The organism is Paraburkholderia sp. BL25I1N1, assembly GCF_003002025.1.
Classification (GTDB): domain Bacteria; phylum Pseudomonadota; class Gammaproteobacteria; order Burkholderiales; family Burkholderiaceae; genus Paraburkholderia.
The window spans coordinates 1-228,014 of record NZ_PVZB01000002.1 but is presented as its reverse complement, the minus strand read 5'-3'; the positions used below and the strand labels follow the sequence as shown (position 1 = coordinate 228,014).

200 protein-coding genes, 6 pseudogenes and 4 riboswitches (1 of these 210 running past the window's edge) are annotated in these 228,014 nt (G+C 62.8%); of the genes and pseudogenes, 132 read left to right on the top strand and 74 right to left on the bottom strand.

The window, feature by feature from the left end; genetic code table 11:
* A protein-coding gene (locus B0G73_RS03870; protein WP_106278062.1) for an HAD family hydrolase crosses the window boundary here: on the top strand, window positions 1–295 show its 3' portion. It extends 398 nt beyond the left edge of the window; the window shows 295 of its 693 coding nt (coding positions 399–693); its start codon lies beyond the left edge, outside the window; the stop codon is at window positions 293–295.
* Window positions 296–377: 82 nt separating this feature from the next.
* Here the strand turns inward: B0G73_RS03870 and B0G73_RS03865 are convergent, their stop codons facing one another.
* Window positions 378–914, bottom strand: coding sequence for an ankyrin repeat domain-containing protein (locus tag B0G73_RS03865; protein ID WP_106278060.1), 537 nt, complete (start codon window positions 912–914; stop codon window positions 378–380).
* A 124-nt stretch (window positions 915–1,038) separates the two neighbouring features.
* Window positions 1,039–1,164, bottom strand: a complete 126-nt coding sequence (locus tag B0G73_RS41080; protein ID WP_012427141.1) for a hypothetical protein — start codon at window positions 1,162–1,164, stop codon at window positions 1,039–1,041.
* 399 nt (window positions 1,165–1,563) lie between these two features.
* On the opposite strand from B0G73_RS41080, the gene B0G73_RS03860 reads away from it, so the two are divergent.
* Entirely contained in the window at window positions 1,564–3,957 is a 2,394-nt protein-coding gene (locus B0G73_RS03860) for a phosphoketolase (RefSeq protein WP_106278058.1), read from the top strand.
* Between the two features lie 13 nt (window positions 3,958–3,970).
* Window positions 3,971–5,131 carry an acetate/propionate family kinase gene (locus tag B0G73_RS03855; RefSeq protein ID WP_106278395.1) on the top strand — a complete coding sequence of 387 codons (1,161 nt, stop codon included), beginning with the start codon at window positions 3,971–3,973 and terminating at the stop codon, window positions 5,129–5,131.
* Between the two features lie 3 nt (window positions 5,132–5,134).
* Here the strand turns inward: B0G73_RS03855 and B0G73_RS03850 are convergent, their stop codons facing one another.
* Window positions 5,135–5,392, bottom strand: a complete 258-nt coding sequence (locus tag B0G73_RS03850) for a BON domain-containing protein (RefSeq protein WP_106278056.1) — start codon at window positions 5,390–5,392, stop codon at window positions 5,135–5,137.
* A gap of 153 nt (window positions 5,393–5,545) precedes the next feature.
* On the opposite strand from B0G73_RS03850, the gene B0G73_RS03845 reads away from it, so the two are divergent.
* Window positions 5,546–6,178 (top strand): LysE family translocator, encoded by a 633-nt coding sequence (locus B0G73_RS03845; protein WP_106278393.1) that lies wholly within the window; start codon window positions 5,546–5,548, stop codon window positions 6,176–6,178.
* Window positions 6,179–6,194: 16 nt separating this feature from the next.
* On the opposite strand, the gene B0G73_RS03840 is transcribed toward B0G73_RS03845, so the two are convergent.
* The gene (locus B0G73_RS03840; protein ID WP_106278055.1) at window positions 6,195–7,415 is read right to left on the bottom strand and encodes an MFS transporter; all 1,221 of its coding nucleotides are present in this window, start codon (window positions 7,413–7,415) and stop codon (window positions 6,195–6,197) included.
* A gap of 283 nt (window positions 7,416–7,698) precedes the next feature.
* Between B0G73_RS03840 and B0G73_RS03835 the strand changes: the two genes are divergently transcribed.
* Window positions 7,699–8,094, top strand: a complete 396-nt coding sequence (locus B0G73_RS03835; protein ID WP_106278392.1) for a PaaI family thioesterase — start codon at window positions 7,699–7,701, stop codon at window positions 8,092–8,094.
* Window positions 8,095–8,105: 11 nt separating this feature from the next.
* On the opposite strand, the gene B0G73_RS03830 is transcribed toward B0G73_RS03835, so the two are convergent.
* The 3 genes from B0G73_RS03830 to B0G73_RS03820 all read right to left on the bottom strand — a co-directional run bounded on the left by B0G73_RS03830 (window position 8,106) and on the right by B0G73_RS03820 (window position 9,876).
* Complete coding sequence (locus B0G73_RS03830; protein ID WP_106278053.1) at window positions 8,106–8,639, bottom strand: GNAT family N-acetyltransferase; 534 nt, start codon at window positions 8,637–8,639, stop codon at window positions 8,106–8,108.
* A gap of 8 nt (window positions 8,640–8,647) precedes the next feature.
* Complete coding sequence (locus tag B0G73_RS03825; RefSeq protein WP_106278051.1) at window positions 8,648–9,226, bottom strand: helix-turn-helix domain-containing protein; 579 nt, start codon at window positions 9,224–9,226, stop codon at window positions 8,648–8,650.
* 77 nt (window positions 9,227–9,303) lie between these two features.
* A complete protein-coding gene (locus B0G73_RS03820) occupies window positions 9,304–9,876 on the bottom strand; it encodes a lipocalin family protein (protein WP_106278049.1) in 573 nt (190 codons plus the stop codon).
* A 207-nt stretch (window positions 9,877–10,083) separates the two neighbouring features.
* Here B0G73_RS03820 and B0G73_RS03815 point away from each other — a divergent pair, with 207 nt between their 5' ends.
* Window positions 10,084–10,788: a YceH family protein gene (locus tag B0G73_RS03815; protein WP_106278047.1), complete on the top strand. Its 705-nt coding sequence runs from the start codon at window positions 10,084–10,086 to the stop codon at window positions 10,786–10,788.
* Window positions 10,789–10,854: 66 nt separating this feature from the next.
* Here B0G73_RS03815 and B0G73_RS03810 read toward each other — a convergent pair whose 3' ends face one another.
* The 6 genes from B0G73_RS03810 to B0G73_RS03785 form a co-directional block, all read right to left on the bottom strand.
* Window positions 10,855–11,373 (bottom strand): SLATT domain-containing protein, encoded by a 519-nt coding sequence (locus tag B0G73_RS03810; RefSeq protein WP_106278045.1) that lies wholly within the window; start codon window positions 11,371–11,373, stop codon window positions 10,855–10,857.
* 93 nt (window positions 11,374–11,466) lie between these two features.
* Entirely contained in the window at window positions 11,467–12,744 is a 1,278-nt protein-coding gene (locus B0G73_RS03805; RefSeq protein ID WP_106278043.1) for an acyl-CoA dehydrogenase family protein, read from the bottom strand.
* 140 nt (window positions 12,745–12,884) lie between these two features.
* Window positions 12,885–13,790, bottom strand: a complete 906-nt coding sequence (locus B0G73_RS03800; RefSeq protein ID WP_106278041.1) for an ABC transporter permease — start codon at window positions 13,788–13,790, stop codon at window positions 12,885–12,887.
* A 2-nt stretch (window positions 13,791–13,792) separates the two neighbouring features.
* Window positions 13,793–14,707 (bottom strand): ABC transporter permease, encoded by a 915-nt coding sequence (locus B0G73_RS03795; protein ID WP_106278039.1) that lies wholly within the window; start codon window positions 14,705–14,707, stop codon window positions 13,793–13,795.
* A 96-nt stretch (window positions 14,708–14,803) separates the two neighbouring features.
* Entirely contained in the window at window positions 14,804–16,099 is a 1,296-nt protein-coding gene (locus B0G73_RS03790) for a PotD/PotF family extracellular solute-binding protein (RefSeq protein WP_106278037.1), read from the bottom strand.
* Window positions 16,100–16,196: 97 nt separating this feature from the next.
* A complete protein-coding gene (locus tag B0G73_RS03785) occupies window positions 16,197–17,255 on the bottom strand; it encodes an ABC transporter ATP-binding protein (protein ID WP_106278036.1) in 1,059 nt (352 codons plus the stop codon).
* 317 nt (window positions 17,256–17,572) lie between these two features.
* On the opposite strand from B0G73_RS03785, the gene B0G73_RS03780 reads away from it, so the two are divergent.
* Genes B0G73_RS03780 through B0G73_RS03770 form a run of 3 tightly spaced genes read left to right on the top strand, consistent with a single transcriptional unit; the run spans window position 17,573 to window position 19,868 of the window.
* On the top strand, window positions 17,573–18,538 hold the full coding sequence (locus B0G73_RS03780) for a polysaccharide deacetylase family protein (protein WP_106278034.1): 966 nt from the start codon (window positions 17,573–17,575) through the stop codon (window positions 18,536–18,538).
* Window positions 18,535–19,287, top strand: a complete 753-nt coding sequence (locus tag B0G73_RS03775) for a GntR family transcriptional regulator (RefSeq protein WP_106278032.1) — start codon at window positions 18,535–18,537, stop codon at window positions 19,285–19,287. Before B0G73_RS03780 ends, B0G73_RS03775 begins: the two co-directional genes overlap by 4 nt.
* Window positions 19,278–19,868, top strand: coding sequence for a flavin reductase family protein (locus B0G73_RS03770; protein WP_106278030.1), 591 nt, complete (start codon window positions 19,278–19,280; stop codon window positions 19,866–19,868). The genes B0G73_RS03775 and B0G73_RS03770 overlap by 10 nt, the downstream gene beginning before the upstream one ends.
* A 54-nt stretch (window positions 19,869–19,922) precedes the next feature.
* Here the strand turns inward: B0G73_RS03770 and B0G73_RS03765 are convergent, their stop codons facing one another.
* Window positions 19,923–21,509 (bottom strand): gamma-glutamyltransferase family protein, encoded by a 1,587-nt coding sequence (locus tag B0G73_RS03765; RefSeq protein ID WP_106278028.1) that lies wholly within the window; start codon window positions 21,507–21,509, stop codon window positions 19,923–19,925.
* Window positions 21,510–21,926: 417 nt separating this feature from the next.
* Between B0G73_RS03765 and atzF (B0G73_RS03755) the strand changes: the two genes are divergently transcribed.
* The 9 genes from atzF (B0G73_RS03755) to B0G73_RS03715 all read left to right on the top strand — a co-directional run bounded on the left by atzF (B0G73_RS03755) (window position 21,927) and on the right by B0G73_RS03715 (window position 31,206).
* On the top strand, window positions 21,927–23,771 hold the full coding sequence (atzF, locus tag B0G73_RS03755) for an allophanate hydrolase (protein ID WP_106278026.1): 1,845 nt from the start codon (window positions 21,927–21,929) through the stop codon (window positions 23,769–23,771).
* 23 nt (window positions 23,772–23,794) lie between these two features.
* A complete protein-coding gene (locus B0G73_RS03750) occupies window positions 23,795–24,892 on the top strand; it encodes a BMP family ABC transporter substrate-binding protein (RefSeq protein WP_106278024.1) in 1,098 nt (365 codons plus the stop codon).
* Between the two features lie 40 nt (window positions 24,893–24,932).
* A complete protein-coding gene (locus tag B0G73_RS03745) occupies window positions 24,933–26,048 on the top strand; it encodes an ABC transporter permease (RefSeq protein WP_106278022.1) in 1,116 nt (371 codons plus the stop codon).
* Window positions 26,041–26,967 carry an ABC transporter permease gene (locus tag B0G73_RS03740; protein WP_106278020.1) on the top strand — a complete coding sequence of 309 codons (927 nt, stop codon included), beginning with the start codon at window positions 26,041–26,043 and terminating at the stop codon, window positions 26,965–26,967. Before B0G73_RS03745 ends, B0G73_RS03740 begins: the two co-directional genes overlap by 8 nt.
* 61 nt (window positions 26,968–27,028) lie before the next feature.
* Window positions 27,029–27,721: a cysteine hydrolase family protein gene (locus tag B0G73_RS03735; protein ID WP_106278019.1), complete on the top strand. Its 693-nt coding sequence runs from the start codon at window positions 27,029–27,031 to the stop codon at window positions 27,719–27,721.
* Between the two features lie 2 nt (window positions 27,722–27,723).
* Window positions 27,724–29,334, top strand: a complete 1,611-nt coding sequence (locus tag B0G73_RS03730) for an ABC transporter ATP-binding protein (protein ID WP_181196485.1) — start codon at window positions 27,724–27,726, stop codon at window positions 29,332–29,334.
* The gene (locus tag B0G73_RS03725; protein WP_106278017.1) at window positions 29,331–30,026 is read left to right on the top strand and encodes a cysteine hydrolase family protein; all 696 of its coding nucleotides are present in this window, start codon (window positions 29,331–29,333) and stop codon (window positions 30,024–30,026) included. Before B0G73_RS03730 ends, B0G73_RS03725 begins: the two co-directional genes overlap by 4 nt.
* Window positions 30,017–30,412 (top strand): oxalurate catabolism protein HpxZ, encoded by a 396-nt coding sequence (gene hpxZ, locus B0G73_RS03720; RefSeq protein WP_106278015.1) that lies wholly within the window; start codon window positions 30,017–30,019, stop codon window positions 30,410–30,412. The genes B0G73_RS03725 and hpxZ overlap by 10 nt, the downstream gene beginning before the upstream one ends.
* Before the next feature lie 35 nt (window positions 30,413–30,447).
* Window positions 30,448–31,206, top strand: a complete 759-nt coding sequence (locus tag B0G73_RS03715) for a GntR family transcriptional regulator (RefSeq protein ID WP_106278013.1) — start codon at window positions 30,448–30,450, stop codon at window positions 31,204–31,206.
* A 36-nt stretch (window positions 31,207–31,242) separates the two neighbouring features.
* Here the strand turns inward: B0G73_RS03715 and B0G73_RS03710 are convergent, their stop codons facing one another.
* The 3 genes from B0G73_RS03710 to B0G73_RS03700 all read right to left on the bottom strand — a co-directional run bounded on the left by B0G73_RS03710 (window position 31,243) and on the right by B0G73_RS03700 (window position 34,295).
* Window positions 31,243–32,286, bottom strand: coding sequence for a rod shape-determining protein (locus B0G73_RS03710; RefSeq protein WP_106278011.1), 1,044 nt, complete (start codon window positions 32,284–32,286; stop codon window positions 31,243–31,245).
* 157 nt (window positions 32,287–32,443) lie between these two features.
* Window positions 32,444–33,520: an ABC transporter substrate-binding protein gene (locus B0G73_RS03705; protein WP_106278009.1), complete on the bottom strand. Its 1,077-nt coding sequence runs from the start codon at window positions 33,518–33,520 to the stop codon at window positions 32,444–32,446.
* Window positions 33,521–33,681: 161 nt separating this feature from the next.
* Window positions 33,682–33,819, bottom strand: a riboswitch (guanidine-I (ykkC/yxkD leader).
* 107 nt (window positions 33,820–33,926) lie between these two features.
* Entirely contained in the window at window positions 33,927–34,295 is a 369-nt protein-coding gene (locus B0G73_RS03700; protein ID WP_106278007.1) for a MarR family transcriptional regulator, read from the bottom strand.
* A 156-nt stretch (window positions 34,296–34,451) separates the two neighbouring features.
* Here B0G73_RS03700 and B0G73_RS03695 point away from each other — a divergent pair, with 156 nt between their 5' ends.
* The 10 genes from B0G73_RS03695 to B0G73_RS03645 all read left to right on the top strand — a co-directional run bounded on the left by B0G73_RS03695 (window position 34,452) and on the right by B0G73_RS03645 (window position 47,699).
* Complete coding sequence (locus B0G73_RS03695; protein ID WP_106278005.1) at window positions 34,452–35,354, top strand: sugar phosphate isomerase/epimerase; 903 nt, start codon at window positions 34,452–34,454, stop codon at window positions 35,352–35,354.
* 9 nt (window positions 35,355–35,363) lie between these two features.
* The gene (locus B0G73_RS03690; protein ID WP_106278003.1) at window positions 35,364–36,419 is read left to right on the top strand and encodes an isopenicillin N synthase family oxygenase; all 1,056 of its coding nucleotides are present in this window, start codon (window positions 35,364–35,366) and stop codon (window positions 36,417–36,419) included.
* A 461-nt stretch (window positions 36,420–36,880) separates the two neighbouring features.
* A riboswitch (guanidine-I (ykkC/yxkD leader) is annotated at window positions 36,881–37,015 on the top strand.
* A 57-nt stretch (window positions 37,016–37,072) separates the two neighbouring features.
* Window positions 37,073–37,828 (top strand): urea amidolyase associated protein UAAP1, encoded by a 756-nt coding sequence (locus B0G73_RS03680; protein ID WP_106278000.1) that lies wholly within the window; start codon window positions 37,073–37,075, stop codon window positions 37,826–37,828.
* Between the two features lie 11 nt (window positions 37,829–37,839).
* Window positions 37,840–38,496 (top strand): urea amidolyase associated protein UAAP2, encoded by a 657-nt coding sequence (locus tag B0G73_RS03675; protein WP_106277998.1) that lies wholly within the window; start codon window positions 37,840–37,842, stop codon window positions 38,494–38,496.
* Window positions 38,493–42,089: an urea carboxylase gene (gene uca, locus B0G73_RS03670; RefSeq protein ID WP_106277997.1), complete on the top strand. Its 3,597-nt coding sequence runs from the start codon at window positions 38,493–38,495 to the stop codon at window positions 42,087–42,089. Before B0G73_RS03675 ends, uca begins: the two co-directional genes overlap by 4 nt.
* A complete protein-coding gene (atzF, locus tag B0G73_RS03665) occupies window positions 42,086–43,540 on the top strand; it encodes an allophanate hydrolase (protein WP_106277995.1) in 1,455 nt (484 codons plus the stop codon). The genes uca and atzF (B0G73_RS03665) overlap by 4 nt, the downstream gene beginning before the upstream one ends.
* Window positions 43,527–44,498, top strand: coding sequence for an ABC transporter permease (locus B0G73_RS03660; RefSeq protein WP_106277993.1), 972 nt, complete (start codon window positions 43,527–43,529; stop codon window positions 44,496–44,498). The genes atzF (B0G73_RS03665) and B0G73_RS03660 overlap by 14 nt, the downstream gene beginning before the upstream one ends.
* Window positions 44,499–44,557: 59 nt before the next feature.
* Window positions 44,558–45,472, top strand: a complete 915-nt coding sequence (locus tag B0G73_RS03655) for an ABC transporter ATP-binding protein (RefSeq protein WP_106277992.1) — start codon at window positions 44,558–44,560, stop codon at window positions 45,470–45,472.
* Window positions 45,473–45,561: 89 nt separating this feature from the next.
* Entirely contained in the window at window positions 45,562–46,239 is a 678-nt protein-coding gene (locus B0G73_RS03650) for a heavy metal response regulator transcription factor (RefSeq protein ID WP_106277990.1), read from the top strand.
* Complete coding sequence (locus B0G73_RS03645; protein WP_106277989.1) at window positions 46,239–47,699, top strand: heavy metal sensor histidine kinase; 1,461 nt, start codon at window positions 46,239–46,241, stop codon at window positions 47,697–47,699. Before B0G73_RS03650 ends, B0G73_RS03645 begins: the two co-directional genes overlap by 1 nt.
* Before the next feature lie 88 nt (window positions 47,700–47,787).
* On the opposite strand, the gene B0G73_RS03640 is transcribed toward B0G73_RS03645, so the two are convergent.
* Genes B0G73_RS03640 through B0G73_RS03630 form a run of 3 tightly spaced genes read right to left on the bottom strand, consistent with a single transcriptional unit; the run spans window position 47,788 to window position 53,956 of the window.
* On the bottom strand, window positions 47,788–49,275 hold the full coding sequence (locus B0G73_RS03640; RefSeq protein ID WP_106277987.1) for an efflux transporter outer membrane subunit: 1,488 nt from the start codon (window positions 49,273–49,275) through the stop codon (window positions 47,788–47,790).
* Between the two features lie 27 nt (window positions 49,276–49,302).
* A complete protein-coding gene (locus tag B0G73_RS03635) occupies window positions 49,303–50,688 on the bottom strand; it encodes an efflux RND transporter periplasmic adaptor subunit (protein WP_106278388.1) in 1,386 nt (461 codons plus the stop codon).
* Between the two features lie 19 nt (window positions 50,689–50,707).
* On the bottom strand, window positions 50,708–53,956 hold the full coding sequence (locus B0G73_RS03630; RefSeq protein ID WP_106277985.1) for an efflux RND transporter permease subunit: 3,249 nt from the start codon (window positions 53,954–53,956) through the stop codon (window positions 50,708–50,710).
* Window positions 53,957–54,265: 309 nt separating this feature from the next.
* Between B0G73_RS03630 and B0G73_RS03625 the strand changes: the two genes are divergently transcribed.
* Window positions 54,266–54,553, top strand: coding sequence for a DUF4148 domain-containing protein (locus tag B0G73_RS03625; RefSeq protein ID WP_106277983.1), 288 nt, complete (start codon window positions 54,266–54,268; stop codon window positions 54,551–54,553).
* A gap of 56 nt (window positions 54,554–54,609) precedes the next feature.
* Here the strand turns inward: B0G73_RS03625 and B0G73_RS40370 are convergent, their stop codons facing one another.
* The 4 genes from B0G73_RS40370 to B0G73_RS03610 all read right to left on the bottom strand — a co-directional run bounded on the left by B0G73_RS40370 (window position 54,610) and on the right by B0G73_RS03610 (window position 58,736).
* The gene (locus tag B0G73_RS40370) at window positions 54,610–54,780 is read right to left on the bottom strand and encodes a hypothetical protein (protein ID WP_166678947.1); all 171 of its coding nucleotides are present in this window, start codon (window positions 54,778–54,780) and stop codon (window positions 54,610–54,612) included.
* A 130-nt stretch (window positions 54,781–54,910) separates the two neighbouring features.
* Entirely contained in the window at window positions 54,911–56,056 is a 1,146-nt protein-coding gene (locus B0G73_RS03620; RefSeq protein WP_106277981.1) for a substrate-binding domain-containing protein, read from the bottom strand.
* Window positions 56,057–56,121: 65 nt separating this feature from the next.
* Window positions 56,122–57,123, bottom strand: coding sequence for an ABC transporter permease (locus B0G73_RS03615; RefSeq protein ID WP_106277979.1), 1,002 nt, complete (start codon window positions 57,121–57,123; stop codon window positions 56,122–56,124).
* Complete coding sequence (locus B0G73_RS03610) at window positions 57,120–58,736, bottom strand: sugar ABC transporter ATP-binding protein (RefSeq protein WP_106277977.1); 1,617 nt, start codon at window positions 58,734–58,736, stop codon at window positions 57,120–57,122. The genes B0G73_RS03615 and B0G73_RS03610 overlap by 4 nt, the downstream gene beginning before the upstream one ends.
* A gap of 251 nt (window positions 58,737–58,987) precedes the next feature.
* On the opposite strand from B0G73_RS03610, the gene deoC reads away from it, so the two are divergent.
* The 7 genes from deoC (at window position 58,988) to B0G73_RS03575 (ending at window position 68,465) form a co-directional block, all read left to right on the top strand.
* On the top strand, window positions 58,988–59,998 hold the full coding sequence (deoC, locus tag B0G73_RS03605; protein ID WP_106277976.1) for a deoxyribose-phosphate aldolase: 1,011 nt from the start codon (window positions 58,988–58,990) through the stop codon (window positions 59,996–59,998).
* Window positions 59,999–60,014: 16 nt separating this feature from the next.
* Window positions 60,015–62,405, top strand: coding sequence for an aldehyde dehydrogenase family protein (locus tag B0G73_RS03600; RefSeq protein WP_106277975.1), 2,391 nt, complete (start codon window positions 60,015–60,017; stop codon window positions 62,403–62,405).
* A 182-nt stretch (window positions 62,406–62,587) separates the two neighbouring features.
* Window positions 62,588–63,556, top strand: a complete 969-nt coding sequence (rbsK, locus tag B0G73_RS03595) for a ribokinase (RefSeq protein WP_106277973.1) — start codon at window positions 62,588–62,590, stop codon at window positions 63,554–63,556.
* A gap of 39 nt (window positions 63,557–63,595) precedes the next feature.
* Window positions 63,596–64,654, top strand: coding sequence for an ABC transporter permease (locus B0G73_RS03590; protein ID WP_106277972.1), 1,059 nt, complete (start codon window positions 63,596–63,598; stop codon window positions 64,652–64,654).
* Between the two features lie 95 nt (window positions 64,655–64,749).
* Window positions 64,750–65,754 carry an autoinducer 2 ABC transporter substrate-binding protein gene (locus tag B0G73_RS03585; protein WP_012427059.1) on the top strand — a complete coding sequence of 335 codons (1,005 nt, stop codon included), beginning with the start codon at window positions 64,750–64,752 and terminating at the stop codon, window positions 65,752–65,754.
* A 77-nt stretch (window positions 65,755–65,831) separates the two neighbouring features.
* Window positions 65,832–67,391, top strand: a complete 1,560-nt coding sequence (locus B0G73_RS03580) for a sugar ABC transporter ATP-binding protein (protein ID WP_106277970.1) — start codon at window positions 65,832–65,834, stop codon at window positions 67,389–67,391.
* Window positions 67,392–67,406: 15 nt separating this feature from the next.
* Window positions 67,407–68,465 (top strand): ABC transporter permease, encoded by a 1,059-nt coding sequence (locus tag B0G73_RS03575; RefSeq protein WP_106277968.1) that lies wholly within the window; start codon window positions 67,407–67,409, stop codon window positions 68,463–68,465.
* Between the two features lie 63 nt (window positions 68,466–68,528).
* On the opposite strand, the gene B0G73_RS03570 is transcribed toward B0G73_RS03575, so the two are convergent.
* The gene (locus B0G73_RS03570) at window positions 68,529–69,254 is read right to left on the bottom strand and encodes a DeoR/GlpR family DNA-binding transcription regulator (RefSeq protein ID WP_106277967.1); all 726 of its coding nucleotides are present in this window, start codon (window positions 69,252–69,254) and stop codon (window positions 68,529–68,531) included.
* A gap of 443 nt (window positions 69,255–69,697) precedes the next feature.
* Here B0G73_RS03570 and B0G73_RS03565 point away from each other — a divergent pair, with 443 nt between their 5' ends.
* Together B0G73_RS03565 and B0G73_RS03560 are read left to right on the top strand one after the other, a co-directional pair.
* Complete coding sequence (locus tag B0G73_RS03565; protein ID WP_219907268.1) at window positions 69,698–70,099, top strand: hypothetical protein; 402 nt, start codon at window positions 69,698–69,700, stop codon at window positions 70,097–70,099.
* Window positions 70,096–70,548: a hypothetical protein gene (locus B0G73_RS03560; RefSeq protein WP_106277965.1), complete on the top strand. Its 453-nt coding sequence runs from the start codon at window positions 70,096–70,098 to the stop codon at window positions 70,546–70,548. The genes B0G73_RS03565 and B0G73_RS03560 overlap by 4 nt, the downstream gene beginning before the upstream one ends.
* A 54-nt stretch (window positions 70,549–70,602) precedes the next feature.
* On the opposite strand, the gene B0G73_RS03555 is transcribed toward B0G73_RS03560, so the two are convergent.
* Window positions 70,603–71,406, bottom strand: a complete 804-nt coding sequence (locus B0G73_RS03555) for a helix-turn-helix domain-containing protein (RefSeq protein ID WP_106277964.1) — start codon at window positions 71,404–71,406, stop codon at window positions 70,603–70,605.
* A 98-nt stretch (window positions 71,407–71,504) separates the two neighbouring features.
* Between B0G73_RS03555 and B0G73_RS03550 the strand changes: the two are divergent.
* The 3 genes and pseudogenes from B0G73_RS03550 (at window position 71,505) to B0G73_RS03540 (ending at window position 74,341) form a co-directional block, all read left to right on the top strand.
* Window positions 71,505–71,754, top strand: a pseudogene (locus B0G73_RS03550) (hypothetical protein).
* Window positions 71,755–71,791: 37 nt separating this feature from the next.
* The gene (locus B0G73_RS03545; RefSeq protein WP_106277962.1) at window positions 71,792–72,751 is read left to right on the top strand and encodes a zinc-binding alcohol dehydrogenase family protein; all 960 of its coding nucleotides are present in this window, start codon (window positions 71,792–71,794) and stop codon (window positions 72,749–72,751) included.
* A 216-nt stretch (window positions 72,752–72,967) separates the two neighbouring features.
* Window positions 72,968–74,341 (top strand): alkaline phosphatase family protein, encoded by a 1,374-nt coding sequence (locus tag B0G73_RS03540; RefSeq protein ID WP_106277960.1) that lies wholly within the window; start codon window positions 72,968–72,970, stop codon window positions 74,339–74,341.
* A gap of 33 nt (window positions 74,342–74,374) precedes the next feature.
* Here the strand turns inward: B0G73_RS03540 and B0G73_RS03535 are convergent, their stop codons facing one another.
* Both B0G73_RS03535 and B0G73_RS03530 read right to left on the bottom strand, forming a co-directional pair.
* Entirely contained in the window at window positions 74,375–75,703 is a 1,329-nt protein-coding gene (locus tag B0G73_RS03535) for a type II toxin-antitoxin system HipA family toxin (protein WP_106277958.1), read from the bottom strand.
* 2 nt (window positions 75,704–75,705) lie between these two features.
* The gene (locus tag B0G73_RS03530) at window positions 75,706–76,158 is read right to left on the bottom strand and encodes a helix-turn-helix transcriptional regulator (protein WP_106277956.1); all 453 of its coding nucleotides are present in this window, start codon (window positions 76,156–76,158) and stop codon (window positions 75,706–75,708) included.
* Window positions 76,159–76,255: 97 nt separating this feature from the next.
* On the opposite strand from B0G73_RS03530, the gene B0G73_RS03525 reads away from it, so the two are divergent.
* The 7 genes from B0G73_RS03525 to B0G73_RS03495 all read left to right on the top strand — a co-directional run bounded on the left by B0G73_RS03525 (window position 76,256) and on the right by B0G73_RS03495 (window position 83,000).
* The gene (locus B0G73_RS03525) at window positions 76,256–76,504 is read left to right on the top strand and encodes a hypothetical protein (RefSeq protein ID WP_146144148.1); all 249 of its coding nucleotides are present in this window, start codon (window positions 76,256–76,258) and stop codon (window positions 76,502–76,504) included.
* A 457-nt stretch (window positions 76,505–76,961) separates the two neighbouring features.
* Window positions 76,962–77,846, top strand: a complete 885-nt coding sequence (locus B0G73_RS03520) for a manganese catalase family protein (RefSeq protein WP_106277952.1) — start codon at window positions 76,962–76,964, stop codon at window positions 77,844–77,846.
* A 253-nt stretch (window positions 77,847–78,099) separates the two neighbouring features.
* On the top strand, window positions 78,100–78,669 hold the full coding sequence (locus tag B0G73_RS03515) for a ferritin-like domain-containing protein (protein WP_106277950.1): 570 nt from the start codon (window positions 78,100–78,102) through the stop codon (window positions 78,667–78,669).
* A 145-nt stretch (window positions 78,670–78,814) separates the two neighbouring features.
* Complete coding sequence (locus B0G73_RS03510) at window positions 78,815–79,720, top strand: formate/nitrite transporter family protein (RefSeq protein ID WP_106277948.1); 906 nt, start codon at window positions 78,815–78,817, stop codon at window positions 79,718–79,720.
* A 95-nt stretch (window positions 79,721–79,815) separates the two neighbouring features.
* The gene (locus tag B0G73_RS03505; protein WP_106277946.1) at window positions 79,816–80,985 is read left to right on the top strand and encodes a zinc-dependent alcohol dehydrogenase; all 1,170 of its coding nucleotides are present in this window, start codon (window positions 79,816–79,818) and stop codon (window positions 80,983–80,985) included.
* 202 nt (window positions 80,986–81,187) lie between these two features.
* Entirely contained in the window at window positions 81,188–81,607 is a 420-nt protein-coding gene (locus tag B0G73_RS03500; RefSeq protein ID WP_106277944.1) for a MarR family winged helix-turn-helix transcriptional regulator, read from the top strand.
* 85 nt (window positions 81,608–81,692) lie between these two features.
* On the top strand, window positions 81,693–83,000 hold the full coding sequence (locus tag B0G73_RS03495; protein ID WP_106277942.1) for a chloride channel protein: 1,308 nt from the start codon (window positions 81,693–81,695) through the stop codon (window positions 82,998–83,000).
* A 94-nt stretch (window positions 83,001–83,094) separates the two neighbouring features.
* Here the strand turns inward: B0G73_RS03495 and B0G73_RS03490 are convergent, their stop codons facing one another.
* The gene (locus tag B0G73_RS03490; RefSeq protein WP_258193166.1) at window positions 83,095–83,910 is read right to left on the bottom strand and encodes a helix-turn-helix domain-containing protein; all 816 of its coding nucleotides are present in this window, start codon (window positions 83,908–83,910) and stop codon (window positions 83,095–83,097) included.
* Window positions 83,911–84,003: 93 nt separating this feature from the next.
* On the opposite strand from B0G73_RS03490, the pseudogene B0G73_RS41075 reads away from it, so the two are divergent.
* The 3 genes and pseudogenes from B0G73_RS41075 to B0G73_RS03480 form a co-directional block, all read left to right on the top strand.
* A pseudogene (locus tag B0G73_RS41075) lies at window positions 84,004–84,158 on the top strand (iron-containing alcohol dehydrogenase); the annotation flags it as partial.
* A complete protein-coding gene (locus tag B0G73_RS03485) occupies window positions 84,135–84,596 on the top strand; it encodes an HdeD family acid-resistance protein (RefSeq protein ID WP_258193172.1) in 462 nt (153 codons plus the stop codon). The pseudogene B0G73_RS41075 and the gene B0G73_RS03485, both read left to right, overlap by 24 nt.
* Window positions 84,597–84,613: 17 nt before the next feature.
* Complete coding sequence (locus tag B0G73_RS03480; RefSeq protein WP_258193165.1) at window positions 84,614–84,856, top strand: hypothetical protein; 243 nt, start codon at window positions 84,614–84,616, stop codon at window positions 84,854–84,856.
* Between the two features lie 53 nt (window positions 84,857–84,909).
* On the opposite strand, the gene B0G73_RS03475 is transcribed toward B0G73_RS03480, so the two are convergent.
* From B0G73_RS03475 to B0G73_RS03465, 3 genes are all read right to left on the bottom strand, one after another.
* Window positions 84,910–85,182: a UBP-type zinc finger domain-containing protein gene (locus B0G73_RS03475; protein WP_106277940.1), complete on the bottom strand. Its 273-nt coding sequence runs from the start codon at window positions 85,180–85,182 to the stop codon at window positions 84,910–84,912.
* Between the two features lie 59 nt (window positions 85,183–85,241).
* Window positions 85,242–86,483, bottom strand: a complete 1,242-nt coding sequence (locus B0G73_RS03470) for an NAD(P)/FAD-dependent oxidoreductase (RefSeq protein WP_106277939.1) — start codon at window positions 86,481–86,483, stop codon at window positions 85,242–85,244.
* A gap of 279 nt (window positions 86,484–86,762) precedes the next feature.
* On the bottom strand, window positions 86,763–87,005 hold the full coding sequence (locus B0G73_RS03465) for a hypothetical protein (protein ID WP_106277937.1): 243 nt from the start codon (window positions 87,003–87,005) through the stop codon (window positions 86,763–86,765).
* A gap of 638 nt (window positions 87,006–87,643) precedes the next feature.
* On the opposite strand from B0G73_RS03465, the gene B0G73_RS03460 reads away from it, so the two are divergent.
* Window positions 87,644–88,210 carry a phosphate-starvation-inducible PsiE family protein gene (locus tag B0G73_RS03460; RefSeq protein ID WP_106278383.1) on the top strand — a complete coding sequence of 189 codons (567 nt, stop codon included), beginning with the start codon at window positions 87,644–87,646 and terminating at the stop codon, window positions 88,208–88,210.
* A gap of 82 nt (window positions 88,211–88,292) precedes the next feature.
* On the opposite strand, the pseudogene B0G73_RS41070 reads toward B0G73_RS03460, so the two are convergent.
* Window positions 88,293–88,482, bottom strand: a pseudogene (locus tag B0G73_RS41070) (DSD1 family PLP-dependent enzyme); the annotation flags it as partial.
* Here B0G73_RS41070 and B0G73_RS41835 point away from each other — a divergent pair.
* The 11 genes from B0G73_RS41835 (at window position 88,412) to B0G73_RS03400 (ending at window position 102,781) form a co-directional block, all read left to right on the top strand.
* A complete protein-coding gene (locus tag B0G73_RS41835) occupies window positions 88,412–88,711 on the top strand; it encodes a hypothetical protein (protein WP_374956995.1) in 300 nt (99 codons plus the stop codon). The pseudogene B0G73_RS41070 and the gene B0G73_RS41835 overlap by 71 nt on opposite strands.
* A 319-nt stretch (window positions 88,712–89,030) precedes the next feature.
* Window positions 89,031–90,608 (top strand): ABC transporter substrate-binding protein, encoded by a 1,578-nt coding sequence (locus B0G73_RS03445; RefSeq protein WP_106277933.1) that lies wholly within the window; start codon window positions 89,031–89,033, stop codon window positions 90,606–90,608.
* A 222-nt stretch (window positions 90,609–90,830) separates the two neighbouring features.
* Window positions 90,831–91,139, top strand: coding sequence for a (2Fe-2S)-binding protein (locus tag B0G73_RS03440; RefSeq protein WP_106277931.1), 309 nt, complete (start codon window positions 90,831–90,833; stop codon window positions 91,137–91,139).
* A complete protein-coding gene (locus tag B0G73_RS03435) occupies window positions 91,121–92,551 on the top strand; it encodes an NAD(P)/FAD-dependent oxidoreductase (protein WP_106277929.1) in 1,431 nt (476 codons plus the stop codon). The genes B0G73_RS03440 and B0G73_RS03435 overlap by 19 nt, the downstream gene beginning before the upstream one ends.
* Window positions 92,548–93,702 (top strand): FAD-binding oxidoreductase, encoded by a 1,155-nt coding sequence (locus B0G73_RS03430; RefSeq protein ID WP_106277927.1) that lies wholly within the window; start codon window positions 92,548–92,550, stop codon window positions 93,700–93,702. The genes B0G73_RS03435 and B0G73_RS03430 overlap by 4 nt, the downstream gene beginning before the upstream one ends.
* Before the next feature lie 221 nt (window positions 93,703–93,923).
* Entirely contained in the window at window positions 93,924–95,384 is a 1,461-nt protein-coding gene (locus B0G73_RS03425) for an aldehyde dehydrogenase family protein (RefSeq protein WP_106277925.1), read from the top strand.
* A 96-nt stretch (window positions 95,385–95,480) separates the two neighbouring features.
* Entirely contained in the window at window positions 95,481–95,954 is a 474-nt protein-coding gene (locus tag B0G73_RS03420) for a GNAT family N-acetyltransferase (protein WP_106277923.1), read from the top strand.
* A gap of 54 nt (window positions 95,955–96,008) precedes the next feature.
* Complete coding sequence (locus B0G73_RS03415) at window positions 96,009–98,048, top strand: hydantoinase/oxoprolinase family protein (protein WP_106277921.1); 2,040 nt, start codon at window positions 96,009–96,011, stop codon at window positions 98,046–98,048.
* Between the two features lie 71 nt (window positions 98,049–98,119).
* Complete coding sequence (locus B0G73_RS03410) at window positions 98,120–100,123, top strand: hydantoinase B/oxoprolinase family protein (RefSeq protein WP_106277919.1); 2,004 nt, start codon at window positions 98,120–98,122, stop codon at window positions 100,121–100,123.
* 496 nt (window positions 100,124–100,619) lie between these two features.
* A complete protein-coding gene (locus B0G73_RS03405) occupies window positions 100,620–101,246 on the top strand; it encodes an SDR family oxidoreductase (protein ID WP_258193164.1) in 627 nt (208 codons plus the stop codon).
* A gap of 320 nt (window positions 101,247–101,566) precedes the next feature.
* Window positions 101,567–102,781 carry an alkene reductase gene (locus B0G73_RS03400; RefSeq protein ID WP_106277915.1) on the top strand — a complete coding sequence of 405 codons (1,215 nt, stop codon included), beginning with the start codon at window positions 101,567–101,569 and terminating at the stop codon, window positions 102,779–102,781.
* Window positions 102,782–102,899: 118 nt separating this feature from the next.
* Here B0G73_RS03400 and B0G73_RS41065 read toward each other — a convergent pair.
* Window positions 102,900–103,088: pseudogene (locus B0G73_RS41065) on the bottom strand (fumarylacetoacetate hydrolase); the annotation flags it as partial.
* A 687-nt stretch (window positions 103,089–103,775) separates the two neighbouring features.
* Between B0G73_RS41065 and B0G73_RS03390 the strand changes: the two are divergent.
* The gene (locus B0G73_RS03390) at window positions 103,776–105,542 is read left to right on the top strand and encodes an MOSC and FAD-binding oxidoreductase domain-containing protein (protein ID WP_106277913.1); all 1,767 of its coding nucleotides are present in this window, start codon (window positions 103,776–103,778) and stop codon (window positions 105,540–105,542) included.
* 231 nt (window positions 105,543–105,773) lie between these two features.
* On the opposite strand, the gene B0G73_RS03385 is transcribed toward B0G73_RS03390, so the two are convergent.
* The 4 genes from B0G73_RS03385 to B0G73_RS03370 all read right to left on the bottom strand — a co-directional run bounded on the left by B0G73_RS03385 (window position 105,774) and on the right by B0G73_RS03370 (window position 108,345).
* A complete protein-coding gene (locus B0G73_RS03385) occupies window positions 105,774–105,959 on the bottom strand; it encodes a hypothetical protein (protein WP_106277911.1) in 186 nt (61 codons plus the stop codon).
* 416 nt (window positions 105,960–106,375) lie between these two features.
* Window positions 106,376–106,759 carry a hypothetical protein gene (locus B0G73_RS03380; protein WP_106278381.1) on the bottom strand — a complete coding sequence of 128 codons (384 nt, stop codon included), beginning with the start codon at window positions 106,757–106,759 and terminating at the stop codon, window positions 106,376–106,378.
* 143 nt (window positions 106,760–106,902) lie between these two features.
* Complete coding sequence (locus B0G73_RS03375; protein ID WP_258193163.1) at window positions 106,903–107,277, bottom strand: BON domain-containing protein; 375 nt, start codon at window positions 107,275–107,277, stop codon at window positions 106,903–106,905.
* Between the two features lie 126 nt (window positions 107,278–107,403).
* Window positions 107,404–108,345 carry a hemerythrin domain-containing protein gene (locus B0G73_RS03370; RefSeq protein WP_258193162.1) on the bottom strand — a complete coding sequence of 314 codons (942 nt, stop codon included), beginning with the start codon at window positions 108,343–108,345 and terminating at the stop codon, window positions 107,404–107,406.
* A gap of 235 nt (window positions 108,346–108,580) precedes the next feature.
* Between B0G73_RS03370 and B0G73_RS03365 the strand changes: the two genes are divergently transcribed.
* On the top strand, window positions 108,581–111,280 hold the full coding sequence (locus B0G73_RS03365) for a LuxR C-terminal-related transcriptional regulator (RefSeq protein WP_106277907.1): 2,700 nt from the start codon (window positions 108,581–108,583) through the stop codon (window positions 111,278–111,280).
* 202 nt (window positions 111,281–111,482) lie between these two features.
* Entirely contained in the window at window positions 111,483–112,607 is a 1,125-nt protein-coding gene (locus tag B0G73_RS03360) for a porin (RefSeq protein WP_106277905.1), read from the top strand.
* 77 nt (window positions 112,608–112,684) lie between these two features.
* Here the strand turns inward: B0G73_RS03360 and B0G73_RS03355 are convergent, their stop codons facing one another.
* A complete protein-coding gene (locus B0G73_RS03355; RefSeq protein ID WP_106277903.1) occupies window positions 112,685–113,686 on the bottom strand; it encodes an AraC family transcriptional regulator in 1,002 nt (333 codons plus the stop codon).
* A 206-nt stretch (window positions 113,687–113,892) separates the two neighbouring features.
* On the opposite strand from B0G73_RS03355, the gene B0G73_RS03350 reads away from it, so the two are divergent.
* From B0G73_RS03350 to B0G73_RS03320, 7 genes are all read left to right on the top strand, one after another.
* Window positions 113,893–114,948 carry a 3-keto-5-aminohexanoate cleavage protein gene (locus B0G73_RS03350; RefSeq protein WP_106277901.1) on the top strand — a complete coding sequence of 352 codons (1,056 nt, stop codon included), beginning with the start codon at window positions 113,893–113,895 and terminating at the stop codon, window positions 114,946–114,948.
* Window positions 114,949–115,103: 155 nt separating this feature from the next.
* Window positions 115,104–116,423, top strand: coding sequence for an MFS transporter (locus B0G73_RS03345; RefSeq protein ID WP_106277899.1), 1,320 nt, complete (start codon window positions 115,104–115,106; stop codon window positions 116,421–116,423).
* Between the two features lie 180 nt (window positions 116,424–116,603).
* Complete coding sequence (locus B0G73_RS03340) at window positions 116,604–117,584, top strand: quinone oxidoreductase (protein WP_106277897.1); 981 nt, start codon at window positions 116,604–116,606, stop codon at window positions 117,582–117,584.
* Between the two features lie 10 nt (window positions 117,585–117,594).
* Complete coding sequence (locus tag B0G73_RS03335) at window positions 117,595–118,443, top strand: TauD/TfdA family dioxygenase (RefSeq protein ID WP_106277895.1); 849 nt, start codon at window positions 117,595–117,597, stop codon at window positions 118,441–118,443.
* Window positions 118,444–118,461: 18 nt separating this feature from the next.
* Window positions 118,462–119,022, top strand: coding sequence for an alpha/beta hydrolase (locus B0G73_RS03330; RefSeq protein ID WP_106277893.1), 561 nt, complete (start codon window positions 118,462–118,464; stop codon window positions 119,020–119,022).
* 45 nt (window positions 119,023–119,067) lie between these two features.
* A complete protein-coding gene (locus B0G73_RS03325; RefSeq protein WP_106277892.1) occupies window positions 119,068–119,412 on the top strand; it encodes a Rieske 2Fe-2S domain-containing protein in 345 nt (114 codons plus the stop codon).
* Window positions 119,413–119,437: 25 nt separating this feature from the next.
* A complete protein-coding gene (locus tag B0G73_RS03320; protein ID WP_106277890.1) occupies window positions 119,438–121,066 on the top strand; it encodes a 3-(methylthio)propionyl-CoA ligase in 1,629 nt (542 codons plus the stop codon).
* 83 nt (window positions 121,067–121,149) lie between these two features.
* On the opposite strand, the gene ppk2 is transcribed toward B0G73_RS03320, so the two are convergent.
* The gene (gene ppk2 / locus B0G73_RS03315; protein WP_106277888.1) at window positions 121,150–121,965 is read right to left on the bottom strand and encodes a polyphosphate kinase 2; all 816 of its coding nucleotides are present in this window, start codon (window positions 121,963–121,965) and stop codon (window positions 121,150–121,152) included.
* Between the two features lie 385 nt (window positions 121,966–122,350).
* On the opposite strand from ppk2, the gene B0G73_RS03310 reads away from it, so the two are divergent.
* From B0G73_RS03310 to B0G73_RS03250, 13 genes are all read left to right on the top strand, one after another.
* Window positions 122,351–123,031, top strand: coding sequence for a hypothetical protein (locus B0G73_RS03310; protein WP_106278377.1), 681 nt, complete (start codon window positions 122,351–122,353; stop codon window positions 123,029–123,031).
* Window positions 123,032–123,437: 406 nt separating this feature from the next.
* A complete protein-coding gene (locus B0G73_RS03305; protein WP_106277886.1) occupies window positions 123,438–124,025 on the top strand; it encodes a YSC84-related protein in 588 nt (195 codons plus the stop codon).
* 694 nt (window positions 124,026–124,719) lie between these two features.
* Window positions 124,720–126,177: a nitrogen regulation protein NR(II) gene (locus B0G73_RS03300; protein WP_106277884.1), complete on the top strand. Its 1,458-nt coding sequence runs from the start codon at window positions 124,720–124,722 to the stop codon at window positions 126,175–126,177.
* On the top strand, window positions 126,174–126,797 hold the full coding sequence (locus tag B0G73_RS03295; RefSeq protein WP_258193171.1) for a response regulator: 624 nt from the start codon (window positions 126,174–126,176) through the stop codon (window positions 126,795–126,797). The genes B0G73_RS03300 and B0G73_RS03295 overlap by 4 nt, the downstream gene beginning before the upstream one ends.
* A 167-nt stretch (window positions 126,798–126,964) precedes the next feature.
* Window positions 126,965–127,351: a response regulator transcription factor gene (locus tag B0G73_RS03290; RefSeq protein WP_106277880.1), complete on the top strand. Its 387-nt coding sequence runs from the start codon at window positions 126,965–126,967 to the stop codon at window positions 127,349–127,351.
* 41 nt (window positions 127,352–127,392) lie between these two features.
* Complete coding sequence (locus B0G73_RS03285; protein ID WP_258193161.1) at window positions 127,393–127,917, top strand: hypothetical protein; 525 nt, start codon at window positions 127,393–127,395, stop codon at window positions 127,915–127,917.
* Between the two features lie 117 nt (window positions 127,918–128,034).
* A complete protein-coding gene (locus B0G73_RS03280; RefSeq protein ID WP_258193170.1) occupies window positions 128,035–129,252 on the top strand; it encodes an efflux RND transporter periplasmic adaptor subunit in 1,218 nt (405 codons plus the stop codon).
* 13 nt (window positions 129,253–129,265) lie between these two features.
* On the top strand, window positions 129,266–132,484 hold the full coding sequence (locus B0G73_RS03275) for an efflux RND transporter permease subunit (RefSeq protein WP_106277877.1): 3,219 nt from the start codon (window positions 129,266–129,268) through the stop codon (window positions 132,482–132,484).
* Window position 132,485: 1 nt separating this feature from the next.
* Window positions 132,486–134,021, top strand: coding sequence for an efflux transporter outer membrane subunit (locus tag B0G73_RS03270; protein WP_106277875.1), 1,536 nt, complete (start codon window positions 132,486–132,488; stop codon window positions 134,019–134,021).
* The gene (locus B0G73_RS03265; protein WP_106277874.1) at window positions 134,018–135,301 is read left to right on the top strand and encodes a paraquat-inducible protein A; all 1,284 of its coding nucleotides are present in this window, start codon (window positions 134,018–134,020) and stop codon (window positions 135,299–135,301) included. The genes B0G73_RS03270 and B0G73_RS03265 overlap by 4 nt, the downstream gene beginning before the upstream one ends.
* On the top strand, window positions 135,285–136,904 hold the full coding sequence (locus B0G73_RS03260) for an intermembrane transport protein PqiB (protein WP_106277872.1): 1,620 nt from the start codon (window positions 135,285–135,287) through the stop codon (window positions 136,902–136,904). Before B0G73_RS03265 ends, B0G73_RS03260 begins: the two co-directional genes overlap by 17 nt.
* Entirely contained in the window at window positions 136,901–137,488 is a 588-nt protein-coding gene (locus B0G73_RS03255; protein ID WP_106277870.1) for a membrane integrity-associated transporter subunit PqiC, read from the top strand. The genes B0G73_RS03260 and B0G73_RS03255 overlap by 4 nt, the downstream gene beginning before the upstream one ends.
* 73 nt (window positions 137,489–137,561) lie before the next feature.
* The gene (locus tag B0G73_RS03250) at window positions 137,562–137,819 is read left to right on the top strand and encodes an RNA-binding protein (protein ID WP_106277869.1); all 258 of its coding nucleotides are present in this window, start codon (window positions 137,562–137,564) and stop codon (window positions 137,817–137,819) included.
* A 285-nt stretch (window positions 137,820–138,104) separates the two neighbouring features.
* On the opposite strand, the gene ydiK is transcribed toward B0G73_RS03250, so the two are convergent.
* The 3 genes from ydiK to B0G73_RS03235 all read right to left on the bottom strand — a co-directional run bounded on the left by ydiK (window position 138,105) and on the right by B0G73_RS03235 (window position 140,413).
* Complete coding sequence (gene ydiK, locus B0G73_RS03245) at window positions 138,105–139,253, bottom strand: AI-2E family transporter YdiK (protein WP_106277867.1); 1,149 nt, start codon at window positions 139,251–139,253, stop codon at window positions 138,105–138,107.
* Between the two features lie 52 nt (window positions 139,254–139,305).
* Window positions 139,306–139,890 (bottom strand): hypothetical protein, encoded by a 585-nt coding sequence (locus tag B0G73_RS03240; protein ID WP_106277865.1) that lies wholly within the window; start codon window positions 139,888–139,890, stop codon window positions 139,306–139,308.
* A gap of 97 nt (window positions 139,891–139,987) precedes the next feature.
* Window positions 139,988–140,413: a glycine zipper family protein gene (locus B0G73_RS03235; RefSeq protein ID WP_106278373.1), complete on the bottom strand. Its 426-nt coding sequence runs from the start codon at window positions 140,411–140,413 to the stop codon at window positions 139,988–139,990.
* A 389-nt stretch (window positions 140,414–140,802) separates the two neighbouring features.
* Here B0G73_RS03235 and B0G73_RS03230 point away from each other — a divergent pair, with 389 nt between their 5' ends.
* From B0G73_RS03230 to B0G73_RS03215, 4 genes are all read left to right on the top strand, one after another.
* A complete protein-coding gene (locus tag B0G73_RS03230) occupies window positions 140,803–142,179 on the top strand; it encodes a DUF3300 domain-containing protein (RefSeq protein WP_258193160.1) in 1,377 nt (458 codons plus the stop codon).
* A 9-nt stretch (window positions 142,180–142,188) separates the two neighbouring features.
* Window positions 142,189–143,148 carry a DUF2950 domain-containing protein gene (locus tag B0G73_RS03225; RefSeq protein ID WP_106278371.1) on the top strand — a complete coding sequence of 320 codons (960 nt, stop codon included), beginning with the start codon at window positions 142,189–142,191 and terminating at the stop codon, window positions 143,146–143,148.
* Between the two features lie 277 nt (window positions 143,149–143,425).
* Window positions 143,426–145,150 carry a SulP family inorganic anion transporter gene (locus tag B0G73_RS03220; protein ID WP_106278369.1) on the top strand — a complete coding sequence of 575 codons (1,725 nt, stop codon included), beginning with the start codon at window positions 143,426–143,428 and terminating at the stop codon, window positions 145,148–145,150.
* Window positions 145,151–145,184: 34 nt separating this feature from the next.
* On the top strand, window positions 145,185–145,583 hold the full coding sequence (locus B0G73_RS03215) for an RT0821/Lpp0805 family surface protein (RefSeq protein ID WP_116144712.1): 399 nt from the start codon (window positions 145,185–145,187) through the stop codon (window positions 145,581–145,583).
* Between the two features lie 181 nt (window positions 145,584–145,764).
* Here the strand turns inward: B0G73_RS03215 and B0G73_RS03210 are convergent, their stop codons facing one another.
* Window positions 145,765–145,977, bottom strand: coding sequence for a DUF2964 family protein (locus B0G73_RS03210; protein WP_106277859.1), 213 nt, complete (start codon window positions 145,975–145,977; stop codon window positions 145,765–145,767).
* Window positions 145,978–146,217: 240 nt separating this feature from the next.
* Here B0G73_RS03210 and B0G73_RS03205 point away from each other — a divergent pair, with 240 nt between their 5' ends.
* From B0G73_RS03205 to fabI, 4 genes are read left to right on the top strand one after another with little or no spacing between them, the layout of a single operon-like run.
* Window positions 146,218–148,560, top strand: a complete 2,343-nt coding sequence (locus B0G73_RS03205) for a DUF3141 domain-containing protein (RefSeq protein ID WP_106278367.1) — start codon at window positions 146,218–146,220, stop codon at window positions 148,558–148,560.
* 51 nt (window positions 148,561–148,611) lie between these two features.
* The gene (locus B0G73_RS03200) at window positions 148,612–149,550 is read left to right on the top strand and encodes a phosphate acetyltransferase (protein WP_106277858.1); all 939 of its coding nucleotides are present in this window, start codon (window positions 148,612–148,614) and stop codon (window positions 149,548–149,550) included.
* A 4-nt stretch (window positions 149,551–149,554) separates the two neighbouring features.
* A complete protein-coding gene (locus B0G73_RS03195; protein ID WP_106277856.1) occupies window positions 149,555–150,739 on the top strand; it encodes an acetate/propionate family kinase in 1,185 nt (394 codons plus the stop codon).
* A gap of 30 nt (window positions 150,740–150,769) precedes the next feature.
* A complete protein-coding gene (gene fabI, locus B0G73_RS03190; protein ID WP_106277854.1) occupies window positions 150,770–151,552 on the top strand; it encodes an enoyl-ACP reductase FabI in 783 nt (260 codons plus the stop codon).
* A 57-nt stretch (window positions 151,553–151,609) separates the two neighbouring features.
* Here fabI and B0G73_RS03185 read toward each other — a convergent pair whose 3' ends face one another.
* Window positions 151,610–152,113: a hypothetical protein gene (locus tag B0G73_RS03185; protein WP_106277853.1), complete on the bottom strand. Its 504-nt coding sequence runs from the start codon at window positions 152,111–152,113 to the stop codon at window positions 151,610–151,612.
* 177 nt (window positions 152,114–152,290) lie between these two features.
* Window positions 152,291–152,548: a hypothetical protein gene (locus B0G73_RS03180; protein WP_106277851.1), complete on the bottom strand. Its 258-nt coding sequence runs from the start codon at window positions 152,546–152,548 to the stop codon at window positions 152,291–152,293.
* 500 nt (window positions 152,549–153,048) lie between these two features.
* Between B0G73_RS03180 and B0G73_RS03170 the strand changes: the two genes are divergently transcribed.
* From B0G73_RS03170 to B0G73_RS03160, 3 genes are read left to right on the top strand one after another with little or no spacing between them, the layout of a single operon-like run.
* On the top strand, window positions 153,049–154,641 hold the full coding sequence (locus B0G73_RS03170; protein ID WP_106277849.1) for an aspartate:alanine exchanger family transporter: 1,593 nt from the start codon (window positions 153,049–153,051) through the stop codon (window positions 154,639–154,641).
* Window positions 154,642–154,687: 46 nt separating this feature from the next.
* Window positions 154,688–155,683, top strand: coding sequence for a 2-hydroxyacid dehydrogenase (locus B0G73_RS03165; protein WP_106277847.1), 996 nt, complete (start codon window positions 154,688–154,690; stop codon window positions 155,681–155,683).
* Window positions 155,684–158,155, top strand: a complete 2,472-nt coding sequence (locus tag B0G73_RS03160; RefSeq protein WP_106277846.1) for a mechanosensitive ion channel family protein — start codon at window positions 155,684–155,686, stop codon at window positions 158,153–158,155.
* A 38-nt stretch (window positions 158,156–158,193) separates the two neighbouring features.
* Here B0G73_RS03160 and B0G73_RS03155 read toward each other — a convergent pair whose 3' ends face one another.
* Together B0G73_RS03155 and B0G73_RS03150 are read right to left on the bottom strand one after the other, a co-directional pair.
* On the bottom strand, window positions 158,194–158,466 hold the full coding sequence (locus B0G73_RS03155; protein ID WP_106277844.1) for a hypothetical protein: 273 nt from the start codon (window positions 158,464–158,466) through the stop codon (window positions 158,194–158,196).
* A gap of 180 nt (window positions 158,467–158,646) precedes the next feature.
* Window positions 158,647–159,633 (bottom strand): hypothetical protein, encoded by a 987-nt coding sequence (locus B0G73_RS03150; protein ID WP_258193169.1) that lies wholly within the window; start codon window positions 159,631–159,633, stop codon window positions 158,647–158,649.
* 384 nt (window positions 159,634–160,017) lie between these two features.
* Between B0G73_RS03150 and B0G73_RS03145 the strand changes: the two genes are divergently transcribed.
* From B0G73_RS03145 to hpnI, 4 genes are all read left to right on the top strand, one after another.
* Window positions 160,018–161,406, top strand: coding sequence for a DUF2254 domain-containing protein (locus B0G73_RS03145; RefSeq protein WP_258193159.1), 1,389 nt, complete (start codon window positions 160,018–160,020; stop codon window positions 161,404–161,406).
* A 17-nt stretch (window positions 161,407–161,423) separates the two neighbouring features.
* Window positions 161,424–162,101, top strand: coding sequence for a carbonic anhydrase (locus B0G73_RS03140; protein ID WP_106277838.1), 678 nt, complete (start codon window positions 161,424–161,426; stop codon window positions 162,099–162,101).
* A 512-nt stretch (window positions 162,102–162,613) separates the two neighbouring features.
* Window positions 162,614–162,862, top strand: coding sequence for a hypothetical protein (locus tag B0G73_RS03135; protein ID WP_106277837.1), 249 nt, complete (start codon window positions 162,614–162,616; stop codon window positions 162,860–162,862).
* Window positions 162,859–164,031 carry a bacteriohopanetetrol glucosamine biosynthesis glycosyltransferase HpnI gene (gene hpnI, locus B0G73_RS03130; RefSeq protein WP_106277835.1) on the top strand — a complete coding sequence of 391 codons (1,173 nt, stop codon included), beginning with the start codon at window positions 162,859–162,861 and terminating at the stop codon, window positions 164,029–164,031. The genes B0G73_RS03135 and hpnI overlap by 4 nt, the downstream gene beginning before the upstream one ends.
* A gap of 178 nt (window positions 164,032–164,209) precedes the next feature.
* On the opposite strand, the gene B0G73_RS03125 is transcribed toward hpnI, so the two are convergent.
* The gene (locus B0G73_RS03125) at window positions 164,210–164,551 is read right to left on the bottom strand and encodes a hypothetical protein (RefSeq protein WP_106277833.1); all 342 of its coding nucleotides are present in this window, start codon (window positions 164,549–164,551) and stop codon (window positions 164,210–164,212) included.
* A gap of 621 nt (window positions 164,552–165,172) precedes the next feature.
* Between B0G73_RS03125 and hpnJ the strand changes: the two genes are divergently transcribed.
* Complete coding sequence (gene hpnJ / locus B0G73_RS03115) at window positions 165,173–166,594, top strand: hopanoid biosynthesis associated radical SAM protein HpnJ (protein ID WP_106277829.1); 1,422 nt, start codon at window positions 165,173–165,175, stop codon at window positions 166,592–166,594.
* Between the two features lie 182 nt (window positions 166,595–166,776).
* Here the strand turns inward: hpnJ and B0G73_RS03110 are convergent, their stop codons facing one another.
* The 7 genes from B0G73_RS03110 to B0G73_RS03080 all read right to left on the bottom strand — a co-directional run bounded on the left by B0G73_RS03110 (window position 166,777) and on the right by B0G73_RS03080 (window position 173,187).
* Complete coding sequence (locus B0G73_RS03110) at window positions 166,777–167,433, bottom strand: amino acid ABC transporter permease (RefSeq protein WP_106277827.1); 657 nt, start codon at window positions 167,431–167,433, stop codon at window positions 166,777–166,779.
* A 2-nt stretch (window positions 167,434–167,435) separates the two neighbouring features.
* On the bottom strand, window positions 167,436–168,182 hold the full coding sequence (locus B0G73_RS03105) for an amino acid ABC transporter permease (protein ID WP_106277825.1): 747 nt from the start codon (window positions 168,180–168,182) through the stop codon (window positions 167,436–167,438).
* A gap of 66 nt (window positions 168,183–168,248) precedes the next feature.
* On the bottom strand, window positions 168,249–169,073 hold the full coding sequence (locus B0G73_RS03100; protein WP_106277823.1) for a transporter substrate-binding domain-containing protein: 825 nt from the start codon (window positions 169,071–169,073) through the stop codon (window positions 168,249–168,251).
* A 67-nt stretch (window positions 169,074–169,140) separates the two neighbouring features.
* Window positions 169,141–170,214, bottom strand: a complete 1,074-nt coding sequence (locus B0G73_RS03095) for an ABC transporter ATP-binding protein (RefSeq protein ID WP_106277822.1) — start codon at window positions 170,212–170,214, stop codon at window positions 169,141–169,143.
* A gap of 38 nt (window positions 170,215–170,252) precedes the next feature.
* Window positions 170,253–171,140, bottom strand: a complete 888-nt coding sequence (locus B0G73_RS03090) for an ABC transporter permease (RefSeq protein WP_106277820.1) — start codon at window positions 171,138–171,140, stop codon at window positions 170,253–170,255.
* The gene (locus tag B0G73_RS03085) at window positions 171,137–172,096 is read right to left on the bottom strand and encodes an ABC transporter permease (protein WP_106277818.1); all 960 of its coding nucleotides are present in this window, start codon (window positions 172,094–172,096) and stop codon (window positions 171,137–171,139) included. The genes B0G73_RS03090 and B0G73_RS03085 overlap by 4 nt, the downstream gene beginning before the upstream one ends.
* Entirely contained in the window at window positions 172,093–173,187 is a 1,095-nt protein-coding gene (locus tag B0G73_RS03080; protein ID WP_106277816.1) for a PotD/PotF family extracellular solute-binding protein, read from the bottom strand. Before B0G73_RS03080 ends, B0G73_RS03085 begins: the two co-directional genes overlap by 4 nt.
* Window positions 173,188–173,720: 533 nt before the next feature.
* On the opposite strand from B0G73_RS03080, the gene B0G73_RS03075 reads away from it, so the two are divergent.
* Complete coding sequence (locus tag B0G73_RS03075) at window positions 173,721–174,614, top strand: LysR substrate-binding domain-containing protein (RefSeq protein ID WP_106277814.1); 894 nt, start codon at window positions 173,721–173,723, stop codon at window positions 174,612–174,614.
* 56 nt (window positions 174,615–174,670) lie between these two features.
* Here the strand turns inward: B0G73_RS03075 and B0G73_RS03070 are convergent, their stop codons facing one another.
* A complete protein-coding gene (locus B0G73_RS03070; protein WP_106277812.1) occupies window positions 174,671–175,753 on the bottom strand; it encodes a calcium:proton antiporter in 1,083 nt (360 codons plus the stop codon).
* Window positions 175,754–176,236: 483 nt separating this feature from the next.
* Window positions 176,237–176,587, bottom strand: coding sequence for a BON domain-containing protein (locus B0G73_RS03065; protein WP_106277811.1), 351 nt, complete (start codon window positions 176,585–176,587; stop codon window positions 176,237–176,239).
* A gap of 411 nt (window positions 176,588–176,998) precedes the next feature.
* Here B0G73_RS03065 and B0G73_RS03060 point away from each other — a divergent pair, with 411 nt between their 5' ends.
* Both B0G73_RS03060 and B0G73_RS03055 read left to right on the top strand, forming a co-directional pair.
* Complete coding sequence (locus B0G73_RS03060; RefSeq protein WP_106277809.1) at window positions 176,999–177,640, top strand: DNA-3-methyladenine glycosylase; 642 nt, start codon at window positions 176,999–177,001, stop codon at window positions 177,638–177,640.
* 282 nt (window positions 177,641–177,922) lie between these two features.
* Window positions 177,923–178,267: a DUF4148 domain-containing protein gene (locus B0G73_RS03055; RefSeq protein ID WP_106277807.1), complete on the top strand. Its 345-nt coding sequence runs from the start codon at window positions 177,923–177,925 to the stop codon at window positions 178,265–178,267.
* A gap of 391 nt (window positions 178,268–178,658) precedes the next feature.
* On the opposite strand, the gene B0G73_RS03050 is transcribed toward B0G73_RS03055, so the two are convergent.
* Window positions 178,659–179,102 carry a CBS domain-containing protein gene (locus B0G73_RS03050; RefSeq protein ID WP_012426849.1) on the bottom strand — a complete coding sequence of 148 codons (444 nt, stop codon included), beginning with the start codon at window positions 179,100–179,102 and terminating at the stop codon, window positions 178,659–178,661.
* Between the two features lie 270 nt (window positions 179,103–179,372).
* Between B0G73_RS03050 and ribA the strand changes: the two genes are divergently transcribed.
* A complete protein-coding gene (gene ribA / locus B0G73_RS03045) occupies window positions 179,373–180,023 on the top strand; it encodes a GTP cyclohydrolase II (RefSeq protein WP_106277805.1) in 651 nt (216 codons plus the stop codon).
* Window positions 180,024–180,645: 622 nt separating this feature from the next.
* Window positions 180,646–180,963 (top strand): annotated as a pseudogene (locus B0G73_RS03035) (IS256 family transposase); the annotation flags it as partial.
* A gap of 274 nt (window positions 180,964–181,237) precedes the next feature.
* Here the strand turns inward: B0G73_RS03035 and B0G73_RS03030 are convergent.
* Window positions 181,238–181,480, bottom strand: coding sequence for a hypothetical protein (locus B0G73_RS03030; RefSeq protein ID WP_106277803.1), 243 nt, complete (start codon window positions 181,478–181,480; stop codon window positions 181,238–181,240).
* 30 nt (window positions 181,481–181,510) lie between these two features.
* Between B0G73_RS03030 and B0G73_RS03025 the strand changes: the two are divergent.
* The 6 genes and pseudogenes from B0G73_RS03025 to iolB all read left to right on the top strand — a co-directional run bounded on the left by B0G73_RS03025 (window position 181,511) and on the right by iolB (window position 188,615).
* A pseudogene (locus B0G73_RS03025) lies at window positions 181,511–182,717 on the top strand (alcohol dehydrogenase catalytic domain-containing protein).
* 305 nt (window positions 182,718–183,022) lie between these two features.
* Entirely contained in the window at window positions 183,023–183,589 is a 567-nt protein-coding gene (locus B0G73_RS03020) for a type 1 glutamine amidotransferase domain-containing protein (RefSeq protein ID WP_106277802.1), read from the top strand.
* A gap of 123 nt (window positions 183,590–183,712) precedes the next feature.
* A complete protein-coding gene (locus B0G73_RS03015; RefSeq protein ID WP_106277800.1) occupies window positions 183,713–184,756 on the top strand; it encodes an SDR family oxidoreductase in 1,044 nt (347 codons plus the stop codon).
* A gap of 442 nt (window positions 184,757–185,198) precedes the next feature.
* The gene (gene uxuA / locus B0G73_RS03010; RefSeq protein ID WP_106277798.1) at window positions 185,199–186,251 is read left to right on the top strand and encodes a mannonate dehydratase; all 1,053 of its coding nucleotides are present in this window, start codon (window positions 185,199–185,201) and stop codon (window positions 186,249–186,251) included.
* Window positions 186,238–187,752, top strand: a complete 1,515-nt coding sequence (locus B0G73_RS03005) for a mannitol dehydrogenase family protein (RefSeq protein ID WP_106277796.1) — start codon at window positions 186,238–186,240, stop codon at window positions 187,750–187,752. Before uxuA ends, B0G73_RS03005 begins: the two co-directional genes overlap by 14 nt.
* 32 nt (window positions 187,753–187,784) lie before the next feature.
* Window positions 187,785–188,615: a 5-deoxy-glucuronate isomerase gene (gene iolB, locus B0G73_RS03000; RefSeq protein ID WP_106277794.1), complete on the top strand. Its 831-nt coding sequence runs from the start codon at window positions 187,785–187,787 to the stop codon at window positions 188,613–188,615.
* 16 nt (window positions 188,616–188,631) lie between these two features.
* On the opposite strand, the gene B0G73_RS02995 is transcribed toward iolB, so the two are convergent.
* Complete coding sequence (locus B0G73_RS02995; protein ID WP_106277792.1) at window positions 188,632–189,627, bottom strand: LysR substrate-binding domain-containing protein; 996 nt, start codon at window positions 189,625–189,627, stop codon at window positions 188,632–188,634.
* Window positions 189,628–189,813: 186 nt separating this feature from the next.
* Between B0G73_RS02995 and B0G73_RS02990 the strand changes: the two genes are divergently transcribed.
* Both B0G73_RS02990 and B0G73_RS02985 read left to right on the top strand, forming a co-directional pair.
* Window positions 189,814–190,980, top strand: coding sequence for a Xaa-Pro peptidase family protein (locus B0G73_RS02990; RefSeq protein WP_106277790.1), 1,167 nt, complete (start codon window positions 189,814–189,816; stop codon window positions 190,978–190,980).
* 89 nt (window positions 190,981–191,069) lie between these two features.
* Window positions 191,070–192,455 (top strand): MFS transporter, encoded by a 1,386-nt coding sequence (locus B0G73_RS02985; protein ID WP_106277788.1) that lies wholly within the window; start codon window positions 191,070–191,072, stop codon window positions 192,453–192,455.
* Between the two features lie 203 nt (window positions 192,456–192,658).
* On the opposite strand, the gene B0G73_RS02980 is transcribed toward B0G73_RS02985, so the two are convergent.
* Together B0G73_RS02980 and B0G73_RS02975 are read right to left on the bottom strand one after the other, a co-directional pair.
* On the bottom strand, window positions 192,659–192,862 hold the full coding sequence (locus B0G73_RS02980) for a hypothetical protein (RefSeq protein WP_106277786.1): 204 nt from the start codon (window positions 192,860–192,862) through the stop codon (window positions 192,659–192,661).
* 14 nt (window positions 192,863–192,876) lie between these two features.
* Window positions 192,877–193,788 carry an NAD(P)H-binding protein gene (locus B0G73_RS02975; RefSeq protein WP_106277785.1) on the bottom strand — a complete coding sequence of 304 codons (912 nt, stop codon included), beginning with the start codon at window positions 193,786–193,788 and terminating at the stop codon, window positions 192,877–192,879.
* 207 nt (window positions 193,789–193,995) lie between these two features.
* Between B0G73_RS02975 and B0G73_RS02970 the strand changes: the two genes are divergently transcribed.
* On the top strand, window positions 193,996–194,934 hold the full coding sequence (locus tag B0G73_RS02970) for an AraC family transcriptional regulator (protein ID WP_106277783.1): 939 nt from the start codon (window positions 193,996–193,998) through the stop codon (window positions 194,932–194,934).
* Between the two features lie 90 nt (window positions 194,935–195,024).
* Here B0G73_RS02970 and B0G73_RS02965 read toward each other — a convergent pair whose 3' ends face one another.
* From B0G73_RS02965 to B0G73_RS02955, 3 genes are all read right to left on the bottom strand, one after another.
* The gene (locus tag B0G73_RS02965; RefSeq protein WP_106277781.1) at window positions 195,025–195,852 is read right to left on the bottom strand and encodes an anti-sigma factor; all 828 of its coding nucleotides are present in this window, start codon (window positions 195,850–195,852) and stop codon (window positions 195,025–195,027) included.
* Window positions 195,849–196,367: a sigma-70 family RNA polymerase sigma factor gene (locus B0G73_RS02960; RefSeq protein WP_012426855.1), complete on the bottom strand. Its 519-nt coding sequence runs from the start codon at window positions 196,365–196,367 to the stop codon at window positions 195,849–195,851. The genes B0G73_RS02965 and B0G73_RS02960 overlap by 4 nt, the downstream gene beginning before the upstream one ends.
* A 160-nt stretch (window positions 196,368–196,527) precedes the next feature.
* Entirely contained in the window at window positions 196,528–197,250 is a 723-nt protein-coding gene (locus B0G73_RS02955; RefSeq protein ID WP_106277779.1) for an anti-sigma factor, read from the bottom strand.
* Between the two features lie 280 nt (window positions 197,251–197,530).
* Between B0G73_RS02955 and B0G73_RS02950 the strand changes: the two genes are divergently transcribed.
* The 3 genes from B0G73_RS02950 (at window position 197,531) to B0G73_RS02940 (ending at window position 199,539) form a co-directional block, all read left to right on the top strand.
* A complete protein-coding gene (locus B0G73_RS02950; RefSeq protein WP_106277777.1) occupies window positions 197,531–197,800 on the top strand; it encodes a DUF4148 domain-containing protein in 270 nt (89 codons plus the stop codon).
* A gap of 111 nt (window positions 197,801–197,911) precedes the next feature.
* A complete protein-coding gene (locus tag B0G73_RS02945) occupies window positions 197,912–199,003 on the top strand; it encodes a catalase family peroxidase (protein WP_106277776.1) in 1,092 nt (363 codons plus the stop codon).
* Window positions 199,000–199,539, top strand: coding sequence for a cytochrome b (locus B0G73_RS02940; protein WP_106277774.1), 540 nt, complete (start codon window positions 199,000–199,002; stop codon window positions 199,537–199,539). Before B0G73_RS02945 ends, B0G73_RS02940 begins: the two co-directional genes overlap by 4 nt.
* A 7-nt stretch (window positions 199,540–199,546) precedes the next feature.
* Here B0G73_RS02940 and B0G73_RS02935 read toward each other — a convergent pair whose 3' ends face one another.
* A complete protein-coding gene (locus B0G73_RS02935; protein WP_106277772.1) occupies window positions 199,547–202,042 on the bottom strand; it encodes an FAD-dependent oxidoreductase in 2,496 nt (831 codons plus the stop codon).
* Between the two features lie 273 nt (window positions 202,043–202,315).
* On the opposite strand from B0G73_RS02935, the gene B0G73_RS02930 reads away from it, so the two are divergent.
* The 9 genes from B0G73_RS02930 to B0G73_RS02890 all read left to right on the top strand — a co-directional run bounded on the left by B0G73_RS02930 (window position 202,316) and on the right by B0G73_RS02890 (window position 214,999).
* The gene (locus tag B0G73_RS02930; protein ID WP_106277770.1) at window positions 202,316–203,098 is read left to right on the top strand and encodes a DeoR/GlpR family DNA-binding transcription regulator; all 783 of its coding nucleotides are present in this window, start codon (window positions 202,316–202,318) and stop codon (window positions 203,096–203,098) included.
* Window positions 203,099–203,222: 124 nt separating this feature from the next.
* Window positions 203,223–206,690: a DEAD/DEAH box helicase gene (locus B0G73_RS02925; protein WP_106277768.1), complete on the top strand. Its 3,468-nt coding sequence runs from the start codon at window positions 203,223–203,225 to the stop codon at window positions 206,688–206,690.
* A gap of 240 nt (window positions 206,691–206,930) precedes the next feature.
* Window positions 206,931–207,179, top strand: a complete 249-nt coding sequence (locus B0G73_RS02920; protein ID WP_106277766.1) for a hypothetical protein — start codon at window positions 206,931–206,933, stop codon at window positions 207,177–207,179.
* A gap of 73 nt (window positions 207,180–207,252) precedes the next feature.
* On the top strand, window positions 207,253–208,050 hold the full coding sequence (locus tag B0G73_RS02915) for a peptidoglycan DD-metalloendopeptidase family protein (protein WP_106277764.1): 798 nt from the start codon (window positions 207,253–207,255) through the stop codon (window positions 208,048–208,050).
* A gap of 99 nt (window positions 208,051–208,149) precedes the next feature.
* A complete protein-coding gene (locus tag B0G73_RS02910) occupies window positions 208,150–208,761 on the top strand; it encodes a septal ring lytic transglycosylase RlpA family protein (RefSeq protein ID WP_106278365.1) in 612 nt (203 codons plus the stop codon).
* Between the two features lie 846 nt (window positions 208,762–209,607).
* A complete protein-coding gene (locus tag B0G73_RS02905) occupies window positions 209,608–210,345 on the top strand; it encodes a response regulator transcription factor (protein WP_106277762.1) in 738 nt (245 codons plus the stop codon).
* Window positions 210,342–211,805: a FecR domain-containing protein gene (locus tag B0G73_RS02900; protein ID WP_106277760.1), complete on the top strand. Its 1,464-nt coding sequence runs from the start codon at window positions 210,342–210,344 to the stop codon at window positions 211,803–211,805. The genes B0G73_RS02905 and B0G73_RS02900 overlap by 4 nt, the downstream gene beginning before the upstream one ends.
* Window positions 211,806–211,871: 66 nt before the next feature.
* Window positions 211,872–214,358, top strand: a complete 2,487-nt coding sequence (locus B0G73_RS02895; RefSeq protein ID WP_106277758.1) for a CHASE2 domain-containing protein — start codon at window positions 211,872–211,874, stop codon at window positions 214,356–214,358.
* Entirely contained in the window at window positions 214,355–214,999 is a 645-nt protein-coding gene (locus B0G73_RS02890) for a DUF4136 domain-containing protein (RefSeq protein WP_106277756.1), read from the top strand. Before B0G73_RS02895 ends, B0G73_RS02890 begins: the two co-directional genes overlap by 4 nt.
* A 21-nt stretch (window positions 215,000–215,020) precedes the next feature.
* On the opposite strand, the gene bluB is transcribed toward B0G73_RS02890, so the two are convergent.
* The 5 genes from bluB to cobA are packed head-to-tail and all read right to left on the bottom strand — an operon-like array spanning window position 215,021 to window position 218,811.
* A complete protein-coding gene (gene bluB, locus B0G73_RS02885; protein WP_106277754.1) occupies window positions 215,021–215,680 on the bottom strand; it encodes a 5,6-dimethylbenzimidazole synthase in 660 nt (219 codons plus the stop codon).
* Window positions 215,664–216,962, bottom strand: coding sequence for a cobyrinate a,c-diamide synthase (locus B0G73_RS02880; protein WP_106277752.1), 1,299 nt, complete (start codon window positions 216,960–216,962; stop codon window positions 215,664–215,666). The genes bluB and B0G73_RS02880 overlap by 17 nt, the downstream gene beginning before the upstream one ends.
* Before the next feature lie 3 nt (window positions 216,963–216,965).
* On the bottom strand, window positions 216,966–217,568 hold the full coding sequence (gene cobO / locus B0G73_RS02875; protein ID WP_106277750.1) for a cob(I)yrinic acid a,c-diamide adenosyltransferase: 603 nt from the start codon (window positions 217,566–217,568) through the stop codon (window positions 216,966–216,968).
* Window positions 217,565–218,038, bottom strand: coding sequence for a cobalamin biosynthesis protein (locus tag B0G73_RS02870; RefSeq protein WP_106277748.1), 474 nt, complete (start codon window positions 218,036–218,038; stop codon window positions 217,565–217,567). The genes cobO and B0G73_RS02870 overlap by 4 nt, the downstream gene beginning before the upstream one ends.
* The gene (cobA, locus tag B0G73_RS02865; RefSeq protein WP_106278364.1) at window positions 218,035–218,811 is read right to left on the bottom strand and encodes a uroporphyrinogen-III C-methyltransferase; all 777 of its coding nucleotides are present in this window, start codon (window positions 218,809–218,811) and stop codon (window positions 218,035–218,037) included. The genes B0G73_RS02870 and cobA overlap by 4 nt, the downstream gene beginning before the upstream one ends.
* A 238-nt stretch (window positions 218,812–219,049) precedes the next feature.
* Window positions 219,050–219,300: riboswitch (cobalamin riboswitch) on the bottom strand.
* 68 nt (window positions 219,301–219,368) lie between these two features.
* Window positions 219,369–219,662, top strand: a riboswitch (cobalamin riboswitch).
* 187 nt (window positions 219,663–219,849) lie between these two features.
* Between cobA and cobW the strand changes: the two genes are divergently transcribed.
* The 4 genes from cobW (at window position 219,850) to B0G73_RS02845 (ending at window position 226,495) form a co-directional block, all read left to right on the top strand.
* Window positions 219,850–220,941, top strand: a complete 1,092-nt coding sequence (cobW, locus tag B0G73_RS02860; RefSeq protein WP_308706110.1) for a cobalamin biosynthesis protein CobW — start codon at window positions 219,850–219,852, stop codon at window positions 220,939–220,941.
* Between the two features lie 6 nt (window positions 220,942–220,947).
* Window positions 220,948–224,751 carry a cobaltochelatase subunit CobN gene (gene cobN, locus B0G73_RS02855; RefSeq protein ID WP_106277743.1) on the top strand — a complete coding sequence of 1,268 codons (3,804 nt, stop codon included), beginning with the start codon at window positions 220,948–220,950 and terminating at the stop codon, window positions 224,749–224,751.
* Window positions 224,748–225,818 carry an ATP-binding protein gene (locus tag B0G73_RS02850; protein WP_106277741.1) on the top strand — a complete coding sequence of 357 codons (1,071 nt, stop codon included), beginning with the start codon at window positions 224,748–224,750 and terminating at the stop codon, window positions 225,816–225,818. Before cobN ends, B0G73_RS02850 begins: the two co-directional genes overlap by 4 nt.
* A gap of 80 nt (window positions 225,819–225,898) precedes the next feature.
* Complete coding sequence (locus tag B0G73_RS02845; protein WP_106278362.1) at window positions 225,899–226,495, top strand: VWA domain-containing protein; 597 nt, start codon at window positions 225,899–225,901, stop codon at window positions 226,493–226,495.
* Between the two features lie 33 nt (window positions 226,496–226,528).
* Here the strand turns inward: B0G73_RS02845 and B0G73_RS02840 are convergent, their stop codons facing one another.
* Window positions 226,529–227,473 (bottom strand): flagellar brake protein, encoded by a 945-nt coding sequence (locus tag B0G73_RS02840; RefSeq protein ID WP_106277739.1) that lies wholly within the window; start codon window positions 227,471–227,473, stop codon window positions 226,529–226,531.
* 287 nt (window positions 227,474–227,760) lie between these two features.
* A partial coding sequence (locus tag B0G73_RS40895) for a hypothetical protein (protein WP_219907267.1) occupies window positions 227,761–228,014 on the bottom strand: 254 nt, incomplete at its 5' end.

Here is a 228,014-nt window from a genome sequence, read left to right as displayed (position 1 = left end):
ATGGGACGAGGTCGAAGGACGCGTGCTGATCTACATCCACAAAGAGTTGATGCTGGATCAGGTGATGGAGTGCTATCCCGCGCGCCACTATGTGATGGTGGACGACAAGCTGCGCATTCTCACGGCCATGAAAAAGGCCTGGGGCGCGAAGCTGACGACGGTGTTTCCCCGCCAGGGGCACTATGCGCTCGATCCGAAAGAGATCGCTAGTAATCCCCCGGCGGACGTGACGGTGGAGAGGATCGGCGAGTTGGCGGAGATCGATCTCGAGTCTTTGTTGGCGGAGAAAGGCTAGCGGTTCGTGGCGCTCGCGCGTCTCCATGTGAAGGTCATGCATAGGGAGACGCGCGAGCGCCGCGCGCCAATGACGGTTCGCTTTATGAGCCGAGTTCCTTCAGCCGCGCTTGCGCATCGCCGGCGCCCATGCGGCCGGCCGCATCCATGGCCGTCACACCGTTTGCGTCGCGGGCCTTCGGGTCCGCGCCATGCGCAATCAGCAACTCCATGATCGCCGTGCGATTGAACATCGCCGCGATCATCAACGCGGTGCGTCCGTCCGGCGACGCGCCTTCCACATCCGCGCCATGCGCGAGCAAGCTTTCGATCACCTTGTCGAAGCCCTTGAAGGCCGCGCCCGCAATCGGCGTCTGTCCATTGTCGTTACGCAAATTCGGATCGGCACCGCGTTCGAGCAGCGTGCGCACGGCGTCCGCATGACCGTGGTAGCTGGCGAGCATGACGAGGCTATCGCCTTTGTCGTTGCGCAGATTCGGCGGCACGCCTTTTTCGATCACCGCCGCGAGCATGGCGGCGTCGCCGCTGCGCGCGAGGTCGAAAACCTGATGCGCCAGTTCGAGCAATTCCGGGTCGATAGGCTGGCCGGGCGGCGGGGAAGTATCAACGTGGTCCGTCAAATGAAGCTCCTTGCAATGAAGCCGGGCGCCCCGGGTCTGGGCAAGGCAGGAGACCCTGCATGAAGGCGCCGGGAAGATTGCTCAGGATACACATTTTGCGCCGGCGACGCCCACGCGGCGGCGCTCAGGCGTGGCCGAACAGCTTGACCAGCAAGCCGAACACGCCGATCAGGATGGCGACGCCCGCGAACAGGAACACGCATGTGAGAACGAGGATCAACGGCGCTTTGAGGCGGCTGGGTGTCGGCATGATCGAGTGTTCACGTAAGAGGCGAGCAAGGCGGGATGCGCCCGATGCGGTCCGCCGTCGCGCATGCGGCACCGGAAGCTTAACGGCATTCACTTAATATGCGCTTAAAGTCTAGCGCATGCGGCGTGAGGTCGACGCTTGCCACCGTCGCGAAGTCGCAGTTGGATCAAGGTTTGACGATCGAGTCGAACCATGCGGCGCGCTTCCTGTCACACTGGGGCTCGCTGAACAAGGGCGCTCAAGCCCGCCGCCAACACGGGTCGCTACCCGTACGCTTCTCTTGTGTCGTTCGCATGACAGGACGAGCGCCGCCGCTGATTTCTTTCGCGCCTCTTCCCCACGAACCACCGTTGCCGCATTCGCCAACCTGCCTGACAGTCCTTTTCGAGGAGTGACACCATGGCTGAAGCAACCTCCCAACCCACACCGCCGCAAACCTTAGACGCCGACACGTTGCGCAACATGGATCGCTACTGGCGGGCCTGCAACTATCTCTCTGCCGGCATGATCTATCTGCGCGACAATCCGCTGCTGCGCGAGCCGCTGAAACCCGAACACATCAAGAACCGCTTGCTGGGCCACTGGGGTTCCGACCCAGGGCAGAGCTTCCTGCTCGTGCATCTAAACCGGCTGATCAAAAAGCTCGATCTGAACATGATCTACGTAGCCGGTCCCGGTCATGGCGCACCGGCCACGCTGGCCAATTGTTATCTGGAAGGCCACTACTCGGAAATCTATCCCGACCGCAGTGAAGACGAAGCCGGCATGCAGCGCTTTTTCCGGCAGTTTTCATTTCCCGGCGGCATCGGTTCGCATTGCACACCGGAGACACCCGGCTCGATTCACGAAGGCGGTGAACTCGGCTATAGCCTTTCGCACGGTTACGGCGCCGCGTTCGACAATCCCGACCTGATCGTCGCCGTGATGATCGGCGACGGCGAAGCGGAGACGGGCCCGCTTGCCACCTCGTGGCATTCGAACAAATTTCTCAACCCGATCCGCGACGGCGCGGTGTTGCCGGTACTGCATCTGAACGGCTACAAGATCGCCAACCCGACCATTCTCGCGCGCATCCCCCGCGACGAACTCGAAGCCTTGCTGACCGGCTACGGCCACAAACCTTATTTCGTCGAAGGCGACGATCCGGCCGTCATGCATCAGCAGATGGCCGCGACTCTGGAGCAGTGCATCGGCGAAATCCGCGCGATCCAGCAGCATGCGCGTGAGAACAACGACACGTCGCGGCCGCGCTGGCCGATGATCGTGCTGCGTTCGCCCAAAGGCTGGACCGGTCCGAAGGAAGTCGACGGACACAAGGTGGAAGGCTCATGGCGCGCGCATCAGGTGCCCGTGCTCGACCCGGTGACCAATAGCAAGAGTCTGAAGCTGGTCGAGAACTGGCTGCGCAGCTACGAGCCCGAAACGCTGTTCGACGATGCAGGGCGGCTCGTGAACGAACTGCGCGAGCTCGCGCCCGAAGGCGCGCGCCGCATCAGCGCCAATCCGCATGCGAACGGCGGTCTGCTTTGCAAGACGCTCGACATGCCGCCGTTTCGCGACTACGCGGTGGCGGTGAAAAAGCCAGGCGGCTCGTACACGTCGCCGACCGAGGTGCTCGGCAAGTTCCTGCGCGACGTGATGCGCAACAACATGACGAACTTCCGCGTGTTCGGCCCCGATGAGACTTCGAGCAACAAGCTGACCGCGATCTATGAGGCGTCGGAAAAAACCTGGCTCGCGCAAACCGTGCCGAGCGACGCCGACGGCGGCGAACTCGCGGTGGACGGCCGCGTGATGGAAATGTTGAGCGAACACACGCTCGAAGGCTGGTTCGAAGGCTATGTGCTGACCGGCCGCCACGGGTTGTTCGCCACGTACGAGGCGTTCGTCCACGTGATCGATTCGATGTTCAATCAGCACGCCAAGTGGCTGGAGAAAGCCAAACGCGATCTCGGCTGGCGTCAGCCGGTGCCCTCGATCAACCTGCTGATTACGTCGCTCGTGTGGCGTCAGGATCACAACGGCTTCACGCACCAGGACCCCGGCTTTCTGGATGTCGTCACGAATAAAAGCCCGGACGTGGTGCGCATTTATATGCCGCCGGACGCGAACTGCCTGTTGAGCGTCGCGGATCATTGCCTGCGTTCGCGCGACTACGTCAACGTGATCGTCGCCGACAAGCAGCCGCATCTGCAGTATCTCGACATGGACGCCGCCGTCACGCATTGCACGAAGGGTATCGGTATCTGGGATTGGGCATCGACGGATCAGGGCGTCGAACCCGACGTGGTGATGGCCTGCGCGGGCGACATCGCGACCATGGAGGCGCTCGCCGCCGTGCAGATTCTGAAGGAGCAGTTCGCCGATCTGAAGATCCGCTTCGTCAATGTTGTCGACCTGTTTCGCCTGATGCCCGAGCATGCGCATCCGCACGGCCTGTCCAGCCGCGATTTCGATTCGCTGTTCACCGCGACCAAGCCGGTGATCTTCAACTTCCACTCGTACGCGTCGCTGGTGCACAAGCTGACCTATAACCGCACGAACCACGACAACCTGCACGTGCACGGCTATCACGAGAAAGGCAACATCAACACGCCGCTCGAACTGGCGATCATCAATCAGGTCGATCGTTTTTCGCTGGCGATCGACGTGATCGACCGCGTGCCGAAGCTGCGCGGTGTCGGCGACCATGCGAAGGAATGGCTGCGTGGCCAGATCATCGAGCACCTGGCTTATGCGCATGCCGAGGGCATCGATAAGGAAGAAATCCGCAACTGGACGTGGAAAGGCTGAGCGAGGCATGACCATGCACACTGAAAACAGCGCTGACGATCAAACGATTCTGGTGTTGAACAGCGGTTCGTCGTCGCTGAAGTTCGGGCTGTTCAGGCACGCGGGCGATGACGAATCACTGTTGCTGGAAGGCAGTGCCGAAGGCATTGGGCGCGACGACGGCAGTCTGCGGATCAAGGCGCCCGATGGCCGCGTGCTGGTTGAACAGGAGCGCGTGCTCGAATCGCAGATCGACGCGTTGCAAAGGCTCGCGCAGGTGCTCAAGGAACAGCACCATGCGCGACCTGCGGCGGTGGGGCATCGGGTGGTGCATGGCGGACCGCATTTGCGCGCGCATCAGCGCGTTACCGCGGACGTGCGCCGTCAATTGCAGGAGGCCGTGCACTTCGCGCCGCTGCATATTCCGCCGGCGCTCGCGTTAATCGACGAGGCCGAGAAAATTTTCGACGACGCGCCGCATTTCGCCTGTTTCGACACGGCGTTTCACGCTACGCTGCCACCGCGCGCGGCGCAGCTTGCGTTGCCGCGCCGTTACGCCGAAGCCGGCGTGATGCGCTACGGCTTTCACGGGCTCTCGTATGAATCGCTGGTGACGCGGCTCGGCGCCGACTTGCCGGCGCGCGCGGTGTTCGCGCATCTCGGCAACGGTTCGAGCGTGTGCGCGTTGCGCGACGGTCAATCGATCGATACGTCGATGGGTTTGACGCCGACCGGCGGCGTGCCGATGGGCACGCGCAGCGGCGATCTGGATCCGGGCGTGCTGCTGTATCTGATGCGCGTGGAGAAGCTGGACGCGGACGCATTGGAGACGCTGCTGAACCGCCAGAGCGGTCTCGCCGGTTACGCGGACGGCGAGAGCGATATGCAGGCGCTGGAAAAACGCGCAGCGGCGGGCGACGCGAATGCGTCGCTGGCGCTCGATGCGTTTGCGACCGCCGTGCGCAAGACGATTGGCGGCTATGCGGCGCTGCTGGGCGGAATCGATTTGCTGGTGTTCACCGGCGGTATCGGCGAACACAGCCAGGAGATCCGTAAGCGCGTATGCGACGGGTTGGCTTTCATGGGGCTGACGGAAAGTGATCCGGCCAGCAAGGTGAGAGCGATTCACACGGAAGAGGAAAAGCAGATCGCGCGGCATTGCCGCGCGCTATTGCACCAGGCAACGAAGGGCTGACCTTCATTCGGCCTTGACGACGGTGTGATCCGATACGCCGGTTACACCGAACAGACGCGTCACGTCTTCGAGCGCGGCGGCGCGTTGCTGATCGCGCTGCAGTTCGCCGCGCAGCGTAACGCGGCCGCGCGAGACGTGGACTTTTACGGCGTGTTCGGGGACCGCCGCGTCCCAGGCGAGACGGCGGGTCGCCTCTGCGGCGATTTGTGCGTCGCTCAAACGCGCGCTGTCTGCCGTTCTTTTTGCTCGGGCATGAGGCATGGTTTCTCCACTGCGGTGATACGTATGGGGAGAACACTAGCAGAACTACGGGATTTTGTAGCCGGCAACGGCAGCCATGTCGAGACACGGCGAATGGCTGGATCGGCTATATTCGACGCCACTGCCCAACTTCCGCTCACAGAGGAGAATGCCGTGCCCGCATTCACAACGCTGCTCGCTTTCGGCCTGGTTTCGCTCGGCATGGTGCTCACGCCGGGTCCGAACATGATCTATCTGATCTCGCGATCGCTCTGCCAGGGGCGGCGCGCGGGTCTCATCTCGCTCGGCGGCGTCGCGCTCGGCTTCGTGTTCTACATGTTCTGCGCCGCGTTCGGCATCACCGCGCTGCTGTTGACGGTGCCGTACGCGTACGACGCGCTGCGCTTCGGCGGCGCGCTGTATCTGCTGTATCTGGCGTGGCAGGCGATCAAACCGGGCGGCCGTTCGCCGTTCCAGGTCCGCGATCTGCCGCACGACAGCCGCCGCAAGCTTTTCACCATGGGCCTCGTCACCAATCTCGCCAATCCGAAGATCGCGGTGATGTACCTTTCGCTGCTGCCGCAGTTCATTTCGCCGGGGCACGGCAGTGTGCTTACGCAGTCCATCGCGCTTGGCTGCGTGCAGATCGTCGTGAGCGTGACGATCAACGCGCTGATCGCCAGCATGGCGGGTTCGATCGCCGTGTTTCTCGGCGGCCGGCCGGTGTGGCTGCAGGTGCAGCGATGGCTGATGGGCACCGTGCTCGCCGGACTCGCGGTACGCATCGCGCTCGATTCACGCCGCTGAGTTGTGTCGAGGCGCGCTATTCGTTGCGCGCTCTGAACACCCAGCCATTGAACAGCGCCCCGCAGAGCATCAACGCGCTGGTGATGAGAAACACCGAAGGCATGCCGAGATGCGCGCCGGCAAAGCCGCCCGCGAGCGGCCCCGCCACCTGCCCCGCGTAATTCGCCGAGGTCGCATAGCCGAGTATGTAGCCGGCCGAGCGGTCGGGCACGTTGTGGCGGATCACGCTCGTGATGGACGGCAGCAGGCCGGCCAGCGCGAGACCCATCAAAAAACGCAGCGCCACCAGTTGCCAGCCGCTCGTGACGAACGCCTGCGGCACCAGCAAGGCCGCGCACACGGCGAGACACGCCACGATCACCTTGGGCGCGCCGATGCGGTCGGCCAGACGGCCGACCCGCGAAGCCGCCAGCACGCTCCCCAACGCCGAGGCCGACATCACGAAGCCCGACACCAGCGTGACATGCCGTGCGTCGTGCACCAGTTGGCTGACATACACGGTGATGATCGGCTCGATCGACATGTTGGCGAACATCAGCAAGCCGGAGGTGAACAGCATCGCCAGCACGGGCCGCAGATCGGGCACGCTGGCCCAGCCGGTTGCCGCGTCCGCGTGCTGCGTGCCGCCGCGCGTCCGTTCCACCGGTTGCTCCTTGACGAGCAGCGTGGTCGCGATGAACGCACAGAAGATCATCGCGCCCGCGATGAAAAACGTGTTGCGGATGCCGATCAGCGGCGGCAGCGCGCCGCCCACCAGCGGGCCGACCAGGCTGCCCGCCATCACGCCCGAGGCCAGCGTGCCGAGCGCCCAGCCGGTGCGCGAGCGCGGCGTCTGCGTGGCGATCATCACGGTGGCGCCCGACGCATAGCCGCCGACCAGCCCGGCCAGAAACCGCAGCCCCACCAGTTGCCAGACATTCTGCGCGAGCCCCAACAAGGACATCACGATGGCCATGCCGAGGCTCGCGCGTATCAGGATCAGCTTGCGTCCGTAGCGGTCGGCCATGCGGCCCCACAGCGGCGACACCAGCGCGGCAGCGAGGAAGGTCGCGCCAAACGCGACGCCGGACCATTGCACGGCGGCCGCGGCCGAATCGACACCGAGCTGCTGCACATAGAGCGGGAGGAAAGGCAGCAGCAGGGTCATTGCCACGATGGTCGTGAACGAGCCGAACAGGCAGACATAGAGATTGCGCTGCCAGTGCGGCGCACCGTCGGCGGGAGTGGCTGAACTCATCGAGGCAGGATGCGAAGCGGGCGAATGACGTCGGGCCGCAGCGAGCGGCGAAGAACCGATTGTGCCCGAGAGCGGGCAACTGGATCGACGAAGCGGGCAGGGCGCGGCCGATCCGAGGGCTTTCGAGCGACGCAAGGAGAGCAAGCCGCAAACGTCGGCCGGCGGGGTTCTGATTCCATCCTGAATGGTGGGTCGCCATGGACCGGGTATGCTGACTGCACCGATGATCGGCCGCGCGCCATCCGCGCGGCGCATTTCTTATCTCGAACACAAAGGCCTACCCATGTCCGACTTTCCCATCGACAACCCGTTTCTCGAATCGCTCGGCGTTCGTCTCACGCAATGGCGCGACGGCTACGCCGAACTGCTCATGCCGATCGATGCGAGCAAGCTCAATCGCCAGGGCGTGCTGCAAGGCGGCGCGATCGCGACGCTGCTCGATGCGGCGGCGGGCTATGCGGGAATCTTTGCGGAAAGCGGCGCACCGGCGCGGCATGCTTTCACGCTCTCGCTGACCACCAACTATCTCGACAAGGGACTCGGCGAGTCCGTCACCGCGAAGGGGTTTCTGGAGCGCGCTGGCCGCTCGATTTTCTTCTCGCGCGGCGAGGCCTGGGTGGACGGCAAGCTGCTGATCGCCAGCGCCCAGGGCACCTTCAAGTATTCACGGCCGGCTTGAGGGGCAACCATTCATACCGCCTTGTACATGATGGTGGTCGCATCGAACTCATGGGTGTGCGTGCCGCGCGCGTATCCTGGGATCACGCCCGCGGTTTGATAACCCAGTTCGGTATAAAGCGGCTCCGCGTGGTCGCCGGTGCGGGTGTCGAGCGTGAGCAGGTTGCGTTGCAGTGCAGAAGCATGGCGTTCGAGCTCCGTCATCAGCGCCCGCGCGATGCCTTGACGGCGAAAGCCAGGATGAACCAGCAGCTTGCGCACTTCGGCGCGATGCCGTTGGTTCGGCATCGTGTCGTAATCGAGTTGCACGGTGCCGGCAATCGTTTCGCCTTGACGCGCGACCAATAGCACCAGGCCGCCGGCACGCAGCGAAGGCAGCACTTTGCCGCGCCAGAACCCTTCACTTTCCTGGACATCGCAGGGCATGACGAAGCCGACGCTGGCGCCGTCATGCACGCAGGCACGCAGCAGCGCGCCGAGTTCGGGAAGGTGACGCAGGAGGTCGTCGGCGGTGAAGGTGACGATGGTGCTGATGGTCTGGCTCATGCTCTGGCTCACACGATGAACAGAAGGTAGCGGGCGCCGCTGTGCGCGGGCGTCACGAATGCGCTGGCGCCGAACAGTTGATAGCGCAGGCAGTCGCCCGGTTGCAGGTCGTGGCGCTGGCCGTCGACGGTGATTTGCAGTTGCCCGTCGAGCAAAATCAGATGATGTTCGAGCCCAGGTCGCGGCGACGCGTCGTAAGTGATGCGCGCGCCCGCGTCGAGTTCGCATTCGAGCGCCTCGCCGCTCAGCGCTTGCGCGGGCGGCGAGACGGAGCGCCGCCGGAAGCCGACGCTGGCGTCGGTCCAGAGCGGCTGGGCGGCGCGCGGCACGAGCGGCGCGAAGTCTTCCTCGACCATGTGCATGAGGCGCGACATCGGCAGGCCGTAGGCCACGCAGAGCTTGCCGAGCACGCTGGCGGTCGGGCTGACTGCGGCGTTTTCGAGGCGTGACAAGGTCGCGCGGCTGACGCCGCTGAGTTTGGCGAGATCGTCGAGCGACCAGTTGCGCTCGGCGCGCAAGGCCCGCAGCCGTTGGGCGATGCGACGGTCGATGGCGTTGTCGTCCGAGGGCGCGAGTATGGTTTCCATATTCGGGAAATTATCTCGAATATGGAAACTCGTCAATTGGAAAAAAAGCGGCGTCTTGACCGTGGCAGCGCGCCGGCTTACTCGTGCCGGGTCATGCGCAGCATCGACGTGTCGTAACCGAGCGCGCGAACCCGCTCGATCAGCGCGTCCTTCACGCTGGCGGCAGGAATGGCCTCACGCGTGAGAATCCATAGATAACGGCCGCTCGGCTCGCCGACGATCGACCAGCTATAGTCGTCCGCGTGATCCAGCACCCAGTAGTTACCGACGAAGAACGGTCCGAAGAACGACACCTTCAACCTGGCATTCTCCGAGCCGGCGACCACTTTCGCGCGGCCCTTCGACACGTCGAGCGCTCCGCTCACGCCGCCCTTGCGGCAACTGTTGGTGACGTCGATCAGGCCGTCCTCGCGCGTGGCGTAGTCGGCGGTGACGGCTTCGCAATCGCGTTCGAAGCCGTTTTCATAGCGCGCCAGTTCGTACCATCGGCCGAGGTAGCGGTTCAGATCGACCGGCTTGGCGGGCTGCGGCACGTGCGCGTTGCCGCTCTTGCCGGCAGGGCTGAACGCGCAGGCGCCGAGCAGGCACACCGCGCCAATCGCAAGTGAAAGGGCGCTCGCGCGCAGCACCGATTGTCGGCGTAGGGCCATTGACTGACTCCATGAATGATGGACTTCCTGTGGCAGCACGCGACATGCCAGGCGACGCCGCGCGCGCCGCGATGCCGCCGAGATTCGCACACTTGCGCGCCCTGGGCCGTTTATCATAGTGCCCACAAACCAGAAAGCGCCGTCCGGCTGTGCAACGGTAAGGCACCTCATCCACGAGACCCGGCGGCATTTGCCGCGACATCACTTATGAATTCCACTCCCGACGCTTCTTCCCGCCCTTCGATCCGCGCGTTGACCCTGCTCGAAGGACGCGTGCTTGGCGTGCTCGTCGAAAAGCAGCACACGGTGCCGGACAGCTATCCGCTTTCGCTCAACGCGCTGACCTTGGGTTGCAACCAGAAAACCGGCCGCGCGCCGGTGATGAACGCCACTGAAGCCGAGGTGCTGACCGCCGTCGACGGCCTGAAGCGGCTCAGCCTCGTGATGGAAGGCAGCAGCAGCCGCGTGCCGCGCTTCGAGCACAACATGAACCGGGTGCTGGGGCTGCCGAGCCAATCGGCGGCGCTGCTGACCACCTTGCTGCTGCGCGGCCCGCAAACCGCGGCTGAATTGCGCCTGAACAGCGCGCGTCTGCATGGCTTCGCGGATATCTCGTCGGTCGAAGCGTTTCTCGACGAACTGGCGGCTAACGACCCGCCACGGGTCGTCAAACTCGCGCGCACGCCGGGCGAGCGCGAGAACCGCTGGACGCATCTGCTATGCGGTGAAGTGAGCGCGAGCGAGTTGGCGCAGCCGGGCGATGAAGACGACTCGGTGCCGCTGTCCGCGTTCGAGGCGCTCAAGGCCGAACAGAAGCGGCTTGCGGATGAAGTGAGCCGCCTGCAGATCGTCGTCCGGCGCATGGCGGCGGAGTTGGGCATCGATGCCGGGGATCTCACTGCGGGCGAATGACGCTGCGGAGGAGCGCGAACGGCCGATCATGCTGCTGGGTCTGCGCGACCCGTTGAAGTCACGGCGTTAGTCGCCGCGCTTACGCTGCGCATCCGTGGACAGCGTCCGCTGCGTCCGGTAGAAAACGCGCGGCGGCACGTTGGGCGAATCTTCGGCCAGCCGGTCGAGTTCATCGCGAATTGCCGTGAGGTAGTGGCCGTCACGCGCATCGGCATCGCCCGCGAAAATTGCTTCGAGCCTGCGGCGCACCGCGCCATAGCGCGCACCGGCCGCGCGATGCTTTTCGGCGCGCTCGGCGTAGCGCAGGAACGTCTGCAACGCGGCCGAGACCGCGGCCGTCACGCTCACGAGGCCGACGAAAATCCTGAGTCCCGGCGAAACCGCCGACAGATTCAGCGATGCGAACACCGCCGTGCCCACGAAAGCGGTCAGGGCGGTCACGAGCCAGCCGACCTTGCGGTCGCGCGCCGACAGCAGGTCGGCCATGTCGTAGTGGCTCATCTGGGATTCGCGCGCGCGCCGGATCCATTTCAGCAGAAGCTGGTTCTCGTCGACCGGCGGCTCGTAGGCAGGCAGGTTCTTCATGTCGCTCGTCAGGGCTGTTCGATTGCGCAAGCTTAGCGCATGCGCCTGACGATACTGTGCCACACGAAGCCGGCGACCCGCGCGACAGCGGTCCTATGCTGTTGCCGTGGCCGCTTCGGTAGCCGGCGCCGCTTCGCGCGCCACGCCGAAGCGCTCGTTGTGCGCGTTGCCGTTCAGGTAAAAATCGCCGATCGCGGCCTCGCGAATGATCGCGGGATTGTGCGACGCCAGCACGCGGGCATTGCGCCAGTAGCGATCGAAGCGGCGCGTCTCGCTGGTCGCCGATGCGCCGCCCACTTCGAACAGCAGCGTCGCCGCCTGCAACGTCTGCTCGATGACGATCTGTTGCGCCTGGAAGGTCTGGATGTCGAGGTTGATGTAGGTCTGTTCGTTGGTGCGGCCTTCCTGTCGCGCGACCGAAACCTCGTCGATCGCGCGCGCGAGCGACGCGCTGATGCTCTGCGTCGAATACGCCAGACTCGCGAGCCGCCCGACCACGCGATGCACGAGCGGATTGTCGCGCGGACTCGATTCGCCCGGCACACCGAACGTGCGCGTTTTGGCTTGGGTGAACGCGACCGCGTCGCGCAGCGCCGCGCGGCTGATGCCCGCGAGGTTCGCGACATGCAGCGCCTGGTAGTAAGCGGTGAGCAGACTGTTGCGACGCGGCTCGGAGGCGTTATAACGGCGATAGAGATTGTCGGGTGCAACCGCCACACGAGTGAAGCGCGCCGTGCCGCTGCCCGTGAGCCGTTGCCCGAAACCATCCCAATCGTCGATACGTTCGAGGCCCGGCGTGTCGGCTTTGACGAGCACGCGCACGTCGCTCTGGCCGTCATGCGCGGTCACGTCGACCCAATCCGCGTAGAGCGTGCCGGTGGTGTAGTACTTCTCGCCATCGAGATGCCAGGCGCCGCCGGTTTGCGTGAGACGCACGCTGTTGTTGGTGACACCGGTGCGCTCCGACACCGCGCCGCCGACAATCTGACCTTGCGCAACACGTGTGAGCCAACGGTCGCACAACGATTCGTCGCCTTGTTCCAGCAGCGATTCGATAAAGCCGCCATGCACGCGCAGGATTTGCGGCAGATTCGAATCCGCTTCGCCGAGGCGCGTGACCAGTGCAAAGAACTGCGCGAGCGAGATGCCTTCGCCGCCGTATTGTTTGGGCACGCGCAGCTTGGTGTAGCCGGCTTCGCGCAGCCACTCGACGGGCGCATAGGCGAGTTCGCGACGCTGTTCGCGCTCGACCGCGCCCTCGGCGATACGCGCGAAAACCGATGCGAAGCGCCGGGTCAGCGGGTCGTCGCCGAAGAGTTGCGCGGCGTCGGCGATGCTGTGATCGGGATTCGTTGCTTGAACTGCGGACATGGGTTCTCCGAAACGGGTGCGCGCAAGGCGCAATCAGAGAACGTTAAGGGACGCCGCTGGGTGCTAGCAACGAAGTATTTGGCCGATTCTTAGCAGCAGGAGTGAAATGCTAGTGGCGCGCGCCGCGATAGGCGCGCGGCTTATTTCAGTCCCGCCGCCGCGCGCCTGCGCGCGCGTATGCGCACGGCAAGCAGGCACACGCCCATCACGGTCAGCGACAACAGCGTCGTCATGGTGCCCAGCGCGTAGATCACCGGCGTGGTCACCGATGTGGTGAGACCCTGAAGCTCGAGCGGCAAGGTGTTCTGGTCGCCGATCGCCTGCGAGGTGCGGGCAATTTCGTCCCAGGAGAGCGTGAAGCCGAACATGGCGACGCCCACCACCGAGGGACCGATGATCGGCAGCACCACATGCCGGAAGCTTTGCCATGGGGTGGCGCCCAGATCGCGCGAGGCTTCTTCGTATGCGGGATTGAAGCGGTTGAACACCGCGAACATGACGAGCAGACCGAACGGCAGCGTCCACGTCAGATGCGCGCCGAGCGCCGAGGTGAACAGGCCCATCGACGTGGTATAGCTGTCGGCGAAAGACTGATAGCCCCACGCGGTGGCGAAATACTTCACGCCGTTATCCAGCAGGCGGAACGTCAAGCCGATGCCGAGCGAAACGATAATGGACGGCATGATGAGACTGGCCACGGAGACATAGAACACCGCGGTATCGCCGCGAAATTTTCTGCGAAATGCGAGACCGGCCGCGACGGAAAAGAGCACCGTCAGCACCGTGACTACCAACGCGAGCCGCACGGAACGTCCGAACGCACCCCAGATATCGACATCGCCCACACCATCGCGCAACATGGCGAACCAGTGCAGTGACACACCGCGCATTGGAAACGTGAGGCCGCCTTCGGGGCCTTGAAACGACAGAATGAAAATCGTGATCACAGGTCCATAAAGAAACAACACGAACAGGCCGAACAGCAGCGCGAGCCAATAGAAACTCGCCGGACGGCGCTCACGATGTTTGACGCGAATGGCCTGCATCTTCACAACTCCTTGCGGATGTCGACCACCCGCGTCAAACCCCACACGATCATCAGCACCACGGCGAGCAGCATGATCGCGTTGGCCGCCGCGGCGGGAAATTGCAGGTAGCCGGTTTGCACCTGAATGATCTTGCCCACCGACGCGATCTGCTGGCCGCCCATTACGCCGACGGTCAGGAAATCGCCCATCACGATCGTGATGACGAAGATCGAGCCGATCACGATGCCGGTTTTCGACAGCGGCAGAACCACGTCGCGCACCACTTGCCAGCCGCTCGCGCCGGCGTCGCGCGCGGCTTCGAGGAGCGAGCGGTCGATGCGCATCATCGCGTTGAAGATCGGCACGATCATGAAGAAAGTGTAGAGGTGAACGAAGGCGAGCACCACCGAAAAGTTCGAATACAGCAGCCATTCCAGCGGCTGGTCGATCAGATGCGCACCGAGCAGCGCCTGATTGACGAGGCCGTTGCGCCCGAGCAGCGGCATCCACGAAATCATGCGGATCACGTTCGAGGTCCAGAACGGAATCGTGCAGACGAGAAACAGCACGGTCTGCATGCTCGTGGTGCGCACATGGAACGCGAGAAAGTAAGCGATCGAAAATCCCAGCAGCAGGGTCACTGTCCACACGATCGCGCAGAACTTGAGCGTCGACCAGTAGGTCTTGAAGGTGACGCAAACGTCCGTGAGCGACGAACAGCCGTTGAAGATCGCCGCGTAGTTCTTCAGCGTGAATGCGGGAATGATCTGGTATTCGTTGAAGTCCCAGAAACTGACGATCAGCGTGATGACCAGCGGCACGATGAAAAACAGCAGGAAGGTCAGCGAGAGGGGCGTCGCCTGCAACCACGCCGGCGCGCGGCGATGTTTGACGGGCTCGTCCTGCGCGTGCGAGGGAAGGTCGATCGTTGCCATGGGCGTATTTCTAAGGGGCGGACTATGCGTTCATCCGGACAGGTGGTGACAGCCGGCGTGTCGCGTGCCGGCTGTCATGGCGAACCACGGCTGTGATCAGGCCGCGATGAACTCGTTCCACTTCTGGACCATGTAGATGTTCTCGTCCATCACCGCGTTCCAGCAGGCAATCGCGCCCATGCGCTGGTTGTACGAGCCGCCGTCGCGCACGGTACCGGCTTTTTCGAGCAACAGGCCGTCCGGTGCCTTGATGTCCTGCGCGGCTGGTTTACCTTCGATCCAGTAGTCCCACTCGTACGGCTGCATGTGCGTTTTCGCGGTTTCCAGCACGCCCGAGTAATAGCCCTGACGCATCAGATACGCGCCCGCCCAGCCGTCCTGGAACCAGTTGACGAACTCATAGGCGGCGTCGAGCTTCTTGCCTTGCAGCGAACGCGGGAAACCGAAGCCCGACGCCCACGAACGATAGCCTTCCTTGAGCGGCTGAAACTTGCAGGCGACACCCATGGTTCGGACTTTCGTGACCGCCGGCGACCACATCGACTGGATCACCACTTCGCCCGACGCCATCAGGTTCACGCTCTCGTTGAAGTCCTTCCAGAACGCGCGAAACTGGCCGGCGCGCTTTGCTTCGATCAGAATCTTGATGGTCTGGTCGATCTCGGCCTTGGTCATGTTGCCTTTGTCGCCGTATTTCACGTGACCCATCGCCTCGATCGCCATGGCCGAATCCATGATGCCGATCGCGGGAATGTTCAGCAGCGCCGCCTTGCCCTTGAACTGCGGATTCAGCAGTTCCGCCCAACTGTCGATGGGCCGCTTGATCAGGTCGGGCCGAATGCCGAGCGTATCCGCGTTGTAGGTGGTGGGGATCAGCGTCATCCATTCGGTCGGCGTGGCGGAGAATTCCGTCGAGCGCGCGCCAGTGAGGAACATCACCTTCTTCGGCGCAGTGCCTTGATCGCCGATCTTCTTGCCGTTCACTTCGCCGCGCGTGAGCACCGGCGTGATCTTGTCCGCGAGCTTGATGCGCTTCGCGTCCATGCCGGCCAGCGTGCCGGCCGGAATCAGCTTCTTGAGCGCGAAGTATTCGGTGTCGACAATGTCGAACGAGTTCGGTTGAGTGATGATGCGCTTGGCGACGTCGTCAGTGGTCACCGGCACGTATTGAATTTCGATGCCGGTGTCTTCCTTGAATTTCTTCGCGATGTCGGCGCTCTGATTGACCGCCGTGCCGAGGTAGCGCAACGTGATTTTTTCCTGCGCGTGCACGTACGGAAAGCCGGCAATGCCGGCCGCCGCCACCGCGCCCTTGATGAACGTGCGGCGCGACAGGCCTTTTTCCTTCACATCCGTTGCGGCCGCTGCCGGGCTTTCGTTCGCTTCACTCATTGCTTTCTCCTCAGTTGACGTTCGATTGACGTTTGGTTGGCGTTTGGTTATCGCTTGTTCGAAGTTGCAGCCACGTCTGGACGACTCGGTTCGTTACTCACGCCGCAAGCGGATGCGCGTCCCGCTCTTCCCACCAGACCACCACGCGCGCCTCGGGGCCGAGCCGCGCCGGGTCGTAATCGCCGTCGCTCACCAGCGAGACGAGCTCGGGCGAACCGTCGAGCGGGTCGAGCGTCACGCGCAGATGCGTGCCTTGATATTCAGCTTCACGCACGGTGCAGGGCACGCCGCCGATGCGCGTCATGCCGTTGTCGCCGCTCGCGTTCTGCACCGGCGTAATGCCATGCGGCACGACACGCAGATGATCCGCGCGCACGGTGAACGCGCGGCCATTGGTATTGAAGACGTTGTGACCGCCGAGAAAGCGCGCCACGAACTCGGTGCGCGGACGGTTGAACACTTCGTGCGGCGTGCCGCTTTGCTCGATACGTCCATGGCTCATCACCACCACGAGATCGGCCAGCGCCATTGCTTCTTCCTGCGAATGCGTGACGTGCACGAAGGTAATGCCGAGTTCTTTCTGCCAGCGCTTGAGTTCGGCGCGCATCTGCACGCGCAGGAACGGGTCCAGCGCGGAAAGCGGTTCGTCGAGCAACAGGCAGCCCGGCTGATTCAGCAACGCGCGGGCAAGCGCGACCCGTTGCTGCTGGCCGCCGGATAACTGAGCCGGTTTGCGTTCGGCGTACGCCGACATGGCGACCAGTTCGAGCAATTCGGCGGCGCGTTTGCGTCGCGCGTCCTTGACGACGCCGCGCATCTTCAGGCTGAACGCGACGTTGTCGAGCGCGCTCAGATGCGGAAACAGCGCGTAGTTCTGGAACACCATGGCCGTGCCGCGCGCAGCGGGTTCGGCGCGCGTGACATTGCGGCCGGCAATCAGAATGTCACCGTCGGTGACCGATTCATGCCCGGCGATCATGCGCAAGGTCGAGGTCTTGCCGCATCCCGACGGCCCGAGCAGACAGCAGTACTGGCCACCGTCGATGCGCAGATCGATCGCGTCGACGGCAAGCGAGTCGCCGTATTGCTTCGACACGTGCACCAGTTCGATATCGGCGGCTTTGGTTTCGAGCACCGTTGAAGCAGGCTGAATCATGAAGGGGTGTCCTCGTGAGCGACGATAAAGCAAGGGACGCGGAAAGCAACGCGGCGCCTGAACGAGACCAGGCAAATGCAAGACATGTGCCATGGTTTGCATCGCGATAGCCGATTGATTGCCGACGCGCCGGTGTGCTTAACGTCTACGAGTTGGCTCACATATTGCAAACGATCCGCAGCGTCGATCGTTAGCGATTCCAACGATTCTTTTGCGCGATCGCGGTGCGCGCCGGGTCCGTCGCGGGGCATGAACCGGCCATTCCGGTTCATGCGCTCACGCGGCGCGGCGCTTTTTCTCACCCACGGCTTCTTCAAATGAACGACATACGGAACATGCCCGCCGCAGCGAGTCGCGCGCGTCAATTGCTTGCCACGCATGGCCGCTTCGCGTACCGCCCGATCACCGACAGCGACGCGTACCGCTGGCCCGGCGGCAGCGGGCTCGCGGTCTATCTGGGTTTCAACATCGAACACTTTGCCTTTGGCGAAGGGTTGGGCGCCGCGCTCGGTCCGATCTCGCCGCAGCCGGATGTGCTGAACCATAGCTGGCGCGAGTACGGCAATCGGGTCGGCGCGTGGCGCTGCATCGAACTGTTCGATCAACTCGAACTGCCCGCGGGCACGCTCATCAACACGGCGCTCTACGATCATTGCCCGGAGTTGATCGCGGCCTGCGTGGCGCGCGGCGACGAACTGATCGGACATGGCCATACGAACGCGCACCGTCAGAGCGATCTCGACGAAACCGGCGAACGTGAACTGCTTCTGCATTGCCGGGAACGGATCGCCGAAGTGTCCGGTATAGCGCCGCACGGCTGGCTGTCGCCGTGGATTTCGGAGTCGCATCTGACGCCCGATCTGCTTGCCGAGACCGGTTATCGCTACACGCTGAACTGGTGTCACGACGACCGTCCCGTGCGGATGGCCACGCGCGGTGCGCCGCTCTGGTCGATTCCGTATCCGCAGGAACTCAACGATCTACCGATGATGGTGGGCCGCCATATGGACGGCCGCGCGTTCGCCGACATGATCGTCGACCAGTTCGACGAGATGCTCGAACAGGCCAATCGCGGTGCGCAGCCGCAGTCGCTCCTGATGGGCATCGCGTTGCATCCATATCTGGTGGGGCAGCCGTATCGCCTGCGGCATCTGCGCCGCGCGCTTGAACATATCGCCGCGGCGCGTGCCCGCGGCGACGTGTGGATGACCACGCCGGGCGCCATTGCGGATCATATGGACATGCTGGAACGGGACGGCATCGTGTGCCCGGTCATCGCATGAACGCGAAAGCCGGCGCGGCCACCGCGAAAAAGCCTGTGAAAGACGACGCGGATCTCGACGCACGTATCTACCAGTCGATCTTCGACGGCGTGCTGAATCATCGTCTGACGCCGGGCACGAAGCTGCCGGAGCCCGAGTTGTGCCAGCTGTTCGGCGTGGGCCGGGCGGTGGTGCGGCGCGTGCTGGAAAAGCTCGCGTATGACGGCATTGTCGTCTTGCGGCCGAACAAGGGCGCGGTGATTGCCGAACCCACGCCCGAGGAAACGCGCGAGATCTTCGAAGCGCGCCGCTCCGTCGAACGCATGCTGGTCGAACTGGCCGTGCAGCGCGCGAACGCCAAGGACATCAAGGCGTTGCGTCAACAGCTCGCGAGCGAACATGAGGCGATGCATCGCTTCGATCAGCCTTCCTGGGCGACGCTCGCCAGCGGCTTTCATATGCGTATCGCCGCGCTGGCCGGTAATTCGATCCTGCAAAACTATCTGAAGGAACTGGTGTCGCGCTGCTCGCTGATCGTCGGCGTGTATGAACCGCCGGGGCATGCGCCGTGCGAACACGCGGAGCACGCGGCGATCGTCGATTGCATCGAGGCGCGCGATGCGGCAGGCGCGATGGCGCATATGGAAGCGCATCTGCGCGACCTCGAAGAACGGATCGAAACCTCGCGGATGCGCGGCGAAAAGAGCCTTGGCCAGTTGCTCGGCATCACCGCATCCGTCACTCCCAACCAGGCGCCGACATGGAAATAGATTTCGAAGCGATCACCGAATACCAGCGTTACAAGCTGATGGCGAGCCTGATCGTGCCGCGCCCGATCGCGCTCGTCACCACGCTTGGCGCCGACGGCACCATCAACGCCGCGCCGTTCTCGATGTTCAACATGCTTGGCGAGGAGCCGCCGATCGTGATGATCAGCGTCAACCGCGTGGCCGACGGCACGCTGAAGGACACAGCGGTGAACATCGTGCGCACCGGCGAGTTCGTGGTGCATCTCGCGGACGAAGCCATCGCGGAAAAAATGCACCGCTGCGGCGAAAGACTGCCGCCGAACGTGAGCGAACTCGCCGAAGTCGGCTTGACGCCGGTGCCGAGTTCGCACGTCAAGCCGCCGCGCATCGCCGAAGCGCCCGTCGCGTTCGAGTGCACGACATGGGAGACGCTGGAGACGACGAGCCGGCAGATTTTCATCGGACGCGTGCATCGGTTGCACGCGCGCGACGAGTTGATCGACACGCAAACGTGGCGTGTCCGGCTGCAGCATTATTTCCCGGTGGGCCGCTTCGGTGCGAGCGACTATGTGACCACGCGGGACCGTTTCACCCTCGGGTGAGGTCCCGGCGTCCATCACATAGCCGCGCACCACGTCGCGACACGTCACGTCGGATCACGCCGCGAGCGCCCGGCCGTCGCTGCGAGGATCGTGCGCGCCGGTGGCCGAGCCGTCCGCCTCAATGCGGATCACGCCCGGATGCCCCGCCAATGGACTTTGCGCCGCAATCGCGCTCACTTCATGTCCGCGTGCGGCGAGCGCCGCGAATACGTCGGCGCCGGCGTCCGCTTCGAGTTTCAGCGCGTCGCGCGTGTCGGAGAACGTCTTGCCGAGCAGAAAACGCGGACGGGCGAGGGCGGTCAGCGGGTCCATGCCGTAGTCGATCAGCCGCGTGAGAATCGCCGCCAGCGTTTGCGGCTGACCGTCCGCGCCTTGCGTGCCGAACAGGAGTTGCGGGCGGCCGTCCTTGACATACATGCCGGGATTGAGCGTATGGAAAGGCCGCTTGCCCGGCTGCACGGCATTGTGATGTGCGGGGTTCGTGCTGAACGATGCGCCGCGGTTGTGCCACAGAAGGCCGGTGTCGCCCGCCACCACGCCGCTGCCCCAATCGAAGTAGACCGTTTGCAGCACGCTCACGCTGCGGCCTTCGCGATCCGTCGCGCCGATGAACACGGTATCGCCCGGACGGAACACATGCGGCCATGCGCGCGCTTTACGCAGATGGATCGAGCGCGCGTGGGCGTCGAGCGTGGCGGGTGAAAGCATCTGGTCGAGCGGCACGAGGTTGAACTCCGGATCGCAGACGAAGCGGTCACGATCCACGAACGCGCATTTCACCGCTTCCACCAGCAGGTGATAGTAATCGGCGCTGCCTTCCGGAATGGCGGCAAGATCGAAACGTTCTAGCGTGCCCATGATCTGCAAGGTCGTGACGCCTTGCGTGGGCGGCCGCAAGCTTATTAGTTCGCCGCCGCGATAGGCGACCCGCAACGGTGCTTCGTTGCGCGCGTGCGTGCGGGCCAGGTCGCTGGCGCTAAGTGGGGAACCGGCTTGCCGGAGACCATGGGCGATCCGCTCAGCCAGTTCACCTTCGTAGAACTCACGCGCGCCGAAACGCGCAATACGATCGAGGCTCTTTGCCAACGCGGGTTGAACGAAGCGCTCGTCGATCGCGGGAATGTGGCCGTGCGGCGCGAAGGCCGCCGCGAAGCCGGGCAACGCCTGCAATTCGCCGGCGCGCAGGGTTTGCCAGAAATGTTGCGACGGAGTGACGGGAAAGCCGTCGGCGGCAAGTTCGAGTGCACGGTCGAACAGCGACGACCACGACTGCTCGCCGCCCCAAACGCTTTGGCTGATTTCGTAAGCCTGATGCCATGTATCGACGGTCGCGGCGGTGGTGATCGCAGAAGCCGGACCGCGTACTGGAATCGCAGCGTCGAACTCCGGCAGTTGCGCCGCGGCCTGGCCGATGCCCGATAAGGTGCGCAACGTGCCTTGCCGGTCGCCGATGACCCAGAAGGCGTCGCCGCCAAGGCCGGTGAAATGCGGGTACGTCACGCACAGCGCGGCGCCGATCGCGATGGCCGCTTCAATGGCATTGCCGCCCGCGCGCAGGACCTCGCGGCCGGCTTCGCTGGCTAACGCGTGCGGACTGGTGACCATGCCGCCTCGCGCGACGGCGGGTTGTGGATCGTGCATCGATGCTCCGCTACTGAGGGTTCGCGAAAACGTGTCGCGAGTATAGATCGTAGATTGCGCGCGAGGCGAAGCAACGCGCGGTCGCTGCCGCGCGCGCCGATGAGCGACAGCGCATGAGATGGTGCGAGCGTTCGTGGTGGCCCCGGCATCGCAGCCCGCGTTGCCGAAGCGCGCGCCGGCGCGAATCCAGGGCGCGTGAGCCCCGAGTTGGTGAGCGCTGCACCACGGGCAGCGCGCGGCGGGGTCTTGTCAGCGCCGCGATGCGCGCGCCGGCACGGATGGGACAGCACCGCCCAGCAAGGCTTCGAAGCGATTTGGCGAGGCTGAATCAGCGCTTGGCATAGCTCCTGCTAATTTGAGTCCAAACTTGTATTCAAGATTGAACTCAAGGAAAAACAGGTGCCTATTTCTTCACCCATGACGGTCAAGGGTCTGCTCGCCGCATACGCTGCGGGGAGCCTGACGCCGACTGAAGCCGTATCATCGGCGCTGGCGCGAATCGACGAAATCGACCGCCCCGAAGTCTGGATTCTGCGCGTGCCGGCAGCCGACGTGCAGGCTCGCGCGAAGGCACTCGAAGCGTTATACGACGCGCAAGGCAGCGCCGTGTTCGAGCACATGCCGCTGTTCGGCGTGCCGTTCGCGGTCAAGGACAACATCGACGTCGCCGGCTTGCCGACCACGGCCGCTTGCGACTCTTTCGCCTACACGCCGGACACGTCGGCGTTCGCCGTGCAGCGGCTCGTCGATGCCGGCGCCATCCTGATCGGCAAGACCAATCTCGATCAGTTCGCCACCGGCCTCGTTGGCACGCGTTCGCCGTATGGCGCCGTGCGGCACAGCGAATCGCCGTTGCGCGTGTCGGGAGGTTCGAGTTCGGGTTCGGCGGTCGCGGTGGCGACGGGTTGCGTAGCGTTTTCGCTCGGCACCGACACTGCGGGTTCCGGCCGCGTGCCAGCCGGATTCAACGGGCTGGCCGGTCTGAAACCTTCGCTGGGACTGGTCAGCAAACGTGGCGTGGTGCCCGCGTGCCGAAGCCTTGATACGATCTCCGTGTTCGCACACGACGTGGACGATGCCTGGCGCGTGCTGACCGAAATCGCCTGTTTCGATCCGCTCGACGGCTACTCGCGCAAAGTGCCGGCTCTCGGCTTGTTGCGTTCGGCTCCACGGATCGGCGTGCCGGAGCGCCTGGAGTTCTATGGCGACGCAATAGCGAGCCAGGCGTTTTCACAAGCGCTCGACACGCTCACGACGCATCTGCATCTGCCCACGCAAGCAATCGACTTCGAGCCGCTCAAAGCCGTCTCCGCCTTGCTCTACGACGGCCCGTGGGTCGCGGAACGGCGCGCGGCGCTCGGCACGTTCTTCAAAACCCATCACCAGGCGATCGATGCGGTCGTGGCCAAAGTGATCGGCAAGGCCGAGCAGTTCAGCGCCGCCGATGCCTTTAACGGTCAGTACGCGCTAGCGGACCTGAAGCGTCACGCCGAAGCACTGTTCGAAACGATCGACGTCCTGATCGTCCCCACCACGCCGACGCATCCGTCAATCGCCGACGTGCAGGCCAATCCGGTCGAATTGAACAGTCAGCTCGGCTATTACACCAACTTCGTCAACCTGCTGGATCTATGCGCGCTGGCCGTGCCGTGTCAGCGGCGCAGCGACGGCTTGCCGGCCGGTGTGACGCTGATCGCGCCGAGCGGCGCGGACCGGCGCCTCGCCGAATTGGGCGCACGGATTCAGGCGTTGTTCGCGAATGGCGCCGAAACCGTGGAGGCCGCAACAACAACCACGCTCATCCAGCCGTTGCCGTTTCAGGAGCCCACCGTCACCCTCGCGGTGGTCGGCGCGCATCTGCGCGGCCAGCCGTTGAACTGGCAACTCCAGCAAGCCGGCGCGCGTTTCGTGAAAGCGACGCACACCGCACCAGGCTACAAGCTCTATGCGCTCGCCAACACCCAGCCGCCGAAGCCCGGCCTCGTGCGTTCGACGGAACCGCAAGGCCGGCCGATCGCCATCGAACTCTGGGAAGTGCCGCTGCGAACCTTCGGTCAATTTGTCGCCGACGTGCCCGCGCCGCTGGGCATCGGCACGTTGCAACTCGCCGACGGGCACAGCGTGAAGGGCTTCATCTGCGAGCCGTCCGCCGTGAGCGACGACAGCGGCGCACTCGATATCACCTCGTTCGGCGGCTGGCTCGCGTATCTGGCCAGCCTCAAGCCAAAGCCGCAAGCCAGCCCTCAGGCCAACGCTCTTTAACCTTCGATCAGGAATTGGACACCATGACCAGCCGCCGCCATTTCATCAAGAGCGCCAGCCTGTTGACGCTCGGCAATATTCTGCCCATCCAGTCGGTGTTCGCCGCGCCGAAGACCACCGTCGGCGTGATCTACGTCGGCGCGCGCGGCGACTACGGCTACAACCAGGCGCAGGCACAAGCGGCCGCGGTGATCAAGAAAATGCCCGACGTGAAGGTGGTGGAGGAAGAGAACGTGCCCGAGACCATCGCCGTGCAGAAGACCATGGAAGCGATGATCGAACAGGACGGCGCGACGCTCATCTTCGCGACGTCGTTCGGCTACTTCGACCCGCATGTGCTGAAGATGGCGGCGAAGTATCCGAAGGTGCGATTCGCTCATTGCGGCGGGTTGTGGAAGCAGGGCAACCCCTCGAACATCACCAGCTACTTCGGCTATATCGACGAGTGCCAGTACCTGAACGGCGTGGTCGCCGGTCATATGACGAAGAGCAAAAAGCTCGGCTTCGTCGCGGCCAAGCCGATTCCACAGGTGCTGCGCAATATCAATTCGTTCACGCTCGGCGCGCAGTCGGTCGATCCGTCGATCACCACGCAGGTGATTTTCACGGGCGACTGGTCGATGCCGGTCAAGGAAGCGGAAGCCACCAACAGTCTCGTCGATCAGGGTTGCGACGTGCTGACCTGTCACGTCGATGGTCCAAAGGTCGTGGTGGAGACAGCGGAAAAACGCGGCGCAATGAGTTGCGGTTATCACGCGAGCCAGGCCGCACTTGCGCCCAAGGGATATCTGACCGGCGCGGAATGGGATTGGGCGACGCCGTACAAGCAACTGGTAACGGGCGCGCTAGCCGGCACGCCACAACCCAACGTCTTGCGCGGCGGCCTGAAAGAAGGCTTCGTGAAGATGTCGCCGTATGGCGCGAAAGTGACGGCCGCCGCGAAGCAGAACGCCGACTCGATCAGAAGCAGCATGGTGGCCGGCAATTTCGTGATCTTCAAAGGCCCGATGAAGGACAACAAGGGCGGCACGGCGATCGCCTCGGGCGCGAGTCACAGTCAGACCGACTACACGTTGGAGAGCATGAACTATCTGGTCGCGGGTGTCGTCGGCCAGATCTGATTCCGGTGACGGCGATGTTTGCTTCAATCAAGGAGCCGTGATGCGCCCCAATGCCTCTGCCGCGAGAGTGATGCTCTCGCTCCTGCCCGCGCTGCCGACCGTGCTGGCGGTGCTCGGCACCTTGCTGCTGTTCTCGCTGTTCCTGCTCGTGCAAGGCCAACCGGCGCCCGACGCGATCGCGCTGATTTTCCAGGGCGCATTCGGTTCCTCGTTCGCGTGGCAAAGCACTTTGTTGCGCGCCGCGCCGTTGATGCTGACCGCGTTGTGCGTCGCCTTGCCCGCGCAAGTCGGCTTGATCGTGATCGGCGGCGAGGGCGCACTCGCGCTCGGCGGCATGTGCGCCGCCATCATTCCGCAGATGCTGCCGCATAACACGCCCTGGCTCATCGCCACACCGTTGATGGCGCTCGCGGGCATGCTCGCCGGCGGCGTCTGGATCGGCGCGGTCGGCGCGTTGCGGCAATGGCGCGGCGTCAACGAGACGATCAGCAGCCTGTTGATGTCGTATATCGCGATCGCGGTATTCAAGCATCTCGTGGAAGGGCCGCTGCGCGATCCCGCGAGCCTGAACAAACCGTCGACGCTGCCGGTGCCCGACGCGATGATGATCGGTTCGATTCCTGGACTCGACACGCATTGGGGGCTGCTTTGGGGTGTCGTTGCATGCGTCGCGGCATGGGTGTTCGTGAAGTTCAGCACCAAGGGTTTTGCAATGCGCGTAGTCGGCGGCAGCAATCGCGCGGCGCGTCTGGTCGGTTTGCCCGTCAATAGGCTCGCGCTGACGGCATGCGTGCTGGGCGGCGCCGCGGCGGGCCTCGGCGGCATGTTCGAAGTCGCTGCCGTGCAGGGCAGCGCGAACGCGTCGCTACTCGCGGGCTACGGTTACGCGGGCATTCTCGTCGCCTTCGCGGCGCGCCAGAATCCGCTCGCGATCATCGCGTGCGCGCTGATGATCGGCGGCATCGAGGCGAGCGGCAGTCTGCTGCAACGGCGCCTCGATCTGCCCGATGCCACCACGCTCGTCCTGCAAGGCCTGCTGTTCGCCAACCTGCTCGCGTGGGAAGCGCTCGGCGGGCGCATCGCCGCATGGCGCGTGAAGTTGCAGGCCATTGCGCAGACCGATCTTGCCGTGCAACTGGAGCAGACCCATGCCTGATATGCACTCGCCCATCGTCATTCTGTTGCTGTCGCTGTTCGCGGGTGCGATCCGCGTCAGCACGCCTTATCTGTTCGTCAGTCTCGGCGAGTGTCTGACCGAGAAGGGCGGCCGCGTGAATCTCGGCCTGGAAGGCATTCTCGTGTCCGGCGCGATGAGCGGGTACGCCGGCGCGTTTCTGAGCGGCTCGCCGTGGATCGGCGTGCTTGCCGCAGGCTCGGTCGGCTTGCTGCTCGGCTGCCTGCACGGTCTCGTGTGTTCGTTGCCGCGCGTGTCGGATATCGCGTTCGGTATCGCGTTGATGCTGCTCGGCACCGGGCTTGCGTTCTATCTCGGCAAACCGTTTATCGAACCACAAGCGCCGATGCTGCCGTTCATCGACCTCGGCGCGTGGAGTTCGTCGCCGCAATTGCATAACGCGCTGCATCTGAATCTGCTGTTCGTGATCGGCGTGGCGCTCGCGTTCGTTCTGCAATGGGGCTTGCGAAATACGCGTTGGGGCATGGTGCTGCGGCTCGTCGGCGATCACGCGGAAACGGCGCGGGCGATGGGTTATCCGCTCACGCGTGTGCGTATTGCGGCGACTGCGGTGGGCGGGTTATTTGCGGGCGTCGGCGGTGCGTATCTGTCGCTGGTATATCCCGGCAGTTGGAATGAGGGGCTTTCCAGCGGGCAAGGGCTGATGGCGGTTGCGCTGGTGATCTTCGCGCGCTGGCAGCCATTGCGCTGTCTGTGGGCCGCCTTGCTGTTCGGCGCGGCGGGCGCGCTCGGTCCGGCGTTGCAGGCGATTGGCGTGACGAGTGGCTACTACCTCTACAACGCCGCGCCGTATGTGCTCACGCTCGTGATCATGATCATCAATTGCCGTCCGGACCGCACGTTGGCGGGCGCGCCTGGCGAGCTGAGCCTGACGCGTTGACACGCTCGCCCATTCGCGGACCTTGCCGATATTCAGGAACCCAAACCAGGACACCCAGACCATGACCCGATTCATCGAAGCGAGACCCTACCCGTGGCCTTACGACGGCAATCTGCGCCCTGAGAACACCGCGCTCGTGATCATCGACATGCAGACGGATTTCTGCGGCCACGGCGGCTATGTCGACAAGATGGGCTACGACCTCTCGCTCACGCGCGCGCCGATCGAGCCGATCAAACGCGTGCTGAAGGTCATGCGCGAACAGGGCTTCACGATCATTCACACGCGCGAAGGCCACCGTCCCGACCTCTCCGATTTGCCGGCTAACAAGCGCTGGCGCAGCCGCCGCGCGGGCACCCCCGGCGTGGGCATCGGCGACGATGGTCCGTGCGGCAAGATCCTCGTGCGTGGTGAACCGGGCTGGGACATCATCGACGAACTGAAGCCGCTGGCGGGCGAGATCGTGATCGACAAGCCCGGCAAAGGCTCGTTCTGCGCGACCGATCTCGAACTGATCCTGCGCACGCGCGGTATCGAGAATCTGATTCTCACCGGCATCACGACCGATGTCTGCGTGCACACGACCATGCGCGAAGCCAACGACCGCGGCTTCGAATGCACGGTGCTCGCTGACTGCTGCGGCGCAACTGACAAAGGCAATCACGACGCCGCCTTGCACATGATCACGATGCAAGGCGGCGTGTTCGGCACGGTGTCGGACTCCGGCGCTTTGCTGCTAACGCTAGGTGGATGATCATGTCGACCGTACGGCAAGCTCTCGGTGTGGAAGTGATGCATGCGAGCAAATCGTTCGGCGCGTTTCGCGCGCTGGACGATGTCTCGATCAAGGTGAAGGCCGGCACGATCCACGCGCTGCTCGGCGAAAACGGCGCGGGCAAGAGCACGCTCGTGAAGGGGCTGGTCGGCTACGGCGTGCTCGACGACGGACAGATCGCCGCCGACGGCCGCGAGGTGCACATCCATTCGCCGCGCGACGCGCAAGCGCTCGGTATTGGCATGGTCTATCAGCATTTCACGCTGGCGTCGGGCTTGTCTGTCGAAGAAAATCTGCTGCTCGCGCGCGGGCAGATGCCGTGGAAAATCGACTGGAAAGCGGAACGCGCCGCGTTAGTGGCGTTCATGCAGCGCATGCCGTTCCGCCTGCCGCTCGATGCGCCGGTCGCGGCGCTTGCCGCGGGTGAAAAGCAGAAGCTCGAAATCCTCAAGCAACTCTACTTGCAACAGCGCTTCCTGATACTCGACGAACCAACGTCTGTGCTGACGCCGCAGGAAGCCGACGAAGTGCTCGGCCTGATGCGCGACCTGACCACGCGCGGCGAGCTGACCGTGTTGATGATCACGCACAAGTTCCGCGAAGTGATGGCCTACGCGGACGACGTCACCGTGTTGCGCAAGGGGCGCCAGGTCGGCACCAGCGCGGTGGCGAACACGAGTCGCGATGAACTCGCCGCATGGATGATGGGCACAGTGGCAGCGAGCGATGCGCCGGTCATGGCCGCGGCGACAGAGGAACGTGTCCCGCGCAAACCGCTCGATGAATCGGCTCAAGTGCGTCTTGCACTACGCGACGTATCCGTGGAAGACGATCGCGGTCACACGGCGGTGAAGCACGCGACGCTGTCCGTGCGCGCGGGCGAAATTCTTGGGCTCGCGGGCGTCTCCGGTAACGGTCAGAAGGAACTCGTGGAGGCGCTAGTCGGCCAGCGTCGCGTGAAGACCGGCGACATGCAGGTCGCCGGCAAGCCGTACCAGGCGACCCGCGAGCAGATGACGCAACGGCGCGTCTTCGCGATCCCCGAAGAGCCGCTAAAAAACGCCTGCGTCGGGGGCATGAGCGTGGCGCAGAATCTCGCGCTGCGCGACTTCGACCGCGAGCCGTTGCGGCGCGGCGGCTGGTGGCTCGATCGCCGTGCCATGCGCGAGCGCGCCGTGCAATTGATCGGCGAATTCAATGTGCGGCCGCCCGTACCCGAGCGCGCGATCGGCACGCTGTCGGGCGGCAATGTGCAGCGTGCCGTGCTGGCGCGCGAACTCGGGCAACCGGTGGATGTGCTGATCGTCGCGAATCCGGTGTTCGGTCTCGACTTCGCATCCGTGGCCGATATCCATGCGCGTCTGATGGCCGCGCGCGACGCGGGCGCGGCCGTGCTGCTGGTCAGCGAAGACCTCGACGAACTGCTCGAACTCGCGGACCGCATCATGGTGATCGCCGAGGGCGAACTGGTGTACGAAACCCCGGCGGCACGCGCGGATCGCACCGTGCTCGGCCAGCATATGGCCGGCCACGGCGACACGCCCACGCAACCCGCCGTGCCCGCCGAAAAACTCAGGGAAGCCATCGGATGACATCGACTAACACGCTGACCATCGACGCCCAACCCGGCCCGTTCAGCTTCGACTCCGCGAAAACCGCGCTGATCGTGATCGACATGCAGCGCGATTTCATCGAGCCGGGCGGCTTCGGCGAATCGCTCGGCAACGACGTCTCGCTGCTCGCGGACATCGTGCCGACCGTGGCCGCGTTACTGGCTTTTGCACGCAAGCAGGGATGGTTCGTCGTGCATACACGTGAATCGCATGCTCCGGATCTGTCCGACTGTCCGCCGGCCAAACGTCTGCGCGGCGCGCCGAATGCGCGCATCGGCGACGCCGGGCCGATGGGCCGCATCCTGATTCGCGGCGAACCCGGCAATGCGATCATCGAACCGCTCGCGCCGCTGGCCGGCGAACTGGTGATCGACAAACCCGGCAAAGGCGCGTTCTATGCGACCCGCCTCGGCGAGGAACTCGCCATACGCGGTGTCACACATCTGGTGTTCGCCGGCGTGACCACCGAAGTGTGCGTGCAAACGTCGATGCGCGAAGCCAACGACCGCGGCTACGACAGCCTGCTGATCGAAGACGCCACCGCGAGCTATTTCCCCGCCTTCAAACAGGCGACGCTCGACTTGGTGCGTTCGCAAGGCGGCATTGTCGGCTGGACCGCGCCTTTTTCTTCATTGATCGAAATCGACGAGACGACCCGAGCATGGAAGTAAATCAGCCCGAAATCGTGGCACAGGTGCACGCGGCGTTCATCGAATACGAGCGCGCGCTGGTCGATAATGACGTCGCGGCGATGAACGCGCTGTTCTGGCACACGCCGGAAACGGTGCGCTACGGCATCGCCGAAATTCAGCATGGCGGCGAGGCGATCCGCGCGTGGCGCGAGCGCTGCGAGCCGGTGCCGAAGTCGCGCAAGCTGAATCGAACCGTGGTGACGACCTTCGGCACGGACTTCGCCACCGTGAGCACCGAGTTCACTAGCGACACCACGCCTCTGCTTGGCCGCCAGATGCAGACCTGGGCGAGACTCAATCCCGATGAAGGCTGGAAAATCGTCGCCGCGCACGTGAGTCTCATCCATTCGCCCGCCAGCCCATGAAACACCGATAATAAGAAAAAAGGGACCCTGGCATCATGAACGACGACCCGACGAATCTGCTGGAGACGCCCGCTGCATCCGGCATGCTGGAGACGCCTGCCGCGCCGGCCGCGGCGAATCCGCTTGCCGAGCAGGTGTACCAGCAGCTCAAGACCGATATCTTCAGCTTTCGCCTGTTTCCCGGCGACCGCTTTTCCGAAAACGGCATCGCGCAGCACTACGGCGTGTCACGCACGCCGATGCGCGACGGCCTGTTCCGTCTGCAACGCGAAGGCTATCTGGAAGTCGGCTTCCGGCGCGGCTGGAAAGTGGCGCCGATCAACTTCGATCAACTCGATCAGCTCTACGATTTGCGCATCGTGCTGGAAGTCGCGGCGGTGGAGCGGGTGGGCGCGGGTGGTGACGTCGCGCATGCGGCCGTCGAGGCATTGAAGGCGGTCTGGTGCGTGGCTCCCGAACTGCGCGAGAGCGATCCGGTGAAAATGTTCGGCATGGACGAAAACTTTCACCGGCAACTCGTCGCCGCCACCGGCAACGCGGAAATGCTGCGCGTGCATAACGAAGTGACCGAGCGCATCCGCATCGTGCGGCGGCTCGATTTTCTGAAACCGCACCGCACCAGCGCGACTTACGACGAGCACTCCACCATGCTCAACCTGATCGAACGCAACCGCCTGACTGAGGCGATCATTCTGCTGCGCGCGCATATCACGCAGAGCAAGCTGGAAGTGCGCAAGATCACACTGTCGATGCTCGCCGCGGCGCGCGATAGCAAGCTGCCGTTCGTTTCCTGAGCGGCAGCTTGTCGAGCTTTCACCGGCAAGCCAGGCTCAGTCGTAAGAAAACGCACCGCCGAATTTGTCGATGCGTTCGAGCGCCATACCCGAGCCGCGCACCACGCAAGTAAGCGGCGCTTCGGCGACGAACACCGGCAAGCCGGTTTCCTCGGCGAGCAGGCGGTCGAGGTCGCGCAGCAGCGCACCGCCGCCTGCCAGCATGATGCCGCGCTCGGCGATGTCGGCGCCCAGTTCCGGCGGCGTCTGTTCCAGCGCGATCTTCACGGCCGAGACGATCTGGTTGAGCGGATCGGTCAGCGCTTCGAGAATCTCGTTGCTGGACACCGTGAAGCTGCGCGGAATGCCTTCGGACATATTGCGGCCTTTGACTTCCATCTCCTTGACCTCGGAGCCCGGAAACGCGGAGCCGATTTCCTTCTTGATCGCTTCGGCCGTTTGCTCGCCGATCAGCATGCCGTAGTTGCGGCGAATATAGTTGACGATGGCGTCGTCGAACTTGTCGCCGCCCACGCGCACCGAGCCTTTATAAACGATGCCGCCGAGCGAGATCACGCCCACTTCGGTCGTGCCGCCGCCGATATCGACCACCATCGAGCCGGTCGGGTCCGACACCGGCAAGCCCGCGCCGGTGGCCGCGGCCATCGGCTCCTCGATCAGATAGACCTGCGAGGCGCCCGCGCTGTGCGCGGCCTCCTTGATCGCGCGCCGCTCCACCTGGGTGGACCCGCACGGCACGCAGATGATGATGCGCGGCGACGGCGCGAACATTCGCGACTCGTGCGCCATCTGGATGAAGCGCTTGATCATCTGCTGGGTGATGTTGAAGTCGGCGATCACGCCGTCCTTCATCGGGCGGATCGCCTCGATATTGCCCGGCACCTTGCCGAGCATCTGTTTTGCTTCCTTGCCGACGGCCAGAATGATTTTCTTGCCATTCGGGCCGCCTTCCTGACGAATCGACACCACCGAGGGTTCGTCCAGCACGATGCCCTTGCCACGCATGTAAATCAGGGTGTTCGACGTGCCGAGGTCGATGGCCAGGTCATTGGAAAAATAGCCGCGCAGAAAACCGAACATGCAAATTCCTGTCTCTCGGAAGTCGGGCGCAAAGCGCCGCTTGGAGTGCCGCCCGAAGGCGGCAGGCGACCAGTTGACGGTCGGGAGAGACGCAAGAATAACAGTTTCGGGTCCGCGGGCTGTCTAGCGGTTGCGATTGCGGCGCCTTGCGGGCCGCTTACTGCGCGTTGGCAAGCTCCGGATCGATATAGGCGCTCACGTTCTGCGACTGTTTGTACACGGCGTTGCGCACGTTGAACTTGTCGGCGTTCGCGCTCGAACCGTACACGGAGTCGAGTCCGTCGCCTTTGGTGAAGGCCTTTTTCGCCGCCGCGGCGTCGAGCAGGTGCGTGCCTTTCAGCAAGGGCAAGTACTGCGCCGGCGTGAGGCCGACCCGTGCGGACATGATCTTGACCGCGTCCGGCTGCGTCTTCGGATCGTTGATATAGGCCACGCAGCGATACCAGACCTTGATCACCTTGGCCCAGTCGGCCTTGCGCGATTGCAGGCTGACGGGGTTGACCGTGATCGCGTCGTAGATCAGGCCGGGGGCGTCGGCGGAGGTGAAGATGGGCCGCGAGCCGGGCACGCGTTTGAGCGCTTCGCCCGCGTTCGGTTGCCAGGCGCCGACCGCGGCGACGTCGCCGGATGAGGCGAGCACTTGCGGCAATTCGTTGGTCTTCGCATTGACGAGCGTGAGGTCCGATTCCTTCAGCGCATGTTTTTCGAGCGCGGTGTCGAGCAGCAGGTGATCGACGAGACCCATTTCCACGCCGACCTTCTTGCCCTTCAATCCTTCCACCGTGCGCACCGGCGGCTTGGCGACGATCATGTCGTTGCCGCTCGAATAGTCGGTGAGCAGGATCATCACGTTTTTCGCGCCGCTTGCGCCCGTCACGAGCGCGTCGCCGTTGGTCGCGCCGACCGCGTCGAGCTTGCCGGCGGAAAATGCATCGAGCGACGCTGAGTAGTCGAACCATTGAAAATTGACGTCCACGCCCGCTTCCTTGAACCAGCCTTTTTCGATGGCGATCTGGAAAGCGACGAAGCCGGGCCAGTCGCTATAGCCGATGGCGAGCGGTGCGGCCGCGGCTTGCGCCGGGCTGGCGGCAGGGCCCGCGGCAAGACCGATAGCGAGTGCGGCGGCGGCCACAGCGAGCGCGCCACGCGTGCGCAGGGCCGAGGCGAAGCGGGCAGGCGAGGCGATTGATACACGGGGAGTGCGAGACGTCAGGACAGATGCGAAGCGTTTCATCGTTTTCTCCAGGAGACCGGTCAATTGCGATTGTTGAGTTGGATCGCGCGGCGACTGCGCGATGAAACAACATGACCGGTTCCCGCGAGAGAACAACGACGCGGAAACTGCGGGAGACAAACACCGGCCACGGAGAGGCACGATAGACATTGCTATCGCCAATCTCCCGGGCTTTTGTCCCGCCGTGTAGTGCGGCCGCCAGTACGTGCCTGCAATCGGATTGCAAGCGAACCGGTCGGCGCACCGGGCTGCTCTCGGACCAGACATTCTCGCGAACCGGAACCCTAGCATCCCTAAGATGCGACGCTGCCGCACCTCTCGGTGAATCATCTAGCGAGAAATATGCCAGCGGGTTGCGCGGTTGAGATTACGGCAACGGTTCAACTTCGGCTCCGCGTGAGCGAAGTCAATCCAGCGCCGCGAACCGTTGATGCACGTAAGCGAGAAACTGCTCCAGCCGTTCCTCGATCGATGCCGCGAGGCTCACCTGTTTGATGCGGCGATCCTCGGCGGAACTCGTTTCCAGCAGCCAGCCGCCGTCGATCAACTCCTGCACGTACCGCACGGCGGTGCGGCGGCTCACGCCCGGCATGAATTCGTAGAGCGCTGTCTTGGCGAAATGATCGCCCTGATCCACCCACATGCGGCAGAACAGGTCGCTGTAGTTCAGGTCGTTCAGGCCGAGATCGCCGAAATGCGCCGACCACTGCCAGTCCATGTCGAGAATGGCGCGCGCGACGGCTTGCCCCTTGGCCCGCGCAATTTTCTTCTTCATCGATTCACCACGAGGAGGAGGGCTGCACAGTTTAAGTGCTAATCGAGCCGGAAATCGGGCGCGCGAAAATATTCCACGGCCACGCAAGGATAGTTTATTGACTCGCGCTTTTCATGCGTACTATTGCATGCAAATTTGCATGTAAATGGAGAGGCGATGAAACTCGAATTGTTCAAGACGTTCTGGGGATTCGACGGCGGCCCGCGCGATGCCGCGCCGCTCGTGCGGGCGGCCGGCTTCGACGGCATCGAAGCGCCGGTGCCGTCCGGCGGCGCAGCGCGCGATGCTTTTGCGCAGGCCATTGCCGACGAGCGCCTGGGTTTCATCGCGGAGATCACGACGGCCGGCAGCTATGTGCCGGAACGTTCCGCGACGCCTGCCGATCATCTGCGAGACTTCGAGGAGAAAATCGTCTGGGGCAAGCCGCTCGAACCGCGCTTCTTCAACGTCATGGCCGGTTGCGATGCGTGGCCGGCGGCGACCCAGCTGGACTTCTTCGCGCGCGCGGTGGAGATCGCGGCGAAACACGATGTGACGTGCAGCTTCGAAACGCACCGTGGGCGCTCGTTCTATAACCCCTGGATCACTCGCGACGTCGCGCGCGCCGTGCCCGCGCTCAAGCTAACCTGCGACTTCAGCCATTGGGTGTCGGTGTGCGAGCGGCTGCTCGACAGCGAGTGGGACACGATCCTCGAACTGGCGCCGCATGCGCATCATTTGCATGGCCGTATCGGCTATCCGCAAGGTCCGCAGGTGCCGCATCCGGCGGCGCCCGAGTATGCGGACTGCCTCGCTTCGCATCAGCGGATCTGGGAAGCGCTGTGGAGCGCGCAGATCGAGCAGGGCTACACCGTCACGACGATGACGCCGGAGTTCGGCCCCGACGGTTATCTGCATACGCTGCCGTTTACGAACGCGCCGGTGGCCGATCTGTGGGAGATCAATACATGGATGGGGCGCGAGGAACGGCGCCATCTGGCTGCGTTCCTTGCCGAGCGCGAAGGAGGCGGCGGGCGAAAAGAGCAGACGCAATCTCAAACCAGCGCGCAGCTTGTCTAGGCACATCTCATGAACCCAACCCATACGGGCTTTCAGCAACTACCCATTGTCGACGTGAGCGGCCTGTTCAGCGACGACGCCAGCCGGCGGCTCGCCACCGCGCGCGCACTCGATCGCGCGGCACGCGAGGCCGGCTTTTTCTATGTCACCGGTCACCAGGTGTCGCGCGCGCAGCAAAGCGCGTTGATCGAGCAGGCCAGGCGCTTCTTCGCTGCCGAACATGAATGGAAGATGCGCTACTACATCGGCAAGTCGACGGCGCATCGCGGCTATGTGCCCGAAGGCGAGGAAGTCTTCGCGGGCGGCAAGCGCGACAGGAAGGAAGCCTTCGACACCGGCCGCGAACTGCCCGCCGACGACCCCGACGTGCGCGCCGGCACACCGATGCTGGGCCCGAATACCTGGCCGGAACAAGCGGGTTTTCGCGAAGCGGTGAGCGGCTACTACGAAGCGACGTTCGAACTCGGCCGCGCCCTGTTTCGCGGCTTCTCGCTCGCGCTCGGCTTGCCCGAACAGCATTTCGACCGGTATCTGCGCAAGCCGCCGAGCCAGTTGCGGCTGATCCACTATCCGCTCGATCCGTCGGCGGAAGACCGGCCTGGCATCGGCGCGCATACCGACTACGAGTGCTTCACGATCCTGCTGCCGACCGCGCCCGGACTCGAAGTGATGAACGGCGAGGGCGAGTGGATCGATGCGCCGCCGGTCGAGAACGCGTTTGTCGTGAACATCGGCGACATGCTGGAAGTGTGGACGGGCGGGACGTATATCGCGACGTCGCATCGCGTGCGCAAGGTGCGGGAGGAGCGCTACTCGTTCCCGCTCTTTTTCGCCTGCGACTATCACACGGTGGTCGCGCCGCTGCCGCCATTCGCGACGCCCGAAGCGGTGGCGAAATACCCGCCCGTGTCGGCGGGCGACCATCTGTTCGCGCAGACAGCGCAGAGTTTTACCTATCTGAAGGAACGTCTCGAACGCGGAGAACTACAGTTGCCCGATGGTTCGAAAGCGTTGTCGAGCTTCGGCCAACAGGCGCGCTATGCGAGCGCGGATCTGAACACTTAAGGCTGAGTTAAAACGTGCCGAGATCCAATGGCGAATGCCTGGATGCGTAGCATCACGACAACACGCCGCTTCAGTTACGAGCGGCGCTGTTGCTTTTGCAGCTCGATGAAACGTGCCGACATCAAGGTGTAAAGCGCGCGTCGGATAGCGGCAAGCGTCGGCATGGTCGTGTCAGGAAGGGAGTGGATGTGGCGCATTGATACGCACACACCATGCCATCGTTCAGAGCCATATCCGGCGTCGCGCGGGCCCGCGGCGAGCCCAATCGTGGTGCCCGGCGCATCCAACTGGTGCGGATTCACAAACGGCGCTGGTGCGTGCGCGATCGGCCCACACCTACCTGCCTGCCGCGGGCATCGCATCCAATCCCTTGCCACGCCACACTTGCCGCATCCTCGATACAACGCTGGCACGCAACTCGCTTAGCTACGCAGCGAGAGGTGCGAAGTAATTTGCATCATCTTCAGGATCGCTAGGGTTCCGGTCGTGTGCAGGTCAATGCGCACGATGTCTGGTCCGAGAGCAATCCGGTCTTGCCGTTCACCTTCTTTCAAGGCGCCGGCGAGGCTCCACGGAGGGATAAAAGCCCGGGAGGTCGCGATGTCGGTCAATCGCCCTCTCATGCTTATTCCCAACCGATACCTGGAGCCTCCATGTCGACGCAATCCCCTGTCGATCTCGCACCGATCCCGCACGTGGCATGGGAAACGGTGATTCCCGCCGGCACGCACTGGTCCGGCGTGCTGCGCCGTGGCATGGCGTTGCGCGTCGTCGATAGCGAAGGCGGCGCGAATCTGGCCGCCGTGTTCTACCGGCACGACGAACCGCTCGAACGCTACAACATGGCCGATACGCTGAAGGCGCAGCACACCGCGCATCTGACGCGCGGCCACGTGCTCTATTCGGACATGGGCCGCGTGCTGGCCTCGATCACCGCCGATACGCTCGGCTGGCACGATCCGCTCGGCGGCGTCGGCGACGCGGAATTGTCCGCCGCGAAATACGGCGAGGCGCGTTACCAGCAGCACCGCAATGCAATGATCCGCAACGGCCGCGACAGTCTGCTGCTCGAACTGGCGAAGCACGGACTCGGCACACGCGACCTCGTCGCCAATATCAACTTCTTCAGCAAACTCGCGATCGGCGAGGACGGCGCGCTCAGCTTCGTAGCGAGTCATTCGCCGGCCGGCGCCGCGTTCGATCTGCGTTTCGAAATGGACACGCTCGCCGTGTTTTCGACCGCACCGCATCCGCTCGACCCTTCATCCGAATACAAGCCGAGGCCCGTCAAGCTGATCGCGTACCGCGCGTATTCAGCCGACGCCTGCGTGCCGGCCGACGATCCCTGCCGTTGCTCGTGCCCGGAGAACGGGCGCGGCTTCGTCAACACCGACCGTCTGTTCGTTTAAGGAGACCCGCGATGCCTATTATCGAAAGCAAGCTCGAACTCCGTCATGCGGTCTACGACCTCACGCTGCCTTCGGGCGAGCCGTGGCTGCACGAAGTCAAACGCGGCCAGGTGTTCCGCATTCTCGACCTGGAAGGCAATCAGGCCGTGGACACGCTGTTCTATAACAGCGCCGATCCGCTCGAACGCTATAGCGCGCAGGACACGATCCGCGCGCAACGCAATCTCTATCTGTCCGCCGGCAGCGTGCTCATGTCGAACCTCGGCAAGCCGATGCTGAGCATCGTCGCCGACACGTGCGGCCGTCATGACACGCTCGGCGGTGCTTGCGCGGCCGAGAGCAATACCGTGCGTTACGCGCTCGACAAGCGTCATATGCATAGCTGCCGCGACAGCTTCCTGCATGCGATCACGCATTGCACGTGCGGCGTGGGCACGCAGCTCGGCAAGCGCGACATCGTCAGCAACATCAACTTCTTCATGAACGTGCCGGTGACGCCGCTCGGCAAACTGACGTTCGAAGACGGTATCTCCGCGCCGGGCAAATATGTCGAAATGCGCGCCGAAATGGATGTCACGGTGCTCATCTCGAACTGCCCGCAGTTGAATAATCCGTGCAACGGCTTCAACCCGACGCCCGTGCGACTGACGATCTGGGATGCCCAATGAGATTCCACAAAGTCCTGATTGCCAATCGCGGCGAGATTGCCTGCCGCGTGATTCGCACGCTCAAGCGGCTGGGCATCGCGTCGGTCGCGGTCTATTCCGAAGCCGATCGCCATGCCATGCATGTGATGCTCGCCGACGAAGCCGTGTGCATCGGTCCGGCGCTCGCGGCGCAGAGTTATCTGAACAGCGCGGCAATTCTCGAAGCGGCGCGTGCAAGCGGCGCCGACGCTGTGCATCCCGGCTACGGCTTTCTGTCCGAGAACGCCGCCTTCGCGCAAGCTTGCGACGACGCCGGGATCCGCTTCATCGGCCCGACGCCGCAGCAGATGCGCGAGTTCGGCCTGAAGCATACTGCGCGCGAAATCGCTCAAGCCAACGACGTTGCCTTGCTGCCGGGCACAGGCTTGCTGCCCGACGTGAGTGCGGCGTTGCGCGAGGCGGAGTCGATCGGCTATCCGGTGATGCTGAAAAGCACCGCGGGCGGCGGTGGCATCGGCATGTCGCTGTGCCGCGACGCCGCGCAACTGGAGAGCGTGTTTGCGTCGGTCGCGCGGCTCGGCGCAGCGAACTTTGCCAATGCGGGTGTGTACGTCGAGAAGTTCGTGGAAAACGCTCGTCATATCGAAGTGCAGATTTTCGGCGACGGCAAAGGCGGCGTGATCTCGCTCGGCGAACGCGATTGTTCGGTGCAGCGGCGCAACCAGAAGGTGATCGAGGAGACGCCCGCGCCTAGCCTCACGCACGCGGAACGCAGCGCGCTGCATGCGAGCGCCGTGCGTCTCGCTCAAGCGGTGATGTACAAATCAGCGGGCACCGTGGAGTTCGTTTTCGATGCCGACACGCGCCGCTTCTATTTCCTCGAAGTGAACACGCGATTGCAGGTCGAGCACTGCGTGACGGAAGAAGTCACGGGTATCGATCTGGTCGAGTGGATGATCCGCGAAGCCGAGGGCGAACTTGCGCCGCTCGATACGCTGGCGCCCGTGCCGCAAGGTGCGAGCATTCAGGTGCGGCTGTACGCGGAAGACCCGCACAAACAGTTTCAACCGAGTGCAGGCGTGCTGACGCATGTCGCGTTCGCCGTCGACGCGCGAGTCGACACGTGGGTCGATTCGGGCACGGAAGTCAGTGCGTTCTACGATCCATTGCTCGCCAAGCTGATCGTCAAAGGCGAGACGCGCGAGGCTGCGCTGACCGCGCTGCGTGCCGCGCTGGAGCAAACGCAGTTGTACGGCATCGAAACCAATCTCGACTATCTGCGCGCCATTGCCGGATCGGTGACGTTTGCGCGCGGTGAGCAGACCACCGCGTTCCTGTCGCGCTTCATGTTCGCGCCGCATACGATCGACGTGCTCGACGGCGGCGTGCAAACCACCGTGCAGCAGACGCCCGGACGAACCGGCTACTGGGACATCGGCGTGCCGCCGTCGGGTCCGATGGACGATCTGTCGTTCCGCCTCGCCAACGAACTGCTCGGCAATCCCGCCGACGCCGCGGGGCTCGAATGCGCGATGGTCGGCGCCACGCTGCGCTTCAATACCGCGACGCTTTTCGTGCTCGGCGGCGCGCCGCTCGCCGCCACGCTCGACGGCGCGCCGGTCGCGCTCTGGCAAGTCACGCGCGCGCCGGCGGGTGCCGTGCTCAAGCTCGGTGGCGTAACAGGCGCCGGCATGCGCGCATGTCTCGCGCTGAAGGGCGGCCTGCAGGTGCCGGACTATCTGGGCAGCAAGGCGACCTTCACGCTCGGGCAGTTTGGCGGCCACGCAGGTCGCGCTTTGCGCAAGGGCGACGTGCTGCATCTCGCCGATGGCGCGGATCGCGGTGAAGCGGGCGCGCAACTGGACGCGACGCGCGTGCCGGTGCTGACGCACGACTGGACGCTCGGCGTGCTCGACGGCCCGCATGGCGCGCCCGATTTCTTCACGCCCGACGACATCGCGATGCTCTACGGCACGCGCTGGACGGTGCACTACAACTCCAGCCGCACAGGTGTGCGCCTGATCGGCCCCAAACCGCAATGGGCTCGTACGGATGGCGGCGAGGCGGGGCTGCATCCGTCGAATATTCACGACAACGCGTATGCGGTCGGTGCGGTGGACTTCACCGGCGATATGCCCGTAATTCTCGGTCCAGACGGTCCGAGCCTCGGCGGCTTCGTGTGTCCGGTCACGGTGGTGGGCGAGGAGTTGTGGAAGCTCGGTCAACTGCGTCCGGGCGATACGGTGCGCTTCGAACGGGTGCCGGTCAAAGCGGCGCAACGCGTGACACAGGCGAGCGAAGCGGCTCACGATTGCATCCTCTACCGCGACCCGACGGCGGGCGAGGGCACTGGCGTGGTCTATCGCCGCTCCGGCGATCAGAATGTGCTGATCGAATACGGTCCGCTCGTGCTCGACCTGAACCTGCGCTTTCGCGTGCATGCGTTGATGAACTGGCTCGACGCGCACCGCTTGCCGGGCATCATCGATCTGACGCCGGGCATCCGTTCGCTGCAGGTGCATTTCGACCACCGCGTGCTGTCGCACGACACGTTGCTCGCGCATCTGCAGCAAGCCGAGCGCGAACTGCCCGCCGTGGACGCGATGCGCGTGCCGAACCGCATTGTGCATTTGCCGCTCTCATGGGACGACCCGTCGACGCGGATCGCGATCGAACGCTACATGCAATCCGTACGTCCCGACGCGCCGTGGTGCCCGAGCAATATCGAGTTCATTCGCCGCATCAACGGACTGCATGGTATCGACGACGTAAAGCGCATCGTGTTCGACGCACGCTACCTCGTCATGGGTCTCGGCGACGTCTATCTCGGCGCGCCGGTCGCGACGCCGCTCGATCCGCGTCACCGGCTCGTCACCACCAAGTACAACCCGGCGCGCACGTGGACGCCGGAGAACGCGGTGGGCATCGGCGGTGCGTATCTGTGCGTGTATGGCATGGAAGGTCCGGGCGGTTATCAGTTCGTCGGCCGCACCGTGCAGATGTGGAACCGCTATCGCACCACGCGCGAGTTCGAAGCGGGCAAGCCGTGGCTGCTGCGCTTCTTCGATGAGATCCGTTTCTACGAAGTGAGTGAGGCCGAACTGGCCGAACTGCGCACGGATTTCATCGCGGGCCGCGCGAGTCTGAAGATCGAGGAGTCCGTGTTCGACCTCGGCGCATACAACCGTTTCCTGAAGGACGAAGCCGAGTCGATCGCCGCGTTCAAAAGCACGCAGCAAGCCGCCTTCGATGCGGAACGCGAGCGCTGGGATGCGGCCGGACATGCCGATTACGTCGGCGAATCGGATGGCGATGCGGCGCATGCCGGCAACATGACGAACGACGCGCTTGCGGCCGGCCAGCAAGGCATTGTCGCCGACGTGTCGGGCAGCGTGTGGAAGCTGCTCGTCAAGGCCGGCGAACGGGTCGCCGACGGCCAGGTGGTGGCGATTGTCGAGTCGATGAAGATGGAAATCTCCGTCACCGCGAGCGGCGACGGCGTGATCGAAACGATCGACTGCGCGGAAGGCGCGGCGGTCGTCGCGGGTCAACGATTGATGGTGATGCGCGCCGGCATTGCAGCCGACGCCACCGAGGAGGCTACGTGCAAATGAAATCCCACGACGATCTGTTCCAGTCGATGTCGATCGAAGCGCTGCGGGCGCGCTATCGCGCCGGCAGCCTCACGCCGGCGCAACTGGTGGAAGCCATCGCCGCGCGGACTTCGGGCGACGATCCGCATCACGCATGGATCCGCCCGTTGAGCCGCAACGAGATGATGCGTTACGCCGACGCGCTCGAAGGCCGCGACATCGACGCATTGCCGCTCTACGGCGTGCCGTTCGCCATCAAGGATAATATCGACCTGGCCGGCATTCCGACCACCGCCGCGTGCCCCGCTTATGCGTACACGCCCACGGTTAGCGCGCCGGTGGTCGCGCGCCTGATCGCAGCCGGCGCGATTCCGATCGGCAAGACCAATCTCGACCAGTTCGCCACGGGGTTGTCCGGCCAGCGCTCGCCGCACGGTGCGTGCCGCAACGCGCTCGATCCGCGCTATGCATCGGGCGGCTCGAGCTCCGGTTCGGCGGTATCGGTCGCGCTCGGGCTGGCGGCGTTTTCGCTGGGCACCGACACGGCCGGCTCGGGACGCGTGCCGGCGGCATTCCACGGCCTGTTCGGACTGAAGCCGACCAAGGGCGTGCTGAGCACGCTCGGCGTGGTGCCGGCGTGCAAATCGCTCGACTGCGTGTCGATTTTCGCGCACTCGGCGGACGACGCGCAGCGCGTGTTCGACGCCGCGCGCGGTGTCGCGCCAAGTGATCCGTATGCGCGCGAATTCCAGCCGCCGCCGGGCGCCGCCCAACCTGACGCGCAACCGTCGCTGCGCGGTGTGCGCTTCGGCGTGCCGCGCGCGGACCAGCTCGAATTTTTCGGCGACACCTCGTACGCGCACGCATTCGATGCCGCGCTCACGCGTTTGCGAGCCGCCCGCGCCGAATTGGTCGAGATCGACTTCGAGCCGTTCCTCGCCACCGCGCGGCTGCTTTATGAAGGACCGTGGGTCGCCGAGCGGCTCGCGGCGATCCGCGAGTTCGCCGACGCGCAGCCGGATGCGCTGCATCCGGTGATCCGCGAGATCATCGGCGGCGCGGCGCGCTGGAGCGCGGCCGATGCGTTCGCCGCGTTCGACCGCCTCGCGTTCCTGCGCATGCAAGCGGCGCAAGTCTGGCAGCGGATCGACGCCATCGTTACGCCGACTTCGGCGACGACCGCCACCGTCGACGAACTGGAAGCGGACCCGATCCGCGTGAACTCGCGCTTCGGCTACTACACGAACTTCGTCAACCTGCTCGACCTGTCGGCGCTGGCGGTGCCGGCCGGCGTCTGCACGGTCGGCCGGCATGCGGGCTTGCCGTTCGGCGTGAGCTTCGTCGCGCGTGCCCACGAAGACATCGTGCTGCTCGATCTGGCGCGCGCGTGGCTCGACGAAACGACCGCCGCTCCAGGGTCCATATACGACGCAACCACAGTCCGCCCCGGAGAATCCCATGACCGTCATTGACAGAACCGAATGGTTCGCGGTGCGCCGCGAACTCTCTGCGCGCGGCAAATGGCTGTTAGGGGCGGGCTCGTTCCTGTTGCCGCTGCTGGTCTGGTGTCTGGTCAGCTATGTGCCGTTCATCTGGCATCCGCAGGTGCTGATCGAGACGCCGGGCAGCGTCGACTATTTCCAGCCGGGCATGCGTGTCGACAAGGACGTGTTCGCCGACGAACTTGCCCATGCGCGCGACGCCCATGCTGCCTTGCCGGCCGGCGAACCGGTCAACCCGGTGTATTTGCCCGCGCCCCATGAAGTGCTGCGCGCGTTCTATACCGCGTTCACCACGCCGCCCGCATCACGCGACGGCGTCTGGCTGCATCAGAGTCTCTGGCACAGCATTCAGGTGATCTTCTGGGGCTTCGTGCTGTCGTCGGTGATCGGCGTGCCGATCGGCATCGTATGCGGCACGTACAGCGCGATCGCGCGCTTGCAGGAGCCGTTCTTCGAGTTCTTTCGCTACTTGCCCGCGCCCGCGTTCGGCGCGTTGATGGTGGCGATTCTCGGCATTTACGACGGCCCGAAGATCGCGATCATCATGATCGGCACACTGTTCCAGCAGGTGCTGATCGTGGCCAACACCACCCGCAAGCTCGAATACGGCCTGTTCGAAGCCGCCATGACGCTCGGCACCAGGAAGTTCAAGCTGCTCACGCACGTGGTGATCCCCGGCATCCTGCCCGACCTGTACCGCGACCAGCGCATTCTGCTCGGCTGGGCGTGGACCTATCTGATCGTGGCGGAACTGGTTGGGACCAGCTCCGGCATCACCTGGTACATCACGCAGCAGGCGCGCTACCAGCATTTCGACAACGTCTATGCGGCGATCATGATGATCGGCATCATCGGCCTGGGCACCGATCTCGTGCTGGCCTTTCTCGGCCGCAAGCTGTTTCCGTGGGACCGCACGCTCAAGGCGTAGCGGACGGTTTCGTGACACGGCTTATCGCATGCACCGCAGCGCATTCAAAGGATTCCATCATGTTAAATCCGCAACCCGTTCCGTCGTACCTGATCCAGTCCGAAGCGGTACGCGAGCGTTTCGACCGCCTGAAATCGCGCGAGGTGATTCTGGAGGTGCGCGACCTCGGCAAGCGCTTCAAGGCGGCACAAGGCGAGTGCACGGCGCTCGACGGCATCAGTTTCAAGACGCACCGGCGTGAGTTCGTCTGCGTGATCGGACCGTCGGGCTGCGGCAAGTCCACGCTGGTGCGCATTCTCGCCGGCCTGGAGGCGCAGACGAGCGGCAGCGTGCTGCTCGACGGCAAGCCGGTGCAAGGGCCCGGCGCCGACCGCGGCATGGTGTTTCAGGGCTACACGCTGTTTCCGTGGCTGACGGTCAAGAAGAACGTCATGTTCGGTCTGAAGATGAACGGCCACAGCACTCTGCATGCGGAACGCGAGGCGCTGCAATGGCTCGATCTGGTCGGTCTGACGAAATTCGCCAATGCCTATCCGCATCAGTTGTCGGGCGGCATGAAGCAGCGCGTGGCGATTGCCCGCGCGCTCGCCAACCGTCCGCGCATTCTGCTGATGGACGAACCCTTCGGCGCACTCGACGCGCAAACGCGCGCGAAGATGCAGACGCACCTGCTCGATATCTGGCGCAACATTGACGTGACCGTGCTGTTCATCACGCACGACCTGGACGAGGCGATCTTTCTCGCCGACCGGATACTGGTGCTGAAGGCGAATCCCGGCGAGGTGCAGGAGTTGATCGAAGTGCCGGTGCCGCGGCCGCGCGACTATTCGCAGGTCACTTCGCCGGAGTTTCTGGCGACCAAGGCGCGGCTCGAGGCCTTGATCCATCCGCCCACGGAGACCCGCGACGAGGAGGACGATGTGGTCAAACCGCACATGATCCGTATGACCGACATCGCGGACAACGTCGAGTAGGTCGCAGCGCATCGACATTACCGGATCGTAATCGCCCGTTGGGGTGCTTGACGGTATGATTCCACCGTCAATGCCAAGCGGAGCAACCGATGCGAATCCTGGTGATCGAGGACGAGCTGAAAACAGCGGCCTACCTCAAGAAAGGCCTGGAAGAATCCGGCTATGCGGTCGATGTGGCCAACGACGGCCCGCAAGGGCTGATCCTCGCGCTGGAAGAAGAGTACGACGTGATCGTGCTCGACGTGATGCTGCCGGGCATGGACGGCTGGACCATCGTCAAGACCTTGCGCGCGAAACGCACCACGCCCGTGCTGTTCCTTACCGCGCGCGACGACGTCGACGACCGCGTGCGCGGCCTCGAACTCGGCGCGGACGATTACCTCGTCAAACCTTTTGCCTTCGTCGAGTTGCTGGCGCGCGTGCGCACGCTGGCGCGCCGGGGCCCGCCGCGCGAAAGCGAATTGATCAAGGTGGGCGATCTGGAAATGGACGTGAACCGCCGTCGCGTGAAGCGGGGCGGCACGCGTATCGACCTCACGCCGCGTGAGTTCTCGCTGCTGCAACTGCTCGCGCGCCGCCAGGGCGAAGTGCTGAGCCGCACGCAGATCGCGTCGTATGTGTGGGACATGAATTTCGACAGCGACACCAACGTGGTCGAAGTCGCGATCCGCCGCTTGCGCACCAAGATCGACGACAACTTTCCCGTCAAGCTGATCCACACCGTGCGCGGCGTGGGCTATGTGCTCGAACTGAAGGACACTGCCTGATGCGCGGCCGCTCGCTTGCCGCGGCGCTCGCGCTGGCGTTCGGCGCCACCACGCTGACGGTTTTCGTGCTGGTCGGCAGTTTCCTGTATATCGCGCTCGAAAAGCAGATCAAGGCGCAGGACAATCTCGACATCGTGCTCGCCGCGCGTCACGCACGACGTCTCGCTGAGGAACTGGAGTCGGCGCAAAGCCTGCGCGACCACAGCGAGCGTTTGACTAGCGTCGTGCTCGGCAACGAAGCGCTGTCGATGGAAGTGTTCGATCCCGACGGCAAGCGTGCGATCGAACACAACATCGCCGGCGCGCTTGCCGCACCGGATGCGGCGAGCGGCGCCGCGACTGTCGCAGGGTTGCCGCCGCTCACGCGCGTGGCCGCGACGGCGCGCATCACCGAGGCCGATATCGGCGACTGGACTGGCCGTAACGGCGCGCCGATCCGCGGCATTTTCACGGACGCACGGCTGCGTAACGGCGACACGGCGAGCCTGCTGGTGGCGCGCAACATGAGCGACCGCTGGCTGCTGCTGGACCGTTACCGCGACAAGCTCAACATGGCGGGCGTGGCCGGCGTGGTGCTGGCCATGCTGCTCGGCTACCTGCTGATTCGCGCCGCGCTGCGGCCGTTGCGCGATATCGCGGCGAGCGCGAGCCTCGTCACGGTGAATCGCCTCGATACGCGAATCGCGGTGGCGCGCGTGCCGAGCGAACTCGAAGCTCTGGTGGCCTCGCTGAACGCGATGCTCGAACGCGTCGAGCACGGGTTCCAGCGTCTGTCGCGTTTCACCGCCGACCTCGCGCACGACATGCGCACGCCACTCAGCAACATGCGCGGCGCCGCTGAAGTCGCGCTCGCGCGGCCGCGCTCCGTCGACGACTACGAAACGCTGCTCGCCTCGAATCTGGAAGAGTGCGACCGGCTCTCGCGCATGATCGAGAGCGTGCTGTTTCTGGCGCGCGCCGAGCATCCGCAGTTCGTCAAACAACTGCGCGAGTTCGACGCGGCGCAGGAGTTGACTCACATCGCCGAGTATTTCGAAGGCATTGCCGACGATGCGAATGTGCGTTTGCGCGTGAGCGGCACGGCCAACGTGACGGCCGATCTCGAGTTGTTCCGCCGCGCCGTGAGCAATCTGCTTGCCAACGCCATTCGCTATACGCGGCCGGGCGGCGAGATCGTGCTGGACGCCGGCGTGTCGGCCGAAGCCGTGCGCGTGAGCGTGGAGAACCAGGGACAGCCGATTCCCGCCGAGCATCTCGAACGGATTTTCGACCGCTTCTATCGGGTCGATCCGTCGCGCAGTTCGCTGCCGTCTTCAGGAGTGTCGCAAGGGTCCACGGGATCGACCGGGCTCGGGCTTGCCATCGTGCGCACGATCATGGAGCTGCACGGCGGCTCCGTGCATGCGGAAAGCGATGCGCGCAGTACGCGGTTCGTGCTGAGGTTTCCGCGCGCCAACTAGATCGCAAAACCTTACTCGCGGCATCTGGCAGGCACCGCGTTCAAGCATTTCACGGCGGTGCCATCGCCAGAATTCGCGGACCCTCCGCTTACATCGACCCCACCGCGCTCTTGCCTTCGTCACCCCACGTGCCACCCAACGCCTTCAGCAACAGCACGCTCGACTCCAACTGCCGCGCGGCGATCTGATCCGCGAAGCGCTGGTTCGTCAGCGCAATCGTCTGCGCGGTCACCACGTCGAGGTAGCTGACCGCGCCCGCGTTGAAGCGGTTCGTCGTGAGCCGCAGCGACAGATCCGCGGCCGTGGTGGCGCGCTGCTGGCTGGCGGCTTCGTCGGCGAGGGAATGCAGGGCGGACAGGTTGTCCTCGACCTGCTGGAACGCCACCAGCACCGACTGTCGATAGTCCGCGACCGCGCCGTCGTATTGTGCGGTGGCGCCGTGCAGGGTTGCTTTACGCTTGCCGCCGTCGAACAGCGTGCCGGCCAGCTGCGGACCCAGCGACCAGAACAGGCTCGGCGCGCTCAGCCATGGCGCGAAAAACGTGCTTTCGAGCCCGGCGCTTGCGGACAACACCAGATCGGGAAAGAACGCCGCATGCGCCGCGCCGATCTGCGCATTCGCCGACGCCACGCGCCGTTCGGCGGCGGCGATGTCGGGGCGCCGTTCCAGCAATTGTGACGGCACGCCAATCGGAATTGCGGGCGGCGTCATGGCCGAGCCGTTTGGCGGCAGCGTGAAGGTCGATGCCGGTTCGCCGATCAGCGTCGCGATCGCGTGCTGCATCTGCGCGCGCGTCACGTCGATGTCGGTGTCTTGCGTGCGCGTCGCTTCGAGTTGCGTCGTGGCCTGCGCGACGGCGGAGGCATCGATCGCGCCGTTTTTCAACTGCTGCTGCAACAGATTTAACGCGGCGGCGTAGGCGTTCACGCTGTCGTCGAGCAGCTTCTTCTGCGTGTCGAGCGAGCGCAGCGAGAAGTAGTCGACGGCCAGATCGGCGCTCATCGACAGGCGCACGCCTTCAAGGTCCGCCTCGCTCGCCTGAGCGTCCGCCTGCGCGCCGGTCACACTGTCGCGTATCTTTCCGAACAGGTCCGGCTCCCAGCTCGCCGCAACGCCGGCCGAATAGTCCGGCACGGTCTTGCCCGCGAGCGATTTACCTTCGATGTTCTGCGAGGTCCGAAAGCGCTGCTGCGCGGCACCGGCGGTGATGGTCGGGAATAAACCGGCACGCTGATAGTCCACCATCGAGCGCGCCTGCTGGACCTGCGCGACCGCCTTGCGTACGGTCTGATTCGACACGTCGATGCGCGCCTCCAGTTCGTTCAGCACGGGATCGTTGAAGATCGTCCACCAGGGGCCGCGCGGCGTGGCGTCGGCCGGCGCGGCCTGCGCCCAGCCTTGCGCGGCGCTCGTATGCACGGCGCCCGTGTGCACGGCGCCCGCGTACTGCGCTGGAATGTCGGCGCTCGGGCGTTGATACGCAGGCAGCGTCGAGCACGCGCTGAGCAGCGCGCCGATCAGCGTGGCCGCTAGCGTGCGACGCGGCAACCGCCGTGAAAGAGACAGGTTGATCATCGGCAAATCCTTTATCTGACGAAGCACTCAGCCGTGCATGGCCGGCATGATCTGAACCATCTGGCCGCTAGCGATCGAATCGCCGGGGTTGTCGATCACGCGGTCCGAGGCGGCGAGTCCCGTCGTGATTTCCACGTGCGTGCCGAAATCGCGGCCGATCTGCACGGTCTTGAGCAGCGCCCGGCCATTGTTGTCGACCACGGCGACCGTCACGCCGTCCGGCCGGAACAGCAGCGCGCTGACCGGCAGATCGAGCGCCGGCGTGGTCGATTGCAATTGCAGATGCACCTGCGTGTAGGCGCCGGGCATCAACGCGCCGTCCTTGTTGTCGACGTCGACCTCGACGCGCAGCGTGCGGCTCGACGGATCGATCGAACCGGTGTTGCGCGCCACCTTCGCCGCGATATGGCGCCCGGGATACTGCTGCGCGGTCAGATACACGGCCGTGGCCGGCGTGACGTACGGCGCGTCATTCTGCGGCACGTCGACGAACACACGCAGCACGCCGTTCTGCTGGATATGGAACAGCTCGCCCGACAGGCCCGCGGCGCCGGGCGTGCCGCCCGCCGTCACCAGCGCGCCGACGTCGACGTTGCGCGCGGTGATCACGCCGTCGAACGGCGCGGTGATCTTCTCGTACGAGACGAGTTCGGCGAGATGCGCGACATTGGCCTGCGCCGACGCCAGCATCGCGCGACGCGCTTCCATGTCGCTGACCTTGGCGTCGGCGTCCTGTTGCGCGACCGATTGGGTTTTGAGCATGTCCTGCCAACGCTGCGCGGTGGTCTTCGCGTAGTCGAAATTGGCCTGTGCGGTGGCTTCGTCGGCGCGGGCCTGGCGCAGTTGCGCGTCCAGATCAGGGGCTTCGATCGTCGCGAGAACCTGGCCGCTCTTCACCTGCGCGCCGATGTCGGTGTTCCAGTGAGCGAGGTAGCCGCTGGTGCGCGCATAGATGGATGCTTCGGCGAACGGCGTGACGGCGCCGGGCAGCAGCAGCTCGTTGACGGCCGGCGCGGGGCGCGGCTTGACCACCGACACGCTGAGCATGCTTTGCGCTTGCGTTTGCTCCGTGAGCGCGGCGCTCGCATGCAGACGCGGCACGATGCCGATGATCAGCAAGACCGCGGCAAGACCGCTGAGCGCGAAAGGCCAGAGACGGCGGCGCGGTGCGGCGTTCGTCTCGCGGTGGGAACCGGCGTCGGCGGCCGCCTGGTCACGCTTGTCACGCGTGGATTCGGCGGAGGGGGCGGCATGCGCTTGCGCGCCGCGATCTGATTCCCGCGCGGGCGAAGCTGCTGGCGTGGGGCCAGCGGCGTGAGGGGCATGAGCGGCGTCTGGCGCGCGAGTTTCAGCGGCGTTGGCAACCTGTTCGGCCTGCCCACCCAACTTCGGCGGAAGTGATGAATCGTTCATAAAAAAGGTCTCGTCGAAATCAAAGAGTGCGGGCGGCGACGGCGGATTCTGCTTTTTCGCTGCGTGCCGCGCGGCGTTTGTCGAGCCACGCATGCACCATCCCGTAGACGACGGGCACGAACAGCAAGGTCGACACCGTGCCGAGCGCGAGGCCGCCGATCACGGCGCGGCCGAGCGGCGCGTTCTGTTCGCCGCCGTCGCCGAGGCCGAGCGCCATCGGCAGCATGCCGATCAGCATCGCGAGCGCCGTCATCAGCACCGGCCGGAAGCGGCTGAAGCCGGCTTCGAGTGCGGCCTGCAACGGCGGCTTGCCGCCGTGGTGAAGTTCACGTGCGGTGTTGACGACCAGGATGCTGTTGGCCGTGGCGATGCCGATGCACAGAATGGTGCCGGTGAGCGCCGGCACGCTCAGGCGGGTGCCGGTGCTGAACAGCATCCACGCAATGCCGGCGAGCGAACCCGGCAAGCCGCTGATCGTGATGAACGGGTCGAGCCACGACTGGAAGTTGACCACCATCAGCAGATAGACGAGGCCGATGGCGAATACGAGGCCGCTCGCGAGACCACTGAACGAATCGTGCATGGCCTGCACCTGGCCGCGTACGACGATGGATGCGCCCGGCGGCAATTGCGGCCGGATCTGCTCGACCAGCCGGTTGACGTCCGCCGCCACGCCGCCGAGATCGCGCCCTTGCGCCGACGCGAAGATATCGAGCACCGGTTGCACGTTGTAGTGCGAGACGACGGCTTGCTGCGTGCCGCGTGTCAGCGTGCTCAACGCGCCGAGCAGGTTCTGCGGCGCGGGCCCCGCGCCGTTCGCCGAGAACCAGGCCGTGGCCGCTGCCGTCGTCGCCGCGCCGCCGCTCTGCGCGACCGGAATATTGGCGAGCGCCTGCAACGAGTTGATGTCGTACTGCGGCATCATCGCCACCAGTGGATAGCTCACGCCGTTGCGCGGATCGAGCCAGAAATTCGGCGTGGTCTGCGAACTGCCGGAGAGCGCGATCAGCAGGTTCTGCGATACCTCACGCTGCAACAGGCCGGCCTGAATCGCCCGGGTGCGGTCGACGTTGACGTTGATCGCGGGCGCGTCGCCGGGTTGCTGAATGCGCGCATCGACGAGACCGCGCACGCCGCGCAGTTGCGCGAGCAAACGGTCCGCCACCACGCGGTTGGCGTCGAGCTTGTTGCCGACGATCTGGATATCGATCGGCGCGGGCAGGCCGAAGTTGAGAATCTGGCTGACGATATCGGCGGGCAGGAAGGCGAACGTGACGCCGGGGAAATCCCTGGTCAGCGTGTTGCGCAGCGTCGCGACGTATTGCGCGGTGGGCTTGTGTTTCGGCGCGAGCGTGATCATCACGTCGGCATCTTCGGGGCCGATCGGGTCCGACGAGTCATAGGTCAGGTTGATGCCGCTCACCGGCACGCCGATGTTATCCAGGATCGCCCCGAGTTCCTGCTTCGGGATCACATCGCGCACGCGGGCTTCGACCTGGTCGGTGATACTTGCGGTGTCCTCGATGCGCGTGCCGGTCGGCGCGCGCAAGTGCAGACGGATTTCGCCGGTGTCCACAGCCGGGAAAAAGTCGCGGCCGGCGAACGGCACCAGCGCAAGCGAGCCGAGGCAAAGCACGAGGAAGATCGCGATGAAGCGCTTCGGGCTCGCTATCGCCGCACCGAGCACGCCGCGATAGCGTTCGCGCAGCCGTTCGAAGCGCTGCTCGAAGCCGGCCTGAAAGCGGATCAGGCGCGCGACCGGACCGTTGCCGGTGGCGGGCGCGTTGCTGCGGGCGCGCATCAGATACATAGCGAGCGTCGGCACCAGCGTGCGCGAGAAGAAGTACGAGGCGATCATCGCGAACACCACTGCCTCCGCGAGCGGCACGAACAGATAGCGCGCGACGCCGGAGAGCAGGAACATCGGCACGAACACGATACAGATCGAGAGCGTCGAGACGAAGGTCGGCACGGCGATTTCGCCGGAACCGTTCAGGATCGCGTCCTGCAACGGCTCGCCGTTCTCCAGGTGATGCGTGATGTTTTCAATGGCGACGGTGGCGTCGTCGACGAGAATCCCCACGGCGAGCGCGAGGCCGCCGAGCGTCATGATGTTGATGGTCTGGCCGAGCGCGGACAGCGCGATCAGCGAGGTCAGCACGGCGAGCGGAATCGACACCGCGATGATCAGCGTGGCGCGCCAGCTGCCGAGAAACAGCAGGATCATCATGGCGGTGAGGGCGGCAGCGATCAGCGCCTCGCGCGCCACGCCCACAACGGCCGACTTCACGAACACGGATTGATCGGACAGCGCGGTAATATGCAGCGCGCTCGGCAGGCCGGCCGCGATATGCGGCAGCATCGCCTTGACCTGCTGGATGATGGTCAGCGTCGAGGTGCTGCCGGATTTTTCGATGGTCAGGAGCGCGGCGCGTTTGCCGTCGCTGCGCACGATGTTGGTCTGCGGCGCATAGCCGTCGCGCACATGGGCGACGTCACGCACGTACACCACGCCGCCGGCCACGGTCTTGACCGGCAGATCGTTTAACGCGGCCACCGTGTCGGTGCTGCCGTTCATCTGCACGTTGTATTCCTTCGTGCCGATCTTCGCCGTGCCGCCCGGCAGAATCAGGTTCTGCGCATTGACCGCGTTGACCACGTCGAGCGGGGCGAGGCCCTTGGCCTGCAACGCGCGCGGGTCGATATCCACCATGATCTGCCGCACCTTGCCGCCGAACGGCAGCGGCACCGAGGCGCCTTGCACCGTCGCCAGTTGCGTGCGGATCTGGCTGTTGCCGAGGTCGTAGAGTTGCTGTTCGGAGAGCGTGTCGCTGGACAGGCCGAGTTGCAGGATCGGCACCGTCGAGGCGTTATACGTAATGATGTTCGGCGGCAACGTGCCGGGCGGCAGTACGCGCAGGATCGACGCCGAATTGGATGCCGCCTCGGCAATCGCGCGATTGATGTCCGCGCCCGGATGGAAAAAGATTTTCACCACGGAGACGCCGTTCAGCGATTGCGACTCGATGTGCTCGATATCGTCGACGTCCGAGGTCAGCGCGCGTTCATAGTTCGACGTGATGCGACTGGCCATGTCTTGCGCCGAGAAGCCGTTGTAGCTCCAGACGATGCTGACCACCGGGATATCGATGTTCGGAAAGATATCGGTCGGCGTGCGCAGTATCGCGAGCGGGCCGACGATAAAGATCAGCACGGCGAGGACCACGAAGGTATAAGGGCGGCGCAGCGCCAGCCTGACAATCCACATGACGGGTTCCTGAAAAAAGGCCGATGGAGGCACGCGCCGATGCAGTGCTGCGAGGCGCGTGACGCGGGCTTCGTAAGTCAGGAGTGTGGCGGGGCGGCGCTGACCGGCTGCCGTCGGTTAGATTACCGTTCTGTTATGTGAGCGCTGAAGTGAATGCGCGTAGATGTGGCGCGGCTTCGCGTGGCGTATCGCCAGGCGTGCGTAGATAACAGAACGGTAATCTGGAGGTCAGTGCCCGGACAGGGGAAATGACAAGAATGGGAGGCGTGTTGCTACCCAGTCATTGTTTGCCCTACCCGGAGAGACATCATGAAATTGCTTAACGCTGTTGCCGTCACCGCGCTCAGCCTGGCATTCGGCGCGAATGCCTTTGCGCAAACCAGCACGTCAGGTCTGACGCGCGCCGATGTGACGGCGCAGTTGAAGCAGGCACAGGCAGAAGGGCTGGTGCCGTCCCATGATGAAGACTATCCGCCGACGGATGCCGAAATAGCGCGAAACCGGGAGCTTTATGCGATCGGGCACCGCGCGGATAACACCGCAACGGTGCGCGCCGCGCAGATGCCGTCGGCGAATGGCGAGTCGGTTTCGAACTAAGCCAATTCACCGCCGTATCAAACCGGCTGCTTCCGGCTGGCAGCAGATTGCCGATGCTACGGCCGATCCCGGCTGCGTGCCCGCGTCGCGCCGGTAATCACAGCAACGCCGAGCAGAATGACCGCCACGATGGCAATCGTATGCTGCGCGACGTGCATGGCCATCAATCCCCATGACACGCCGCCGATCAGAATGATCCAGCCGACCAGGTAAATAAGCAGGGTCATCTTTTCTCCTCGTTCGAATCGACGTAGTAGGTCTATCGAGTAGCAGGATTCGCGCCCGACGCCGGCCTGTCGCGCCGGCGTCGGGAAGCGGAAGGAGAGAAGTGCGATGACAGAGCGCGGGCCGTCTGCCTCAACCGCAAGCCGGCGCAGCCTTCTTGCATGCATCCGCCAGTTGCGGCGGCGGGTCCTTCTTGAACACGGTCTTATAAGACTCGAGCACGTTTGCCTGCACCACCGGCAACGATTGCACGCCGATCCACGCCGGCGGCGTCTGGCCGATCAGCGCCTTCATCATCGCCATGGCCTCGGCAACGCCCTGATCGTACGGACGCTGCGAGCCGGTCGCCTTCAGCGGTCCGCCCTTGGCGATTTCGATCGCGGATTGCAGGCCGAGATCGACCGTCGTCATGGGAATCGTCACGCCTTGCGCGCGCATCGACGTGAGTGTGTCCAGAGCCGGCTGATCCCACACGGCGAACAGGCCTTTCACGTCAGGATTGCCAGTGAGGAAGTCGCCCGCAATCTGGCCGACTTTAGACGGGTCCGTGAAGGCGACCTGCTTGATCTTGATGTCCGGACGGTTTTTCTTCAGCCAGTCGTTGACGGCCTTGGTGCGCTCCGTCGTGCTGAAGTAGTCGACGCCGAAATTCACGAGCCCGACTGTCGCGCCTTGCGGCACGCACGAGGCGAGCACTTTCGCCGCGATCTGGCCGTTGCCTTCGCTATCCGCCGAGATCATCGCCGAGTATTCTTCCGGATGCTTCAGGCCGGTCGGCACGTTGTCCATGAACACGAGCTTGATGCCGGCCGCGGACACTTTTTTGTAGGTGGCGGCCGTCGCCGTGCCATCGACCGGAATGGAGATGATGCCGTTCGGATGGCGCTGGATCGTGTTCTCGATATCGGCGATCTGCTTGTCGACCTGATATTCCGCCGACGCCGTGCCGATTACTTCCACGCCGTACTTCTTCAGCGTATCGGTGATGCCCGCCACCTGAAGTTGCGACCAGTCGAGATTCATGGTCTGCATCGAAATGCCGACCTTGAACTTGCCGGCCTTGATTTTGGCGATGTCGGCGTCGGTCAGTTTCACGGCATCCACCGACGCGGCTTTTTCGCCGTTCGGTCCTTGCCCGACGATACCCTTCGGCCCCATTGAGCCCGCCGGTATGCCGGTCACGCACTGTGCGTAAGCACCCGGGGAAGCCAGACAAGCGACGGCGGCCGCCGCCACGACACCGGCTAACGCTATTCTTGAACCACGACGTTGTTTCATGTTTCTCCTCCGTTGGTCTTCATGTCCGCGCTTCAGGTCTTCGTCCGAACTTCCTTGTTTCTTGCCTACTTCCTCGTAAAAGCAACCGCCGCGACGATGATCACGCCTTTAATCACCAGTTGCAGCGATGAACTCACGCCGAGCAGCACCAGCCCGTTATTGAGCGTGCCGATGATCAGACTGCCGAGCAGCGTCCCCAGCACGAAGCCGCGTCCGCCGAACAGACTGCAGCCGCCGAGCGTCACCGAGGCGATCACATCCAGTTCCATGCCTTGCACGACATCGGGCCGCGCCGCATGCGAGCGCGCCGACAGCACGAGCGCGGCGAGTCCGGCCAGCATGCCGGTGAGAATGAAGGCGAGGGTGGTCACGCGCCGCGTGTTGATGCCCGAATAGAGCGCGGCGGTCGGATTGCCGCCGGCCGCATAAATCTGCCGGCCGAACACGCTGTAGTGCAGCAGCAGAATGCCGGCGATGACGGCGAGCAGCGTCCAGATAATCGGCACCGGCACGCCGAAAATATCGCCTTCGCCGAAGATCGAGATGAACGAGTCGTTATCGATGATCACGGGCTTGGTGGTCGTCACCATCAGCGCGAGTCCGCGCGCGGCGCTCAGTGTGCCGAGCGTGACGAGAAACGAAGGAATATTGACACGCGTGGTCACGATTCCATTGATCGCGCCGACGATCGCGCCGGTGCCGATCCCTGCAATCGCGCCGATCACCCAGTTATTGCCCACATACGCCATGGCGAGTGCCGCGGACATGCCAGAGAGCGCCAGCGTCGAGCCCACGGAAAGATCGATCTGCCGCGAGATGATCACGAAGGTCATGCCGATCGCGATGATCGAAACGAGCGCGGTTTGCCGGCCGATATTCAGGAAGTTATCGATGGACAGGAACCACGGTGATGCGAAGCTGAACACCACCAGCAGAATCGCGAACGCGGCATACAGCGCATATGGCCGGTCGCCTTGCAGCAGGGCTTGCGCGATGCGCCGCATACGGCTTTTCTGCGGCGACGACGCCTGCCGTTCGGCCGTCAGCGGCGAGACAGATTCATTCATGTTACGGGCGCCTCGAGCGAAGAACGGGAAAGTTGGATCAGGTGATGCAGCGCTTCAGCATTGGCAAGTTCCGCGCGCTCCACGGTATTGACGATGCAGCCGTCCGCGACGATCGAAATGCGGTCGCACAGGCGCAAGAGTTCATCCAGATCCGACGAGACGATGAGCACGCCGGTGCCCGCCTGCGCGGCGTCGTTCACCACGCCGTAGATTTCCTCGCGCGCGCCGACATCCACGCCAACGGTCGGTTCGTCGAGCATGAGCAACTTGGGGCGCGGATGATTCCACTTCGCGAAGACCACTTTCTGCTGGTTGCCGCCGGATAAGAACTTGACCGCGGTCGATGAGTTAGGTGCCTTGACGGCCAGTTCTTTCATGGACCGCTTCGCCTGCTGAACGGCGGCCTGACTTCGCAGCCATCCCCAACGGGAAAAATGCGGCAGTCGCGGCAGCGTCAGATTGCGTTCGATCGAATGATCGAGCACGAGCCCTTCAAGGTGACGATCCTCCGGCACCAGCGCCATGCCAAGTTGAATCGCCTCGGCGGGTGCGATGCGCGAGCGCGTTCGAGCGTCGAATTCGATGCTGCCGGCGTCGACGGATCGCAGGCCAAAGACGGTTTGCAGAATCTCGGTGCGTCCGCTGCCGATCAATCCCGCGAGTCCGTGGACTTCGCCGCGCCGAACCACGAGATCGATGTGATGCAAGCGGTCGTTGCTGACGTTCGATAACCTGAGCACGGGCGCGGCGCCGGCATGGGATGCTTCTTCGGAGGTCGCCGCACCGCTTGCGGTTGTGGCAACGGCTCCATCGCCCACCGCCGTTTTCTGCCGTGCCTGCAACGCGGCATGAGCGGGACCGACAATCGCCGCCACCAGTTGCTTCATGTCCGTTTGCGCGGTCTGGAATGTGCCGGCATTCGCGCCATCGCGGAACACGGTCACGCGCTGCGAAATCCTGAACACCTCGTTCAACCGATGCGTCACATAGATCACGCCGACGCCGCGAGCCGTGACCGCGCGAATCGCGTCGAACAGAATCTGCTCTTCGCCGCCGGTCAACGCGGACGTGGGTTCGTCGAGAATCAGTACGCGCACTTCGCCCATCAGCGCTTTGCAGATCTCGGTCATTTGCCGGTAAGCGAAGGGCAGCGAGCCGACCGGCACTTTCGGATCGAGTGGAATGCCGTGCGAACGCAGGAACTCGCCGACCGTGGCCATGAGCTGGCGATTCTTCACGAAGCCCAGACGCGTGCGCGGTTCGCGGCCCAACATGAGATTGGCGCCGACCGACAGCGATTCGACGAGACTCAAATCCTGGTAGACCACGGCGACACCCGCATCGCGCGATTGCGCCGGCGAGTCGAACGCGACGTCCTGGCCGGCGATTTCGATGACGCCCTCGTCATACGCATGCACACCGCTCAGGATCTTGATCAGCGTGGATTTGCCCGCGCCGTTTTCGCCGAGCAGCGCGTGGACTTCGCCGGGCAACACTTCGAGGTTGACGCCGCGCAGCGCGTGCACGCCACCGAATCGCTTGGTGACGCCCGCAACACGGATCAATGGAACCTGAGGCGATGACGCGGCCGCGACCGCAACCGGCTCACTCATCTGGCATGTCTCCTTCGTCCACGCGACGAAATTCTTTTCTTTGTATAACGCTTACCGGCCGGAACCGTGTTGTGATCTTCGCATCATGAATATGGTGCGTCAATAACATTCACAGGCGTTCGCCGGGCTCATCCGCTTGATGATGTAACGATTGCTCGCAAAGCTTGTTATGATTCTATCAATCGTTGTAGCATAAGTGCGAACAAATTGTCGGCGGCTGTTGTGCGTCGCATCATATTTTCGGATGTCTTATGCCAGAAGCCCCATTGCAGTCTTCATCGGTCGTCGCGCTGCGCGGCACACCGATCGTTCATCCCGAGCGCAATCCCGGCATGCCGTTCGACGCCTCCTGGCTCGACGGCTTGCGCGTCAATCAGTCGGCGGTTGAACGGCGCACCGCCACACTCGGCACGCGCCGCAGCGTCAAGAAAGATGCGCAGGCGGCCTGGCTGCTCAAAGCCGTCACCTGCATCGACCTCACCACGCTCAACGGCGACGACACCGAAGGCCGCGTGCGGCGGCTCTGCGCGAAGGCGCGGCAACCGGTGCGCGCCGATCTGCTCGAAGCGCTCGGCATCGCGCCGCAAGGCATCACGACGGGCGCGGTGTGCGTGTATCACCGCTTCGTCGCGGCGGCGGTCGATGCGCTGCACGGCAGCGGCATTCCGGTTGCCGCGGTCTCCACGGGGTTTCCTGCGGGCTTGATTCCGCATCCGTTGAAGCTCAAAGAGATCGAGGCGTCGGTCGCGGACGGCGCACAGGAGATCGACATTGTCGTCACGCGTGAATATGTGCTCACCGGCAACTGGCAGGCACTGTACGACGAAGTGCGCGACTTCCGCGCGGCCTGCGGCCCGGCGCATCTGAAAACCATTCTCGCCACCGGCGATATCCGCACGCTCTCGAACGTGGCGCGCGCGTCGATGGTCTGCATGATGGCCGGCGCCGACTTCATCAAGACGTCCACGGGCAAGGAAGGCGTCAACGCGACGCTCGATGTCTCGCTCGTGATGGTGCGCATGATCCGCGAATACCAGGAACGCACCGGCGTGCTGATCGGCTTCAAACCGGCGGGCGGCGTATCGACTGCGAAGTCGGTGCTGTCGTATCAGATCCTGATGAAAGAAGAACTCGGCCGTGCGTGGCTCGAACCGGAGCTGTTCCGGATCGGCGCGTCGAGCCTGCTGGCCGATATCGAACGCCAGCTCGAACATTACGTGAGCGGCCGTTACTCCGCTTTCAACCGTCACCCCGTAGCCTGAACAGAAGACCGATCCCATGAGCGTAGCCGAGTATTTTTCATCGATGGAGTACGGTCCCGCACCCGAGGACGATCAACCCGCGCGCGCCTGGCTGGCGCAGCATGAGGATGGCTTCGGGCATTTCATCGGCGGCGCGTGGCATGCGCCGGCGGCGGGTGAGCGCTTCGCGTCGAACGCGCCCGCGACCGGCGAGCAACTCGCCCAGGTCGCCCAAGGCGACGCGGCCGATATCGACGCCGCCGTAGCCGCCGCGCGCGCCGCGCAGCCGGGCTGGCTCGCGTTGGGCGGCGCCGGACGGGCACGGCATCTGTACGCGCTGGCCCGCATGGTGCAGCGTCATAGCCGGCTGTTCGCGGTGCTCGAAGCGCTCGACAACGGCAAGCCGATCCGCGAAACGCGCGATATCGACGTGCCGCTCGTCGCGCGTCACTTCCTGCACCACGCGGGGTGGGCGCAGTTGCAGGAGAGCGAGTTCGCGGATTACGCGCCGCTCGGCGTGGTCGGTCAGATCGTGCCGTGGAATTTCCCGCTGTTGATGCTCGCGTGGAAGATCGCGCCAGCCATTGCCACGGGCAACTGCGTCGTGTTGAAGCCGGCTGAGTACACGCCGCTCACCGCGTTGCTGTTCGCGGAACTCGCGCATCGCGCAGGCTTGCCGGCCGGCGTGCTAAACGTCGTCACGGGCGACGGACGCACTGGCGCGGCATTGGTCGAGCATCCGCAAGTCGACAAGATCGCCTTTACCGGCTCGACGGAAGTGGGCCGGCTGATCCGTTCGGCCACGGCGGGTTCCGGCAAGTCGCTCACGCTCGAACTCGGCGGCAAGTCGCCCTTCATCGTGTTCGACGACGCTGATCTGGACGGCGCAGTCGAAGGCGTCGTCGACGCAATCTGGTTCAACCAGGGGCAGGTCTGCTGCGCGGGCTCGCGGCTGCTGGTGCAGGAAGGCATTGAAGCGCGTTTCATCGCCAAACTGAAACGGCGCATGGAGACGCTGCGCGTGGGCACGTCGCTCGACAAAAGCATCGATCTCGGGGCGATTGTCGATCCGGTGCAACTCGAACGTATTCAGTCGCTGGTGGAAACCGGCCGGCGTGAAGGTTGCTCGGTCTGGCAGTCGCCCGATACGACCATGCCTTCCGGCGGCTGCTTTTTTCCGCCGACGCTCGTGACTGGTGTAGCGCCAGCTTCCACGCTCGCACAGGAAGAAATCTTCGGCCCGGTGCTGGTGACGATGAGCTTCCGCACGCCCGACGAAGCGATCGCGCTCGCCAACAACTCGCGTTATGGACTCGCCGCGAGCGTGTGGAGCGAAACCATCGGCCGTGCGCTCGACGTTGCACCGCGCCTCGCCAGCGGCGTCGTCTGGATCAACGCGACGAATCTGTTCGACGCGGCGGTCGGCTTCGGCGGCTATCGCGAATCGGGCTATGGCCGCGAAGGCGGGCGTGAGGGCATCTACGAATATCTGAAACCGCGGGCGTGGCTCAAGCTTGCGGAGCGCCGTTTGGCGCCGGCCCCCGCGCGCAACGCGGAGACGCTCGACCCGTTGTCGAACGTCACCTCGATCGATCGCACCGCGAAACTGTTTATCGGCGGCAAGCAGGCGCGTCCTGACAGCGGCTATTCGCTGCCGGTGCATGCGCCGGACGGCACGCCCGTTGGTGAAGTGGCCGCGGGCAATCGCAAGGACATCCGCAACGCGGTGGAAGCCGCGCGCGCGGCGCAGAAATGGTCGCAGGCGAGCACGCATAACCGCGCGCAAGTGCTGTTCTATCTGGCGGAAAACCTCGCCGTGCGCGCTGGCGAATTCGTGCGCCAGCTCGTCGTGCGAAACGGTGTGACGGAGGCCGCGGCGCGTGCCGAAGTGGATGCCTCCGTGCAGCGTCTTTTCACGTACGCGGCGTGGGCCGACAAGTTCGATGGCGCCGTGCATACGCCGCCGTTGCGCGGCGTCGCGCTGGCCATGAATGAGCCGCTCGGCGTGATCGGCATCGCCTGTCCGGACGAAGCGCCGTTGCTCGGCTTCGTTTCGCTGGCGGCGCCCGCGCTGGCGATGGGCAATCGCGTGGTGGTGCTGCCGAGCGAGGCGTCGCCGCTCACGGTCACCGACTTCTATCAGGTAGCCGAGACGTCCGACGTGCCCGGCGGTGTGCTGAACATCGTGACGGGTGAACGCGGCGCGTTGCTGCCCGCGCTCGTCAAACACGACGACGTCGACGCGGTCTGGTGCTTCGGCAGCGCGGCGGATTCGACGCTGGTCGAGCGCGAATCGGTCGGCAACCTGAAGCGAACGTTTGTCGATTACGGTCGCCAGTTCGACTGGTTCGACCGTGCGAGCGAAGGCCGGCCGTTCCTGCGCCAGGCGGTGCAGGTGAAGAACATCTGGATACCGTACGGAGATTGACTGGTTGATCCGCCAAACGTACCGAACGTCTTGAAGTAAAGACACGCACGCCAACCAGAAAATGGAGGAGACAACGTGCTGAAGAATCTGGATTTGTTGCTGCATATATTGGTGTTGTGCGCATGTGAAGCATCGACCCGAAGCCTCTTGAATCAGGCTGGATTGCCGCAAGGGGCGCCCGCATGAACACGCCTTCGCAAGCAACCGGAAAGGGGCGCGTCGTCATTCTCGGCATCTATGTGACCGATCTGACGTTTCGCGCCGGACGTATGCCGCAGATCGGTGAAACGATCGCGGGCACGGCGTTCGCCATGGGGCCGGGCGGCAAGGGCTCGAATCAGGCGGTCGCGGCCGCGCGGGTCGGCGCGGACGTGGTGTTCTGCACCCGCATCGGCAACGACGCGTTCGGCTCCATCGCGCGCGCCACCTGGGCCGCAGAGGGCATCATGGCGCGCGCGTCGGTGATCGACGGTGTCTCGACGGGCGCGGCGCATATTTTCGTCGACGACAACACCGGCATGAACGCGATCATCGTCGCATCCGGCGCGGCCGGTACGATGGAAGCCGCCGACGTCGATGCAATCGAAGCCGACATCGCGTCGGCCCGCGTGTTCGTCACGCAACTCGAACAGCCGCTCGAAGCCGCGCGGCGCGGGCTCGAAGTAGCGCGCAAGCACGGTGTGATCACCGTGTTCAATCCGGCGCCCGCCATGCCGCTCGACGACGCCATCTTCCCGCTGTGCGACTACATCACCCCGAATGAAACCGAAGCGACCGCATTGACCGGCGTGCCGATCGCGAACGCCGACGACGCCCGCCGCGCCGCCGACGTCTTGCTCGCCAAAGGCGTCGGCACGGCAATCATCACGCTGGGCGAGGGCGGTGCGCTGTTGCACTCGGCGACTCAATCGCACCTCGTGCCCGCGTATCGCTGCGGCCGCGTGGTGGAAACCGCCGGCGCCGGCGACGGCTTCACGGGCGGCTTCGCGGCAGCGCTCGCACGTGGCGACGACGCGATCACCGCATTGCGTTTCGGTTGCGCACTCGCCGGTATTTCCGTGACGCGTCCAGGCACGGCGCCTTCCATGCCGACGCTCGCCGAAGTGAATCAAGTGCTGAACCAGCCGGCCGGCGTATCCCAGCCATCCTGAACTGACCGTTTGCGAAGCCCGAAGGAGCGTGTCGTTACCATGAAGTCTGCGTTCACCGCTGGAAAACTGTTCGGCGACCGGCAACTGAATTTCCTGCTGATCGTCAACGTGCTGGTCGTGCTGGTCGCGACGTGGCTCTCGCGAGGCCAATTCGTCGACATCGACAATCTGCAGTCGATGGGCGGCCAGTTGCCCGAACTCGGCCTGCTCGCGCTCGGCATCATGCTCTCAATGGTGTCGGGCAACGGCGGCATCGATCTGTCCGGCGTCGGGCTCGCGAACCTGTCCGGCATGGTGGCCGCGCTGGTCGTGCCGCGCTTCGTCAATGGCGACGATTCACCCGCGCTATATACGTCGCTGTTCTGCGTGATCGTGGTCGCGATGGGTTTGGTTGGCGGCCTGTTGAATGGCGTGGTGATCGCCCGCCTCAGACTCACGCCGATTCTCTGCACGCTCGGCACACAACTGCTGTTCACCGGCTTTGCGGTGGTGCTCAGCAATGGCGCCTCGGTGCATGTCGATTACGTGGACCCGTTGTCGAATATCGGCAACGGTACGGTGTTTCAGGTGCCGATCGCATTCTGCATCTTTATCGCGGCGGTGATCGTGCTGGGGTGGCTGCTCAAGCGCAGTCCATTCGGCTTGCGTCTCTATCTGATGGGCACCAATCCGAAAGCGGCCTTCTATGCCGGCATTCCGCGCGCTCGCATGCTGATCACGACGTACGCGATGTGCGGCGTGCTCGCGTCGCTGGCCGGGCTGATCAGCGCAACGCATACGTCCAGCGCGAAATGGGACTACGGCAACTCCTATCTGCTGATCGCGATCCTGATCGCGGTGATGGGCGGGGTGAATCCTGCCGGCGGTCATGGCCGCATCATCTGCGTGTTCTTCGCCGCGACGGTGCTGCAGTTTCTCTCCAGCCTGTTCAATCTGATGGGCGTGTCGCAGTTTTTCGGCGACTGCGCGTGGGGTTTTCTATTGCTGCTGTCGCTGGCGTTTGCGGGCGGCGAACGGGTGCGCGCGATCTTCGGCTTCGGCGGCGGGACGGGCGCTTCGAATGCGGTGAGTTCAGCGAGTTCAACGCCAAAAAGTTAGCGGCGTTACATGAAGTTTCAGTACGCGGCGGACAGCGAGCCCAGGCTGTCCGTGACGGTGAAGTGGGCGACATCGAACGATAAAGGAGACATCGCATGAAATTGACTCGACTGGGTGCCGCGCTTGCGGCAGGGGCGCTGACGGTAGGCGTGATCGCCGCGGCGCAGGCTGCCACGAACGAAACGATCGTCACGGTCGTCAAGGTGACCGGCATCAACTGGTTCAACCGCATGGACGACGGCGTCAAGCAGTTCGCCAAGGACAACCCCAACATCAACGCGTATCAGACCGGGCCCGGCCGCGCGGACGCGGCGCAGCAACTGAAGATCATCGAAGATCTGATCGCCAAGAAGGTGACGGCCATTGCCGTGGTGCCCTATGATCCGCCGACGCTCGAACCCGCGCTGAAGAAGGCGATGGACCGCGGCATCAAGGTGGTCACGCATGAAGCGGACAACGCTAAGAACACGATGGTCGACATCGAGGCGTTCGACAACACCGCCTACGGCGCCGGCCTCAACGAGCGGCTCGCCTCGTGCATGCACGACGACGGCAAGTGGGCCGTGCTGGTCGGCTCGCTCGGCAGCCGCTCGCAGGTGCAATGGGCGGACGGCGGTATCGGCAACGCCAAGGCCAAGTATCCGAAGATGAACCTGGTCGAGCCGAAGCTCGAAACCAACAACGACGGCGAGCGCGCCTATGAAGTCGCGAAGGAAGTGCTGCGCAAGCATCCGGACCTGAAGGGCTTCCAGGGTTCGTCGTCGCTCGACGTGATCGGCATTGGCCGCGCGGTGGAAGAGGCCGGCATGCAGGGCAAGATCTGCGTCTACGGCACGGGTCTGCCGACGGAAGCCGGCAAGTTCCTCGAAAGCGGCGCGATCAACGGCATCGCGTTCTGGGATCCGAAGCTCGCGGGCATCGCGATGAACAAGGTCGCGCAAATGCTGGTGGACGGCAAGACGGTTGAAAACGGCGCCGACCTCGGCATTCCGGGCTACACGAAGGTGACGGTCGCTAAAGGTCCGGGCAAGGGCATCATCGTGCGCGGGCAGGGCTGGGTGAACGTCGACAAGTCGAACTACAAGCAGTATCCGTTCTGAACTTTGCGGCTTCCGGTTTTTGTTTCATGTGTCATGGCGTCCTCGCAAGGGGACGCCTCAACCTGTGACTCGCTACAATGAATCAAGAAGCAACCTCACCTAAGTTACCGCAGTCTGAAGTGTCGCAGCCGTTTCTGCAGGTTGTCGGCGTGCACAAGCGTTTCACCGGCGTGCATGCGTTGCGCGGCGTGAGTCTGTCGTTCGAGCGCGGGCAAATCTATCACCTGCTCGGCGAAAACGGTTGCGGCAAGAGCACGCTCATCAAGATCATTTCCGGCGCGCAGCCACCCGATGAAGGCGAACTCGTGATCGAAGGCGTGCGGCATGCGCGGCTCTCCGCGCTCGAATCGCTCGCCGCCGGCATCGAGACCGTGTATCAGGACCTCTCGCTGCTGCCCAACATGAACGTGGCCGAAAACGTCGCGCTTACGTCTGAACTCGCCACCCATCAAGGCAAGCTGGTCCGCACCTTCGACCGGCGCGAGCTGGCCCGCACGGCCGCGCGCGCACTCGAAGCAGTCGGCCTGCCCGGCAACGCGGAGTTTCAGGCCACGCTGATCGAGCAATTGCCGCTCGCCACGCGGCAACTGGTGGCGATTGCCCGTGCGATCGCCAGCGAGGCGAAGTTCGTGATCATGGACGAGCCCACCACGTCGCTCACGCAAAAGGAAGTGGACAATCTGATTGCCGTGCTCGCCAATCTGCGCGCGCAGGGCGTTACCGTGCTGTTCGTGAGCCACAAGCTCGACGAATGCTATGCGATCGGCGGCGAAGTAATCGTGCTGCGCGATGGGCAGAAAATGGCGCAAGGACCGATCGCGCAATTCACCAAGGCGCAGATCAGCGAATTGATGACAGGGCGGCATCTGTCGAATGAGCGCTATCGCGAAGGCGCACACGAGTCCAACGTCGTGCTTGAGGTGCGAGGCTATACGCGCGCGGGCCAGTTCAGCGATGTGTCGTTTGCGCTGCACGGTGGCGAGATTCTCGGCATTACCGGCCTGCTCGACTCGGGGCGCAACGAACTCGCACGCGCGCTCGCGGGTGTCGCGCCGGCGCAATCCGGGCACGTGACGCTCGACGGCAAGACGGTTTCACTGCGCACGCCCTCGGACGCGAAGAATCATCGCATTGGCTATGTGCCGGAAGACCGCCTGAACGAAGGGCTTTTTCTCGACAAGCCGATTCGCGACAACGTGATCACCGCAATGATCTCCAGCCTGCGCGACCGGTTCGGCCAGATCGACCGCGCACGCGCGCAGGCGCTCGCGGAGCAGACCGTAAAGGATTTGCAGATCGCCACGCCGGGTGTCGACAAGCCGGTGCAATCGCTGTCGGGCGGCAACCAGCAGCGCGTGCTGATCGGCCGCTGGCTCGCCATCGACCCACGCGTGCTGATTCTGCATGGACCGACGGTCGGCGTCGACGTCGGCTCGAAGGACATCATTTACCGCATCATGCAGCGCCTGTCGCAACGCGGCATCGGCATCATTCTGATCAGCGACGATTTGCCCGAACTGCTGCAGAACTGCGACCGCATCCTGATGATGAAAAAAGGCCGTGTGGCCAGCGAATATCAGGCCGACACGTTGAGCGAAGCCGATCTGTATCACGCGCTGCTTTCGGAAGCCGCATAAAGGACGTCCCCATTTATGAACTCGCGCATCGATTCGCGCCTGAACCAGACCATGACCACCCCGACCGTCGTCGAAGTCGCCCCCGAGGTCAAGCCGCCGAGCTTGCGGGCCAAGCTCGCGCGCAATCCCGAGTGGTTCACCCTGGCATTGATCGTGGTGACGTGCCTGATTGTCGGCGCGATCAATCCGCGCTTCTTCCAGTTGGCGACGCTGTTCGACCTGTTGCATTCCGCGACCACGATGTCGCTGTTCGCGCTGGGCACGCTCGTGGTGCTGGCCTCCGGCGGGATCGATGTGTCGTTTACTGCGATTGCCGCGCTGACCATGTACGGCATCACCAAGGCCGTCTTCGCCTGGTGGCCGGATGCGCCGTTCGCGCTGATCCTGATCACGGGCGCGCTCGGCGGCGTCGTGCTCGGCATTGTGAACGGGTTGCTGGTGCATCGGCTGAAGGCGCCTTCGCTGATCGTCACGATCGGCACACAGTATCTGTATCGCGGGCTGCTGCTGACCTTCATCGGCACGACGTTCTTCATGAACATTCCGCACAGCATGGATCATTTCGGCCGCATTCCGCTGTTTTTCTATCACACCGCTGACGGCCTGCGCGCCGTGCTGCCGGTATCGGTTGTCGCGTTGGTGGCGGCCGCGGTGGTCACGTGGTGGCTGCTGAATCGCACGATGATGGGACGCGGCGTCTATGCGATGGGCGGCAGTCTCGCGATTGCCGAGCGGCTCGGCTACAGCCTGCGCGCGATCCATCTGTTCGTGTTCGGCTATACCGGCATGCTGGCCGGTATCGCGGGCATTCTGCACGTGTCGAACAACCGGCTCGCCAATCCGTTCGATCTGGTGGGCACCGAACTCGACGTGATCGCCGCTGTGATTCTGGGCGGTGCGCGCATTACGGGCGGCACGGGGACGGTGGCCGGCACGTTGCTCGGCGTGGTGCTGGTCACGCTGATCAATAGCGTGCTGATTCTGGTGGGCGTGCCGAGCACCTGGCAGAAGGTGATTATCGGCGCGTTCATTCTGGTCGCCGGGACGCTGTTCGCTTTGCAGCGCAAGAACTGAGGACTGAACCGCGGCCTCCGTGTTGCGAGCGGGGGCCGCAAATGCAGAGGCGAGCAAGCGCGCCTAGCGGCGCTTGCGATGCTCCTGGCCTTTCTCGGTGATGATGGAGTCGAAGTCGTCCACTTGCGAGAAACGCACGGCTTTCACCACGCCGAACTTGCTCTGGTCCACCACCAGATGCCGCTCGACCGCGCTCGCCATGGCGGCCTGTTTCAGCGCGACCTCATGAAAATTCCAGCACGTCACGCCGCGCGCCGCGTCCACGCCGCCGGCTGAAATGAACGCCTTGTTGATGCCCATGCGGCGCAACATCTCCAGGCTCTCTTCGCCGGCGAACGAATCGGACGAAGGGACATAGACGCCGCCCAGCAGGATCATCCGCACATTGGGTTTGCGCCGCAGAATCTCCGCGACGTTCAGCGAATAGCACACCACCGTGACATGCCGCTCGACCGGAATCAGCCTGGCCAGCGTGGTGAGCGTCGTGCCGCAGTCGATGAACAGCGTCTCGTTGTTGCCGATGAGTCCCGCCGCGATCGCCGATGCCTCGGCCTTGGCCTGCGCGAAGTGGTCTTTCTCTTCTTCGAGTGAATAGCCGGCGTTATTGGGGACGTCGGTCGCGCTGACGATGTAGCCGCCGAGATACGTGAATCGCTCGGGACTGCCGGCGATGTCGCGCCGGACAGTCATTTCCGAAACGCCCAGCAGGCCGGCGGCGTCGCGCAGGCGCATCACGTTTTGCCTGCCCAGTGCTTCGGCAAGGGCGCGGAGGCGGTCGGGTTTCAGCATGGAGCTCCTGTCGCGCAGTGAGGAAGGGCGTTATGTTTTGTTCGATTTGGTGAAAGAATTATAACAAGAGGCGGTGCGCACGGCGAGCGGGATATCGGTTGTTTGGACGGCCGCCGGCATGTGCTGGCGCGTTTTCGTACTGCGGAGCGAGGAAGAAGTGCCGAGGTCAAATGGCGGATCGCGTTCTTCTCGAAGTCCACTCACGCGGCCATAGAAATTTCATAGCGCTAATTGGTTAGATGAAGCAGTGCTCTATTGGTGAGCTGCGATTGCGCGGAACACAATTGTATTCAGAATGAATGCATCATTTTAAATCCGCACCGCATTATGCGATTCATTCATTTACATTTCTGTAAGCCTCGTTATAATCCGAACGCTTACGTCGCGGCTTTTTTGCGGCCGGAGAAAAACTGACAACGTCGCGTGGAAAACGGATCACGATAATGGCTGGCGGACAAAATATCAAAACTCTGTGCGAGAACCACTGGGCGCGATGGAAAGCCGATTGCAGCGGCTTCCTGAAGGCCGTCGCGGCGGACCTCGATATCACGTTGACGGGTGATGCGAACAGCATTATCGACACGATCGGCCGCGCCCCGTGGACTCAACTCGGTTCGGATGCCGATAAGGCCGTCGCTTATGCGGGACTCGGCTATCTGGTGGTTGCCGGATTGAAGGCGACGCATCACGGCCATGTGGTGATTGTCATGCCGGGCCAATCGAAACCTTATCCGCTCGCGTGTTGGGGCCGATATGGCGGCGTCGGCCGGAAAAACACCGCCATTAACTTTTCCTGGTCGCATGCGGATCTCGCGAACGTCCAGTATTACGCTATCAAGCCATGAAGCAGAGTCATATCACGCGAGCGGTCATGGCCGTTGCCGGTCTGTTGATTGCGGCTCCGGTTGCCATCGCGCAATCGTGTCATTACAACGAGGTGAATCCCGGCACGGGCAAGCTCAGCGTGGGCGACCTGTCCATCGATCTGGGTCAGAGCGACGGCACGGAGAGTCCGACGGCCTGGCTCGGTCCGCTCACGCTAAGCCATGCGGGTGCCGCGCCGTGCTCCGTGGACCCGAACGTCAGCATCGTCGAGCGGCCGCTTTATTCGAACGGCAAGCAGCTTCTCGTCTCCACGTATTCCGGCAGCGAGCAGGTGGTCTATGCGATCGATGCGTCGACTTGCAAGATCCAGTGGAAAAGCGATTCGTTTTCCGGCAAGGTCAAACTGAGCGGCAACCGTTTGCAGATGGATAAGCGCAAGGTGAGGTTGGGCTCGAACTGCACACCTTGAGAGGGCTTGCAAGTGTGTGCTGCACCGTCAACTCGTTGGAGTCGTGTTTGAAGATCAGGCCGGCGCGACGCGCGACTCCTGCGTGTCCGCCGCGAGATATCGGCCCGGCGTCGTTCCCATTGCTCTGCGAAACATATCGATAAACGCGCTGACGTTGTCGTAACCCAATTCGAGCGCGATCGTCGTTACGGGTACGCCATCCGCGACGAGTTCAAGCGCGCGCAGCAAGCGCGCCTGTTGACGCCATTGCGCGAACGACATGCCTGTCTCGCTCACGAAGCGACGACTCAGCGTGCGCGGCGCAAGACCGGCCCACGTCGCCCATTCTTCCAGACGCCGGTTATCGGACAGATCGCTGACGAGCGCGTCCGTGATCCGCACCAGCCTCGGGTCTTCCGGGCGCGGCAAATCGAGCGATTCCTCTTTCGACGCTATCAACTCGTCGACGATCACCTCTGCAATCCGCGTCTGCCCCTGATCGAGTTCCACCCCCGGCCATGTCGCGACGCGCCTCACCGCTTCGCGCAACAAAGGCGTGGTTTTGATCGCGCGCGGCTCACGCGGCAACTGCGCGCAGCGGTGCTCGGTAATGAAAACACTCCACCCTGAGAACGGACCATACGAGCGAACCGAGTGGACGCAATGCGGCGGAATCCAGATCGCGTGAGTGGCCGGCACGACCCAATGGCGCTTATCGAGCCCGACCGATACAAGCCCGCTCAACGCGCCCATGAGTTGTCCGCGCGCGTGACTATGCGACGACGTCGCGCGCGCCTCGCTCTGCGTCAATTCCGCCGCGGCGAGGAACGGCCCTTCGGGCGATGTGACGAGATCCGGTCGGATTAATTGCTTCGGCATGGCTGGAACACCGTATTGAATGGCCTTTATACCGGAGTCCAGCCGCGTGTGCACGCCTACACTCGATTCCATTCTTTCAATGACTGGAGGGCAATGACATGCGAGCCGAACAGGTTCTCCCCGATTTCGCCGATCGAATCGAAATGCGCGGCGCGACGATCCGCAAGGGCACGGTAGGCGCTTTCCTCGCCAACGCGGGTCTGGACCGATCCGCAAGCCAGTGAACAGGCACGCGCCGAAGCCGAGGCCGACATGCTCGACGCACTGCCGGCGCTGCGCGCGCTCGGCTTGTTCGACGTGCTCGACATTCGCGATGTCGCGCTGCGCGATTGGGTCCACGCGCACTGAGCGACGCCTCGCGGCAACCACACAACAAGGAGCCACCATGAAAGCAGCAGTCGTAAAGGCAGCGGGCCAAGCGCCCGTGTATGCCGATTTCGAAGTGCCCGTTGCAGCGCCCGGCCAATGTGTCGTCGACGTGACGGCGTCCGCCCTGAGTCACGTGACGCGGGCGAGGGCAGAGGGTTCGCACTATTCGTCGACGGGGAGCTATCCGTTCGTTGCGGGCGTCGACGGTACCGGGCGCCTGGAAGACGGACAGCGTGTCTACTTCTTCAAGCCGCAAGCGCCGTTCGGCGCCATGGCCGAGCACAGTCTCGTGTCGGCCACGCATTGCATCGCGTTGCCCGACGCGCTCGACGATGTCACCGCGGCCGCCATCGCGATTCCTGGCATGTCATCGTGGGCGGCGCTCATCGAACGGGCGCGCTTCGTGGCCGGTGAGACGGTGTTCATCAACGGAGCAACGGGTACGTCGGGGCGACTGGCTGTGCGGATCGCGAAGCATCTCGGAGCAGGGCGCGTCATCGCAACGGGCCGCAATGCCGCAGCGCTCGAATCGCTGGCGCTTGCCGGTGCCGATAGCACGATCTCCCTGGCGCAGGACGAGAGCGGTCTCACGCGCGCATTCGAAAACACCTTCCGCAACGGCGTGGACGTGGTGCTCGATTATCTCTGGGGCGCCAGCGCGCAGTCGCTGCTTATCGCGGCAGCGAAGGCTTCACCGGACGACTATCCGGTGCGCTTCGTTCAGATCGGTTCGGTGAGCGGCGCGGATATCCCGTTGCCAGGCGCGGTGCTCCGTTCAGCGGCCATCACGCTGATGGGCAGCGGTATCGGCAGTATTCCTTTCGCACGTCTGCTCGAGACGATGAACGCCGTATTCAATGCCGCCGTGCCCGCCGGATTGCGGGTCGCAACCCAAGCCATCCCGCTCGCGGCGTTAAGCTCGCATTGGGAAAACGCGAGCAGCGCGACGCGCACGGTGTTCATTCCCGCACCATAAGGTCGTGATGCCTGGACCACTCTGAAGATCGACTGCGAAGGCGTCGTCATTTTGCCGGTGAAAATGCCGACGCTGTTCACCTCTACTTCGAACGAGATATCCGCCTGCCCGGCGTGAACTCAGGGAATTACCTGAGACGCGAAAGCCATGGTTTTCGTCTACCTTGTCCGATACCGAATCGGTTTGCGGTGAATACCGGTTGCGCAAGGAGCTCCAATGACCGCTCTGGACCAGATTGACACCATCGTGATCGTCATGATGGAAAACCGTTCCTTCGATCATGCCCTCGGCTATCTGAGCCTGAACGGCGGCCAGGTCAACGGCCTTTCCGCAGATCCGGCGTGGCAGGCGAACTTCATCAACGTATACAACGGCAAGCAATATCCCATCCATGCATTAGATCCGGCCGGCCCTGCCATTTCGGATCCGCCTCACGACCGCGCCCCGATCGCCACGCAGATCAACACGCCGTGTGCGCCGGGCGGATGCCCGGAACTCGGCGGATTCGTGCAGAGCTACGCGACCCGCAAGCCGGCAGCGTCGAATCTGGCCGACGTGATGGGTTATTACGACGCTCGCACCGTGCCTACCTTCGACTTTCTCGCGAAGCACTTCACGGTGTGCGACAACTGGTTTGCTCCATTGCCCTCGGGGACTCAGGCGAATCGCCTGATGGCGATGGCGGGGACCAGTCTGATCAGCGACAACGTGCAAGGTATGAGCTTTCTGCCCGATCAGCCACTTGCCTACGATTGGCTCCGTCAGCGCGGCATACCCTGGTGTGTCTATCAGTCGGGAAGCTTCTTTCCGTTCTTCAGCCTGATGAAGGAGTGGCTACCGGAAATCCTGCTGTCCTTGACCCTGCCGCTCAACGATGCCGGCGGCAACTTCCGGCGGTATTCGAGGTTTTCCCGTGACTGGCAGGGCAACAGCATTCTGCCGAAAGTGATCTTCATCGAACCGGAATATACCGACGGTCCTCATCACACTGCTAACGACGATCATTGTCCAACGGGAATGGCGGGAGGTCAGGCGTTCATTGCCGATATTTACCGGACCTTGATTTCGAATCCGACCCGATGGAAAGAGACGCTGTTGATCGTGACGTACGACGAGCACGGCGGATTCTTCGATCATGTGGCGCCCTTGGACATTGCGGCCGACATCGCGGGATATTCTTTCAAGACCACCGGCCTGCGCGTGCCGGCTTTTCTGGTGTCACCGTATGTCACGCCGGGAGGCGTGTTCTCGGGAAAACTCGACCACACTGCGGTGCTGCAGATGCTTGCGGAGAAGTTCGACTCGCAGAAGCAGTATTCCGCGGCTGTCAGCACTCGCAATGCGCAGCTCGATCCACTGGCGAGCGCGTTGAATAGTCAGCCCGTGGTTCAACCTCCGCCTGCGCTGGCGGGCGCGCCGATACAGACCACGGCGGCCGCGTTCAACGGCCCGGTGCAAGCGGGCGTGTCGGATACGACGCAGGCTTTTCATAATGTCGCGCTGCAGGTGGCAAGGGATCATCCGCAATTGCTGAGCTCGCCGCAGTGGACGGGACTGGCGGAGTATCTCTCCGTGTATGGGAAGCATTGAGGGAGAGCGCGTGCGAGAACGGAACGCTTTCTACTAGCCGGCAAGCTTCGAGCTTTGTTGTCGCAGGCCCTCAAAGATTCTGTCCGACACATCGTCTGGAAATTCGGCCGGCAATCGCGCGCCAACTTTCGCGACGACAGCCTCTGTCATGTCCGTTAGGGTGGTGATCATCTCCTCGACATCAGCCGGGGCTAGGGTGACTCGTTGCCCTTGCGCAATCCAGTGGCGTCGCCGGATGTCATTGATCAGATAGTGAGCGTTGTTGCCCCGTACCGCCATTGCCAGCTTCACCCGGCGTGCGGAAAGCAGGTTTGGTCCGTTTCCAATGATTGGGCGCGCGGAGAGAACGTCATAGATCGGCGTGGCCTCATAGCGGTTGGACTTCAGGTGGGCGATGCTGAAATTCTTTGCGTGCCCGTCGGTGGCTGCGAGCATCCAGAAGACGATCTGCGTCATGAAGAAATGGCGCTGATCGATCGCCGACCGCTCCGAGCCAGCCAGAACTTCCATGACCTTCTGGATGCCGGGCCCGCCATCTGCCTCATATTTCTCCGCTGCCGACGTGCCGGTCGCCTGGCACATATCCTCCTGGGGAAGCCGCAGAATCCATGAGCCGTCGCTCGCATACCTGCGATCGAATCGCTCGACGACGAGTACTTTCTGGTCCTCGAAGGTTGCGATGTCGCAATTGGCGATGGGCAAACCATAAGCGGCGACGATCTTCGAGCACAGCCACTCGTTTTCCACCGACGTGCGCATGTCGGCGCGCATGTTTCCGACGAGCCCAAGAGGGAGCTTCAGGATATGCGTGGTCGGGGTACTGCCTTCCGGAATCGCCCACTGGTCGTCGTGCCACAGAAGCGCGGTCTTTTCCTGCGCGCCGGCGATGGACAGGCGCAGGTCGTCGATGGGCTCATGCTGGCCTAACGCGGGCGGTGCTGTTGTTTCCCGCAGTAGCCGCGCGATTTCCGCCTCGTTGAGGGGGCGCCCGCTGATCTGCTGGAGATCCGCAGGGGTTTCATCCGGAGGCAGCATCTGGACAGCGCCTACGCAGTCCCGGCCAAGCCTGGCCAGCAGCTCGAAAGGGGAGGTGCCGCCAGTTTTGTAGCGCCCCGCGATGCGCTCGCGGATAGCCCTGCTATCGGGCAGCAGGTTGTCAAAATAGTCCGAGACGACCTTCCCGCGAAAGGGCTGGTTGCCGGGTGTAAAAGGCAGCGAGAGCGACAGGGGACGTCCCTGCTCGTCTGCTATCCAGTCTTCGAAGTAAGTGAGTTTCTCGCCGTCCCGGGTTGTCTCCCATGTGCCGACGGGCAACCCGTTCATCCAGAGGTGCAGGCTTTTGGCGTGTGCGCGGCGGCCCATTGTTACCAGTCCTCCCGCTTCTTGAGCGCAGCAGCTGTTGACGCCGCTCGCTTCCGCGTGAGCGGCTTCGGTGTGCCTTGCGTGCTACCGCGCGCCGATGTTGCGGCCGCTTTCCGGGTACCGGCTGTCTTCACGGCCGGAGTGGTCGCGCGCTTTGTTGGCACGCTCTGTTTCGCCGCGGCCGGCGGCTCCGATGTCCGCAGACGCGCCGATGGGCGGCCTTCGAGATCCTCCGGGCTCAATGCCTGGGTCAGAACGATATCGACCTTGAGCACCTTCAAAACGTGGAATAGGCGGTCTATGCTCGTGGACTCGGGCTTTGCCTCGAGTTGGGCGTAGGTCTGCTGGGTGACTCCCAGACGGCTCGCCACCTGGGCCTGCGTGAGTCCGGCGGCCTTGCGGAAGCCGACAAGAATGGGCCGCAACTGGCGAGGGGTTTTAACGGGGTAGCCCATGATCGACCTCGGAAAGTCGTGAAAAACAGTAACCGGCGTGTAGGTGATAAAAACAGTATATATCCTGTATCCGGCAAATACAAAGAATAGGCTGTAAATGGAAAATACAGTAAATAGCCTGTTGAGCCGCCCCACCGGCTGCGCGCACGTCAAGGTTGGTCTGACCGATCTCGCGCTCGTACAGCCGGCCATCCAGCACGAGCACGCCTGCGTTCAACCGCGCCAGTTCAACACGCGGCATCGCTACGAGCGCCAGAAGACCCTCATCACGCAACGCGCGAAGAAGACCGACGTAGGTGATCTCTCGTTCGATTGGCCACTCGTCGTAAAAAGCGAGCGTCGATAGCGGCTGAAACAGCCTGCCGTGCGACTCCGCCAGCCCGCAACAAGGCCGCCGCCGCAGATTTCTTCAAGCGCGGGGACATCGCTTGCCAGTCGTGCAAGCATTTTTTTCATCGCGTGTTTCCATGAATAGATGCATGCACATCAACCCGCGCGCTCCCCGATGCGGTGAGGTTTTCCGATCGCGGCGCTCCGGGCCTTGTAGAGGCTTCCTGACCCCAAGACCAGAAGGCCGCCGGAAAGGGCGTTCGGGCAGCGAGAAAAGCGCTGGCACGGCGCATGCGCATCGGCAGAAGGCATCTCGCCTTAACGCACGCCAGAGCTTTGCTCTGAGACAGCGCAAGTGACATCCGCATCCGCACCGCGATCGTCCTGCCTGCACTTACATCCTCGCAAACCCAAGGTTGTCTTTCCCGGATCAGCCGATCCCATGGAGGACACCTGTCTGAATGGAGAATGATATGTTTGTGCACAATAAACGACTGCAATACACCGTACGGGTTGCCACGCCGAATCCCGGTCTCGCGAACCTGCTGCTCGAACAGTTCGGTGGACCTCAGGGAGAACTCGCCGCCGCCTGCCGATACTTCACGCAGGCCGTCGCAGAGGACGATCCGGGCCGGCGCGACATGCTCTTCGACATCGCAACGGAGGAGTTGAGCCACCTCGAGGTGATCGGCTCAATAGTCGCCATGCTTAACAAGGGGGCGAAAGGCCAACTCGCCGAGGGTGTCGAGCAGGAGGCGGAACTTTACCGCTCATTGACCGGCGGCGGGAACGACTCGCACACCACCGCGCTTCTGTATGGCGGCGGCCCTGCGCTGACAAATTCGGCCGGCGTGCCCTGGACCGCGGCCTATATCGATACGATCGGCGAGCCGACCGCTGATCTGCGATCCAACATCGCTGCGGAGGCGCGCGCAAAGATCGTGTACGAACGGCTGATCAATGTCACCGACGACCCGGGTATCAAAGAGGCGCTCGGGTTCCTGATGACGCGTGAAATCGCGCATCAGAAGTCGTTTGAAAAGGCGCTGCATTCCATTCAGCCCAATTTCCCGCAGGGCAAGGTGCCCGGCAATCCGGAATTCACGAACGTCTACTACAACATGTCCTCCGGCGAGGACGTTCGCGGGCCGTGGAACGAGGGTCCTGAATGGGAGTTCGTTGAAGATCCGCAACCGGCAGTTGACGGGGGCGACGGCCTCGCGACCGTGCAGGTGTCGGAAGAAGACATCGCGGTGCTGCAAAGCATGGCTTCGCGCACTGCGTCCGACGTCACCGCCGACCCGACGACTGGCGCTGATCTCGGATCCGGCCAGGCTGGCGCTGTTACGGCCGGCTAAGCAGCGGTTTAGGCCGGGCAACGGTGCGGGCATCGGCACGACGGTGCCTGTGCCTCTGCGGGGTCATTTTCGCAGCACGAGGCAGCGGCCCATTCGCGATCAAGGACCTATCGGCACGGATAGCGGCGTTCGGTCAGGTCGCGGGTGGGCCGGCCACCCCGCGCACGAGCCGCACACCGGTGCCGTCCTCTGCGCCGTGCGGGCACAGCCGTTGCGCGGTGACAGACTCTACTCACCCTATCAGGAGGCCGCCATGGCACAGCGCAAAACCATCGATGATCTGTTTATTCACATGCTTTCCGATATCTATAGTGCGGAGAAGCAGTTGACCAAGGCCCTCGCGAAGCTGTCACGCGCCGCTTCCGATCCGCAGTTGAGCGAAGCGTTCAAGATTCACCTTGAAGAAACGCAAGGGCAGGTGGAACGGATCGATCAGGTTGTCGAGACGTGCGACATCCGTTTGAAGAGAATGAAGTGTGTCGCAATGGAAGGACTGATCGAGGAAGGTCAGGAGTTGATCGACGAAATCGAAAAGGGGCCGGTCCTGGATGCGGGGCTTGTGGCTGCGGCGCAGAAGGTCGAGCACTATGAAATCGCTGCATACGGCAGCCTTTGCGCTATCGGTAAGCAACTCGGTTTCACCGAAGGGGTGAAGTTGCTGCAGGCAACGCTTGAGGAAGAAAAGGCAACCGATCTGAAGTTGGGTGAGTTTGCCGAAAGGGCGGGTAACGCGAAGGCCTCGCAGCAGGACGGCGATGACGAAAGCACCCGAAAGAGCGGCAGCAGATCAAAGGCCGGTCAGGCGAGAGCTGAACAGGCCTGAACGAACGGCCGCCGCTGTCTCAGACTGCGGAGCGCGCAGGCGCTCCGCAGAATGCGGCTCCGAATGCCAACACGCGAAAGAGGCGGGCGATGCGTTACCGATCAACCCGTCCACCAAAAAACCAACCCAATAGAGGAGTGCGTTCATGCCGCCAGACCAGACTGACCTGCGCGGGGCGGACGATCGCCACGTCGCGGCTGATAGATCGTCGGTGCCCGACGCGCAGGAGGCGGGTGCAGATTCGCCGCATCTGGACGAGGGGCAGCAGGATCAGGCAGCGGATCACGCGTCGCCTCATGCATTGGTGCTTCACGAGATTGTTCGGGAAGAAGGGGAGGCCGCGCTTGCTCGGACGATCGGCGCGCTGGCCTGGTCGTCGCTCGCGGCAGGGCTGTCGATGGGATTCTCTTTTCTTATACCAGCGGTGCTCGAGGCCCAACTGCCGGAGGCACACTGGCGCTCACTCGTCTCCAGTTTTGGATACACCGTTGGATTTGTGCTGGTCATCATGGGACGTCAGCAGTTATTCACGGAAAGCACGTTGACAGTCGTACTGCCGGTGCTCACCCGCCGCGACGCAAGCACAGTTCGGAAAGCGTTACGCCTGTGGGCCGTTGTACTGCTGTGCAACCTCATCGGCACATGGATTTTCGCAGCTATGCTGCGCATTCCAGGAGTCTTCTCCGCCGACGTAATTGACTCGCTGCGCCGGATATCGGTCGACGCAATGGCTTCATCAACGCCCATGCCCACGGTGGTTCGCGCGCTCCTGGCCGGCTGGCTGATCGCGCTGATGGTCTGGCTGCTGCCCAGTGCGCGATCCGGCCGCCTGCTGACGGTGCTGCTGATCACGTACGTCGTCGGGGTAACGCATCTCTCGCACATCATCGCCGGTTCAACCGAAATTGCTTATGCCTGGCTTGCGGGCATCGCGTCGCCGGCGGACTACTTCGCCAAGTTTCTGTTGCCGACTCTTGCCGGCAACGTGATAGGCGGCACCTCCCTGGTTGCGCTTCTCAACCATGCAGCGATCGCGCCCGAGATGAGCTAGAACCGATGAAGCGACGGCGCGGCGTCGTGAATGCATCGAAAGATCACTCAGAAGCGAGCTGGTTCTACCTAACTTTTCCTGAAAGGAGCCTCACGATGAGAGCACTTCGCTGGCATGGCAAGCACGACATCCGTTGCGATACGGTCCCTGATCCTGTAATTGAAGAGGGCCGCGACGCGATTATCAAGGTATCGAGTTGCGCGATCTGCGGTTCCGATCTGCATCTGTTCGATGGGTTTATGCCGACGATGGAAAGCGGCGACATCATGGGCCACGAATTCATGGGGGAGGTCGTGGAGGTTGGCAAGGACAACGCAAAGCTGAAGGTTGGCGATCGTGTCGTTGTTCCCTTTACCATCTTTTGCGGCGAGTGCGATCAGTGCAAACGCGGCAACTTTTCCGTGTGCGAGCGTAGCAACCGCAATAAGGAAAAAGCCGATAAGGTCTTCGGCCACACCACTGCCGGACTTTTCGGCTACTCGCATCTGACCGGCGGCTATCCCGGCGGCCAGGCGGAATATGTTCGTGTTCCGATGGCGGACACGACGCATGTCAGGATTCCGGAGGGACTCACCGACGAGCAGGTCCTTTTTCTCGGTGACATTTTTCCGACCGGTTGGCAGGCTGCGGTGAACTGCGACATCCAGCCTGACGACACCGTTGCCATCTGGGGCGCGGGACCGGTCGGGCAGATGGCGATTCGTAGCGCGATTCTGCTGGGTGCAAAGCAGGTGGTCGTGATAGACCGTGTGCCTGAGCGGCTCGCCATGGCGCAAGCGAGCGGGGCAGTCACGATCAACTTCGATCAGGAAAGCGTCCTTGATCGCCTCAAGGACCTCACGCAGGGGAAGGGTCCGGAAAAGTGCATCGACGCCGTCGGCATGGAATCGCACGCTACGCGCTCGTTCGACGCCGTGTACGACAGGGTCAAGCAAGCGGTCATGCTGGAGACAGATCGCCCGCATGTGCTGCGTGAAATGATTTACGTGTGCCGCCCGGCAGGCACGCTCTCGGTGCCGGGCGTGTATGGCGGACTGATCGACAAGATCCCGTTCGGCGCGTCGATGAACAAGGGGCTGACCTGGAAGATGGGGCAGACCCACGTCAACCGATGGACCGATGATCTGCTTAAACGGATACAGGACGGACAAATTGATCCTTCGTTTGTGATCACCCACACAGTGTCGCTGGAAGAGGGGCCGGGCATGTACAGGACGTTCCGCGACAAGGAGGACGGTTGCATCAAGGTGGTACTCAAACCTTAAGTGCAGGCATTCGATAAGATCGGTCGCGAGATGAACGAAGCATCCCGAACGCCACCCAAGGGGCGCTACCTGTAGCCGACAACACGCGCATGGTAACCTCCCCGACGGCGGAGTCGGCCGTGCGCAATCACTGCCTCGGCATCGACCCGTTTGCCCCGCAACCAGCCGCTGGGGCACGACCGCCCGGCGGCAGAGACTCGACATGAAATCAGGCAAATCATCCAGACAACCGCCGCCGGGCAAGCGCGACATCGAGGCGATGTCTGCGTTCCGTTACGACCTGCGCAAGTTCCTGCGTGCTTCCGAAGAAATCGCCAATGCCGCGGGCATCACGACACTCCAGTATCAGTTGCTGCTGCACGTGTACGGCTTTCCTGACCGGCAATGGGCGACCGTTGGCGAACTCGCGGAGCGGTTGCAGGCGGCGCCGAACGGCACCGCGGCGCTCGTCTCGCGTTGCGAATCGGCGGGGCTCGTAACGCGCACACCGGATCCCGCCGACGGTCGCCAGGTGCAGATTCGCCTCACACCCAAGGGCGAAAGATTTTTGCTGGAGCTGGCGGCTGAGCACAAGGCGCTCTATGGGGCGTTCGGCTGGATTTTCGGCAACATGGGTAGCTAGTTGACAGCAGTGGGACAAGTCCCGCGGGGCGCCCAAGGCAACTTATGTCACAATCTGCCTTAAATGTCATTTTCCCGGCGGCTCCGTGCAACTTCTCTCGTTTATCGACCGGCGCGCAATCCTGCGTAGCCGGCGGCGTTGGCTGTATTTCGGCTTGTTCTGGCTCGGCGCCATCATAACGGGGCTCGCGGCCGTCTTGTACGCGCGGCTCATCGACTTCGGCTACGACATCTTTTTGCGAATGATCGCCCACAACTGGTGGCTGCCGCTGCTCGTCACGCCGGCGATCGCCGCTTTTAGCGTCTGGGCCACGCGCCGCTGGTTCCCCGGTTCAGAGGGCAGCGGCATTCCGCAGGTCATCGCGACGCTACACGATGTACGCGCACGCGGCCCGCGTCTGCTTACGCTGCGCATCCTGATCGGTAAAATTGCCCTTTCATTCCTTGTGATTCTCGGTGGCTTCACAATCGGCCGCGAAGGGCCGACGATTCACGTCGGCGCCGCGCTGATGTTTAGCCTTCGGCGTTTCTACCCGGCACGGCTGCGCAGCATTTACGGCGTCGGTCTCGAACGCAAGCTCGCGCTCGCGGGCGCGGCCGCGGGGCTGTCCGCCGCGTTCAATGCGCCGCTCGCGGGCGTCGTCTTCGCCATCGAGGAACTCACGCGCAGCTTCGAAGCACGAACCAGCGGCGTCATTATCACGGCAATTATTTTCGCGGGCGTCGTCTCGCTGGCGCTTCAGGGCAACTATGTGTATTTCGGCACGATTGCCATCGGGAGCAAACTGCCCGATCTGCTGGCCGTCGCGGTCATTCTGGTTGGTGTGATCACCGGCGTTGGCGGCGGCGTGTTCTGCTGGCTACTGCTCAATACCGAACGATGGATGCCCGCCTGGTTATGCACGCTTCGAAAGGTCCGTCCCGTGGCGTTCGGCGCAGTTTGCGGCCTCTTCATTGCCACAATCGGCGTGGCCAGCGGCGGTCATCTCTTTGGCAGCGGCTATGCGGAAGCTCGCGGAATGCTCGAAGGTCGTTTGCAACTCGGCGCGGCCTATCCGGCCCTGAAAATGGCGTCGATGGTGGGCTCGTATCTGCCGGGCACGCCGGGCGGCCTTTTTGCGCCGTCGCTGGCCATCGGCGCGGGGATCGGCAACGCATTGCACATCGTGTTCGGACAAATGCAATTGCCGATGTTGATCGCGCTCGGTATGGTCGGTTATCTCGCCGCCGTCACCCAGAGTCCGATCACGGCGTTCGTCATCGTCATCGAAATGATCGACGGGCACGCGCTGGTGATTTCGCTGATGGCGACGGCACTGGTGTCGAGTCAGGTGTCGAAACTCTTTGCGCCTCCGCTCTACGAAGCGTTGGCGCACCGGTATCTCCGTCATTGACGGACACGCGGCATCCGGGCAGGAAAATTCGTTGATCGGCGGCAGAGTGGGGACCGGGTCAATCGGTGTCCAGCGTTCTTCATCGTCATGTCAGTCAGCTACTGACGTTCCGGTGGGCCAGCCGGAATGCGCGCGGCGTCACGCCGGTATATCGATGAAACACGTCGGTGAAATGCTGCTGAGTCTGAAACCCGGCGCGCGCGCCAACGTCGACGAGGGGAATGGTCTCCTCGCACAACATCGTCCTGGCAAATTTCACTCGTTCGAGTGTCACGTACAGATGGGGCGGGTTACCTGTCGCCGTTTTGAAACCGCGTGCAAAGTTTGATGCGCTCATGTGCACCAGAACTGCGAGTTGCTCGACCAGAATGGTTTCGGCGATGTTCTCATGAACGAAGGCTTGAATGCGAGTCAGCATCTGACGCGTAAGCGGCATGTCCGGTTCGACCGCGCCCGCGCAGTGCCCGTAGCGCAGCGCGATGTGCACCGAGATGACATCGGCAAAGGCGTCGGCGCAGGCAGCGTCGATGAGATCGGCGTTATGCAAAGCACCCAATGTGTCCGCGGCCTCGCGCAGGAACGGATCCCAGGACTTGGACCATTTCGGAACCGCGCCAAACGCTTCTTGCGAGACTTGGCCAAGAACGCCCGGTTTGAGTGCGATAACCCATCCCCTGGGATCGTTGTCAGCAATGGTGGCCAATTGCACCCCGGCAGGAATAACCGCGACAAACGGTGCATTTATCAGGATCGATTGACTCATTCCACCCTCGTCGCAGCCCGCAGCCTGCACAACAGTGCCACCCGTCGGTATAACGAGCCGAAATCCCTGCACCGAATGCAGCCCGCCATGGGTGAAAGCAACGTTCATCGGTTGGCAGCGTAACTTGTGATCCGGGGTCGATCCCATTGCTTACTCCATAATGAGCGGACGTTTTCTCCTTGCATCGTCGCATACCTAACTTTACGTCGATTTCAAGGCGGCTTAAGGCAGATTCGTAATTCGCTCCAACCGCGCCTACCGATCATCGCGATCCCGACCGCGTATGCGGGCTCAAGAATGACATCGATGTATGGCCTGACCGAGGGCTGTCTGAAAGGTAGGGGACGCGGCGGCATGTGTTACCGAAGACGGTGATCTATGACCCCGAGATCACGCACGATGCGAGCCATATATCAGTGATGCTCGCTGTTGTAGTCGGACCTTGCCTTTGGGTGCCCTTGCTGCTCGGCATCTGCAGTATCGGCGCCGGTGTGATTGCCGCGCTGGTGCCGGGCATTACCGCGCTTGTGCTGGTCGCCGTCATGGGCGCGAACGCAATTATCACAGGCGTATTCGATCTGATCGCAGCAACGCGGCTGCATAAGCGCCTGCGCAATGCGTGGATGCTGGTGCTAACCGGAGTGCTATCCGTGCTGTTCGGCATCCTCGTGCTGCTCTTTCCCGGCGCCGGCGCCGGCGCACTAGCGCTCGTCTGGCTGATCGGCGTGTATGCGTTGTTCACGGGCGCGCTGCTGTTCGTACTCGGCATCACTGCGCGCGCCTGGCACCATGACGGCCTGACCGGCGAGCCACACGCGCCATTGCATCCGTAAGCGCACCGCGCGCGGGAATGCGCGATCACCTTGCACAGATCGGCTATGACTCCGAATTTGGCGCGCGTATGCTTAAGCGCAAGATCCGTCTTGAAGTGGAATCGCAACTCGCCGATGCGCTGTTGCGAGGCGACGTGCGCGACGGCGACAAGGTCACAATGGTCTACGACTCGGGTACGCACTCTGTGCGTGTGCAGAAAGGCGCCACGCGCACAGAAGCGCTCAGCGAGGCGTCGAAGCCGGCACCGGCGCACGCGTGACGCCGGCATGCTCAGGAACGCGAAGCCGCTCGCACGTGCGGGCGGCGTCGGCATTACGATTCGAGTTCACCTGCGATGATCTCGTCGCGATAGCACCAGATCCACGCTTCGCCGGGTTCGATTGAGCGTACCAGCGGGTGGCCCGTGGCGTGAAAATGTTTGCTTGCATGCCGGTTAGGCGACGAATCGCAACAGCCGACGTGGCCGCACGAAAGACAAAGCCTCAAATGTACCCACGGCTGGCCAAGCTTCACGCAGTCCTCGCAATAGTCGATGGATGTGTGGAGAATGCGGGCCTCGCCCAGGTGCGTGCAACCAGGGGTCATGACGGTACTCCTCGGACAGGTTCGCACAGACGTGCGGACCAAGGTTGTTGTGCTTACGCTCAGGCGCTATTCAGATAGCGATGCACCAGCGCCACCGCCATCGCTCCCTCGCCGACCGCCGACGCCACGCGCTTGATCGATGCGTGACGCACGTCGCCAGCTGCGAATACGCCGGGCACACATGTTTCCAGATGCAGCGGCGCGCGTTCGAGCGGCCAGTTCAGGGTCGCCCGATATTCCTGCAGATCAGGACCGGTCACTAGATAGCCGCCTTCATCGCGGACAATGCCGACGTCTTGCGCCCATTCAGTCTGCGGCACGCCACCAATGCAGACGAATAGCCAATTCGTCCTTGCCGTGCTTTGCCGGCCGGTGCGCACATCGGTCAGCGTGATCTCCTGCAACACGTCACTGCCTGCGAGCGCGGTAACTTCGGTGCACGTGCGCACTTCAATGTTCGGCGCCGACGTGACGCGATCCATCAGGTAGTGGGACAGCGTGTTCTTAAGCGATGCGTCACGCACGAGCATATAGACGCGGCTGGCGGTCTGCGAAAAATGCATGGCGGCCTGTCCGGCCGAATTGCCGCCGCCCACCACATATACGTCTTCGCCGTGGATCAGCTCGGCCTCACTCGCGCCCGCGCCGTAATAAAGGCCCGCGCCAAGAAAGCGCTCTTCGCCGCTCAGCCCTAGCGTGCGATATGCCACGCCGGTTGCGCAGATAGACGTGCGCGCCGTGATACGTGTGCCGTCTTCCAGATACACGATGCCACGCCCTGGCGGAAACTCCGCGTGGACGCCGGCGCGCGCCAGCAGGATTTCGGCGCCGAACTTGACGGCCTGGACGCGCGCCCGTTCAGCGAGGTCCACGCCGCTCACGCCCTGTGGAAAGCCCAGGTAGTTCTCGATTTTGGAACTGCTGCCTGCCTGGCCGCCCAGTGCCCAACGCTCCACCAGTACCGTACGCAAGCCCTCCGATGCACCGTACACCGCCGCGCTCAAACCCGCCGGTCCCGCGCCGTAAATCGCGAGATCGTAGGCCTCACGGGACGGACTTGCGAACCAGCCGAGCTTCTCGGTGATTTGCCGGATGGTGGGACATTCGAGCCGCGTGCCGTCGTCGAAGACGCAGACCGGCAAGCGCGAATCGGAAAGATGCTGCACGTGCGCCAGTTCCTCCGCTTCTTTATCGCTGCGCAGTTCGATCCATTCGAACGGTATATCGCAGCGATGCAGGAAGTCGCGTAGCGCGTAGCCATTTGCGCTGCGCATTGGCCCATAGATCCTGACCGTGACCATGCTATTCGCCTTTAGGTGGGAGATTCCTTCGTTTCACGCGTTTCCCAAGCAGGCGGCCGCGCCGGGATAGTTGCGGTTCGCCGTATTCAGGCATCGTAAGCCCATGGTAAGAGGCGTCTTTTGCGATACCGCCCGGTCTTGTTCGTTTTCTACTAAGGGTTCCATCACGTCGGGTCGTGCGATTGTCTGCCACGCGCCATATGCGTTCTGCTCGATCCCGCAGGCTCGACGTTCAAACGCGTGCGTTCGCATGGGCCGCTCCGGTTTCGTATCAAGGCGTCAATCTGGAAGCACGAACTCGGTACGCATGTCTTCGATCGCCTTCTGGACATGATGTGCGCAATTCGCGCCGAGGTCGTTGAGCGGCACGATGTTCCAGTTGCGGCCGGATGCGTCCGGCGGACACCGCTCCGGTAGCGGTATGCGCACGCGCAAAGCTCCCGGCACGTCCGCAGCGATTTTTGCCACGCGGTTCTGCAGTTCGTCGCGAATCTGCTCAGCGGTTCGAACGGTCTTCCCCATCGGTCTGCCTCTCTCGGTCGCATGTGCGGTTCGTGACTGAATGGCGCATACGTTCCTTTCGCGTGAGCATGCGCCAACGATGCTTTAAGTCTAGTCGCTAATCCGGGGATGTTTGGACAATCGCTCGCATCCGCGGACCGCATCAAGGGAGTGCACGCAACAAAGCTGATCGGAAAATGCGCAAAAGCCAGAAAGGCTCCGGAAAGAGGCGCGCGTGTCGCTGCATTGAAACCGTGAGTCACGCGAGGCAAGAGCTGCACACATCTTATAAGCGGTTGACGACCTGTCGGCACATCCCGCGTGGGGCGGCAGTGAGGCAATCCCCGTAACGCCGCCGAAATCGCGTATTCCATCTTGCGCTCGTTGGGGTACAGTGCATGGAACTGCTGCTCGAGGCTTAGTACTTCTTCGAATACATGACAGGAACCCGTATCAGAAGCGCGAGATAGTTCGGTCTCTGTTTTCAATCACTGGATATGTCAGTTCCGCCTTGGGCAGCTATCCGCGAGAAGCCGCAAGCGCGAAAGACCGTAGCATGTGCGTTACCCGAGCGTCGAATGAACTGTGCACAGTTCATGTGCAATCCATGCGCGCGGGGCGCGTTCGCGGCGCAGCCACGGCCGTCCGGGAGTCAAATCATGGAAAGTAAGAAAGGCTGGCTGCGCAAGGATCTCGATGCGTTGCGTCTGCAGTGGGCGATGCTCACCTTTTATGAACGATTCGAGCAGCTTGTCGCGCATGTGCTGAGCGTCGTGATTTCCATCATCATCCTCGTGTCGCTCTGGCAGTTGATTCAGGCGGTGATTTCATTGCTGGTTGCGGATGCGCTGAACCCACTGGATCACGCGGTGTATCAGACCGTCTTCGGTATGGTCATGACGTTGCTGATCGCGATGGAATTCAAACATTCGATTACGCGGGTGATGGCGCGGCGCGATCACATCGTGCAGGTCAAAACGGTGCTTCTGGTTGCGCTACTGGCTATCGCCCGCAAATTCATCATTCTCGATCCGGCCAGTGCGCCCGCCCAGATCGCGGCGCTTGCATTTGCGCTGATGGCGCTGGGGAGCGTCTACTGGCTGATGCGGCAGCGTGATGACCCGGTCGACGCACCGAACGCCGCGCAAGCGGAACGTGATCGCATGCTGCACGCGCAGCGACAGCGAGGGGGCCCGCCCCGCGCAGGCGACCAGCCCGACAATTAACTTGAGTCGCCGCGCTCGTCTCGTGACGGCAGTGTAAGCGTCAATCCGCCGGACGGCGTCGATGATCACGGGAAGTCCGGTCGGCTGGTGCGCAAGCGACGCTGTCGGCGACAATTTTCAGTCCGTAGTCCTTTCCCCGCAGCGCAAGCGCCCCGTGAGAGCCTGGTTGGCGCCATACCCATTGCGTAGGCGATGTCACGAATGCCGCTCGCAAAAAACTGCTCGGCTTCCTTCAGCGTGGACACGGTGATGCCGCTTGCCCCGGCGGCCATTCAAAACCGGTGGCTGCGAATTCGCCGATTTCCAGATTCGAGTGCCCCCATGGATCAGTTCCCGCAGACGGTCAATCCGGCGGCACGGGCAAAGCCGGGTGGCCACTACAGCCATATTTCAATTGCGCAAGACCTGATTTTCGTGTCAGGCCGGGTCGGAGACGCCGAACCCGCTCGCACCGCCGTGCCGCTTCCGGCACTCCACTTCGGTCTGAAGATTGAGATTTAAGCTGTCGCACAAAAATAGGCGCGTCGGTTCGCAACGCCAGGTTTGAGGTCGACGCGAAGAATCGACAGACAACATCCGCCCCCCATGGCCACGCAAATCATGCTGTGCACCCCACCAAGAACGATCGATTTGAATGGTTGGGATGCCTCGTTTGCAATAAAGGCCATTTTTTGCGGTGATTAAATTGGTTCGTCACGAGTCCGTTGCGAGCCGTTCCAGGCGACGGGTGTCAAGTTTCAACAGAGACGGCATCGCACGAGGCCGCGCCAGGTTCAGTTGTCATTGCACCATCAATCTCTCTATGTAAGGAGCAGTTCGCATGAACGACGCCCAGATCAAGAATGGCGGTATCAGCCGACGCGACATGATGCGTCTTCTCGCCGCCGGCGGAATGCTTGCCACTGGCGCCGGCGGACTGTTCGCCGGTGCGAAGTCGGCGATCGCCGCGCCGGCGCCCAAGAAGGGCGGAGCGATCCGGGTGGCGTATGACGCCGGATCGAGTGCGGACACCATGGACCCGGCCAAGGGCTCCGCAGGGTCCGACTACATTCGCTTCTTCATGTTCTATAGCGGACTCACGCAACTGGACCAAAGCTTGACACCGCAGATGAATCTTGCGGAAGCGTTGGATACGTCCGACGGTCGCGTCTGGATCATCAAGCTTCGCAAGGGCGCGACCTTTCATGACGGCAAGGCGCTGACACCGGCGGATGTCGTGTATTCGCTGATGCGCCACAAGGACCCTGCGATTGGCTCGAAGGTGAAAACGCTGGCCGATCAGTTCACCGATATCAAGGCAAGCGGTCCAAACGAAGTGACGTTGACGCTGACGTCGGCCAATGCCGACCTGCCGGTCATCCTCGCCACGCCGCAGTTCGTCATCGTCAAAAACGGTACGACCGACTTCTCGTCGGGAATCGGTACTGGTCCGTACAAGGTCAAAACGTTCAAGCCGGGTGTGACCACCATTGGCGTGCGCAATGAGAACTACTGGAAGCCGGGTCTGCCTTATCTGGACCAGATCGAACTCATCGGGATCGGCGATAACGCCGCCCGCGTGAACGCTTTGCTGGCCGGCGACGTGCACCTGATCAATTCCGTCGATCCCCGTTCGACCCAGCGAATCGCGTCGACGCCGGGCTATGCGGTGCTCGAAACGAAGTCGGGGCTCTATAGCGATCTGATCATGCGACATGACAATCCGCTCTCCGGCAACGCGGACTTCGTCGAGGGCATGAAATACATGTTCGACCGCGAGCAGATTCGTACTGCCGTATTTCGCGGCTATGCCGTGATCGGCAACGATCAGCCGATTCCGCCGGGGCATCGCTATTTCAATGCATCGGTGCCGCAACGGCAGGTGGATCTGGACAAGGCCAAGTATTACTTCAAGAAGGCGAATGCGATCGGCCCGGCGTTGCCTCCGATCTACGCGACGCCCGACGCAAATGGCTCGATCGAGATGGCCGAACTTCTGCAGCAGACGGGCGCGAAGATCGGCGTCAACGTGACGATCAATCGCGTGCCCGCCGATGGCTATTGGTCGAATCACTGGATGAAGCATCCGCTTGGTTTTGGCAGCGTGAATCCGCGTTCGAGCGCGGACGTCCTGTTCACGCAGTTCTTTAAATCGGATGCGCCATGGAACGAGTCGGGCTGGAACAATCCAAAGTTCGACCAGTTGCTCGTCGCCGCACGATCGGAAACGGACGAGACCAAACGCAAGCAGATGTACGGTGATATGCAGCAGATCGTTGCGACGCAGGGCAGCATCGGTATTCCGGCGTTCATCAGTATTCTCGATGCGAACGACAAGCGTCTGCAAGGACTCGGGTCGATCCCAACGGGGGCGATGATGGGCTTTTCATTTGCCGAACACGTATGGTGGAACGCGTAAGCCCGCGCGGTAAAGCGCGTGACCGGCGCACCGACATAGATTGACCGGTGTCCTGACGCCGCATCGTGTGCTGCGGAGCGTCCGCAAAACGGTGAGATCTGTGCAGCACGCCCACCAATACGGCATAACGCCGGGTTTTTAAGGTGATTAAATGTCTCTCAGTGGGGTCGCATCCTTTCATGATCAGCGCCGCGCATGCGGCGTGCGTTGGGAGTCATGTGCATGAAGTCCAAATTCGTCCGGCTGTCAGAAACGGCGCGGACTCCGGTTCGGTTTTGCATCGACGGAGAAACGGTCACAGGCTTTGAAGGCGATACGCTTCTCGTAGCCGTGCTGTGCAACACGGATCATGTGCGTCATTCGGAGTTCGGTCCGGAAACACGCGCCGGCTTCTGCCTGATGGGTGCATGTCAGGACTGCTGGGTGTGGACCGCGGATGGCGAACGCATGCGCGCCTGCACGACAATGGTCAGTGCCGATCTGAACATGGTGACTCGCCAGCCGGAGGTGCAATGGCCGAACCTCGCGTGATCATTGTCGGCGCGGGGCCGGCCGGGGTTCGCTGCGCTCAGGCGCTGGTCGCCGCCGGCTTGCGTCCGTTTGTCATAGATGAAAGCAGGCGCGACGGCGGCCAGATCTACCGGCGCCAGCCAGATCAGTTCACTCGCCCGTACAGCAAGCTGTATGGCACCGAGGCGCCGCGTGCGCTCGACCTGCACGAGAGCTTCGAGCGCCTTCGCGCGAGCATCGACTATCAATCTGAAACCCTTGCATGGAATGTCGTGGGCGGCACACTCCACACCACGCACGCGGGCGTGGCGAGCCAGCATCCGTTCGACGCGCTGGTGCTGTGTCCGGGCGCGACCGACCGGCTGATGCCGGTGAAAGGTTGGCAACGGGCCGGTACGTATAGTCTCGGCGCCTCACAGATCGCGCTCAAGGCGCAAGCGTGCGCGATCGGCAGCAACGTGGTGTTCATGGGTTCGGGGCCGTTGCTGTATCTCGTCGCGAGCCAGTATGTGCAGGCGGGCGCAAAGGTCGCAGCGGTGCTGGACACCTCGCCGTTCGCCAGGCGTCTTCGCGCATTGCCGAAGCTGCTTGCGCGTCCCGATGTATTACGCAAGGGCGCGGCGCTGGTCTCGTCGCTCAGGAAGCAGGGCGTGAAGATCGAGACGGGCATCGTGCCGGTGGAGATTCACGGCGATGACCAGCGGGGTGTGGATGGCGTGAGTTATCGCACGGCGCGTGGCGTGCAGCATCGCATCGCGTGCGACGCGGTGGCGCTCGGTTATCACCTGCGGCCCGAAACGCAGCTCGCGGACCTCGCAGGCTGCACTTTTACATTCGATGCATCGACGCGCCAGTGGCTACCGCAACTCGACGAGATGGGGCGCAGTTCGGTTAAAAACGTGTATCTGGCAGGTGATGGCGCGCGTGTGCTCGGCGCGGACGGCGCTGAAACCGCGGGGGCGCTCGCAGCGTTCGCCGTGTTGCAGGACCTCGGCCGCGCTGTCGATACATCGCGGGTCGCGTCCCTGATTCGCACGCGGGAGAAAATGGACCGCTTCCGCGCAGGGCTCGCCATCGCGTTTCCCTGGCCGGCCCAGCAGGCGGCTGCGCTCTCCGATGACACCATCGTGTGCCGATGCGAAGGCATCTCGGCAGGCGAATTGCGGCGGGTGGTTCGCGACGAGGGCGCGCGCGAAGCGAATCGTGCCAAGGCATTCAGCCGTGTCGGCATGGGCCGCTGCCAGGGCCGCTATTGCGGCCATGCCGCGGCTGAAGTGATCGCCGGCGAATCAGGCGTGCCACTCGAACAGGTCGGCCGCTTGCGCGGTCAGGCACCCGTGAAGCCATTTGCGATCTCAACGGTTTCCGATACCCTGGCTGCAACGCAGGTCGTGGCCGGGCATACCGCGCTTTCGACGCTGGAGGAAGAATGAAGCGGATAGAGGCGGATGTGGTCATTGTCGGTGGTGGCTTCATGGGCGCGGCGGCGGCCTTTTTCCTGCGCCAGCGCGGACGCTCTGTCATCGTGCTCGAGCGCGGCCTGATCGGCCAGCAGGCGAGCGGCACGAATTTCGGCAACGTACGCCGTCAGGGGCGCTTTCTGCCGCAGTTGCCTCTTGCTAACCGCTCACGCGAGATATGGGGAAAACTCCCGGAACTAATCGGTCATGATGCAGAGTTTCTGCCGTCGGGACACGTGCGTGTCTGCTACCGGCAGGAACAGGACGACGCGCTCGAGATCTATGCGCGTGAGGCCAGTCACTATGGATTGAAGCTCGATCTGTATCGCGGCGCCGAGATGCGTGCCAAATTCCCATTTCTGGGCAAAGAAGTGCGTGCGGCTTCCCACTCCGTGATGGACGGTCACGCGAATCCGCGCCTTGCCGCGCCAGCGTTCGGTCGAGCTGCGGCACGCGCGGGCGCGCGTATCGAAGAGAACACGGAGATTGCCGTCGTCGAGAAAGACGGCGATACATTTCGCGCACGAAGCACCGACGGCCGTGAATTCTGTGCGCCGAATCTGCTGATTACAGCGGGCGCGTGGGGAAATCAGCTGAGCGAACAATTCGGTGAAGCCGTTCCGATTGCCGTGCGGGCGCCCCAGATGGCCGTGACCGAACCCATGCCTTATGGACTGCGCGAGGTGGTCGGCGTGACCTCACCGTTGCTCGAAGAAGTCGTCTATTTCCGGCAGGTCAAACGCGGAAACATTGTGATCGGGGGCTGCGCGCGTGGGCCCGCCTACCTTGACGAGCGTCGCGCAAAAGTCTTGCCGGAAAGTCCGCTGATCCAGTTCCGTCAACTGGCGCGTGTGGCGCCAGCGCTGACGCGGCTGCATATCATTCGCGTGTGGAGCGGCGTGGAGGGCTATATGCCGGACGATCGCCCGATCATGGGCCCGAGCAACAAGGTGGATGGTCTTTACTATGCATTCGGTTTCTGCGGCGCGGGCTTTCAATTGGGCCCGGGCGTCGGCGATGTCATGGCCGAGCTTATCGATACCGGCGCAACCAGCACGCCGATCGACGCATTTGCAATCGAACGGTTTGCGGCAACGGCGACGTCCGCAGCGGTCGCGGCATAGCACGGTCAAAGGCGCCGACGCCTGCGCGCCGCGCTCTACGCAGATTCTGCTACGTGCCTTCGTATTTGCGCATGACGCCGAGTGCCTTCCTGAAAAGCGCCCGCGTCAGGCCGGCCACGCATTTTGATAGCTTGCACGCGGGCTCGCCGTTACCCATATGAACGTCGCGCGCTGCGTTCACCCGATTGCCGGAGCTTATTACTCTTTCCTGGATGTGTGCGATGACTTCTCTCTCAACGAACGCTTATAACGTCGATCCGGTCGCATGCCAGCGTTTCTATATCGACGGCCGCTGGATTGCACCCGCAAAGCCCACATTCATGCCGGTTATCAATCCCGCGACGGAGGAACCCGTCGCCGAGATAGCATTGGGTTCCTCCGAGGACGTCGATCGCGCGGTCAGTGCTGCCCGCGCGGCGTTCGATGGCTGGTCGTCCTCGCCTGTAGCGACGCGCGTCGCCATTCTTGGCAGGATGCATGATCTGATTCTCGAACGAAAGGAAATGTTCGCCCAGGCAATATCGCTTGAAATGGGCGCTGCAATTTCTTTCGCGCGTTCGCTGCAGGTTCCGCTTGCGGCCGAGCACGTTCGGATCGCACGCGACGTGGTTTCGCAATATCGCTTTGTGTCCGTCAATAAAGGCACGGCAATTTCACGTGAGCCGATCGGCGTTTGCGCGCTCATCACGCCATGGAACTGGCCGCTTTACCAGATCACCGCAAAGGTCGCTTCGGCGCTCGCGGCCGGGTGTACGGTGGTGCTCAAGCCGAGCGAGTTGTCGCCGCTCAGCGCGCAGCTCTTCGCACAACTGGTTCACGACGCCGGCGTTCCTCCCGGCGTGTTCAATCTGATTAACGGCACAGGTCCGAAAGTGGGCGCGGCGCTCGCGGAGCACGTGGACGTCGACATGATCTCGATCACCGGGTCGAACCGCGCCGGCGTGCTGGTTGCCCAGGCGGCAGCGCCGACGGTCAAGCGTGTCGCCCAGGAACTGGGTGGCAAGTCCCCGAACGTCATGCTTCCTGATGCCGATTTTGCGAAGGCCGTACCGCTCGGCGTGATGTCCGCATTTCGCAACGTCGGACAATCATGTAGCGCACCCACGCGGATGATTGTGCCCCGCGACAGACTTGCGGATGTCGAAGCTTTGGCCTTGGCAACTGCTGAAGCAATTGTCGTGGGCGATCCCCAATCCGACGCGACGGTATTAGGGCCCATCGCCAACGAGGCCCAGTTCAACCGCGTGCAGACCATGATTCTCGCGGGCGTGGAGAGTGGAGCGAAATTGATTTGCGGAGGGCCCGGGCGAGTGGAAGGTTTCAGCAAAGGCTTCTTCGCCCGCCCGACGATTTTCTCCGAGGTACTACCTCAGATGCGGATCGCGCAGGAAGAAATCTTCGGTCCGGTTCTTTGCATCATTCCCTACGACACGATCGACCAGGCAGTCGAGATAGCGAACAGCACGCCCTATGGACTGGGCGCCCACGTGCAGACTCAGGATATCGACGCCGGGCGCGCAGTCGCATTTCGCATTCGGGCGGGACAGGTTCATATCAACCATCCGGCATGGGATCCGCACGCGCCGTTCGGTGGCTATAAGCAATCCGGTAATGGACGCGAGTATGGTGTTCAAGGATTCGAAGAGTACCTCGAAACGAAGGCTATTCTTGGTCACGGATGATCGAGGCACGACTTTGATCCCTGAAAAACGGGGATCTGCCTACGTTATTGGCTCAACCAGCAAACCGATCGGCAGGGCGATCCACCAAGTCTCGTCATGACAGCGTCAAGTCCCACATTTCAGCTTTTGCCTTTCGAATCCGGGTCGGCGCGCTGGTCGCGCGATGGCTTCGAAGTGGATACCGACCGGCAGCGTATCGATGTGCCGGCCACCCAGCGTTTGCTGATCGAGGAAAGTTACTGGGCGCAAGAATCGACGGCCGACGCTTTGCGGCGAGCAATAGCCGGATCCGTGGCGTTTGGGCTGTATGACGGCTTGCGGCAGATCGGCTTTGCACGGGTCGTCACGGACGGCGTCGCATTTGCTTACGTGCGCGACGTGATCGTGGCAAGTGCATATCGTGGGCAGGGTCTGGGCCTGTGGCTCATGCAGACAATTGGCGAGCATCCCGACCTGATACCCGTGCGCCGATGGATGTTGTCGACGCGGGACGCTCATACGCTCTACGAAAAGGTCGGCTTCAAGCGTGTCGGATATACCGATCTCCTCATGACGAAGGCCGCCGAGTGAGCGCATCCAGCGTCATACGAGCAGCGGGAAAGCATTCTTTTCAGGGTAGCTAACATGGCCTACAGGGTTGGAGTTGATATTGGCGGTTCGTTCACGGACTTCGCGGTGCTGGACGAAAAGGACAACACGATTCGAACGTTGAAGGTGTTGTCACGGCCCGATGAACCGGGCGCGGAGATCAGGACCGGTATGGCGGTATTCGCCGAGCGCGACGGTATTGCCGCGGCAGACGTCAGCTACTTCACGCATGGGACGACCGTCGGCGTCAATACCGTCATTCAGCGCAAGGGCGCCAAACTGGCGCTTCTCACCACCCTGCATTTCGAGGATGTGCTTGAGCTGGGCCGTCTCAAGATGCCGCGCTTTCACAATCTGTATGCGCGCCGTCCGGTCCCGCTGGTTCCTCGGTATTCGGTATTTGGAATCGATGAGCGTACCGACGCCGCCGGCGAGGTTCTCACGGAGGTCGATGCCACAGCCGTCAAGCGAGCCTTCGAGCAGGCACAGGAGCAGGGTTGCGAGGCCATCGTGATCTCCTTTCTGCATTCCTATCGCAATCCGGAGAACGAGCGGGCCGCGAAAGCTGCGATCGCGGATATTGCGCCTTCTTTTCCGGTGTTCTGTTCAAGCGACGTGTGGCCCATCATCCGCGAATATGAACGAACGGTGACCGGGGTGATCAGCGGCTATGTGCAGCCGAAAGTGGCCCGCTATCTCACGGCTTTCGAGGAAGCACTAAACGAAGTCGGCGTTCCCGTGCCGCCGCGCATCACGAAATCGAACGGAGGCGTGATGAGCGCGCGCCAGGCGAAGGAAGAATGCGTGCAGATGATCTTGTCGGGTACCGCGTCCGGCGTGATCGGCGCCGGCTATCTGGCACGCATGATGGGACTGCCCAGGATACTGAGCCTCGACATTGGCGGCACGAGCGCCGACGTGGCAGTCATTGTGGATGGCGCGGCGGAATATGGTGCAGGTGAGTTGATCGGTGAGTTCCCGATCTTCATCCCTTCTGTGTCCGTCACATCGATCGGCCAGGGCGGCGGGTCGATCGCGTGGGTCGATGACCTCGGCGTGCTGCAAGTGGGCCCCGAAAGCGCGGGATCGAGTCCGGGGCCGGCGTGCTTCGACAAGGGCGGGCTTCGGCCGGCGGTGACCGACGCGTTCGCCGCCTGCGGTTTGATCGGCCACAGCAAGCTGGGTTATAGCGCCGTGAACATCGACGTGAAGAAGGCGCAGACCGCATTGGCGCCGCTCGCAGACGCGCTGAATCTGAGTTTGTTCGAAACCGCCGAGAGCATCATTACGATTGCTGTATCGGGCATGTTCGCCGATACCAGCGGATTGATGTCGCGCTTCGGCATTGATCCGCGCGAATTCTATCTGCTCGCATTCGGCGGTGCAGGGCCGATGATGGCGTGCTTTCTCGCACGCGAACTGAATATCAAAGGGGTGATCGTTCCGTCGACACCGGGTGTATTGAGCGCACTGGGCGGGTTGATAGCCGATCTGAAGAACGATTTCATCAAGACGTTGTATATCGATCTGGATGCGGCTTCGATCCCGTTGCTGCAGGAATCGTTTGACGCGCTGAAATTGCGCGCCGAGCATTGGCTCTATCGGGACCAGCAGTTCGAAGGAGAAAGCACGCTCTCGTACACGACCGAGATGCGGTATCGCGGACAGTCCTTCGAAATCGAAGTGCGGCTCGATCCGGACTGGGTCGCTCAGGGCGATCTGGACGCGATCACCGCTGCCTTTCACGCGCAGCATCAGCGTTTGTTCGGCCACAGCGATTCCCTCGCGCCGCTGCAAATGATCAGCCTGCGGCTGCTGATTACCGGCAAGACGCCGAAGCCGGCGCTCGCGCGCATCGAACACAGTACGGCCGCTCCGGTGCCCGCTGCGTTCGTCGACGCATACGTCGACGGCGAAGTGCGCAACGTCGCGCTATATCAGCGTGCACATTTGCTTGCGGGACAATGCTTCGATGGTCCGGCGATCGTCGCTCAGGACGATTGCACGACATGCGTGCTGCCCGCAATGAGCGTGACAGTTGATACATTCGGCAATCTCGTGATCACCATGCATTGATGGCCCGCCTGCGTCGCGCCCGTGCTGCTCGCGGGCACGCACAACGATAAACCCTCAAGGAGCCATACGTCATGGCGATTGACCGTCGTAACCTGCAAGTTCTTGCCAACTACTGCGCCGCCGCCGCGGACGCAATGGCTTATACCTTGCTCCGAACGGCGTACTCGACGTTCGTTAAGGAAACCGAAGATTTTTCATGCACGATCCTGACCGAGTCGGGCATGGCATTCGCCAATCCGCGCAGTTTCGGCGCACCGTGGTACAGCGGGATCGACTATGCTCCGGTCATCGAGATGTTCGATGACTACGAAGACGGCGACGTCTGTATCACGAACGACTCGTATAGCGGGCATGTCGCCACGCATTCTCCCGACATCCATATCTGGAAACCGGTATTCGACGACGGCGTCCTTGTGTGCTTCGTCGCAGGCCATATTCACAATACGGATGTAGGCGGCGCCGTGCCGGCGTCGCTGTCCCGGTCGCTCACCGATATCGTGCAGGAAGGGATTCGTATACCGCCCGTGAAGATCTACCGGCGGGGCGTTCTGAACGAGGAGATGGCGGCGATGATGCGCCTGAACGTGCGTGCGCCGGATCAGAACTGGGGCGACTTCAACGCGCAGATCGCGTCGGTCAATATCGGCGAGCGCAAGGTCAAGGAAATCATCGCGCGCTTTGGCCGGGAAGATTTCAGGGAGGGTGCACGCGCGATTCTCGACCATGCCGAACAGCAGGCGCGAAATGTCATCCGCACCATCCCCGACGGCGAATATTTCTTTGCCGACTACGCTGACGAAGACGGCGACGGCGGCGTGCCATGCCGTATCGCGCTTACCCTTCGAGTGAAGGGCGACGAGGTCGAGCTGGACTATACCGGCAGCGATCCGCAACTCGCGTCGTCGCTAAACATGCCCACGGGCGGGCGCGAACACCATCCTTTGCCGCTGGTGGGCCTGACCTACGTGCTCTATACGCTGGACCCGCGCATCTGGATGAACGCCGGAACCCTGCGTGCGGCAAGGGCGATTCTTCCGTCAGGCACGGTCGTCAACTGCGAAGCGCCTGCTGCCGTGGGTATGCGCTCGCTGACATGCATGATGACGCAGATTGTCACGTTTGGCGCATTCTCGCTGGCGCTTCCCGACAGGATTCCCGTGACGGCGCCCGGCGGCAACGCGATCATGAATGTGAAGACCGTCGATCACGCCAATCGGCCCGTCATGGCGTCCATTGGGCCGGTGGGCGGCGGCGGCGGAGCGACCCCTGTGTCAGATGGCGTCGAGGGTTGCGGTGGCGCGTCGGCATTTCTCAAGAACACGCCGATCGAAATCAGCGAAGCTGAAGTGCCGATCTTTTTCCTGCGTTACGGTTTGTGGCCAGACACGGCCGGCGCCGGGCAGTATCGAGGCGGCATGTCCACGGTGATGGAGTTCCGCGCGTCGACGCCCAACACGATCGTGACGGCGCGCAACCGTAACCGTTCAGTGTTTTCGTCATGGGGCGTGATGGGGGGCCGTGCGGGCGCGCTGTCCACTTTCCAGAAGAACCCGGATACGTCCGATGCCATGGAACTGGGCAACACGGACGTCGTCCGGTGCGATCCGGGCGACGTTATCCGCGTCATTGGTCCGGGAGCAGGCGGCTACGGCGATCCGATGCTGCGCGATGCGCAACGCGTTCTGTCGGACGTTCGCAGCGGCTTCCTTTCACCTGAACGCGCGCTCGAAGACTATGGCGTGGCGGTGAAGGGGACAGGAGTGCAGATGGGTATCGATCAGGACCTGACCGGGACGCATCGCGAGAAGAGGCGTGGGGTGGCTGCCAGGCACGAGCATTTCGACTATGGCCCGACGCGCTCTGCGTTCGAACAACGCTGGACGCGCGATCGATATGATGAGATGACGACTTTTCTCGCGAGCCTGCCGGTTGCGTGGCGTCACTTCATCAAGCGTCAAATCTTCATGGTGGTCGATGCGCAGACGGGCATGGCAGGCGACTTGCGAACGCAGATGCAGGAAATCTTCAGCGCGATCCGCAGTAAATATCCTGCGCTTACGCCCAGGCCTGAATAGCTTTGAAGGCATTTCGGTCCACGTAGTGGTGCGAGAGATCAGGCGATTACGATGGCCGTCGCGCTGCGTGCACGTACAAGCACGCAGCGTATAGCACGCAATTCGATCATAAGGCGTTGTCAACCTGCCGAAATCGGTCTCCGGCGCGGACATGGTTCCAACACGGAAAAATGTGCAGAGCGGCGTCATTGACTGGTAACAAGTGCTTCCCGAACAGCAGCGATTCAAGTTGTTACAGCGGCAATGCGTGGCGCTCAAGCCTCGAAAAAGATCTTGCGCACAGGCCGGACGAGAGCACTAGACTTCCTTCATGGGAACCGTTCGGTCGCATGGAAGAGTGCATCGCGGTGAATGTAGCGGCGCGCGTGGGTTGGATGGGCTCACAACCGCCGCGAATCTTAAGCGATAGCGCGGCTCCTGGAAGACATGTCAGCTGAATGCCCGACGCTTTCGCTGTGCTGACGCTTTCCCGAGGAGAGACACGATGAGCATTGCATTGATTGGCGCCACCGGCCGCACCGGTCGCCTGGTGGCAGAGAAATTGCACCGTGCGGGCATTCCGTTCCGCGCGTTGCTGCGCGACGAGGCGCAGCGGGCCCATTTCGAAGGCCTCGGCGCGACCGTTGCGATCATCGACCTGACACAGGACTTCGGCGCGGCGCTCGCGGGCGCTCATACAGTTATTTTCACAGCAGGATCCGCTGAAACCGAGGGCGCCGCACAGGAGACTGAGATCGATCGGGACGCGATCATCAAAGCGGTGGATTATGCGAAGCAACATGGCGCGGACCGCTTCATCGTTGTCAGCACCTTGCTGGCATACGCCCCTGAGCGCGCGCCGGATGCGCTTCGGCACTACGCGCAGATGAAGCGCGCATCCGACGATTATCTGATCGGCAGTGGGCTCGATTATCTCGTGCTGCGTCCCGGCACGCTGACCATGGAGCCGGGTACCGGGACGATTGAGGTCGTGATCGACGCGCAGTCGGCTCGTGCCCCCGTGGCGCGCGAGGATGTTGCCGACGTCGTGCTCGAAGCGCTCAGGTTGAACGTGGTTAACACGATCTTCGGGTTTGCCGGTGGCAGTGAACCGATCGACGACGCGTTGGCCGCGCTTCGTTGACGTTGCGCGCCGCGCCGCAGAGGTTTACGTCACTGCAGAACCCGGGTCGTTGGTCGCAGTGGCTCGGCTGTGAACGAGCCCTCTGTGCCCGTGCCGCTGCCAACGTTCGCTGCTGACATTCGGCGGATTGTGCGGTACTGGAAGACATAGGGAACGGCAGGATTACGACACTTCTGAGCAGAAACCGGAAAGAAGCGCGCGTGGGCCATGGCTAGACTGGCCTGAGAGCGGAATCATGTCGATGTGATCCACACAGACGCTTCGAACCGTCAATGGCAGCACTTTTCGGGGCCGAGTCAAGAAACGTAAGGAGCGAATTTATGCCGGATACAGAAATCGCGCCGGCGGAAGCCGGGCAGCGCGACGAGCAAATCCCGCTGGGCAAGCTCTTCGAACCCGTCAAGGTGGGACCGTACAACCTGCGTCATCGGGTCGTGATGGCGCCGCTGACGCGTTCGCGCGCGAGCCGACCGGGCAACATACCGTCTCAGCTCAACGCCTGCTATTACACGCAGCGTGCATCGGCAGCGCTCATCATCAGTGAGGCGACGCAGGTGTCGATGCAAGGGCAGGGCTATGCGTGGACGCCTGGGATTCATAGTCGCGAGCAGGTCGAAGGCTGGCGGCTCGTCGCGAACGCCGTACACGAGGCGGGCGGGTTGATGTTCATGCAACTCTGGCACGTCGGACGCATATCGCACCCCTCGTTGCAGCCCGACGAAATGCTGCCCGTTGCGCCCTCTGTGGTCCAGCCGAAAGCGGAGGCGTTCATCGAGAACGAGCGCGGCGAAGGTGTCGTTGCACCCTGCGTCACGCCCCGCGCGCTGCAGGTCGAAGAGATGCCGTATCTCGTGCGACAGTATTTCAGGGGTGCGCGCAACGCAAAGGCTGCCGGTATGGACGGCGTTGAAGTGCACGGAGCGAACGGGTATCTGCTCGACCAGTTTCTGCTGTCCGGGACAAACCGCCGCGCGGACGAATACGGCGGGTCGAGCGAGCGCCGGGCCAGGCTGTTGTTCGAGGTGATCGAAACGGTTTGCGACGTGTGGGGACCGGAAAAGGTCGGCGTACGGCTTTCTCCTCTCGGCACTTTCAACGACATGCACGACGACGATCCCGAGGCGACCTTCTCTTACGTCCTCGAGAAGCTCAATCGATACGGGCTCGCTTACTTGCACATCGTCAATCCCGCGCTCGCGGCGACCGGTGAGGATGCCGCTTTCACGGAGCGCGCGAAGCGCATGAACGAGATGATACGGCGCACCTATCGCGGTGTGCTGATGGTCGCGGGCGGGTTCGACGGCAGCAGTGCGGAAAGATGGATCGAGGACGGCAAGGCGGACTTGATCGCGTTCGGACGCCTGTTCATCGCCAATCCCGACCTGCCGGACCGCTTGCGGTCGCACGCTTCGCTCAATTCGCCGGATCCGTCCACGTTCTACGGAGGCGGCGAGCGCGGGTACACCGACTATCCGTCGCTCGCGCAGGAGCGCGGAGAGGCCCCTCGGTCCGTGATCGACGGGCGTTGGAGATAGACCGTCACGGTCGTTGAGCAGCGGGCTCGCCAGCGTCGCGGGACAACCTGCGATGCTCCCGAGCCGGCGACCGGCCGTCGACGGTCTCGCGGAATTTTTTATCATGCGCAGCGCCGATTTACGTGTCGCTTACTTGCCCCACGGCGCAGGTAAGCGCCCGCCGCTTTGCAAGGGCCTTGTAAAGAGCGCGCACGCCGAATCGCCAGGGCGCGATCTCGGTTGACGACTGCACGGTGTTGACGAGTGTGCCGAGCGCCGGCGTTGCAATCGTCACTTTGTCCCCGAGATGATGCGTGAAGCCGCTGCCCCGCACGCGCTCAGCAAGTCGATTTCAGCAACCCGGTTTACAACGCGCCAACGGAAGTCGTTGTCGTCCCGGCGAACGACACGACGGCCTATCAAGGTCTGGCAGACCTCAAAAATTTCCCGCTCAGCCGCTTGCCAAATGCGTGCCATCTCCAGTCGAGCATCGTTGCCGTTTGGGCCTATATCATGGGATTTTATGCACACGATTTCACTGGTGTGCGAGAACCAGAAACATAAAATGCTCTGATGAGCTATCGGCACCTGGCCGATGCCATTACGAAAGGAGTGGTTGCCATGAGAGCGATCGTTCTACGTTTGCTCGTCTCTATCGCGTGTGCGGGTCCGGTGCTGGTGTTGGCTCAGCAAAGCGCCCCACTACCCACGGATCATGAAAACGATCCGCAGTCGGCGCAGGGTGATGCCGGCAATGCAGCGAGTTACGGCGGTTCGACTAGTGGAGAACAGCAAGCCGGATCTGGACATCACCCGCCCGGGAGTATATTTCGACATGGTAACGGAACCTCCGGCAAAGGACAGTGCGTCGGCCCCGTGAGCTATTGCGACATATTTTTTGGCAGTTGATACCGCGTCCAGAATGCAGCCGGATGAATCATGAGGAGAAGGCTCGAAAGAGCCATCGAACGTTACCGGTAATGCGACAAGGTAGTCCCAACGATCGGAGCAAGACATGGCTCGGCTGCTGTCAGTGAATGTTGGCCTTCCACGTGATATCGAATGGAAGGGCCGTACGGTTCATACGAGCATATGGAAGGAGCCGCTCACGAGCCGTTGCTGGGCGGCTCGTTTGAATCTGGTCGGAGACGGGCAGGGCGATCTCGCTGGGCACGGAGGTGAGCATCGAGCCGTATTCGTCTACCAGACCGAATCGGCACGTTTCTGGAAGGAGCAGTTGAAGTGGCCTGATGTTGTCTATGGCCAATTCTGTGAGAACTTCACGGTTGAAGGCATGCCCGATAGCGATGTATGCATCGGCGACCGGTATCGAATTGGTAGTGCACTGTTTGAGGTTACGCAACCTCGGGTGACCTGCTACCGCGTGGGTATTCGCGTTAATGAGCCACGTATGGCAGCTTTGCTTACGTCGAGCGGGCGGCCGGGATTCTACTTTCGCGTTTTGAAGGAAGGCGAGGTTGGGGCAGACGACGAAATAGTGAAGGTGGACGAAGCCGGCGAGCGCATGACGGTCACGGAGATCAATGCGCTTCTGTATTCCCCGCATCATCCTCGCGACCGCCTTGAGCGAGCGCTGCGGATCGGCGCGCTTTCATCGGGGTGGAAGCGGTCGTTCGAGGCATTGTTGAGCAACTCCGTTACCGGCAAGACGGGAGGCAACGCCGGGCTCGCGCCGGCCTCGGCCGCTTATCCCACCACACCCGGATTCCGTTCACTCACAGTCGCGTCGGTTGTGGTCGAGTCTGCCGACGTCGTTTCGTATTCCCTGCAGCGAGCGGACCGCCAGCCGTTACCGATGGCAAAGCCAGGCCAATATGTTGTGTTGCGTCTTCCGCAGGACGGTGGGAGACCGCCGCTTTATCGCAGCTATTCGCTCTCCAATGGTCCGTCAACGCTGGAATACCGGATCAGTGTGAAATTCGAAGAGGGAGGAGCAGCCGCCACTTATCTCCGTGATCGCGTGCGCGTCGGGGACGTAATCGATGTCAGCGCTCCTCGTGGAAGTTTCGTGCTATTGCAGAGCCCGAGTCCCGTGGTCTTTCTAAGCGCGGGTATCGGCGCGACCCCCGTTCTCGCCATGCTGAATACGCTGTCGTCGCAACGCTCGACGCGGCAGGTTTGGTGGTTGCACGCGGCTCGTGATGGACAGCATCATCCCTTCGATGCTGAAGCGGGGCGTCTCGCGGACGCGCTTGTGCATTGCCGTCGGTATATCTGCTTCAGCAAGCCCGACGCCACGCGTGACCGGCAAGGAGTCGAGTACACGGAGACGGGTCATTTTTCCGAAGCCAGGTTAGCGGACGCAGGTATTCCGACGCAAGCGGATGTTTATCTTTGCGGACCGTCCCGCTTCATGGTCGATATGAAGGCGGCGCTGACGAACCTCGGGTTTGCAAAGAGGCAAATACACACCGAAATCTTCAATGGCCTGGAGTCGATGACTCCGGGGATCGTCGGCGATGCCATTCGTGCGCCTCATCTGCCTGAAAACCATGGAGCCACCGGTCCGATCGTGTCCTTTGCACGCAGCGGGATCGATGTGCATTGGGACGGTGTGGCCTACCAGAGCATCCTGGAGCTGGCCGAGGCGTGCGATGTTCCCGTTCGTTGGGCGTGCCGGACGGGTGTCTGCCACAACTGCGAAAGCGGATTGGTCTCGGGCTCCATAGCGTACAGTCCTGAGCCGATCGACAAGCCCGCAGATGGCAACTTGCTCATCTGCTGCTCGCAACCCGTTGGTGATACGGTCATCGACCTTTGACGTGACTCTCAGTACCCTTCAATTCAAGCACCCCGCCGCAAGCGTGGTACGTCATCGTTCGTGAACAAGCATACGGTCGTAATGGCCTCGGAGAGAATGCTTACGCCGACAATGCCCGTCGAGTTGGGGCGGAACGGTCGGTATCGCGGTAGCGCAGATAAAGTAACCGAAGCGAATTCAAAGAGGCCCCTCGTTGGCGGGGCCTTGAGCTACGAAATCACCGTGTTTCTGTTAGTACGTCACAGAAGCCCCGCTCCCAGTAAAGCTGTGCTGGGTAGGAGCGTCGTTTGCGTAGTCGGAAACCGCCTGGATGATGTTCACGATCTGCTGCGGCAACCTGCCGCCGCTGACGGCGGTCATTGCAGTACGATCCATCTCAACGGCTGCGGGGAGGTCTTTGATCACCAGCGTGTTCATGTCGATTCTCCAAAAATAAATGGGTCAGTCAGGAATGTCGGAACTTGTGTTGAGGGTGTCGTCACTCCTCGATAAGGATCAAGGCAAAGTCCATGCCAAACGGTGACGCCGCCGCAAGCGATCACTCAACTAGTTGAAAATATTGGATTTTTAAGGGTGGTCAGTGCGGGCTGATAAACAAACGTGCGCGCTGCGGCCGGTGGGTCGAATCCAACTGTCCGGCTCGCGCTGTGGGTTGGATCGCGACACATGCGGTCCGCCTCTACGCACCCTGTGTTTTCACGATCTCATGGTCGCCATGCTGCGGTGGCCTACTATGGCGAATCCGCGCTCGGGTTTTTTCGTGCCGGCCCTTTTGATATCACTTTGCTGAATGGGCGTTGACTCACCATCGTCGACGCCGTTTTATTTCCCGCCTAATTGGTCCGCATGGACGCAGGACAGTCGGCGCCAGCGGCACCGGTATTCTTCAGCGTAAGCACAAGCCTGCTTCCTTTGGCTGCCGTGATGATCTGTCCATAGCTAACGGTCGGGATGAACTGAATGTCCGGCGCAACTGCCACCGTCGGATTCTTTGTTCCGTCCACGGTCAGATCGAGTTCCACTGTGATCGAGTCGATAGCGAAGCCAAAGTCCTGCTTCCGTGCCGCCATATCCTTCCTGGCACTGCAAAGGCCTTCCAGAACCTGCTGCAAAGCGGTCGGAATATCGACTGACTTACCGGGCGGAATCGGCGGCGTGTTACAGCCGACGAGCAGAAATGGCAAGAGAGAGAGGGGAAGATAGAAGTGGGCGCGCATCAAGATCCTCTCGTGGGCCGCATCAATCGCCACTATTCACCTGTCTTGCGCCCGGTACTGTTCGCTGCCGTACGGACGCGGGTCGTCGCGGCGGGACGCCGACGATCACGACGTCGTATTCCATCGACTCGCGCGGCAGGCGCTTACTGACCGAACGTCTTCCCAACCACGATCTGATTCTTGACCGATGTCACACCTGGAACCGCTTTCGCCACGGCGGCCGCTGTGTCGATCTGAGACGTGGCCGGCACGGTTCCGTAAAGTGTTACTGCGCCGCTTTTCGCTTTCACGCTGATGTTTGCGGCGTCGATGCTCTTCTCCCTGGCGATCGCCGTACGAACTTGCTTGGCCAGTTCGCGATTCGCTCGTTTTGCGGCTTTGGCATCGACTCCAGCCGATGCCGCTTTTGCAGATCCGGTTGAAGCAGCGGCTGTCTGGCCGGGCTGAGCCCACGCGGTGATAGACGTCAGCGCGATCATTCCGCTAACGGCCAACTTGAGTGCTGTTGCTTTTCTCATCGATTTATCTCCAGGTTTATTGGTTAAGTGTGACAGTTCGTTTTTCTGCAATATCGGATCGACTGGAGCATGGAATGAGGTTTCCTTATCTTGCGTGCGCGCTGTCAGGCCCGCCGTTCATACAAGTCAAGTTTGCCCCTTGGCGGAGTTCGCAGCCGTTGCGTCGAACGCCCTTGCGATATCGCCCCAGTCCTCGTCTCGCAAATAGCGCCGCGCGATGGGTAGTACCACGCCTTCTTCCCGTCCCAGATACTCCCAGGTGAATTGCGCGTAAGCGCCCAGAGCCTGTTCAAGCCGTCCAGCCAGGACGCGCGGCGCCGAGTCGCGCCCGACGAGTTCGGAGAGTTCGGCCAATTCGTCGAGCAGTTGTTTGTCGCGCTGATGCCGGCATTCGAGTTCATCCAGTTCCGCATCCGCAACGCAAGTGCGCTCGCGCAGCCGCGGGAATAACCTGGCATCTTCCTTAAGACTATGCCGGCGTATCTGAAGATCACGCAGGCGTTTGACCGTTTCACGCATCGATATCGGCTCGGGCTGCTGACCGGCCGCGCGTGCTGTGCGGACCATGTCCAGCAGCGCGTGGACGGTGTCGGCGATGGCGCGGTGTTCGTCGAGGAGCCTGCCGATCGCGCGTGAGGTTGCCGGGCGACTGTCTGCGGCGAATATCAGGACTGCCACGTTGACCGTACCGGAGTCATCGGACGGCGCAGGCGCGACGTCGCCCGCTTCAGTCAGCCGTTGGCCAGGGGCGATGCAAATCAGGTCGCATCCGGACTTGATCGCCGCCGCGACGATGCTGTCGAACGACGTTTCCTCGCTGGCAGCAATGGACGAATACGGCACGCCTTGCGCGCGCGCTGCAGCCTCGGCCCGAGCCAGCAGTTCCAATGTGCGCTCCGTGAGGTTGCCTGCGCGCGAGGCCAGGCGGTGCAGCGTGGCAGCATGTCGGTACAAAATGGGCAGGAAGGTCACGCGCGCACCCATCGACTGCGCAAACGCGACTGCGTGACCGGTTGCTTCAATGCATGAACCCATATCTCCCACAGGGACGAGAAAGTGTCGGTACATGGTATTCCTCATGCTGCATTCAACGTTTGCAGTTCCTGCTGTCCAGTTTCGAATTCGCCGGCTGGTTTTGCATCCGAGGTCTGTTGGAACTTATCTTAGTCCGCGGCCGGTTCGCTCACCCCTCCCACGAAGGGAGGGGGCTTGGAGCGTGCGGGTGGTACGCTTGAGCCTTCCCCTTATTCGCTCCCCGCGGCAGCCGGAGATGGCCGTCAGGAGCCTCGACAGGCTCTGCAAGATGGCATCGACATCGACAAGCGCCGGTAGTGTAGCCACCGAACTGGTCCTGAAGACCATCGCGCCGCGCGCGCCGGCCCATTTGCTGATGCGTGAGCGACTGGCCGCGCACGCGTTGCGCTTCGGCGATCAATCCATCGCTCTTGTGCAAGCGCCGGCTGGGTATGGCAAGACTTCTCTGCTTGCGCAATGGCGCCGGGAAACCCTGGCGCGTGGTGCCGCGGTCGCCTTCCTTTCAGTGGATGAGCGGGATGATCCTCAGCGGCTCCTGCAAGGGCTCGTCCATGCCATGCGGGCAGGCTGCGCCCGCCCCGCGTTCGGACGATTGCTGCTTGACGGCGCCGTGGGGTCGGTCGGCGAACTGGACGCCGTGACCGCCTGGCTCGCCGAAGTCGCCCAATTTTCGGGCGATGTTCTGTTGATCGTCGACGAGGCCGACCGTCTACCCGAAGCCGGCCTCACTGCGTTGATCTATGTCTTGCACAATGCCCCGCCCAATCTTCACGTGGCCGTTGCCGCGCGCCGCAGAATCGATACGGCCGTTGCCGATCTGATCGCTTACGGGCAATGCATCCTGGTCGATCCCGAGATGCTGTGTTTTCGTCTCGAAGAGACGATTGCACTGATCGCCAGCCGGTTCGGCTCGCGTTTCGACGCCGACGCGTGCGCAAGGCTGTTCGAGTTGACGGATGGCTGGCCGCTTGGGTTGCAACTCGCAATGGCGGCCATGGCGCGAGCCCGGGATCCCCGGCAGGTGGTGGAGACCATGGCGGCCAATCAGGGCGGACTGCGTGAACACCTCGTCGGGACGCTGATCGCGGAGCTTTCGTCGGAAGATACCGATTTCCTCACGCGCACCAGCCTGGTGGATTCGCTGCACCCGGAACTTTGTCAGGCGTTGACCGGCGATCCACAGGCACCGGAGCGGCTCGCCCGCCTCGTGCGTGAGACGCCCGTGTTCGTCACCTCCGAGGACGGTGCATGGTGCTGGCTGCACGCACTTGTGCGCGACGTCCTGCAAGGCCGCCTCGCTCATGTGCCCGCCGCCGAACGGGCTGCGTTGCATGGCCGTGCTGCTGCCTGGCTGACGCGGCACGGCATGATCGAACAGGCAGCAAGGCATGCTCACGCCGCGGGCCAGCACCAGACTGCCTACGAACTGGCGGAGCGTTGCCTGCATGACGCAGTCAAGGAGGGACGCCTGACGGCGGTTCTCGAATGGCTTGATCTGCTCCCCGCGGATGAACTCGAGCGGCGTCCGCGCTTGTTGTTGGCAGCGGCCTGGGCGTTGGCGCTGGGTGAGCGGCACAAGGAGGCGGAACTTCAGGTGCAGCGCGTCCTCGCCAGCCCCGGCGCCGACGCTCAACTGCGTTACGAATGCGCGCTCATCCTATGCGCGGCCGCCTATTACGCCGATGAGATCGACCGGTTCGTCGAGCTGTTCGCGCCTTGGGCCGAGTTCACTCCCGCCGCCGATTCCTGGCTCGCCCAGGTTCATGCAAACCGCCTCGCAGTACGTGCGATTCTGCTCGGTCAGCCCGCGCAGGCGCGTCGGTTCCAGCTGGCGGCAAAGCGGGCCGAAGTCGGCAAAGGGATCGGTTACGTGGTGCGCTGGGCCGATTACATCGTGAGCTTCAGCTACGTATGGGAAGGCCAGCTTGTGCTTGCCGAGGAGGTACTCCGTCCGGCACTGGCAAGCGCGGAAGCGGACCTTGGCCGCCGTCATCCGCTCTCGTGCATGTTTGCCGCGACCTGCGCTGCGCTGAGCTATGAAGCCGATCGGGTCGACGAGGCCGCCGCGCTGCTGGCCAATCGGCTTGACATCCTGGAGCGAGGCGGCACGCCAGACACCGTGTCGCTCGCGTACCGCACGGCGGCGCGTATCGCAGCGGTCAAAGGCAACGAACACCGGGCGTTCGATCTCCTCGAGGCAATGTACGCGATGGGCGTGAGCCGGCGCCTGCCGCGTCTGTGTATTGCCAGCATGGCGGAACAGGTGCGCATTCACGCCGGCCGCTATCGCGCGCAAATGTGCGACGCGCTGGTGCACCGTATCGACGCTATGGTGACCGAGGAGGAACCGAAAAGGGGGCCGCTGTGGAGGCAGTCGGTCGGGCTGCTAGTCGGGTTGGCGCATGCCGGTGCAGCCATCGCGGCGCGTCGCTGGCAGCAGGCGCTCGACGACCTCGCGCAGGCCGGCGAGGCCGCTTTAGCGATGAAGCTTGGTCGATATCAGATTGAAGTCATGGCCATGCGCGCCTTCGCGCTGGAGCAGTCCGGCGCGAACGGGCTCGCATTGCTTCGCGAGGCGATGAATCTCGCGCAGACTTTCCGGTTGACCCGCACGCTGGCCGACGCGCATCCTGCCCTCGCCGACTGGGCGCGGCGCGTCAGCGAAGAGCAGCCCGAATCCGGCGAAGTCGCTCACGCGATTGCGGCAGCGCGCGTAGCCGTGCCGCCACTGGGTCGCCAGGCCACCGTGCCGCGAGCTGTGCCGAGCGTTGTGCTGACGCCCAAAGAGCGCGAGATCCTCGAGCTGCTGGCGCGAAATATGTCGAACAAGGAGATTGCGGCTGCGGCCGCGGTGGGAGAGGGCACGGTGAAATGGCACCTCAAGAATCTCTTTGGAAAGCTCGACGCCAGCTCGCGAAAGCATGCGGTTCGAAGAGCGTTGGTGCTGGGTTTGCTCGAAGGCGCATAAGTTCGCGCTGCGCGGCGCGCTGTTCACCGAGATGTTCTGCCCCTCCCGCTTTGGGAGGGGCCTGTACGAACTCCTTTACGTATTCTTCCCTGAACGACGCGCCACAATGCGGCGAATTCCGTCACACCTACGCGACTTGAGTTCATTGCGGGGAAGGGCTGGCCGGCCGCAGTCGAAACAAAACTATCAGGAAGGAGACAAAATGAAGATGAAACTGATCGGCGCGGCAGCGCTCGCCACATTCGCCTGCGCCGCTCAAGCGCAATCTTCGGTGACGCTTTACGGCATCCTCGATTCGGGCTTCCTGTATCAGAGTACTGCCGCAGCGTCGTTTAATCCGAAGGCGCCGAATACGGGATCGGTGTACCGGCTCAAGGACGGCGGCATTTATTCGAGCCTGTGGGGAATCAAGGGTAGCGAAGATATCGGCGGCGGCTATCACATCAATTTCAGGCTCCAGGGTTCGTTCGACAGCAGCACCGGCAAATTCGGCCTTAGCGATACACCAGGTGTCGCGGCTGCGTTCAACCAGTTTGCGACCGTCGGCGTATCGGGACCGTTCGGCACGTTCAACGCGGGCCGGCAGATCATCCCGATGATCTATGCCATGGCCGAGACGGATGTACGGTCCTCCCAATACTTCGGCAGTATCCTGACCGCGTGGCTGGGTATGAACCAGTCAGCCGGTTGGCCGGGCACCAGCACCAATGCGCCAATCGGCGCACTGTATGACAGCAACGCACTGGTTTACCAGTCGCCCTCTTTCGGCGGCGCTTCGATCGGATTGGAGTACGCACCCGGCGGCGTGGCAGGGCAGTTTCAGGGGGGAACGCGCGAGTCCGCCGTGCTCAAATACGCGAACTACGGTCTGAGCCTGTCCGCTGTGTACTACAACGGACACGATACGAATCCGGCTCCCGGTGCGCCGTTGACCGGCCTCGACAACAACCAGTTCGTGTATCTCGGCGCACTTTATACGCTCCACGGATTCTCGGTATCGGCGTCGTACAGCAACGGCAGGAATCCTGCGCATTCCAATCAGGTCAATATCGATCTCTTTTCCGCGGGCTTGGGTTATCGCTTCAACCCGACGCTTCAGGTGACTTCGGGTCTCTACTACCTGAAAGACAAGAATAATTCGGCAAATCGCTCGACGGAAATTGCGCTCGGAGCCGAATACAAGCTCTCCGTCAGAACCATGGTTTACGGTCAGGTCGGTCACGTCGTGAACAAAGGGACCATGAACCAGACGATCGTCTACGGTCAGCCGGTGGCTCCAGGCCTGACAACAACGGCGGCCATGATCGGCTTGCGCCATAGCTTCTGAACGAACGGCGCATGTGGCGTTGTGCCATGTCGCATGGGCCATCGCGGCATCCGGTTGCACCACGACACGGTACGTTTTCACTTGCGGTGGCGACTGCGCCAGTCACGGGGCGTCAGACCAAAACGCTTCTGGAACCAGACCGTAAACGCCCCCTGGTTTGTGTAGCCCAACAGGGCTGCGACCCGGCCGATCGGATAACGCGGGTTGAGCAGGTAGCGCACGGCAAGATCGCGCCGAACTTCTTCAACGATGCCCGAGAAACGGGAGCCGGCTGAATCAAGCTGGCGCTGCAGGGTGCGCACGGTCAGATTCAGTTGTCGCGCCACCAGTTCGATTGAAGCCTGACTGAGGGGCAATAGCAGGTAAATCGTCTTGCGCACGTCCAGCGCAATAGAATCTGCCGCCGTATCGTTGAGCGGATTGGCGAGGCTTTCCGCATAACGGACCAGCACGGGGTCTGCATTCGGATTCGGATAATCGAGGTCCGCTGCCGCACAAACGAATCCGTTGAAGTCGCTTTCAAATGTGATCGGACAGCCGAAGAACCGGCGATGGAAGGTCAGGTCAGGCGGCGCCGCATGGGTGAAATGCACACTGTGCGGTTTCCAGTGGGCACCGAGGAGCGCGCTGGAATGGCGGGCCAGCACGCCGACGGCCAGTTCGATCGCCTGGACTGTCCGGGTGCCCGGTTCGGCCACAATCTCTTCGCGGATCGTCACCGTGTCGCCGGTCGTTTCGACGTACACACCCAGCGCCTCATTGAGCAGATAGCGGTACTGCGCCGCCGCCAGTAGCACCTCGCGAAGCGTGCGCTTGTGGGCGAGCAGAACGTTGACGACGCCACTGCCGAACTGCTGGCGGGTTTGCGCGATCCGCAGCCCCAGTGTCAAACACGACGCTTTCTCCGCAGTCGCTTCGAGCAACCGGCAGGCACCGTCAGCCGGAATCCGTTCCTCAGGGTTCGCCAGCGCCACGGCGTCGAGACCGACCGCCTGCACAAGTTCGTAGGGGTTGAGGCCCAAGCCTCTCACCACGTCGAAATACCCGTGCAGTGTCGACGACCTCACCATGCTTTGCATTCGATCTCCTTCCATTCCTCACGCGCGAAGTCCATCGGCGCGGGATTGGTGTTAACGCGCGGTGTCGTCAAATCATAAAACAATGTCGTCGGAAACGAAATCCGTATCGCCGGATTGCCGTATCTTCGCCTTACTGATTTATTTCCTGACGCGTCGACCTGCACCCGGCGCCGAAGAAAAACATCCAACTATTTCTGGAGGAAACGATGCAATTTCTCGACGACTCGCTGCACCCGGAGAATCAGCACAAGGTAGTCATTACGACGGCTCCGTACGGACCGGAATGGGCGCCTGAGGATTTTCCCGAAGACATTCCGGTGACGATGGAAGAGCAGATCCAGAAGGCCGTCGACTGCTACAACGCGGGCGCGACCGTGCTGCACCTGCACGTACGCGAACTGGATGGCAAGGGCTCCAAGCGCCTGTCGAAGTTCAACGAACTGATCGCGGGCGTGCGCGCTGCCGTTCCGGACATGATCATCCAGGTGGGCGGCTCGATCTCGTTTGCACCGGAAGACGACGGCCAGGCCGCGAAGTGGCTGTCCGACGACACGCGTCATATGCTGGCCGATCTCGACCCGAAGCCCGATCAGGTGACGGTCGCGATCAACACCACGCAGATGAACATCATGGAATTGCTCTATCCGGAGTACCTGGAAGGTACGTCGCTGGCCAATCCTGCGCTCATGGCCGCCTATAGCGAAATGACGGTGCCCGCGGGACCGGCCTGGGTTGAGGAACATCTGCGCCGCCTGCAGGCATCGGGCATCCAGCCGCACTTCCAGCTCACCGGCATTCATGCGCTCGAAACGCTCGATCGCCTGGTACGCAAGGGCGCCTACAAGGGGCCGCTGAACCTGACGTGGATCGGCATCGGCGGCGGCTTTGACGGTCCGAACCCGTTCAACTTCTTCAACTTCATCCACCGTGCGCCGGACGGCGGCACGGTCACGGCCGAGTCGCTGTTGAAGAACGTGTTGCCGTTCAACATGATGGCGATGGCCATGGGCCTGCACCCGCGCTGCGGAATCGAGGACACGATCATCGACCAGCACGGCAATCGGATGAGCTCGGTGCAGCAGATCGAGCAGTGCGTGCGTGTGGCACGCGAACTGGGCCGTGAAATCGCGAGCGGCAAGGAAGCGCGCGAGATCTACAAGATCGGCGTGCAATACAAAACGGTGGACGAGACCCTCGCGGCCAACGGCATGGCGCCGAGTCGCAAGGCAGGGGTGAAAAACCTGCCCCTGCGCGTCGCGTAACAGGGTGGGACTCGCCAACGGCACGATATTGCGCGTCGACGGTGATTGAAGAAGGAGGCTCCCCGGCACGCATCGGGGGGCGACACAAATATCGGCCCCTTTTTTGTCCATCATGGGAAAAGGGCGCCGGACGCGCGAGACGCGGAGGAGACGAAATGCTTTTACAGCATGCTGAGCCCACGACGGGCGATGTTTCAGCAACACAATCCGGGATACCGGCCTACGCATGGGTGGTATGCGCGCTCACGATCGGCCTGCTGCTTTCCGACTATATGTCGCGCCAGGTCCTCAACGCGGTCTTTCCGTTTATCAAGTCCGCATGGAATCTCTCTGACACGAAGCTCGGCTCGCTGAGCAGCGTGGTGGCACTCATGGTTGGCGTGCTGACCTTTCCGCTTTCGGTGCTCGCGGATCGCTGGGGCCGCGTCAAAAGCATCGTACTGATGGCGGCGCTGTGGAGTCTCGCGACGCTCGGATGTGCCATCTCGACGACTTACGGCGAGATGTTGCTCGCACGCGCGTGTGTCGGTATTGGCGAGGCGGCCTACGGAAGTGTGGGCATCGCGCTAGTCCTGAGCATTTTTCCGCCGCGTCTGCGCGCCACGCTCACCGCCACTTTCATGGCAGGCGGCGCGTTTGGCTCCGTGATGGGCATGGCGCTGGGCGGCGCTGTCGCGACCCACCTTGGATGGCGCTGGTCGTTCGGCGCGATGGCTTGCGTCGGTATCGCGCTGGTTGTCATTTACCGTTGTGTTGTCACGGAGAAAAGGCTGGCGACACTGCAGCCGGCGACCGCCGGGCACAAGGGTAACCTTGGCGTGCGGATGAGCTTCCGCGCGCTGATGAAGGGGCTGTTTTCCACGAAGGCCGTCGTTTGTGCCTATGTGGGCAGCGGTATGCATCTGCTCGTGCCGGCGGCCGTGTGGTCATGGATGCCGAGCTTCCTGAATCGCTATTACGGCATGGCGCCGGATAAGGCCGCCGTGCATGGTGCGGTCTTCGTACTCGTGACCGGCCTTGGCATGATCGTGTGCGGCTGGCTCTCCGACCGGCTCAACAGGAAGGTCGTACAAAGAAAGTGGCTGACCGCGATCGTGTACTGCTTGTTGTGCTGCGTCCTGCTCGGCATCGCTTTCCAACTGCCGGCCGGCCGGTTGCAACTCGTCCTGATCGGTTGCGGCATGTTCTTCTGTGCCGGCGCGACGGGGCCCTCGGGCGCCATGGTGGCGAACCTTACCCCGCCGTCGATCCACGCTTCAGCGTTCGCCACCCTGACACTGGCCAACAACCTGCTGGGGCTGGCGCCCGCGGCTATTCTTACGGGCATCGTCGCAGACCGGATCGGCTTGCTCGGCGCCTTGCAACTGGTCCCGCTGGCGCCGCTGTTCGCGGCGATCGCGTTCGCCATTGGCCGTCGCAGCTACAGGCGCGACCTCGACCTCGTGAATACACTACGTGAGAAGGCCTCGCTCTGAGCGGCTCGCTCGCGCTTGCCGCGTCGTCCGCCTGATGATGCGGCGGCGCGGTCGGTTAAATCCGGTCAAGAAAGCAGTACCTGGACACTTTGCGGTAATCGACGCCTCCGCCGAGACGTAACGTTCTCCGGCAGGCGCATTCCCCTTCTGTAAATCGAGCAATAAACTGGAGAACGAATCATGGCGAAAGCAGTCCGCTTTCATGAAACCGGCGGCCCTGAGGTCTTGCGTTACGAGGACGTTGAAGTCGGCGATCCGGGGCCGGGGCAGGTTCGCCTGCGCCATGAAGCAGTGGGCCTGAATTTCGCGGACACCTATTTCCGCTCCGGACTGTATCCGGTTCCGCTGCCTGCCGGCATGGGTGTGGAAGCAGCCGGCGTGGTCGAAGCAGTGGGCGAGGGCGTGACGAACGTCGCGGTAGGTGATCGTGTCACCTACACGGGCTTTATCAACACGCTTGGCGCCTACAGCACGGAGCGCCTGTGTCCGGCGGCACCGCTGATCAAGCTGCCTGACGACATTGCCTGCGAGACGGCGGCAGCCATGACGATGCGCGGCTTGACCTCGTCGTATCTGATGCGGCGCATCTATGACTTCAAACCCGGCAATACGATTCTGCTTCATGCCGCCGCGGGCGGCGTCGGGCTGATCGTATCGCAGTGGGCCAAACTGCTGGGGCTCACGGTGATCGGCACGGTTTCGAACGAAGCCAAGGCGGAAGTCGCCCGCGCGCATGGCTGCGAACACACCATCAACTACAGCCATGAAGACGTCGCCGCGCGCGTACGCGAGCTGACCGATGGCGTCGGGGTCAATGTGGTGTTCGACAGTGTCGGCAAGGATACCTTTGAAGCGACTCTGAATTCGGTCAAGCGCCGCGGCCTGATTGTTTGCGTCGGCACGGCATCGGGGCCGATTCCGGCATTCAATCCGCAGATCCTGGCAATGAAAGGATCGCCGTACCTGACCCGTCCGGCGCTCGCCGACTACATCGCCGACCCCGCCGAAAAGTCGGACCTGGCCGGGGAAATTTTCGGCCACGTTGCGGCTGGCCGTATCAAGATCGAGATCAACCAGCGCTATGCGCTCGAGGATGCCGCGCAAGCGCACCGTGATGTCGAATCGCGCAAGACAACGGGTTCATCGGTCTTCGTCATCTAAGGAGGGCACCATGCTTGTCGAACAACTCACTAACGCCATTGGCGCCGAACTGGTGGGTGTCAAGCTCGCCGACGCGATCCACGACGACGGCCTCTTTGCCGAGATCCGGGCGAACCTGCTCAGGCACCGTGTCCTGTTCCTGCGCGATCAGGACATTAGCCGTGCTGAGCATGTTGCTTTCGCGCGCCGCTTCGGCGAGCTGGAGGACCACCCGGTCGCGGGCAGCGATCCGGAGCATCCGGGCCTCGTGCGAATCTACAAGTCGCCGGATCAGCCCAACGACCGCTACGAAAACGCGTGGCATTCCGACACCACGTGGCGCGAAGCCCCGCAGTTCGGCGCCGTGCTGCGCTGCGTGGAATGCCCGCCGGTTGGCGGCGACACGATGTGGGCGAACATGGTGCTCGCGTATCAGAACCTGCCGTCGCACGTGAAGGAGCAGATCGCCGACCTGCGCGCACGTCACAGCATCGAAGCGAGCTTCGGCGCCGTGATGCCGATCGAGAAGCGGCATGCATTGAAGGCGCAGTATCCCGACGCCGAGCATCCGGTCGTGCGCACGCACCCCGAGACGAGCGAGAAAGTGCTGTTTGTCAATGCGTTCACCACGCACTTGACGAACTACCACACGCCGGCGCGCGTGCGCTTTGGCCAGGACGCCAATCCGGGCGCCTCCGATCTGCTGCGTTATCTGATCAGCCAGGCGTACATCCCGGAGTACCAGGTGCGCTGGCGCTGGAAGCCGAACAGCATCGCCATATGGGACAACCGCTCCACGCAGCACTACGCCGTGATGGATTACGCGCCGTGCCATCGAAAGATGGAGCGAGCCGGAATTATTGGCGACAAGCCGTACTAACCTGAAGGACTCCGCGTCGTGACGCTCAATACCGCACCTACCGTACTCGTCGTGCCCGGTCTGCGTGACCATGTCGCCGAACACTGGCAGACACTGCTGCAGGCTCGTCTTCCCAAAACGGCTTCGGTGCCGCCGCTCGAGCAGGACAAGCTCAGCTGCGCGGCGCGCGTCGCGGCGCTGGACGAGGCCATCGCGAAGATCGATGGCCCGATCGTACTGGTCGCTCACAGCGCCGGCGTCATGATTACCGTGCACTGGGCGCGGCACCACAACCGCCCGATCCAGGGCGCGCTGCTGGCCACGCCGGCGGACCTGGAAGTTAACATGCCCGCCGGTTACCCGACGCTGGACGTACTCGAAGAACAGGGGTGGCTGCCGTTTCCGCGTCAACCGCTGCCGTTCCCGAGTATTCTCGGCGCCAGCCGCAACGATCCGCTTGCAGGGTTTGATCGCGCTGCCGGTATGGCGGCAGACTGGGGCAGCCGTCTCGTCGACCTCGGGGAGGTCGGGCACCTGAACCCCGCGGCCGGCTATGGCGACTGGCCGCAGGCGGACACCCTGATCCGCGAGCTGATGTGACATGGAAGCCATGTTGCGTCGGGCCCGTGATCGGGAGAACAGATAATGTCACGCCAGATACCGGTCGGATCGGCCGATGAACTTGCCCCAGGACAACGCAAGCTGGTCTTCGTTGAGGGTCGCAGTGTCGTGCTCCTGAACGTCGACGGTGAGCTCTGCGCGGTCGACAACGCCTGTCCGCACAACGGCGCATCGCTTGCAGGCGGGCAGATCGAAGGGCGCCTGCTTCGCTGCCCCGCCCACGGCCTTCGTTTTGACGTCGCGACCGGTTGCATGCCGGGCAAAGGCGGTTTGAGTCTTGTGACCTTTCCCATCCGGAACGTCGCCGGCAGGCTCGAACTCACCGTCGGCGATACCACGGCAGATGCGTGTCACGCGCAATCAAGCTGAATCTGGACAAATGAGGAAGATACTCATGTATGGTTTGATGATGCAGCAACCGCTGCTGGTCGCATCGCTGCTCACCCATGCCGAACGGCATCACGCCGGGCAGGAAATCGTGTCGCGACGGGTCGAAGGCGACATTCACCGCTATCGCTATCTCGATCTTGCGCAACGCGCCAGAAAGCTGGCCAACGCCCTTGCCGGGCTCGGCATTGCTCAAGGTGAGCGCGTCGGTACGCTGGCATGGAACGGCTACCGCCACATGGAGTTGTACTTTGCGGTGTCGGGTTCCGGCGCCGTACTCCACACGCTCAACCCCAGGCTGCACGTCGATCAGATCGCCTACATCATCGATCATGCCGACGATCGCGTCATCTTCTTCGACCTGACCTTCCTCCCGCTGATCGAGTCTGTCGCCTCGCGTATCAAGAGCCCGAGGGTATTTGTCGCGATGACCGACCGCGCAAACATGCCGGCAATGCACGACCTGCCGATCATGTTGCTGTGCTACGAAGATCTCATCGACGGTCACAACGACGACTTCGCCTGGCCGCTCCTCGACGAGAACCATGCCTCTTCCCTGTGCTACACGTCAGGGACCACCGGCAATCCGAAAGGGGTGCTCTACAGTCATCGTTCAACGCTTCTGCACACCTACGCAGCGGCGTTGCCCGATTCACTGAACTGTTCAGCGCGCGACGTGATCCTCCCGGTCGTCCCCATGTTTCATGTGAACGCATGGGGTCTGCCTTATATCGCATGCATGGTCGGCGCCAAGCTCGTGTTCCCGGGTCCCGCTCTCGACGGTAAATCGCTCTATGAGCTGATCGAGGCAGAACAGGTCACGCTCTCCGCCGGTGTCCCGACTGTCTGGCAGGGACTGCTTCGACATGCGGCCGAGCGTGGCACGACGTTTACTTCCATGCGCCGCACGATCGTGGGAGGCGCGCCGTGCCCGACGGCGATGACGGCGGAATTCCAGGAGCGCTACCAGGTCGACGTCCTGCATGCGTGGGGGATGACGGAGCTGAGCCCGGTCGGCACGGTTTGCAGCTTCAAAGGGCACCACCTGTCGTTGCCGGCGCAGCAGCGCTACGCTATCCAAGCCAGGCAGGGCCGCGCCGTGTTCGGCATCGACATGCGAATCGTGGGCCCGGACGGCAAGGAGTTGCCATGGGACTCTCAGGCAACGGGCGACCTGCAGGTGCGCGGGCCGTGGGTGACGTCCGGTTACTTCGGCGGCGAAGATGCGTCGCCGCTATGCGATGGGTGGTTTCCGACCGGTGACGTGGCGAAGATCGATCCCGACGGCTTCATGCAGATCACCGACCGCAGCAAGGACGTCATCAAATCCGGCGGGGAATGGATCAGTTCGATCGACATCGAGAACGTGGCCTGCCTGCACCCGGGAGTGGCGAGCGCCGTGTGCATCGCCGCGAGGCATCCGAAATGGGACGAGCGCCCGTTGCTGTTGATCGTAAAGAAGCCGGAGAGCGTGCTTGGAACCGACGAGTTGCTCGAATTTTTTGACGGCCGGGTCGCGAAGTGGTGGAAGCCCGATGCCGTCGTGTTTGTAGAAGCCCTTCCTCTCGGTGCAACCGGCAAGGTGCTCAAGAACCAGCTGAGGGATCAGTTCCGGGACTACTACCTGACGGCTTGACGCGCGCGCAACACGATGGACACCCGGAAGTCCGGCGTCGAGTTCCGGCATTTGCCATCGCCGAGTCTCGTGAGGCTCCCGGGTCAGAAACGCTCGGCTATGTACTTGAACGGATAGTCCGGATCTTTATAGCCATCGGGTTTTTGTCTCTTCGGCAGCGTAATTTTCTTGCGCGGCGTTTCCTGATAAGGAATTCTTCCGAGCACGTCGCTGATGATATTGAGCCGCACGCGCCGCTTGTCGTTCGAATTAGCTACATACCACGGAGCGATATCGGTGTCCGACGCCTCGAACATCGCGTCGCGTGCACGGGAGTAGTCATACCATCGGCTATAGGATTTCAGATCCATTTCCGTCAACTTCCAGACCTTGCGTCCGTCGTGGATGCGAGCTTCGAGGCGGCGCGTCTGTTCTTCGGGGCTGACCTCCAGCCAGTATTTAAGCAGGATCACCCCCGAATGGACGATCGCACGCTCGACAAGCGGCACCGCCTTGAAAAAGGTCGCGACGTCCTCGTCGGAACAGAAACCCATCACTCGCTCGACCCCCGCGCGGTTGTACCAGCTGCGATCGAAGATCACAACTTCTCCCGCCGCCGGCAGGTACGGCACGTAACGTTGCAAGTACATCTGGCTCTTCTCGCGTTCACTTGGCGCAGACAACGCAACCACGCGAAATACCCGCGGACTCACCCGTTCGGTAATCGCCTTGATCGTGCCGCCCTTACCGGCGCCGTCGCGTCCTTCGAACACGATGCAGATCTTGCTTCCCGTTTGCACGACCCATTGCTGAAGCTTGACCAGTTCAACGTGCAGATCAAACAACGCCTTCCGGTATTCCTTGTAAGAGAGAGCGTTGCCTTCCGCGGAAGGCACTTCTTTCCCCCGAGTCTTCGCCATTCCCATATCTCCGCGCGGACGTGACCTGCATAATTTTCCCGTGATCCTTTAGCAAGGTAGGACGCCGGACACCGGAAGGCCATACGACTTTGGTCCAATATCGTCGCTAAAGCGTGCGCAGTATCTTGCTGGAGTCCGCCATTGGATCGTCGATCCGACGGGCGTCGCCATGCTATGTCCACGTGCTGATTCGAACAGCGCCATCGCCACCAACGAAGAGGCACTTGTCGTCGCCGCAACAGCATTGGGACTGCTGCCGCGTTCGTGATCGGCGCGACGAAAACTCACCCTCCGGCGGCATTCGCCCGCCGCCGAGTGTCGGCATGCCATGAGCGCGTTCGGCCAAGTGGACGATAAACACATGCCAACCGCGGCGAGAGACCTCATGTACGCTATCGGCCTGATGGATCAGGGAAACATCGATACCCGCGAGCCGGTTCTGGACACCGTCGATCGGGTGTCCGAATTGTGTTTTGGCCTGTTTATGGCGCTAACGTTTGTCGGCGCCGTGTCGGCCGTCACAGCCGGCGAAGGTGCCGGGCGGAAAATGTTTTATACGGCGCTTGGCTGCAACCTCGCGTGGGGCCTCGCCGATGCGGTCATGTTTCTGGTCCGCACGCTGACGAATCGCGGCCGGCGGCTGAGGCTTGCGCTGACCGTGAGACATGAGCCGGATGCGGCGGCGGGAGTTCGCGCGCTTCGTGCCGCATTGCCCAGGTGGGTCGCGCCGCTGATCGCCGATACGGAACTGGAACTCATCCGGGCGCGCATTGCCGCCATCCCGGATTTACCGCAACGGCCGCGCTTTTTGCGGGCTGACATGGTCGCAGCGTTGGCCATCTTTCTTATCGTGGTCTCCTCGACGTTTCCGGTTGCCTTGCCGTTCGTCGTGTTCAGCCACGTCCCGACTGCCTTGATCGTCTCGCGTGCATTGACGATCGTCATCCTGTTTGGCAGCGGAATAGCGCTGGGCCGTCATTCCGGGTTCGGTGAATGGAAAGCGGGATTGGCCATGGCAGCGCTCGGCGTACTGCTGACCATGGCAATCATCGCGTTGGGAGGATAAAGCAAACGCGGCTCTCCCGGACCGCGTACCGGGCCGGCTACAACCTCACGTGCTCGGCTCCCCACGCCGCGACCGCCGATCAGGTCGCCCGGCGTAAGACCAAGGTCCGATTTTCCGATTGTCGCAGCGTGACATTATGTAATTGGAGACGTCGCCACCGACGCGCCCGTTCATCGAAGACGCGACAGTTTGCATGTTCGCGGGAGACTGCTCGTCTGTGCCATGAGGACAGGAGCGGCAGCCGCGTGAGGACTTCACGGGTGATTGTGCACCGCTGCGTTGCTCGCTGGATGAGCCAGTAAGGCGAGCCGGATTGCGGGCAACCATTGGATCGCGATTGGGCAGGGAACAAAGCGGCCAGAAATCGAGCTGGCAGTCCGCACTGTAACCACAATGGAGGTCGATAATGAACAGACGGAATTTTATGCAAAAGATCGCGATTTCAAGCGCCGCCGCGAGTTTGACTTTGACGGGGTGCACCGCGACATCCGGCAGCGGCAAGAGTCCTGAAACTGACGCGGCAAAGCGGCAAGAGATCAATGCAGCCGTGGACGGCACGTTGTCACGATTGGCCACGACAGTAAAAGGTTCGAGTGAACTGGTCTCGAAGGCTCAAGGGGTGCTGGTTTTCCCATCGGTGAAAAAGGCGGCCTTCGTCGTCGGCGCCGAGCACGGCGAGGGTGCGTTGCGAGTGGGTGGCGCGACAGTCGGCTACTACAACACGACCTCCGCTTCATTCGGACTCCAGGCGGGGGTCCAGTCGACCGCGGTCATATTTCTCTTCATGACGCAATCCGCGCTGGACGGTTTCCGCAAGTCGGCGGGGTGGTCGGCTGGAGCCGACACAGGAGTCTCGGTCGCGAAAATGGGTGCCAACGGCGCGATAGATACAACATCAGCGACCTCACAAGTGGTTGCGCTCGTCTTGACCAACGTCGGTCTGATGGCGGATCTGTCGCTCGCCGGAACGAAGGTGACCAAACTCGATCTGTAAGCGTGCGCTACGCGCGCTGGCATACAAAGTTAATCAGCATGCTTAAGGAATGCCATATTGATTCGAATCTCTGCATAGCGGACGGCGCGGTACGATGCGCTCAACATTCGTGAGCTGACCAGGTCGGCACGTCTTTATTATCATTTGGCGCGCGCAATGATTCGTTATTGACGGCGTGGTGGGGGCGATTTTATCAGGAGACTCATAATCTGATTCACGCAATGCACACCGATCTTTTCCGAATAAAAAGCGTGTTGTACATCCGCTGGTGGCAATACGACGACGCGCGGGATATATCTAAATAGTCCTTTAGACGTTCCGGCCCGTTGCCGTCTGGATATTGTCCGCTGATCACTATATGACGCGAATTCACGGTGCCCGGTAAGGGCATACTTGCATGTGCGCTGGCCCGTGCTCGATTCACACGAGGAGATGCACCGCTTCATTGTATTTAGCAAGGCTTTTCAACGTTCAGATAAGTGCTAGCGAGTTTTCTTACAGTGCGCATCGGGCAGGGATTGCAACTTTCAAAAAAGTCTTTCATAAACCTTCACATCCTTGCCTGAGGCTCTATACTGTTTTCAAGTTACCGATGCTCCAGGTTCAACGCTAAGAATCAGTATAGTTGACCGAATCCGCACGTGGCGAGACGGCGACTTTGGACATGCACTCAACATTGGTGACGGAGAGACCAGTGATCAATCTGATCGTGCGTGGCAAAGACCTGGTGCAAGGCATGGTCGGTATCGCCATGGCCTGCTGCTATATGGCCCGACTGCGCCCGCCTCGAGATGTCCACCGCCAGTCGCGTGCCTCACCCATCAGCGCCCGTTCGCCTCGGGAACGAGCATATTGGCGGCTGAGAACACCAGGCGCGAAATCATTGGCGTTTTTCGGCGACGTTGCGGATCAGCCCGAAAAATGGATTGCTGCCAATGAGCGCGAGCTTGCCAATGCAAAGCCGGGACGGCACGCACATGCAGGCGCAAGCGCGGCCGGTCTGCAAGCGGAACGCTGCGGCAGGCGCGGGATTCTGGACGAAAGAATTCATTTGCGGGACGCGCTTGAAATGTTGCCGCTCGCGATGCTTACGCTCGATCGGAAAAATCAGATAGTCTTTGCGAACGCCAGAGCGATAGAACTGTTCGGCTACACCAGCGAAGAATTGACCGGCGCACCGATCGAGATGCTGTTTCCGGTCCATGCCTGGCAGGGTTGCGATTCCATGGCCGAAGACCGCGGCACCCGTCACAGGAGCGCCGATCGTGCAACGACACAGGTGCTGGTCGCGCGCCGGCGCGACGGGGAAGGTTTTCACGTGGAAGCCGATACCAGCAGATACAGCGCGTCTGATCAGGGTTTGCAGATCATTGCCATAGCAGGGCTCGTGGCCTGCCGCGAAGTGGATCAAAACCGCAAGGAGATGGCCCATCTGGTGCGGGTTTCATCTTTGGGAGAACTAGCGAGTTCTCTCGCACACGAGCTGAATCAGCCGCTTACCGCTATCTTGAGCAACGCGCAAGCGGCGCAGAAATTGATCGAGTCGGAGAAGGTCAATACGGCGGAACTCCGTGAGACATTGGGCGATATCATTCTGGATAATCGGCGCGCGAGTGAAGTTATCCAGAAGATCCGGACGATGGTACGAAAAGGTGACCTTGAGCTGCAGCCGGTAGATATCGGCGATGTGGTCCGGGACATCGCCCTGCTCGTACATAGCGACGCAGTAGCGCGGGAAGTTCGCACGGAATTCGACATCGCCGACAATCTGCAGACGTTGTTCGGCGACAGGGTTCAACTGCAGCAGGTGTTGCTCAATCTGCTGCTGAACGCCTTCGACGCGGTGAAGGATTGCGATCCGGCTGAACGCGTCATCGAAACAACGGTGCGAGAGGGGGTCGGGGGCGGAGTACGCATTACGGTGAAGGATCGAGGTCAAGGGTTGACCGTCGACAAGATGAATAAAATATTCAGGCCATTCTTTTCGACGAAGCCCCAGGGACTCGGTCTTGGTCTTTCCATCAGCCGCACGATCGTCACAGCGCACGGAGGCTGGTTATGGGCGGAGAACAACGAGTGCAAGGGAGCGTCGTTTCACATAATGTTGCCTCAGAAAGCGGCTGTACGAAGGGATCCCCGGGGGGCGTCATAAATCCGGACACCGCGCGTGTTTTCATCGTGGACGACGACGAGCAGGTGCGATGCGCGCTCTCCCGACTGCTTCGCGTATCCGGTTATCTGGTTGAAACTTTCGACAGTCCCGAAGCTTTTCTGGATAGAGCCGACCTCGCCAGCGTACCTGCATGCCTCATTCTGGATTTGCAGATGCCGGGCATGTCGGGGCTTGAAGTGCAGCGCAATCTCAATCAGCTCTTGCCTATCGTTTTTCTGACCGGGCACGGCGATGTCGGGTCGAGCGTTGAAGCAATGAAGGGTGGTGCGCTCGATTTTCTGCCCAAGCCGGTATGTCAGTCTCTCCTGCTTGCCGCGGTGGACCGCGCGCTAAAGGTCGCTTGCATGGAGTGGGCGAAGAGGAGCGAAAAGGCTGAGCTGCAGGAACGGCTCGATTGTCTCACGCACCGCGAGCGTGAAGTCATGGCGCTCTTATTGACAGGGCGTCTGAACAAACAGGTCGCCAGCGATCTTGGCGCGGCTGAAAAGACCATCAAGATTCATCGCGCCCGGGTGATGAAGAAGATGAAGGCGCGATCGATTGCCCAACTGGTCCGGCTCGCGGAAAAGGTCGGCATGGACGCAGCCGACGACCTATAAGGTTGCATTGCCCCGATCGGGATTGCGCGGGAGGGAGGCCGGCGCAATTCCATCCTGTTGTGACGCCGCTAGTGGACTAAGGTCCTATATCTCGCTTTAAAATCTCACGTTACGCTGGAACTCCGAACGGGTTTTCTCGTGGAGCGACCGCGCTTTCGCATATCAAAATGGTCAACCCCAATCAGATCGTTGCCATAGTCGACGATGATGAATCGGTATGCCGAGCCATCAAGCGGCTGCTGCGCGCCTCAGGTATTGAGGCGGAGACGTTCTCCAGCGGCGACGAGTTCTTGAATACACTCTCGGCGATTCCGTCGTACCGGCCTGCGTGCGTTATTCTCGACATCCAGATGCCTGGCACAGGCGGACTGGAAGTTCAGCGTCAACTTGCGCCCATGGGCCTGCCGGTCATCATGATCACCGCGCACGACGAGTTCTCCGTCAGACAGACCGCGCTCGCGTCTGGCGCTGCCGCCTATCTGCGAAAACCGTTCAATGCCGCCATCCTGATCAAGGCTGTGGAAATGGCGATGAATGGTCCGCTGGGTCCTTGAAGTATCTGTGCCCGGCCGGGCGATATGAGACCAAGGTCTGATTGCCTCTCTGTATTTCAGCTACCAAACTGACCTACATCAGCGCGCGGCTCAAATCGCCAGCCGTCGTCGTGCGCGGGTTATTGCGCGCGCAGCGCTCAAAGAAAAAGCCGGAGTACGTGATGAAACCAAGGCCCACCTTACTCGCTTCTGCAATTGCGATTCTGTTCAGCGCCATTGCATTCGACACGTCGGCCGCCGACTTCGATGGCAGCAAACGACTCATCTGCGCGACGATCGACGCGCATTCATGCGATCCCGGACTAACCTGCAGCCGCTCTTTACCGGCGGATATCGGAGCGCCCCGGTTTCTCTCGCTCGACTTCGACAAGAAGGTGATCATCGGACCCGCGCGAACGACGCCCATGCGTATCGCCAGCAAAGATGCCAATCAGATCATCATGGACGGGACAGAGATGGGATTTGGGTGGACCTTGGTGCTCGATTCGACCGACGGATCAATGACATTGACGATCGTCAATAGCGACGATGCGCTGGTGCTCTTCGGCAACTGTACGGTCTTGTGATCAGGCGGGCGCGCAATGAAAACTGTCGCCATCCATCATTCCGCGCGGGGGCCGCGATGTCTCGGTGCTGCGGACACACCGGTTGTGTTTTGTCGTTCGTGGCGCGCGCTGCTGCTGATGGCAGCGGCGATGACCTTGCTCGCCGCCTGCAAAAAGCAACCTGCCGCGCCCGCCGCCGCCGCGCCGGAGGTGACCATTACGACCGTCGTACAGAAGGACACGCCTGTCGATTTCGAATTTACCGCTCAGACTCAGAGTTCGCGCGAGGTCGAGATTCGTGCGCGCGTGGACGGTTTTCTCGACAAACGCCTGTACGTTGAGGGGCAGCTCGTCAAGGCCGGGCAGACGATGTTCCAGATGGACCGCAAGCCGTTCGAGGCCGCGCTGCAAACCGCGAAAGGACAACTCGCGCAGCAGCAGGCGCGTTATCAGGTTGCCAAGGCGAATCTGGCGCGGGTTGAGCCGCTCGCTGCTCAAAACGCGTTGAGCAAGAAAGATCTCGACGACGCGATAGGCAACGAAAAGCAGTCCGCCGCCGCAGTGATCGCGGCAAAAGGGGAAGTCGATACAGCCCAACTTAATCTCGGCTATACGACGATCAAGTCCCCCCTCGCGGGTCTGTCGAGCTTTGCACGTCAGCAGGACGGCAGCTATGTCACGGCGACTTCCAACGGCTTGCTGACCTACGTTTATCAACTGGACCCGATGTGGGTGAACTTCAGCATCTCCGAAAACGAGATGTTGAAGTACCGGGACCAGATTGCAGCCGGTCTTCTGAAATTCCCGGAGCACAACGATTTTGTCGTCAAGCTGATTCTGGCCGACGGGTCGGTGTTCTCGCAGGTCGGCCGTATCGACTTTGCGAATCCTGCTTTCAGCACCGAAACGGGGACCTTTCTGGTGCGGGCGGTATTCGATAATCCGAAGGGAGCATTGCGGCCCGGTCAATTCGTGAAAGCGCGCGTTTCCGGGGCCATCCGGCCGAACTCGATTCTCGTGCCGCAGAGGTCCGTATTACAAGGCTCGAAGAGTCACTTTGTCTGGGTCGTCGACGACCAGTCCAAAGCGCACCAGCGGGTCGTCGAAGTGGGCGATTGGCAAGGCGACGACTGGTTCGTCTCGGAGGGACTCAAGCCGGGCGAGCGCATCGTGGTGGATGGCGCACTGCGTGTCGCAGCGGGAGCGCAACTCAAGATAGTTAAAGGCCCACCCGCCGAGAAGAACGCAGCGCCGTCCGGACCTGCCGGGTCTGAAAGTGCGGCGCAGGCACCTGCACCTTCCACGCAGGCCAAGGAGTCCGAGGCGCAAGGAACCGGCAGCGGTGCGACCCAATGAAAGGCCGACCGATATGAGCATCTCGCACTACTGCATCGATCGGCCGATTTTCGCGTCGGTCATTTCGATTGTCATTACGCTAGGCGGCGCGTTGGCGATGTTCGCCCTGCCGGTCGCGCAGTATCCCGACATCACTCCGCCGCAGATCACCATTTCCGCCACGTATCCGGGCGCGAACGCGGAGGTTGTGGCGAACAATGTCGCCGCGCCGATCGAGCAGCAGGTCAATGGCGCGGACAACATGATCTATATGAATTCGTCGAGTTCGTCTACCGGCAACCTGACGATCAATGCGTACTTCCAGATCGGCACGAACCCGGAACTGGCTCAAGTCGACGTGCAGAACCGCGTGAATCTCGCCTTGCCGCAACTGCCCCAATCGGTCCAGGCGCAAGGCATTCAGGTGCAGAAGAAGTCGTCCGCCTTCATGATGGTGATTGCAATTTATTCACCTTCCGACCGGTACGACTCGGTCTACATCGCGAATTTCGCCAACGTCTACGTGCTCGACGCGATCAAGCGGGTGCCGGGCGCGAATCAGTCCAGTATCTTCGGCAATCCGGATTACGCGATGCGTATCTGGCTGAAGCCCGATCGGATGGCGCAATTGGGCGTGACAGCCGCGGACGTTCAGCGCGTGGTGGCGAACCAGAATCAGCAGTTCGCCGTGGGCAGTATCGGACAGTCGCCTACGGGAAAATCGGTTGAGCAGTCCTTTGCCGTGACGACGACTGGCCGTCTGACCGAGCCGTCCGAGTTCGAAAATATCATCGTGCGCGCAGCGAATGGCGGGGCGGCAATCGTGCGCATCAAGGACATCGGGCGCGCCGAACTCGGGCAAAAAGATTACTCCATCCGCAGCCGGTTCCAGGGCAAGCCCGCGACCGTCCTCGCTGTTTATCAGCAGCCGGGTGCGAATGCACTCGAAGTCTCGAAGAGCGTTCGCGCAACGCTGGCGGAACTGAAAAAATCGTTTCCGGAAGGCATGACTTATGAAATCGCGATGGATACGACCGAGTTCACCCGGTCCTCCATCTCCGACGTCATTCACACCTTCTTTGAAGCACTGGTGCTCGTCGTTATCGTCGTTTTCGTGTTTCTGCAGAGCCTTCGCGCGACGCTGATTCCGATCGTGGCGGTCCCGGTCTCGATTGTCGGCACATGCATGTTCATGCTTCCGCTGGGGTTCTCGATCAACATGCTGACCCTGTTCGGGATGGTGCTCGCCATCGGGATCGTGGTCGACGACGCAATCGTCGTGATCGAGAACGTCGAACGAAACATCACGGTGCTCAAGCTCAATCCCAAAGATGCCTCAAAAAAGGCCATGGACGAGGTGGCGGGACCGGTCGTCGCCATCGTGCTGGTGCTGTGCGCCGTGTTCGTACCGGTGGCGTTTCTCGGCGGCATCACAGGTCAGATGTACAAGCAGTTCGCCATTACGATTGCGATATCGGTCGTGCTGTCCGGCATCGTCGCGCTGACTTTGTCGCCGGCGCTCGCCGCGTTGCTGCTGAAGAGCTCCCACCACGAGAAGAAAGGCTTCTTCCGCTGGTTCGATAAACAGTTTGCGCGCATGACGTCGGGCTATTCGCGAGCGGTCAGGCTGGTAATCAAGCGATCGATTTTCGCGCTGGTGTTTTTCGTAGCCATGATCGTACTCGCCGTGCTCATGGTGCGGTCGATTCCCTCCGCGTTCCTGCCACCGGAGGACCAGGGCTATCTGCTCGGCGCAGTCGTCATGCCCGATGCGGCGAGCCTCGACCGTACCGGAGAAGTGTCCCAGCAGGTCACCGACTACTTCATCAAACAGCCGGCAGTCGGCAGCATCACGGTGGTCGACGGATATAGCCTGCTTGATAACCAGAACAAAAACAACGCAAGTACTTTCTTTGTCGGTTTCAAAAGCTTCGATGAACGCTATTCTTCGGAGAACATCCGCACGCAGAACGCGCGAACCGTCTTGCAAGACGCGTACCGCCATTTCGGGAACGTGAAAGAGGGCGTGGTGATTCCCGTCAACCCGCCGTCGATTCCTGGTCTCGGCACGACCGGCGGCACGGAAGTGTGGATTCAGAGCAAGGGCGACTCGAGCATCGCGCAACTCGCGGAGGTTGCGCAAGACTTCGTTCAGAGGGCCAAGCAGCGTCAGGAACTCGCGGGTGTGACTTCGACGTTCAACGCCTCGTCGCGGCAATTGCTGGTGCAGGTGGACCGCGACAAGTCCGAGACGCTCGGCGTGCCTGTCGAAGACGCGTACAGCTCGATGCAAACGATGTTCGGCTCGCTCTACGTCTCGCAGTTCAACCGCTCGAGCCGGCTCTGGCAAGTCATTTTGCAGGCGGAGCCGTCGTACCGGTTAAAGCCGGGCGACCTCGATCAGATTTTCGTGCGCAGCAAGACTGGCACGATGCTGCCGATGACGTCGGTGGCCACTTACCAGTTTGTCGTGGGTCCCGACCTGGTCACGCGGTTCAACAATTTTCCCGCGATCAAAATCACGGCGAACGCCGCTCCCGGATTCAGCTCCGGTCAGGTCATCTCCACCCTGGAGGAACTGGCGACGCAAATGCCGGCCGGCTATGACGTCGCCTGGAGCGGAGAGGCTTACGAGGAACGGCAATCGGGCGGCACGTCGGGGCTCGTCTTCGTGTTCGGCCTGGTGATGGTGTTCCTCATCCTCGCCGCGCAGTACGAGAAGTGGAGCTTGCCGTTCGGCGTGCTGATGGCGGTCCCGTTCGCGCTGTTTGGCGCACTGCTCGCCATTCTGCTGCGCGGCCTGAGTAACGACGTCTACTTCCAGATCGGCTTGACCATGCTGGTTGCGCTTGCGGCCAAGAACGCGATCCTGATCTTCGAATTCGCCGTGCTGAACCGCGAGACCGGCGCGTCGGTGTTCGACGCCACCATGACGGCGGCCGAAGAGCGCTTGCGTCCGATCGTGATGACGTCGCTGGCTTTCATTCTCGGCTGTGTGCCGCTTGCCATTGCAACGGGCGCGTCGGCCAACAGCCGCCATTCGATCGGCACGGGGGTGATTGGCGGCATGATCGGCGCGACGGCCATCGCCGTATTCTTCATTCCGATGTTCTATTACCTGCTTGAGTCGATGTCCTCGCGCTCCAGCGGCGGCAAGCAGAAGTCCGGCCCCGGCGCAGCCGGAACGACGCGGGAGTCGGGCGCCGCGGAGCCCGGCCTGCCGCCGCACGCGCCGTCGCAAGAGAGCCCTTGACATGAACGCGACCGCTTTGGCGCGCCTGCTCGCTTCGGCCACGCTGCTTGCGCTGGGCGGGTGCCTGCTCGGCCCCAACTACGTGCGGCCCACGGTGGAGGTGCCGGCAACGTATCGCTTTGCGCAGGGCGAGGCGGCCGAGATTGCCAACACGACGTGGTGGGAGCAGTTTCAGGATCCGGTGCTCGACCAGTTGATCGCAACCGCGTTGCTGGAGAATCGTGATGTCAAGATCGCGGCCGCGCGGGTCGACGAGTTTCAGGCGCAGTTCGTGACGACGCGTTCCGCGCTGTTTCCACAGGTGGTCGCGGGCGCCGATGCATCTCGCCAGCGCGCGTCTCAGGCGAGCGGAATACCGATACCGAACGGCGTCAGCCCGATCTACAACCAGTTCGACGCGACGGTGTCGGTGGCATGGGAAATCGATCTTTTCGGCAAGGTTCGCCGCCAGACCGAGGCTGCCCGCGCCAACCTTTTGGCCAGCGAGGAAGGCCGCCGGGCCACCATTCTGACGCTGGTCAGCTCCGTTTCATCCGCCTACATTAACTTGCGCAGTCTTGATCGGCAGCTTGAGATCGCGAAGTCGACCGTGGAAAGCCGCGACGAATCGGTCCGGGTTTTCACGTTGCGCTTCAGGGGCGGCGAGGTGTCGCAAATGGAGCTGGCGCAAAGCCAGTCGGAATACGAGGCAGCAAAGGCCACCATCCCGCAGCTCGAAGCGCAGATCGGCCAGCAGGAAAATGCGTTGTCCGTGCTGATCGGCAAAAACCCCGGCGCAATTCTGCGCGGCCGCGAACTGTCGACGTTGGGCTCGCCGCAGATTCCGAACGAGCTGCCTTCGGACTTGCTGGAACGCCGTCCGGATCTGCTGCAGGCCGAGCAGGCGCTGGTGTCGGAAAACGCGCTGATCGGCGCGGCCAAGGCGCTTTACTTTCCGTCCATCTCGCTGACCGGGCTGTTTGGTACGGTCAGCACGCAGTTTTCAAACCTTTTCACCGGCCCGGCGCGGGTATGGTCTTTTGCCGGCAGCGTGACGCAGCCTATCTTCACGGCGGGCAATATCTCCGGGCAGGTGCGGCAGGCCGAGGCGCGTCAGCAGGAAGCGCTGTTCGCTTATGAGAAAGCGATTCAGGTGGCATTCCAGGAGGTCGAAGACGCGCTCATCTCCGTGCAGAAGACGCGCGAGCAACTGGCCGTGCTGGCCAACCAGGTCGAGGCGCTACACACCTACGCGCGGCTCGCGCGTCTGCGTTACGAAGGCGGTTACACAAGCTACATCGAAGTGCTCGACGCCGAGCGAAGCCTCTTCAACGCACAACTGAGCTATACGCAGACGCAGGGAGCCGAGCTGACGTCATTCGTCAACCTCTACAAGGCGATGGGCGGCGGCTGGGTTCTCGCCGCTGAGAAACTGTCCGTTCCACCGGCCGCACCGCCCGCACCGGGTACGCCGTCGCCGGACACCACACCCACCGCGCCCGTCGCGCGTGGCGCGGCGCCGGCGGGCGACCCAGCGGTCGCGCTGGAGGCGAGATGACACGCCGGGAAATCATTGCTTGCGAGGAGTGCGACATGCTCCAGCTTGCAGCGCCTCTGCCGCCCGGCGGCTCGTGGCGTTGCCGTCGTTGTCGCGCGGAGCTCGGCAGGGAACGTACGAACGGGCCCGAACGTGCTCTCGCCTTTACCCTCGCGTCCGCCGTGCTGCTTGTCATCTCCAACGCCTTTCCTATCGTAGGTTTGTCGGTGAACGGCCATCTCGTCCAAACGACACTGGCCGGGTCGGTCCGCGTGCTCTACGCGCATGGCACCTGGCCGCTCGCGGCGCTGGTCTTCCTGACGACGATCCTGACGCCGGTGCTGCAGACCCTGGCCATGCTGTGGCTGCTCGTGCCGCTGCGTCTGGGACGAGTACCGTGGCACGCGGTCGAGGGCTTCCGGCTGTTTCAACTGGCGCGGCCGTGGGGCATGACCGAGGTTCTGATCCTCGGTCTGCTGGTCGCGCTCGTCAAGCTGACGCATATCGCGAAGGTCGTGCCAGGCACGGCGTTGTGGTCGTTCATGGTGCTGATGTTGTTGCTCGCCGCGGCGTCGGCGACGTTCGATCCGCGCGAGATATGGTCGCGCATCTGCGCCCTCAAAAATGCCGACGGCGCGTGGCGGCTGCCTCCCGTAGAGCAGCACCGCGCGGCGGTGACGGCCTCCGCATGCGGGCTCGTGCTGTGCGAAGAGTGCGGGCTACTGGTGCGCGATCCGGCGCGATCGGGCGAGCAGGGCTGCCCGCGTTGCAAAGCGCGCTTGCATATGCGCAAGCCAGCGAGCATCTCGCGGACGTGGGCGTATCTGTCGGCGGCAATCGTGCTGTATATCCCCGCCAATGTGCTGCCCGTGATGAAAACGAGTTCGCTCTTCGGAGCGCAGAAAGACACGATCATGAGCGGCGTGGTCTATCTGTGGGTATCCGGTTCATGGCCGCTTGCCGTTCTCGTGTTCATCGCAAGCATCGTGGTACCGATGCTCAAGATCCTTGGCCTTGCGTATCTGGCGGTCTCCACCCAGCTTCACTCGCAATGGCTTCCCGAGCAGCGCACCAGAATCTACCGCGCCATCGAACTGGTTGGGCGCTGGTCGATGCTCGATATTTATGTCATCACGATGCTCGTCGCGCTGGTGCAATTCCAGGCGCTGGCGACGATCGAGGCCGGTCCGGCATCGATAGCGTTCGGAGCGGTGGTCGTGTTGACACTGCTGGCGGCGATGGCTTTCGATCCGCGCCTCATCTGGGATGCAGCGGAGAGCGCTCATGTCAAGACCAAATGACGAGCCGGATCTTCCCGAACTCCCCCTGGCGGATTCCGTTCCACGCTCGCGCTGGCGCATGCAACTGGTGTGGCTCGTGCCGATCGTGGCGGTGCTGATCGGCGGATGGCTGGCTACGAAAGCGATCCTGGAACGCGGCGAGAATATCACCATCAGTTTCAAGACCGGCGAGGGCCTTGAAGCCGGAAAGACAAAGGTCAAGTTCAAGGACGTCGATATTGGCGTGGTCGAGGCCGTGAATCTCTCGCCGGATCATAAGAGCGTCGTGGCGAAGGCAGAGGTGGCTCGCGACGTGGCGAGTCTGCTGGTCGAGAACACCCGGTTCTGGGTCGTGCGCCCGCGCATTTCAGGCGGCACGGTCTCGGGGCTCGGCACGCTGCTCTCCGGGTCGTACATCGACGTCGATGTGGGCAATGCCGCGAAAGCGCGGCGTGATTTCGTCGGGCTCGAAGAGCCCCCTGTGTTTGCGAGCGACGTGCCAGGGCGGGAGTTCATTTTGAAGGGTGCGGGTCTCGGCTCGCTGGACGTGGGCACGCCCATCTATTTCCGCAGACTCCGGGTCGGCCAGATTGCTTCTTACAAACTGGACCCGGACGGCAAAGGTGTCACGGTGAAGGCGTTCGTCAATGCGCCTTACGACCAGTTCGTGAAGACCGATACGCGCTTCTGGCACGCGAGCGGGGTGGACATGGCGTTCGACACGAACGGTCTGCGTGTCGAAACCCAGTCGATCGTTTCCATCATCATCGGCGGCGTGGCGTTCGAGTCACCGCCGGAGTCGCAGGAAGTGACCAGCGCCGCCGCCAATACGGGATTCGAACTTTACGCAACGCGCGCCGACGCGATGAAACAGCACGATCGGATCGTCGATAAATACGTCGTCAATTTCATCGATTCGGTGCGCGGGCTGACGGTTGGCGCGCCGGTCGATTTTCGCGGTGTAGTGATCGGCGAGGTGACGGCGATCTATACACGCTTCGAGCCGGCACAAAACCGTTTCAGCATTCCCGTCGAGATAGCGATCTATCCCGAGCGCTTTACGTCACGCTATCAGAACGGGCGCGACGGAGGGCGTCTAAGCGACAACCCACGTGGACTAGCCGACTATCTGATCGAACATGGATTCCGCTTCCAGCTCAAGAGCGGCAATCCGTTGACGGGTCAGCTTTACGTCGCGTTGGACTATTACCCCGATGCGCCCAAGGCGAAGATTGACTGGAGCAAGTCGCCGCCGGAATTGCCTGCCATACCGCGCACGCTTCAGTCGCTGCAAGACTCGGTTACACGCTTGCTGACCAAGCTCAACAATATTCCGTTCGAGGCGATCGGCAACGATGCGCGTACGACGCTACGCACGACCAACTCGATGATCTCCCAGCTCAATAACGAGGTCGTCCCGAAGGCGCGTGACACGTTCACGTCGGCGCAAACCGCGCTCGATTCCGCGAATACCGCGCTGCAACCGGATTCGTCGCTGCAGCAATCCACGGAACAGGCGATGCACGAAATGACCCGAACGGCAGCCACGCTGCGTACGCTGGCCGACTATCTGTCCCGGCATCCGGAAGCGCTCGTGCGCGGCAAGTCTGAGGACAAGCCATGAGGTACGCCACGACATGTCTGATTCTCGCGCTTGTCAGCGGCTGGCTCGGCGGATGTAAATCGCCATCGGCCAGTTTTTACACGCTGAGCCCCGACCGCTCTCTCGCCAGCTCCGGCGCAACGCGCTCGATCGCTGCCGTGATCGGGCCCGTTACGATACCGGACCTTGTGGATCGGCCGCAAATCGTGACCCGGGTCGGAGACAACGAGGTCGAGATCAACGAATTCGCCCGTTGGGCGCAACCGTTGAGCGGCGACATCGGCGGTGTGATTGCCGCCAACCTTGCCGTGCTGCTGAACTCACCGCAGATTTCGGTGTTCGATCTGACGCGCGAGCCGCCTGGCGTATGGCGTGTGCGTATCGACGTGATGCGCTTCGAGTCCACACCGGGGCGGGACGTCACCGTCGATGTGCTATGGGCCGTGCGCCCGCCGGGTAATGGCCGTTCCGTCACGGGCCGCTCTGTTGCGCGCGAGGCGGTGTCCGGTCCGGGCTTCGATGCGCTCGTTGCCGCGCACGATCGCGCACTGGCGTCGGTGAGCCGCGATATCGCGGCGGCGATGCAGGGGAGTCCGGCTCAGTGACGCGGCGTGCGGATCGTGCATCGACATCGTGGTGCAACGCCGCGCGCAGGGTAACGATCGAGGAGCAAATATCATGGCTGAACTGATGCTGGGCAACGTGGAAGAAAGCGTCTCCGATGAGGAAATCGGGGCGTTCCTTATCCGGTATGGTTTCCCTCAATTCAGTACGATCCGCCGTATCCCGGGCGCGGGCTCGCGGCCCGCGGCGCTGGTGATTTTCGACGACGTGACGGCGGACGGGTTGCGCATGCTGCAGCCGCGCGTGCACAACCTGTTCTGGAAGGGCCGCACGATCACCGCGTTGCTTCTTCCGGAGCGCGATGAATCATAGAACGCCCGGAGCCGCGTATGGGTCTGCTGTCGTCGTGGTCGTCGAGACGGCGCGCGCTGGCAACAGGGCACAGGGGTCCGGTCGCTGTTGGGGAGCGAGGCATCGTGCAGCTTCGCGGAGGGGGCGCGGCTGCAGGCGCTACTCGACGAGAACGATCGGGCTCTGGCCAATCTGGGCCTGAAAACAGAGGCGCTGGAGCGCGGCTGCAGATGATCTGCAAGGCACTCGCGTTGCCGGATGCCCATGTTCGACTGAAGGCGGTCGGGTGGTCTCGCCTCTCTCGCCTCAATCGGTCCGGCGGGGGACGAGGTGGCCCTGACCGTCCTGATTGCCTTGTGCTACCAACTTATCCGGCTGGTCTATCCACGCGCGGAGCAGATGGTAAGTGACGGCAAGGATAACCGGGCCGATGAAGAGGCCCACTGCTCCTATTGCGATCAGACCGCCTAGTACGCCTGAGAGGATGAGCACCATCGGCAGCGCAACCGCGCGACGGATGAGTATCGGCCGCAAAATGTTGTCGAGCGCCGAGACGGCGATGGTCCAGACGAGCAGCACGCTGGCCGTCAACTGCGCGTCATGCATGAATAGCCAGATCACGCAACCCAGCATGGGCAGCAATGGACCCAATTGTATGAGGCACATGACAAGCATCAATGCGCTGAGCACACCAGCGAACGGAATGCCCGCGAGCCAGACTCCGACAGCGCCGAGCGAAGCCTGCACGAGTGCCGTGACCACGACGCCGAGTGCGATCGCGCGGATCGACTGACCTGTGAGGTGGATAATGTTCGCGCCGTTCCCGGGCGACACTCGTAAAGCCAAAGCGGTCACGAGGGCGACCGCAGCCTCGCCCTGGCCATAGAGCAAGCCGCACACGATAAGCATCAGGATCAGATGCACGGCAAAGGAGCCGACCAGACCCATCTGAAGCAGAAGCCATTTCGCGACGACGGCGGCGTAGGGTTCCACCTTCGCGAGGATGCCCCCCGGACCCGCATCGGACAGTTTTTGCCACTCATCCGTTACACGATCCATTAGCGGGACACTGCCGAGCCAATGAGGCGGCGACGGAAGTGCGTAGCCAGGCAGGCCCTCCACGAAGTCCATGATGTCGGCCGTATGGCCGGCAAGCGTGGACACCGCGGCGTAGGTGGGGATGCATATCACCACGATTTCCAGCAACAGCATGACGGTGACGGCGAGTCCGCGCCGTCCTCCGAGCCATGGCTGGATTCTGAGCATGAGCGGCCATGTCGTGACGACAATCGTGGTGCCCCAGATCAACGCGGGCACGAACGGATGCACGATATAGAGGCTGCCACCAATGAGCAGCAGAAGCGTCCCGACAGCCAGCACGATTCGGGCTAGATCTACTTGAGGCCGAATTACCTGGCGCTGCGGCTCGGGAGAGGATTGGGCCAAATCATCCATTGTCTGTTCGGCTCCGGTTCAACTGTGCAATCAACCCTGCGTGGCTACCTGGCTACTTGGCTTGAGGTTCGACGGAAATTGCCACGGCTTCGTTGTAGAGCACTTCCAACCGGTCTCCCTTTTTGATCAGCTTGAGCTGGTCGGGATCCTGTACGACAAGGTCCACCGAATTGCCTTGCGGGCCTTTCAGCGTAATCGCGCCGGTCTGGTGGTTGACGGCGGTCACGCTGGCCATGACCGTTATCTCCCTGCTTGCCGAGCCGCCGGGTTTGGCGCCCATCGGCGCTCGCTCCAAGGTCTGGCTCTCGTTGACGGAAAGGGGTGCGCCGCCCTTTTTGAGCGTGACGGTAACGGCCTGCGAATACTCCGCCGTGACGACGTCGCCGATCTTCAACTGGTCGAAGTTGCGTGCTTCTTCACTCACCACGACTTGCACGACCTTGCCTTTGGCATCCTTGAGCCACACCGTTCGGGTGGCCGGCTCGATACCCACCACAGTCGAACTCGTCTTCACTGTGCCCTTCATGGATACTTTGCCGGGCGCGCTGTTGACCGCCACTTGTGGCTCTGTCTGGGCGGAAGCCATAGTAGCGAAAGACACGAACGCCGCTGCGACGATGAGTCTGCTGTTTCTCATGCTGCTCTCCTTGAACGCCTGCGCGCACGTCGACTTAGGCCCGAATGGCCGCCGGTCTTTCATGACAGGGCGGATTACCCGGCTTACACGCTAAAGTTCATTTGATGGAGTAGCCACGACCTTCCATACACGCGGCATAGGCGCGATTGAATGTGTCCATCGAACCCTGTGTCTGGGACTGTGTCGATGCCGCGGCCGCGCGCCGGTTCTGCCGCGCACGCGATCCGCCGACCATCGTACCGGTTGCGGCTCCGATCGCCGCCCCTTTGCCCGCATCGCCCGCTATGGCTCCGATGACCGCGCCTCCGGCAGCGCCACGTGCGGCGCCCTGAACGCGCTCACCGCCGCCCACCGCCGGTCCGGAAGGCGGAGGCGGGGCGTTGGCCATTGCCGCCGGGTCCACGCCGGTGTTGTTCTTGGCCCACGAATAACAGGCACCGTCATCCTGCTGTTGCGTTTGCGCGCTTTGCCCTTTCGCGGGATAGGCAATGGGCTTCGATTGCGCCATACCATCGCATGACATCGAACCCGCTAAAGCGGCGAGAAGAATGTACTTTCTCAACGTGATCACGGCGACTCCTTGCGTAAGTCCACACCTATGCGGACCGCCGGCTGCCTTTTTGGACTAGCGTGAAATCGAAGCTGGCGCGGGTGTTGAGTCCTGTCAGTATCGAGCGCTCGGCGAGGTGTCGGCAGCGATGGCATCTTCGCTCTCATCATTGCGTCCCGGGCATGCAGTGCGCAATCGGACCAAGGTCGTATTTGCAACAGGGCACCCGTCGGGTCCAAACTGTTTGCAGGGCACGTGTGTCTCGTTTCCATTGCTTCGGATAACTGTCTTTTAAAGCTCGTTTAAAGGTCGCAAGCCTGCTTGAGTGTGAAGAGTGAGGGGAAGCAACAATGGACCGCGTTATGCGTGCTTTTGAACGGATCATCCCGTTTGAGTGGGCGCCCGACAGGCGGCCGCGAACGGTCGTCGTGCAGGAACTCAAGTTGCCCCGGATCTCGATCCATGCGGTTATCGTCGCAATGCTTGCGCTCTACGTCATGTCGTCCGCGACGGTCTCAATTGCGCAGGCCCCCGCGGCTGACGTCGGCGCGGCCGCCGTTCCCGCTGCTACGCTCGACAAACTTGTCGGACCCATTGCGTTATATCCAGACGATCTCGTCGCCATCATTCTTCCCGCCGCGACTTACCCGGTGGAGATCGTGCAGGCGGATCGCTTCCTCGAACAGCGCAAAAGTGACAAGTCGCTCAAACTCAACGAGAACTGGCACGATCCCGTGAAGGCCTTGCTGAATTACCCCGAGGTCGTCAAAAGAATGAGTACGGATCTCGACTGGACGATCAGCGTCGGCGAAGCCGTTGTCGCCGATCAGGGCGCGGTACTGGAGGCGGTGCAGCGCTTCCGGCGTCAAACGCAGGCGGCGGGTCAGCTCAAAACCGACGACAAGCAGGTCGTGGTGGTCGAGAAGGAGGTGATCAAGATCGTCCCGGCCGACCCGCAGGTAATTTACGTGCCGCAATACAACCCGACCACCGTCGTGGTAGCCGGCGCACCTCCGAGCTATGCCTACCTGCCTGCACCTTATCCGGCCTACTACTATCCGTACGCTCCGGGTGCGGCGCTCGCGACGGGCCTGATATGGGGAGCGGCGATTGGCGCGGCCTGGAACGGCGGACACTACGAGGCTCATTACGGAGGCGGCGGCAATAACAACATCAACATCAACCGGGAGAGGAACGTCGAGCGAGGCGATCGGGAAAGGAATGTCGAGCGAGGCAATATCAACACGGGCGATGTCAACCGCACGCGAGGCCAGGGAGGGCAATCGTCCGCATGGCGATCCGAGAAGAAGCCAGGCCAGGTGAGCGGCACGACAGGCCGCGCCGCCGGCATGCAACGGGTCGGCGACGCACCGGCCCGCGGCGCCGCGGGAGGTGGTAATGCGGCTTCGGGAGGACGGCAGCAAGCGGCTCAACGTCCGGCTACGCCGGCCACGAGAGACCAGGGTGCTCAGCGCCCCGCTTCGGCGGGCACGCGGGACCAAGGCGCGGGGGCCTCGCAAAGGGGCGGGGGCGATGCGTTTAGCGGCTACGGATCGGCGCGCGACGCACAGGCGAATAGTTCAAGGGGCGCGGCGAGTCGTCAGTCGTTCTCCGACTCCCACAGCCGGGCTTCTGGCCATTCCGGCGGTGGATTTTCATCGGGAGGCGGGCGCGGCGGTGGCGGTGGCGGCGGGTTCCAGCGTGGCGGTGGTGGCGGCCGCGGTGGTGGACGGCGATAGGGGATGACAATGACTGACCCGATCAGGACCGGCACGAACCGGCGCGCGGAATGGCGGCCCCGCCTGGCAATATGGTGCGTGTTATACGCGATGGTTCTCGCATTGCTGATTCCGCTTGGTGCCTTTGCCGCGGAGCAACGCACGTTCGCGACGCCGGAGCAGGCGGTCACCGCTTTGTCCGAGGCGCTGAAGGCCCGCGATGAAGCGACGCTCGTCGCCATTTTTGGCGAGGCGCACAAGCGCCTGGTGGTGTCGCCGGATCAGGCGGAGAACGAAGCGAATTGGGCCAAGGCGAGCGCCGAACTGGATGCCTTCCATGTCCTCGATGAAGCCGGACCGGATCGGCGGATTCTGCTGGTCGGCGACGAGGCCTGGCCGATGCCGATCCCCATCGTGAAGGAGAAGGGTAGCTGGCGGTTTGCCACGGAACTCGGCGAGGAAGAAATCCTGAATCGGCGTATCGGCGCGAACGAACGCGAGGCAATCCACGTGCTGCGCGCCTATGTCGACGCACAGCGGGAATATGCGTCACGTGATCGAAACAATGACGGCCTGCTGGAATACGCGCAAAAGCTTGCCAGCACGCCCGGCAGGCAGGACGGCCTTTACTGGCGGACAGACGAGAGCAGCGGTGAGGAAGCCAGTCCATTCGGACCGCTGATCGCCGTCAGCTCAGCGTATCTGAAGGGCCACCAGGCGGGTGACGCTTATCGGGGATATCACTTCCGCATCTTGACGCGGCAAGGCAAGAACGCGGCGGGCGGCGCCTTCAGCTACATCATCAACGGGCACATGCTCGCCGGCTTTGCGATGGTCGCCTATCCGGCCGAATATGGCACGACCGGTGTGATGACTTTCGTGGTCAACAACAACGGGGTGATTTACCAGAAAGATCATGGCGCGAACGCGTCGCCCGTCACGATGTTCGATCCGGATCAAACATGGCAGCGCGTCAACGATCCCTATTGAGGCGGTCGCCGCGCTTGATGCCCGGCTCTGGTGGGGCGCTGGCGGCTTCGACGGTACGACAGTACGACAGCGCGGCCACGCAGGCATCTAGGACCAAGGTCCGATGTGGACCGCGCAGACCACCGACTATGCTTGAGGAGCAGCACGGCCCGGCCCGGGGGCATCGCGCACCATATCGTGGAACGGCGTGCGGCCGTGCTCCTGTCGAGTTTGCTTCCGTCTGCGAGGCGCTACGTTGACCAACGAATCCAGCGTCACCGAGCCGGTGACGGATCAGATGCCCGCGCGCGGGTGGCGCAACGTGTTTCCGCCCGCGCAATGGCTCGGAGCCTATCAGCCTCGATGGCTCGTGAAGGACGCGGTAGCCGGAGTCACGCTCGCGGCCTACGGGATCCCGGTTTCGCTCGCGTATGCGCTGCTGGCCGGTTTACCCGCGCAATACGGCATCTATGGTTATCTCGTCGGGGGACTCTTCTACGCACTCTTCGGCTCGTCGCGCCAACTCGCGATCGGTCCGACTTCGGCGATCTCGATGCTGGTCGGCGTGACCGTCGCGGCGATGGCCGACGGCGATCCGGCGCGCTGGGCTTCGATCGCGGCGCTCACGGCCGTGGTGATCGCCGGCATGTGTCTGGTGGCCTGGTTGCTACGCTTGAGTTCACTGGTCAATTTCATCAGCGAGACGATCCTGCTCGGCTTCAAGGCGGGCGCGGCGTTGACTATCGCGATGACCCAACTGCCTAAACTCTTCGGGGTCAAGGGTGGCGGAGAGTCGTTCTTCGAGCGGATTGCCGTGCTCGGCGGACAGCTAGGACAGACTAATCTCGTCGTGCTCGGATTTGGTCTGGTCTGCATTGCGTTGCTGCTGCTCGGCGAAAAATATCTGCCGGGGCGTCCGGTTGCGCTCTTCGTCGTGATCGCGTCGATTGTCGTGTTGTCCGTCACGCCGCTGGCCGGTTATGGATTCAAGCTGGTGGGCGCCCTGCCTCAAGGGTTGCCGGAATTCCGCCTGCCAGGGCTGCGCATACGCGATGTCGATGGCGTCATTCCACTCGCTTTTGCGTGCCTGTTGCTGGCGTACGTCGAAAGCGTTTCGGCCGCGCGCGCGCTCGCGCAGGCCCACGGTTACGAGATCGACGCGCGCCAGGAACTGCTCGCTCTGGGAGCCGCGAATCTGGCTGCCGGATTATTCCAGGCGTATCCGGTCGCAGGCGGACTTTCTCAATCGTCGGTGAATGACAAGGCGGGCGCGAAGACTCCGCTTGCGCTCGTATTCGCGTCGATTGCCATCGGGCTCTGTCTCATGTTCCTGACGGGTCTGCTCGCCAACTTGCCCAATGTCGTGCTGGCGGCCATTGTGCTGGTGGCCGTGAAGGGATTGGTCGATATCGGTGAGCTACGCCATCTCTGGCGCGTCAGCCATTTTGAATTCGCTATCTCCATGGTGGCGTTCGCGGCGGTGCTGACGCTGGGAATTCTGAATGGCGTGATCGTCGCCGTCATTGTCTCGATGCTCCTGATCATCCGGCGTGCCGCGCATCCTCATGTGGCGGTGCTAGGGCGTATCCCTGGCACGCGAATTTTCTCGGACATCGAGCGGCATGCCGAGAACGAGGCGATTGCGCATGTGCTGACCGTGCGCGTCGAGGCGTCGCTGCTTTACTTCAATGTCGAGCATGTGCGCGAGACCGTCTGGCGGAGAATCCGCGCAGCTTCCGAGCCAGTCGAACTGGTGATCTGTGACCTGTCCGCGTCGCCGGTTGTCGACCTCGCGGGCGCGCGGATGCTGAAGGCGTTGCACGACGCGCTGCTGGCCGCCGGCACGGCGATGAAAGTGGTGGCCGCACACGCGGAGGTGCGCGACATGCTTCGTGCCGAGGGGCTCGAAGACCGTTTTGGCCACATCGGTCGGCGCGGCTCGGTGGCTGACCTCGTCGACGAGTTTCAGTCGCAGGGGAATATTGCCGATGGCCCAGGTGTGGCACCACAGGCCGCTACGTGATATGTGGCCGTACCGCTATCAACGGAGATGATCCATGCAAGCGCATTCCCCCATGACCGTCCATTTGTTCGCGCGCCGGCTCGCCGGCGCCGCGTTGCTGGCCGGCGCGACTTTTAGCCATGCCGCGAATCTGAATTTCCTGAAAGACACGCCGGTGAGCTACATGAAGGAAGCTGACCGTAAAGCGCTCAACGACGCAGCCCAGGTGGCGCTCGAAACCAAGAAAGATGGCGAATCGATGGAATGGAACAACTCGGGCACCGGCAACTCCGTTTCGATCAAGGGCACGGTGACTCCGCGCGATACCTCGAAGGAGGGCGACAGAACTTGCCGCACCACGACGCTTGTCGCGATCGCAAAAGGCCAGACGCAAAGCTGGACGCCGACTGTCTGCAAACAGGGCAGCGGCCCCTGGAAGATCCTCAGGCAATGAGCGGAGCGTCGCAACGGGCGACGCCGACCCGGGAAAGTTCTTCCTGGAGAGTGCAAATGAGCAAACGGGAAATGCAGGATACCGGGAAGGCGGCGGGTGGAGGCGCGGTTGAGCGCGCTGCGAACCTGGCGATACTGTCAGCCATTCGCGACGGGTACGGCAGCAGCGATTGCGCCGCCCATCAGCGGGGTTCGCCTCGCTTTCTCGACCGGTGGTTTGCCATGGGGTTTAGTGCTATGACGAATGTCGCCACGCCAATGATGAGCGCCAGGACGCCATAGCGGAATTCATGTGGCACTTCATAGAGCAGACCCCGGATCGTCGCATAGAGTCCCCCGATCCAGATAAAAACGCCAACCGCCGCACAGCCGATTCTGAATTCAGAGCGTTTCATTAACGTCCCCCGGCACTCGCGCGAAGTTGAATTTCAGTTTAGGACATCAGATGCCGCTGCGGGAGCGAGGAATTACTTTAGGTCTGGATAACCGGGGATCGGTTCGTCGGACCAAGGTCGTATTGCCTGTTGTCGGGAGAAGGGCCATTGTGGTGAGCCGTATCGTTCGGCAAACCACAGATTGGCGTTGCGATGGCATGACGCTACTACGTTGGCCATTATGTGGAGGGTCATGCCATGATGGACGCAAAAAATCAGATCTCCCGGAGTCAGGAGATCACCGCAAAGGTTGCACGTCTTTATCAGAAGCGCTCGCAAATCGCGCAGCAGGGTTTCAGCCAACGCGTACATGATGCCGCGACCCGTCTCGGAGCCGACCGCGGCACCGGGTCGCCAGGCAGCGCGTGGGCTGCCGCGCTCGACCCTTGGGCTGGCTACCGCCATGCCGTCGACGTGATGCAGCGCACGGTACTCTTTTGGGACACGCTGCGCCAGCGCGGAAATAGTTTTGTCGACCAGACGTCTCGCGGATTGCAGCCGGTGCTGCATTTTGCTTACGAGACCGTGCTCGACGCCCGCCTGTTCGCGCGTCCTGTCAACTATGCGTTGCTACGTATTCTGCCGCCCGAAGGCGTGTCGATCGACATGCGCAAACGCCCTTATGTGATCATCGATCCGCGCGCGGGTCATGGTCCGGGCATCGGTGGTTTCAAGGACGATTCACAGGCAGGGGTGGCGCTGAAGGCCGGGCATCCGGTGTATTTCGTCATCTTTTTCCGCGACCCGGAACCCGGCCAGACAATGCTCGATGTTTGCGCGGCGGAGCAACAGTTCGTCCGGAAAGTGTGCGAGTTGCATCCCGACAGCGCTAAGCCCGCGATCGTCGGCAATTGCCAGGGCGGCTGGGCCGCAATGATGGTGGCGAGTTCCGACCCGGACCATACGGGGCCGCTCGTCATCAACGGCGCACCGATGTCTTACTGGAGCGGCGCGTGGAGCGAAGGGGAGGGCGACAATCCCATGCGTTATTCCGGCGGCATGCTGGGAGGCACCTGGCTCGCGTCACTCACCGCGGATCTCGGCAACGGCAAGTTCGACGGTGCCCATCTGGTTCAGAACTTCGAGAACCTCAATCCCGCCAATAGTTTGTGGGACAAGTATTACCACCTCTTTGATAACGTCGATACGGAGCCGCCGCGTTTCCTTGACTTCGAACGCTGGTGGGGTGGGTACTATTTAATGAACCGCGAAGAGATTCAGTGGATTACGCAAAATCTGTTCATCGGCAACAAACTGTGGTCCGGGGAAGTCAGAGGCGTAGGTGGCGGCGCATTCGATCTACGCGACATCAAGTCGCCAATCATTCTCTTCGCCTCGCTCGGCGATAACATCACGCCACCGCAACAGGCGTTCAACTGGGTCGCCGACATCTACGGCAGCACGGAGGAAATCAAGGCGCGCGGCCAGGTGATTGTCGGGCTCATGCACAAGAGCATCGGCCACCTCGGCATCTTCGTGTCAGGCAAGGTGGCGAAAAAAGAGCATACGCAGATCACGTCGGTGCTGGAGACGATTGAGACGTTTCCACCGGGACTGTATGGCATGGAGATCACCGAACGCGAAGGAGCGAACGGCGCGACTGAATACGACGTGGAACTGCGTGAACATCGGCTCGAAGAAGTCAGCGCGCGGTTTAACCGGTTCGAGCGAGTGGACGAGCAGCCATTCGAGGCCGTTAAGCGGGTCTCGGAGTTGAATCAGCGGGCGTACGAGTTCTTCGTTCAGCCGTTCGTGCAGGCCATGTCGAACGAGACGACGGCCACTTTGCTGCGGCAATTTCATCCGCTGCGCGCGCAGCGTTGGGCATTCTCGGACATGAACCCGTGGCTCGCCTGGCTTGGACCGGCCGCGGAAGCGGTCAGCGCGACACGCAAAACGGACGCACAGGCTGACATGCCGCTGCGGCAGTTCGAACGATATGGCGCCGACATGGTCAGCGCATCGCTCGACTACTATCGCGCGATGCGTGACGCCGCGACCGAAAGTGCATTCTTCTCTCTCTACGGCAACATGTTTTCCGCGTATGAGGGCGGCGAGCGGAACGATGCGCTTGAAAAATCCGCTCGAGCCGAGGCGAATCCGCGAGACCTGCCGTTCGTTAAAGATGCGCTTTCGTCGATGACCGAGGGCGGCTACAGCGAAGCCGTTGCGCGGGTGGCCTGTCTGCTGGCGCGGCGAGGCGAGGCACTTCCGCTTGCACGGCTGGTGTTGCGCCAGCAACTCGCCGAGGATTACGCGGAGTACCTGCCGCAACTTCCGCCGGATCAGTGGCGGCGCATACGCGGCGAGCAGGAAATCATCGTGTCCTACGAGCCGGATCAGGCGCTTGCCACGCTTCCCGTCCTGCTCGGCGACCGCGAAGATCGCAGGAAACTGCTCGGGCTGATCGCCAAGCTGCTTGCCGATAGCCGCGTGCAAGGCGCAGAGCCGACACCCGCACAGTTGAGCATGCTAGAAGGCATTCAATCGATTCTACCTGTGAAGGCCCAGCGCGGGCCTCAAGCATCGGCATCCGCGCGTTAGGTCCTTGACAGCGGTGCCAGCCAGCCGGGCCTCCGGCACGAAGGAGATCTCATGGACCGCGAGCATGACAAGTATCAACGGCTCATCGACTTTTGCCGCACGCAACAGCCAGTCATCACCGCAGTGGCGCACCCATGCGATCGAAGCTCGCTGGAAGGGGTGGTTCAGGCAGCGGAGCTTGGGCTGATCATACCGATTCTCGTTGGGCCGCAGCAGCGCATCCGAGCGATCGCCGCGCAAGAGAACCTGGACATCGCGGACTTCACCCTCGTTGATGCATCGCACAGTCACGCCGCCGCTGCAAAGGCAGTCGAACTGGTGCGCGAAGGCAAAGCGGAGGCGCTGATGAAGGGCAGTCTGCACACGGACGAACTGATGGGTGCGGTCGTGAGCCGCGAAAGGGGGCTGCGCACGGCGCGCCGGGTAAGCCATTGTTTCGTGATGGACGTGCCTGGGCACGAGAACGCGCTGATCATCACGGACGCCGCCATTAACATCGCGCCCACGCTTGCGGAGAAAGTCGACATTCTGCAGAACGCCATTGATCTTGGGCACGCGATGCAGATGCCTGAGGTGCGCGTGGCTATCCTGTCGGCGATCGAGACAGTGAGTCCGAAGGTGCCATCGACGATCGAGGCCGCGGCCTTGTGCAAGATGGTCGACCGCCATCAGATCACGGGCGCGCTCGTCGATGGCCCTCTTGCGCTCGACAATGCAATCGATCTCGAAGCGGCACGAACCAAGAAGATCGACTCGCCAGTAGCCGGCCGCGCGAACGTGCTGATGGTGCCCGATCTGGAAGCGGGCAACATGCTGGCAAAAAGTCTGTCTTTTCTTGCGGGCGCGGATGCCGCGGGCATCGTGCTCGGCGCGCGCGTGCCGATCATTCTGACGAGTCGCGCGGATTCGGTCAGGACGCGGCTAGCGTCCTGTGCGGTCGCGTCGATGGTGGCGCGGATGCGCAAGGAAGAATCCAGACTCATGGGGTGAAGCGATGGCCGATGTCATTCTCGTACTCAATGCCGGCTCGTCCAGCATCAAATTTAGCGCCTTCGATGCCGGGTCGCAGGATCTGGCGCTGGTGCTGCGTGGCCAGATCGAAGGCCTTTTCTCCGCGCCCCGTTTCCTGGCATTCGACCAGTCCGGCGAGCAACTCGGCGTCAAAGAGTGGGGCGCTGGCGCGCGGCTCGAACATGAGGGCGCGATTGCCTATATCGGTGAGTTCTTGCGCAGCAATCGCGGCGGCAATCGCCTTATCGCAGTGGGGCATCGCGTCGTGCATGGAGGCCGGCATTTCGCGCAACCGGCGCTTGCCACCCCGGACGTACTCGACGAACTCGACAAGCTTGCGCCACTGGCGCCGTTACATCAGGTCCACAATCTGAAGCCGATTCGCATCATCGCGACGCAGAATCCGGCAATGCCACAGGTGGCCTGTTTCGATACCGCATTCCACGCAACCCAGGGGGAACTCGCTTACGCCTTCGCACTGCCCGAGTCGATTACGTCGCGAGGTGTGCGGCGCTATGGTTTCCACGGTCTTTCATACGAATACATCGCGAAAGCGTTGCCGCACATCTCACCCGAGGCCGCGAAAGGGCGCACCGTGGTCGCGCATCTGGGCAACGGCGCGAGCATGTGCGCCATGTTGGGAGGCCGCAGCGTCGCGAGCACGATGGGCTTCACCGCTGTAGACGGACTGCCGATGGGCACGCGCTGCGGCAATCTCGATCCCGGCGTCATCCTGTATCTGTTCGACGAACTGGGCATGAACGCGCGCGAGGTGGAAGACCTGGTGTATCGCCGCTCAGGTCTATTGGGTGTGTCCGGCATATCGAGCGATATGCGCACTCTGCTCGCGAGCGACGACGCCCGCGCGCGTTTCGCGATCGAGCTGTACACGTACCGGATCGGGCGCGAACTCGGATCGCTCGTGGCCGCGCTCGATGGACTCGATGCACTGGTCTTCACTGCCGGCATCGGCGAGCGGTCGGCGGAAATCCGCCGGCGGGTCGCTGAAAAGGCGCGTTGGTGTGGCATCGAACTTGACGAGAACGCAAACGCTGCGGACGGTCCACGCATCAGTGCTGCTTCGAGCAAGGTCGGCGTATGGGTCATTCCCACCAATGAGGAACTGATGATCGCGCGGCACACCCGTAATCTGATTGGCGCTCACTGAACGAGCGTAAGAGTGTAAGGAGATCTTGTGATGAGTCTGGATCATCCACAGCCTGTTCTGCAAGGCGCGAAAGCGCTCGTGACGGGTATTGCGAACGAACACTCGATCGCTTATGGCTGCGCAAAGGCGTTTCGCGAACTGGGCGCCGAACTGGCCATTACCTACGCCGATGAAAAGGCGAAGCCCCATGTCGAACCGCTTGCCACGGGTCTGAACGCACCGATTTTCATGCCGCTCGACGCGTCGAGCCAGGAAGAACTGGAAGCAGTATTCGGGCGGATCGCGAGTGAATGGAATCATCTGGACATCTTGGTGCATTCGATTGCGTGGGCGCCGAAGGCCGACCTTCAGGGAGGGCTGCTCAACAGTTCGTCTGAAGGGTTTGGCGCCGCGATGGATATCTCCTGCCATTCGTTCGTGCGCATGGCGCGGCTTGCCGCACCCTTGATGAAAAATGGAGGCTCGATGTTCACCATGAGCTATCACGGTGCGAACAAGGTCGTCCCGAACTACAACCTGATGGGCCCCGTCAAGGCTGCGCTCGAAGCTTGCGCGCGCTATCTTGCCTATGAACTCGGACCGCAGGGTATCCGCGTACATGCGATCTCGCCGGGCCCGTTGAAGACGCGTGCGGCATCGGGCCTGAAGGACTTCGATCTTCTGCTGACAGAAGCGGCCGAGCGCGCACCGCTCGGCGAGCTGGTCGACATCATGGACGTCGGTTTCACCTGTGCCTTTCTCGCGACGCCGTATGCGCGACGTCTCTCGGGTGAGACGTTATATGTCGATGGAGGGGTGCACATCATGGCGTGATCCGATCGATGCGGTCAACCTCGAACGCATCGACCTGAAGAGATCATCGATTTGCCGCTAGAACCGGTTGCGCATGCTGGGATCGAATCTCGGATCGGGCTGTCTCTGCGTCTGCCGCAAGATGCCCTGATCATCGAAGTAGAAGTGGTAGAGCAGATGGTCGATATTGTTCTCCAGGTACCGGTATGACCAGACCTCCCGGTTCGTTCGCTTAAAGTAGGCGGTTTCGAAGGGGCGGCCAAAGTTGACGAGCACGTCGTTGCGGGTCCACTTACCTATCTCCGCGCGATGGAACTCATTGTCCTGAAGTACTTGTCGAACACCCAGCACTTTGCCGGAAGCGTCGATGTCGGCTGCGGTAGTCGTCGTACCCATGGGCTGGGTCGGCCACATCAGCCGCTTGCCGCCGTTCGGCAGATCGTAAGTTTCCTTGGGCGGACCCAACCGGCCGATAAGTACGGACTGGTCTGCACCAGCCTCGACCTGCCGGTGCGGTTCCGTGCAAGCCGCGAGAAACAGCGCCGCGGTACATGCCGTTAAAAATGCGAGTCGATTAAGCATGTGAGTGCTCCGGTACGGGTGATCAGACCTGACAGTCTCTGTTCTCACCGAACATCGCGCCGCGCTTAACAGACGAATGCAGGCATGGGTTGCTATCGGACGTGCTTGCTACGCTCGAAACAACGAGGCTGCGGTAATCTGACGACGCTCAGTTTGGTGATGGGCATCGATCCAGACTCAGTACTTGATGTTTCGGGCCGCCTGGCGTCCCTGCTCCTTGGTGTGTCGCTTGTCCTGCCGGCATTGCGAATTGCTTTGCTGATTGGCGGCGCGACAATCCTGCTTGGTGTGTCGCGCGCCCTGGCGAGTGTCCTGGCGAACATCGCGTCCGGCGCGGCGTTGCTGCGCCTGCTCCGTCGCCCAGCACGCTCCCGTCGAAGCCGTTAGAAGCGTTGCGACTACGAGCCCGGTGAATCGACGGTTCCATTTAGACATGTCATGTCCTCCGGTAGGGTGCGTGGGCCGCTGCTGAAGGACTGGGTTGCGGGGACGTCGGCCGCCTTCGGGGCCGCAGTGTCGAACCGGGACGCATCGATCAGCACGACACGCAGGCGCGTGGCAGCAAGCGCTTCAAACTTCTGGATGTTGGCGCCGCGAGCGCCGCGCGGATGTCGGCTTTGTACTTCTTCGCTTCGACGTCTGGTTTGACGCCCCCTGAATAACAGGCACCGACTTGATGGTTCGTTACCCAAATTAATGCTATGACTCCGCTTACCATCGTAGTTCAAGCTACGAGTCTGCGCCTGCCGTTAAGGCATCGGACCATGGTCGTATTGTCATTCAAGGTCTTTAAACCTAGATTGAAATTTCGCCTTCAGACAGTCGAAATTCTTCAATCCCAGCTAATGTGACCGGACGAGCGTCAAGCGGGTGGAGCGACCCAGGCGCGGCGGTTCGATACGCCGCAGCGTCCTTGTGCCTCGAAAGGAACTGTTATGGATGCACTCAGGACATTGCTCGAAACCCAGCAACTCTTCACGCTGTTTCTGACGGTCGCGTTGGGTTATCTGGTCGGCGAGATCAGCATCAAGGGGGTGTCGCTCGGCGCCGGGGCGGTGCTGTTCGTCGGGTTGGCCATCGGCGGTTTCGCGCCCAAGGCTGCACCGCCCGCGCTGCTCGGCACGCTCGGGCTGCTGCTCTTTCTCTACGGCATCGGCATCCAGTACGGCGACCAGTTCTTCAAGGGCCTGACGAGCATCGAGGGTCTCAAGGCCAATGCGGCTGCGGTGCTCGGGGTCGTGATCGGCGGGCTTGTGTCCGTTGCGTTGGTGCCGCTCTTCGGCGTGAAGCTGGAGGAGGCGCTAGGCATGTTTGCGGGCGCGGGCACCAGCACCGCGAGCCTGCAAGCCGCGATGGCCGCCATGAAGAGCGACGGCCCCACGGTGGGCTACAGCGTCGCGTATCCGGTGGGCGTCGCGGGGCCGATCCTCTTCCTGTATGCCCTTAGCGCACTCCTCAAGCCGAACATCGCGCGGCCGCCGCCCAAGCTCGTCGAAACCGCCGAGATCGCCTTGAGAAATCCGGCGTTCATCGGTGTGACGCTGGCGGAGTTCGCGGCACGCATGCCGTCAGGGCTTGGGATCGCCGCGGTTCGCCGCGACCACCACAATCGGCCGCCCGCCGACGATCTCGTCCTCGCCGCCGACGATGTCCTTCTCGCCACCGCCACGGACCCAGCCGTGCTGCGCGAGGCCACCTCGATGTCCGGCGAACTGCAGCCCGGCCGCATGGCGAGCCATCGGGAGGATCTCGACTACGCGCGTGTGTTCGCGTCGAGCCGGGGCGTGGTCGGTAGCATGTTGCGCGACATCCGTTTCCCCGAGGGCGTCGTCTGCACGATCGCGCACGTGCGCCGCGGCGACGCCGACCTCATGCCGAACCCGGAGCTCGTCCTCGAATTCGGCGACCGGGTCGGCGTGCTCGTCAATCGCGCGCATCTCAAGCCGATTCGTGCTCTATTCGGCGATTCCATCAAGGGCACGGCCGAGCTGAACTTCATCTCGATCGGCGCCGGTGCGGCGCTTGGCCTCCTGGTGGGCGCGATTCCGCTCACGATTCCGGGTGTCGGCAAGCTCGCGCTCGGGCTCGCAGCGCTCCTCCTGACGGCGCTCGTCCTCGGCCGCGTGCGGCGCTTCGGGCCGTTCGTCTGGACGATGCCGCTCTCGGCCAATCTGGTACTGCGCAACTTCGGTCTGACTATCTTCCTTGCGCAGGTGGGCATCACCTCTGGCCCGAAATTCTTCGCGACCGTCGGCGTAACGGGCGTGTCGTTCCTGCTCTATGGCGTCGCTATTCTTCTCGCGCTCGTCGTCGTTACGGCGCTTGTTTGCCTATGGATTTTCAGGCTGCCGTTCGACATGACGGTGGGCGTCATCAGCGGCGCGACGGGCAATCCGGCGATCCTCGCATTCGCTAACCGTGTCGCACCGACCGATCGGCCCGACGTCGGCTACGCAATGATTTTCCCGTCGATGACCATTGTGAAAATCCTGTTCGTGCAGGTTGCCGTGCTACTGACGGGCGGATAGTGCGTCAGCCGAACCCCCGAACCTCGACCAGCCACGGAGGCCCTCGATGGACATAGCCGTCTTCAGCGCGAAGCCTTACGACCGCGAGTATCTCAACGCCGCGAACGCGGCGCACCGCCACCGTCTTCAGTACTTCGACGTGCCCCTCGACATCGAGACGGCCGCGCTTGCCGCAGGGCACGGCGCCGTGTGCATCTTCGTCAATGACCTCGCGGATTCGCCCGTACTTCAGGCGCTAAAGCAGGGCGGCACGAAGCTTGTCGCTTTGCGCTGCACCGGGTTCAACAACGTCGATCTGAAAGCGGCGGACAGCCTCGGGATCAAGGTGGTTCGCGTGGTGGACTACTCGCCGAACTCGGTGGCCGAGCATGCTGTCGCGCTGCTGATGGCGATCAACCGCAAAATCCACCGCGCCTACAATCGCACGCGCGATTTCAATTTTTCTCTCGACGGTCTGATGGGCTTCGACTTGTGCGGCAAGACGGTCGCCGTCATCGGCACAGGGAAGATCGGGCGGGTCTTCGGTAAGATCATGGTGGGGTTCGGCTGTAACGTGATCGGCTATGACAAGTTTCCGTCGCCGGAATTCGAGGCGTTAGGAGCGCGTTACGCGCTGCCGGGAGAAATCGGCGTGAGCGCGGACATCATCTCGCTGCATTGTCCGCTTACCCCCGAGACTTATCACGTGATAGACGCCGATACGCTTTCGCGCGCGAAGCCCGGCGCGCTGCTGATCAATACCAGCCGCGGCGCGCTCATCGACACTGAGGCGGTGATCGCCGCGCTGAGAAGTGGCCAGTTGGGCGGCCTTGCGATCGATGTGTACGAGCAGGAGGCAGAGTTGTTTTTTCGCGACCTGTCCGGCACCATCATCGCGGACGACATACTGCAGCGGCTCATCACTTTCCCGAACGTGATCGTGACGGGACACCAGGCTTTTCTCACGCGCGAGGCGGTCACGACGATCTGCGCCACGACCCTGCAAAGCGTCACGGAGTTCGAGACGGGCAAGCCGCTTTCGAACCAGATTAGCGCGAGCTGAATGCAACCCTCTGCGGACGTAACGTGCGGGCGGGTGAGTTTCGCCTGCTTATGGCTGAGCGTGACAGGCTTCCTCGTTCTGTCCGCGGCGCTCATCAATCCGGCGGCCGCCGCGTTGCCATCCGGATTGCAAAACCTCGTCGACAATGCGACGGGTGGCTCTGCGCCGGCTGCCTCGGCGGCACAGGCTGCATCGACACCAACGCTCGCGAGTCAGGCCGAATTGGCGCGCTCGCTGGACAGCCTGATCGGCACGCTCGAGAGCGACCCAGAGCGCAAAGCGCTGGTCGCCCAGTTGAAGGGGCTTCGTGCAGGCACCCAAAGTGCCGCACCCGTGGTGCCGGCATCGTCCGCACAGGACAACAGCGATCTGCTCGGCGCGATTGCCTCAGGCATTGCGTCTGTCGAGACGGATTTGAGCGAGGGCCGCACACCGTTGCATTACTGGGCGGCTCGTTCGCGCGCGGCGGCCAACGATCTTGGGACCATTTTCAGAGGCGCAAGCGGCGAGTCGTTCGGCAACGTCCTGCTTGGCCTGATCGGGACGCTTGCGGGCTGGGCCGCGTGCGCTGGCCTGTTGATCTATCTCGGGCGGAGCGTCAGTGCACGTTATGGCTGGAAGGTCACGCTCGAACCGAGTCCAACTTCATTCGAACTTTTGAATTTTGCATTTTGGCGCACGGCGCCATGGATCGTCGCATTCGTGGCGGTGGCGTTGTTCATGCGAGGAATGCCTGACGCGCTCGGCAGCACGTTAGGGCTTGTGATCGTTTATACAATAGTCGCGGGTTCGATTTTCTCGGCGCTCTGCCTGATCGTGTTCTCGGTGTTCAATACTGCACACCGGCGTGTCGCGGTTCACCAGTTGCTCGCGCAAAGCCGCTGGCCGCTTTTCGCGATCGGTGCATGTGGCGCGCTCGGCGACGCGACGGCCAATCCGGACGTCACGGGCCTGCTCGGCGTGAATCTCGCCGGGCTCGTGTCGGCATCCGCCAACGTGGCAGCGGCCGTCCTGATCGGTTATTTCGCAATCGCTTACCGGCGCCCTGTCACGCATCTGATACGCAATCGCCCGTATGCGGGAAGGCGTGACCACAAACTCGCCACGGAGGCGCTCGATATCCTCGCATCGCTGTGGCACATCCCGATCCTTTTAATCGCGATCGCGTCGGTCGTTGCGATTATCGACGCGCGCGGTTCGGAAGAAAACGTATTGCAGCCGTCGCTTCTCAGTGCGTTGTTACTCGTGCTCACGCTGTTCGTGTCGGCGCTGCTGATGCACCTGACGCGCCGAAGGGACACCCGTGCGCACCGTCGCGCGCCGCATCTGATGCGACTCTTGCGCTTCGCGAGCACGCTACTCGTTCTTCTGATGTGGCTTGCGTTCATTCAATTCGAACTGGACCTGTGGAGCGGTCCGATCGCGCGGATGATCAAGCACGGCACGATGACACCCAGTTTCAAGCACGCGCTGGTTACAGTCATCGCGACGGTTTTCTGCGCCTGGTTCATATGGATACTTTGCGATACCGCAATCCTCAACGCGTTGGGCCCGAGCAGTTCGCGAAACAAAGCACTCGATCCCGGCGTGCGGGCACGCACGATGTTGCCGCTCGTACGCAACGCTGTTTCCGTGACGGTTGTGACGCTCGCTGCCATCGTTGCCGCTGCCACTCTGGGCGTCAATCTGACACCTCTCCTTGCGGGTGCGGGCGTGATCGGTCTCGCGGTCGGCTTCGGTGCGAAGGCACTCGTCACTGATCTGATCACGGGCCTCTTCATCATTATCGAGGAGACGATCTCGGTCGGCGACTGGATTGAGATTGACGGCAGCCATGCTGGCGCCGTTATGGATCTGACGATCCGCACGGTCCGGTTGCGCGACGGACAAGGTGCGGTTCACACCATTCCCTTCTCGCAGATCAAGATCGTGAAGAACCTCTCGCGCGACTTCGCCAACGCGGTGTTCGAGGTACGGGTGCCCTTCGCCGTTGAACTCGATGACGTCACACGCATGATTGTGGAAGTGGGCGCCGACCTGCAGGAAGATTTTCGCCTGCGCAACGAAATACTTGCGCCCGTCGAAGTGTGGGGACTAGACCGATTCGAGGCTAACTGGATGGTCGTGAAAGGGCAGATCAAGACGCGTCCGTTGCAGCAGTGGAGCGTGGCGCGCGCTTTTAACGCTCGACTCAAGCGCAAGATGGATGAAGCGGGTATTGAAATTCCTGTACCGCATATGCGGCTTCATACCCCGGCAAACGGGCCCAATGCATGGTCGCAGTCTGACGAGGACGCCGAGGACGACAGCGGGCAAACGAACGACGCGAACAATGAGGCAGCGCGCAGTCCGGCCCGTACCGTGCCTGTGGAACCGCGGGTGCTCAAGGAGCCGCCCGCAACTCAGCCCGTGGTCCAGACAGGTTCCAGATCGTCCATCAATTCCCCCGGTAGCGATACCGGACGTCTTTAAGATGCGGTACGTGAGCCATTGAAAAAATCAGAATACTTTTACTGGCTCGTGCCGTGTTGGGCGGCTTCAACCGCAGTGTCACGCTTCTTTTTCGCTTCCGCTTTCTTGTGGTCGTAGACTTTTTTGGCAGCCGCGACCTCACGGTTGTATTCGCGATTCGCTGCGGCAACCTGCTGGTGCATCCTGACGATCTCATCAGGATGTTCAGAGGTTGACGATGAACTCGCGCCGGAACTTTGTTGCGCCCAGGCGCCAGGAAGGGACAACAGTGCAGCGGAAGCCGTAATGACGGCCGCAATGGTGCTTTTCATGAATATCTCCGCGTTGGTCTGCCAGGCAGCGGACTTCAGCCTATACAGATTGAGCGAGATGTTATATAGGACTTTGGTCCAATGAGGCGGGTTGGACAGCCTGCACGCTCTGCGGAGTCGGCCAGCCGCTCGCAACGTGCTGCTGGCAAACCGGGATTTGAGGGCGACGGTCCAAAAGAGCTAGAAACTCATTGCAAACCCGAATGAAACGCCATGCACGTTGTGTCCGAACACGTACCGCACCATCGCGCGCGTGCGCGTGATGATGACGGGATACCTGCTGCTGTCGAGTTCAAGCCCGACTCCCAACGACGTGAGGTCGTTGAACCCCAGCACGCCGGCACTGTCGCCGTAATAGTGCGAGTACGCGGCTTCCAGCACATAGCGGATCGGCCGGTCCAGCGCGTGCCAGCCGGTAGGGGCCCGCCAGCGTGTCCACAGGCTCAGTTGCTGCGCCATGGCCGATCCCTGAACTGCCTCCGATGAACCGCCGAAGCTGCGCAGGTAGATGTCGGTGGCACGCAGTTCGGCATCGATTTCGTAGTTTTCGCGGTAATGCTCGTAGTCGAGCATGAGTGAGCCACCGTAACCGTACGCGTCCAGCGAGCCATTCTCGAGAAACTGTAGATTGCGATCAGTGACGTGATTGAAGATCGACTGCCCCACCTTCAGATCGCTTGAAACACGTCCGATCGTACCGTTCAGGATCGGACGGAACACCAGTTCATTTGTGATCCGGAAATCCCAGCCGAGGCCCACCGTACCACTGAAAGTGTTCCACCGTGTCGGCACCGGACGCTGCTCTGCGCCCTCTGTAGCCACAAAGGTCGGATCGTAACGGCTATACGCGAGCGTGCCCTCCATGTACAACGGGAACGACTTGCTGATAGTGAAGCCGCCCCCGAACTGCGTCTGACCGAAGCCGGGATTGCCCGTAGTGCCGTTATTGACCGACAGGTTACTGGTCGTAACGTCGGGCACTGTTGTGTAGGTCATGATGGAGAGCACAGCGTTAGCATGTTGCTTCACATTGCCACCGACCACGGCACTGCCCGTCGGTTGGCTCGGCGCGGTCTGCGCATTCGACGGGCACGGCAGCAGGGCGAAGGTCAGAGCGCCGCACACCCATGCTGCGCGGCGGGGCCGACGCGTCGGGAGCGCGGGCATTTCAAGCGACCTCGCCATCGCCCGCACAATTGCAACCTGCCACACAGCGTACCGAACGAGCATGACACGCTCCTGTCAGTTAGATCGTTCTGCTTGTCTTCCACGAGACCGCCATTCCGTGCCAGCACAATAGTTCGAGACAACCGACCTGGCGCGCTACGACCGCTCAACCGTTCGCAGCACCAGGAGCAGGCTACATCGAAGCCCGCCCAATTGTATCGCTGAACGAGCCGATAGATTTCAGCGCCGATTACTGTAGCTGAGCTCGACGTCCCTATCCTGTGGGCCTAAGGTCTCATTGACCGGCCTGAAGTTCAGGGAACATATTGTGTCAGGGAGGTCCGTCTGTCCGCCGGTCGCGCACCGCGGCTAGAGAAGGAGGTCATGGACGTTCCCGCAGCGCTGGACTGGACACCGACGGGTGTCCGCTGCAATATGAATCGTAGGGAGATAGCAGGCATGGGCTGGAATCGCTGGTACAGTTTGAAGAGCTATCTGAGATCTTCGCTGTGGACCGTGCCGCTCTTCGCCGTCGCGATCTATGCCGTGGTGAAGCCTGCGGCCGAAATGGTGGGCAGGTGGATGATCAGACAGGGGAGCCTTGATCCTAAGACCGGCTTTCTTGGGCTGTCCATGACTGGCGCGCGGTCGTTGCTCGGTGACATCGTTTCCGCAGACATGGCGTTTCTGGTGTTTACGTTCGGTTCGCTGCTCGTCGCGATCCAGGTCGCTGGCGGTCAGTACACCCCGCGGATCATCGCGACGACACTGCTGCGCGATAACATCATTCGCGGCATCTCGGGATTATTCGTTTTCACACTGCTGTTTGCAAATAGAACGCTGGCGTGGATGGGGGAAAATGAGGTACACCAGCTTCAGTTGTTCATTGCGGCGCTATTTGGGTTCGCTTCGGTCGTCGCTTTCCTTTTCCTGATTGATTACGCCGCGAAATTTCTGCGTCCCGTGAGTCTTGTGGCGCGCGTCGGAGAGCAAGGGATCGCCGTCATCGAGAGCGTTTATCCAGCCCTGACTGCGGACGGAGCGACTCCCGCGAAACGTGACAAAGAGCGAGACGTGCCGGACCACATTGTTCGTCACCAAGGCAAGTCCGGCATCGTTCTGGCCTTGAATCTGAAAATGCTGGTGACCAAGGCACGGCGTGCCGATGCAGTCATCGAATTCGTGCCGCAAGTCGGTGATTTCGTCGCGATGGGCGAACCCTTGTTCCATTTGTACGGGAACTCTGGCGCAATCGACGACAGCAGGCTGCGCGCGCTCGTTGCTTTCGGAACGGAACGCACGATGGAGCAGGACCCTATGTTCGCGTTTCGCATCCTGGTGGATATTGCGCTGAAAGCGCTTTCGGCAGCGATCAACGATCCCACCACAGCGGTGCTTGCGATCGATCAGTTGCACCGGCTATTGCGGGTGGTGGGCAAACGGTCTTTGCACATCGAAGAGATGGTGGATGGGTCGGGACGGGTGCGTGTGATCTTGTGGACGCCCAAATGGGAAGACTTCGTGCACATTAGTTTCCGCGAGATACGACAGTGCGGCGCGGGCAGCATTCAAATCGCGCGGCGTCTGCGCGCGGCGATAGAGAACCTCATCCAGAGGCTGCCGGAGCATCGTCATGCCGCGTTGCTCGTCGAGTTGATGCTGCTCGATCGCGCGATCGCGTTGAAGCATCCGTTTCCGGAGGACCTGGCGTTGGCACGTATCCCTGACTCGCAAGGGCTTGGAGGTTCGGCAGCCTCGCCGGCGAACAACTAGCCTTGCGGAGGCAAGCCATGCGCAAACTCATATTGGGTATCGTCGAATTCCGCGAGAAAATGCTGCCGCAATACGCGAAGCAGTTCAGCAAGCTCGCGCTTTCGCAAGCGCCTGACGCGCTCTTCATCACGTGCTCGGACAGCCGGGTTGTACCCGATCTGCTTGCCTCGACCCATCCGGGCGATCTGTTCACGATGCGCAACGTCGGCAACCTGGTACCGCCGGCGACCGCAGAGGGAGTGTCTACCGGGGACCTCTCCGAGGCGAGCGCGATCGAGTACGCAGTGCTGGTGTTGAAAGTCGCGAATATTGTTGTATGCGGGCATTCCGGGTGCGGCGCGATGAAAGCCGTGTCTACACGCAATGCCAAGCTGAAAACGCCCAACCTCGATAAGTGGCTGTGCCACGCCAACACCGCGGCGTTTCGCCTCGAACACGAAGGTCCACTCGATGACAGGCTGAAACCGCACGATCAATTGTCGCAACTCAACGTACTTGTGCAACTCGAGCATCTCATGACTTACCCGATTGTGCGCCAGCAGGTCACTGCCGGGGCGCTGGTGCTGAGCGGCTGGTGGTTCGACATCGCGACTGGCGACATGTATGCCTACCTGCGCATGAGCCGCTCATTCGAAGTCATCGACCGCGCGATGGCTGACCGGATCATTGAGCGCCTTGCCGCACGGGCACGGTGAATGGTTTTGTCGCAGTACGGTTCGCGGAGTGAAGTCGAATCGATATGCAAAGTATTGCTTACGTTGCCAGGTCGTTAACCGTCGTTCACGCGTTGCTGATACCCAGTTTGAAATGATGCATCGTATTAGCTCATTTTGGTCTAGGATGTAAAAGCCAGAAAGCGAATGGCCCGGTCGTCGGCACGGGTCACAAGCACCGGGAGGCACGCTCAATGGGCTTTGTGTTGTCAGCCGTGATTTTCCTAACGTCGACCGGATTCCTTGTCGACGCTGCGCTAGCGCCGACCCCGCCGGCGGTGATTGTGCCAGCCGCCGCTCCCGGTGCAAGCGAAGGCGGCACCACGGTCCCGCAGTTAAGCCCGGAGGGCTCCGGCGAAGCCACCGCTCCCTAGGCAGGCTCTAGTTTTACCTCCATCTACACGGCGCAGTTCGTTCAGAGCGAGTTTTTACTTGCAAGCATTTCATTGGTCAAAAAAACTGTAAGCGCACTAGCGGTGCTTACGGGAGGCTTCATGAAAACTTCATTCTTGCAGGTCCCGTTGTACGACGTTTTCGATAAATATTTCGATCCTGCGTTTGCTTTCATCGAGAGGACCGAAGATCCATGTGCAGTGGAGTTTGATGCCCAGCCTGCGTCAGTCGCCGCCGATGCGCAGGTGCTTTGCGCGCCGCGCCGTGTCCGGGCACGACGTTTTGCAACGAGGCGGTGCCTTCGCGAGGGCGTCAGGTTCTTCCATTTCCTGCCTGGTCACGCAGCGTGAGCGCCGTGCGTCTGTTGATCGTGGCCATGGCGGTGGCGTGCGGCGCGGGGGCGGTATTCGGAATCGCCTATACGATCGTCGCGGCCCTGCTAATCAGACGTTTTTTCCGGCGCTCGGCGTGCGTGCCGAGCAGCTATCCGCCAGTCACCATCGTCAAACCGCTGTACGGCGACGAACGGGGATTGCTCACCAATCTTTCGAGCTTTTGCCACCAGGACTATCCCGGCCCGGTGCAGTTTCTGTTCGGCGTGAACGACCCGGCGGATCCAGCGCTACTCACGGTCGATGCCCTGCGGCGCCTGCATCCCGAAGCACACATCACCGTGGTCGCCGATGCGCGGCTGTATGGGCCGAACCGCAAGATCAGCAACATCCTGAACATGATGCCGCAAGCGCGATACGACGTACTGGTGTTTGCTGACAGCGATGTGAGCGTCGCACCCGACTACCTGGGCAAGGTCATCGGCGAGTTGCAGAAGCCGGGCGTCGGACTCGTCACGTGCATTTATTGCGGCAAACCCGAAGCGGGTTTCTGGCCGCGCCTTTCGGCGAAAGCCACCAACTACCAGTTCCTTCCGGGCGTGGTAATCGCCCTCGAACTGGGCCTCGCGCGGCCATGTTTTGGGCAGACCATCGCGATGCGACGCACGACGCTCGACAAGATCGGCGGTTTTGAGCAATTCGCCAGGCATCTGGCCGAGGATCATGCGATCGGTGAGGCGGTGCGGCTCGCTGGCGAAAAGGTGTCGATCCCGCCCTTCACGGTCGCGCATGCCTGCGTTGAAAGCAGTGCGCGCCAGCTGATCGCGCACGAACTACGTTGGAGCCGCACGATCCGCCGTGTCGATCCACTCGGGTATCTCGGGTCGGTGCTCGTTCACCCGCTCGCGTTCGCACTGTTTGCCGTGATGTTGTCCGGCGCCGCCGCGTGGTCGTGGCAACTCGTCCTCGCGACAATGGGCGCCAGGCTCGCGCTTGAGCTGGTGTCGGACCGCGTTCTGCGTCATGCACATCGTGATCTATGGCTGTCGCCGCTGTGGGATATCGTTTCCTTTGCGATATTCGTCGCGAGTTTCTGGTCGTCGCGTGTGACATGGCGCGGCTTCCGTTTCGAAGTGGACAGTGATGGCCTGTTGTCGTCCGTTCAGGACGAACGGGTAATCGATTGATGAAGCAAAAGCGATTCGCGCGCATAAGTCGGGCTATGCGGGGGGGCGGGTTGCTTCGAAGTGCCGGCATCGCTGCTGCGGCGGGTGCTGATGCGCAAATAGCCCGTACTGACAAACTGTTTGCTATGGATGGGATGGCTTATCGAGCCGACGCGCGGACGTTCGTCGAAGAGCGCGTCTACGGGTCCACCTCCAGCGTTACGCCGGCGCATCGAAGCACGTGCAGGTAAGCGACCGTATCCCCGACGGCGGCGGCGGCCTGCTCCGCAAGCATCCGCATGTACGCTGACTTTTCGGCGCGCGCCATCATCGTCTCGAGCGCGTCCGAATCTGCGAATCCGTGAGCTGCCGCTGCCCCGAGTACGGCATCGAGAACGCGTCGGGCCGCAACTCGGGCAGCAATCGGCGCCAGCGGAGCGCGATAGGTAAGAAAGCCTGCCATCAGCAAAAATTCGGTCGGGCTGATGTGCTTGCCATTACCAAGAGGAACACCGTCGGTATTGACTCGATCTTGCATCATGGTTCGTCTCCGGCTTTGCAGCAGCAAGCGCTGTGATTGCGCGAATCCGTGTCGCTATTGCCGCTGGCCGTTCCGTAGGGGATTCGACGACGGCCCGGTGCTGCGCGGCGCCGGACCCTCTGATGTCTGGGGTGAGTCTCGGGCGGCCCAGAGATAGTCTAGTACAGGATGAATCGCCGATGCCGTCAAAAGCGGTTAGGATTGCCACAGCGTTGTCTTTTAAGTGTGTGTTTCGCTAAGCTGGGCATCGACACCGAGTTGATACGACCTTTCCAATTCCAACGTAATCACGCTGCGCCGGCCGGCAGGTTAACAGGTAAATTTTTTGCCATGCCGACATCCCAAGTCGTAGTATTCTTGATCCGCCTCCTGCTCCCCAGCTTTAGCCGCTGCCTCACTACTTCGCGTCGACTGTCGTGCGGCTCTGAGAATATGATGGTGCGGCGAATCGCTGCACGCCAGTTCCCTTGGGGCCCACAGGAGACGACAACGTCCAAAGCAACTCCAGTCATTGTCATCTTTTTGAAGGCTTCGAAACACTTGGCGAACATCGCCGAGGCCTGGCGAGTCCGTGCGGGTGACTGATCCCGGCCACGCAGACTATTCTCTTCGAGGGCATTCATGAAAACGCTGTTTCTGCAGGCACCTTCATATGAAGGCTTCGATGGCGGAGCGGGCTCACGCTTCCAGACGAAGCGCGAGATTCGATCATTCTGGTACCCAACGTGGCTAGTCCAGCCCGCTGCGCTGATTGAGGATAGCCGCGTCGTGGATGCTCCCGCGGACGGCCTGTCGCTGGAAACGACACTCGATATTGCTCAGCAATACGAACTGGTCATCATTCACACAAGCTCCCCATCGTTCCAGACTGATGTTCAATTCGCAGAGCACTTAAAGCAGCGCAAGCCCTCAATCCTCATCGGGATGATCGGGGCAAAAGTCGCCGTCGATCCTCAGGGCTCATTAGCCGCGAGCGACGCACTCGACTTCGTGTGCCGTGAAGAATTCGACTTCACTTGTCGCGAGATCGCACAGGGCCTCCCGTTCGCATCGATTCTCGGTCTCAGCTATCGCCTGGCCGACGGCGGGATCACGCATAACGAGGCCCGGCCGATTCTCGAAGACATGGACCAGTTACCGTTCGTCTCGCCGATCTACAAGCGCGACCTGACGCCCGAGAACTACTTCAGTGGCTATCTCAAGCATCCGTATCTGTCGCTCTACACAGGGCGAGGCTGCAAATCCAGGTGTACCTTTTGCCTCTGGCCGCATACGGTCGGGGGGCATCGCTACCGCACGCGTTCGGTTGAGAACGTCCTCGCAGAAGTGAAATGGATCAGGGACAACATGCCCGAAATCAGGGAGATCATGTTCGACGACGATACCTTTACGGATCTCAGACCGAGAGCCGAAGAGATCGCTCGTGGTCTTGGCAAGTTAGGGGTGACGTGGTCGTGCAACGCGAAGGCGAACGTGCCGTATTCAACCCTCAAGGTCATGAAAGAAAATGGGCTACGGCTCCTGCTCGTCGGGTACGAATCCGGCGACGACCAGATTCTCGTGAACGTCAAAAAGGGCCTGCGGACCGATATGGCTCGCCAGTTCAGTGACGATTGCCGCAAACTCGGCATCAAGATCCACGGCACGTTCATTCTCGGGCTTCCCGGCGAGACGCGCGAAACGATCCAGAAGACGATCGAATACGCGAAAGAGATCAATCCCCACACGATTCAGGTGTCACTCGCTGCGCCCTATCCGGGAACCGTCCTTCATAAGCAGGCGGTCGAGAACGGATGGTTGAATGAAGGGAAGGTCATCGCCCTCATCAATTCGACAGGCACTCAAGCTTCCACTATCGGCTATCCGCACCTGTCGCGCGAAGAGATCTACCTTGGCGTTGAGGAATTCTACAAACGCTTTTATTTCAGACCAACAAAGATCTGGGAAATCGTCCGTGAGATGCTGATAAGTTGGGAGATGATGAAACGGCGCCTGCAGGAAGGCGTAGAGTTTTTCAGATATCTTCATTCGCGCAGGGCATGAAGCGCGGGCGTGCGGCGATAAGCAACGCCTCGCGTGTTTCTCAAAGCGGCAGCCGGCATCGCGGGTGATCGAAAACTCATGCGGACGCGGGTAATCGTAACCAGATGACTGAGCATGTCGGTTGAAAAGAGGGTGCCGCTTCATTTGCTTGCCGCTTTTTGTTCATGCGCGGGAGCGAGGCATCAACGATGTTGCCCCACCTTCTGCCGTTTTTCCAGCACTCGCGCGTACCACGTCAGCGGGAAGCACATGGCGAAGTAAATCATCGCGACCATGCCGTAAATCGGGAACGGGCGGAACGCGGCGTTGGTGATCATGGTGCCGGTCTTGGTCAATTCGGTGAAGCCGATGATCGACGCGAGCGCGGTGCTTTTCACCACCTGCACGAGAAAACCGACCGTCGGCGCCACCGCGATTTTGCGCGCCTGCGGCCACACGATATAGCGTAACTGCTGGCCGAACGTCATGCCGAGACTCGCGCCCGCGGCCCACTGGCCGCGCGGCACGGCTTCGACACAGCCGCGCCAGATATCGACCAGATACGCACTCGTGTAGAGCGTCAAGGTGACGGTGGCTGCGACCCACGGCGACACATCGACACCGAGCAGCGGCAAGCCGAAAAACGTCAGAAAGAGCTGCATCAGCAGCGGCGTGCCCTGAAACACCTCTACATACAGCACGACGATGCGGCGCAGCCAGGCGATCGGCGACACGCGCATTGCGAGCAGAATCAGCCCGACAACGCCGCCGCCGACAAACGCGATCAGCGACAGCAACACCGTCCAGCGCGCGGCAAGCAACAGATTGCGGGCGATGTCCCACAGCGTGAATTCGACCATGATCAGCGCTCCGTGGGCAGAGTGCGGGCGCCGCGCCACATCAGGCGATTGCGCCAGTTACGCGGCGCGCTCTCGTTGCCGCGCGCCGCACGGCCCGCGAACAGACCGCGGCCGAGCCGGTTGAGGATTTGCCGCAATACGATCGACAGCACCAGATACGTCGCGGTGATGATCAGGTAGCTCTCGAACGAGCGGAAGTTGCGCGACTGGATGAAGTTGGCGGCGTAAGTCAGATCGGGCACGGAGATCTGCGAGACTACCGCCGAGCCGAGCATGACGATCAGCACCTGGCTCAGCAGCGCCGGAAACACATTGGCGATGGCCTGCGGCAGCACGATGAAGCGAAACACTTGCCGCCCATGCAGACCGAGCGCCTGCGCCGCCTGCACCTGGCCGCGCGAAATCGAATCGATGCCGGCGCGCACGATCTCGATGGCATAAGCGCCGAGATTGACGGTCATGGCCAGAATCGCGGCCTGCACTTCATCGATATGAATGCCGAGGCTCGGCAAGCCGAAGAACACGAAGAACAACTGCACGATGAACGGGGTGTTGCGGATCAATTCCACATAACTCGCCACCACCCAGCGCGCCCATTTCGGCCCGGCCACCGCCACGCTAGCGCCCGCGATGCCGACGATCCCGCCGAGCACGGTCGAGACCGCCGTCAGCCCCAAAGTCACGGCGACGCCGCGCGCGAGCATCCCCGCATAGAGGCCGAAGCCGCTGAAATCGAACGCATAGGTCATGGCGTGGCGCTCATCGTGAGGTCAAACTCCGGCGCGGACCACGCTGCGTGGTCCGCACAAAAAGGTTCAGAGGTCGGCCGGCAGCGGCGCACGCAGCCACTTCTGCGAAATCGCGTTCATGGTGCCGTCCTTGCGGGCCTTGGCAATCGTTTCGTCGACCTTCTGCTTCAGACGCGGCTCGTTCTTGTTCAAACCGACGTGATCGGGCGAGCTGAACAGCGAGAATTTCTGCTCGGGATCGTTGGCCGGATGACGCGCGAGAATCGTGGCGCCGACGTCGTTGCCGACTACCATCAACTGTACCTGACCAGAAAGGAACGCCGAAATTGCGCCGTTAGGATCGTCGAATCTTTTGATGTTCGCCGAGGGCGGCGCGATCTTGGTCACGCTCAGGTCTTCCAGCGTGCCGCGCGCGACCGAAATGGATTTGCCGGCGAGGTCGGCGGCGTTCTTAACCGGCAGGGCTTTCGGGCCGAACACGGCGAGATAGTACGGCGCGTACGGTTGCGAAAAATCGATCACCTTTTCGCGTTCCGGCGTCTGGCCGACTGACAGCAGCATGTCCGCCTTGTGGTCGGCGAGATAGGCCATGCGGTTGTCGCCCGTCACCTGCACGAGTTCGACCTTGGCGTTGAGCGCCTTGCCGATCAGGTTGGCGACGTCGATGTCGTAACCCATCGGCTGCATGTCCGGGCCGATCGAGCCGAACGGCGGATAGTCCTCGAACACGCCAATGCGTACCGTGCCCGATTTGGCGATGTTGTCGAGCGCGTCCGCATGCGCAGCCGACGGCAACGCGCACAGCGCGCCGAGAGCGGTGAAGGCCAGCGTCGCGGCGAGCGTGGCGAACACGCGGCGGGTGCGGGTCGGGGTAGCGGGGCGGTGGTTCATGGTCTGTCCTCTGTCGAAAATGTCGGTATTGGAATGGGCGAGTTTGCGTGGGTCGGTGGCGTGCGGCTCAATGCGGCGCGCGCGCGGCGATCAGTTTGCACGCGTGCGGTGGCAATTCCGCGAGCACCGGCGTGCCGAGCGCGAGCCCCGGTGTTTCGCGCGGCGTGGTGGCGGCCGTCAACGTGAAGCCGGCGCAATCGATGGTCGCTTCGAGCGACGCACCCACGTCGCGGATAAACGTCACAGTGCCTAGCAGCCGGTTCGGACCCGCCGCGTCGGACGCCGCTTTCACGCACACGTCTTCCGGGCGGATCAGCAAACGGATATCGCTGCTCGACTCCGGCACGCGCGCCGGTTGCGCGACGCTGATGCGCCGGCCGCCCGGCAAGCTGACGACGCCTCCGCCGTCGTAGGTGACCGGCAGGATATTGCCGAGGCCGATGAAGTCGGCGACAAACTCGCTGACCGGATCGCGATAAATATCGAGCGGCTTGCCGACTTGGGCAATGCGGCCTTTTTCCATCACGACGATTTCGTCGGCCATTGTCATCGCTTCGCGCTGGTCGTGCGTGACCATGATCGTCGTGATGCCGAGGCGCTGCTGCAGCAGGCGGATTTCCACCTGCATGGCTTCACGCAGCTTGGCGTCGAGGGCGGAGAGCGGCTCGTCGAGCAGCAGCAGTTTCGGCTGCGATGCGATCGCGCGCGCAATCGCCACGCGCTGGCGCTGGCCGCCGGAGAGTTGCGTGACCGGCCGGTTCGCCATGTGCGGCAACTGGATCAGTTCCAGCAATTCCGTCACGCGGCGCGTCTGCTGGTCCTTCGCGGTCTTGCGCAACTTCAGCGGATACGCGATGTTCTGCGCGACCGTCATGTGCGGAAACAGCGCGAGCGACTGAAACACCATGCCGAAGTCGCGCTGGTTTGCGGGCAGCCGCGTGATGTCGCGCCCGGCGAAATGGATCGTGCCCGAGGTCGGCGTTTCCAGCCCGGCGATCATGCGCAGCAGCGTGGTCTTGCCGCAGCCGGACGGACCGAGAAAGCACACCAGCTTGCCGTCGGGCACGCTCAGATCGACATTGTCGACGGCATGGGCCGCGCCGAAACGCCGGGTCACGGCCTGCAACGTTAAATGGGTCATCGAATGCTCCAGCAATCAAGCGCTACAAGCGCGTCCGTTCACAAGGCAACGCCTTCGTCGCCGATCAGCTTTTCGAGCAGCCAGATCAGCGCGAAGTCGATCGCGACGATGAACACGGCGAAACAGAACACGGTCGGATCGAGCGACGACACCGTGCGGCTGTAGAGCCACACCGGCAGCGTCATCGTATCGATGCCGTAAAGAAAGAACGTGACCGTGAATTCGTTGAACGAGATGATGAACGCGAACAGCATGCCGGCGAGAATGCCGGGGCGCATCAGCGGCAGGATCACGTCGATAAGCGCACGGCCGGGACTCGCGCCCATCACGCACGCGGCCTCTTCGAACTCAGGACCGATCGAGGCGACTGACGCCGCGCAATTCTTCACGGTGAACGGCAGCGCGAGAATCACGTGCGCGATGATCAGGCGGAACACGCCGAGTTCGACCGGCAGCACGTTGAACACCAGCAGCAGCGACAGGCCGAGCATCACGAGCGGATAGACGAGCGGCAACGCGACCAGTTGTTCGACCGCGGGCTTGCCGCGAAAGCGGTAGCGGCTCAGCGCATAAGCGGCGGGCACCGAGACCAGCGTGGCGATCACCATGGTAGACAGCGCGACGATCAGGCTCGTGCTCAAGGCGGCGCCCATCGAGAGCGAGTCGCTCGCGTCCGGCGACGCGAAGCTGTGCCACGCGGCGCGATACCAGTGCAGGCCGTAGGCGTGCGGCGGGAATTCGAGCGTGTCGGCGGCGCTGAACGACATGGTGATCATCGTGAGGATCGGCAGCGCGGCGAGGAACAGCACGATCGCCGCGAGCAGGGCGGTCGCTTTGCCTAACTGACCGGGCATGACGGCCGTTAGTCGTGAAGAGCGTGGTGCGCCTGGCATACGCGGCGGCGCGGTTTGAACAGGCGTGCTCATGCGTGCGGCTCCTCGGCAAGTTTTTGCGTGCGGCGCACGAGGCGCTGCGACAGCGCCATCACCGTCAACGTGGCGATCATCAATACGACACCCGACGCGGAGGCCGCCGGCCAGTTCAGCAAGGGCGCGACCTGATCGTGGACCAGCACGGCGAGCATCGGCACGCGGCGTCCGCCGAGCAGGAGCGGCACGGCAAACGCGCTCGCGTTGTACGCGAACACGAGCAGCGCGCCGGATACGAGGCCGGGCATCGCCAAAGGCAATAGCACGTGACGCAGCGTTTGCCAGCGTGTCGCGCCGAGCGTGGCGGCGGCTTCTTCGTAGGAACTCGAGACCGCGCGCATCGCGCTCGAGAGCGGCAGCACGGCAAGCGGAAACGCCGTCTGGATCAGTCCGAGCAGCACGCCGTTTTCGCGGTACAGCCACATCAACGGACGTTGCACGAGGCCGCTGCCGAGCAGCGCGTGATTGAGCAGACCGGCCGGCCCGAGAATGATCAGCCAGCCATAGCCTTGCAGCAGCAGATTGACGAGCAGCGGCAGCAGCACGCCGGCAAGCAGAAGCCGCCGCGCGAGCCGCGACTTCGTGCGCGCCATCGCCAGTGCGACCGGAATCGCCAGCAGCACCGCGCAAATCATGCTCTGGAACGCGAGCTTCAATGTCAGCCACAACGACTTCAAGAAATAACCGTCGAGCAGGTCCGCGTAGTTTTGCAGCGTGAAGCCGTGCCACTCGTTGCCCTGCGTGCCGAAGCTCATGCGCAGCACGACCAGCGCGGCCGCGCCGAGGATGGCGAGAAACAGCAGGATCGGCGCGAGCAGCAGCCACGGCCGCGCCTTTGCCAGCGCGGTGGCGGCAGGCGTGTCCGGTCCGAGACCGGACGCACCCGCCGCCGGGTCCCAGGCCGGACCGGACGAAGTAACACGCCGCGAGAAGCGTGCAAGCATTGTCGTCATGCCGCGAAGATTTCGGTGTAACGCTTGATCCACGCCGGCTGCACCACGGCGAGCGCCTTGTCGTCGTGCAGTACGGCTTTCTCGGCGATCTGCTGCGGGCTCGGCACGAACGCGCGGCTTTCGGCGGGAATCACCGCTTTCGAATTCACCGGGCCGTTCAGCACGTCGGCGGCCATGCGGCCTTGCACGCCGGCGTCGAGCGAATGGTTGATGAAGGCGTGGATCAGATCGCTGTCACCCGGATGCGACTTGGGGATCACAGTGAACATCAGTTGCGTGGCGAAGCCTTCTTTCATGCCGTAGGTCACGCCCATCTTGTACTCGGGCTTGCGTATCTGGTCGGGGAAGAACGCCGGCGAATAGATGCCGCCGATATCGAGCGAGCCGGTGCGGAACAGATCGGCCACCTGATTCGGGTTCTCGCCGAGTGTCATCACGCGATCTTTCAACTGCATCAGTTTCTTGAAGCCCGGCTCGATGTTCTGCTGCGAGCCGCCGTTCATCTTCGCGGCGATGATCGCGAGGTCCACCGCTTCGGCCCACTCGGGCGGCGGCAGGAACAGGCGTCCGGCGTACTTGGGGTCCCACAATGCTTCGTACGATGCGGGCGCGGTCTTGACCGTCGATGTGTTGTAGATCAAGCCGTCCGACCACAGCAGATAACCGACGCCGAAGCCGTTCGCGCCCGTGCGGTACTGCGGCGCGACGTCTTTCAGGTTCGGCAGTTTGTCCAGATCGGGCTTCATCAGCAGGCCGGCGTCGCCGAGACCCGACGCGCCGACGCCGGCCAGGGTGATGACGTCGTAGGTCGGGCGATCGCCCGCGGCCTTGACCTTTGCGACCATGCCGGAGGTGCCGTCGGCGCGGTCGGCGATCACTTTGGCGCCGGTTTTCGCGGTGAAGGTGGCGGCGATATTGCGCAACGCGGCCGCGCCCGTGCCGTCCGACCAGGTCAACAGGCGCAGCGTCTTGCCGCTGAAGTTGTGTTCCTGCGCGCGCAGGTTGATGAACGGCATGGGCAAGGTGGATGCCGCAAGTGCGGCGCCGAGCGTCTTGATGGCCTGCCTTCTACCCCGTTTGATCTCTTGCATGGCGGTCTCCTGTGTTGAACGCCTTGTTGCCCGATGATGCCGCTGTGATTGCCGCCGTCGCCTCGCTGATTGGCGTTGTCCGCCTGCGCTGCGTGTTGAAGCACTCTAGGTTTGCCAAAATCCCTCAACAAACGAAATATGCGCATGGACGGTATGACATAAGCTCATGCGGCCGCCATCGCGCAATTGCGATGGCGTGGACCCGTCAGACGGCGGGAGTGCCGAGGCAGTAACGCATGCGGGTTAACGTCCATATTTCGTCGACGCTTTAAGCCCTTCAGGAGGTATGAGGAAAGCTCGGTTCTGGTGCGATCGTGGACGCGTTTTGCCCTGTGACGGTGCATGGCGGCTTGCCGGGCCGCACGATTTGACGGCGGCATGAGCCGAATGCATGAGGGCGCGTAGCACGATCCTCGTGCGGAGATTTGTGATCGCGTATCCTGTAGGCCCGTGCGCGGCATCCGGGCGGCATGCGACGAGTCGCGCCGCCACGCTCACGCAATGACTTTTCCTGATCGTACTGGACACTCACGATGCGACGCCTACCGCCGCTGAACGCGCTGCAGATTTTCGAAACCGTGGCGCGGCATCGCAGTTTCACGCGTGCCGCCGATCATCTGTGCCTGACGCAGGGCGCGGTCAGCCGGCAAATCATCGCGCTCGAGGATTACTACAAGTTTCCGCTCTTCAAGCGCCATGCGAAAGGCCTGACGCTCACCGCCGAAGGGGAACTGCTGCTGCCGGCCGTCAAGGAAAGCTTCGCGCGCATCGAGGAGATTTCGCTGCGTCTCACACGGCAGCGCACCGATCTCGCGCTGAAAGTGCCGACCTGCGTGATGCGCTGGATGTTGCCGAAGATCATGCGTTTCCAGGCCGAATATCCCGAGCTGCACGTGCAGATCACGACCACGTGGCAGCACGACGTCGATTTCCAGCTCGAACCGTTCGACGCCGCGATCATCTACGGTTCGTCGCCGGGCGCGGGCGTGCAGGCGGTGCCCTTGTTCGAGGAACGTCTGACGCCCGTTTGCGCGCCCGATCTGCTGAAAGACAAGCCGCTTGCCGAGGTGGCCGACCTCGCGCGCCATACGCTGCTGCATCCCACCCGCGATCATCGCGACTGGAAGATGTGGCTCGCCAAGGTGACCGAGATCGATGCCGCGAACGGCGCGGCGATCGACGCCGGGCACGGCCCGAGTTTCGATACGCTCGATATGGCGACCAACGCCGCGCTGCAAGGCTTCGGCGTTGCGATCAGCGACCTCGCGCTGATCGACGAGGACGTGGCGGCCAAGCGTCTGGTGCGGCCGTTCGATACGGTGCTCAAGACCGGTTGGCGCTATTACTTCGTCTATCCGGACTCGGTCGCGCATCAGCAGAAGCTGAATCTGTTCCGCGACTGGATCGCGGCGCACTGGGAAGAGTAGGCGGGCGGCGTGGGGCCGCCGGCGTGATGCTCTCTTTAACCATCAGGCCTTCACGCTCAAGGCGCGAACGACAGAAACAGATACGCCGCGAACAGCGACAGATGCACGGCGCCTTGAAGAATCGTGGTGCGGCCCGAGCTGAGCGTGAGCGTGCCGACGATCAACGTGAGAACGAGCAGCACGGTTTCCTTGCCGTCGATGCCGAGCACCAGCGGCTGCGCGGTATACAGGAAGACGCAGGCGACAGTCGGAATGGTCAGGCCGATACTGGCCAGCGCCGAGCCGAGCGCAAGATTCAGGCTGTTCTGCAGCCGGTCGGCGCGCGCCGCGCGCACGGCGGCCAGCCCTTCAGGCAGCAGCACCAGCGCGGCGATCACAATGCCGACCACGGCGGGCGGCGCGCCCGCATTCTTGACCGCGGTTTCGACCACCGGCGAGAGCACTTTCGCCAGCAACACCACCGCGACGAGGCACACCAGCAGCAAACCGCCGGCCGCGAGCGCCTGGCCGGCGCTCGGCGGCGCGGCGTGGACGTCTTCATCCGGCGTGGCAGCCAGGAAGTAATCGCGATGACGTACGGTTTGCACGAACACGAACACGCCGTACAGCACCAGCGACGACACCCCGGCAAACGCCAACTGTGAAGGCGACAGGACCGGACCGACGCGGGTGGTCGTGTAGTTCGGCATGACCAGCGTCAGCACGGACAGCGACGCCAGCACAGCCAGCGCCGCAGCGGCGCCGCGGCTTTGAAAATCCTGCTCGCGATGGCGAATGCCGCCGACCAGCAGGCAAATCCCGACAATGCCATTGCAGACGATCATGACCGCGGCGAAAACCGTGTCGCGCGCGAGGCCGGCTTTTTCTGGACCGGATGTGAGCATGACCGAGACGATCAGTGCGACTTCGATCACGGTGACGGCCACCGCCAGCACCAGGGTGCCGAACGGTTCGCCGACGCGATGCGCGACCACTTCCGCGTGATGCACGGCGGTGAAGACCGCCGCGCACAACGCCACGCCCACCAGCACAAGCAGCAGTCCATTGCCCGGCATGGCATACGAGATGCCGAGAACGATCCACGCGACAAATGGCGCGGCAATGGTCCAGCGGGGCAGAACGATCGCGGGCGTGGTCATCCGGGCTTCCTTTTTAACGCTTGTCGTGAATGGCCCGGCGGGGGCCGAATGGCGTCCGCCGTGGCTTGAAGCGAGCGCGCATGTTCATGCAACTTCTAAACAACACGGTCTAACGCATTAAATTATAAAGGATAATTGTTCGTGTAAGAGGCTTTGTCGATTTTCAGGGCCGCATGACGACGGCGTCATGCGGCATGCTGTAGCGCAAACGGCGACTGCTGGCGAAAGGGATTGGGTCACGCAGAATTGCGCGGACAACGCGCGGCGGACGCTGGCTGGTGCGTGGTTAACGCGGCGGCGATGGCGACCGGTATGCATTGAGGTTCCGCTGGCTGAACGCGGGATGCAGGGCAAAGCTCGGTGTGCCGAGCATATTACGGGTGCGCAACGCCCGGCGAAACTGCGCGAAACCGCTCCGGTGCCGCCAATGCCCTGCGAGAAGGCATTGGCGTCCGGCTACATTGCTACAGCACGTTCACTCGATTACTGGCCGACCGGGCGAATCGTCAGCGCGTTCTTGACTGACGTCACGCCTGCCACGCCTTGAGCAGCCTGGGTGGCCAGATCGACCTGCGGTTGTTCGGGCACGGAGCCGGCCAGCGTCACTGCGCCGCCGCGTGCGCGTACGGTGATGTTCGCCACGCTCAGGCCTTTCGTCTTCGACAGGGCCGAACGGACCTTGCGTCCCAAAGCGCGGTCGGCCGCTTTGGTCTGCTTGGCCGTCGGCGCTGCCGCTGCCGGGGCTGAGGCGTCGCTGCTCTGTGCATACACGTTGAGGGACGCGAGGACGATCAGCGCGCCGCCGATCATCTTGATTGCCGGGAATGCTTTCATTCAACTCTCTCCTATTGTCATGGGTACAACCGCCCCCGAATGAGGCAGTGCGCTACACCAGCAGGTACATCGGGATCAAAACTGAATGGAACGGTGCTGCGGACGTGCGAATGCTTTCTATCTGTGCTGATTCGGGCGGGCCGAAACACACGCGAGCCGGCAAAGGCTGTGCTGCAGGCCGGAAACACACGATACTCCAATTAGTGCCATGGTGATGCCGGCGCTGCACAGAAGTGAGGTTTTGGTACAACGAATGGGCCGATGAAAACTGGCCGATGGCGCGCAATCGCTGGAACCGAGGCGCGCATCGCGTCGTTGAGGGCTCGGGCGGCGGGCCGATCGCACGCATTTCATGCCGTCCGCATTTCTGTTCAGTTCCACGCCACGCGCTTTAAAAATAAGGCCTGACGCATGCGCAAACATCAACTCCCCATCGTGCCATTGTTTCGTGACGATTTACCGCTGGATACCGTCGAACTCGCGCGTTTCATGATCGGCAAATACCTCGTGCATGATTTGCCCGAAGGCCGCGTGAGCGGACGAATCGTCGAAACCGAGGCGTATCCGCTTGGCGATTCGACCAGTCATGCGTTCATGGGCCGTCGGCCGCATAACGGTTCGATGTTTCTCGCGCCGGGGCACGCGTATGTGCGCCTGACTTACGGGCTTTCGTACATGCTCAATATGTCCGCCGAAGCAGAGGAAGTCGGCGCCGGCATTCTGTTGCGCGCGATCGAGCCGCTCGAAGGCCTGCCGTTGATCGAAGCGCGGCGTCCCGGCGTGCCGCTGCGCGACCTTGCGCGCGGGCCCGGCCGGCTCACGATGGCGTTCGGCGTCGGCCCTTCGTTCGACGGCTGGGATCTATGCTCGGGGCAGGGCTTGTGGATCGGCGTCATCGAGCGGGGCGAAGTGCCGGTCGGTGTGACGACGCGCATTGGCTTGTCGCGCGAAATGCATCAGCCGCTCAGATTCTTTGAACCCGGCAGCGCCTTTGTCAGCGGGCCGCGCAAGCTCCTGCTGCTGCCCCAGCCCTGTGCGCCCAAAGGGGCGTAAATTTGCCCGCCAACACCGCGCGAGACGGTAGAAGACGCCCGGATCAGATGTAGTTTGCAAACTTCAGACACAAAGGGTTACGATCCCGACAATTATTACGCCGACGATGCGATTTGAATCGGAGCTGACGGTAATTTCCGGACCATTTTTGCGATTCGAACAATTATCTATCTCACAATCAAGGGTTTTCCCTTGACGATCTGATGACTAGACTGGATTCACTCGCTTCTCACATGGTGTGGCAAGCGTCGCAAATAAAACCAGGTCTGGAGGTAAATCATCATGAAATCGCTTATCAAGGCACTCGCCATTGCAGCCGTTCTCGCCGCTCCGATCGCTTCGTTCGCTCAATCGAGCCAGCAACCGGTGACCCGCGCGGAAGTTCGCGCCGATCTGATCCGGGTTGAACAAGCGGGTTATAACCCGGGCGCGTCGAACGATCCGACTTATCCGGCGGACATTCAGGCTGCTGAACAGCGCGTCCAGGCGCAAAACCCGGCTGTTGCCCAGACGCAGGAACCGGTCGCCGATACCAGCGGCTACGGTGGCGCGAAGAGTGGTTCGTCGCAAGCCGGTGGCGTGGTTCAGCCGACGTCGGGCCCGAGGTCGGTGTACTTCGGTAATTAAGCGAGGTAGGCGGGCACGCGGATTCGGCGCTCAGTGGCTGGCTTGCACGGCCGGCCGGGCGCCGAAGGGCACAGAGCCCTGCGGAACAATGGAGCCGTGCTCCGACGAGCATTTTGTCGCCTGAAATCGAAATTGAAACCGCAGCAAGCAATTCGAAGTTAAGAACAACAACGTGCGCGCCCCGTCACGGCGGGCGCGACTGCGAACGTTAAATTGCTTGAGCGCGCCTCGCGCAGTTGCGCCGCGAGCGCAGCAAGACCGCCGTGCCACGCGCGTCGCGCGTGTCGCGGCCAATCCATCAAGGAACCTCCGCTGCCGCAAGGTAGCTTCGCCCAACCGGTTGACCGATTGGGCTTTTTTGCGCGTCCGGTTCCGCGGCGTGGGCCGTGCGTCAGGGCCGCTCGCCGTGAATATAGAACTCGAGCTGTTGAATGGTGAACTGCTGTTCGGCGATGATGTTCTTCACCAGGTCGCCGATCGATACCATGCCGACCAGCCGGTCATTCTCGATTACCGGCAAGTGGCGCATGCGCCGCTCCGTCATCAGGGCCATGCAGTCGTCGGTGGTCTGATCGGGACGCACGAAGCGCACCGCCTTGCTCATGATGTCGCGCACCGGCGTGGCCTTCGACGAACGGTCCATCAGCACGACCTTGCGCGCGTAATCGCGCTCAGTGACGATTCCGGCGATGCTGTCGCCGTCTGTCACGACCAGCGCGCCGATGCCCTTTTCGGCCATCAGCTTGATTGCCTCATAGACCGAATCGTCGGCCCCGACGGTAAAAACGGTGGTGTTGTTCGGTTTCGTTTTAAGAAGCTGTGCGACGCTTGTCATGGAGCGGCTCCGTTTCGCAGTGCAGCACGCCGGCGCGGCGCGCTGTCGTGAGGGACAGGCCATTCCAGTATAGGCGTGACGCGGCACCGAGGTACTTCGGGAATACCTGTGGCGCGGCGGCCGTTTAACTCGAGTAGCGTCACGACGCGACGGCGGTTCCGTGCTCCAAGCAAGGGCATGCGGGTGCGGGACGCCGATTAGCGGTAAACTCCCAGTCCGTATCTTATTCCCGGTTTGATCGGGTTCATGTCAGCACCATTGTCTAACGCCATGCTCACGTCTCACGATCCGTCGCCCGCAATAGACGGCGCACCCAACGGCGAATGCGTCATTCTCGACGCCACCGCCACGCTACCCACGCGCTACGGCACGTTCACTTCTTACGTGTTCCGCGTATGCGAAAGCGGCGCCGAACATCTCGCGCTCGTGATGGGCGACGTCGCCAATCAGTCGTCCGTGTTGACGCGCCTGCATTCCGAATGTCTAACCGGCGACGTACTCGGCTCGTACCGCTGCGACTGCGGCGAACAACTCGACCTCGCGCTGCGCTACATCGCGGCGGAAGGCTGCGGCGTGCTGCTGTATCTGCGCGGCCACGAAGGGCGCGGCATCGGCCTGTCGAACAAGATTCGCGCATACGCGCTGCAGGAGCAAGGGCGCGACACCGTCGAGGCCAATCTCGATCTCGGCTTGCCGGACGACTCGCGCGAATACGATTCGGCAGCGGGCATTCTGCGCACGCTGAAGGTCACGTCGGTGCGTCTGATGAGCAACAATCCGGAGAAGTTCGACACGCTGTCCAAGCACGGCATTCCGGTGTGCGAGCGGGTCGCGCTGGCGATTCCGATGCGCGAGGAAAACGAGCGCTATATCCGCACCAAGCAGGTGAAGTTCGGGCATTACTTCGACGAGAACGAGTAGCGCGAATCCGGAATCGGTCTGCGGTCTCTCAAGGCGAGCCAAAACAGTCCGCAAGCGGTTGAAAATAAAACGGAAAGTGTCCGTGCTGGCCGCTCCGGCCGGCACATCGACGCTCGTCTCCGTGTGTCTGAACTTGCAACGTAGGCGTCGGTTTTCCCGGCGTTGCCGAGGAAACCTACGCCGCGTGCCGCAGCCAACCTGCCAGCGGCGATCACATGAACGTAGATGGATTTCCCGGACTGCGCTTGCAAGCGCCTACGAACCGGAAATTGTGAACGTATCGTTGCAATTTTCGCTATGGAGAGGATCGAGATCGCGGAAGAAAGCGAAAATCGCACAGAATCATAATCGCCCGCGATTCCCTGCAACGCATTGATCCGCTCACGATCTTCCACGCGCCACCCGCACACCGCTTGAAACGCCTGGTTATCCGAACGAAATAGCCGAGGCAGTCCTCGGTCATTTCCAGCCTGGAATCATTGGTATCTCTAACCAACCAGCCTACGACAGAGAACGGCGCGAGCGGTTCACGAAACTGTCACATCACCCGGAAAAGATTGCGGCAACATATCCGGAGTGCGAAGTTTTTACGGCAGGCGAGCCGATTCCTGTGAAAGTCCCGAAGTATTCGAAGGCCGCCGAGACGTTAAAGAAGGATCGCGCAGCCTGCTTGCCTTCTATGACTTCCCGGCCGACCACTGCCAGCATCTGCGAACGACGGATGCGATCGAGTGGAGGTTGGTGACGGTGCGCCATCGTACGACGCGTACGCGCAACTGTGTGTCATGACCGACCTTCCTGAGTCTTGCATTCAAGCTGATCGAGTACGCCGGGGAAAACCTGGCGCCGCATCAACGGGCCCGAACAGATCAAGCTGTTGCTGAAGTGCAGCGCCTTCAAGAACGGCGAGACGGTACAAAGCGATCAACCGGTTCAGCAGAAACCGTGCCGCTCGACGTCGCCGGCTATCAACTGCCCGTACACCAGACTTGACCTTATCTCGCGAAGCCATACTGGGAGCCGACAAATCACGGCGCGCAGTTCTTCATCCATGACGACGCAAGTTTACAAACATTCAGGGACACAGCTTCCAGCCGCTAATTTGTTCGGCTCTCCTAAGATCGCCTAGGAACATCCTATAAAGCTCCTATACTCCCTCTGAACCACACACGTTCAATCATTGCCGCGGCGGAAGCGAAGGCCGACGAGATCGGTCACGCCATGTCTTCCCGGTAAAGAGAGATGCCGCAGGCGAAGATCATCACGCGGCCTCGGCTGGACGTATCGATCCCGAAGCTATCCCCACCGCCCCAGCGAGTTTCGCGACGGTTCGCGCCGTCGCGGGCAGCCGCTTGGGTCGGCAGGATCAGGCAATCGTCGAAGTGGGCACCGCTTTGTTCGCTGCGCGCAAGCAGCGCGTGGCGGCCGCCGGAATCGCGCGAGTCTGGCGCGCACAACAGCTCACACACCCAACACGGAGAAATATCATGGCTGCGAGTGGCAATCGCGTTGTAACGTTCATGGGTCCCATGAAGATGGAGTTGCAGACTTTCGACTACCCGAAGCTTGTCACACCGACAGGCAAGAAAGCGAATCACGGCGCCATTCTCAAGATCGTGACGACGAATATCTGTGGCAGTGACCAGCACATCTACCACGGCCGCTTTGCCGCGCCCAAGGGAATGGTGATGGGACACGAGATGACCGGGGAAGTCATCGAGGTCGGGCCGGACGTCGAGTTCATCAAGGTGGGCGACATATGTTCGGTTCCGTTCAACGTCTCTTGCGGGCGCTGCCGCAATTGCAAGGAGCGGCATACCGATGTCTGCATGAACGTCAATGACACCGTCGATTGCGGCGCCTATGGTTTCAATCTCGGTGGCTGGCAGGGCGGCCAGTCCGACTACCTCATGGTGCCTTACGCCGATTGGAACCTGCTGTCGTTCCCGGACAAGGACCAGGCGATGGAGAAGATCCGCGATCTCACGCTGTTGTCGGACATTCTGCCGACCGGCTTTCATGGCCTGATGGAAGCCGGGGCCAAGGTGGGTTCCACGGTCTATATCGCCGGGGCAGGGCCGGTGGGCCGGTGTGCCGCGGCGGGCGCCCGCCTGATCGGCGCGTCCTGCATCATCGTGGCCGATACGAACCGAGCCCGGCTGGACCTGCTGAAAAATAATGGTTGCGAGGTGGTCGATCTCACCAGCGACACGCCGGTGCCCGACCAGATCGAAGCGATCCTGGGCAAGCGCGAGGTGGATTGCGGCGTGGATTGCGTCGGGCTCGAGGCGCACGGCTCGGGTCCGGAGGCGAACAGCGAGCACTCCGAGGCAGTAATCAACACGCTTATCGAAGTGGTGCGGGCCGGTGGAGCAATGGGCATTCCCGGCATCTATACCGACGCCGACCCCAAGGCCAGCACCGATCTGACGAAGAAGGGCAAGCTTCCGATCGACTTCGGCAAGGCCTGGATCAAATCGCCGAAACTAACGGGGGGGCAGGCACCGATCAATGCACTACAACCGCGATCTGATGATGGCGATCCTGTGGGATCGGATGCCCTATCTAGGCGCCATGCTGAACACCGAGATCATCACGCTGGAGCAGGCCCCTGACGCCTATAAGACGTTCAGCGACGGCTCGCCGAAGAAATTCGTCATCGATCCGCACGGCAGCGTGAAGAAAGCCGCATAGAGCCTGCAGACGATACGGGACGCTCGACTGCTCCTCTCCTTCAGGCACCCCAGCCGTCACATGAGGCGAGTGAGATAAGCGAACGGGTCTTCGCCTCACGAGGGCGCCGGAGATAGATCCGCGACATCACGCTGGAACATCGAGCAGGAAGTCGTGGCATGCAATTGCGGCGTCGTCTATCGGAGGTCCGGGCAAAGTCGCCGTCGAGACCCTCCCGCCCGCAATGCCAGACCCCGCTCGCGCGCAAGCACGATCACGGGGTCATCCTGAAAGTCTATTGGACCCTCATCATTGGAGATCGAAACATGACGAATGACACTCTCAAGGGACTGAAGATCGCGATCCTGATCGAGGAAGGATTTGAGCAGGTCGAATTGGTCGAGCCTCGTCAGGCGCTCGACCAGGCCGGCGCCGAGACGCGCATCGTCTCGCCCAGGGATAAGCACGTGCGCGCCTGGAACTTCACGAAATGGGGAGACGAGTTCGCGGTCGACCTCGCCCTCGACCAGGCCAAGCCGCAAGATTTCGACGCGCTCCTCCTGCCGGGCGGCGTCTTGAACCCGGATGTGCTTCGGACGGAGCCGAAAGCGGTGGCTTTCGCAAAGGCTTTTTTCGACGACGGCAAACCGGTGGCAGCGATCTGCCACGGCCCGTGGACCATCATCGAGACTGGCGCGGCGCGCGGCCGGCGCATGACCTCGTGGGCATCGCTCAAAACCGACCTTAAGAATGCCGGAGCGGACTGGATGGATCAGGAGGTCGTCGTCGACCAAAACCTGGTCACGAGCCGCAGCCCCGACGATATTCCCGCATTCAATCGGGAAATGATCAAGCTGTTCAGCACTGCGCGCGGGCGGCGCCACGATGCTTGATATCGCAGGGAGCGCAAGCGAGAACATGGAAGGGCGCCGGTTCGGTTCCACGATGCGCGATGTCGCGGTAATCGGCGTGATGGACTGACATTCTATTCGCGAATCGTTGGAGAGCAGACGAACATGAAAACAGTAGTCGTCGCAGGCGCGGTCGGAGTCATCGGACGCGGAGTACTCGCACACTATGAGAGCGAGGACGTCGATCTGGTCGCCGTTTCCCGGCGCGCACCTGATTTCCCGACTCGCGCCAGGCATTTGGCGGTTGACCTAGTGGACAGAGATTCCTGCGAGGCGTTGCTTGCGCAAGTGCCGGAAGCGACGCATCTCGTGTTCGCGGCCTATCAGGAGAAGCCGACGCCTGCGGAACTGGTCGAGGTGAATCTGCGGATGCTGACGAACATGGTGGAGGTCATGGAGAAGCACGCGCCGAACCTGCGGCACATCACGCTGATGCAGGGAGGCAAGGCGTACGGCGTGCATATCGGCCCGATCCCATCGCCCGCAAAGGAGACCGACCCGCGCCATATGCCGCCGAACTTTTATTACGACCAGGAAGATTTTCTTCGGGAAAGTTCACTCGGCAAATCATGGTCCTGGACTGCACTTCGTCCCGAGGGCGTCGCAGGCGTTGCCGTGGGCAATCCCATGAATCTGCTGATGGTGATTGCTGTCTATGGAACGGTGGCGAAGGCCTTGGGCGTTCCAATGTCATTTCCCGGCCCGCGCGCCGCGTACGACGCGCTCTATCAGATTACCGACACTCGAATTCTCGCGAGTGCTGTCGATTGGGCGGGCGAGACCGACGCATGCCGAGGCGAGGTCTACAACATCACGAATGGCGACTACTTTAGGTGGTCCCGTGTTTGGCCGCGACTGGCGGCGTTTTTTGATGTGCCGGTCGGTGAGCCGTTCCCCATGTCGCTAGAGCAGATGATGGCCGACAAGGCAGAACTATGGAATAGCCTGGTCGGGAAGCACAACCTTCGAGACTACCCGTACGAGCAAATCGTATCGTGGAGGTTTGGCGACATGATTTTCAAAACGACCTTCGACAACATCACCAGCACGATAAAGGCGCGCAAGCACGGCTTCCACGATTGCATCGATTCAGAAGAAATGTATATAGAGATGCTGACGGACCTCAGGGAGCAGCGCTACATTCCGTGACGTCAGCTACGCAAGGACGAGGTGCTGTCGTGGACGGCCTTCATACCTTGCCTTCCTCAATATAGCGGTCAGTTTCGGCGAGTACATGCTGCATGCACCGCGTCGCGATGATGTCGGATTGCGTAAGCGGAATAAAGCACGTCGAGCACGTCGATCTGCCCGATCCCGGCGATCGTCTAACCTGCCAGAACAAGCCGCGAGAAAAAATCAGCCACCTCAATGTATTCCATAATCGTATAGAAGAGTGGTTTTTCTTCATTTTAAAGATATGTCAATCGCCGCTAGTATTCAGACTCCTGGTCGCGCCGCGTGGCGCGCCGGGGGCGGCCGGCGCCCATAGCCCGCCGCGCCGGGCCGATGCGTAAGCGCCGGTTCAACCATTCATTGTGCGCAGCGACGTCGACGGCGAGGCGAGCGTCTGCGAGGAGACCCGAACGTGAAAATGACCTTCCGCTGGTACGGCGACACCGACCCCGTGCCGCTGGCCTATATCCGCCAGATCCCCGGCATGGTGGGGGTTGTCTCGGCGATCTACGACGTGCCTGTGGGCGACGTGTGGCCGATCGACAAGATCCTGGCGCTGAAAGTGAAGGTAGAGGCTCACGGGCTGACACTGGAAGTAATCGAAAGCGTGCCGGTGCACGAGGACATCAAGCTCGGCAAACCGACGCGCGACTCGCTCATCGCCAACTACGGCCAGACGCTGCGTAACCTCGGCGCCTGCGGTGTGAAGGTGGTCTGCTACAACTTCATGCCGGTGTTCGACTGGACCCGCACCTCGCTGGAAATGCCGCTGCCCAATGGATCGACGACGCTCGCGTTCGACACGCAAGCGATCCGCGAACTCGACGTCAGCCAGGGAATCCAGTTGCCCGGCTGGGACGCGAGCTATCGGCCCGAGCAATTGAAAGCTCTATTGCGCGACTACGAAGCGCTTGACGAAGCCGGTCTGTGGGCCAACCTCGACTACTTCCTGCGCGCGATCATTCCTGTGGCCAAAGAAGCCGGCATCAAGATGGCGATCCACCCCGACGATCCGCCGCGGCCGATTTTCGGGCTGCCTCGCATCGTCAAGAATCGCGCGGATTTGCAGCGCGCGCTGGCTATCGTCGACGATCCCGCTAACGGCCTGACCCTGTGTTCGGGGTCGCTGGGCGCCGACCTGCAAAACGATATTCCGGAACTCGTGCGCGAGTTCGGCGCGCGTGGCCGAATCCATTTTGCACACCTTCGTAACGTGCAAGTCAATACGGCGGGCGACTTTCACGAGACCTCGCATCGCTCGGCCGATGGCTCGCTCGACATGGCGGAAATCGTCAAAGCCTACTTCGAAACCGGCTTCGAAGGCTATGCAAGGCCGGACCATGGACGAATGATCTGGGGCGAAACGGGCCGCGCCGGCTACGGGCTATTCGACCGCGCGCTAGGCGCGGTCTACCTGAACGGCATTTGGGAAGGCCTCGCCAAACATCCGGGCGATCATGCGGCTGAGTAATGCTGCTCTCGCAACGCTAGCCGCGCGCGCCGCCGGCGAAGTCGTCGTTCCTGCCTACGATCGCGCAAGCCTTGCGCCGGGCATTGTCCATCTGGGTCTCGGGGCGTTTCATCGTGCGCATCAGGCCGTGTACACCGAGCACGCGTTGCGCGCTGGCGATCACCGCTGGGGCATCGTCGGCGTGTCGTTGCGGCGTGCGGATACGTCGGAGGCGCTCACTCCGCAGGATCATCTCTATGCGGTGGATGTGCGCGACGGATCCGCGGATTCGTTCCAGGTGATCGGTGCGCTGATGACTTCGCTGGTCGCGCCGCGGTCGCCCGCCGCCGTCCTCGATGCGATGACCGATTCTCGCTGCCATATCGTTAGCTTGACGATTACCGAGAAAGGTTATTGCCGCAATCCGGCGAGTGACGCATTGCAATTCGATCATCCCGACATTGCACATGATCTGCGCGAGGCCGCCGCGCCGCGTAGCGCGATCGGTTTCGTCGTGCGTGCGCTGGCGTTGCGCCGCGCGGCCGGTTTGGGCCCGTTTACCGTGCTGTCGTGCGACAACCTGCCGTCCAACGGCGACACGATGCGCGCGTTGACGCTGGCGTTCGCGCGCGAAGCGGATCCTGCGCTGGCCGACTGGATCGAGCAAAAAGGCGCATTTCCCAACACGATGGTGGATCGGATCGTGCCGCTCACCACCGACGCCGATCGCACGCGCGTAGCAAAGCAACTCGGTGCCGGCGATGCGTGGCCGGTGATGACCGAGCCATTTTCGCAGTGGGTGATCGAAGACCGCTTCGCGGGGCCGCGGCCGGCGTGGGAGCACGCAGGCGCGACGCTCGTGGATGACGCGCGTCCCTATGAGCAGGCCAAATTGCGGATGTTGAACGGCGCGCATTCGGCGCTCGCCTATCTCGGGTCGTTGATCGGCTATGACACCGTCGATCAGGCGATCGGCGCGCCAGCGGTGCTGAACTTCGTCGAAAGCATGTTGCGCGACGAGGTGGAGCCGACGCTGTCGCGACCCGCTTTGGCTACCTATCGCGCTGAACTGTTCACGCGTTTTCGGAACACTGCGCTCGATCACCGCTTGCAGCAGATCGCGACCGACGGCTCACAGAAACTGCCGCAGCGCTGGCTGGAAAGCGTGCGCGCCAACCTGAAAAGCGGCGCGCCGACCGAACGTCTCGCCTTTGCGCTGGCCGGCTGGATCGCGTACCTCGGCGGCGTGGACGAGACAGGCCGCACCTACGCGATCGCGGATCCGCTCGCCGACATACTGACCGAAGCGGTCCGCTCGACCTTGCTCGCGGATGCAGTCGATGCGGTACGAACACTGCTCGGAATCGAGTCGATCTTTGGTTGCGATCTGCGCGCGCACCCGCGTTTCGTCGCGCAAGTCGCACGCCATCTGGATGCGATTCGCACGCAGGGCGTCGTCGAAGCAATGAACGCTTTACCGCTTCAAGCCATTCACATAGCCGCAACGACCGCCGTTTTCTGACGGTCGGCAATCCTGCACAAATGGAGGAAAACATGAGCGACCTGCTCGTCAAACCGTCAATGCCTGCCGAAGACGGTCAGATCATCCATATCACGCCGGCGAACGCCGGCTGGAAATACGTCGGCTTCGACGTGTTCGACCTGAAGCCTGGCGCGACCGTTACTCGTGAGACGGGCGATCGCGAAGTCGTGGTCGTGCTCGTCAAGGGGCACGCAACGGTCGGTTGTGAAGGGCTCGCGAACCGCGCAATAGGCGGGCGGCTCTCGCCATTCGATGGCGCGCCGTGGTCCATGTACGTGCCGCCGCATACGCGCTACACGATCGTGGCCGTGGACGATGTCGAACTCGGCATCTGTTCCGCGCCCGCGGAGGGCGGCCTGCCGCCGCGCTTCATTACACCTGACGAGGTCAAGCAGGAAACCCGCGGTACTGGCGCCAACCTGCGTCACGTGCGCCACATCCTGCCGGAAACCGAGCCGGCGGAAAGCTTGCTGGTGGTGGAATCCGTGACACCTGCGGGCAACTGGTCGAGCTATCCGCCGCATCGCCACGATACCGACGATGGCGAGCAGCAGACCTATCTCGAGGAAACCTATTACCATCGCGTCTCGCCGCCGCAGGGCTTCGCGATTCAGCGCGTCTACACCGACGACCGCAGTCTGGACGAAACGCTTGCGGCGTACGACAAGCATGTCGTGCTGGTGCCGCGCGGCTATCATCCGGTTGCCGCGGCGCACGGCTACGACCTCTATTACCTGAATGTGATGGCAGGTCCGCGTCGCACCTGGCACGTACACAACGAGCCGGCGCATGAATGGTTACTACAGCCAGGCGCAAGCGCTGCGGTGGACGGCGCGCGCTGAGTCCCGTTGCGATAAGTCAGTCGCTGTCGGCGTCGGTGCCTAGGGTATCGAACCCGGCAGCCTCGCGCAGCGCTTGCAGCATCGCCCGCGCACCCGGTGAGAGCCTGTCGCCGCGCCGTGTGACGATGCCCGCTGGTCCGAGCTTCAGATCGAGTTCGAACGGTAGCGGTTCGAGCGCGCCGGCAATGCAATACGGCCGCACTGGTTCACGCGCAAGCGGCGCGATCATATCGCTCATTTGCAGCAGACTCGTGATGACAGGCAGTGATGAGCTCTCGACCACATCCGTGGGCAACGCGAGTTGCCGTTCGAGAAAAAGTTGCGTGAACTGATTGCGCATGACGTTGCCTTTAGGCGGCAGGATCCACGTTTGCGGCGCGAGTTCGTTCCAGCTCAGAGTCTTGCGCTTGGCGAGCGGATGGCCAACGCGTGCGAACAGCGCGTGCTGTGCTTCTGCGAGCGGGGCGTAGTGCAGTTCCGCCAGGTCGTCCGGATTGCGGATTCGCGCGACGATCATATCCAGCTTGCCTTCCTGCAGACGCTGCACCAGCACCTCGCTGAACTCCATTTCAATGTTGACGCGAATCTGCGGGAAGCGCTTCTTGAGCAGCGCCACGGCCTTCGGCACGAGGTTGGTGGCCGCGGTAACTTCGGTGCCGATCATCGCCTGCCCGGTCAGGCCGGCTTTGAGCGCGGACACTTCGTCGTACGCGTGCTGCAACTCCGCCAGCACGCTGCGCGCGTGGCGGATCAGCACCTCGCCGTACCAGGTGGGCTCGACACCGCGCGGATGCCGTTCGAACAATTGCACCCCCATGGTCTCTTCCAATTCACGCAGTAACTTGGTCGCCCCGGGCTGCGTCATGTATGCGGCTTCCGCCGCGCGCAAAACCGAGCGATGGATGTCCAACTGAACGATCAGGGCTAATTGGCGCGTCTTTAGACGCGTGGGGTCGAAGCGTCCCGTCGCGGTGGCGCCCACGCCCTTATCAGGATGAATGGCCGAGGTCACGATGTCGTCTCCATGTATTCCGTATCGATATAGATTTTGAGTTATTTTTCATTATAAAAGAATATCGATCGATTCTACTATGCAGATGACGTCTCGCATTCCGATGCGGGGCGGATTCCATCATGGGCATCGAGACCGGCTGCATCCGGCATTCGCGCAGGCAGCCGCACAGGAGACGAAGACGCAATGAACACCCGTACCGCAGACATCCCGTCGGAAGGCATCACTACCGACGAGTTCCTCGGCCGCGTCGCCAAGGTCCGCAGCGCACTCGACAAGGCGGGCCTGGTCGGTCTGCTCGCCTTCGGCGATTGCTGGCGTGGCGCGAATATCGGCTACTTTACCGAGTTCCGTCCGCTCGACGGCGTATCGGACATCGCCAATGCGATCCTGCTGCTGCCCGTGGACGGCGACCCCGTGCTGTTCGTGTCCGATCAATGCTTCGACTACGCGACCAGCGTGACCGCCTTCGAGGTGCGCAGCCTGCGGGACGTCACGCAGCAGGTGCAGGCATTCTCGGCACGGCACCGCAGCGGCACGGTCGGGCTTGCCGGCGCCGCCTATATCCCGGCGGATCTGTTGCAGCGCCTGAACGCCGGTCTCGGCGAACTGAAGCTCGAACCGACAATGGTGCTGGCCGAAATCAAGGCGATCAAGAGCGACGCCGAAGTGGCGCTGATGCGCAAAGCCGCCGCCCTGACCGATTCGGCGATGGCCGCGATTCGCGACGCGCTCGCCGACGGCCGTCCCTACACCGAGCGTGAACTCGCTTTGATCGCCGACCGCGCGATGCTCGCGGGAGGGGCTGACCGGACTGCGTTCGATTCGATGGTGCAATCCGGTCCGCGCTCGGCGTATAACCTGGCGCGCCCCACCGACCGCATCCTGCAATCGGGCGACCTGATCATGACCGACATCGGTGCGCGTTATCGTGGGTACGTAGCCGATGGCGGACGCGGTTTTACCTACGGTCCGGCGAATCCGGAGAAGATGGCGATCGTCGCGGCAGCGGCGCGCGCGGTTGAAGCGGGGCTTGCCGCCGCGCGTCCCGGCATGGCGGCCATGGAACTGAACGCGGTGATCCAGCAGGCGCTGGTGAAATCGAACTACGAGCAATACTCGAGCGAAGCGCGCGGCCATGGCACCGGTCACGGCACCGGCATGGACCCGGAAGAAGAAGCGCCGTGGATCGGGCCGGGCAACAAGACCGTGTTGCAGGAAAACATGGTCTTTACCCTGAAGGCGACAATCACGGTGCCGAACGTCGGCGGTCTGCGCACGGAACGTATCGTGCGGTTGACCTCGGGCGGCGTCGAAACGCTCGACCAGTTCCCGATGGAACTGCACTGGTGAGTGCAGCGAATTTACCGTAACGTGCCGGCGGACCCGCGCCGCCGTCACGCAGCAGTGCAAGACATAGATTCCCAGAGAAGGGAGGAGACATGAACACATCGCCCATTTCATCCGGCAACGCGCCGGTTATCAGCCGGTCGGCCGTCAACCGTGTGCTGGTTGCTTCGGTGGTCGGGACCGCCATCGAGTGGTACGACTTTTTTCTGTATGCCACCGCTTCGGCGCTGGTCTTCGCCAAGCTGTTCTTCCCCTCGTTCGATCCGGTGGTCGGCACCATCGCGGCGTTCGGCAGTTTTGCGGTCGGCTATCTCGCACGGCCCTTCGGCGCCGTGTTCTTCGGGCACTTTGGCGATCGCATCGGACGCAAGGCGACGCTCGTCGCGACGCTGACAATCATGGGCGTCGGCACCTTCGTCATCGGCCTGCTGCCGACTTACGCCTCGATCGGCGTCTGGGCGCCGATCCTGCTGGTGGCGATGCGCTTCCTGCAAGGGCTCGGCGTCGGCGGCGAGTGGGGCGGCGCGGTGCTGATGGTGGTCGAAACGGCGCCGGCCAGCAAACGCGGCTTCTTCGGCGCGTTCCCGCAATTGGGCGTGCCGCTCGGATTGATGCTTTCGACCGCGGTGTTCAAAGCCGTTTCGAGTCTGCCGTCAGACGCGTTCTATTCATGGGGATGGCGCCTGCCGTTCCTGCTGAGTGTGGCGCTGATCGCGATCGGCCTGTTCATCCGCTTGCGCGTGATGGAGTCGCCGGTATTCGAACAGATCAAGGCGAGCAAGCAGGTCGTAAAGGCGCCGCTGATCGAATTGCTGCGCCGGCATCCGAAAGATCTCATGCTGACGATCGGCACGCGCTTCGCGGTCGACATCACTTTCAACGTGATCAACGTGTTCGTGCTGGTCTATGGAACGACGCGGCTCGGCTTGTCGCGTGGACTACTGCTGAACGCCATCATCCTGGGCTGCACGTTTGCGCTGATCACGCTGCCGCTGTTCGGCAAACTGTCGGACGTGATCGGACGCCGGACCGTCTTCATGCTCGGCGCGGTGTTCGTGGCGATCTATGGATTCGCGTTCTTTCCGCTGCTTGAGACACGCAATCCGACCTTGATTTTCGTGGCGTACGTTTGCGGTATCGCGTTGAGCCAGGCGTCGGTGTACGGCGTGCAATCGACGTGGTTTGCCGAACTGTTCGGTACGCGGGTGCGTTATACGGGTGCCTCGCTGCCGTATCAGATTGCCGGCATCATCACGTCGGGACCGACGCCATTGATCGCCACCTATCTGTTCGCCACGTATGGCCAGACGCTGCCCATTTCGATCTATATCGCGGCGACGGGATTGCTGAGTCTCGTGTGCGCGTTTTTCCTCGCCGAGACTTTCAGGCGGGATCTGTCGGCAGAGCCGGAAGATGAGGCGGCCGCTGCTCTCAGCGCACGTACGTCCGCACACTCGCCGCATCCTCTGCCGCGCTGAGCGCAAATCGATCCGGCTGCTCTGCTCCATGCAGAGCGGGCCGGGATCGTACAGGCCCGCGCACGCGAAGACCGCCTTATTGCATGGCGGCCCGCGCTGTAGCGGCGGATTCGAAGTAGCTTGCGCCCGGCATGCCGGGCGCTTTGCTTTGTGGCTTCGCGATATCGAATCGCCAAGGCGCCGAATCGGCGAAGCGCCGTGGGTCAGAACAGGCTGAAGTCGTCGTTGCTATCGGGGATGGCGTTAAGCACATCCCGCAGCGCGCGCCAGCCGAACCATCCCGCAAGATTCGCCGACATCGCCAGCCAGCGCGACGCGTGCGTGCTCGTGCGCGTCGTCGGCGCTCGATGGTGGGATTCGACCTTGCGCGCGTCGAGCGAGGCACGGAGCAACGGGCAGGTAGGCATGCAGTGTCTCCTTCTCAGCGACCGGTGCCGTCGGCAGTCGCCGCGGCCACGCGCGGCAGAATCGCCGCGAATACCTCCGCCAGCGTCGTCGCGCCGAAACGCCGCTCGCTGATCCCGGCTTCAACGTCGATACGGCCCGCGTTGTGCGCGTCATAAAGTTCGGTGATCAAACGCGCATGGTGTTCGCCGAGCCCCGCGCCTTGCAGCATCGCGGCCCATTCGCCGCGCGGCACCTCGCGTGCGACGACGGCACGCCCCGCCAGTTCGCTGAGCGTGCGCGCCACGTCCGATGCGCTGGCGCGCTCGGCGCTTTCTATACTCACCACGCGCGGCGAGACCGGCTGCGCGCCATCGTCGAGCAACAGCTCGGCGGCGAGCGTGCCCACGTCCTGTGCGGCGACAGTCGGAAAGCGCTTGCTCAACGGATGATGCAAACTCGGCAGCGCGCCGCTCGCGAGCGCGAGCGGCAGCACACGCGCCCAGTTGTGCATATGTTCGGCGGCGCGCAGAAACGTCAACCGCGAATCGACCGTTCGCAATTGCGTTTCAAGCTCGTGAAACAGCGTGGTGATGCCCGTGCCGGCCGGATGTTCCGCGCCGTAGTCGGAGAGCGCGACAATGCGCGGCGGCGGATCGGCACGCAATGCCGCGACGCTCACGTCGATCATGCGCCGCATCACCTGCGCCGGGTCGGCGTGCCCACGCGGCAGCGGACATAGCAGTTGCACCGCATGCGCGCCTTCGATGGCGCGCGCCACCGTGGCGGCGTCGAGCAGATCGGCCACGACGACTTCGCAGCCGAGCCCGGCGAGGAATTCGCCCTGTTGCTGATCGCGGACCACCGCGCGCACGTCGCGGCCCGCCCGGCGCAATGCCGCCGCGCTTACTTTGCCGACATTGCCGGCGGCTCCAAAAATCACGAACACGTTGCGCTCCCTGGTTGACTCGGTATGAGCTCATCTTAGGGACGCAGCGGCCGGAAAGCGCGCGGGCAAGGATTGCGCCTCGCAGATTCGGATGACGGTTTTCGCATGCCGCACCGCTGCGGAAGCGTTGAATCACGTAGAGTCGAGCGAAGCCGCGCAAAACGCCGCACAATGCAGACTCACTCGCCGTCACCCACGAGGGAAACAATGAATGCAGCGATACCGACACCAGTAGGGCAACCGTTGCCGCATAGCGGTTCCCGCCTCGCGTTGCGCTCGAGCAGGCTGCTCGGCTGGCAGGGCTTCGGCGCGGAACTGGTCAACGTGTCGGCCGGGCTGTACCGTATTCCCGCCTTCAATTATCACCGGGTGGGCGTGCATGTCGGTGCGCCGGTCAGGGCGCGCTGCCTGTGCAACGAGCGGCGCCACTCGCGAATCCAGGCGCATGGCGACGCCGACATGATCCCCGCCGGACTCGACGGGCAGTGGAGCGACGAAACCGCCTGCACGATTTTCAGCGTGTGGATCAGCGAGGCGTTTGCGCAGCGGACCGTCGAGCAACTGTCGTTGAAATCGGGCGATGCGCAATTGCGTCCGCAATTCCAGATGCGCGATCCGCGCTTCCAGCATCTCGCCTGGGCCTTGCGCGCCGAGCTGGAAGCGGACGAAACATCCGATCCACTTTACGCCGAAAGCCTGTGTACGGCGATGGTGGTGCGCCTGATCGGCGGCGCGCCGATGCTCGACAACAAGCGGCGCCCGCTCGCGCCGAAAACGGCCGCGCGCGTGATCGAGTTTATCGAAGCGCATCTGGACCAGCGGCTCACGCTAAGTGAGCTGGCCGCGCTCGTCGAGTTGAGCGTGCCGCATTTCAAGGTGCTGTTTCGCGAGACGCTCGGCATGCCGGTGCATCAATATGTGGTGCAGCGGCGCGTGGAGCGCGCGCGAACGCTGCTGCTGCAAGGCAAGCTCAGCGCGAGCCAGATCGCGCTGGATACGGGCTTCGCGCATCAGAGTCACATGGCGCATTGGATGGGTCGCCTGTTGGGCATGACGCCGCGCGAGCTGATCCGCTCAACGGCAAATGCAAGCAGCGTTGTCGAGTTCGAATCGAACCAGGTCCGCAGCATCGCCATACCGCGATAGAGCTTAAAAACGATGCGATGCGCACGGCCCCACACGTTCGAGGCCGCGCGCCGCAGAAGCGGAAACGCAAACCGCAGTGCAGCCGGGCCATTAACCCGGCGCCGCGCCCGTCAACTGCGAATACACGTCATGTGAAAGTTGCAGCAACTCCTTGCGGTCGATTCCTCCCGACACCGCATAGCCGAAGTCGCCGTCAATCCAGTAGAACACGTTTACCGAGCCGTCCTGATACAGCTTGAACGCCGTCGTATTCGAGTTCTGCTGGCGGCGCGAAATGCACAGCGTGACGCGCTCGCCGTTCGGCCCGCGATACATGAATTGCGCGGTCGGTCCATCGGCACCGGGCAGCAGGCGCCCGCCCGAGAGGTTGAAGCCGCTCTTCGAGAGAACCGGCGGATGCACATTGGTGCCGAGCCGGTTGGCGAGCCACTGCACGAAATCCTGTTCGTGGTCGTCGGTGCTCAACTCGGTCGGCCGGTCGACGGCGGGCATGTAGACCACATGCGCCACCGCCGCCTGGCGCGCGAACATTTCCGAACTGTCCGCACTGACAGGGCGCGTGTCGGAGTGGCCGCCCGCGACCGGCGCAATCACGTCCTGGCCCATATGCGTGCCCACGCCGATGCCCACGCCCATCACCAGCGCCGCCGCCATCCCGGCGAATTGCGGCCAGTTGGCGGCAAGCCGCCAGCGGCGCGGCGCGGGTGCTTGCAGGCGCTTCGGCACGGGCTCGTTCAGCACGCGGTCGTAGCGCTCATGGAACATGCTGTTCAGCGAAAAATAATCGCTGACGCGCGCGGCCAGCTCGGGATTCTGTTCGAGCGCGCGCTCCACATCGGCACGGCGTTCTTCGGACAGCGTGCCGTCCACGTACGCATGCAGTTCTTCTTCGCCGATCGGCATAGTCTGGTCGCTCATCGCACCACCTGTAATTTTGCACCGGGCTGCGTGCCCGCCATCAACGCCCGCAAGCGTTCGCGTCCGCGCGACAGCCGCGACATCACCGTGCCGAGGGGAATGTTCAGCGCAAGCGCCACGTCGGCATAGCTCATTTCCTCGAGGCCCACCAGCAGGACCACTTCGCGCTGCTCCATGGGTAGGCGCTGCAACGCGTAGTCGAGGTCGCGCATTTCCAGCGAACGGGTCTGCTCGGAGGGCACGGCGAATTCGCTCTCGGACACGCTTTCGTCGTCGACGGCCACGTGGACGGCGCGCGCCGACGCCTTGCGCGCCTGATTGGCGAACACGTTGTGCATGATCGTAAACAGCCACGCGCGCAGGTCGGTGCCTGGCTGGAACATGCCGGTGCGGCCGAGCGCGCGCTCCAGCGTGTCCTGCACCAGATCGTCGGCGAGGTCGCGATTGTTGATCAGCGCTCGTGCGTAGCGCCGCAATCGCGGCACATGTTCCATCAACTCGTCACGGACATCCATTTTTTATCCCAATCGTGGGGTTTTCCGCGGGCAGGGAGGTGTACTGCTGTCGCGCGAAAAGACGCATTTGAGATGCGAACACGGTTGCGCGCACTTTATTCCGCCGCCGTGTCTGAGGTCGTGAATTGCATGCTGTATCCATCACGTCGTCATCGCAAAGTCATCGCATGGTCATCGCGTCGGCGGCGCGCATCAGGCCGTGGGTGCGGGCGTCGCCGGCGAGCACGAAACGCTGCCGCTGCGCGGTCCACAGCAACAGGCGAATTGCGCCGATGCGTCTGGCGGACCACTGCGCCTGGGTCGGCGCGAACAGCGCCAGAGCCGACAGCAGCACCACCGGTTGATTCTCGCCGTTCAGATAGATGAATTCGCTGACCCGCTGCAGCGGTCCCAGCGCCACCACGCGTCGGTCCACGAGGCGCAAGCCGATCGCCGAGAGATTCGGCGCGGACGGATCGACGCGCGTGGGCGATGCAGCCGAAAGCTGGCCGGCGGCGCTTTCCGCGAGCGCCATCACCGCGGCGTTGTTCAGCGCCTGGGCGGACACCTGGGTGGCGGCGAGCCAGCCGCTCGCCACCGCCAGCGTCAGCGCGAGCGCCGCCAGCGCGTTGAGCCACTTCCGCGTGCGTTTTGACATGTCGATGCGCTCCAGCACGCGGCGCCACCCTTGGACACGGCCCGGCACCGGTTCGTCAGTTGTTTGAAAAGCCTGCTGGATCTGCGCGTTCAGTCTGCCGTAAAACGCCACGCGGCGCGCCTCCGCCGGATCCTTGCCCAGATACTCCCGCAGAAACGCGGCGCGCTCCGGCGTCAGCGTGCCGTCGGCGTAGGCCTGAATGTCCGCTTCGGAAAGCGGCGAATCGGAAGGGGCGTCAGTGTTCATGGTGTCGGCGTGCGTCGGAGTTCGGCTGTCGAGGGGCGAACACGCACACACCCCAGTTTATTCCATATGTTTGCACGCCAATTTCTACGCCGCCGGCGCTCGCGCGAGCGCATCTTCGTGCAGCCCGCACCGCGCCGGCCGCACGCGAGCTAACCCGGTTGCACGTCCGTTTATTCCCGCTTTCGAATATGTTTTTTCTCTCGCGTCGAGGCAGGAATAAAAGCCGCGGACCCGTGGTTCTCCCTCATGCAAACCCGCACAAAACTCATTGGAGTTCATCATGAAGAAGATCGCTTTCGCCGCATTGTCCGTTGTCGTTCTCGCCGCTTCGTCGAGCGCTTTCGCGCAAGGCAAGACGCGTGCTGAGGTGTACCAGGAATTGATCCAGGCCCAGCAGAACGGCCTGAACTACGTCACCGATGCCTCGTATCCCGACGTGAGCCCGGTGTTCGCACAGCAGGTCGCGCAGCACAAGGAAGCACTCGCGAAAGAAGCGGCAGCCACCCCTCGCGCCGCGAATCACGACGCGCCGGCAGGCAGCGTCAATTGAAGTGGCGATACCCGGCGCGCAACCGGAACGGGCGCGCCGGATATCGAATGGAATAGATCGCTGCATCGTGTGTTTGCCCGGTAAGCGTATCTATCCGACAGAGGAGTTTTCGTGGCAAAACCATCCGTTCCCAATCCCGCGCCTGCCTGCGTGCCTTGCCGACTTGCCGTGATCGGCGCGGCCGTGCTGGTGCTCGCCGGCGGCTTCGCTTACACAGCAGGCTGGCTGACGCCGGCGCGTCTCACCGCACCGCGCATCGTCAATACATTCGAATCGGTGGCGGGGCAGCCGCATCCCGGTTATCGGCGCAATCATGCGAAGGGTCTGTGCATTGAAGGTTATTTCGACAGCAACGGCGAGGGCGCGGCGCTGTCCAACGCGGAGGTCTTCGCGGCCGGCCGCACGCCGGTCACGGGACGCTTCGCGGTGCCCGGCGGCAATCCATCCGCGCCGGATACCAGTTCGCCCGTGCGCAGCCTCGCGTTGCTGTTCCAGTTGCAAAACGGCGAACAGTGGCGCACCGGCATGAATTCGACGCCGGTGTTCGCGGTGCACACGCCCGAGCAGTTCTATCAGCAACTGAGCGCCGCGAAGCCCGATCCGGCGACCGGCAAACCGGACCCTGTGAAACTCAAGGCGTTCTACGCCGCGAATCCCGAAACGCAGCCGTTTCAGGCGTGGGTGAAGGCGCATCCGCCATCGTCGAGTCTGGCGAATGCGGCGTACTACAGCATCAACGCATTCCGTTTTACCGACGCCGCCGGCAACACGCGCGCAGTGCGCTGGGCGATGGTGCCCGAGACGCCGTATGCGCCGATCACGGATGCCGAGAAAGCCGAAAAGAATTTCCTCGCAGCCGACCTCGATCAGCGCCTGCAAAACGGACCTTTGCGCTGGCATCTGATTCTGACCGTCGCGAAACCCGGCGACCCCACCGACGACGCCACGCTGCAATGGCCCGACAATCGTCAACATATCGACGCGGGCACGCTCGTGATCGATCACACGACCTCGCAGGCAAACGGCACGTGCCGCGACGTCAACTTTGATCCGACGATCCTGCCGGCGGGCATCGCGCCGTCGGACGATCCCTTGCTCGCCGCGCGTTCGGCGGCGTATGCGCTGTCATACAAGCGCCGCACGCGCGAGGAAGCCTTGCATCCCGCGATTCATCAAACCCAGACAAACGGAGATCACTCATGAGTCCGACGCGCACCCATTTCAGTCCGCTCGCGCGCCTGTTGCATTGGACAATGGCGCCGCTGATCATCGCGATGCTGTTCATCGGCGCGGGCATGGTCGCCACCGTCTCGCGCGCGCACGACACGCTGATCGCGATTCACCGACCGCTCGGCATTGCGTTGCTGCTGCTGGTGGCGCTGCGCGCGGGCACGCGCATCACGCGCGGCAGTCCGCCGTTGCCCGACGATATGCCCGCGCCGCAGCGGTTCGCGGCGAAGGCTTCGCATCTGCTGCTGTATGTGTTGATGGCCGCCATGCCGTTGATCGGCTGGGCGATGCTGTCCGCCGCGGGTTATCCGGTCACGCTCTACGGTCCGCTGCATCTGCCGCCCATCGCGCCGCAAAACGTCGAACTGTTCGCGTTGCTGCGCGCGTTGCACACGTGGCTCGCATTCGCGTTGTTCGCCACCGTGCTGCTGCATCTCGCGGCCGCGCTGTTTCATGGGCTGATCCGGCGCGACGGTGTGTTTTCGAGCATGGCGCGCGGCGAGCGCTAGTGCTTTTTTAGCGCTTCACGCGTTCCGAGCGCGGATCGTAAGGCGCCTTCAGATGCAGCGTGGCCGGAAGCAGTTCGCCGGCAACGTCGATTGCGTAGCTGCCGCTGTTCAGATACGCCGCATCCGCAGCGCCGGCGGGATTGTTCACGTAGCCCATTGCCACCGGACAGCCGAGCGTGTGGCCGAACGCCGCCGAACTCACGAAGCCCACCGGCTTGCCGTCGCGCAGAATCGCCTCGCCGCCCCACAGCATGCGATCCGCGGCGCCGTCGGCGGTCAGCACGACCATGCGACGGCGCAGCGGTTCGGCGCGCAATTTAAATAGCGCGTCGCGGCCGCGAAATGCAATGTTCTTGTCGAGCTTGCACGCGAACGAGAGGCCCGCTTCGAACGGGTTCGTATCCGGCGTGAGTTCGCGGCCCCATGCGCGATAGCCTTTTTCGATGCGCAAGGAGTCGATCGCGTAGTAGCCCGCGTTGACGAGGCCGAATGCTTGACCCGCTGCGTGCAGCGTTTCGTACACCCCGACCGCGAATTCCACCGGCACGTACAGTTCCCAACCGAGTTCACCCACGTACGTGAGGCGCGTGGCTCGCACCGTCGCATAGCCGAGGTCGACCTCGCGGCTCTGGCCGAAGCCGAACGCTTCGTTGCTCCAGTCCGCTTTCGACACGCTTTGCAGCAGTTCGCGCGAACGCGGGCCCATCACGGCGAGCACCGCATATTGGCCGGTCACGTCGACGAGCGTGCAGTGCCTGTCGTGCGGAATCAATTTTTCGATGCCGTCGAAGTCGCGCGTGCTTTGCGCCGTGCCGGTGACGAGCAGGTATTGATCGTCCGCGAGCCGCGTGAGCGTGAAGTCGGATTCGTAACCGCCGCGCTCGTTGAGCATGGCGGTGTATACCGTGGTGCCGGTCGGAACAGCTACGTTGTTGGCGACGATGCCTTGCAGCACGCTTTGCGCGTCGCGCCCCTTGACGAGAAATTTGGAGAACGACGTCATGTCGAACAGCGCGACGCCTTCGCGGCACGCGCGGTGTTCGGCGCCGCTCCACGGCAGCCAGTTCTGCTGGCCGAAGGCGTACTCGTTCTTCGCCTCATCAGGCGAAGGCGCGAAAAAGTTGGCGCGCTCCCAGCCCATCTTGCTGCCGAAACAGGCGCCTTCGTCGCGCAGCAGCGAATATAGCGGCGAGCGGCGAAACGGCCGCGCGCTGTCGAGTTCGCGATTCGGCCATGGCATCGCGTAGTGCAGGCCGAGCGTTTCCTTCACGCGGTTGTGCAGCCATGTGTCATTACCGTTGAAGCGCGCGAAGCGGCGAATATCGACCGGCCACAGATCCATGGTCGGCTCGCCCGCGACGATCCATTCCGCGAGCGCCATGCCGGCGCCGCCCGCCGACGCGATCCCCATCGAATTAAAACCCGCGCCGACGAAAAAGCGCCGCAGTTCGGGCGCTTCGCCCAGCATGAAGTTGTTATCCGGCGTGAACGATTCGGGGCCGTTGTAGAACTGCTTCACCTGCGCCGTTTCGAGTGCGGGCACGCGCTGCAATGCATTTTCCATCAGGATTTCGAACTGATCCCAATCGTCCGGCAGCAGTTGAAACTCGAAATTCTCGGGGATGCCGTTCATGCCCCACGGCTTCGCATCCGGCTCGAAGCCGCCCATCACGAGACCGCCCACTTCCTCCTTGAAATAGATGAAGCCGTCCGGGTCGCGCATGACCGGCAAGTCCGGATGCACGCCCGCAATCCGTTCCGTGACGATGTAGTAGTGCTCGGCCGAGTGCAGCGGCACGGTCACGCCGCACAGGCGTCCGACGGCCTTGGCCCACTGGCCCGCGCAATTCACGACGATGTCCGCGCCGAGCGTGCCTTCCTCGCCGTCCTTGTTGCGCCAGGCGAGGCCGCTGACTTCGCGCGCGCCGTTCGCCTTGCCGTCCTGTGCGGTGCGCGTATGGATCGCCGTAACGCGGGTATTTTCGACGATGCGCGCGCCGCGCTGGCGGGCGCCGCGGGCGAGGGCCTGGGTCAGATCGGTGGGATTCGCCTTGCCGTCGCCGGGCAGCCAGACGGCGCCGAGCAGGTCGTCGGTGCGCATGACCGGCCACAGGTCGCCGGCTTCGCGCGGGCTGATCACGTCGCAGGCCACGCCATAAGCGCGCGCAACGGCGGCGGTGCGTTTCAGTTGTGTCATGCGCTCGGCCGTGCGCGCTACCGAGAGTGAGCCGCATTGCTTCCAGCCGGTGGCGAGGCCCGTATCGGCTTCGAGTTCGGCATAGAGCGCGGTCGAATAGCGGATCAGCTTCGTCATGCTTTCCTGGGCGCGCAACTGGCCGACGAGACCGGCCGCGTGCCAGGTCGTCCCGCACGAGAGTTGCCCCTGTTCGAGCAGCACCACATCGGTCCAGCCCAGCTTTGTCAGATGGTAGGCGACCGAGCAGCCGATGATCCCGCCGCCGACGATGACGACGCGAGCGTGAGTAGGAATGGATGTGGACATGTGTGGAAATACGTGGATTGAATGCGTGTAGATTGCCGCAAAAGGACACGAAATGCAACGAATGCGCAACCTTGTTGTGATTGAAGCGGCGTCACGCAATGGTCACACGACCGTCTTTTTAAAACGTAGCTGCGGCACCAAGGCATGCTTCCGAAGCACGGGACTCGCCATTATCAGGACCAAGATGTGGTTTTGATTGGAAACGTGTGGCTATCCAACCGCGCGGACTGTGTCTTTTGCTAGACTCCACTGAACCGTCACCGCCCAATCGCCATGTTTTCCAACCAGCGCCAAGCCGAAATCCTGCGACTCCTCCGCGAACAGCGCACCTGCACGATCACGGATCTCGCCGGCCGTTTCGACGTGTCCGACGAGACCATCCGCCGCAACATCAAACCGCTGATCGCGGACGGCCTGCTGATCAAAGTCCACGGCGGCGTCATGCTGCCTGAGCGGCTCGACGAGCCGCCGTTCCAGCGGCGCATGACGGCGAGCCAGGAGGGCAAGCGGGCAATCGGCGCGCGCATCGGCGAACTCGTGCGGGACGGCGATTCGCTGATCCTGGAGGGCGGCACGACCTGTCTGCATATTGCGCAGGCACTCGCCGCCCGCTCGCGGCTCACCGTCGTGACCCCTTCCATCGAAGTCGCGCGCATGCTGGCGCCGCGCAATGGCAACCGGGTTTTCATCACGGGCGGCGAGTTGCGGCCGGACGATTGCGCCGCGGTCGGCGACAGCGCGCTGGCGTTCCTACGGCAGTTTCACGTGCGCTACGCGATCGTCTCGGTCACCGCGATCGACATGCAGGGGCGTTTCATGGACGCGCTGCCTGCCGACGCTGCGTTTTCGCAGGCGGCTTTCACCCAGGCCGAACGCCGCGTGGTCGCGGCGGATCACGCGAAATTCGGCCACAGCGCTCTGGTGCATGCGTTCGGCGCCGAGGCCGTCGATCTGCTGGTAACGGATGAAGCGCCGGCGCCCGCACTGGCTCAGGTGTTCGCGGCGGCGGGGGTGGATGTGGAGGTGGGCACACAAGCAATTTCGTCCAACGCGTAAAATGGCCGGTTACCACAGGCAATCGATGCCGCACAGACAGTCACCGGCCGCCGCGCTTCGCGCGCTGTCGGGCTGATTCTGTCCGCGCGCTTGCCCAAGCCGGCTTGAATAGGATTGGACGCTGATGTCGTCAATTTTCTTTGATCGGGAACGGATTGCAGAGTGGCTCGGGGACCATACCGTCGCCAAGGCGCGCTCGGTCGGCCCTGTCAGCAACGTGAAATGGCACGGGGCGACCCTCAGCGGCGACGTGCAGGGCACCCAGCCGATACCGTACAAAACGCGGGTGCAATTCCGCACCGACGGCAGTTCGCCCTGGGCGCAGGGCGACTGCTCTTGCCCGGTCGGCCGCAACTGCAAGCACGTCGCCGCGCTGCTGTTCGCCGAGCTCGAGTATCACGACGAGATGGACCATATCACCCAGGTCGAACTGGACGACGGCGAGGCCGCGGGCGATCTGCCGCCGAAGCGGATTGCACACATGGGGCACATGGGACAGCCGTCAGGCGTGCGGCCCGAACTGGTCAGTTGGCTCGAACGTTTTCGCGCCCGGGCCGAGGCTGCGGATGCCGACGCGCAGAAGGCGAGCGCCCCGCGCACGCAGACGCTCGCGTACCAGCTGAACTGGTCCAGCTTCCACAAGCGCCACGAGGTGGTGCTGCACCGCGCACGCTGCAATGCCGCCGGCGCGGTCGTCGCGGTCGACGAAGCCTGGGGCAATGTGGAAGCGGCGCTGCTCAAACAGCCCAAGTTCGTCTCCGACGAAGACCTGTCGATCCTGCGCGGTCTGTGGCTCGGCCGCTCGCGTGAGGATTTCGGCCAGTTCATTCTGCGCGGCACGAGCGGCGCGGAGACGCTGCAAAAACTGATCGCCACGGGGCGGCTGTTCTTCGACTTCAAGCCCGCGCCCGGCGAGGCCGGACCGACCGCGCTGTCGCGTGGCGCCGACCGGCCCGGCCGGATCGAATGGGAGCCGCTCGCTGACGAACGTCTGCGGCCTGTGCTCTGCACCGAGCCGCGCGCCAGCATGGTGCTGCCGACCGAGCCGGTCTGGTACGTGGACGGCGTTGCGAATGAGGCGGGCATTGTCCAGTCGTCGCTGCCGTTTCAGCAGTTGCCCGATTATCTGGCCATGCCGCCGATCTCGCTCGCCGAAGCGCCGCTGGTCGCCTCGGTGCTGCGCGAGATCGCGCCCGAATTGCCGCTGCCGCCCACGCAAGACGCGTCCGCGATTCGCGTGATCGACGTCGAGCCCGTGCCGGTGCTCTCGCTCAATAGTCACGCGCTGCCGTCGTCGGCGGGCAAGGCGGGGTTGCGGCAAACCGCGGCGGTCGAACTGGCCGGCGTGAGTTTCGATTACGACGGCGTGAGCATCAACGTGGACAGCAGCGTGACGCTCGTGCCGATGCCGGGCGGCGATGTCATTCATATCCGCCGCCGTTACGAGGCCGAGAAAAAACGTCTGCTCGAACTGCGCAAGACCGGTTTGCAGAAGGTGCCGACCAGCCGGGTCTACGCCTCGCGGTTGCTGCCCGACACCATGCTCGGCCTGCCCGATGCCGAGGCGTGGTCGGCGTTCGTCAACGACGCCGTGCCGGAACTCGTGAGCAAAGGCTGGCGTGTGACGATGGCGCCCGAGTTCCGCTACAACGTGATCGAGATCGATGCGATCGAAGGCACTGCGCATCAAGCCGGCGACGGCTGGTTCGATCTGGAGATGGGCATTCGCATCGGCGAGCGCAACGTGCGGCTCGAACCGTTGCTCGCCGACCTGTTCCGGCGCGACCGGCGCTGGCTGGGCGGCGCGCTCGAAGCCATCGCCGACGACGAGCCAATCGAGCTGAAGACCGAGGAGAACAAGCGTCTGCGTTTGCGCGCCGATCGTCTGAAGCCGGTGGTGCGCGTGCTCGTCGATCTGTTCGACACGCTCGGCGGCTCGCTCGCGGACGGTGCGCCGCTGCGCGTGGCATCCGTCGACGCCGGCCGCCTGGAAGCGCTGAACGGCACCGGCCGCTGGCAATTCCGCGGCGACGATTCGATCCGCCAGCTCGCGCAGCGTCTGCAAGCCGGGCCGGGCCTGCGTGAAGTCCAGGTGCCGCGTGGGCTGAAGGCCGAACTGCGGACCTATCAGCAGCAAGGCCTGAACTGGATGCAGTTTCTGCGCGAACAGAATCTCGCCGGCGTGCTCGCCGACGACATGGGTCTGGGCAAGACCGTGCAGACGCTCGCGCATATCCTCGCGGAAAAAGAAGCGGGGCGTCTGACACAGCCGGCGCTGATCGTGGTGCCGACCACGCTCGTGCACAACTGGCGCGAGGAAGCGCGCCGCTTCGCGCCCGAACTGAAAGTGCTGGTGTTGAACGGACCGCAGCGCAAGGAGCGCTTCGAGCAGATCGGCGAACACGAACTGATTCTGACCACGTACGCGCTGCTGTGGCGCGATCAGAAGGTGCTCGCCGAGCATGAGTATCACTTGCTGATTCTCGACGAAGCGCAGTACGTGAAGAACGCCACCACCAAAGCTGCGCAGGCGATACGCGGGCTGCGCGCGCGGCATCGGCTGTGTTTGACGGGCACGCCGCTGGAGAATCATCTCGGCGAGCTGTGGTCGCAGTTCGACTTTCTGTTGCCGGGTTTTCTCGGCAGCCAGAAAGACTTCACCAGGCGCTGGCGCAATCCGATCGAAAAGAACGGCGACGGCGTGCGCCGCTCGTTGCTCGCGCGCCGTATCCGGCCGTTCATGCTGCGCCGTCGCAAGGACGAGGTCGCCAAGGAGTTGCCGGCCAAGACCACGATCCTGTGCTCGGTGGATCTCGAAGGCGCGCAGCGCGATCTCTACGAAACCGTGCGCACGGCGATGCAGGAGAAAGTGCGCGCCGCTGTCAGCGCGCAGGGTCTCGCGCGCAGTCACATCATCGTGCTCGACGCTTTGCTGAAGCTGCGCCAGGTGTGCTGCGACCCCCGACTTGTCAGAACGCTGAAGGCAGCCGGCGACGCGGGCGACGTGCCTGAAAAAGCCGACAGGACGAGCAAGGTCGAGAAGGGCGCGCGCGCCATGCGGTCGGCCAAGCTCGACCTGCTTCTGTCGATGCTGCCCGAACTGATCGAGGAAGGCCGCCGCGTGCTGCTGTTCTCACAGTTCACCGGCATGTTGTCGCTGATTGCACAAGCGCTCGAAGAAGCCGCGATTCCCTATGTGATGCTCACCGGCGACACGACGGATCGCGTCACGCCGGTCGAGCGTTTTCAGAAGGGCGAGGTGCCGCTGTTTCTGATCAGCCTGAAGGCGGGCGGCGTCGGCCTGAACCTGACCGCCGCCGACACGGTGATCCACTACGACCCGTGGTGGAACCCGGCCGCCGAGAATCAGGCGACCGATCGCGCGCATCGGCTGGGCCAGGACAAGCCGGTGTTCGTCTACAAGCTGATCGCGGCGGGCAGCATCGAGGAAAAGATCGTCGAGTTGCAGGAGCAGAAGGCCGGGCTCGCCGACAGCATTCTTTCCGAAGACGCCGCCGGGGCCGCCAAGTTCTCGGACGACGACCTCGACGCGCTGTTCGCGCCGATGCCGGAAATCGAAGGCGGCCGGTAGGAACCGGCAAGCCGGAAAACCATCTCGAAACGTCCGGCGCGCATGCCGCGCCGCGCGACGTCGCGCCCGTTCGCGGGCGCTCAAATATCTCCACATTTGACGCTGCCATAAGCGCAAGCGTGACAAATCGTCAAGGAATGCCCTGTTCCCGGCGCCACCGTCAACGCTTTGTCCTGACACTCGTTGAACACGCGACCGTGAAGCGGTCAGTCAACGCAGTTCGTTAAGGAAATAACGTCCATGAAGAAGCACATTTTCGCCGTCACCGTCGCGGGTTTGTTCTCGATCGGCGCATTCGCCCAGGCATCCACGCCGGTCGGCGTCTCGTCGCAAGCCGGTGTGGCTACGCAGGAGGCCTCCGCGCCGGCTGCGAAGCATCACCACAAGAAAAAGCATCACAAGCACGCGCATCACCATCAGGCTGCTTCGGCGGCCGGCGGCGCGCAAAACGCGCCGTCGAATGACGACGCGGCGCCGGCTAAGCCGTAAGCATCGCCCGACGATGTGACGATGCGGGCCGGCGCGAGTCGCCGGCCCGCATCGATTGACCCGGATCTCCCCGATGAAAACCTGTACGTCCCGCTTTGCCAGATCGGGCTCTTCCATGCTGTTCGCGTTGTTGCTCGCCGCGTTGTTGACAAGTTGCGCGCTGCCCGTGTCGCCGGCGCGGTCGACCTATGTTGACGATGCAGCGCCGCTCGCGCCTGCGCCTTTGCCTGCGCCGGTGACCACTTCGCAAGTCCCGGCGGGCTTCTACCGCGTCAACCCCGGCGACACGCAGATCGGCGTCGCCAAGGCGTTCGGCCGCGAGCCTTCGGCGCTCGCGCAGTGGAATCATTTGTCGCCGGCGGATGGCCTGCGCGTCGATCAGGTGCTGCGCGTCGCGCCACCGCCTGTGGCCAGCGCACCGGGCATAACCGGCGCTCCATCGAATTCGCTCGCACAAGCGCGAGCCATCTTCGCGGATAGCTCGAGCGAGCCTGCGTCCGCAAAGGCGCGACTCGCGTGGCCGGTGAGCGGTCTCGTGAGCACGCCGTTCGTGGCGGGCAAGACGAAGGGGATCGTGATAGGCGGGCGCGTCGGCGAATCCGTGCGGGCGGCGTCCGGCGGCCGGGTTGTCTACGCGGGCGGGCGCATCGCGGCGTACGGCAAGCTGATCATCATCAAGCACGACACCGATCTGTTGACGGCGTACGGCAACAACCGCGCGTTGCTCGTCAAGGAAGGCACGGCCGTCAAGGCAGGCGACGTGATCGCCGAAATGGGCGCCGACGACAAAGGCCAGGCGTCGCTGCGCTTCGAAGTGCGCGCGGGTGGCAAACCCGTCGATCCGCTCAAGTACCTCCCGAAGCGCCAGTAACGCGGCGCGCTCGCGGCCTCGCCGCTCATCCGTAGTGACCTCGAACTCGAACGCGACGCGGCGCCCGCCATGGCCAGCGCGTCGCGCGACGTAATGCCTATGACTTTCTATCTACAGTGCTTCGCGCCAGGCCGGCGCGCGCCGGCAGTTCTGCTGCTCGGCGTGCTGCTCGCGCTCGCCGGGTGCGCGCAACCGGGCGCGGGGCGCGATTCGCTGAGCGGCCGCGCTGCCGTCGATCGCCTCGGTTACGACGCAACGTGGCACGCAGCTCAAACGGGCGACAGCGGCGACACCGACGCATCCGACACTGCGAGCGACGCGTCGACGCCCGATCAAGCGGCGAACGGAGATGCCGCATCGTCCACACACGCCTGCGCCTGCGGCAACAGCTTCCGGCAAACCGGCATGGCAACGTGGTACGGCAAGCAGTTTCAGGGACGCCGCACCGCGAGCGGCGAGCGCTACGACATGCACGCGCTTACGGCGGCGCATCGCACCTTTCCGCTGGGCGCATGCGTGCGGGTGACGGCGCTCGGCGGTGCGCGTTCGGTGATCGTTCGTATCAACGATCGCGGACCGTTCGTGCGTGGCCGGATCGTCGATCTATCGTATGCCGCCGCGCAGGCGCTCGGTATGGGCGCGGCGGGCAATGCGCAGGTCACGCTGGAACGCGTCGTGACAACACGCCGCTGCCAGGAAGCCGGCGCCTGAAGCCGAATCGCGATGACGAAAGGGTTACGGTTGAACATATGACCCGATCGATTAAAGACAACCGTAAGACTCCGACAATCGCGCAACTGTAACAAAACCGCTGGGTATGTAAATTCGCCGGCGCGAGCGCTTCAATTCATACTATTTTCAGCGCATAGGGCGCAAGCTCTCTCCTCCGCAAGAATTACGTCCGACGTAATAACTACCTCACGGCCAGTTACAAAGGCAGTTCTTTCATCTTGAGCGCAATTTTCTGACAGGCTAATTTAACTTCACTCGTGCGGCTTGACCCCGGCGAGCGTGTGATGTTTTGGGCGGCGTCGGCCTTCGGATTGAGGCGCGCCGCATTTTTTTGTCCGGACGGCGAGTCCTGCCGTTTAACAATTCTTAAACGATTTATTTTGAGACTGTTCCTATACTGACTCGCAAATTGTCAAATCGCCACGAGCGGAATTCAGGACGCGGCGTGAAACGACAACGGCGAACGGGGCCAATCACCGCGCGAGCGAGACCAGCCGACCCGAACCACGACCCAAGCGGTCGATACCAATAATGGCGTCGCATAGCCGGACCGGATAGCGGCTTAATCGCATCCGAAAAGAGCGGTCGTTTTTCGATTATGATGACCTTCCCCTCGATACCCGGCGCGATAAAGCGAATCGCGCGTCCTAATACCGAGATGGCGGCGGGCAGGCCTGAAAGGGCGCAAGGCAAGGGACCATAAGTCGAAAAATTGGCAGCCGAAGATGAAATTGGAAGCCGGATCGTCGGTGCTTACGCCGTCATCCCGGTCATCTGCCGGCTAACCGGCCACCAGTTACGAAGAATGTCGCGTTGCGGGGTGTTATGAGAATTGCTGTCCTGGATGACGATTCGGCTCAGGCCGACCTGGTTTGCCAGACACTGTCGGCGGCGGGCCATATTTGTCACGCATTCGGCGCGGGCCGTGAACTGGTGCGGCAACTGCGGCGCCAGACGTTCGATCTGCTGGTGCTCGACTGGAACGTGCCCGACTTGTCGGGCGAAGAGGTGCTGCGCTGGGTGCGCGAAAGCCTCTCCGAGCGCTTGCCGGTTCTGTTCATGACAAGCCGCGGCCGCGAAACCGACATCACGTCGATTCTCAACACGGGCGCGGACGACTATGTCGTCAAACCGGTGTCCGCCGCGGTCTTGCTGGCGCGCGTCGGTTCGCTGCTGCGCCGCGCGTACCACCTCAAGCCGCCCGCGGCGAAGGAAGTCTTCGGCGAATTCGAATTCGATCTGGGCGCCAAGCACGTGGTGGTGCGCGGCACGACGGTCGCCGTCACGCAGAAAGAGTTCGAACTCGCGCTGCTGCTGTTCCAGCATCTGAGCCGGCCGCTGTCGCGCGCGCATATTCTCGACGTGATCTGGAAGCAGGCGACCGACATTCCGTCGCGCACCATGGACACCCACGTGTCGATGCTGCGCAGCAAGCTCGGCCTGCGCCCGGAGCAGGGCTATCGGCTGACGCCGATTTACGGCTATGGCTACCGGCTGGAACGAATCGATTCCGCCACGCCGCCGGCAGCGCCCGGCGAACGCCCTGAAGAGGGGGAGGCGTGACGGTTGCCGTCGCTGGGGTGGCACGCGGCAGCCTGGTTTCGCCGGGCCGCCGCAGCGGCGCATGGCTCGCGGCGGCCGGCCTGCTCGCCATGACCTGTTTCGCGCCGGTGTCGGCGTCCGCGCAAGCATCGCACGCGCCGCGCGCGCCCAAGCCGCGTGCGAAAGCCGCCGCGCCGGCCTATGTCTCGTATCTGACCCACGCAGGCGACACGCTCTACGAGATCGCCGGCCGCTATCTGCGCGACCCGAGCGATTGGGCCGTGCTGAGCCGTCTGAATCATGTGCCCGCGCCGCGCCGCATGCCGGCCGGTATCGCGCTGCTTCTGCCCGCCGACAAGCTCAAACAGGAACAGGAATCCGCTCGCGTGATCGCGACCAGCGGGCCGGCCGAGCACGCGTTCGGCAAGAACCCCTACGTGCCGCTCGCTGAAGGCACGACGCTCGGCGAAGGCGACCGCGTGCGCACGGGAGACAACGGTTTTGTGACGCTGGAATTGCCGGACGGCTCGCACGTCACGGTGGGGCAGAACGGCTTGCTGGATATCGGCACGCTGAGGCGCACCACGCTGACCGGCGCCGGCGATCGCCTGCTCGAACTGCGCAACGGCGAAGTCGAAAGCCAGGTCACGCACGCGACCAAAAAGGACGACCGCTTCCAGATCCGCTCGCCGTCCGTTGTGGCCGGCGTGCGCGGCACGCGCTTCAAGGTCGCCTACGACGGCGGCGCGCAAACCACCGCAGTGCAAGTGCTGGACGGCGCGGTCGGCGTCGACCCGGCCGCGCTCGGCGCTCGCGCTTTTGCGCCGCCGCCCGGCATGCCGCTGCAGGCCTCCGCGCAACTCGTGAAGGCACGCTTCGGGAGTGTGACGCAGGCGGGCGGCGCGATCGGCGGCCCGGTCGAATTGCTGCCCGCGCCGGCGCTCACGCAGCCGGCCAAGGTGCAGGACGGCAAAACAGTCGCGTTCGACCTCGTGCCGGCCGACCGCGCGGTGGCCTACCGCGTGCAGATCGCGCGCGACGCGGACCAGCTCGACCTGATCCGCGACCGGCGCTTGAGCGAGCCGCACGCGGATTTCGGCGACCTGGCCGACGGCACCTATTTCGTACGCATTGCCGCGATCGACGCTCACGGCCTCGAAGGCTTGCCGCAGGTGTATGCGTTCGAACGCCGCCAGCTCGGATTGGCTGCGTCGGCGACGCAGCGGGCCGGCAGCCGGGACTACGAATTCCGCTGGTTCGTCAGCCGCGCCACGGTCCAGACACGCTTCCGTTTCGTGCTGGCAAGCACGGCCGATCTGCGCCATCCGCTCGTGGACCGCACCGATCTGTCGGGCGGACAACTGAGCGTGAGCGATCTGCCGCCGGGCGTCTATTACTGGACGATCGTCGCCGAGCAGTTCGAGAACGGCCGCTTCTATGAAAAGAGCAGTGCGGTGCGCTCGTTTACGCTTGCGCGCTGACGCTGGTAGATTCACTGGGCTGAGCCATGCACCAGCCCGCTTCCTGGTTTCGAACCAAGCAACCCTTTGCCGACCACTCCTACGCGCCTGAGCCTCGATCCGCGCGCCCGTCTCGGACGGCGCGCCGGCCGCCGCTTCCTGATCGAATGGGTGGGTATCGGCTGTCTCGGCATCGTGGTGATTCTGCTCAGTTCGCTCGGCCGCATGAGCGCGAGCGTCGATCATCTGGTCTATGACCGCTTTCTGAGCCTGCATGCGCCGCCTTTGCTGCGCGATATCGTGGTGGTCGAAATCGACAACGCAAGCATCGCGCAACTCGGCCGCTGGCCATGGCCGCGCAGTGTTCACGCGAAGCTGCTTGAACAGATCGCCGGCGCGAAACCCGCCGCGGTGATCTACGACGTGCTGTTCACCGAAGCCAATCCGCAAGACGCCGACCTCGCCCGCGCGATCGCGCTGAGTCCGACCTATCTGCCGATCTTGCTCACCGCGCCCGATGACAGCGGCCGACGCGTCGTGGTCGAGCCGGTGGCGCCGCTCGCGCATGCGGCGGCGGGGCTCGGCCATATCAATCTCGAAGTCGACAGCGACGGCATCGTGCGCAGCGTCGCGCGCTACGAGGGCGATGCCGATTCACGCTGGCCGCAACTGATGGTGCCGGTCGCCCGGGCGGTGGAGCACGGCTCGCTCCATCTGACAGGCTCGCGGCGCGGCCCCGTTTTGCTCGCAGCCGAAACCGACCTCGCAACCGACGGCGCCGGCGAAGGCCGTTTCCTGATCCCGTTCGGTCACAACGCGCAGAACTACACGAAGCTGAGTTTCGCGCGCGTGCTGGCCGGCAATGTGACGCCGGAGCAGTTGCGCGGCCGCATCGTGCTGATCGGCGTGACCGCGTCCGGCTTGTACGACCGCTTCGCGACGCCCGTCTCCGGTGAACTCGGTCCGCTGCCCGGCGTGTATATCCACGCCAACGTGCTCGACACGCTGCTCACCGGCCGCGAGATCGAGCCGGTCTATCCGTGGATGCTGTTCGCGGTGTCGCTCGCGCCGCTTGCCGCGCTGCTGGCCGGATTTCTCGTACTGTCGCCCCGCCGTTCGTTGTTGCTGACCGGCGCACTGTGTCTGCTCGCGGCGGCCGGTAGCGCCGCCCTGCTGTACGGCGCGCGGCTCTGGATGTCGCCGGTGCCGGCAATCGTCGGTCTGGTGGCCGTGTATCCGATCTGGAACTGGCGGCGCCTCGAAATGACCATGGCGTATTTGCGCGGAGAACTGCAGCGGCTCGCCGACGAACCCCATCTGCTGCCGGAAACGCCGCAGCGCCGGCGCGAGTTCGGCGGCGACGTGCTGGAGCAGCACATGGCGCTGATGGCGCAGGCCGCGCAGCGCGTGCAGGACATGAAGCGTTTCGTATGGGACAGCCTCGACAGCATGCCCGAGCCGATCCTCGTGAGCGACGTGCGCGGCGTCGTGCTGATCGCCAACCATGCCGCCAAGGCGCATTTCGCGCGGCTCGGCGCGCCGCTGCCCGAAGGCCGGCCGATGCAGGACGTGCTGGGCGGCTTGACCCTCGTAAAGACGATCGACACCGATGCGGCCTCCGATGCCGAAAACAATCTGCTCGCCCGCACGCACTGGCCGGCGCCGCTCGATCCCACGCGCCACGAATTCGCCGCGCTGATGGCGCACGGCGTCGAGGTGCGCGACGCCCACGAGCGCGATCATTTGCTGCGCTATGCGAACTGCACCAACGAGCAGGGCGAGACGACCGGCTGGATTGCGGGCCTCGTCGACGTGTCGGCCTTGCATGCAGCCGAGCGTCAGCGGGAAGACGCGCTGCGGCTGCTCTCTCACGACATGCGTTCGCCGCAGGCGTCGATTCTCGCGCTGGTGGAGATCGAACGTGCCCGCCGCGAGCCGGTACTCGCGCGCGGCGTGCTCGAGCGCATCGAACGCTACGCGCAGCGCGCGCTGACGCTGGCCGACGACTTCGTGCAACTGGCGCGCGCCGAATCGCAAACTTATGTGCTCGAACCGGTGAGTCTCGCCGAGTTGCTGATCGACGCGAGCGACGAAGTCTGGCCGCAGGCCCACGCCAGGCGCATCACGCTGCACACGGAGACGGGCGCTCCCGACGACGGCCATTGGATCTGCGCCGACCGTTCGCTGATGACGCGCGCGCTCGTCAATATTCTGAACAACGCGGTCAAGTACAGCCCGCCGGATACGCGGATTGTGTGCAGCATTGCGAGCCTGACGCCGAAGGGCGTGCCGGCGACTGTCAGGCGCGTGTCGTGCACGATTCGCGATCAGGGCTACGGCATTCCGAAAGAGCAGCAGGCCGGGTTGTTCGAGCGCTTCCGGCGGTTTCACGAAACCGAGCGGCCGGAAGTGGGCGGCGCCGGGCTCGGCATGGCCTTCGTGAAGACGGTCGTCACGCGCCACGGCGGCGATGTCGAGGTGGCAAGCGAGCCCGGCCAGGGCACGGCATTCACGATCTGCCTGCCGGTGCTCGAAGACGCACAATCGAGTGCCTCGTTCACGCCGCGCCCATGACATATGAACACACACCTTATCGAAGCGAGAAGATGGTGAAAGCACTCCTGATCTGTGCCGCGCTGGCCGCGACGAGTCTCACCGGTTGCACGGGTCTGAGCGCCGACGTGCATACCGCCGGTGCCGGGAACGCGGCCGCCGCGCTGCAAGGCGAGCGGACTTACACGATTGCGCGCATGCCGTCGCAAGAAGTCAGCGCGGATCATCCGCAATTCGAGCGCCTGTTGGTGGACGAGTTGGCGAAGCAGGGCTTTGTCGAAACGAAGGGCGAGCCCGCGCGTTATCTACTCTCGGTTGCCTACGACACGCGGCCGGCGACCATCGGCGTCAATGAAAACGGCTGTACGTCAGGCGACTGCCGGCGCGGCCCCGCTGCGCCGTTCTCTCTGTTCGGCGGTCCCGCGTACCAGCATGCGCTGACGCTGCGGTTTTTCGAGCGCGCGAGCGGACAGGAGGTCTATAAAGTCAGCGCGGTGAGCAGCGACCGCGACGCCGATCCGCTGCATGCCATGCCGACGCTCGTCAAAAGTGCGCTCGCCAAGTTTCCCTTCGATGCGCCACCCAATTGGCGCGTGAAATTGCGCGCCGACGAAGCCGGCGGCGTGCCGGCCGTGATGTCGGTGAAGCCGCTTCAGCCGTAAGGGTTATAACACGCGGCGAGCTCATTCCGGCGCATCGCTGTCTTCCGGCCAGCGGTTTTCGAACACGCAATCGGCGAGCGGCACGCGGCTCGCCCAGCGTTCAGTTTCCAGCATCGGCTCGCTATAAAACCGGTCGACGTGACCCAGGCATAGAATCGCCACGGGACGCGCGCCCTCGGGCATGCGCAGCAGTTGGCGAACCGCGTCGACGTCGAACAGCGACACCCAGCCCATGCCGAGACCCTCGGCGCGCGCGGCCAGCCACATGTTCTGGATCGCGCAGGCCACCGACGCAAGGTCCATCTCCGGAAGCGTGCGCCGGCCAAAGATGTGGCGCTCACGGCCGTCCATCAGCGCCATCACCAGCAGTTCCCCGCAGTCCAGCATGCCTTCCACTTTCAGCTTCATGAACTCTTCGCGGCGTTGGCCGAGCGCATCGGCGGTGGCGAGCCGTTCGCTTTCCACCGCATCGTGCAAAGCCGTGCGCAGCGCGGGATCGGTGATCCGCGCGATCCGCCACGGCTGCATGAAGCCGACGCTCGGCGCGTGATGCGCGGCGTCGAGCAGGCGCTGCAGCACGGCCGGATCGACCGGATCGCGCACGAAATGGCGCATGTCGCGGCGTTCGTAGATTGCGCGGTAGACGGCGTCGCGCTCGGAATCGTTAAAAGGCTTCGCCATGGAACAGGGCGGCCGTGAAGGCCGGGTTGGAGGGCCAGTAAGCGTGCATGTAAGTCGCCACGATCGAGCCGGCGCGATAAAGGGCCTCGCCGGGCGCGTCGCCCTGCGGCCTGGTGGCCGAGCGCAGCGGCGTGAGCGGCGTGTTCAGCTTCGAGTAGTGAAACGTGTGGCCGGTCATGGGCCCATGCAGGCTGTCGATCTGCTGCATGCCGAGCGCGGTGAAGCGGGTTTGCATGGTCGCGTGGCCGGGTAGCAGGCCGAGCATCGGTGTGGTTACGCCGTGCGTGTCGGTGAGTTGGTCGAGCAGATACAGCATGCCGCCGCATTCGGCGACGAGCGGTTTGCCGGCCGCCGCGTGCGCGTGGATGCTCACCGCGCTGCGCGTGTTGCTGGCCAGCCTGGCGGCGTGCAGTTCAGGGTAGCCACCTGGAAGATACAGAGCGTCGGTGTGTTCCGGCAGCGCTTCGTCGGACAGCGGCGAGAAGAAAGCGACTTGCGCGCCGAGCGTTTCCAGCAGCGCGACGTTCGCCGGATAGATGAACGAGAACGCGGCATCGCGCGCAATGGCGATCGTCTTGCCGTCAAGCAGGCGCGGCAGAATCTCGGGTGTCGGCGTGCCGAACTCGACAGGCGGCGGCAATTCGGCAAGCGCGGTGCGGCCTAAAGTGTCAGCGGCGTGATCCAGCCGCGCGTCGAGGTCGTCGATTTCGTCCGCCTGATGCAAGCCGAGGTGACGATCGGGCAGTGCAATTTCATCGCTGGCGGCAATGTGGCCGCACCAGCGCAGATCCGGCGGCAACGCTTCTTCGAGCATCTGCGCATGCCGCGCGGAGCCGACGCGATTGGCGAGCACGCCGTAAAACGGCACCTGTGGCCGGAATTGCGCGAGACCGAAGGCGACCGCGCCGAAGGTCTGCGCCATCGCCTTCGCCGAAATCACCGCGAGCACCGGCACGCCGAACGTGGTGGCGAGATCGGCGCTGCTCGGCGTGCCGTCGAACAGACCCATCACGCCTTCGATCAGGATCAGGTCGGCTTCGGCGGTGGCCTGCGCGAGCAACGTGCGGCAGGCGGCTTCGCCGACCATCCACAGATCGAGCGAGAGGACCGGCGCGCCGCTCGCGCGCGCCAGAATCATCGGGTCGAGAAAGTCCGGTCCGGTCTTGAAGACGCGCACGCGTCGCCCCAGCCGCCGATGGTAGCGCGCGAGACCCGCCGTGATCGTGGTCTTGCCTTGACCCGAAGCAGGCGCGCTGATGAACAGGGCGGGGCACGCGGCCATCGCTTAGAACTCCACGCCGCGCTGCGCTTTCACGCCTTGCTCACGATACGGATGCTTGACGATGCGCATTTCGGTGACGAGGTCTGCGGCTTCGATCAGCGCGTCCGGCGCGTGACGGCCCGTGACCACCACATGCAGCATCGGCGCGCGCGCGTTGAGCACTGACAGGACTTCGTCGAGCGGCAGGTATTCGTACTTGAGCACCGTGTTCAGCTCGTCGAGGATCACCATCTGGTACTCGCCGCTTTCGATCATGCGGCGCGCTTCGTCCCAGCCTTTGCGCGCGGTCGCGATATCGGCGTCGCGGTTCTGCGTGTTCCAGGTGTAGCCGTCGCCCATCGTGACGAAATCGCAGTTGGCGATCGCGCCGAGAAAGTCGCGCTCCGAGGTGTGCAGCGCGCCCTTGATGAACTGCACGACGCCAAGACGCATGCCGTGGCCCAGCACGCGCACGGCCATGCCGAATGCGGCAGTAGTTTTGCCTTTGCCCGTGCCGGTGTTGACGATCAGCAGACCTTTTTCGACGGTGGCGTGGGCCTGTTTTTTCTCGTGGCCTTCGCGGCGGCGCTCGGTCATGCGTTGATGCGATTCGGGGTCGGTCTTCATGGCAGGTCCTGTTGTTGTGTGTCGTTGTCTGGGTGTTCGGCGTGAGCGGCGTGAGCGGTGGTTGAGGCGATCGCCACGGTGACGCCGGCATAAACGGTTTTGCGCACGAGGAGCGTGGCGCGAGGCGCATTGCCTATGACGGATTCACCGAGCCCGGCTGCGACGTCGGCCGCCGCGCCAAGCAGCGCGCACGGCTCGCAGACGCCGTCCACGCCGAGATGCTCGCGCACTGCCGCCGAAGGCACCGCGACAGGCATCGCCGCGATCTGTTCAAGACTGAAGAACGTCAGCGGCAGCGCATGGCGAGCGCAGAATTCGAGGAGGCCCGCTTCGCGGGCTTTGGTATCGAGCGTGGCTACGGTGCGGATTTCGTCGAACGAATGCGCGTTGAGCGCGGCGCGCACCGCGGCTTCGATCTCCTCGGCCGAGCTGTGCAAACGGCAACCGATGCCGACGCTGAGCGTTTTCATCGCGAATCCGTTCCGTCCGCGAGCGGCGTTGCAGCGCGTTCCGCATGAGCCGCCTCACGCGCCAACGCGAGCGACGCCACCCCGCCGATCACCACGATCGCCGGCGACCCAAGTCCAGTACGCGCAACGGTCTCGGCAAATTCACCAAGCCGCGCCAGCGCATGGCGTTGCTCGGGACGCGTGGCCGATTCGATCGCCGCGCACGGCGTGTCGGCGCTCATGCCGGCCGCGAGCAACGCGTCGACGATATCGTTGAGCCGCCGCATGCCCATGTAGATCACGAGCGTCATGCGCGTGGCCACGAGCGCGGCCCAGTCGGGCTCGCCGCTGCCCGCGCCGTGCCCGGTGACGAACACGACGCCCTGCGCGTGATCGCGATGCGTGACTGGAATCCCGATCGCCGCGGGCGCCGCGATTCCCGCCGTGATGCCGTTGATGACTTCCACCTCGATACCCGCCGCGTGCAGCGCCTGCTGTTCTTCGCCGCCCCGGCCGAACACGAACGGGTCGCCGCCTTTCAAACGCGCGACGCTGCGCCCGGCCCGCACATGTTCGAGCATCTGCGCGACGATGCCTTCCTGCGGTGTGGACGGATGACCGCCGCGTTTACCCACGTAGACGACCAGCGCGTCAGCGCGCGCGAATTGCAGCACCTCGGGGTTCACCAGATCGTCGACCAGCACCACGTCGGCTTGCGCCAATGCACGGGTGGCCTTGATGGTCATGAGTTCGACGTCGCCGGGGCCGGCGCCGATCAGCCAGGCGCGGGTCATCGCGGCGTGCACGGCGGGCGCCATGTCGTGACAAGCGGGAAAGGGTAAAGCGCGAAGGGTCGCCAGACGGCGGACGTTGGGGTCATGCGGTGCTACGGATTCAGGCATGGCGCAATGCGCGGTTCGTAGCGAGTTTCACACGAAACTCGCCTACGCGGACACGCTGCGTCGTGCTTTTAGCGCCTTCGCATCCGTCCCTCGCGGATTCCGGCGTCCGGCGGCGCATGTTGCCCTGAGGTTCGCCGCCTCCGCGTCTGGCCGGTATCCGGGCTGGCGGCCTCACGCGCTTTGCCTTCCCGTCCGCATTCGCTGGAAATTGCCGGACAGTGGCTTAAAAAACGCATGCGCGGCGCGAGTCGATTCAACATCGCGCCGCAGGTCGCTTACCGTTGCGGGGACAGCATAGGTTAAGCGCATGGCGCGCTGCCTGTTTCCCGTTTAACTGCACACGCGAATGCATGTGCGGGCACCAAACGCGCGCATACGATAGCACATGGCGCCCCGCCCGATAAGCACTTGCGGCCTGGGGTTTCCTTGACGGCACCGGGCCGCGGGCCTACACTCGCACGCACTTTGGTGCTCGTGTGCGCGCTCGTGCGCATGCAGTTAAACGGGAAACAGGGTGCCCACCTGCCATGGATCGGGCCAACCTGTGCTGCCCCCGCAACGGTAAGCGAAATGTGGTGCTAACTGCAGTGTTAAACGCAGTCGGTTAGCGCCGCGGAGCCGGCTTCGATGTCCACGCGCAAGGCCGCGTCGGCATATCACCACTGGGCGAGAAATCACTCGTCCGGGAAGGGGAAGCGGCGCTTTCGCCAGCCCGGATACCGGCCAGATAACGAAGGACGAACGCCGCGGGGATGCGGCGCTGCGTTCATGACTCATTCCCGCTTTCTGTTTTCTGTTGTCGCGGCAACGCCGGCTTTCGTCCCCGTGTTTTGTTATGGTCGTGGCTGGCCGGGCGTGTGCTCCGTTTGCCTCGGCATGCGCTGAAAACACGCCGGCGTGCACGTGCAACTCCTACGGATGGACCTCACGATGCAAACTCAAATGCGCAAGATCCCCGTCACCATCGTCACGGGCTTTCTCGGCAGCGGCAAGACCACGCTGCTGCGGCATATTCTTCAGCATGCGGGCGGCAAGCGCATCGCGGTGATCGTCAACGAATTCGGCGAACTCGGTATCGACGGGGAAATCCTCAAGGGTTGCGGCATCGGTTGCGATGAAAACGGCGTCGAGACCGAAGGCCAACTGTATGAACTGGCGAACGGCTGCTTGTGCTGCACCGTGCAGGAAGAGTTTTTCCCGGTGATGGAAAAGCTCGTGGAGCGCCGCGATCAGATCGATCACGTGCTGATCGAGACGTCGGGTCTCGCGTTGCCGAAGCCCTTGGTGCAGGCGTTCAACTGGCCGCAAATCAAGAACAGCTTCACGGTGGATGCCGTGGTCACCGTGGTTGACGGCCCGGCTGCGGCAAGCGGTCAGTTTGCGGATAATCCGGTCGCCGTGGATGCGCAGCGGAAGGCCGATCCGAATCTCGATCACGAGTCGCCGCTGCACGAACTGTTCGAAGACCAGTTGTCCGCGGCCGATCTGGTGATTCTGAACAAAACGGACTTGCTCGACGACGCGCAGCAAAGCGCGGTAGAAGTTTCGATCCGCGAGGAAATTCCGCCGCAAGTGAAGATCGTTCGCGCGCACATGGGCCAGCTCGATCTGCATACGTTGCTGGGCCTCGAAGCGGCGTCGGAAGACACGATCCACTTGCGCCACGATCACCACGGCTCCGCCGACGACGCCGACCACCATCACGACGAGTTCGACTCCGTGGTCGTGCAGGCGAATGCGTGGTCGCGCGAGGCGGTGATCGCCGCGTTGCAACAGCTGGTCGAAACCAACACCATCTATCGCGTCAAAGGCTTCGCGGCGCTGCCGGGCGCGGCGATGCGTCTGGTGATTCAAGGCGTTGGGCGGCGCTTCGACAGCTATTTCGATCGACGCTGGCAGGCCGGCGAAAGCGGCCCGAGCCGCTTCGTGCTGATCGGTGAAGACCTCGATCAGCCGGCGTTGCAACGTGCGTTCGACGCGGCGCTGGGCGTGCCGTCGAGCATCGAATCGCAACAGGCGTAAGCGCATATGCATCTGCTGCGCACCACGCCGGGCGGTTTTGTCGACGACACGCAAGGCGTGATCCGGATCGATCAGCAGCCCGCGGATATCGTGGTGCTCAGCTCCGCCGATACCACGCTGTCGCTGCTGGCGAGCGTTTTTCCGCGGCTGGGCGAAGGCTTCCCGAGCGTGCGGCTCGCGAACGTCACGTATTTGCGGCAACCGGCGTCGGTGGATTTTTATCTCGAAGACGTCTTGCAGCATGCGCGCGTGGTGGTGGTCGATCATCTGGGCGGCGAAGCGTATTGGCCCTACGGCATCGAGCAGGTGGTGGCGCTCGCCGAGCGCAAGCAGCAGACGCTCGCGATGTTCTCCGGCGATCTGCAGGAGGATCCGAACCTGCTCGCGCGCAGCACGGCAAGCGCGGATCTGTGCCATCAACTGTGGCGCTATCTGCGTGAAGGCGGCCCGCAAAATGCCGAGGCGTTCCTGCGCTGTATCGCCCACCGCGCGTTCGGCTGGGGACGCGAGCCTGCGCCGCCGCGAGCGTTGCCCGCCGCCACGCTCTACCATGCCGAGCGCGATACGCCGACCATGGCCGACTGGCAGGCGCGCTGGAAACAGGGGGCGCCGGTCGCGGCGATCCTGTTCTACAAGGCGCATCTGCAGGCCGCCAACACGGCGGTGTTCGACGCGCTGATCGACGCACTCGAATCGCAAGGTCTGAATCCGCTGCCGATCGCGATTACCTCGCTGAAAGATGCGATGAGCCGCGACGTCGTGCAATCGCTGTGCGCGCAGCACGAGGTGGCGCTGGTGCTGAATATGACCGCGTTCGCCGCGTCCGCGATCGACGACCCCGAGCCGCTCGCGCTCGCCGGCGACGCGCCGGTGCTCCAGGTGATCCTGAGCGGCGGCAATCGCGACGATTGGGTCAAGGACAATCAGGGTCTCAATTCGCGCGATATCGCCATGCATATCGCGCTGCCGGAAGTGGACGGCCGCATCATCACGCGCGCGATCAGTTTCAAGGGACTCGCGTACCGCTGTGCGCATACTCAGGTCGACGTGGTGCGTTATCAGCCGGACCTTGAGCGCGTGGGTTTTCTCGCCGAACTGAGCCGCCGCTGGTGCCGTTTGCGTTCACTCGATAACGCGGACAAGAAACTCGCGCTGATCCTCGCCAACTATCCGATGAGCGAAGGGCGTATCGGCAATGGCGTGGGACTCGATACGCCGGCCTCGGTAGTCGCCATTCTGTCGATGCTGGGCGACGAAGGTTATCGTCTCGCCGATTTACCCTCGGGCGGCGACGCGCTGCTGAAAAAACTCACCGAAGGCGTGACCAACGATCCGGTCGTGCGCGATCTGCGTCCCGCGCTGCAAAGCCTCGCACTCGACGACTATCTCGCGCACTTCAACGCCTTGCCCGCCGAAACCCGCCAGGCGTTGAACGCGCGTTGGGGCACGCCAGACCAGGACCCGACGCTGCGACGCGGCCGCTTCATGATCGCGGGCTGGCGTTGCGGACAGGTGTTCGTCGGCATTCAACCGTCGCGTTCGCGCGAGCAGGGCGACTACGCGAGCTATCACGACGCCGAACTCGTGCCGCCGCATGCGTATCTGGCGTTCTATTTCTGGTTGCGTCACCACTTTGGTATCGATGCAATCGTGCATGTCGGCAAGCACGGCAATCTCGAATGGCTGCCCGGCAAAAGCGTCGCGTTGAGCGACACCTGCTGGCCCGATCTGATTCTCGGGCCGATGCCGCATCTGTATCCGTTCATCGTCAACGATCCGGGCGAGGGCAGCCAGGCGAAACGCCGCGCACAGGCTGTCATCATCGATCATTTGATGCCGCCGCTCACGCGCGCCGAAAGCTACGGGCCTTTGCAGGACCTGGAGCGCCAGGTCGACGAATATTATGAAGCGCTGATGGTCGATCCGCGCCGCTCGAAGCTGTTGCGGCGCACGATTCTGGCGACCATCGTCGACCATAAGCTGCATGAGGAACTGAGTCTCGCCGCACCGAACGGACAGGACGACGAAGACGCGCTGCTCACGCGCGTCGATGCGTGGCTGTGCGAGTTGAAGGAAGCGCAGATTCGCGATGGTTTGCATACGTTCGGGCAATCGCCCGATGGCGTGCAGCGACGCGATACGTTGCTGGCATTGGGGCGTTTTCCTGTCGGCGACGGGCAAGGCGGCAAGGCCGGCTTGATCGACGCACTGGCGCGTGATCTGCAGATGGATCATCTGTTCGATCCGTTGTCGGTGGATTGGGCGGCGGTGTGGGACGGTCCGCGTCCCGATGTACTTCAGCGTGTGAGCGATGCGCCGTGGCGGCACTGCGGCGATACGCGTGAGCGGCTGGAGTTGCTGGCGGCTGAGTTGCTGCGAGACGTGTGCGGAGATCGAACGCAAGCATCGGTAACCACGATGGCCGCCGGATTGCCGCAAGCGGGGCAAGTGATCGAGCGTCTGCGTAACGACGTGCTGCCGCGGCTCGACGCCTGCGGTCCGCAGGAAATGCTTCAGCTAAAGCGCGGCCTCGAAGGCCGTTTCGTGCCGCCCGGGCCGAGCGGTTCGCCGTCGCGTGGCCGGCCCGACGTGCTGCCCACCGGCCGCAACTTCTATTCCGTCGACACGCGCGCGGTTCCCACGCAGGCTGCCTGGTCGCTCGGCTTGAAATCCGCCCAGCAACTGATCGAACGGCATTTGCAGGAGAAGGGCGACTATCCGCGCGCCATCGGTCTTTCCGTTTGGGGCACCGCGACCATGCGCACGGGTGGCGACGATATCGCCCAGGCGCTCGCGTTGCTCGGCGTGCGGCCGAAGTGGGCGCCGGGCAGCCATCGCGTGACCGATTTTGAAATCATGCCGATCGAGGCATTCGACCGGCCGCGAATCGACGTCACGTTGCGGGTGTCCGGTTTCTTCCGCGATGCCTTCGCCAACGTCATGCATTTATTCGACGCCGCCGTGCAAGCCGTCGCCGAACTCGACGAACCCGAGGACCTGAATCCGATTCGCGCGCGCGTGCTGCGCGAACGCGATGCGCTGATCGCGCACGGCATGGACGCCGCCGAAGCGCGCAAGCGCGCCGGCTGGCGCGTGTTCAGCGCGCGGCCCGGCGCCTACGGCGCGGGCCTGCAGGACATGATCGACTCGCGGCAATGGCAAACCGACGCTGATCTCGCGAACGCGTATCAGGCGTGGGGCGGTTATGCGTACACGCAAAAGAGCGCGGGCGAAGAAGCGCGTCACGCGTTCGGCGCACGTCTCGCCGCAATGGACGTGGTGCTGCAGAACCAGGACAACCGCGAGCACGACCTGCTCGATTCGAACGATTACTACCAGTTCCAGGGCGGCATGGTCGCCGCGGTGCGGCATCTGGCCGGCGATCAGCCGAGCGTGTATCACGCCGACCACAGCAATCCGGCGGCGCCGCGCGTGCGCACGCTGCATGAGGAGATTGCGCGCGTGATCCGCTCGCGCGTGGTCAACCCGAAATGGCTGGATGGCGTGAAGCGTCATGGGTACAAGGGTGCGGCCGAAATCGCCGCGACCGTCGACTATCTGTATGGCTACGATGCGACCGCGCGCGTGATCGCGGATCATCAATATGCGCTCGTGACCGATGCTTATCTGAACGACACAGATACCCGCGAATTTTTGCAACGGCATAACCCGCACGCGTTGCAGTCGGTCTGCGAGCGCCTGCTCGAAGCCATGCAGCGCGGTTTGTGGCAGGCGCCCGGCGACTATCGCGCGCAAGTCGAACAGCATCTGCTTGCGAGCGAGCAGCAGATCGAAGGAATGCAAACATGAATCCAGCGATGAGCGCGGCGGCCGCGCGGCCCGTTTTTCCCTTTGCCGCGCTGATCGGCCAGACGCCGTTGCAGCAGGCGCTGCTGTTAGCCGCCATCGATCCGGGGTTGGGCGGCGTGCTGGTGACCGGGCCGCGTGGCACGGCGAAGTCGACCGCGGCGCGCGCGCTGGCTGAGTTGCTGCCGGAAGGGCAACTGGTGAATCTGCCGCTTGGCGCCAGCGAAGATCGTCTGATCGGCACGCTCGATATCGAAACCGTGTTGCGCGACGGTTCGGTGCGCTTCTCGCCCGGCCTTCTTGCGAAAGCGCATCGCGGCGTGCTGTATGTGGATGAAGTCAATCTGCTGCCCGACGCGCTTGTCGACGCATTGCTCGACGCGGCCGCGAGCGGCGTGAATACCGTCGAACGCGATGGCGTATCGCATAGCCACGACGCTAGCTTCGTGCTGATCGGCACGATGAATCCCGAAGAAGGCGAACTGCGGCCGCAATTGATCGACCGTTTCGGCTTGATGGTCGAGTTGCAGAACTGTTTCGAGCCGCTCGTGCGTCAGGCGATCGTGAAAGCGCGGCTGGCGTTCGACCTCGATCCGCAGGGTTTTCGTGCGGGCTATGCGCAGCAGCAGGCGGCTTATGTCGAGCGGATTCGAATGGCGCGCGAAGCGCTGCCGCAGCTCGCATTCGACGACGCCGTGCATGCGCATGTGAGCGCGCTGTGTATCGACGCCGCCGTGGACGGTTTGCGCGCCGATCTCGTGATGCTGCGCGCGGCGCGTGCGTTGGCGGCGCTCGAACAAGCGGCCGCGGTGACGGCGGAGCATGTCGATCGGGTGGCCGAGGCGGTGTTGGCTCATCGGCGGCATGTTCGCGAGTCGCCGGCGGCGGGTGAGGCGCGTGAGAGTGACGGCGAATGGGAGGCGCCTGCCGGGAGCCGCTCTTCATCCGCGCAAGGCAATGCGCAGCCGGCCGCCGCGACCGGCGATAGTGACTGGGGCTACCTCGCGCCCGAGCCGGCCGCGACCACGCACGTCAAGGGCGTCATTCCGCTTAACGTAAAAAAACGCTGAGCCATCGGAAGGGCGCCGCCGCTGACTTGCGCAGCGGTTTTCGATGGCTGCAAGGCGCGGGCGGCGGTCCGCGCGGGCGCTTGCGCGGGCAACCGGGCAAGCGCATCGACTGGCCGGCCACGCTCGGCGCGAAGCGCCAGGATGCGCTGCGCGCCGGGCATCTGCATTTCGTGCGCGAGGCGCCGCGCGGCGGCGTGCTGCACTGCTTCGTACTCGATTGCTCGGGTTCCATGCTGGCCGGGCAGCGCCTCGCGCTCGCCAAGGGATTGCTGATCGCCTTGTTCGACCATGCAAGCGCGGCGCGAGCCGAGGCGGCGTTGGTCTGTTTCGGCGGCGCCGGTGCGGATGTGCGTTTCGGCCCCGCTGTGCCGCGCTGGTGGAACGAGCGGTGGCTGAGTCCAGTGGGCGGCGGAGGCGGCACGCCGCTGACGGCAGGCGTTCAGCGTGCATCCCGGCTGCTGGATCGCAGCGCGCGCCGCAAGCCCGGGCAGCAACGCTGGTTGTGGATTCTGACCGACGGCCGCACGCGTGACATGCCGGCGCGGCCGCCGGATGCGGACGAGGTGGTGTTCGTCGATTTCGAGCGCGAAGCGATCCGGCTGGGCCGCTGCGAAATGCTCGCCGATGCCTGGGGCGCGCGGCGTTTGACACCGGAAGAACTGATGCTGATGAGCTGAGCGGCGCGGGCCGTGTTGCTCGCGGGCGAGCGCTTATTTCAGGCCGTTCGACCAATACACCACATCGTCCTGACGGTCGAATACGAAGACTTTCATTGCCATCTGCTGGGCTGCATCGAGTTGATCGAGTTCGAGCCCATGCGTTGAAGGCTCGCCGGGGCCGCGGCCTTTCTGCACGTTGCGGATCAGCGCCGTGGTTTCGATCTCCATGTCGAGATCCTTCGACTTCAGGCGGAACGCCACGCACAACCGGTCGCCGACGGCGCCGAGAGTCCACGAGGCGTCCAGCGACATGCCGAGCGCGCTGATGCCTTTCGCGAGTCCAAGGCCCTCATACGATTCCCCGCTTTGACCGATGCCGAAACGTACCGCCAGGTGCGCGCGGACGCGGATCGATTTGCGTTCGCGCAGGCGGCGGATCACGCCGGGCTTCGACAGCACGACGTAGTCGAACGGCGTGCGGCAGATCGCTTCAATCGTGCAGACGAAACGGAACACCGCATGGCTGGCGATCGCGACGATCTCGATGTTTTCGCCGATGCTGAGCGGGAAGATGCGGCCTGCGTGCATCGGCGGAGTGACGAAGAGCGAATGATTCGGCGCGAAACCGATGATGCGGCACGGGTGCATGGGCGCGCCGCTGCCGAGCTGCGAGCGCACACCGACCAAAGCGCCGATTTCCAGATGCATGTCCTTGAGCGTCAGTTCGCCGTTGGGATCCGCTTGCGGCTCTGCCGGCAGTGGCGGTTGTGCGGTCGCGTCCAGTAAGTCGCCGCGCTGCGGACGGAAGTGCCCGAACAGGAATTTGCGCTCGTCCGTGGTCGCCAGGATGGTGCCGCTGGCGAACAGCAGCGTGCCGTCGGCGTCGACGATCGGCCAGTCCAGGGGCGCGCCTACTGGCACCTGCTCCGGATTCAGCGCTGTCGTCTGCGCTGCGGATGAGGCTTCCTCGACGTGTTCCTCGACTGGATTGTCCATGGTCGGCGGCTATTTAAGTGACGGGGTATCCTGATTGACGGCTGGCGACTGCGAAACTTTAGTTTTTTGCGGTGGTGCCGGCTTTCCAGTTGTTTCGACGCTGCTGTCGGGTGTGCGCCTTGTGTCTATATAGTGAGGAGGCTCGGTTGGCTGTTTTGACAGCGGGGAGGCGCGGCCGCTGATCGACTGGCTGGCCGTCGCAAGTACGATTGCCTCATGAGCAGTCAATTAAATCGGATGGCTAACTAATTGGGCGGCGTTGTTGGAGCGGTCTGTTTCCGTGCCTCTTAACTTTCCGAAAAATATTGCGCGAAGGGGTTGACGACCTGTCGCTCGCTCTCCATAATCTCGTTTCTCTGCTGCTGATGCAGCGACGCAGAACGAAGCGGTACCGGGTGGTTGTGATGTTGACGACTGGCGGTGCGGGTTCGGTGGTGAATGCGTAATCGATCTTTAAAAATTAACAGCCGATAAGTGTGGGCGCTTGATGCGCGACGCGCCGGCGGGCCCTTCGGGATCTGCCGGATGAAGCGAAAGTATC

What these genes read in the sequence shown, in the direction of transcription:
- B0G73_RS41080 (WP_012427141.1), bottom strand. Translation starts at nt 1,164, where the DNA reads ATGCCGACACCCAGCCGCCTCAAAGCGCCGTTGATCCTCGTTCTCACA.
- B0G73_RS03860 (WP_106278058.1), top strand. Translation starts at nt 1,564, where the DNA reads ATGGCTGAAGCAACCTCCCAACCCACACCGCCGCAAACCTTAGACGCC.
- B0G73_RS03855 (WP_106278395.1), top strand. Translation starts at nt 3,971, where the DNA reads ATGCACACTGAAAACAGCGCTGACGATCAAACGATTCTGGTGTTGAAC.
- B0G73_RS03850 (WP_106278056.1), bottom strand. Translation starts at nt 5,392, where the DNA reads ATGCCTCATGCCCGAGCAAAAAGAACGGCAGACAGCGCGCGTTTGAGC.
- B0G73_RS03840 (WP_106278055.1), bottom strand. Translation starts at nt 7,415, where the DNA reads ATGAGTTCAGCCACTCCCGCCGACGGTGCGCCGCACTGGCAGCGCAAT.
- B0G73_RS03835 (WP_106278392.1), top strand. Translation starts at nt 7,699, where the DNA reads ATGTCCGACTTTCCCATCGACAACCCGTTTCTCGAATCGCTCGGCGTT.
- B0G73_RS03830 (WP_106278053.1), bottom strand. Translation starts at nt 8,639, where the DNA reads ATGAGCCAGACCATCAGCACCATCGTCACCTTCACCGCCGACGACCTC.
- B0G73_RS03825 (WP_106278051.1), bottom strand. Translation starts at nt 9,226, where the DNA reads ATGGAAACCATACTCGCGCCCTCGGACGACAACGCCATCGACCGTCGC.
- B0G73_RS03820 (WP_106278049.1), bottom strand. Translation starts at nt 9,876, where the DNA reads ATGGCCCTACGCCGACAATCGGTGCTGCGCGCGAGCGCCCTTTCACTT.
- B0G73_RS03815 (WP_106278047.1), top strand. Translation starts at nt 10,084, where the DNA reads ATGAATTCCACTCCCGACGCTTCTTCCCGCCCTTCGATCCGCGCGTTG.
- B0G73_RS03810 (WP_106278045.1), bottom strand. Translation starts at nt 11,373, where the DNA reads ATGAAGAACCTGCCTGCCTACGAGCCGCCGGTCGACGAGAACCAGCTT.
- B0G73_RS03805 (WP_106278043.1), bottom strand. Translation starts at nt 12,744, where the DNA reads ATGTCCGCAGTTCAAGCAACGAATCCCGATCACAGCATCGCCGACGCC.
- B0G73_RS03800 (WP_106278041.1), bottom strand. Translation starts at nt 13,790, where the DNA reads ATGCAGGCCATTCGCGTCAAACATCGTGAGCGCCGTCCGGCGAGTTTC.
- B0G73_RS03795 (WP_106278039.1), bottom strand. Translation starts at nt 14,707, where the DNA reads ATGGCAACGATCGACCTTCCCTCGCACGCGCAGGACGAGCCCGTCAAA.
- B0G73_RS03790 (WP_106278037.1), bottom strand. Translation starts at nt 16,099, where the DNA reads ATGAGTGAAGCGAACGAAAGCCCGGCAGCGGCCGCAACGGATGTGAAG.
- B0G73_RS03785 (WP_106278036.1), bottom strand. Translation starts at nt 17,255, where the DNA reads ATGATTCAGCCTGCTTCAACGGTGCTCGAAACCAAAGCCGCCGATATC.
- B0G73_RS03780 (WP_106278034.1), top strand. Translation starts at nt 17,573, where the DNA reads ATGAACGACATACGGAACATGCCCGCCGCAGCGAGTCGCGCGCGTCAA.
- B0G73_RS03775 (WP_106278032.1), top strand. Translation starts at nt 18,535, where the DNA reads ATGAACGCGAAAGCCGGCGCGGCCACCGCGAAAAAGCCTGTGAAAGAC.
- B0G73_RS03770 (WP_106278030.1), top strand. Translation starts at nt 19,278, where the DNA reads ATGGAAATAGATTTCGAAGCGATCACCGAATACCAGCGTTACAAGCTG.
- B0G73_RS03765 (WP_106278028.1), bottom strand. Translation starts at nt 21,509, where the DNA reads ATGCACGATCCACAACCCGCCGTCGCGCGAGGCGGCATGGTCACCAGT.
- atzF (WP_106278026.1), top strand. Translation starts at nt 21,927, where the DNA reads ATGACGGTCAAGGGTCTGCTCGCCGCATACGCTGCGGGGAGCCTGACG.
- B0G73_RS03750 (WP_106278024.1), top strand. Translation starts at nt 23,795, where the DNA reads ATGACCAGCCGCCGCCATTTCATCAAGAGCGCCAGCCTGTTGACGCTC.
- B0G73_RS03745 (WP_106278022.1), top strand. Translation starts at nt 24,933, where the DNA reads ATGCGCCCCAATGCCTCTGCCGCGAGAGTGATGCTCTCGCTCCTGCCC.
- B0G73_RS03740 (WP_106278020.1), top strand. Translation starts at nt 26,041, where the DNA reads ATGCCTGATATGCACTCGCCCATCGTCATTCTGTTGCTGTCGCTGTTC.
- B0G73_RS03735 (WP_106278019.1), top strand. Translation starts at nt 27,029, where the DNA reads ATGACCCGATTCATCGAAGCGAGACCCTACCCGTGGCCTTACGACGGC.
- B0G73_RS03730 (WP_181196485.1), top strand. Translation starts at nt 27,724, where the DNA reads ATGTCGACCGTACGGCAAGCTCTCGGTGTGGAAGTGATGCATGCGAGC.
- B0G73_RS03725 (WP_106278017.1), top strand. Translation starts at nt 29,331, where the DNA reads ATGACATCGACTAACACGCTGACCATCGACGCCCAACCCGGCCCGTTC.
- hpxZ (WP_106278015.1), top strand. Translation starts at nt 30,017, where the DNA reads ATGGAAGTAAATCAGCCCGAAATCGTGGCACAGGTGCACGCGGCGTTC.
- B0G73_RS03715 (WP_106278013.1), top strand. Translation starts at nt 30,448, where the DNA reads ATGAACGACGACCCGACGAATCTGCTGGAGACGCCCGCTGCATCCGGC.
- B0G73_RS03710 (WP_106278011.1), bottom strand. Translation starts at nt 32,286, where the DNA reads ATGTTCGGTTTTCTGCGCGGCTATTTTTCCAATGACCTGGCCATCGAC.
- B0G73_RS03705 (WP_106278009.1), bottom strand. Translation starts at nt 33,520, where the DNA reads ATGAAACGCTTCGCATCTGTCCTGACGTCTCGCACTCCCCGTGTATCA.
- B0G73_RS03700 (WP_106278007.1), bottom strand. Translation starts at nt 34,295, where the DNA reads ATGAAGAAGAAAATTGCGCGGGCCAAGGGGCAAGCCGTCGCGCGCGCC.
- B0G73_RS03695 (WP_106278005.1), top strand. Translation starts at nt 34,452, where the DNA reads ATGAAACTCGAATTGTTCAAGACGTTCTGGGGATTCGACGGCGGCCCG.
- B0G73_RS03690 (WP_106278003.1), top strand. Translation starts at nt 35,364, where the DNA reads ATGAACCCAACCCATACGGGCTTTCAGCAACTACCCATTGTCGACGTG.
- B0G73_RS03680 (WP_106278000.1), top strand. Translation starts at nt 37,073, where the DNA reads ATGTCGACGCAATCCCCTGTCGATCTCGCACCGATCCCGCACGTGGCA.
- B0G73_RS03675 (WP_106277998.1), top strand. Translation starts at nt 37,840, where the DNA reads ATGCCTATTATCGAAAGCAAGCTCGAACTCCGTCATGCGGTCTACGAC.
- uca (WP_106277997.1), top strand. Translation starts at nt 38,493, where the DNA reads ATGAGATTCCACAAAGTCCTGATTGCCAATCGCGGCGAGATTGCCTGC.
- atzF (WP_106277995.1), top strand. Translation starts at nt 42,086, where the DNA reads ATGAAATCCCACGACGATCTGTTCCAGTCGATGTCGATCGAAGCGCTG.
- B0G73_RS03660 (WP_106277993.1), top strand. Translation starts at nt 43,527, where the DNA reads ATGACCGTCATTGACAGAACCGAATGGTTCGCGGTGCGCCGCGAACTC.
- B0G73_RS03655 (WP_106277992.1), top strand. Translation starts at nt 44,558, where the DNA reads ATGTTAAATCCGCAACCCGTTCCGTCGTACCTGATCCAGTCCGAAGCG.
- B0G73_RS03650 (WP_106277990.1), top strand. Translation starts at nt 45,562, where the DNA reads ATGCGAATCCTGGTGATCGAGGACGAGCTGAAAACAGCGGCCTACCTC.
- B0G73_RS03645 (WP_106277989.1), top strand. Translation starts at nt 46,239, where the DNA reads ATGCGCGGCCGCTCGCTTGCCGCGGCGCTCGCGCTGGCGTTCGGCGCC.
- B0G73_RS03640 (WP_106277987.1), bottom strand. Translation starts at nt 49,275, where the DNA reads ATGATCAACCTGTCTCTTTCACGGCGGTTGCCGCGTCGCACGCTAGCG.
- B0G73_RS03635 (WP_106278388.1), bottom strand. Translation starts at nt 50,688, where the DNA reads ATGAACGATTCATCACTTCCGCCGAAGTTGGGTGGGCAGGCCGAACAG.
- B0G73_RS03630 (WP_106277985.1), bottom strand. Translation starts at nt 53,956, where the DNA reads ATGTGGATTGTCAGGCTGGCGCTGCGCCGCCCTTATACCTTCGTGGTC.
- B0G73_RS03625 (WP_106277983.1), top strand. Translation starts at nt 54,266, where the DNA reads ATGAAATTGCTTAACGCTGTTGCCGTCACCGCGCTCAGCCTGGCATTC.
- B0G73_RS40370 (WP_166678947.1), bottom strand. Translation starts at nt 54,780, where the DNA reads ATGACCCTGCTTATTTACCTGGTCGGCTGGATCATTCTGATCGGCGGC.
- B0G73_RS03620 (WP_106277981.1), bottom strand. Translation starts at nt 56,056, where the DNA reads ATGAAACAACGTCGTGGTTCAAGAATAGCGTTAGCCGGTGTCGTGGCG.
- B0G73_RS03615 (WP_106277979.1), bottom strand. Translation starts at nt 57,123, where the DNA reads ATGAATGAATCTGTCTCGCCGCTGACGGCCGAACGGCAGGCGTCGTCG.
- B0G73_RS03610 (WP_106277977.1), bottom strand. Translation starts at nt 58,736, where the DNA reads ATGAGTGAGCCGGTTGCGGTCGCGGCCGCGTCATCGCCTCAGGTTCCA.
- deoC (WP_106277976.1), top strand. Translation starts at nt 58,988, where the DNA reads ATGCCAGAAGCCCCATTGCAGTCTTCATCGGTCGTCGCGCTGCGCGGC.
- B0G73_RS03600 (WP_106277975.1), top strand. Translation starts at nt 60,015, where the DNA reads ATGAGCGTAGCCGAGTATTTTTCATCGATGGAGTACGGTCCCGCACCC.
- rbsK (WP_106277973.1), top strand. Translation starts at nt 62,588, where the DNA reads ATGAACACGCCTTCGCAAGCAACCGGAAAGGGGCGCGTCGTCATTCTC.
- B0G73_RS03590 (WP_106277972.1), top strand. Translation starts at nt 63,596, where the DNA reads ATGAAGTCTGCGTTCACCGCTGGAAAACTGTTCGGCGACCGGCAACTG.
- B0G73_RS03585 (WP_012427059.1), top strand. Translation starts at nt 64,750, where the DNA reads ATGAAATTGACTCGACTGGGTGCCGCGCTTGCGGCAGGGGCGCTGACG.
- B0G73_RS03580 (WP_106277970.1), top strand. Translation starts at nt 65,832, where the DNA reads ATGAATCAAGAAGCAACCTCACCTAAGTTACCGCAGTCTGAAGTGTCG.
- B0G73_RS03575 (WP_106277968.1), top strand. Translation starts at nt 67,407, where the DNA reads ATGAACTCGCGCATCGATTCGCGCCTGAACCAGACCATGACCACCCCG.
- B0G73_RS03570 (WP_106277967.1), bottom strand. Translation starts at nt 69,254, where the DNA reads ATGCTGAAACCCGACCGCCTCCGCGCCCTTGCCGAAGCACTGGGCAGG.
- B0G73_RS03565 (WP_219907268.1), top strand. Translation starts at nt 69,698, where the DNA reads ATGGCTGGCGGACAAAATATCAAAACTCTGTGCGAGAACCACTGGGCG.
- B0G73_RS03560 (WP_106277965.1), top strand. Translation starts at nt 70,096, where the DNA reads ATGAAGCAGAGTCATATCACGCGAGCGGTCATGGCCGTTGCCGGTCTG.
- B0G73_RS03555 (WP_106277964.1), bottom strand. Translation starts at nt 71,406, where the DNA reads ATGCCGAAGCAATTAATCCGACCGGATCTCGTCACATCGCCCGAAGGG.
- B0G73_RS03545 (WP_106277962.1), top strand. Translation starts at nt 71,792, where the DNA reads ATGAAAGCAGCAGTCGTAAAGGCAGCGGGCCAAGCGCCCGTGTATGCC.
- B0G73_RS03540 (WP_106277960.1), top strand. Translation starts at nt 72,968, where the DNA reads ATGACCGCTCTGGACCAGATTGACACCATCGTGATCGTCATGATGGAA.
- B0G73_RS03535 (WP_106277958.1), bottom strand. Translation starts at nt 75,703, where the DNA reads ATGGGCCGCCGCGCACACGCCAAAAGCCTGCACCTCTGGATGAACGGG.
- B0G73_RS03530 (WP_106277956.1), bottom strand. Translation starts at nt 76,158, where the DNA reads ATGGGCTACCCCGTTAAAACCCCTCGCCAGTTGCGGCCCATTCTTGTC.
- B0G73_RS03525 (WP_146144148.1), top strand. Translation starts at nt 76,256, where the DNA reads ATGGAAAATACAGTAAATAGCCTGTTGAGCCGCCCCACCGGCTGCGCG.
- B0G73_RS03520 (WP_106277952.1), top strand. Translation starts at nt 76,962, where the DNA reads ATGTTTGTGCACAATAAACGACTGCAATACACCGTACGGGTTGCCACG.
- B0G73_RS03515 (WP_106277950.1), top strand. Translation starts at nt 78,100, where the DNA reads ATGGCACAGCGCAAAACCATCGATGATCTGTTTATTCACATGCTTTCC.
- B0G73_RS03510 (WP_106277948.1), top strand. Translation starts at nt 78,815, where the DNA reads ATGCCGCCAGACCAGACTGACCTGCGCGGGGCGGACGATCGCCACGTC.
- B0G73_RS03505 (WP_106277946.1), top strand. Translation starts at nt 79,816, where the DNA reads ATGAGAGCACTTCGCTGGCATGGCAAGCACGACATCCGTTGCGATACG.
- B0G73_RS03500 (WP_106277944.1), top strand. Translation starts at nt 81,188, where the DNA reads ATGAAATCAGGCAAATCATCCAGACAACCGCCGCCGGGCAAGCGCGAC.
- B0G73_RS03490 (WP_258193166.1), bottom strand. Translation starts at nt 83,910, where the DNA reads ATGGGATCGACCCCGGATCACAAGTTACGCTGCCAACCGATGAACGTT.
- B0G73_RS03480 (WP_258193165.1), top strand. Translation starts at nt 84,614, where the DNA reads ATGCGCGATCACCTTGCACAGATCGGCTATGACTCCGAATTTGGCGCG.
- B0G73_RS03475 (WP_106277940.1), bottom strand. Translation starts at nt 85,182, where the DNA reads ATGACCCCTGGTTGCACGCACCTGGGCGAGGCCCGCATTCTCCACACA.
- B0G73_RS03470 (WP_106277939.1), bottom strand. Translation starts at nt 86,483, where the DNA reads ATGGTCACGGTCAGGATCTATGGGCCAATGCGCAGCGCAAATGGCTAC.
- B0G73_RS03465 (WP_106277937.1), bottom strand. Translation starts at nt 87,005, where the DNA reads ATGGGGAAGACCGTTCGAACCGCTGAGCAGATTCGCGACGAACTGCAG.
- B0G73_RS03460 (WP_106278383.1), top strand. Translation starts at nt 87,644, where the DNA reads ATGGAAAGTAAGAAAGGCTGGCTGCGCAAGGATCTCGATGCGTTGCGT.
- B0G73_RS41835 (WP_374956995.1), top strand. Translation starts at nt 88,412, where the DNA reads ATGCCGCTCGCAAAAAACTGCTCGGCTTCCTTCAGCGTGGACACGGTG.
- B0G73_RS03445 (WP_106277933.1), top strand. Translation starts at nt 89,031, where the DNA reads ATGAACGACGCCCAGATCAAGAATGGCGGTATCAGCCGACGCGACATG.
- B0G73_RS03440 (WP_106277931.1), top strand. Translation starts at nt 90,831, where the DNA reads ATGAAGTCCAAATTCGTCCGGCTGTCAGAAACGGCGCGGACTCCGGTT.
- B0G73_RS03435 (WP_106277929.1), top strand. Translation starts at nt 91,121, where the DNA reads ATGGCCGAACCTCGCGTGATCATTGTCGGCGCGGGGCCGGCCGGGGTT.
- B0G73_RS03430 (WP_106277927.1), top strand. Translation starts at nt 92,548, where the DNA reads ATGAAGCGGATAGAGGCGGATGTGGTCATTGTCGGTGGTGGCTTCATG.
- B0G73_RS03425 (WP_106277925.1), top strand. Translation starts at nt 93,924, where the DNA reads ATGACTTCTCTCTCAACGAACGCTTATAACGTCGATCCGGTCGCATGC.
- B0G73_RS03420 (WP_106277923.1), top strand. Translation starts at nt 95,481, where the DNA reads ATGACAGCGTCAAGTCCCACATTTCAGCTTTTGCCTTTCGAATCCGGG.
- B0G73_RS03415 (WP_106277921.1), top strand. Translation starts at nt 96,009, where the DNA reads ATGGCCTACAGGGTTGGAGTTGATATTGGCGGTTCGTTCACGGACTTC.
- B0G73_RS03410 (WP_106277919.1), top strand. Translation starts at nt 98,120, where the DNA reads ATGGCGATTGACCGTCGTAACCTGCAAGTTCTTGCCAACTACTGCGCC.
- B0G73_RS03400 (WP_106277915.1), top strand. Translation starts at nt 101,567, where the DNA reads ATGCCGGATACAGAAATCGCGCCGGCGGAAGCCGGGCAGCGCGACGAG.
- B0G73_RS03390 (WP_106277913.1), top strand. Translation starts at nt 103,776, where the DNA reads ATGGCTCGGCTGCTGTCAGTGAATGTTGGCCTTCCACGTGATATCGAA.
- B0G73_RS03385 (WP_106277911.1), bottom strand. Translation starts at nt 105,959, where the DNA reads ATGAACACGCTGGTGATCAAAGACCTCCCCGCAGCCGTTGAGATGGAT.
- B0G73_RS03380 (WP_106278381.1), bottom strand. Translation starts at nt 106,759, where the DNA reads ATGCGCGCCCACTTCTATCTTCCCCTCTCTCTCTTGCCATTTCTGCTC.
- B0G73_RS03375 (WP_258193163.1), bottom strand. Translation starts at nt 107,277, where the DNA reads ATGAGAAAAGCAACAGCACTCAAGTTGGCCGTTAGCGGAATGATCGCG.
- B0G73_RS03370 (WP_258193162.1), bottom strand. Translation starts at nt 108,345, where the DNA reads ATGTACCGACACTTTCTCGTCCCTGTGGGAGATATGGGTTCATGCATT.
- B0G73_RS03365 (WP_106277907.1), top strand. Translation starts at nt 108,581, where the DNA reads ATGGCATCGACATCGACAAGCGCCGGTAGTGTAGCCACCGAACTGGTC.
- B0G73_RS03360 (WP_106277905.1), top strand. Translation starts at nt 111,483, where the DNA reads ATGAAGATGAAACTGATCGGCGCGGCAGCGCTCGCCACATTCGCCTGC.
- B0G73_RS03355 (WP_106277903.1), bottom strand. Translation starts at nt 113,686, where the DNA reads ATGCAAAGCATGGTGAGGTCGTCGACACTGCACGGGTATTTCGACGTG.
- B0G73_RS03350 (WP_106277901.1), top strand. Translation starts at nt 113,893, where the DNA reads ATGCAATTTCTCGACGACTCGCTGCACCCGGAGAATCAGCACAAGGTA.
- B0G73_RS03345 (WP_106277899.1), top strand. Translation starts at nt 115,104, where the DNA reads ATGCTTTTACAGCATGCTGAGCCCACGACGGGCGATGTTTCAGCAACA.
- B0G73_RS03340 (WP_106277897.1), top strand. Translation starts at nt 116,604, where the DNA reads ATGGCGAAAGCAGTCCGCTTTCATGAAACCGGCGGCCCTGAGGTCTTG.
- B0G73_RS03335 (WP_106277895.1), top strand. Translation starts at nt 117,595, where the DNA reads ATGCTTGTCGAACAACTCACTAACGCCATTGGCGCCGAACTGGTGGGT.
- B0G73_RS03325 (WP_106277892.1), top strand. Translation starts at nt 119,068, where the DNA reads ATGTCACGCCAGATACCGGTCGGATCGGCCGATGAACTTGCCCCAGGA.
- B0G73_RS03320 (WP_106277890.1), top strand. Translation starts at nt 119,438, where the DNA reads ATGTATGGTTTGATGATGCAGCAACCGCTGCTGGTCGCATCGCTGCTC.
- ppk2 (WP_106277888.1), bottom strand. Translation starts at nt 121,965, where the DNA reads ATGGCGAAGACTCGGGGGAAAGAAGTGCCTTCCGCGGAAGGCAACGCT.
- B0G73_RS03310 (WP_106278377.1), top strand. Translation starts at nt 122,351, where the DNA reads ATGTACGCTATCGGCCTGATGGATCAGGGAAACATCGATACCCGCGAG.
- B0G73_RS03305 (WP_106277886.1), top strand. Translation starts at nt 123,438, where the DNA reads ATGAACAGACGGAATTTTATGCAAAAGATCGCGATTTCAAGCGCCGCC.
- B0G73_RS03290 (WP_106277880.1), top strand. Translation starts at nt 126,965, where the DNA reads ATGGTCAACCCCAATCAGATCGTTGCCATAGTCGACGATGATGAATCG.
- B0G73_RS03280 (WP_258193170.1), top strand. Translation starts at nt 128,035, where the DNA reads ATGGCAGCGGCGATGACCTTGCTCGCCGCCTGCAAAAAGCAACCTGCC.
- B0G73_RS03275 (WP_106277877.1), top strand. Translation starts at nt 129,266, where the DNA reads ATGAGCATCTCGCACTACTGCATCGATCGGCCGATTTTCGCGTCGGTC.
- B0G73_RS03270 (WP_106277875.1), top strand. Translation starts at nt 132,486, where the DNA reads ATGAACGCGACCGCTTTGGCGCGCCTGCTCGCTTCGGCCACGCTGCTT.
- B0G73_RS03265 (WP_106277874.1), top strand. Translation starts at nt 134,018, where the DNA reads ATGACACGCCGGGAAATCATTGCTTGCGAGGAGTGCGACATGCTCCAG.
- B0G73_RS03260 (WP_106277872.1), top strand. Translation starts at nt 135,285, where the DNA reads ATGTCAAGACCAAATGACGAGCCGGATCTTCCCGAACTCCCCCTGGCG.
- B0G73_RS03255 (WP_106277870.1), top strand. Translation starts at nt 136,901, where the DNA reads ATGAGGTACGCCACGACATGTCTGATTCTCGCGCTTGTCAGCGGCTGG.
- B0G73_RS03250 (WP_106277869.1), top strand. Translation starts at nt 137,562, where the DNA reads ATGGCTGAACTGATGCTGGGCAACGTGGAAGAAAGCGTCTCCGATGAG.
- ydiK (WP_106277867.1), bottom strand. Translation starts at nt 139,253, where the DNA reads ATGGATGATTTGGCCCAATCCTCTCCCGAGCCGCAGCGCCAGGTAATT.
- B0G73_RS03240 (WP_106277865.1), bottom strand. Translation starts at nt 139,890, where the DNA reads ATGAGAAACAGCAGACTCATCGTCGCAGCGGCGTTCGTGTCTTTCGCT.
- B0G73_RS03235 (WP_106278373.1), bottom strand. Translation starts at nt 140,413, where the DNA reads ATGTCATGCGATGGTATGGCGCAATCGAAGCCCATTGCCTATCCCGCG.
- B0G73_RS03230 (WP_258193160.1), top strand. Translation starts at nt 140,803, where the DNA reads ATGCGTGCTTTTGAACGGATCATCCCGTTTGAGTGGGCGCCCGACAGG.
- B0G73_RS03225 (WP_106278371.1), top strand. Translation starts at nt 142,189, where the DNA reads ATGACTGACCCGATCAGGACCGGCACGAACCGGCGCGCGGAATGGCGG.
- B0G73_RS03220 (WP_106278369.1), top strand. Translation starts at nt 143,426, where the DNA reads ATGCCCGCGCGCGGGTGGCGCAACGTGTTTCCGCCCGCGCAATGGCTC.
- B0G73_RS03215 (WP_116144712.1), top strand. Translation starts at nt 145,185, where the DNA reads ATGCAAGCGCATTCCCCCATGACCGTCCATTTGTTCGCGCGCCGGCTC.
- B0G73_RS03210 (WP_106277859.1), bottom strand. Translation starts at nt 145,977, where the DNA reads ATGAAACGCTCTGAATTCAGAATCGGCTGTGCGGCGGTTGGCGTTTTT.
- B0G73_RS03205 (WP_106278367.1), top strand. Translation starts at nt 146,218, where the DNA reads ATGGACGCAAAAAATCAGATCTCCCGGAGTCAGGAGATCACCGCAAAG.
- B0G73_RS03200 (WP_106277858.1), top strand. Translation starts at nt 148,612, where the DNA reads ATGGACCGCGAGCATGACAAGTATCAACGGCTCATCGACTTTTGCCGC.
- B0G73_RS03195 (WP_106277856.1), top strand. Translation starts at nt 149,555, where the DNA reads ATGGCCGATGTCATTCTCGTACTCAATGCCGGCTCGTCCAGCATCAAA.
- fabI (WP_106277854.1), top strand. Translation starts at nt 150,770, where the DNA reads ATGAGTCTGGATCATCCACAGCCTGTTCTGCAAGGCGCGAAAGCGCTC.
- B0G73_RS03185 (WP_106277853.1), bottom strand. Translation starts at nt 152,113, where the DNA reads ATGCTTAATCGACTCGCATTTTTAACGGCATGTACCGCGGCGCTGTTT.
- B0G73_RS03180 (WP_106277851.1), bottom strand. Translation starts at nt 152,548, where the DNA reads ATGTCTAAATGGAACCGTCGATTCACCGGGCTCGTAGTCGCAACGCTT.
- B0G73_RS03170 (WP_106277849.1), top strand. Translation starts at nt 153,049, where the DNA reads ATGGATGCACTCAGGACATTGCTCGAAACCCAGCAACTCTTCACGCTG.
- B0G73_RS03165 (WP_106277847.1), top strand. Translation starts at nt 154,688, where the DNA reads ATGGACATAGCCGTCTTCAGCGCGAAGCCTTACGACCGCGAGTATCTC.
- B0G73_RS03160 (WP_106277846.1), top strand. Translation starts at nt 155,684, where the DNA reads ATGCAACCCTCTGCGGACGTAACGTGCGGGCGGGTGAGTTTCGCCTGC.
- B0G73_RS03155 (WP_106277844.1), bottom strand. Translation starts at nt 158,466, where the DNA reads ATGAAAAGCACCATTGCGGCCGTCATTACGGCTTCCGCTGCACTGTTG.
- B0G73_RS03150 (WP_258193169.1), bottom strand. Translation starts at nt 159,633, where the DNA reads ATGCCCGCGCTCCCGACGCGTCGGCCCCGCCGCGCAGCATGGGTGTGC.
- B0G73_RS03145 (WP_258193159.1), top strand. Translation starts at nt 160,018, where the DNA reads ATGGACGTTCCCGCAGCGCTGGACTGGACACCGACGGGTGTCCGCTGC.
- B0G73_RS03140 (WP_106277838.1), top strand. Translation starts at nt 161,424, where the DNA reads ATGCGCAAACTCATATTGGGTATCGTCGAATTCCGCGAGAAAATGCTG.
- B0G73_RS03135 (WP_106277837.1), top strand. Translation starts at nt 162,614, where the DNA reads ATGAAAACTTCATTCTTGCAGGTCCCGTTGTACGACGTTTTCGATAAA.
- B0G73_RS03125 (WP_106277833.1), bottom strand. Translation starts at nt 164,551, where the DNA reads ATGATGCAAGATCGAGTCAATACCGACGGTGTTCCTCTTGGTAATGGC.
- hpnJ (WP_106277829.1), top strand. Translation starts at nt 165,173, where the DNA reads ATGAAAACGCTGTTTCTGCAGGCACCTTCATATGAAGGCTTCGATGGC.
- B0G73_RS03110 (WP_106277827.1), bottom strand. Translation starts at nt 167,433, where the DNA reads ATGGTCGAATTCACGCTGTGGGACATCGCCCGCAATCTGTTGCTTGCC.
- B0G73_RS03105 (WP_106277825.1), bottom strand. Translation starts at nt 168,182, where the DNA reads ATGACCTATGCGTTCGATTTCAGCGGCTTCGGCCTCTATGCGGGGATG.
- B0G73_RS03100 (WP_106277823.1), bottom strand. Translation starts at nt 169,073, where the DNA reads ATGAACCACCGCCCCGCTACCCCGACCCGCACCCGCCGCGTGTTCGCC.
- B0G73_RS03095 (WP_106277822.1), bottom strand. Translation starts at nt 170,214, where the DNA reads ATGACCCATTTAACGTTGCAGGCCGTGACCCGGCGTTTCGGCGCGGCC.
- B0G73_RS03090 (WP_106277820.1), bottom strand. Translation starts at nt 171,140, where the DNA reads ATGAGCACGCCTGTTCAAACCGCGCCGCCGCGTATGCCAGGCGCACCA.
- B0G73_RS03085 (WP_106277818.1), bottom strand. Translation starts at nt 172,096, where the DNA reads ATGACGACAATGCTTGCACGCTTCTCGCGGCGTGTTACTTCGTCCGGT.
- B0G73_RS03080 (WP_106277816.1), bottom strand. Translation starts at nt 173,187, where the DNA reads ATGCAAGAGATCAAACGGGGTAGAAGGCAGGCCATCAAGACGCTCGGC.
- B0G73_RS03075 (WP_106277814.1), top strand. Translation starts at nt 173,721, where the DNA reads ATGCGACGCCTACCGCCGCTGAACGCGCTGCAGATTTTCGAAACCGTG.
- B0G73_RS03070 (WP_106277812.1), bottom strand. Translation starts at nt 175,753, where the DNA reads ATGACCACGCCCGCGATCGTTCTGCCCCGCTGGACCATTGCCGCGCCA.
- B0G73_RS03065 (WP_106277811.1), bottom strand. Translation starts at nt 176,587, where the DNA reads ATGAAAGCATTCCCGGCAATCAAGATGATCGGCGGCGCGCTGATCGTC.
- B0G73_RS03060 (WP_106277809.1), top strand. Translation starts at nt 176,999, where the DNA reads ATGCGCAAACATCAACTCCCCATCGTGCCATTGTTTCGTGACGATTTA.
- B0G73_RS03055 (WP_106277807.1), top strand. Translation starts at nt 177,923, where the DNA reads ATGAAATCGCTTATCAAGGCACTCGCCATTGCAGCCGTTCTCGCCGCT.
- B0G73_RS03050 (WP_012426849.1), bottom strand. Translation starts at nt 179,102, where the DNA reads ATGACAAGCGTCGCACAGCTTCTTAAAACGAAACCGAACAACACCACC.
- ribA (WP_106277805.1), top strand. Translation starts at nt 179,373, where the DNA reads ATGCTCACGTCTCACGATCCGTCGCCCGCAATAGACGGCGCACCCAAC.
- B0G73_RS03020 (WP_106277802.1), top strand. Translation starts at nt 183,023, where the DNA reads ATGACGAATGACACTCTCAAGGGACTGAAGATCGCGATCCTGATCGAG.
- B0G73_RS03015 (WP_106277800.1), top strand. Translation starts at nt 183,713, where the DNA reads ATGAAAACAGTAGTCGTCGCAGGCGCGGTCGGAGTCATCGGACGCGGA.
- uxuA (WP_106277798.1), top strand. Translation starts at nt 185,199, where the DNA reads ATGACCTTCCGCTGGTACGGCGACACCGACCCCGTGCCGCTGGCCTAT.
- B0G73_RS03005 (WP_106277796.1), top strand. Translation starts at nt 186,238, where the DNA reads ATGCGGCTGAGTAATGCTGCTCTCGCAACGCTAGCCGCGCGCGCCGCC.
- iolB (WP_106277794.1), top strand. Translation starts at nt 187,785, where the DNA reads ATGAGCGACCTGCTCGTCAAACCGTCAATGCCTGCCGAAGACGGTCAG.
- B0G73_RS02990 (WP_106277790.1), top strand. Translation starts at nt 189,814, where the DNA reads ATGAACACCCGTACCGCAGACATCCCGTCGGAAGGCATCACTACCGAC.
- B0G73_RS02985 (WP_106277788.1), top strand. Translation starts at nt 191,070, where the DNA reads ATGAACACATCGCCCATTTCATCCGGCAACGCGCCGGTTATCAGCCGG.
- B0G73_RS02980 (WP_106277786.1), bottom strand. Translation starts at nt 192,862, where the DNA reads ATGCCTACCTGCCCGTTGCTCCGTGCCTCGCTCGACGCGCGCAAGGTC.
- B0G73_RS02970 (WP_106277783.1), top strand. Translation starts at nt 193,996, where the DNA reads ATGAATGCAGCGATACCGACACCAGTAGGGCAACCGTTGCCGCATAGC.
- B0G73_RS02965 (WP_106277781.1), bottom strand. Translation starts at nt 195,852, where the DNA reads ATGAGCGACCAGACTATGCCGATCGGCGAAGAAGAACTGCATGCGTAC.
- B0G73_RS02960 (WP_012426855.1), bottom strand. Translation starts at nt 196,367, where the DNA reads ATGGATGTCCGTGACGAGTTGATGGAACATGTGCCGCGATTGCGGCGC.
- B0G73_RS02955 (WP_106277779.1), bottom strand. Translation starts at nt 197,250, where the DNA reads ATGAACACTGACGCCCCTTCCGATTCGCCGCTTTCCGAAGCGGACATT.
- B0G73_RS02950 (WP_106277777.1), top strand. Translation starts at nt 197,531, where the DNA reads ATGAAGAAGATCGCTTTCGCCGCATTGTCCGTTGTCGTTCTCGCCGCT.
- B0G73_RS02940 (WP_106277774.1), top strand. Translation starts at nt 199,000, where the DNA reads ATGAGTCCGACGCGCACCCATTTCAGTCCGCTCGCGCGCCTGTTGCAT.
- B0G73_RS02935 (WP_106277772.1), bottom strand. Translation starts at nt 202,042, where the DNA reads ATGTCCACATCCATTCCTACTCACGCTCGCGTCGTCATCGTCGGCGGC.
- B0G73_RS02930 (WP_106277770.1), top strand. Translation starts at nt 202,316, where the DNA reads ATGTTTTCCAACCAGCGCCAAGCCGAAATCCTGCGACTCCTCCGCGAA.
- B0G73_RS02925 (WP_106277768.1), top strand. Translation starts at nt 203,223, where the DNA reads ATGTCGTCAATTTTCTTTGATCGGGAACGGATTGCAGAGTGGCTCGGG.
- B0G73_RS02920 (WP_106277766.1), top strand. Translation starts at nt 206,931, where the DNA reads ATGAAGAAGCACATTTTCGCCGTCACCGTCGCGGGTTTGTTCTCGATC.
- B0G73_RS02915 (WP_106277764.1), top strand. Translation starts at nt 207,253, where the DNA reads ATGAAAACCTGTACGTCCCGCTTTGCCAGATCGGGCTCTTCCATGCTG.
- B0G73_RS02910 (WP_106278365.1), top strand. Translation starts at nt 208,150, where the DNA reads ATGACTTTCTATCTACAGTGCTTCGCGCCAGGCCGGCGCGCGCCGGCA.
- B0G73_RS02905 (WP_106277762.1), top strand. Translation starts at nt 209,608, where the DNA reads ATGAGAATTGCTGTCCTGGATGACGATTCGGCTCAGGCCGACCTGGTT.
- B0G73_RS02890 (WP_106277756.1), top strand. Translation starts at nt 214,355, where the DNA reads ATGACATATGAACACACACCTTATCGAAGCGAGAAGATGGTGAAAGCA.
- bluB (WP_106277754.1), bottom strand. Translation starts at nt 215,680, where the DNA reads ATGGCGAAGCCTTTTAACGATTCCGAGCGCGACGCCGTCTACCGCGCA.
- B0G73_RS02880 (WP_106277752.1), bottom strand. Translation starts at nt 216,962, where the DNA reads ATGGCCGCGTGCCCCGCCCTGTTCATCAGCGCGCCTGCTTCGGGTCAA.
- cobO (WP_106277750.1), bottom strand. Translation starts at nt 217,568, where the DNA reads ATGAAGACCGACCCCGAATCGCATCAACGCATGACCGAGCGCCGCCGC.
- B0G73_RS02870 (WP_106277748.1), bottom strand. Translation starts at nt 218,038, where the DNA reads ATGAAAACGCTCAGCGTCGGCATCGGTTGCCGTTTGCACAGCTCGGCC.
- cobA (WP_106278364.1), bottom strand. Translation starts at nt 218,811, where the DNA reads ATGACCCGCGCCTGGCTGATCGGCGCCGGCCCCGGCGACGTCGAACTC.
- cobW (WP_308706110.1), top strand. Translation starts at nt 219,850, where the DNA reads ATGCAAACTCAAATGCGCAAGATCCCCGTCACCATCGTCACGGGCTTT.
- cobN (WP_106277743.1), top strand. Translation starts at nt 220,948, where the DNA reads ATGCATCTGCTGCGCACCACGCCGGGCGGTTTTGTCGACGACACGCAA.
- B0G73_RS02850 (WP_106277741.1), top strand. Translation starts at nt 224,748, where the DNA reads ATGAATCCAGCGATGAGCGCGGCGGCCGCGCGGCCCGTTTTTCCCTTT.
- B0G73_RS02840 (WP_106277739.1), bottom strand. Translation starts at nt 227,473, where the DNA reads ATGGACAATCCAGTCGAGGAACACGTCGAGGAAGCCTCATCCGCAGCG.